The sequence below is a fragment of the Salmonella sp. SA14318 genome (genome assembly GCF_029866905.1).
GTDB classification, from domain to species: domain Bacteria; phylum Pseudomonadota; class Gammaproteobacteria; order Enterobacterales; family Enterobacteriaceae; genus Salmonella; species Salmonella enterica.
Genome location: NZ_CP123282.1, coordinates 4,195,100 through 4,425,785, shown reverse-complemented (window position 1 = coordinate 4,425,785; position 230,686 = coordinate 4,195,100). Strand labels below are relative to the sequence as shown.

The 230,686-nt window shown below is 51.6% G+C and carries 187 protein-coding genes, 7 tRNA genes, 6 rRNA genes, 6 pseudogenes and 2 riboswitches (2 of these 208 cut by a window edge); of the genes and pseudogenes, 116 read left to right on the top strand and 90 right to left on the bottom strand.

Annotation, left to right across the window (positions count from 1 at the left end; genetic code table 11):
• A protein-coding gene (argH, locus tag QEN32_RS21065) for an argininosuccinate lyase (RefSeq protein ID WP_001230048.1) crosses the window boundary here: on the top strand, window positions 1-1,348 show its 3' portion. It extends 29 nt beyond the left edge of the window; only the last 1,348 of its 1,377 coding nucleotides appear in the window; its start codon lies beyond the left edge, outside the window; it ends in the stop codon at window positions 1,346-1,348.
• 283 nt (window positions 1,349-1,631) lie between these two features.
• Entirely contained in the window at window positions 1,632-2,549 is a 918-nt protein-coding gene (gene oxyR / locus QEN32_RS21060; protein ID WP_001025919.1) for a DNA-binding transcriptional regulator OxyR, read from the top strand.
• On the opposite strand, the gene sthA is transcribed toward oxyR, so the two are convergent.
• Window positions 2,532-3,932, bottom strand: a complete 1,401-nt coding sequence (gene sthA, locus QEN32_RS21055; protein WP_001120791.1) for a Si-specific NAD(P)(+) transhydrogenase — start codon at window positions 3,930-3,932, stop codon at window positions 2,532-2,534. The genes oxyR and sthA overlap by 18 nt on opposite strands.
• Window positions 3,933-4,130: 198 nt before the next feature.
• Between sthA and fabR the strand changes: the two genes are divergently transcribed.
• Both fabR and QEN32_RS21045 read left to right on the top strand, forming a co-directional pair.
• Window positions 4,131-4,766, top strand: coding sequence for an HTH-type transcriptional repressor FabR (gene fabR, locus QEN32_RS21050; RefSeq protein ID WP_000971958.1), 636 nt, complete (start codon window positions 4,131-4,133; stop codon window positions 4,764-4,766).
• A 15-nt stretch (window positions 4,767-4,781) separates the two neighbouring features.
• Window positions 4,782-5,141: a YijD family membrane protein gene (locus QEN32_RS21045; protein WP_000813838.1), complete on the top strand. Its 360-nt coding sequence runs from the start codon at window positions 4,782-4,784 to the stop codon at window positions 5,139-5,141.
• Between the two features lie 46 nt (window positions 5,142-5,187).
• Here the strand turns inward: QEN32_RS21045 and trmA are convergent, their stop codons facing one another.
• Window positions 5,188-6,288, bottom strand: a complete 1,101-nt coding sequence (trmA, locus tag QEN32_RS21040; RefSeq protein ID WP_000186981.1) for a tRNA (uridine(54)-C5)-methyltransferase TrmA — start codon at window positions 6,286-6,288, stop codon at window positions 5,188-5,190.
• A gap of 114 nt (window positions 6,289-6,402) precedes the next feature.
• Window positions 6,403-6,596: riboswitch (cobalamin riboswitch) on the top strand.
• A gap of 65 nt (window positions 6,597-6,661) precedes the next feature.
• On the opposite strand from trmA, the gene btuB reads away from it, so the two are divergent.
• The 9 genes from btuB (at window position 6,662) to birA (ending at window position 17,125) form a co-directional block, all read left to right on the top strand.
• Complete coding sequence (btuB, locus tag QEN32_RS21035) at window positions 6,662-8,506, top strand: TonB-dependent vitamin B12 receptor BtuB (protein WP_023194103.1); 1,845 nt, start codon at window positions 6,662-6,664, stop codon at window positions 8,504-8,506.
• Complete coding sequence (gene murI, locus QEN32_RS21030) at window positions 8,451-9,302, top strand: glutamate racemase (protein ID WP_000201804.1); 852 nt, start codon at window positions 8,451-8,453, stop codon at window positions 9,300-9,302. The genes btuB and murI overlap by 56 nt, the downstream gene beginning before the upstream one ends.
• Window positions 9,303-9,679: 377 nt before the next feature.
• A 16S ribosomal RNA gene (locus QEN32_RS21025) occupies window positions 9,680-11,221 on the top strand.
• A 69-nt stretch (window positions 11,222-11,290) separates the two neighbouring features.
• Window positions 11,291-11,367, top strand: a tRNA-Ile gene (locus tag QEN32_RS21020).
• 111 nt (window positions 11,368-11,478) lie between these two features.
• Window positions 11,479-11,554: transfer RNA gene (locus QEN32_RS21015), tRNA-Ala, on the top strand.
• A gap of 182 nt (window positions 11,555-11,736) precedes the next feature.
• Window positions 11,737-14,643 (top strand): 23S ribosomal RNA (locus tag QEN32_RS21010).
• 197 nt (window positions 14,644-14,840) lie between these two features.
• A 5S ribosomal RNA gene (rrf, locus tag QEN32_RS21005) occupies window positions 14,841-14,956 on the top strand.
• The 16S, 23S and 5S rRNA genes sit together here with 2 tRNA genes alongside, the layout of an rRNA operon.
• Before the next feature lie 181 nt (window positions 14,957-15,137).
• Entirely contained in the window at window positions 15,138-16,166 is a 1,029-nt protein-coding gene (gene murB / locus QEN32_RS21000; RefSeq protein WP_000149799.1) for a UDP-N-acetylmuramate dehydrogenase, read from the top strand.
• Window positions 16,163-17,125 (top strand): bifunctional biotin--[acetyl-CoA-carboxylase] ligase/biotin operon repressor BirA, encoded by a 963-nt coding sequence (gene birA, locus QEN32_RS20995; RefSeq protein ID WP_000655746.1) that lies wholly within the window; start codon window positions 16,163-16,165, stop codon window positions 17,123-17,125. The genes murB and birA overlap by 4 nt, the downstream gene beginning before the upstream one ends.
• A 34-nt stretch (window positions 17,126-17,159) precedes the next feature.
• Here the strand turns inward: birA and coaA are convergent, their stop codons facing one another.
• Complete coding sequence (gene coaA / locus QEN32_RS20990) at window positions 17,160-18,110, bottom strand: type I pantothenate kinase (RefSeq protein WP_000023068.1); 951 nt, start codon at window positions 18,108-18,110, stop codon at window positions 17,160-17,162.
• A 208-nt stretch (window positions 18,111-18,318) separates the two neighbouring features.
• Window positions 18,319-18,492, bottom strand: a complete 174-nt coding sequence (locus tag QEN32_RS20985) for a hypothetical protein (protein WP_001541267.1) — start codon at window positions 18,490-18,492, stop codon at window positions 18,319-18,321.
• A 19-nt stretch (window positions 18,493-18,511) separates the two neighbouring features.
• Here QEN32_RS20985 and QEN32_RS20980 point away from each other — a divergent pair.
• The 14 genes from QEN32_RS20980 (at window position 18,512) to QEN32_RS20915 (ending at window position 33,070) form a co-directional block, all read left to right on the top strand.
• Window positions 18,512-18,587 (top strand) — tRNA-Thr (locus QEN32_RS20980).
• 8 nt (window positions 18,588-18,595) lie between these two features.
• Window positions 18,596-18,680 (top strand) — tRNA-Tyr (locus QEN32_RS20975).
• A gap of 116 nt (window positions 18,681-18,796) precedes the next feature.
• A tRNA-Gly gene (locus QEN32_RS20970) sits at window positions 18,797-18,871 on the top strand.
• A 6-nt stretch (window positions 18,872-18,877) separates the two neighbouring features.
• Window positions 18,878-18,953, top strand: a tRNA-Thr gene (locus QEN32_RS20965).
• A 115-nt stretch (window positions 18,954-19,068) separates the two neighbouring features.
• Window positions 19,069-20,253: an elongation factor Tu gene (gene tuf / locus QEN32_RS20960; protein ID WP_000031748.1), complete on the top strand. Its 1,185-nt coding sequence runs from the start codon at window positions 19,069-19,071 to the stop codon at window positions 20,251-20,253.
• A gap of 229 nt (window positions 20,254-20,482) precedes the next feature.
• The gene (secE, locus tag QEN32_RS20955; protein ID WP_001275691.1) at window positions 20,483-20,866 is read left to right on the top strand and encodes a preprotein translocase subunit SecE; all 384 of its coding nucleotides are present in this window, start codon (window positions 20,483-20,485) and stop codon (window positions 20,864-20,866) included.
• A gap of 1 nt (window position 20,867) precedes the next feature.
• Complete coding sequence (gene nusG, locus QEN32_RS20950) at window positions 20,868-21,413, top strand: transcription termination/antitermination protein NusG (RefSeq protein ID WP_001287521.1); 546 nt, start codon at window positions 20,868-20,870, stop codon at window positions 21,411-21,413.
• A 157-nt stretch (window positions 21,414-21,570) separates the two neighbouring features.
• Entirely contained in the window at window positions 21,571-21,999 is a 429-nt protein-coding gene (gene rplK, locus QEN32_RS20945; RefSeq protein ID WP_001085926.1) for a 50S ribosomal protein L11, read from the top strand.
• A gap of 3 nt (window positions 22,000-22,002) precedes the next feature.
• Window positions 22,003-22,707 (top strand): 50S ribosomal protein L1, encoded by a 705-nt coding sequence (gene rplA, locus QEN32_RS20940; RefSeq protein ID WP_001096676.1) that lies wholly within the window; start codon window positions 22,003-22,005, stop codon window positions 22,705-22,707.
• A gap of 419 nt (window positions 22,708-23,126) precedes the next feature.
• Window positions 23,127-23,624 (top strand): 50S ribosomal protein L10, encoded by a 498-nt coding sequence (gene rplJ, locus QEN32_RS20935; protein ID WP_001207203.1) that lies wholly within the window; start codon window positions 23,127-23,129, stop codon window positions 23,622-23,624.
• 66 nt (window positions 23,625-23,690) lie between these two features.
• Window positions 23,691-24,056, top strand: a complete 366-nt coding sequence (gene rplL / locus QEN32_RS20930; RefSeq protein WP_000028882.1) for a 50S ribosomal protein L7/L12 — start codon at window positions 23,691-23,693, stop codon at window positions 24,054-24,056.
• Between the two features lie 317 nt (window positions 24,057-24,373).
• Window positions 24,374-28,402 (top strand): DNA-directed RNA polymerase subunit beta, encoded by a 4,029-nt coding sequence (gene rpoB, locus QEN32_RS20925; RefSeq protein WP_000263105.1) that lies wholly within the window; start codon window positions 24,374-24,376, stop codon window positions 28,400-28,402.
• Window positions 28,403-28,478: 76 nt separating this feature from the next.
• Window positions 28,479-32,702, top strand: coding sequence for a DNA-directed RNA polymerase subunit beta' (gene rpoC / locus QEN32_RS20920; protein ID WP_000653965.1), 4,224 nt, complete (start codon window positions 28,479-28,481; stop codon window positions 32,700-32,702).
• 41 nt (window positions 32,703-32,743) lie between these two features.
• Window positions 32,744-33,070 (top strand): hypothetical protein, encoded by a 327-nt coding sequence (locus tag QEN32_RS20915; RefSeq protein WP_265322425.1) that lies wholly within the window; start codon window positions 32,744-32,746, stop codon window positions 33,068-33,070.
• Between the two features lies 1 nt (window position 33,071).
• On the opposite strand, the pseudogene QEN32_RS20910 reads toward QEN32_RS20915, so the two are convergent.
• A pseudogene (locus QEN32_RS20910) lies at window positions 33,072-33,415 on the bottom strand (cytoplasmic protein).
• Between the two features lie 411 nt (window positions 33,416-33,826).
• On the opposite strand from QEN32_RS20910, the pseudogene QEN32_RS20905 reads away from it, so the two are divergent.
• A pseudogene (locus QEN32_RS20905) lies at window positions 33,827-34,011 on the top strand (hypothetical protein); the annotation flags it as partial.
• A 153-nt stretch (window positions 34,012-34,164) separates the two neighbouring features.
• Here QEN32_RS20905 and thiH read toward each other — a convergent pair.
• From thiH to rsd, 7 genes are all read right to left on the bottom strand, one after another.
• Entirely contained in the window at window positions 34,165-35,298 is a 1,134-nt protein-coding gene (gene thiH, locus QEN32_RS20900) for a 2-iminoacetate synthase ThiH (RefSeq protein ID WP_265322424.1), read from the bottom strand.
• Complete coding sequence (gene thiG, locus QEN32_RS20895; RefSeq protein WP_127201645.1) at window positions 35,295-36,065, bottom strand: thiazole synthase; 771 nt, start codon at window positions 36,063-36,065, stop codon at window positions 35,295-35,297. The genes thiH and thiG overlap by 4 nt, the downstream gene beginning before the upstream one ends.
• Before the next feature lies 1 nt (window position 36,066).
• Entirely contained in the window at window positions 36,067-36,267 is a 201-nt protein-coding gene (thiS, locus tag QEN32_RS20890; RefSeq protein WP_080213300.1) for a sulfur carrier protein ThiS, read from the bottom strand.
• Window positions 36,248-37,006, bottom strand: coding sequence for a HesA/MoeB/ThiF family protein (locus QEN32_RS20885; protein WP_197405001.1), 759 nt, complete (start codon window positions 37,004-37,006; stop codon window positions 36,248-36,250). Before QEN32_RS20885 ends, thiS begins: the two co-directional genes overlap by 20 nt.
• A complete protein-coding gene (gene thiE / locus QEN32_RS20880) occupies window positions 36,999-37,634 on the bottom strand; it encodes a thiamine phosphate synthase (protein WP_265322423.1) in 636 nt (211 codons plus the stop codon). Before thiE ends, QEN32_RS20885 begins: the two co-directional genes overlap by 8 nt.
• Entirely contained in the window at window positions 37,634-39,529 is a 1,896-nt protein-coding gene (gene thiC / locus QEN32_RS20875) for a phosphomethylpyrimidine synthase ThiC (RefSeq protein ID WP_265322422.1), read from the bottom strand. Before thiC ends, thiE begins: the two co-directional genes overlap by 1 nt.
• 86 nt (window positions 39,530-39,615) lie before the next feature.
• Window positions 39,616-39,840, bottom strand: a riboswitch (TPP riboswitch).
• A 52-nt stretch (window positions 39,841-39,892) separates the two neighbouring features.
• The gene (gene rsd, locus QEN32_RS20870) at window positions 39,893-40,381 is read right to left on the bottom strand and encodes a sigma D regulator (protein WP_000934317.1); all 489 of its coding nucleotides are present in this window, start codon (window positions 40,379-40,381) and stop codon (window positions 39,893-39,895) included.
• A gap of 92 nt (window positions 40,382-40,473) precedes the next feature.
• Between rsd and nudC the strand changes: the two genes are divergently transcribed.
• From nudC to QEN32_RS20840, 6 genes are all read left to right on the top strand, one after another.
• On the top strand, window positions 40,474-41,247 hold the full coding sequence (gene nudC, locus QEN32_RS20865) for an NAD(+) diphosphatase (RefSeq protein ID WP_001650853.1): 774 nt from the start codon (window positions 40,474-40,476) through the stop codon (window positions 41,245-41,247).
• Window positions 41,248-41,287: 40 nt separating this feature from the next.
• Window positions 41,288-42,352: a uroporphyrinogen decarboxylase gene (hemE, locus tag QEN32_RS20860; RefSeq protein WP_000137620.1), complete on the top strand. Its 1,065-nt coding sequence runs from the start codon at window positions 41,288-41,290 to the stop codon at window positions 42,350-42,352.
• Window positions 42,353-42,361: 9 nt separating this feature from the next.
• Window positions 42,362-43,033: a deoxyribonuclease V gene (nfi, locus tag QEN32_RS20855; protein ID WP_000362359.1), complete on the top strand. Its 672-nt coding sequence runs from the start codon at window positions 42,362-42,364 to the stop codon at window positions 43,031-43,033.
• Window positions 43,034-43,074: 41 nt separating this feature from the next.
• Window positions 43,075-43,665: a YjaG family protein gene (locus QEN32_RS20850; protein WP_000940092.1), complete on the top strand. Its 591-nt coding sequence runs from the start codon at window positions 43,075-43,077 to the stop codon at window positions 43,663-43,665.
• Window positions 43,666-43,851: 186 nt separating this feature from the next.
• Window positions 43,852-44,124, top strand: a complete 273-nt coding sequence (gene hupA, locus QEN32_RS20845) for a nucleoid-associated protein HU-alpha (RefSeq protein ID WP_001044509.1) — start codon at window positions 43,852-43,854, stop codon at window positions 44,122-44,124.
• Window positions 44,125-44,135: 11 nt separating this feature from the next.
• Window positions 44,136-44,828 (top strand): DUF1481 domain-containing protein, encoded by a 693-nt coding sequence (locus tag QEN32_RS20840; protein ID WP_001083931.1) that lies wholly within the window; start codon window positions 44,136-44,138, stop codon window positions 44,826-44,828.
• Between the two features lie 41 nt (window positions 44,829-44,869).
• Here the strand turns inward: QEN32_RS20840 and zraP are convergent, their stop codons facing one another.
• Window positions 44,870-45,325 carry a zinc resistance sensor/chaperone ZraP gene (gene zraP / locus QEN32_RS20835; protein ID WP_000828129.1) on the bottom strand — a complete coding sequence of 152 codons (456 nt, stop codon included), beginning with the start codon at window positions 45,323-45,325 and terminating at the stop codon, window positions 44,870-44,872.
• Window positions 45,326-45,578: 253 nt separating this feature from the next.
• Here zraP and zraS point away from each other — a divergent pair, with 253 nt between their 5' ends.
• Window positions 45,579-46,976, top strand: a complete 1,398-nt coding sequence (gene zraS / locus QEN32_RS20830; protein WP_265322421.1) for a two-component system sensor histidine kinase ZraS — start codon at window positions 45,579-45,581, stop codon at window positions 46,974-46,976.
• A gap of 5 nt (window positions 46,977-46,981) precedes the next feature.
• Window positions 46,982-48,307 carry a sigma-54-dependent response regulator transcription factor ZraR gene (gene zraR / locus QEN32_RS20825; RefSeq protein WP_000617928.1) on the top strand — a complete coding sequence of 442 codons (1,326 nt, stop codon included), beginning with the start codon at window positions 46,982-46,984 and terminating at the stop codon, window positions 48,305-48,307.
• On the opposite strand, the gene purD is transcribed toward zraR, so the two are convergent.
• Both purD and purH read right to left on the bottom strand, forming a co-directional pair.
• Complete coding sequence (purD, locus tag QEN32_RS20820; protein ID WP_197393968.1) at window positions 48,304-49,593, bottom strand: phosphoribosylamine--glycine ligase; 1,290 nt, start codon at window positions 49,591-49,593, stop codon at window positions 48,304-48,306. The two genes, zraR and purD, sit on opposite strands and share 4 nt — an antisense overlap.
• A gap of 11 nt (window positions 49,594-49,604) precedes the next feature.
• Complete coding sequence (purH, locus tag QEN32_RS20815) at window positions 49,605-51,194, bottom strand: bifunctional phosphoribosylaminoimidazolecarboxamide formyltransferase/IMP cyclohydrolase (protein WP_265322420.1); 1,590 nt, start codon at window positions 51,192-51,194, stop codon at window positions 49,605-49,607.
• Window positions 51,195-51,819: 625 nt separating this feature from the next.
• Between purH and QEN32_RS20810 the strand changes: the two genes are divergently transcribed.
• The 4 genes from QEN32_RS20810 (at window position 51,820) to rrf (QEN32_RS20795) (ending at window position 56,831) form a co-directional block, all read left to right on the top strand.
• Window positions 51,820-53,361 (top strand): 16S ribosomal RNA (locus QEN32_RS20810).
• Between the two features lie 85 nt (window positions 53,362-53,446).
• Window positions 53,447-53,522: transfer RNA gene (locus QEN32_RS20805), tRNA-Glu, on the top strand.
• 193 nt (window positions 53,523-53,715) lie between these two features.
• Window positions 53,716-56,622 (top strand): 23S ribosomal RNA (locus QEN32_RS20800).
• A gap of 93 nt (window positions 56,623-56,715) precedes the next feature.
• Window positions 56,716-56,831 (top strand): 5S ribosomal RNA (gene rrf, locus QEN32_RS20795).
• Between the two features lie 164 nt (window positions 56,832-56,995).
• Here the strand turns inward: rrf (QEN32_RS20795) and QEN32_RS20790 are convergent.
• The gene (locus QEN32_RS20790) at window positions 56,996-57,433 is read right to left on the bottom strand and encodes an acetyltransferase (RefSeq protein ID WP_000973248.1); all 438 of its coding nucleotides are present in this window, start codon (window positions 57,431-57,433) and stop codon (window positions 56,996-56,998) included.
• 156 nt (window positions 57,434-57,589) lie between these two features.
• Here QEN32_RS20790 and metA point away from each other — a divergent pair, with 156 nt between their 5' ends.
• The 4 genes from metA to aceK all read left to right on the top strand — a co-directional run bounded on the left by metA (window position 57,590) and on the right by aceK (window position 63,577).
• The gene (metA, locus tag QEN32_RS20785) at window positions 57,590-58,519 is read left to right on the top strand and encodes a homoserine O-succinyltransferase (protein WP_001122767.1); all 930 of its coding nucleotides are present in this window, start codon (window positions 57,590-57,592) and stop codon (window positions 58,517-58,519) included.
• Between the two features lie 267 nt (window positions 58,520-58,786).
• Window positions 58,787-60,388 carry a malate synthase A gene (gene aceB, locus QEN32_RS20780; RefSeq protein ID WP_001069371.1) on the top strand — a complete coding sequence of 534 codons (1,602 nt, stop codon included), beginning with the start codon at window positions 58,787-58,789 and terminating at the stop codon, window positions 60,386-60,388.
• A gap of 31 nt (window positions 60,389-60,419) precedes the next feature.
• Window positions 60,420-61,724, top strand: coding sequence for an isocitrate lyase (gene aceA / locus QEN32_RS20775; protein WP_000857882.1), 1,305 nt, complete (start codon window positions 60,420-60,422; stop codon window positions 61,722-61,724).
• A 101-nt stretch (window positions 61,725-61,825) separates the two neighbouring features.
• Window positions 61,826-63,577 (top strand): bifunctional isocitrate dehydrogenase kinase/phosphatase, encoded by a 1,752-nt coding sequence (aceK, locus tag QEN32_RS20770; RefSeq protein ID WP_001137268.1) that lies wholly within the window; start codon window positions 61,826-61,828, stop codon window positions 63,575-63,577.
• Here aceK and QEN32_RS20765 read toward each other — a convergent pair.
• Together QEN32_RS20765 and iclR are read right to left on the bottom strand one after the other, a co-directional pair.
• The gene (locus QEN32_RS20765) at window positions 63,541-63,948 is read right to left on the bottom strand and encodes an ASCH domain-containing protein (RefSeq protein ID WP_010989091.1); all 408 of its coding nucleotides are present in this window, start codon (window positions 63,946-63,948) and stop codon (window positions 63,541-63,543) included. The genes aceK and QEN32_RS20765 overlap by 37 nt on opposite strands.
• A 10-nt stretch (window positions 63,949-63,958) precedes the next feature.
• Complete coding sequence (iclR, locus tag QEN32_RS20760; protein ID WP_000226434.1) at window positions 63,959-64,783, bottom strand: glyoxylate bypass operon transcriptional repressor IclR; 825 nt, start codon at window positions 64,781-64,783, stop codon at window positions 63,959-63,961.
• A 304-nt stretch (window positions 64,784-65,087) separates the two neighbouring features.
• Here iclR and metH point away from each other — a divergent pair, with 304 nt between their 5' ends.
• Window positions 65,088-68,771 carry a methionine synthase gene (gene metH, locus QEN32_RS20755; RefSeq protein ID WP_265322075.1) on the top strand — a complete coding sequence of 1,228 codons (3,684 nt, stop codon included), beginning with the start codon at window positions 65,088-65,090 and terminating at the stop codon, window positions 68,769-68,771.
• A 266-nt stretch (window positions 68,772-69,037) separates the two neighbouring features.
• Complete coding sequence (locus tag QEN32_RS20750) at window positions 69,038-70,669, top strand: Na/Pi cotransporter family protein (protein WP_000956811.1); 1,632 nt, start codon at window positions 69,038-69,040, stop codon at window positions 70,667-70,669.
• A gap of 75 nt (window positions 70,670-70,744) precedes the next feature.
• Here QEN32_RS20750 and pepE read toward each other — a convergent pair whose 3' ends face one another.
• Window positions 70,745-71,434 carry a dipeptidase PepE gene (gene pepE, locus QEN32_RS20745; RefSeq protein WP_000421781.1) on the bottom strand — a complete coding sequence of 230 codons (690 nt, stop codon included), beginning with the start codon at window positions 71,432-71,434 and terminating at the stop codon, window positions 70,745-70,747.
• 71 nt (window positions 71,435-71,505) lie between these two features.
• Here pepE and QEN32_RS20740 point away from each other — a divergent pair, with 71 nt between their 5' ends.
• Genes QEN32_RS20740 through rluF form a run of 3 tightly spaced genes read left to right on the top strand, consistent with a single transcriptional unit; the run spans window position 71,506 to window position 73,097 of the window.
• Window positions 71,506-71,607, top strand: a complete 102-nt coding sequence (locus tag QEN32_RS20740) for a hypothetical protein (RefSeq protein WP_031606603.1) — start codon at window positions 71,506-71,508, stop codon at window positions 71,605-71,607.
• A 34-nt stretch (window positions 71,608-71,641) separates the two neighbouring features.
• On the top strand, window positions 71,642-72,181 hold the full coding sequence (locus tag QEN32_RS20735; protein WP_001096724.1) for a DUF2058 domain-containing protein: 540 nt from the start codon (window positions 71,642-71,644) through the stop codon (window positions 72,179-72,181).
• Between the two features lie 46 nt (window positions 72,182-72,227).
• Window positions 72,228-73,097, top strand: a complete 870-nt coding sequence (gene rluF, locus QEN32_RS20730; protein WP_000954619.1) for a 23S rRNA pseudouridine(2604) synthase RluF — start codon at window positions 72,228-72,230, stop codon at window positions 73,095-73,097.
• Here rluF and QEN32_RS20725 read toward each other — a convergent pair.
• The 27 genes and pseudogenes from QEN32_RS20725 to QEN32_RS20595 all read right to left on the bottom strand — a co-directional run bounded on the left by QEN32_RS20725 (window position 73,094) and on the right by QEN32_RS20595 (window position 94,181).
• Window positions 73,094-73,366 carry a DUF3811 domain-containing protein gene (locus tag QEN32_RS20725; RefSeq protein ID WP_001207628.1) on the bottom strand — a complete coding sequence of 91 codons (273 nt, stop codon included), beginning with the start codon at window positions 73,364-73,366 and terminating at the stop codon, window positions 73,094-73,096. The genes rluF and QEN32_RS20725 overlap by 4 nt on opposite strands.
• A gap of 97 nt (window positions 73,367-73,463) precedes the next feature.
• Complete coding sequence (gene panS / locus QEN32_RS20720; protein WP_000881647.1) at window positions 73,464-74,405, bottom strand: ketopantoate/pantoate/pantothenate transporter PanS; 942 nt, start codon at window positions 74,403-74,405, stop codon at window positions 73,464-73,466.
• Between the two features lie 261 nt (window positions 74,406-74,666).
• Window positions 74,667-75,395 carry a hypothetical protein gene (locus QEN32_RS20715; protein ID WP_265322074.1) on the bottom strand — a complete coding sequence of 243 codons (729 nt, stop codon included), beginning with the start codon at window positions 75,393-75,395 and terminating at the stop codon, window positions 74,667-74,669.
• Window positions 75,396-75,591: 196 nt separating this feature from the next.
• Window positions 75,592-75,882, bottom strand: a pseudogene (locus QEN32_RS20710) (hypothetical protein).
• Between the two features lie 251 nt (window positions 75,883-76,133).
• The gene (locus tag QEN32_RS20705) at window positions 76,134-76,589 is read right to left on the bottom strand and encodes a hypothetical protein (RefSeq protein ID WP_000084338.1); all 456 of its coding nucleotides are present in this window, start codon (window positions 76,587-76,589) and stop codon (window positions 76,134-76,136) included.
• Window positions 76,586-77,200, bottom strand: a complete 615-nt coding sequence (locus tag QEN32_RS20700; RefSeq protein ID WP_265322073.1) for a DUF4376 domain-containing protein — start codon at window positions 77,198-77,200, stop codon at window positions 76,586-76,588. Before QEN32_RS20700 ends, QEN32_RS20705 begins: the two co-directional genes overlap by 4 nt.
• 5 nt (window positions 77,201-77,205) lie before the next feature.
• The gene (locus tag QEN32_RS20695; protein ID WP_265322072.1) at window positions 77,206-78,960 is read right to left on the bottom strand and encodes a tail fiber protein; all 1,755 of its coding nucleotides are present in this window, start codon (window positions 78,958-78,960) and stop codon (window positions 77,206-77,208) included.
• A gap of 2 nt (window positions 78,961-78,962) precedes the next feature.
• Window positions 78,963-79,595 (bottom strand): phage tail protein I, encoded by a 633-nt coding sequence (locus QEN32_RS20690; protein ID WP_262958778.1) that lies wholly within the window; start codon window positions 79,593-79,595, stop codon window positions 78,963-78,965.
• A complete protein-coding gene (locus QEN32_RS20685; protein ID WP_265322071.1) occupies window positions 79,588-80,703 on the bottom strand; it encodes a baseplate J/gp47 family protein in 1,116 nt (371 codons plus the stop codon). The genes QEN32_RS20690 and QEN32_RS20685 overlap by 8 nt, the downstream gene beginning before the upstream one ends.
• Window positions 80,694-81,053 carry a GPW/gp25 family protein gene (locus QEN32_RS20680; protein WP_001093501.1) on the bottom strand — a complete coding sequence of 120 codons (360 nt, stop codon included), beginning with the start codon at window positions 81,051-81,053 and terminating at the stop codon, window positions 80,694-80,696. Before QEN32_RS20680 ends, QEN32_RS20685 begins: the two co-directional genes overlap by 10 nt.
• Window positions 81,054-81,216: 163 nt before the next feature.
• Window positions 81,217-82,764, bottom strand: a complete 1,548-nt coding sequence (locus QEN32_RS20675) for a DUF6056 family protein (RefSeq protein WP_000632049.1) — start codon at window positions 82,762-82,764, stop codon at window positions 81,217-81,219.
• Window positions 82,764-83,693, bottom strand: a complete 930-nt coding sequence (locus tag QEN32_RS20670) for a glycosyltransferase family 2 protein (RefSeq protein WP_023138093.1) — start codon at window positions 83,691-83,693, stop codon at window positions 82,764-82,766. Before QEN32_RS20670 ends, QEN32_RS20675 begins: the two co-directional genes overlap by 1 nt.
• Window positions 83,690-84,052 carry a GtrA family protein gene (locus QEN32_RS20665; protein ID WP_000593184.1) on the bottom strand — a complete coding sequence of 121 codons (363 nt, stop codon included), beginning with the start codon at window positions 84,050-84,052 and terminating at the stop codon, window positions 83,690-83,692. Before QEN32_RS20665 ends, QEN32_RS20670 begins: the two co-directional genes overlap by 4 nt.
• Before the next feature lie 326 nt (window positions 84,053-84,378).
• Window positions 84,379-85,101, bottom strand: a complete 723-nt coding sequence (locus QEN32_RS20660) for a phage baseplate assembly protein V (protein WP_265322070.1) — start codon at window positions 85,099-85,101, stop codon at window positions 84,379-84,381.
• A 9-nt stretch (window positions 85,102-85,110) separates the two neighbouring features.
• A complete protein-coding gene (locus QEN32_RS20655; RefSeq protein WP_265322069.1) occupies window positions 85,111-86,154 on the bottom strand; it encodes a phage late control D family protein in 1,044 nt (347 codons plus the stop codon).
• Window positions 86,142-86,351, bottom strand: coding sequence for a tail protein X (locus QEN32_RS20650; protein WP_001269716.1), 210 nt, complete (start codon window positions 86,349-86,351; stop codon window positions 86,142-86,144). Before QEN32_RS20650 ends, QEN32_RS20655 begins: the two co-directional genes overlap by 13 nt.
• Window positions 86,351-87,304 (bottom strand): phage tail protein, encoded by a 954-nt coding sequence (locus QEN32_RS20645; protein WP_265322068.1) that lies wholly within the window; start codon window positions 87,302-87,304, stop codon window positions 86,351-86,353. The genes QEN32_RS20650 and QEN32_RS20645 overlap by 1 nt, the downstream gene beginning before the upstream one ends.
• The gene (locus QEN32_RS20640; RefSeq protein ID WP_265322067.1) at window positions 87,304-89,658 is read right to left on the bottom strand and encodes a phage tail tape measure protein; all 2,355 of its coding nucleotides are present in this window, start codon (window positions 89,656-89,658) and stop codon (window positions 87,304-87,306) included. The genes QEN32_RS20645 and QEN32_RS20640 overlap by 1 nt, the downstream gene beginning before the upstream one ends.
• Window positions 89,659-89,754: 96 nt before the next feature.
• Complete coding sequence (locus QEN32_RS20635) at window positions 89,755-89,883, bottom strand: GpE family phage tail protein (RefSeq protein WP_001185655.1); 129 nt, start codon at window positions 89,881-89,883, stop codon at window positions 89,755-89,757.
• Window positions 89,843-90,157, bottom strand: coding sequence for a phage tail assembly protein (locus tag QEN32_RS20630; RefSeq protein ID WP_265322066.1), 315 nt, complete (start codon window positions 90,155-90,157; stop codon window positions 89,843-89,845). Before QEN32_RS20630 ends, QEN32_RS20635 begins: the two co-directional genes overlap by 41 nt.
• A gap of 51 nt (window positions 90,158-90,208) precedes the next feature.
• Entirely contained in the window at window positions 90,209-90,733 is a 525-nt protein-coding gene (locus QEN32_RS20625; protein ID WP_000907494.1) for a phage major tail tube protein, read from the bottom strand.
• A complete protein-coding gene (locus tag QEN32_RS20620) occupies window positions 90,733-92,160 on the bottom strand; it encodes a phage tail sheath family protein (protein WP_265322065.1) in 1,428 nt (475 codons plus the stop codon). The genes QEN32_RS20625 and QEN32_RS20620 overlap by 1 nt, the downstream gene beginning before the upstream one ends.
• Window positions 92,150-92,347: a hypothetical protein gene (locus tag QEN32_RS20615; protein ID WP_079898327.1), complete on the bottom strand. Its 198-nt coding sequence runs from the start codon at window positions 92,345-92,347 to the stop codon at window positions 92,150-92,152. The genes QEN32_RS20620 and QEN32_RS20615 overlap by 11 nt, the downstream gene beginning before the upstream one ends.
• A complete protein-coding gene (locus QEN32_RS20610; RefSeq protein ID WP_079898326.1) occupies window positions 92,344-92,799 on the bottom strand; it encodes a Gp37 family protein in 456 nt (151 codons plus the stop codon). Before QEN32_RS20610 ends, QEN32_RS20615 begins: the two co-directional genes overlap by 4 nt.
• Before the next feature lie 159 nt (window positions 92,800-92,958).
• The gene (locus tag QEN32_RS20605) at window positions 92,959-93,273 is read right to left on the bottom strand and encodes a hypothetical protein (RefSeq protein WP_000777267.1); all 315 of its coding nucleotides are present in this window, start codon (window positions 93,271-93,273) and stop codon (window positions 92,959-92,961) included.
• Window positions 93,274-93,285: 12 nt separating this feature from the next.
• On the bottom strand, window positions 93,286-93,891 hold the full coding sequence (locus QEN32_RS20600) for a lytic transglycosylase domain-containing protein (protein ID WP_079898325.1): 606 nt from the start codon (window positions 93,889-93,891) through the stop codon (window positions 93,286-93,288).
• Between the two features lie 2 nt (window positions 93,892-93,893).
• Window positions 93,894-94,181 carry a putative holin gene (locus QEN32_RS20595; RefSeq protein WP_001226439.1) on the bottom strand — a complete coding sequence of 96 codons (288 nt, stop codon included), beginning with the start codon at window positions 94,179-94,181 and terminating at the stop codon, window positions 93,894-93,896.
• A gap of 576 nt (window positions 94,182-94,757) precedes the next feature.
• Between QEN32_RS20595 and QEN32_RS20590 the strand changes: the two genes are divergently transcribed.
• Window positions 94,758-95,105, top strand: coding sequence for a Mor transcription activator family protein (locus QEN32_RS20590; protein WP_000615248.1), 348 nt, complete (start codon window positions 94,758-94,760; stop codon window positions 95,103-95,105).
• Between the two features lie 130 nt (window positions 95,106-95,235).
• On the opposite strand, the gene lysC is transcribed toward QEN32_RS20590, so the two are convergent.
• Entirely contained in the window at window positions 95,236-96,585 is a 1,350-nt protein-coding gene (gene lysC, locus QEN32_RS20585) for a lysine-sensitive aspartokinase 3 (protein ID WP_000136392.1), read from the bottom strand.
• 344 nt (window positions 96,586-96,929) lie between these two features.
• Between lysC and pgi the strand changes: the two genes are divergently transcribed.
• The 6 genes from pgi to psiE all read left to right on the top strand — a co-directional run bounded on the left by pgi (window position 96,930) and on the right by psiE (window position 103,350).
• Window positions 96,930-98,579, top strand: a complete 1,650-nt coding sequence (gene pgi, locus QEN32_RS20580; protein WP_000790032.1) for a glucose-6-phosphate isomerase — start codon at window positions 96,930-96,932, stop codon at window positions 98,577-98,579.
• A 443-nt stretch (window positions 98,580-99,022) separates the two neighbouring features.
• Entirely contained in the window at window positions 99,023-99,265 is a 243-nt protein-coding gene (gene yjbE / locus QEN32_RS20575; protein WP_001541297.1) for an exopolysaccharide production protein YjbE, read from the top strand.
• 63 nt (window positions 99,266-99,328) lie between these two features.
• Window positions 99,329-99,967, top strand: a complete 639-nt coding sequence (locus QEN32_RS20570) for a YjbF family lipoprotein (RefSeq protein WP_000824807.1) — start codon at window positions 99,329-99,331, stop codon at window positions 99,965-99,967.
• On the top strand, window positions 99,964-100,701 hold the full coding sequence (locus QEN32_RS20565; protein ID WP_001749155.1) for a capsule biosynthesis GfcC family protein: 738 nt from the start codon (window positions 99,964-99,966) through the stop codon (window positions 100,699-100,701). The genes QEN32_RS20570 and QEN32_RS20565 overlap by 4 nt, the downstream gene beginning before the upstream one ends.
• Window positions 100,701-102,797, top strand: coding sequence for a YjbH domain-containing protein (locus QEN32_RS20560; protein WP_023238019.1), 2,097 nt, complete (start codon window positions 100,701-100,703; stop codon window positions 102,795-102,797). Before QEN32_RS20565 ends, QEN32_RS20560 begins: the two co-directional genes overlap by 1 nt.
• 142 nt (window positions 102,798-102,939) lie before the next feature.
• Window positions 102,940-103,350: a phosphate-starvation-inducible protein PsiE gene (gene psiE, locus QEN32_RS20555; RefSeq protein ID WP_080217480.1), complete on the top strand. Its 411-nt coding sequence runs from the start codon at window positions 102,940-102,942 to the stop codon at window positions 103,348-103,350.
• Between the two features lie 165 nt (window positions 103,351-103,515).
• Here the strand turns inward: psiE and malG are convergent, their stop codons facing one another.
• From malG to malE, 3 genes are all read right to left on the bottom strand, one after another.
• A complete protein-coding gene (malG, locus tag QEN32_RS20550; RefSeq protein ID WP_001252081.1) occupies window positions 103,516-104,406 on the bottom strand; it encodes a maltose ABC transporter permease MalG in 891 nt (296 codons plus the stop codon).
• A gap of 14 nt (window positions 104,407-104,420) precedes the next feature.
• Window positions 104,421-105,965, bottom strand: a complete 1,545-nt coding sequence (malF, locus tag QEN32_RS20545) for a maltose ABC transporter permease MalF (RefSeq protein ID WP_133323171.1) — start codon at window positions 105,963-105,965, stop codon at window positions 104,421-104,423.
• Between the two features lie 131 nt (window positions 105,966-106,096).
• The gene (malE, locus tag QEN32_RS20540; protein ID WP_000695415.1) at window positions 106,097-107,287 is read right to left on the bottom strand and encodes a maltose/maltodextrin ABC transporter substrate-binding protein MalE; all 1,191 of its coding nucleotides are present in this window, start codon (window positions 107,285-107,287) and stop codon (window positions 106,097-106,099) included.
• Between the two features lie 361 nt (window positions 107,288-107,648).
• On the opposite strand from malE, the gene malK reads away from it, so the two are divergent.
• The 5 genes from malK to ubiA all read left to right on the top strand — a co-directional run bounded on the left by malK (window position 107,649) and on the right by ubiA (window position 112,847).
• Entirely contained in the window at window positions 107,649-108,758 is a 1,110-nt protein-coding gene (gene malK / locus QEN32_RS20535; RefSeq protein WP_000179176.1) for a maltose/maltodextrin ABC transporter ATP-binding protein MalK, read from the top strand.
• Between the two features lie 88 nt (window positions 108,759-108,846).
• Window positions 108,847-110,202, top strand: a complete 1,356-nt coding sequence (locus tag QEN32_RS20530; RefSeq protein ID WP_001594897.1) for a maltoporin — start codon at window positions 108,847-108,849, stop codon at window positions 110,200-110,202.
• 163 nt (window positions 110,203-110,365) lie between these two features.
• A complete protein-coding gene (gene malM, locus QEN32_RS20525; protein ID WP_000782497.1) occupies window positions 110,366-111,283 on the top strand; it encodes a maltose operon protein MalM in 918 nt (305 codons plus the stop codon).
• Window positions 111,284-111,463: 180 nt separating this feature from the next.
• Window positions 111,464-111,961, top strand: coding sequence for a chorismate lyase (ubiC, locus tag QEN32_RS20520; RefSeq protein ID WP_000019230.1), 498 nt, complete (start codon window positions 111,464-111,466; stop codon window positions 111,959-111,961).
• Between the two features lie 13 nt (window positions 111,962-111,974).
• Window positions 111,975-112,847, top strand: coding sequence for a 4-hydroxybenzoate octaprenyltransferase (gene ubiA, locus QEN32_RS20515; RefSeq protein ID WP_000455249.1), 873 nt, complete (start codon window positions 111,975-111,977; stop codon window positions 112,845-112,847).
• A gap of 98 nt (window positions 112,848-112,945) precedes the next feature.
• On the opposite strand, the gene plsB is transcribed toward ubiA, so the two are convergent.
• The gene (plsB, locus tag QEN32_RS20510) at window positions 112,946-115,366 is read right to left on the bottom strand and encodes a glycerol-3-phosphate 1-O-acyltransferase PlsB (protein ID WP_000017360.1); all 2,421 of its coding nucleotides are present in this window, start codon (window positions 115,364-115,366) and stop codon (window positions 112,946-112,948) included.
• Between the two features lie 170 nt (window positions 115,367-115,536).
• Here plsB and QEN32_RS20505 point away from each other — a divergent pair, with 170 nt between their 5' ends.
• From QEN32_RS20505 to QEN32_RS20485, 5 genes are all read left to right on the top strand, one after another.
• On the top strand, window positions 115,537-115,905 hold the full coding sequence (locus QEN32_RS20505; RefSeq protein ID WP_000002900.1) for a diacylglycerol kinase: 369 nt from the start codon (window positions 115,537-115,539) through the stop codon (window positions 115,903-115,905).
• 108 nt (window positions 115,906-116,013) lie between these two features.
• A complete protein-coding gene (gene lexA, locus QEN32_RS20500) occupies window positions 116,014-116,622 on the top strand; it encodes a transcriptional repressor LexA (RefSeq protein ID WP_000646079.1) in 609 nt (202 codons plus the stop codon).
• A 178-nt stretch (window positions 116,623-116,800) separates the two neighbouring features.
• Window positions 116,801-118,126, top strand: coding sequence for an MATE family efflux transporter DinF (gene dinF, locus QEN32_RS20495; RefSeq protein ID WP_001128112.1), 1,326 nt, complete (start codon window positions 116,801-116,803; stop codon window positions 118,124-118,126).
• Entirely contained in the window at window positions 118,123-118,236 is a 114-nt protein-coding gene (locus tag QEN32_RS20490) for a hypothetical protein (RefSeq protein ID WP_001575282.1), read from the top strand. The genes dinF and QEN32_RS20490 overlap by 4 nt, the downstream gene beginning before the upstream one ends.
• Window positions 118,237-118,257: 21 nt before the next feature.
• The gene (locus QEN32_RS20485) at window positions 118,258-118,467 is read left to right on the top strand and encodes a CsbD family protein (protein WP_001030592.1); all 210 of its coding nucleotides are present in this window, start codon (window positions 118,258-118,260) and stop codon (window positions 118,465-118,467) included.
• Between the two features lie 99 nt (window positions 118,468-118,566).
• Here the strand turns inward: QEN32_RS20485 and zur are convergent, their stop codons facing one another.
• The gene (zur, locus tag QEN32_RS20480) at window positions 118,567-119,082 is read right to left on the bottom strand and encodes a zinc uptake transcriptional repressor Zur (RefSeq protein WP_000416271.1); all 516 of its coding nucleotides are present in this window, start codon (window positions 119,080-119,082) and stop codon (window positions 118,567-118,569) included.
• 246 nt (window positions 119,083-119,328) lie between these two features.
• Here zur and QEN32_RS20475 point away from each other — a divergent pair, with 246 nt between their 5' ends.
• The 3 genes from QEN32_RS20475 (at window position 119,329) to pspG (ending at window position 122,135) form a co-directional block, all read left to right on the top strand.
• A complete protein-coding gene (locus QEN32_RS20475) occupies window positions 119,329-120,639 on the top strand; it encodes a conjugal transfer protein TraF (RefSeq protein WP_001039337.1) in 1,311 nt (436 codons plus the stop codon).
• An 87-nt stretch (window positions 120,640-120,726) separates the two neighbouring features.
• A complete protein-coding gene (dusA, locus tag QEN32_RS20470) occupies window positions 120,727-121,725 on the top strand; it encodes a tRNA dihydrouridine(20/20a) synthase DusA (RefSeq protein WP_001182233.1) in 999 nt (332 codons plus the stop codon).
• Window positions 121,726-121,892: 167 nt separating this feature from the next.
• Window positions 121,893-122,135 carry an envelope stress response protein PspG gene (gene pspG / locus QEN32_RS20465; protein WP_000891414.1) on the top strand — a complete coding sequence of 81 codons (243 nt, stop codon included), beginning with the start codon at window positions 121,893-121,895 and terminating at the stop codon, window positions 122,133-122,135.
• 174 nt (window positions 122,136-122,309) lie between these two features.
• On the opposite strand, the gene QEN32_RS20460 is transcribed toward pspG, so the two are convergent.
• A complete protein-coding gene (locus QEN32_RS20460; protein ID WP_265322064.1) occupies window positions 122,310-123,293 on the bottom strand; it encodes a quinone oxidoreductase in 984 nt (327 codons plus the stop codon).
• A gap of 64 nt (window positions 123,294-123,357) precedes the next feature.
• Here QEN32_RS20460 and dnaB point away from each other — a divergent pair, with 64 nt between their 5' ends.
• The 6 genes from dnaB (at window position 123,358) to QEN32_RS20430 (ending at window position 129,067) form a co-directional block, all read left to right on the top strand.
• On the top strand, window positions 123,358-124,773 hold the full coding sequence (dnaB, locus tag QEN32_RS20455; RefSeq protein WP_000918353.1) for a replicative DNA helicase: 1,416 nt from the start codon (window positions 123,358-123,360) through the stop codon (window positions 124,771-124,773).
• A 31-nt stretch (window positions 124,774-124,804) separates the two neighbouring features.
• A complete protein-coding gene (alr, locus tag QEN32_RS20450; RefSeq protein WP_001147297.1) occupies window positions 124,805-125,884 on the top strand; it encodes an alanine racemase in 1,080 nt (359 codons plus the stop codon).
• 185 nt (window positions 125,885-126,069) lie between these two features.
• Window positions 126,070-127,263, top strand: coding sequence for an aromatic amino acid transaminase (gene tyrB / locus QEN32_RS20445; protein WP_265322063.1), 1,194 nt, complete (start codon window positions 126,070-126,072; stop codon window positions 127,261-127,263).
• Window positions 127,264-127,449: 186 nt separating this feature from the next.
• Window positions 127,450-128,163: an acid phosphatase AphA gene (aphA, locus tag QEN32_RS20440; RefSeq protein ID WP_000724435.1), complete on the top strand. Its 714-nt coding sequence runs from the start codon at window positions 127,450-127,452 to the stop codon at window positions 128,161-128,163.
• Window positions 128,164-128,291: 128 nt separating this feature from the next.
• A complete protein-coding gene (locus QEN32_RS20435; protein WP_000270392.1) occupies window positions 128,292-128,708 on the top strand; it encodes a secondary thiamine-phosphate synthase enzyme YjbQ in 417 nt (138 codons plus the stop codon).
• A gap of 2 nt (window positions 128,709-128,710) precedes the next feature.
• Window positions 128,711-129,067, top strand: a complete 357-nt coding sequence (locus QEN32_RS20430) for an MmcQ/YjbR family DNA-binding protein (RefSeq protein WP_000155665.1) — start codon at window positions 128,711-128,713, stop codon at window positions 129,065-129,067.
• On the opposite strand, the gene QEN32_RS20425 is transcribed toward QEN32_RS20430, so the two are convergent.
• From QEN32_RS20425 to uvrA, 3 genes are all read right to left on the bottom strand, one after another.
• Complete coding sequence (locus QEN32_RS20425) at window positions 129,068-129,406, bottom strand: hypothetical protein (protein ID WP_097363029.1); 339 nt, start codon at window positions 129,404-129,406, stop codon at window positions 129,068-129,070.
• On the bottom strand, window positions 129,393-129,848 hold the full coding sequence (locus QEN32_RS20420; RefSeq protein ID WP_265322062.1) for a hypothetical protein: 456 nt from the start codon (window positions 129,846-129,848) through the stop codon (window positions 129,393-129,395). The genes QEN32_RS20425 and QEN32_RS20420 overlap by 14 nt, the downstream gene beginning before the upstream one ends.
• A gap of 131 nt (window positions 129,849-129,979) precedes the next feature.
• A complete protein-coding gene (gene uvrA / locus QEN32_RS20415; protein WP_000357725.1) occupies window positions 129,980-132,805 on the bottom strand; it encodes an excinuclease ABC subunit UvrA in 2,826 nt (941 codons plus the stop codon).
• Between the two features lie 247 nt (window positions 132,806-133,052).
• Between uvrA and ssb1 the strand changes: the two genes are divergently transcribed.
• From ssb1 to siiF, 7 genes are all read left to right on the top strand, one after another.
• Window positions 133,053-133,583 (top strand): single-stranded DNA-binding protein SSB1, encoded by a 531-nt coding sequence (ssb1, locus tag QEN32_RS20410; protein ID WP_000168322.1) that lies wholly within the window; start codon window positions 133,053-133,055, stop codon window positions 133,581-133,583.
• Between the two features lie 1,233 nt (window positions 133,584-134,816).
• A complete protein-coding gene (siiA, locus tag QEN32_RS20405; RefSeq protein ID WP_000389245.1) occupies window positions 134,817-135,449 on the top strand; it encodes an SPI-4 type I secretion system auxiliary protein SiiA in 633 nt (210 codons plus the stop codon).
• Window positions 135,446-136,834, top strand: coding sequence for a MotA/TolQ/ExbB proton channel family protein (locus tag QEN32_RS20400; RefSeq protein ID WP_265322061.1), 1,389 nt, complete (start codon window positions 135,446-135,448; stop codon window positions 136,832-136,834). Before siiA ends, QEN32_RS20400 begins: the two co-directional genes overlap by 4 nt.
• A complete protein-coding gene (gene siiC / locus QEN32_RS20395) occupies window positions 136,824-138,143 on the top strand; it encodes an SPI-4 type I secretion system protein SiiC (protein WP_001541306.1) in 1,320 nt (439 codons plus the stop codon). The genes QEN32_RS20400 and siiC overlap by 11 nt, the downstream gene beginning before the upstream one ends.
• Entirely contained in the window at window positions 138,140-139,417 is a 1,278-nt protein-coding gene (siiD, locus tag QEN32_RS20390; protein WP_001081933.1) for an SPI-4 type I secretion system protein SiiD, read from the top strand. The genes siiC and siiD overlap by 4 nt, the downstream gene beginning before the upstream one ends.
• Before the next feature lie 16 nt (window positions 139,418-139,433).
• The gene (gene siiE, locus QEN32_RS20385) at window positions 139,434-156,113 is read left to right on the top strand and encodes a non-fimbrial adhesin SiiE (protein WP_265322060.1); all 16,680 of its coding nucleotides are present in this window, start codon (window positions 139,434-139,436) and stop codon (window positions 156,111-156,113) included.
• A gap of 39 nt (window positions 156,114-156,152) precedes the next feature.
• Complete coding sequence (gene siiF / locus QEN32_RS20380; protein WP_265322059.1) at window positions 156,153-158,219, top strand: SPI-4 type I secretion system protein SiiF; 2,067 nt, start codon at window positions 156,153-156,155, stop codon at window positions 158,217-158,219.
• 277 nt (window positions 158,220-158,496) lie between these two features.
• Here the strand turns inward: siiF and QEN32_RS20375 are convergent, their stop codons facing one another.
• Window positions 158,497-158,778 carry a YjcB family protein gene (locus tag QEN32_RS20375; RefSeq protein WP_000719058.1) on the bottom strand — a complete coding sequence of 94 codons (282 nt, stop codon included), beginning with the start codon at window positions 158,776-158,778 and terminating at the stop codon, window positions 158,497-158,499.
• 561 nt (window positions 158,779-159,339) lie between these two features.
• On the opposite strand from QEN32_RS20375, the gene QEN32_RS20370 reads away from it, so the two are divergent.
• Window positions 159,340-160,941 (top strand): EAL domain-containing protein, encoded by a 1,602-nt coding sequence (locus QEN32_RS20370; protein ID WP_080087350.1) that lies wholly within the window; start codon window positions 159,340-159,342, stop codon window positions 160,939-160,941.
• On the opposite strand, the gene soxS is transcribed toward QEN32_RS20370, so the two are convergent.
• Window positions 160,929-161,252, bottom strand: a complete 324-nt coding sequence (gene soxS, locus QEN32_RS20365) for a superoxide response transcriptional regulator SoxS (protein ID WP_000019483.1) — start codon at window positions 161,250-161,252, stop codon at window positions 160,929-160,931. The genes QEN32_RS20370 and soxS overlap by 13 nt on opposite strands.
• A gap of 86 nt (window positions 161,253-161,338) precedes the next feature.
• Between soxS and soxR the strand changes: the two genes are divergently transcribed.
• The 4 genes from soxR (at window position 161,339) to QEN32_RS20345 (ending at window position 166,250) form a co-directional block, all read left to right on the top strand.
• Window positions 161,339-161,797: a redox-sensitive transcriptional activator SoxR gene (gene soxR / locus QEN32_RS20360; RefSeq protein ID WP_000412686.1), complete on the top strand. Its 459-nt coding sequence runs from the start codon at window positions 161,339-161,341 to the stop codon at window positions 161,795-161,797.
• A 292-nt stretch (window positions 161,798-162,089) separates the two neighbouring features.
• Complete coding sequence (locus QEN32_RS20355) at window positions 162,090-162,758, top strand: glutathione S-transferase (RefSeq protein ID WP_000958575.1); 669 nt, start codon at window positions 162,090-162,092, stop codon at window positions 162,756-162,758.
• A gap of 346 nt (window positions 162,759-163,104) precedes the next feature.
• Window positions 163,105-164,454 carry a guanine/hypoxanthine transporter GhxP gene (ghxP, locus tag QEN32_RS20350; protein WP_000106901.1) on the top strand — a complete coding sequence of 450 codons (1,350 nt, stop codon included), beginning with the start codon at window positions 163,105-163,107 and terminating at the stop codon, window positions 164,452-164,454.
• A 149-nt stretch (window positions 164,455-164,603) separates the two neighbouring features.
• Window positions 164,604-166,250 (top strand): Na+/H+ antiporter, encoded by a 1,647-nt coding sequence (locus QEN32_RS20345; protein WP_000402189.1) that lies wholly within the window; start codon window positions 164,604-164,606, stop codon window positions 166,248-166,250.
• Between the two features lie 94 nt (window positions 166,251-166,344).
• Here the strand turns inward: QEN32_RS20345 and QEN32_RS20340 are convergent, their stop codons facing one another.
• Complete coding sequence (locus QEN32_RS20340) at window positions 166,345-167,232, bottom strand: LysR family transcriptional regulator (protein ID WP_000354962.1); 888 nt, start codon at window positions 167,230-167,232, stop codon at window positions 166,345-166,347.
• A gap of 103 nt (window positions 167,233-167,335) precedes the next feature.
• Between QEN32_RS20340 and QEN32_RS20335 the strand changes: the two genes are divergently transcribed.
• Both QEN32_RS20335 and QEN32_RS20330 read left to right on the top strand, forming a co-directional pair.
• The gene (locus QEN32_RS20335; RefSeq protein WP_000257347.1) at window positions 167,336-167,746 is read left to right on the top strand and encodes a CidA/LrgA family protein; all 411 of its coding nucleotides are present in this window, start codon (window positions 167,336-167,338) and stop codon (window positions 167,744-167,746) included.
• On the top strand, window positions 167,739-168,428 hold the full coding sequence (locus QEN32_RS20330; protein WP_265322057.1) for an LrgB family protein: 690 nt from the start codon (window positions 167,739-167,741) through the stop codon (window positions 168,426-168,428). The genes QEN32_RS20335 and QEN32_RS20330 overlap by 8 nt, the downstream gene beginning before the upstream one ends.
• 38 nt (window positions 168,429-168,466) lie before the next feature.
• Here the strand turns inward: QEN32_RS20330 and actP are convergent, their stop codons facing one another.
• The 3 genes from actP to acs all read right to left on the bottom strand — a co-directional run bounded on the left by actP (window position 168,467) and on the right by acs (window position 172,625).
• Window positions 168,467-170,116 (bottom strand): cation/acetate symporter ActP, encoded by a 1,650-nt coding sequence (gene actP, locus QEN32_RS20325; protein ID WP_000832536.1) that lies wholly within the window; start codon window positions 170,114-170,116, stop codon window positions 168,467-168,469.
• On the bottom strand, window positions 170,113-170,427 hold the full coding sequence (locus tag QEN32_RS20320) for a DUF485 domain-containing protein (RefSeq protein WP_265322081.1): 315 nt from the start codon (window positions 170,425-170,427) through the stop codon (window positions 170,113-170,115). The genes actP and QEN32_RS20320 overlap by 4 nt, the downstream gene beginning before the upstream one ends.
• A 239-nt stretch (window positions 170,428-170,666) precedes the next feature.
• Complete coding sequence (acs, locus tag QEN32_RS20315; protein ID WP_000083877.1) at window positions 170,667-172,625, bottom strand: acetate--CoA ligase; 1,959 nt, start codon at window positions 172,623-172,625, stop codon at window positions 170,667-170,669.
• Window positions 172,626-173,056: 431 nt separating this feature from the next.
• Here acs and nrfA point away from each other — a divergent pair, with 431 nt between their 5' ends.
• The 7 genes from nrfA (at window position 173,057) to gltP (ending at window position 181,212) form a co-directional block, all read left to right on the top strand.
• A complete protein-coding gene (gene nrfA / locus QEN32_RS20310) occupies window positions 173,057-174,493 on the top strand; it encodes an ammonia-forming nitrite reductase cytochrome c552 subunit (RefSeq protein ID WP_000101786.1) in 1,437 nt (478 codons plus the stop codon).
• Window positions 174,494-174,537: 44 nt separating this feature from the next.
• The gene (nrfB, locus tag QEN32_RS20305) at window positions 174,538-175,104 is read left to right on the top strand and encodes a cytochrome c nitrite reductase pentaheme subunit (RefSeq protein WP_000115065.1); all 567 of its coding nucleotides are present in this window, start codon (window positions 174,538-174,540) and stop codon (window positions 175,102-175,104) included.
• A complete protein-coding gene (nrfC, locus tag QEN32_RS20300; RefSeq protein WP_023251860.1) occupies window positions 175,101-175,772 on the top strand; it encodes a cytochrome c nitrite reductase Fe-S protein in 672 nt (223 codons plus the stop codon). Before nrfB ends, nrfC begins: the two co-directional genes overlap by 4 nt.
• Window positions 175,769-176,725, top strand: a complete 957-nt coding sequence (nrfD, locus tag QEN32_RS20295) for a cytochrome c nitrite reductase subunit NrfD (protein WP_265322056.1) — start codon at window positions 175,769-175,771, stop codon at window positions 176,723-176,725. The genes nrfC and nrfD overlap by 4 nt, the downstream gene beginning before the upstream one ends.
• The gene (gene nrfEF, locus QEN32_RS20290; RefSeq protein WP_265322055.1) at window positions 176,718-178,940 is read left to right on the top strand and encodes a heme lyase NrfEFG subunit NrfEF; all 2,223 of its coding nucleotides are present in this window, start codon (window positions 176,718-176,720) and stop codon (window positions 178,938-178,940) included. Before nrfD ends, nrfEF begins: the two co-directional genes overlap by 8 nt.
• Window positions 178,937-179,557 (top strand): heme lyase NrfEFG subunit NrfG, encoded by a 621-nt coding sequence (gene nrfG, locus QEN32_RS20285; RefSeq protein ID WP_000083232.1) that lies wholly within the window; start codon window positions 178,937-178,939, stop codon window positions 179,555-179,557. The genes nrfEF and nrfG overlap by 4 nt, the downstream gene beginning before the upstream one ends.
• Before the next feature lie 344 nt (window positions 179,558-179,901).
• Entirely contained in the window at window positions 179,902-181,212 is a 1,311-nt protein-coding gene (gltP, locus tag QEN32_RS20280) for a glutamate/aspartate:proton symporter GltP (RefSeq protein ID WP_000793278.1), read from the top strand.
• Between the two features lie 157 nt (window positions 181,213-181,369).
• Here the strand turns inward: gltP and yjcO are convergent, their stop codons facing one another.
• The 6 genes from yjcO to QEN32_RS20250 form a co-directional block, all read right to left on the bottom strand.
• Window positions 181,370-182,059: a Sel1 family TPR-like repeat protein YjcO gene (gene yjcO, locus QEN32_RS20275; RefSeq protein WP_000771454.1), complete on the bottom strand. Its 690-nt coding sequence runs from the start codon at window positions 182,057-182,059 to the stop codon at window positions 181,370-181,372.
• A 176-nt stretch (window positions 182,060-182,235) separates the two neighbouring features.
• Complete coding sequence (locus tag QEN32_RS20270) at window positions 182,236-184,383, bottom strand: formate dehydrogenase H subunit alpha, selenocysteine-containing (RefSeq protein WP_011233236.1); 2,148 nt, start codon at window positions 184,381-184,383, stop codon at window positions 182,236-182,238.
• Between the two features lie 354 nt (window positions 184,384-184,737).
• A complete protein-coding gene (lpxO, locus tag QEN32_RS20265) occupies window positions 184,738-185,646 on the bottom strand; it encodes a lipid A hydroxylase LpxO (RefSeq protein WP_000457029.1) in 909 nt (302 codons plus the stop codon).
• Window positions 185,647-185,903: 257 nt separating this feature from the next.
• Window positions 185,904-186,338 (bottom strand): aminoalkylphosphonate N-acetyltransferase, encoded by a 435-nt coding sequence (gene phnO, locus QEN32_RS20260; RefSeq protein ID WP_001805444.1) that lies wholly within the window; start codon window positions 186,336-186,338, stop codon window positions 185,904-185,906.
• A 151-nt stretch (window positions 186,339-186,489) separates the two neighbouring features.
• On the bottom strand, window positions 186,490-186,933 hold the full coding sequence (yjdN, locus tag QEN32_RS20255; RefSeq protein WP_265322054.1) for a VOC family metalloprotein YjdN: 444 nt from the start codon (window positions 186,931-186,933) through the stop codon (window positions 186,490-186,492).
• A gap of 119 nt (window positions 186,934-187,052) precedes the next feature.
• Complete coding sequence (locus tag QEN32_RS20250; RefSeq protein ID WP_000056482.1) at window positions 187,053-187,388, bottom strand: zinc ribbon domain-containing protein YjdM; 336 nt, start codon at window positions 187,386-187,388, stop codon at window positions 187,053-187,055.
• 467 nt (window positions 187,389-187,855) lie between these two features.
• Here QEN32_RS20250 and proP point away from each other — a divergent pair, with 467 nt between their 5' ends.
• Both proP and pmrR read left to right on the top strand, forming a co-directional pair.
• Window positions 187,856-189,358, top strand: coding sequence for a glycine betaine/L-proline transporter ProP (proP, locus tag QEN32_RS20245; protein WP_265322053.1), 1,503 nt, complete (start codon window positions 187,856-187,858; stop codon window positions 189,356-189,358).
• A gap of 69 nt (window positions 189,359-189,427) precedes the next feature.
• Window positions 189,428-189,517, top strand: coding sequence for an LpxT activity modulator PmrR (gene pmrR / locus QEN32_RS20240; protein ID WP_000844399.1), 90 nt, complete (start codon window positions 189,428-189,430; stop codon window positions 189,515-189,517).
• A 7-nt stretch (window positions 189,518-189,524) separates the two neighbouring features.
• Here the strand turns inward: pmrR and pmrB are convergent, their stop codons facing one another.
• The 7 genes from pmrB to melR all read right to left on the bottom strand — a co-directional run bounded on the left by pmrB (window position 189,525) and on the right by melR (window position 199,015).
• Window positions 189,525-190,595 (bottom strand): two-component system sensor histidine kinase PmrB, encoded by a 1,071-nt coding sequence (gene pmrB / locus QEN32_RS20235; RefSeq protein ID WP_001212189.1) that lies wholly within the window; start codon window positions 190,593-190,595, stop codon window positions 189,525-189,527.
• A gap of 9 nt (window positions 190,596-190,604) precedes the next feature.
• Window positions 190,605-191,273, bottom strand: a complete 669-nt coding sequence (gene pmrA, locus QEN32_RS20230) for a two-component system response regulator PmrA (protein ID WP_000697899.1) — start codon at window positions 191,271-191,273, stop codon at window positions 190,605-190,607.
• Window positions 191,270-192,913, bottom strand: a complete 1,644-nt coding sequence (eptA, locus tag QEN32_RS20225; protein WP_020838564.1) for a phosphoethanolamine transferase EptA — start codon at window positions 192,911-192,913, stop codon at window positions 191,270-191,272. The genes pmrA and eptA overlap by 4 nt, the downstream gene beginning before the upstream one ends.
• A gap of 133 nt (window positions 192,914-193,046) precedes the next feature.
• Window positions 193,047-194,384, bottom strand: coding sequence for an arginine/agmatine antiporter (gene adiC, locus QEN32_RS20220; protein ID WP_000093130.1), 1,338 nt, complete (start codon window positions 194,382-194,384; stop codon window positions 193,047-193,049).
• 139 nt (window positions 194,385-194,523) lie between these two features.
• Window positions 194,524-195,285, bottom strand: a complete 762-nt coding sequence (locus QEN32_RS20215; RefSeq protein ID WP_001217083.1) for an AraC family transcriptional regulator — start codon at window positions 195,283-195,285, stop codon at window positions 194,524-194,526.
• Between the two features lie 297 nt (window positions 195,286-195,582).
• A complete protein-coding gene (gene adiA, locus QEN32_RS20210; protein WP_131044972.1) occupies window positions 195,583-197,850 on the bottom strand; it encodes an arginine decarboxylase in 2,268 nt (755 codons plus the stop codon).
• 232 nt (window positions 197,851-198,082) lie between these two features.
• On the bottom strand, window positions 198,083-199,015 hold the full coding sequence (gene melR / locus QEN32_RS20205; RefSeq protein WP_000106992.1) for a transcriptional regulator MelR: 933 nt from the start codon (window positions 199,013-199,015) through the stop codon (window positions 198,083-198,085).
• Between the two features lie 268 nt (window positions 199,016-199,283).
• Between melR and melA the strand changes: the two genes are divergently transcribed.
• On the top strand, window positions 199,284-200,639 hold the full coding sequence (gene melA / locus QEN32_RS20200; protein ID WP_001728428.1) for an alpha-galactosidase: 1,356 nt from the start codon (window positions 199,284-199,286) through the stop codon (window positions 200,637-200,639).
• Window positions 200,640-200,722: 83 nt separating this feature from the next.
• Window positions 200,723-202,153 carry a melibiose:sodium transporter MelB gene (gene melB / locus QEN32_RS20195; RefSeq protein ID WP_023208380.1) on the top strand — a complete coding sequence of 477 codons (1,431 nt, stop codon included), beginning with the start codon at window positions 200,723-200,725 and terminating at the stop codon, window positions 202,151-202,153.
• A 97-nt stretch (window positions 202,154-202,250) separates the two neighbouring features.
• Here the strand turns inward: melB and fumA are convergent, their stop codons facing one another.
• From fumA to QEN32_RS20170, 5 genes are all read right to left on the bottom strand, one after another.
• Window positions 202,251-203,897, bottom strand: a complete 1,647-nt coding sequence (gene fumA, locus QEN32_RS20190) for a class I fumarate hydratase FumA (protein WP_000037205.1) — start codon at window positions 203,895-203,897, stop codon at window positions 202,251-202,253.
• Window positions 203,898-203,992: 95 nt separating this feature from the next.
• A complete protein-coding gene (gene dcuB / locus QEN32_RS20185) occupies window positions 203,993-205,333 on the bottom strand; it encodes an anaerobic C4-dicarboxylate transporter DcuB (RefSeq protein WP_000899149.1) in 1,341 nt (446 codons plus the stop codon).
• A gap of 146 nt (window positions 205,334-205,479) precedes the next feature.
• Window positions 205,480-205,746, bottom strand: coding sequence for a hypothetical protein (locus QEN32_RS20180; protein WP_001519837.1), 267 nt, complete (start codon window positions 205,744-205,746; stop codon window positions 205,480-205,482).
• A 316-nt stretch (window positions 205,747-206,062) separates the two neighbouring features.
• Entirely contained in the window at window positions 206,063-206,782 is a 720-nt protein-coding gene (dcuR, locus tag QEN32_RS20175) for a two-component system response regulator DcuR (RefSeq protein ID WP_000611307.1), read from the bottom strand.
• Window positions 206,779-208,410 carry a sensor histidine kinase gene (locus tag QEN32_RS20170; protein ID WP_023137205.1) on the bottom strand — a complete coding sequence of 544 codons (1,632 nt, stop codon included), beginning with the start codon at window positions 208,408-208,410 and terminating at the stop codon, window positions 206,779-206,781. The genes dcuR and QEN32_RS20170 overlap by 4 nt, the downstream gene beginning before the upstream one ends.
• A gap of 374 nt (window positions 208,411-208,784) precedes the next feature.
• Here QEN32_RS20170 and QEN32_RS20165 point away from each other — a divergent pair, with 374 nt between their 5' ends.
• The 4 genes from QEN32_RS20165 (at window position 208,785) to QEN32_RS20150 (ending at window position 213,289) form a co-directional block, all read left to right on the top strand.
• Complete coding sequence (locus tag QEN32_RS20165) at window positions 208,785-211,214, top strand: DMSO/selenate family reductase complex A subunit (RefSeq protein WP_000403490.1); 2,430 nt, start codon at window positions 208,785-208,787, stop codon at window positions 211,212-211,214.
• A 13-nt stretch (window positions 211,215-211,227) separates the two neighbouring features.
• Window positions 211,228-211,854 (top strand): DMSO/selenate family reductase complex B subunit, encoded by a 627-nt coding sequence (locus QEN32_RS20160; protein ID WP_000816143.1) that lies wholly within the window; start codon window positions 211,228-211,230, stop codon window positions 211,852-211,854.
• Window positions 211,847-212,620 carry a DmsC/YnfH family molybdoenzyme membrane anchor subunit gene (locus tag QEN32_RS20155; RefSeq protein WP_000544929.1) on the top strand — a complete coding sequence of 258 codons (774 nt, stop codon included), beginning with the start codon at window positions 211,847-211,849 and terminating at the stop codon, window positions 212,618-212,620. Before QEN32_RS20160 ends, QEN32_RS20155 begins: the two co-directional genes overlap by 8 nt.
• 75 nt (window positions 212,621-212,695) lie before the next feature.
• Window positions 212,696-213,289, top strand: coding sequence for a molecular chaperone (locus QEN32_RS20150; protein WP_064012713.1), 594 nt, complete (start codon window positions 212,696-212,698; stop codon window positions 213,287-213,289).
• Window positions 213,290-213,372: 83 nt separating this feature from the next.
• On the opposite strand, the gene QEN32_RS20145 is transcribed toward QEN32_RS20150, so the two are convergent.
• Entirely contained in the window at window positions 213,373-214,773 is a 1,401-nt protein-coding gene (locus tag QEN32_RS20145) for a DUF1996 domain-containing protein (protein ID WP_265322052.1), read from the bottom strand.
• A gap of 303 nt (window positions 214,774-215,076) precedes the next feature.
• Between QEN32_RS20145 and QEN32_RS20140 the strand changes: the two genes are divergently transcribed.
• Window positions 215,077-215,982, top strand: a complete 906-nt coding sequence (locus tag QEN32_RS20140) for a YjiK family protein (protein ID WP_001268200.1) — start codon at window positions 215,077-215,079, stop codon at window positions 215,980-215,982.
• 379 nt (window positions 215,983-216,361) lie between these two features.
• On the opposite strand, the gene QEN32_RS20135 is transcribed toward QEN32_RS20140, so the two are convergent.
• Window positions 216,362-216,661 (bottom strand): Ig-like domain-containing protein, encoded by a 300-nt coding sequence (locus QEN32_RS20135; protein ID WP_265322080.1) that lies wholly within the window; start codon window positions 216,659-216,661, stop codon window positions 216,362-216,364.
• Between the two features lie 7 nt (window positions 216,662-216,668).
• Window positions 216,669-216,871, bottom strand: a pseudogene (locus QEN32_RS20130) (hypothetical protein).
• On the opposite strand from QEN32_RS20130, the gene QEN32_RS20125 reads away from it, so the two are divergent.
• Window positions 216,792-217,073, top strand: coding sequence for an ATP-binding cassette domain-containing protein (locus tag QEN32_RS20125; RefSeq protein WP_265322079.1), 282 nt, complete (start codon window positions 216,792-216,794; stop codon window positions 217,071-217,073). The pseudogene QEN32_RS20130 and the gene QEN32_RS20125 overlap by 80 nt on opposite strands.
• Here the strand turns inward: QEN32_RS20125 and rtsB are convergent.
• The 3 genes from rtsB to QEN32_RS20110 form a co-directional block, all read right to left on the bottom strand.
• Window positions 217,066-217,353, bottom strand: a complete 288-nt coding sequence (rtsB, locus tag QEN32_RS20120; protein WP_001269916.1) for a transcriptional regulator RtsB — start codon at window positions 217,351-217,353, stop codon at window positions 217,066-217,068. The two genes, QEN32_RS20125 and rtsB, sit on opposite strands and share 8 nt — an antisense overlap.
• Window positions 217,350-218,225, bottom strand: coding sequence for an AraC family transcriptional regulator (locus tag QEN32_RS20115; RefSeq protein WP_000921674.1), 876 nt, complete (start codon window positions 218,223-218,225; stop codon window positions 217,350-217,352). Before QEN32_RS20115 ends, rtsB begins: the two co-directional genes overlap by 4 nt.
• 263 nt (window positions 218,226-218,488) lie before the next feature.
• Window positions 218,489-218,710: a hypothetical protein gene (locus QEN32_RS20110; RefSeq protein ID WP_265322051.1), complete on the bottom strand. Its 222-nt coding sequence runs from the start codon at window positions 218,708-218,710 to the stop codon at window positions 218,489-218,491.
• Between the two features lie 317 nt (window positions 218,711-219,027).
• Between QEN32_RS20110 and QEN32_RS20105 the strand changes: the two genes are divergently transcribed.
• Window positions 219,028-219,321, top strand: a complete 294-nt coding sequence (locus tag QEN32_RS20105) for a DUF1778 domain-containing protein (RefSeq protein ID WP_001110453.1) — start codon at window positions 219,028-219,030, stop codon at window positions 219,319-219,321.
• On the top strand, window positions 219,318-219,809 hold the full coding sequence (locus QEN32_RS20100) for a GNAT family N-acetyltransferase (protein WP_079945808.1): 492 nt from the start codon (window positions 219,318-219,320) through the stop codon (window positions 219,807-219,809). The genes QEN32_RS20105 and QEN32_RS20100 overlap by 4 nt, the downstream gene beginning before the upstream one ends.
• 232 nt (window positions 219,810-220,041) lie before the next feature.
• On the opposite strand, the gene QEN32_RS20095 is transcribed toward QEN32_RS20100, so the two are convergent.
• The 3 genes and pseudogenes from QEN32_RS20095 to QEN32_RS20085 all read right to left on the bottom strand — a co-directional run.
• Complete coding sequence (locus tag QEN32_RS20095; protein ID WP_023181278.1) at window positions 220,042-220,794, bottom strand: non-specific acid phosphatase; 753 nt, start codon at window positions 220,792-220,794, stop codon at window positions 220,042-220,044.
• 99 nt (window positions 220,795-220,893) lie between these two features.
• A pseudogene (locus tag QEN32_RS20090) lies at window positions 220,894-220,970 on the bottom strand (porin family protein); the annotation flags it as partial.
• Between the two features lie 402 nt (window positions 220,971-221,372).
• Window positions 221,373-222,185: pseudogene (locus QEN32_RS20085) on the bottom strand (IS3 family transposase); the annotation flags it as partial.
• A gap of 267 nt (window positions 222,186-222,452) precedes the next feature.
• Here QEN32_RS20085 and QEN32_RS20080 point away from each other — a divergent pair.
• From QEN32_RS20080 to alsE, 8 genes are read left to right on the top strand one after another with little or no spacing between them, the layout of a single operon-like run.
• Window positions 222,453-222,842 carry a mannose/fructose/sorbose PTS transporter subunit IIA gene (locus tag QEN32_RS20080; protein WP_001639590.1) on the top strand — a complete coding sequence of 130 codons (390 nt, stop codon included), beginning with the start codon at window positions 222,453-222,455 and terminating at the stop codon, window positions 222,840-222,842.
• Between the two features lie 17 nt (window positions 222,843-222,859).
• A complete protein-coding gene (locus tag QEN32_RS20075) occupies window positions 222,860-223,342 on the top strand; it encodes a PTS sugar transporter subunit IIB (protein WP_000108907.1) in 483 nt (160 codons plus the stop codon).
• A 52-nt stretch (window positions 223,343-223,394) separates the two neighbouring features.
• Window positions 223,395-224,144: a PTS sugar transporter subunit IIC gene (locus tag QEN32_RS20070; protein WP_001747728.1), complete on the top strand. Its 750-nt coding sequence runs from the start codon at window positions 223,395-223,397 to the stop codon at window positions 224,142-224,144.
• A 13-nt stretch (window positions 224,145-224,157) separates the two neighbouring features.
• Window positions 224,158-225,030: a PTS system mannose/fructose/sorbose family transporter subunit IID gene (locus QEN32_RS20065; protein WP_000257248.1), complete on the top strand. Its 873-nt coding sequence runs from the start codon at window positions 224,158-224,160 to the stop codon at window positions 225,028-225,030.
• Between the two features lie 53 nt (window positions 225,031-225,083).
• Entirely contained in the window at window positions 225,084-226,124 is a 1,041-nt protein-coding gene (locus tag QEN32_RS20060; protein WP_000866540.1) for a galactitol-1-phosphate 5-dehydrogenase, read from the top strand.
• On the top strand, window positions 226,125-226,688 hold the full coding sequence (locus tag QEN32_RS20055; protein ID WP_000201885.1) for an SIS domain-containing protein: 564 nt from the start codon (window positions 226,125-226,127) through the stop codon (window positions 226,686-226,688). It begins immediately after the preceding gene.
• A gap of 28 nt (window positions 226,689-226,716) precedes the next feature.
• Window positions 226,717-227,763: a galactitol-1-phosphate 5-dehydrogenase gene (locus QEN32_RS20050; protein WP_242105478.1), complete on the top strand. Its 1,047-nt coding sequence runs from the start codon at window positions 226,717-226,719 to the stop codon at window positions 227,761-227,763.
• A 4-nt stretch (window positions 227,764-227,767) separates the two neighbouring features.
• Complete coding sequence (gene alsE, locus QEN32_RS20045) at window positions 227,768-228,445, top strand: D-allulose 6-phosphate 3-epimerase (RefSeq protein WP_000841833.1); 678 nt, start codon at window positions 227,768-227,770, stop codon at window positions 228,443-228,445.
• 41 nt (window positions 228,446-228,486) lie between these two features.
• On the opposite strand, the gene QEN32_RS20040 is transcribed toward alsE, so the two are convergent.
• On the bottom strand, window positions 228,487-230,686 hold the 3' portion of the coding sequence (locus QEN32_RS20040; protein WP_001651306.1) for a sigma 54-interacting transcriptional regulator. It continues 521 nt past the right edge of the window; only the last 2,200 of its 2,721 coding nucleotides appear in the window; its start codon lies off the right edge, out of view; its stop codon occupies window positions 228,487-228,489.

Sequence of the window (230,686 nt, the reverse complement as noted above, 5' to 3'; positions counted from 1 at the left end):
GGCGGCAGACCAGCGGTTTAAACAATTCAATGATTCGTTGCGCTTCGATTACCGTCTGGCGGAGCAGGATATTGTCGGTTCTGTGGCCTGGTCCAAAGCATTGGTCACGGTAGGCGTACTGACTGCCGATGAGCAACGACAGTTGGAAGAAGCGCTGAACGTGCTGCTGGAGGAGGTTCGCGCGAATCCGCAGCAAATCCTGCAAAGCGATGCGGAAGATATCCATAGCTGGGTGGAAGGTAAGCTCATCGACAAAGTGGGTCAGTTGGGTAAAAAGCTGCACACCGGACGCAGCCGTAACGATCAGGTGGCGACGGACCTGAAACTGTGGTGCAAAGAGACGGTGAGGGAACTGCTTACCGCTAACCGCCAGCTACAGAGCGCGCTGGTGGAAACCGCGCAGGCGAACCAGGACGCGGTAATGCCGGGATATACCCATCTGCAACGCGCGCAGCCAGTGACTTTCGCCCACTGGTGTCTCGCGTATGTCGAAATGCTGGCGCGCGATGAAAGCCGCCTGCAGGACACGCTTAAACGTCTGGACGTGAGTCCGCTAGGTTGCGGCGCGTTGGCGGGAACGGCCTATGAAATTGACCGTGAACAATTGGCAGGCTGGCTGGGCTTTGCGTCTGCGACCCGCAACAGCCTGGACAGCGTGTCCGATCGTGACCACGTACTGGAACTGCTTTCTGATGCGGCTATCGGCATGGTGCATCTGTCACGCTTCGCGGAAGATCTGATTTTCTTTAATTCTGGTGAAGCGGGTTTTGTAGAGCTTTCTGACCGCGTGACTTCCGGTTCATCGTTAATGCCGCAGAAGAAAAACCCGGACGCGCTGGAGCTGATTCGCGGTAAGTGCGGTCGCGTACAAGGGGCGCTAACCGGCATGATGATGACCTTAAAAGGTCTGCCGCTGGCGTATAACAAAGATATGCAGGAAGACAAAGAAGGGCTGTTCGATGCGCTCGATACCTGGCTTGACTGCCTGCATATGGCGGCGTTGGTGCTGGACGGTATTCAGGTGAAACGCCCACGTTGTCAGGACGCGGCGCAACAGGGGTATGCCAACGCCACGGAGCTGGCGGATTACCTGGTCGCGAAAGGCGTGCCGTTCCGCGAAGCGCACCATATTGTCGGCGAAGCGGTGGTAGAAGCTATTCGCCAGGGTAAGCCGCTGGAAGCGTTGCCGCTGGCCGATTTACAGAAATTCAGCCGCGTGATTGGCGACGATGTGTATCCGATATTGTCTTTGCAGTCGTGTCTGGATAAACGGGCGGCAAAAGGCGGCGTTTCTCCACAGCAGGTGGCGCAGGCCATCGACGATGCCAGGGCGCGCCTCGCGTTGTAGGCCTTATAAGCGTAGCGCCATCAGGTAATACTGCCCGGCCGAGCATCAGCGACGCCGGGCTTTTTTACGCAAAAAAAAGCGGACCAGAGGTCCGCAAAAGTTCACGTTGGCTTTAGTTATTTCGGGTTCGAGAGATACCCTCTAAACGGGCGGTGTCTTCAAGGGTTAAACGAGAAACCGCTCCGTTCTGTGATGTATTATTAATCAGAAAGGTTGATAGGGATAATCGTTCGTTGCTATGCTACCTATCGCCATGAACTATCGTGGCGACGGAGGATGAATAATGAATATTCGTGATCTTGAATATCTGGTGGCGTTAGCCGAACATCGCCATTTCCGGCGAGCGGCGGACTCCTGTCACGTCAGCCAGCCAACCCTTAGCGGGCAAATACGTAAGCTGGAAGATGAGCTGGGCGTTATGCTGCTGGAGCGTACGAGCCGTAAGGTGCTGTTTACCCAGGCGGGCTTACTGCTGGTGGATCAGGCGCGTACCGTACTGCGTGAGGTCAAGGTGCTCAAGGAGATGGCAAGCCAACAAGGCGAGACGATGTCCGGCCCGCTGCATATTGGTTTAATCCCAACAATTGGTCCCTATTTGCTGCCGCTTATCATTCCAATGTTGCACCAGACTTTCCCGAAGCTGGAAATGTATCTGCATGAGGCGCAAACGCACCAGCTGTTAGCGCAACTCGATAGCGGCAAGCTTGACTGCGCTATTCTGGCGCTGGTGAAAGAGAGCGAGGCGTTTATCGAAGTGCCGCTGTTTGATGAGCCCATGATGCTGGCTATTTATGAGGATCATCCGTGGGCGAATCGCGATCGCGTGCCGATGTCCGATCTGGCGGGCGAGAAATTGCTGATGCTGGAAGATGGCCACTGTTTGCGCGATCAGGCGATGGGGTTCTGTTTTGAAGCGGGAGCGGATGAAGATACCCATTTCCGGGCGACCAGTCTGGAAACGCTGCGCAACATGGTGGCGGCGGGCAGTGGTATTACACTACTCCCCGCGCTGGCCGTACCGCAGGAGCGTAAGCGCGACGGCGTGGTTTATCTGCCATGCATTAAGCCGGAGCCGCGTCGTACCGTGGGGCTGGTTTATCGCCCGGGATCGCCGCTGCGTAGCCGTTATGAGCAACTGGCAGAGGCCATCCGTGGCGCAATGGATGGCCATTTCGACAAGGCGTTAAAACAGGCGGTTTAAGCCGTTCAACGCCGCAACCCGATAAGCTTCCGCCATGGTTGGGTAGTTAAAGGTGGTGTTAACGAAGTATTCGATAGTGTTACCGCCACCTTTCTGCTCCATGATCGCCTGGCCGATATGAATAATTTCGGCGGCGCGTTCGCCAAAGCAGTGAATCCCCAGAATTTCTTTGGTTTCGCGGTGGAAGAGAATTTTTAGCGTGCCGACGTTCATGCCGACGATTTGCGCTCGCGCCAGATGCTTAAACTGCGCGCGGCCCACTTCGTAAGGCACTTTCATTGCCGTTAACTGCTGCTCGGTTTTGCCGACAGAACTGATTTCCGGAATGGTATAAATCCCGGTGGGGATATCTTCGATAAGATGCGCGGTCGCTTCGCCTTTCACCAGCGCCTGCGCTGCAATACGCCCCTGATCGTAGGCGGCGGAGGCCAGACTGGGATAGCCAATCACGTCGCCCACCGCATAGACGTGCGGCAGGGCGGTCTGGTACATACTGTTGACTTTGAGCTGTCCACGGCTGTCTGTTTCCAGACCAATATTCTCCAGCGCCAGCGAATCGGTGTTACCGGTACGGCCATTAGCATAGAGCAGGCAGTCAGCCTTCAGTTTTTTGCCGGATTTCAGATGCATGATGACGCCATCATCGCAGCCTTCGATTTTCTCATATTCTTCATTGTGGCGAATAACCACGCCGCTATTCCAGAAATGGTAAGAGAGAGAGTCGGACATCTCCTGATCGAGAAAGGCCAGCAGGCGATCGCGGGTGTTGATCAGATCCACTTTCACATCCATACCGCGGAAGATGGACGCATATTCGCAGCCGATAACGCCGGCACCGTAAATAATAACGTGGCGCGGTTCATGGTGGAGACTCAGGATTGAGTCGCTGTCATAAATGCGCGGATGCGAGAAATCCACATCACTGGGATGGTAAGGACGCGAACCACAGGCAATAACAAATTTTTCTGCCGTCAGGGTTTCAACCGTGCCGTCATGGCATTCCAGCGCCAGGGTATGTTCGTCAATAAAATGGGCGTTGCCCTGCAAGATTTCACAGTGGTTACGCTCATAAAACCCCTGACGCATACGCGTTTGTTGATTAATCACATTATCGGCATGATTAAGGATATCGGCGAATGAAGAACGAAGAAGACGGGAGTGGTCGCTATAGAGCGGGTTTTGATTAAATTCAATAATGCGGCTGACGGCGTGGCGAAGGGCTTTGGATGGAATGGTGCCCCAGTGGGTACATCCGCCGCCAACGTTATGATAACGCTCAATCACCGCGACGCGTGCTCCTTGCTTAACCAGACCCATTGCAGCGCCTTCACCGCCGGGGCCTGACCCTATGACGACTGCATCATAATCCCAGGAATGTGGCATGGTATTACTCACCTGTTTTTATACATAAAATAAACACGATGATAACATTTGCCCAGCTTTAACCCAATTATCGTTGTGCTTTTTTGCGAAGCCGGAGCACAAACTGTCTGTAAACAATCATTCACAATCCAGTGTGAACCCGTTACTTTTATTCTCTGGTATAGTGCCGAATAAGGCATATGGAAGGATTCAGACATTGTGATGGGTGTTAGAGCGCAACAAAAAGAAAAAACCCGGCGTTCGCTGGTGGAAGCCGCATTCAGCCAACTGAGCGCTGAGCGGAGTTTCGCCAGCCTGAGTTTGCGTGAGGTGGCGCGTGAAGCGGGCATTGCGCCAACGTCGTTTTACCGTCATTTTCGCGATGTCGATGAACTCGGTCTGACGATGGTGGATGAAAGCGGTCTGATGCTGCGTCAGTTGATGCGTCAGGCGCGACAGCGCATCGCGAAAGGCGGCAGCGTCATTCGCACGTCGGTCTCTACATTTATGGAGTTTATCGGCAACAATCCCAACGCCTTCCGTCTGTTGTTGCGCGAGCGTTCCGGCACTTCAGCGGCGTTTCGTGCCGCCGTCGCGCGGGAGATTCAGCATTTTATTGCGGAACTTGCCGACTATCTGGAACTCGAAAACCATATGCCGCGCGCGTTTACTGAAGCCCAGGCCGAAGCGATGGTGACTATTGTTTTTAGCGCGGGCGCAGAGGCGTTGGACATCGGCGCTGAACAGCGTCGGCAATTAGAAGAGCGGCTGGTATTGCAACTGCGCATGATTGCGAAAGGGGCGTATTACTGGTATCGCCGTGAGCAAGAGAAAATAGCACATCATTCCGAATAACGTGAAGGACGAGTAATGAAACAGTCAGGTCAAGATAAAGGTACGCTGTTGCTGGCGCTCATCGCTGGCTTATCGATTAACGGCACATTCGCGGCGCTGTTTAGCGCTATTGTGCCGTTCTCCGTATTCCCGGTTATCTCGCTGGTGCTGACGGTATATTGTCTGCATCAGCGCTACCAAAATCGTACTATGCCGGTAGGTTTGCCGGGGTTGGCCGCCGCCTGTTTCATTCTTGGCGTTTTACTGTATAGCACCGTCGTGCGTGCAGAATATCCGGATATTGGCTCTAATTTCTTCCCGGCGGTGCTGTCGGTGATTCTGGTATTCTGGATTGGCTTTAAGCTGCGTAACCGCAAGCAGGACACCGCGGAATAGCGTGCGAATGCCGGATGGCGGTATAACCGGCCATCCGACGTACATTTTACCTTGCGGTGAGTAATACCCCGCATTCCATATGATGTGTATACGGGAACTGATCGAATAGCGCCAGGCGAGACACCGTGTGCGTCTGGCTTAACGTTTCCAGGTTTTTGCACAACGTTTCCGGATTGCAGGAAATGTACAGAATACGTGGATAAGCCTGCACCATTTTCTCCGTTTCGCTGTCCAGACCGCTGCGCGGCGGATCGACAAAAATGGTTTCGCACTGATAGCGCTTCAGGTCGATCCCCTGCAGGCGGTTAAACTCACGAACGCCATTCATCGCCTGGGTAAACTCTTCCGCCGCCATGCGAATAATTTGCACATTATCAATATGATTAGCGGCAATATTGTACTGTGCGGCAGCGACGGACGGTTTGGCGATTTCGGTTGCCAGCACGCGGTTAAAATTGCGCGCCAGCGCTAAAGAAAAATTGCCGTTGCCGCAATACAACTCAAGCAGATCGCCTTTTGAGTCTTTCGTCACCTCCAGCGCCCACTCTAACATCTGAATATTCATGGCGGCGTTTGGCTGCGTAAAGCTGTTTTCGACCTGGCGGTAGATCATCTCTTTACCTGCCACAGGCAGACGCTCATCAATATAATCCTGATCCAATTCGATTTTAGTTTTAGTGGCCCGGCCAATCAGGTGTACGTTCAGACCTTGCGCGCGTAAGGCATCGCGTAACGCAGTGGCGGCTTCACGCCACTCTTCGTCCAGCTTCTTATGGTACAGCAACGACACTACCGCCTGGTTGCTCAAGGTCGTGAGATAATCGATCTGGAACAGCTTATGCCGCAGTGCATGATTATCGCGCACGCCGGCAATCATCGCCTTCATTAAGGTATTAATCAGTTGGCTGGCCGCCGGGAAGGTGTCAACGCGAATCCGGCTTTTGGTCTGCTGATCAAACATAATGTGGTACAGGTCATCGCCGTCATGCCACAGGCGAAATTCCGCACGCATACGATAGTGACTGACCGGCGAGCGAAATACTTCCGGAACCAGGCCAGAAAACGGCGCCATCATACTCTGCAAGCGCGCCACTTTTTCGGCCAGCTGCGCCTCATACTGTTCTGTCGGAAGATGTTCGGGGGTCATATCGCATCCTGAATAATAAAAGTACGCGGGGATTGTAGGGATTGCTCAGTGGATGTCCAGCTATTGATGATTTCTGATTTGTGATGCGCGGTCTGGACAGGGTGTTGTGACAGACGGTAGCATCCGTGGGCCGGTCCTGTGAGTTAATAGGGAATCCAGTGAAAATCTGGAGCTGACGCGCAGCGGTAAGGAAAGGTGAGATGAGAGCGTAAGCAGACACTGCCTCCGGCGGGAAGTCATCATTTCTGCTATCCAGTCAACGGATAACCCTCCAAGCCCGAAGACCTGCCGGCTAACGTCGCATCTGGTTTTTCATCATCGCGTACTATCGATGAAGCCTGCGGCATCCTTCTTATATTGTGGATGCTTTACAATGATTAAAAAAGCTATGCTGCTGACGGCGTTCTCCGTCACGGCCTTTTCCGCTTGGGCGCAGGACACTAGCCCGGATACCCTGGTTGTTACCGCCAACCGTTTTCAGCAGCCGCGCAGCGCGGTTCTGGCGCCCGTTACTATCGTGACGCGTCAGGATATTGAACGCTGGCAATCGACCTCCGTAAATGATGTTCTGCGCCGTTTGCCTGGCGTCGATATTGCGCAGAGCGGCGGCGCCGGACAAAACTCCTCCATTTTCATTCGCGGCACCAACTCCAGCCATGTACTGGTATTGATTGACGGCGTGCGTCTGAATTTAGCAGGCGTGAGCGGGTCCGCCGATCTCAGCCAGTTCCCGGTGTCGCTGGTACAGCGCATTGAATATATTCGCGGTCCGCGCTCCGCTATTTATGGTTCCGATGCTATCGGCGGCGTAGTGAATATCATTACGACGCGCGATAACCCAGGCACAGAATTAACCGCTGGATGGGGAAGCAATAGCTACCAGAATTACGACCTCTCGACGCAACAGCAACTTGGCGAAAATACGCGGGCGACGTTGATCGGCGATTACGAATACACCAAAGGGTTTGACGTGGTAGCGAAAGGCGGTACCGGGATGCAGGCGCAGCCTGACCGGGACGGCTTTTTGAGTAAAACGCTCTATGGCGCGTTAGAGCATACCTTTTCTGATCGCTGGAGCGGATTCGTGCGTGGTTATGGCTACGATAACCGTACCGATTACGACGCCTATTACTCGCCGGGCTCGCCGCTGATTGATACACGCAAACTTTATAGCCAAAGCTGGGACGCCGGGCTGCGCTTTAATGGCGAACGTATTCAGTCTCAGCTGGTTTCAAGCTATAGCCACAGTAAAGATTACAACTATGATCCGCACTATGGCCGGTATGATACCTCCGCCACGCTGGATGAGATGAAACAGTACAATGTTCAATGGACCAACAGTGTGGTCGTGGGGCACGGTAATGTTGGGGCGGGCGTAGACTGGCAGAAACAGACTACCACGCCAGGTACCGGCTATGTGCCCGAGGGATATGACCAGCGTAATACCGGGGTTTACCTGACAGGATTACAACAGTTGGGTGACTTCACTCTGGAAGCGGCGGCGCGCAGTGATGACAACTCCCAGTTTGGCCGTCATGGTACATGGCAAACCAGCGCAGGATGGGAGTTTATAGAAGGTTATCGCTTTATTGCCTCCTACGGAACCTCCTACAAAGCGCCTAATTTGGGCCAACTGTATGGTTATTACGGTAATCCGAACCTGAATCCTGAAAAGAGTAAACAGTGGGAAGGCGCATTTGAAGGGCTAACCGCTGGCGTCAGCTGGCGTATTTCAGGTTATCGTAACGATATTAATGACATGATCGATTATGACGATCATCTGCAAAAATATTACAACGAAGGTAAGGCGCGCATTAAAGGTATTGAGGCGACGGCGAATTTCGATACCGGACCGTTAACGCATACGGTCAGTTATGATTACGTTGATGCGCGTAATGCGATTACCGATACGCCATTACCCCGGCGTTCCAAACAGATGGCAAAATATCAACTTGACTGGGACGTTTACGATTTTGACTGGGGGGTGACATATCAATACCTTGGTTCCCGATATGATTCGGACTACTCCGCTTACCCATACCGGACAGTAAAAATGGGCGGCGTCAGTTTATGGGATCTTACGGTTGCATATCCGGTCACCTCACATCTGACAGTTCGTGGTAAAATAGCCAACCTGTTCGACAAAGATTACGAGACAGTTTATGGCTACCAAACTGCAGGACGAGAATACACCTTGTCTGGCAGCTACACCTTCTGAACCACGTCCCACCGTGCTGGTATTTGATTCCGGCGTCGGTGGATTGTCGGTCTATGATGAGATTCGGCGGCTCCTGCCGGATCTCCACTATATATATGCTTTCGATAACGTGGCTTTCCCCTACGGGGAAAAGAGCGAAACGTTTATCGTTGAGCGCGTTGTCGAGATTGTGACTGCGGTACAGCAGCGCTATCCCCTTTCACTGGCGGTGATTGCCTGTAATACCGCCAGTACGGTCTCACTTCCCGCATTACGTGAAAAGTTTGCCTTCCCGGTGGTGGGCGTTGTGCCTGCGATTAAACCAGCGGCGCGGCTGACCGCCAATGGCGTCGTCGGGCTACTGGCGACGAGAGCCACGGTCAAACGTCCTTATACTCACGAGCTGATTGCGCGCTTCGCTAATGAATGTCAGATAGCGATGTTGGGGTCGGCAGAACTGGTGGAACTGGCGGAAGCTAAATTACATGGTGATTCGGTATCGCTGGAAGAGCTGCGCCGCATATTACGCCCATGGCTACGAATGCCGGAGCCGCCTGACACGGTCGTTCTGGGGTGTACGCATTTCCCTCTATTACGGGACGAGCTTTTGCAAGTCCTGCCCGAAGGGACGCGGTTAGTGGATTCCGGCGCGGCGATAGCGCGTCGTACAGCCTGGCTGTTGGAACATGAAGCGCCGGATGCGAAATCAACCGATGCCAATATTGCTTATTGCATGGCAATGACGCCAGGAGCTGAACAATTATTACCCGTTTTACAGCGTTATGGCTTTGAAACGCTCGAAAAACTGGCGGTTTAATGGCGTTTTGGGTAAATACCAGGCACTTGAGAAATTATTTTAAATTTCCTCTTGTCAGGCAGAAATAACTCCCTATAATGCGCCACCACTGACACGGAACAACGGCACACAGGCCGCCGGGTCAGCGGGGTTCGGACCAGAACCTCACGGAGAAAAGCGAAAATAAACGCTTGACTCTGAAGCGGGAAAGCGTAATATGCACACCCCGCGCCGCTGAGAAAAAGCGAAGCGGCACTGCTCTTTAACAATTTATCAGACAATCTGTGTGGGCACTCGAAGATACGGATTCTTAACGTCCTCGGACGAAAAATGAATACCAAGTCTCTGAGTGAACACGTAATTCATTACGAAGTTTAATTCACGAGCATCAAACTTTTAAATTGAAGAGTTTGATCATGGCTCAGATTGAACGCTGGCGGCAGGCCTAACACATGCAAGTCGAACGGTAACAGGAAGCAGCTTGCTGCTTTGCTGACGAGTGGCGGACGGGTGAGTAATGTCTGGGAAACTGCCTGATGGAGGGGGATAACTACTGGAAACGGTGGCTAATACCGCATAACGTCGCAAGACCAAAGAGGGGGACCTTCGGGCCTCTTGCCATCAGATGTGCCCAGATGGGATTAGCTTGTTGGTGAGGTAACGGCTCACCAAGGCGACGATCCCTAGCTGGTCTGAGAGGATGACCAGCCACACTGGAACTGAGACACGGTCCAGACTCCTACGGGAGGCAGCAGTGGGGAATATTGCACAATGGGCGCAAGCCTGATGCAGCCATGCCGCGTGTATGAAGAAGGCCTTCGGGTTGTAAAGTACTTTCAGCGGGGAGGAAGGTGTTGTGGTTAATAACCGCAGCAATTGACGTTACCCGCAGAAGAAGCACCGGCTAACTCCGTGCCAGCAGCCGCGGTAATACGGAGGGTGCAAGCGTTAATCGGAATTACTGGGCGTAAAGCGCACGCAGGCGGTCTGTCAAGTCGGATGTGAAATCCCCGGGCTCAACCTGGGAACTGCATTCGAAACTGGCAGGCTTGAGTCTTGTAGAGGGGGGTAGAATTCCAGGTGTAGCGGTGAAATGCGTAGAGATCTGGAGGAATACCGGTGGCGAAGGCGGCCCCCTGGACAAAGACTGACGCTCAGGTGCGAAAGCGTGGGGAGCAAACAGGATTAGATACCCTGGTAGTCCACGCCGTAAACGATGTCTACTTGGAGGTTGTGCCCTTGAGGCGTGGCTTCCGGAGCTAACGCGTTAAGTAGACCGCCTGGGGAGTACGGCCGCAAGGTTAAAACTCAAATGAATTGACGGGGGCCCGCACAAGCGGTGGAGCATGTGGTTTAATTCGATGCAACGCGAAGAACCTTACCTGGTCTTGACATCCACAGAACTTTCCAGAGATGGATTGGTGCCTTCGGGAACTGTGAGACAGGTGCTGCATGGCTGTCGTCAGCTCGTGTTGTGAAATGTTGGGTTAAGTCCCGCAACGAGCGCAACCCTTATCCTTTGTTGCCAGCGATTAGGTCGGGAACTCAAAGGAGACTGCCAGTGATAAACTGGAGGAAGGTGGGGATGACGTCAAGTCATCATGGCCCTTACGACCAGGGCTACACACGTGCTACAATGGCGCATACAAAGAGAAGCGACCTCGCGAGAGCAAGCGGACCTCATAAAGTGCGTCGTAGTCCGGATTGGAGTCTGCAACTCGACTCCATGAAGTCGGAATCGCTAGTAATCGTGGATCAGAATGCCACGGTGAATACGTTCCCGGGCCTTGTACACACCGCCCGTCACACCATGGGAGTGGGTTGCAAAAGAAGTAGGTAGCTTAACCTTCGGGAGGGCGCTTACCACTTTGTGATTCATGACTGGGGTGAAGTCGTAACAAGGTAACCGTAGGGGAACCTGCGGTTGGATCACCTCCTTACCTTAAAGAAGCGTACTTTGAAGTGCTCACACAGATTGTCTGATGAAAAACGAGCAGTAAAACCTCTACAGGCTTGTAGCTCAGGTGGTTAGAGCGCACCCCTGATAAGGGTGAGGTCGGTGGTTCAAGTCCACTCAGGCCTACCAGATTTTCCCTGAATACTGCGTTGTGAAATAACTCACATACTGATGTATGCTTCGTTATTCCACGCCTTGTCTCAGGAAAAATTATCGGTAAAGAGGTTCTGACTACACGATGGGGCTATAGCTCAGCTGGGAGAGCGCCTGCTTTGCACGCAGGAGGTCTGCGGTTCGATCCCGCATAGCTCCACCATCTCGTGAGTGTTTACGAAAAAATACTTCAGAGTGTACCTGAAAGGGTTCACTGCGAAGTTTTGCTCTTTAAAAATCTGGATCAAGCTGAAAATTGAAACACAGAACAGCGAAAGTTGTTCGTGAGTCTCTCAAATTTTCGCAACACGATGATGAATCGTAAGAAACATCTTCGGGTTGTGAGGTTAAGCGACTAAGCGTACACGGTGGATGCCCTGGCAGTCAGAGGCGATGAAGGGCGTGCTAATCTGCGATAAGCGCCGGTAAGGTGATATGAACCGTTATAACCGGCGATACCCGAATGGGGAAACCCAGTGTGACTCGTCACACTATCATTAACTGAATCCATAGGTTAATGAGGCGAACCGGGGGAACTGAAACATCTAAGTACCCCGAGGAAAAGAAATCAACCGAGATTCCCCCAGTAGCGGCGAGCGAACGGGGAGGAGCCCAGAGCCTGAATCAGCATGTGTGTTAGTGGAAGCGTCTGGAAAGGCGCGCGATACAGGGTGACAGCCCCGTACACAAAAGCGCATGTGCTGTGAGCTCGATGAGTAGGGCGGGACACGTGGTATCCTGTCTGAATATGGGGGGACCATCCTCCAAGGCTAAATACTCCTGACTGACCGATAGTGAACCAGTACCGTGAGGGAAAGGCGAAAAGAACCCCGGCGAGGGGAGTGAAAAAGAACCTGAAACCGTGTACGTACAAGCAGTGGGAGCACAGGTTTACCTGTGTGACTGCGTACCTTTTGTATAATGGGTCAGCGACTTATATTCTGTAGCAAGGTTAACCGAATAGGGGAGCCGGAGGGAAACCGAGTCTTAATTGGGCGTTAAGTTGCAGGGTATAGACCCGAAACCCGGTGATCTAGCCATGGGCAGGTTGAAGGTTGGGTAACACTAACTGGAGGACCGAACCGACTAATGTTGAAAAATTAGCGGATGACCTGTGGCTGGGGGTGAAAGGCCAATCAAACCGGGAGATAGCTGGTTCTCCCCGAAAGCTATTTAGGTAGCGCCTCGTGAATTCATCTCCGGGGGTAGAGCACTGTTTCGGCTAGGGGGCCATCCCGGCTTACCAACCCGATGCAAACTGCGAATACCGGAGAATGTTATCACGGGAGACACACGGCGGGTGCTAACGTCCGTCGTGAAGAGGGAAACAACCCAGACCGCCAGCTAAGGTCCCAAAGTCATGGTTAAGTGGGAAACGATGTGGGAAGGCCCAGACAGCCAGGATGTTGGCTTAGAAGCAGCCATCATTTAAAGAAAGCGTAATAGCTCACTGGTCGAGTCGGCCTGCGCGGAAGATGTAACGGGGCTAAACCATGCACCGAAGCTGCGGCAGCGACACTGTGTGTTGTTGGGTAGGGGAGCGTTCTGTAAGCCTGCGAAGGTGGCCTGTGAGGGTTGCTGGAGGTATCAGAAGTGCGAATGCTGACATAAGTAACGATAAAGCGGGTGAAAAGCCCGCTCGCCGGAAGACCAAGGGTTCCTGTCCAACGTTAATCGGGGCAGGGTGAGTCGACCCCTAAGGCGAGGCCGAAAGGCGTAGTCGATGGGAAACGGGTTAATATTCCCGTACTTGGTGTTACTGCGAAGGGGGGACGGAGAAGGCTATGTTGGCCGGGCGACGGTTGTCCCGGTTTAAGCGTGTAGGTGTGTGTTCCAGGTAAATCCGGTTCACTTTAACACTGAGGCGTGACGACGAGGCACTACGGTGCTGAAGCAACAAATGCCCTGCTTCCAGGAAAAGCCTCTAAGCATCAGGTAACATCAAATCGTACCCCAAACCGACACAGGTGGTCAGGTAGAGAATACCAAGGCGCTTGAGAGAACTCGGGTGAAGGAACTAGGCAAAATGGTGCCGTAACTTCGGGAGAAGGCACGCTGACACGTAGGTGAAGTGATTTACTCACGGAGCTGAAGTCAGTCGAAGATACCAGCTGGCTGCAACTGTTTATTAAAAACACAGCACTGTGCAAACACGAAAGTGGACGTATACGGTGTGACGCCTGCCCGGTGCCGGAAGGTTAATTGATGGGGTCAGCGCAAGCGAAGCTCCTGATCGAAGCCCCGGTAAACGGCGGCCGTAACTATAACGGTCCTAAGGTAGCGAAATTCCTTGTCGGGTAAGTTCCGACCTGCACGAATGGCGTAATGATGGCCAGGCTGTCTCCACCCGAGACTCAGTGAAATTGAACTCGCTGTGAAGATGCAGTGTACCCGCGGCAAGACGGAAAGACCCCGTGAACCTTTACTATAGCTTGACACTGAACATTGAGCCTTGATGTGTAGGATAGGTGGGAGGCTTTGAAGTGTGGACGCCAGTCTGCATGGAGCCGACCTTGAAATACCACCCTTTAATGTTTGATGTTCTAACGTGGACCCGTAATCCGGGTTGCGGACAGTGTCTGGTGGGTAGTTTGACTGGGGCGGTCTCCTCCTAAAGAGTAACGGAGGAGCACGAAGGTTGGCTAATCCTGGTCGGACATCAGGAGGTTAGTGCAATGGCATAAGCCAGCTTGACTGCGAGCGTGACGGCGCGAGCAGGTGCGAAAGCAGGTCATAGTGATCCGGTGGTTCTGAATGGAAGGGCCATCGCTCAACGGATAAAAGGTACTCCGGGGATAACAGGCTGATACCGCCCAAGAGTTCATATCGACGGCGGTGTTTGGCACCTCGATGTCGGCTCATCACATCCTGGGGCTGAAGTAGGTCCCAAGGGTATGGCTGTTCGCCATTTAAAGTGGTACGCGAGCTGGGTTTAGAACGTCGTGAGACAGTTCGGTCCCTATCTGCCGTGGGCGCTGGAGAACTGAGGGGGGCTGCTCCTAGTACGAGAGGACCGGAGTGGACGCATCACTGGTGTTCGGGTTGTCATGCCAATGGCACTGCCCGGTAGCTAAATGCGGAAGAGATAAGTGCTGAAAGCATCTAAGCACGAAACTTGCCCCGAGATGAGTTCTCCCTGAGACTTTAGGTCTCCTGAAGGAACGTTGAAGACGACGACGTTGATAGGCCGGGTGTGTAAGCGCAGCGATGCGTTGAGCTAACCGGTACTAATGAACCGTGAGGCTTAACCTTACAACGCCGAAGATGTTTTGGCGGATGAGAGACGATTTTCAGCACTGATTCAGAGTTGAGTACGCAATAATTTGCGCAGCAGCAAGGCGGCAAGCGAAGGAAAGGAAGGAGCATACAGAAGTATGTGACTGACTTTACGAGCGCAGGCAACGCCGCTGATGCGATAAAGAATTGCGTACAGAGCACAAAAGAATTTGCCTGGCGGCAGTAGCGCGGTGGTCCCACCTGACCCCATGCCGAACTCAGAAGTGAAACGCCGTAGCGCCGATGGTAGTGTGGGGTCTCCCCATGCGAGAGTAGGGAACTGCCAGGCATCAAATAAAACGAAGGGCCCTGTCGAAAGACTGGGCCTTTTGTTTTATCTGTGGTCTGCCGGATAGCGGCTCCGCCTTATCCGGCCTACAGGGACGCGCCGATCCACCCTCAATATAACCACAAGCCTTCCCAACACAGATACGGTAAACTATTGCCGATTGAGTATCAGGAAAGCAGCCATGACCCACTCCCTAAAACCCTGGAATACCTTCGGCATTGATCATTGTGCAAAGCACATCGTATGCGCTGAAAACGAACAACAACTACTGAGCGCCTGGCAGCAAGCAACTCGTGAGGGACTGCCGGTTATGATCCTGGGTGAAGGAAGCAATGTCCTGTTTCTGGAAAATTACGCCGGCACCGTGATCCTTAACCGCCTGAAAGGCATTGAGGTCAATGAAACCGCGGACGCCTGGCACCTACACGTCGGCGCAGGCGAAAACTGGCATCAGCTGGTTCGCTACGCGCTGGATAACAACATGCCCGGCCTGGAGAATCTGGCGCTCATCCCTGGCTGCGTTGGTTCCTCGCCTATACAGAATATTGGCGCGTATGGCGTAGAACTACAGCGCGTCTGCGACTACGTTGACTGCGTTGAACTGGAAACGGGAAAACGTCTGCGTTTGTCCGCGGCGGAATGCCGTTTCGGCTATCGTGACAGCATCTTCAAAAATGAATATCAGGATCGCGTTGCGATCGTCGCGGTGGGTCTGCGTTTGTCAAAGCAATGGCAGCCGGTGTTGACCTATGGCGATCTTACTCGTCTGGACCCGAAAACGGTCACCGCGCAACAGGTGTTTGATGCTGTATGCCATATGCGCACCACAAAATTGCCGGATCCTAAAGTGAATGGCAATGCGGGCAGCTTTTTTAAAAATCCCGTTGTCGCAGCCGATATCGCTATGGAACTGTTAGAACGATTTCCCAACGCGCCGCATTACCCTCAGGCAGACGGCTCAGTAAAGCTGGCGGCAGGCTGGCTGATAGATCAATGTCAGTTGAAAGGCGTCACCATTGGCGGCGCTGCGGTGCATCGCCAACAGGCGCTGGTATTGATTAATGCGAATGATGCGACAAGTAAAGATGTGGTGGCGCTGGCGCATCATGTCCGGCAAAAAGTGGGTGAAAAATTTAATGTCTGGCTGGAGCCTGAGGTTCGCTTTATTGGTCGGTCCGGAGAGGTGAACGCTGTGGAGAGCATTGCATGAAAGATACTACCGTTCCCCTGACGCTGATCTCACTGCTTGCCGACGGAGAGTTTCACTCAGGCGAGCAGTTGGGTGAACGGCTGGGAATGAGCCGCGCGGCGATTAATAAACATATCCAGACATTACGCGACTGGGGAGTAGATGTATTTACCGTTCCCGGGAAAGGATATAGCTTACCGGAACCCATCCAGTTACTGGATGCTGACCGTATACATAGCCAACTGGATAGCGGAAACGTGGCGGTATTGCCCGTTATCGATTCAACCAATCAGTATTTACTTGATCGAATTGGCGAGCTGCGTTCAGGCGATGCCTGTGTAGCAGAATACCAACAGGCGGGGCGTGGTCGTCGCGGGCGTAAATGGTTCTCACCGTTTGGTGCGAATCTATATCTTTCAATGTACTGGCGTCTGGAGCAGGGGCCTGCGGCGGCAATAGGCTTGAGTCTGGTCATTGGAATTGTGATGGCGGAAGTGCTGCGTGAACTGGGCGCAGATAAAGTTCGTGTGAAGTGGCCTAACGACCTCTACCTGCTGGATCGCAAACTGGCGGGTATTCTGGTCGAATTAACCGGTAAAACGGGCGATGCCGCACAAATAGTGATTGGCGCTGGTATTAACATGGCAATGCGTCGCGTAGAAGAGGACGTGATAAATCAGGGATGGATCACACTACAAGAGGCCGGAATTACGCTCGACCGCAATATGCTGGCCGCAAAGCTGATTTATAAGTTACGTGCTGCGCTTGAGCTTTTTGAGCAAGAAGGTCTTTCTCCTTATCTTTCGCGCTGGAAAAAACTGGATAATTTTATTGATCGCCCGGTAAAACTAATTATTGGCGACAAAGAAATATTTGGTATTTCTCGCGGCATTGATACTCAGGGTGCATTATTGCTTGAACAGGATGGCGTGATTAAACCCTGGATGGGTGGGGAAATATCGCTGCGAAGCGCCGAATAGTAAAAAAGGGGAGTCGGTACTCCCCTTTTTTCTGTTATTTCCGCAATCTTACCTGTTCCACCGCATGGTTAGCGCTCTTGGTCATAATAAGGCTGGCACGTTCTCGTGTAGGTAAGATATTTTGTTTTAAATTCAACCAGTTAATTTCTTTCCAAAGCGAGGCTGCTGTATTAACAGCTTCTTCTTTAGATAATTTCGCATAATTGTGGAAATAAGAGTCAGGATCGGTAAACGCCCCTTCGCGGAATTTCAGGAAGCGATTGATATACCACGTCTGAAGAAGTTCTTCTGGCGCATCCACGTAAATAGAGAAATCAACGAAATCAGAGACAAATACATGATGCGGATCGTGAGGATAATCCATACCGCTTTGTAAAACATTCAAACCTTCAAGAATCAATATATCAGGCTGAGCGACGGTTTTATCCCCTTCAGGAATAACATCGTAAATCAAATGAGAATAGACTGGCGCCGTCACGTTCGGTACGCCCGACTTGAGGTCAGAAACGAATTTCACCAGTCGGTGCATATCATACGATTCGGGGAACCCCTTTTTCTTCATTAACCCGCGTTCTTTCAACACCTGGTTTGGGTGGAGGAAGCCGTCTGTGGTAATCAATTCAACACGGCGGTGTTCCGGCCAGCGACTCAGCAACGCTTGCAGAACGCGTGCTGTCGTGCTTTTACCCACTGCGACGCTGCCCGCGATACTGATGATGTAAGGGATTCGCTGGCCGTTAGTGCCCAGAAACTGTTCCAGGACAGCCTGACGACGCAGATTTGAACTGATATAGAAATTTAGCAAACGGGAGAGAGGTAAATATATTTCTGCAACTTCTTCCAGCGATAAATCTTCATTAATGCCTTTTAACTGCGCGATCTCATCCTCGGTCAGGGTCATCGGCACAGAATCGCGAAGCGCAGCCCACTGGCTGCGATCAAACTGTAGGTAAGGCGTCATTAACGATTGCTCTTTTATACTCATAAGCATGTTTCTGGCTGCTATTGCTACATCAGTTCAGCGATGAACGAGGGCCATCCCTGACATGCAACGGCACGTCACATTTAAGTTAATTTGGACAATGGGCAGGAGGGTAACACCAGATGGGGAGGAATAATAAGAAAAAATCTCGCTGTGAAAGCTATCCCTGAGAAGCAATGTGACGAATATACCAGATACAGAAGATTGCTTTCTATCGACGGAGCGTTGAAATGCCGCGTCGTATCCTGGTCAGACGGTCGGTAAAATGCCGAAAATTTATGCTCTCTTGTTTGAAATTAGAGCATTTTTGTCTCTTATAGCGCAAAATGTGAGCGATAGAACATTTTATGCAATTTTTTAGTTGCATGAGCACGCAGGTCTCCATAGAATGCGCGCTACTTGATGCCGACTTAGCTCAGTAGGTAGAGCAACTGACTTGTAATCAGTAGGTCACCAGTTCGATTCCGGTAGTCGGCACCATCAAGTCCGGTGGGGTTCCCGAGCGGCCAAAGGGAGCAGACTGTAAATCTGCCGTCACAGACTTCGAAGGTTCGAATCCTTCCCCCACCACCATTTTCGGCCGCGCGATGGCGCAGCCCGAGACGATAAGTTCGCTTACCGGCTCGAATAAAGAGAGTTTCTCTCGATATTCAGTGCAGAATGAAAATCAGGTAGCCGAGTTCCAGGATGCGGGCATCGTATAATGGCTATTACCTCAGCCTTCCAAGCTGATGATGCGGGTTCGATTCCCGCTGCCCGCTCCAAGATGTGCTGATATAGCTCAGTTGGTAGAGCGCACCCTTGGTAAGGGTGAGGTCGGCAGTTCGAATCTGCCTATCAGCACCACTTCTTTTCTCCTTCCTGTTTTTCTCTTCTGTTTATTAGCATTCAACAAGTCGGGCGTGTTGCCTGGTTGATGTGGTGATATCACCGATTTATCCGTGTCTTAGAGGGACAATCGATGTCTAAAGAAAAGTTTGAACGTACAAAACCGCACGTTAACGTCGGTACTATCGGCCACGTTGACCATGGTAAAACAACGCTGACCGCTGCCATTACTACCGTACTGGCTAAAACCTACGGCGGTGCCGCTCGCGCATTCGACCAGATCGATAACGCGCCGGAAGAAAAAGCGCGTGGTATCACCATCAACACTTCTCACGTTGAATACGATACCCCGACCCGCCACTACGCACACGTAGACTGCCCGGGGCACGCCGACTATGTTAAAAACATGATCACCGGTGCTGCTCAGATGGACGGCGCGATCCTGGTTGTTGCTGCGACTGACGGCCCGATGCCGCAGACCCGTGAGCACATCCTGCTGGGTCGTCAGGTAGGCGTTCCGTACATCATCGTGTTCCTGAACAAATGCGACATGGTTGATGACGAAGAGCTGCTGGAACTGGTTGAAATGGAAGTTCGTGAACTTCTGTCTCAGTACGACTTCCCGGGCGACGACACTCCGATCGTTCGTGGTTCTGCTCTGAAAGCGCTGGAAGGCGACGCAGAGTGGGAAGCGAAAATCATCGAACTGGCTGGCTTCCTGGATTCTTACATCCCGGAACCAGAGCGTGCGATTGACAAGCCGTTCCTGCTGCCGATCGAAGACGTATTCTCCATCTCCGGTCGTGGTACCGTTGTTACCGGTCGTGTAGAACGCGGTATCATCAAAGTGGGCGAAGAAGTTGAAATCGTTGGTATCAAAGAGACTCAGAAGTCTACCTGTACTGGCGTTGAAATGTTCCGCAAACTGCTGGACGAAGGCCGTGCCGGTGAGAACGTAGGTGTTCTGCTGCGTGGTATCAAACGTGAAGAAATCGAACGTGGTCAGGTACTGGCTAAGCCGGGCACCATCAAGCCGCACACCAAGTTCGAATCTGAAGTGTACATTCTGTCCAAAGATGAAGGCGGCCGTCATACTCCGTTCTTCAAAGGCTACCGTCCGCAGTTCTACTTCCGTACTACTGACGTGACTGGTACCATCGAACTGCCGGAAGGCGTAGAGATGGTAATGCCGGGCGACAACATCAAAATGGTTGTTACCCTGATCCACCCGATCGCAATGGACGACGGTCTGCGTTTCGCAATCCGTGAAGGCGGCCGTACCGTTGGCGCGGGCGTTGTTGCTAAAGTTCTCGGCTAATCGCTGATAACATTTGACGCAATGCGCAATAAAAGGGCATCATTTGATGCCCTTTTTGCACGCTTTCACACCAGAACCTGGCTCATCAGTGATTTTATTTGTCATAATCATTGCTGAGACAGGCTCTGTAGAGGGCGTATAATCCGAAAGGCGAATAAGCGTTTCGATTTGGATTGCCTCGCGATTGCGGGGTGAAAATGTTTGTAGAATACTTCTGACAGGTTGGTTTATGAGTGCGAATACCGAAGCTCAAGGGAGCGGGCGCGGCCTGGAAGCGATGAAGTGGATAGTTGTTGCCATATTGCTGATCGTCGCAATCGTCGGCAACTACCTCTATCGCGACATGATGCTGCCGCTGCGTGCGCTGGCCGTAGTAATTCTGATTGCTGCAGCGGGTGGTGTCGCGCTGTTGACGACAAAAGGTAAAGCAACCGTTGCTTTTGCCCGTGAAGCGAGAACCGAAGTCCGTAAGGTCATTTGGCCGACTCGCCAGGAAACGCTGCACACCACGCTGATCGTCGCTGCGGTTACCGCAGTTATGTCACTGATCCTGTGGGGACTGGATGGTATTCTGGTTCGCCTGGTATCCTTTATCACTGGCCTGAGGTTCTGAGATGTCTGAAGCACCTAAAAAGCGCTGGTACGTCGTTCAGGCGTTTTCCGGTTTTGAAGGCCGCGTAGCCACATCGCTGCGCGAGCATATCAAATTACACAATATGGAAGAGCTGTTTGGCGAAGTCATGGTGCCGACTGAAGAAGTCGTTGAGATCCGTGGCGGCCAGCGTCGCAAAAGCGAACGCAAATTCTTCCCGGGTTACGTTCTGGTTCAGATGGTCATGAACGACGCAAGCTGGCACCTGGTGCGCAGCGTGCCGCGTGTGATGGGCTTTATCGGCGGTACGTCAGACCGTCCGGCGCCGATCAGCGACAAAGAAGTCGATGCGATCATGAACCGTCTGCAGCAGGTTGGCGATAAGCCGCGGCCGAAAACTCTGTTTGAACCGGGTGAAATGGTTCGTGTTAACGACGGTCCGTTCGCAGACTTTAACGGCGTTGTCGAAGAAGTCGATTATGAGAAGTCTCGCCTGAAAGTGTCTGTTTCTATCTTCGGTCGTGCGACCCCGGTAGAGCTGGACTTCAGCCAGGTTGAGAAAGCGTAAGGCTGCGATCAAAAAAGCAGCGATCTAATCGTTGCATAGGGCGCGAAATTGACATACAATTTCGCGCCTTTTGTTTTTATGGGCCTTATGCCCATAAAGCGATATTTATCACGGGGAGCTTCTTTGAAGCGATACTACCCAATTCGAGGAATTTAGAATGGCTAAGAAAGTACAAGCCTACGTCAAGCTGCAGGTTGCAGCTGGTATGGCGAACCCGAGTCCGCCGGTTGGTCCAGCACTGGGTCAGCAGGGTGTGAACATCATGGAATTCTGCAAAGCGTTCAACGCAAAAACGGATTCCATCGAAAAAGGTCTGCCGATTCCGGTTGTTATTACCGTTTACGCTGACCGTTCTTTCACCTTCGTTACCAAAACGCCTCCGGCAGCTGTTCTGCTGAAAAAAGCGGCTGGTATCAAGTCTGGTTCCGGCAAGCCGAACAAAGACAAAGTAGGTAAAATTTCCCGCGCTCAGCTGCAGGAAATCGCGCAGACCAAAGCTGCCGACATGACCGGTGCCGACATTGAAGCGATGACTCGCTCCATCGAAGGTACTGCACGTTCCATGGGCCTGGTAGTGGAGGACTAAGAAATGGCTAAACTGACCAAGCGTATGCGCGTGATCCGTGAAAAAGTTGATGCGACCAAACAGTACGACATCAACGAAGCTATTGCCCTGCTGAAAGAGCTGGCCACTGCTAAATTCAACGAAAGCGTTGACGTTGCCGTTAACCTCGGCATCGATGCTCGTAAATCTGACCAGAACGTTCGTGGCGCGACTGTACTGCCGCACGGTACTGGCCGTTCTGTTCGCGTTGCCGTATTTACCCAGGGCCCGAACGCTGAAGCAGCTAAAGCTGCTGGCGCTGAGCTGGTAGGTATGGAAGATCTGGCTGACCAGATCAAGAAAGGCGAAATGAACTTCGACGTTGTTATCGCATCCCCGGATGCAATGCGCGTTGTTGGCCAGCTGGGCCAGGTTCTGGGTCCGCGCGGCCTGATGCCAAACCCGAAAGTCGGTACCGTAACGCCGAACGTTGCTGAAGCGGTTAAGAACGCTAAAGCAGGTCAGGTTCGTTACCGTAACGACAAAAACGGCATCATCCACACCACCATCGGTAAAGTGGACTTTGACGCTGACAAACTGAAAGAAAACCTGGAAGCTCTGCTGGTTGCGCTGAAAAAAGCAAAACCGAGCCAGGCGAAAGGCGTGTACATCAAGAAAGTTAGCATCTCCACCACCATGGGTGCTGGCGTTGCCGTTGATCAGGCTGGTCTGAGCGCATCTGCGAACTAAGATTAGTCTTTACGTGGGCGGTGATTTTGTCTACAATCTTACCCCCACGATTCTGTTGAAATATAACAGAGCACTATGCGAGTCATTTGAATTGCAGCAAGGCAGCAAGTGAGTGAATCGCCAGGAGCATAGTTAACTATGTGACTGGTGTGAACGAGCGCAGCTAACACAGCTGCGGTTCAAAGGACGAAGTCATAGAAAGAATTTGTTCGTTGGAGCCTGGCCTATCCAGGCCTCCGTCGAAGACCGCAGGCGTCTCGCAAGAGGCTTAATCCCCTGCGTAGACGGTGACAGAACGCTAAGATTATTTTTGATACTCTGGCTTGTTTCTGCTCACCGTATTAAGACGCTCTTCTCGTTGAGATGAGTGAAGTGAGTTCCGGAACATGAGTTCCGGCAAACATCCAGGAGCAAAGCTAATGGCTTTAAATCTTCAAGACAAACAAGCGATTGTTGCTGAAGTCAGCGAAGTAGCCAAAGGCGCGCTGTCTGCAGTAGTTGCGGATTCCCGTGGCGTAACTGTAGATAAAATGACTGAACTGCGTAAAGCAGGTCGTGAAGCTGGCGTATACATGCGTGTTGTTCGTAACACCCTGCTGCGTCGCGTCGTTGAAGGTACTCAGTTCGAGTGCCTGAAAGACACGTTTGTTGGTCCGACCCTGATTGCATACTCTATGGAACACCCGGGCGCTGCTGCTCGTCTGTTCAAAGAGTTCGCGAAAGCGAATGCAAAATTTGAGGTCAAAGCTGCAGCCTTTGAAGGTGAGCTGATCCCGGCGTCTCAGATCGACCGCCTGGCAACTCTGCCGACCTACGAAGAAGCAATTGCACGCCTGATGGCAACCATGAAAGAAGCTTCGGCTGGCAAACTGGTTCGCACACTGGCTGCTGTACGCGATGCAAAAGAAGCTGCGTAATCGCAGTTGTCTTTATCAAGCATTTGCTTACGTATAAACTTATTCTGATATTCAGGAACAATTTAAATGTCTATCACTAAAGATCAAATCATTGAAGCAGTATCCGCTATGTCCGTAATGGACGTTGTAGAACTGATTTCTGCAATGGAAGAAAAATTCGGTGTTTCCGCTGCTGCTGCTGTAGCTGTAGCTGCTGGCCCGGCTGAAGCTGCTGAAGAAAAAACTGAATTCGACGTAATTCTGAAAGCTGCTGGCGCTAACAAAGTTGCTGTTATCAAAGCAGTACGTGGCGCAACTGGCCTGGGTCTGAAAGAAGCTAAAGACCTGGTAGAATCTGCTCCGGCCGCTCTGAAAGAAGGCGTGAGCAAAGATGACGCTGAAGCACTGAAAAAATCTCTGGAAGAAGCTGGCGCTGAAGTTGAAGTTAAATAAGCCAACCCTTCCGGTTGCAGCCTGAGAAATCAGGCTGATGGCTGGTGACTTTTTAGTCACCAGCCTTTTTGCGCTGTAAGGCGCCAGTAGCGTTTCACACTGTTTGACTACTGCTGTGCCTTTCAATGCTTGTTTCTATCGACGACTTAATATACTGCGACAGAGCGTACGTTCTGTGTAAATCGCAATGAAATGGTTTAAGCGTGATAGCAACAGGCATTGCGGAAAGTATCCATTTTCCGGTCAACAAAATAGTGTTGCACAAACTGTCCCCCGCAGGACAGATGGGTCGACTTGTCAGCGAGCTGAGGAACCCTATGGTTTACTCCTATACCGAGAAAAAACGTATTCGTAAGGATTTTGGTAAACGTCCACAAGTTCTGGATGTACCTTATCTCCTTTCTATCCAGCTTGACTCGTTTCAGAAGTTTATCGAGCAAGATCCTGAAGGGCAGTACGGCCTGGAAGCAGCCTTCCGTTCCGTGTTCCCGATTCAGAGCTACAGCGGTAATTCCGAGCTGCAGTACGTCAGCTACCGCCTTGGCGAACCGGTGTTTGACGTTCAGGAATGTCAGATCCGTGGCGTGACCTATTCCGCACCGCTGCGCGTAAAACTGCGTCTGGTGATCTACGAGCGCGAAGCGCCGGAAGGCACCGTTAAAGACATTAAAGAACAAGAAGTCTACATGGGCGAAATTCCGCTCATGACCGACAACGGTACCTTTGTTATCAACGGTACTGAGCGTGTTATTGTTTCTCAGCTGCACCGTAGTCCGGGCGTCTTCTTTGACTCCGACAAAGGTAAAACCCACTCTTCGGGTAAAGTGCTGTATAACGCGCGCATCATTCCTTACCGTGGTTCCTGGCTGGACTTCGAATTCGATCCGAAGGACAACCTGTTCGTGCGTATCGACCGTCGCCGTAAACTGCCTGCGACCATCATCCTGCGTGCGCTGAACTACACCACTGAGCAGATCCTTGACCTGTTCTTTGAGAAAGTGGTCTTCGAAATTCGCGACAACAAGCTGCAGATGGAGCTGATTCCAGAACGTCTGCGCGGCGAAACCGCGTCGTTCGATATCGAAGCTAACGGCAAAGTGTACGTTGAAAAAGGCCGTCGCATTACCGCGCGTCACATCCGTCAGCTGGAAAAAGACGATATCAAGCATATCGAAGTTCCGGTTGAGTACATCGCAGGTAAAGTCGTCTCTAAAGACTACGTTGACGAATCTACTGGCGAGCTGATCTGCGCGGCGAACATGGAGCTGAGCCTGGATCTGCTGGCTAAGCTGAGCCAGTCCGGCCACAAGCGTATCGAAACGCTGTTTACCAACGATCTGGACCACGGCCCGTACATTTCTGAAACGGTACGCGTCGACCCAACTAACGATCGTCTGAGCGCGCTGGTAGAAATCTACCGCATGATGCGCCCTGGTGAGCCGCCGACTCGTGAAGCGGCTGAAAGCCTGTTTGAGAACCTGTTCTTCTCCGAAGACCGCTATGACCTGTCTGCGGTGGGTCGTATGAAGTTCAACCGTTCTCTGCTGCGCGACGAAATCGAAGGTTCCGGTATCCTGAGCAAAGACGACATCATTGATGTCATGAAGAAGCTCATCGATATCCGTAACGGTAAAGGCGAAGTGGATGATATCGACCACCTCGGCAACCGTCGTATCCGTTCCGTCGGCGAAATGGCGGAAAACCAGTTCCGCGTTGGCCTGGTGCGTGTAGAGCGTGCGGTGAAAGAGCGTCTGTCTCTGGGCGATCTGGATACCCTGATGCCTCAGGATATGATCAACGCCAAGCCGATTTCCGCCGCAGTGAAAGAGTTCTTTGGTTCCAGCCAGCTGTCTCAGTTTATGGACCAGAACAACCCGCTGTCTGAGATTACGCACAAACGTCGTATCTCCGCACTCGGCCCAGGTGGTCTGACCCGCGAACGCGCAGGCTTCGAAGTTCGAGACGTACACCCGACGCACTACGGTCGCGTATGTCCTATCGAAACGCCGGAAGGTCCGAACATCGGTCTGATCAACTCCCTGTCCGTGTACGCACAGACTAACGAATATGGTTTCCTTGAGACGCCGTACCGTCGTGTGGTTGATGGCGTGGTCACTGACGAAATTCATTACCTGTCTGCTATCGAAGAAGGCAACTACGTTATCGCTCAGGCGAACTCCAACCTGGATGACGAAGGCCACTTTGTAGAAGATCTGGTGACCTGCCGTAGCAAAGGCGAATCCAGCTTGTTCAGCCGCGACCAGGTTGACTACATGGACGTATCCACCCAGCAGGTGGTATCCGTCGGTGCGTCCCTGATCCCGTTCCTGGAACACGATGACGCCAACCGTGCATTGATGGGTGCGAACATGCAACGTCAGGCGGTTCCAACTCTGCGTGCTGATAAGCCGCTGGTTGGTACCGGTATGGAACGTGCTGTCGCCGTCGACTCCGGTGTTACTGCAGTAGCTAAACGTGGCGGTACTGTTCAGTACGTGGATGCGTCCCGTATCGTTATCAAAGTTAACGAAGACGAGATGTACCCGGGCGAAGCGGGTATCGACATCTATAACCTGACCAAATACACCCGCTCTAACCAGAACACCTGTATCAACCAGATGCCATGTGTGTCTCTGGGCGAGCCGGTTGAACGCGGCGACGTGCTGGCAGACGGTCCGTCCACCGACCTCGGTGAACTGGCGCTCGGTCAGAACATGCGCGTGGCGTTCATGCCGTGGAACGGCTACAACTTCGAAGACTCCATCCTCGTATCCGAGCGTGTGGTTCAGGAAGACCGTTTCACCACCATCCACATTCAGGAACTGGCGTGCGTGTCCCGTGACACCAAGCTGGGGCCGGAAGAGATCACCGCTGATATCCCGAACGTGGGTGAAGCTGCGCTCTCCAAACTGGATGAATCCGGTATCGTTTACATCGGCGCGGAAGTAACCGGCGGCGACATTCTGGTCGGTAAGGTGACGCCGAAAGGTGAAACCCAGCTGACGCCGGAAGAGAAACTGCTGCGTGCGATCTTCGGTGAGAAAGCGTCTGACGTTAAAGACTCTTCTCTGCGCGTACCTAACGGTGTCTCCGGTACGGTTATCGACGTTCAGGTCTTTACTCGCGATGGCGTAGAAAAAGACAAACGTGCTCTGGAAATCGAAGAGATGCAGCTCAAGCAGGCGAAAAAAGACCTGTCTGAAGAATTGCAGATCCTTGAAGCGGGCCTGTTTAGCCGTATCCGTGCGGTACTGGTGTCCGGCGGCGTTGAAGCTGAGAAGCTCGACAAACTGCCGCGCGACCGCTGGCTGGAACTCGGTCTGACCGACGAAGAGAAACAAAATCAGCTGGAACAACTGGCTGAGCAGTATGACGAGCTGAAACACGAGTTCGAGAAAAAACTTGAAGCGAAGCGCCGTAAAATCACCCAGGGCGACGATCTGGCGCCGGGCGTGCTGAAGATCGTGAAGGTCTATCTGGCCGTTAAACGCCGTATCCAGCCGGGTGATAAGATGGCAGGTCGCCACGGTAACAAGGGTGTTATCTCTAAGATCAACCCGATCGAAGACATGCCTTACGATGAAAACGGCACGCCGGTAGACATCGTACTGAACCCGCTGGGCGTACCGTCTCGTATGAACATCGGTCAGATTCTGGAAACCCACCTGGGTATGGCTGCAAAAGGTATTGGCGACAAGATTAACGCCATGCTGAAACAGCAGCAGGAAGTCGCCAAACTGCGCGAATTCATCCAGCGTGCCTACGATCTGGGCGCCGACGTTCGTCAGAAAGTCGACCTGAGCACCTTCAGCGATGATGAAGTGCTGCGTCTGGCAGAAAACCTGCGTAAAGGTATGCCGATTGCCACCCCAGTGTTTGACGGTGCGAAAGAAGCGGAAATCAAAGAGCTGCTGAAACTGGGCGACCTGCCGACCTCCGGTCAGATCACCCTGTTCGATGGCCGTACGGGTGAACAGTTCGAACGTCCGGTAACCGTCGGTTACATGTACATGCTGAAACTGAACCACCTGGTTGATGACAAGATGCATGCGCGTTCTACCGGTTCTTACAGCCTGGTTACTCAGCAGCCGCTGGGTGGTAAGGCGCAGTTCGGTGGTCAGCGCTTCGGGGAGATGGAAGTGTGGGCGCTGGAAGCTTACGGCGCCGCCTACACCCTGCAGGAAATGCTCACCGTTAAGTCTGATGACGTGAACGGTCGTACCAAGATGTATAAGAACATCGTGGACGGCAACCATCAGATGGAACCGGGTATGCCGGAATCCTTCAACGTTCTGTTGAAAGAGATCCGCTCGCTGGGCATCAACATCGAACTGGAAGACGAGTAATTCTCGCTCAAACAGGTCACTGGTGTCGGGGTAAAACCCGACACCAGATTGTGCTAACTCCGACGGGAGCAAATCCGTGAAAGATTTATTAAAGTTTCTGAAAGCGCAGACTAAAACCGAAGAGTTTGATGCGATCAAAATTGCTCTGGCTTCGCCAGACATGATCCGTTCATGGTCTTTCGGTGAAGTTAAAAAGCCGGAAACCATCAACTACCGTACGTTCAAACCTGAGCGTGACGGCCTTTTCTGCGCCCGTATCTTTGGGCCGGTAAAAGACTACGAGTGCCTGTGCGGTAAATACAAGCGCCTGAAACACCGTGGTGTTATTTGTGAGAAGTGCGGCGTTGAAGTGACCCAGACCAAAGTACGCCGTGAGCGTATGGGCCACATCGAGCTGGCGTCCCCGACTGCTCACATCTGGTTCCTGAAATCGCTGCCGTCCCGTATCGGTCTGCTGCTCGATATGCCGCTGCGCGATATCGAACGCGTACTGTACTTCGAATCTTATGTGGTTATCGAAGGCGGTATGACCAACCTGGAACGTCAACAGATCCTGACTGAAGAACAGTATCTGGACGCGCTGGAAGAGTTCGGTGACGAATTCGACGCGAAGATGGGTGCGGAAGCTATCCAGGCCCTGCTGAAGAGCATGGATCTGGAGCAAGAGTGTGAAACTCTGCGCGAAGAGCTGAACGAAACCAACTCCGAAACCAAGCGTAAGAAGCTGACCAAGCGTATCAAACTGCTGGAAGCCTTCGTACAGTCTGGCAACAAGCCAGAGTGGATGATCCTGACCGTTCTGCCGGTTCTGCCGCCAGATCTGCGTCCGCTGGTTCCGCTGGATGGTGGTCGTTTCGCGACTTCTGACCTGAACGATCTGTATCGTCGCGTCATTAACCGTAACAACCGTCTGAAGCGTCTGCTGGATCTGGCTGCGCCGGACATCATCGTACGTAACGAAAAACGTATGCTGCAGGAAGCGGTTGACGCCCTGCTGGATAACGGTCGTCGCGGTCGTGCGATCACCGGTTCTAACAAGCGTCCTCTGAAATCTTTGGCCGACATGATCAAAGGTAAACAAGGTCGTTTCCGTCAGAACCTGCTCGGTAAGCGTGTTGACTACTCCGGTCGTTCTGTAATCACCGTAGGTCCATACCTGCGTCTGCACCAGTGCGGTCTGCCGAAGAAAATGGCGCTGGAGCTGTTCAAACCGTTCATCTACGGCAAGCTGGAACTGCGTGGCCTGGCCACCACCATCAAAGCCGCGAAGAAAATGGTTGAGCGTGAAGAAGCCGTCGTTTGGGATATCCTGGACGAAGTGATCCGCGAACACCCGGTACTGCTGAACCGTGCACCAACACTGCACCGTCTGGGTATCCAGGCATTTGAACCGGTACTGATCGAAGGTAAAGCTATCCAGCTGCACCCGCTGGTTTGTGCGGCATATAACGCCGACTTCGATGGTGACCAGATGGCTGTTCACGTACCGCTGACGCTGGAAGCCCAGCTTGAAGCGCGTGCGCTGATGATGTCCACCAACAACATCCTGTCTCCGGCGAACGGCGAACCTATCATCGTTCCGTCTCAGGACGTGGTATTGGGTCTGTACTACATGACCCGTGACTGTGTTAACGCCAAAGGCGAAGGCATGGTGCTGACTGGCCCGAAAGAAGCTGAGCGTATCTATCGCGCAGGTCTGGCCTCTCTGCATGCGCGCGTTAAAGTGCGTATCACTGAATATGAAAAAGATGAAAACGGCGAATTCGTTGCGCACACCAGCCTGAAAGACACGACCGTTGGTCGCGCCATTCTGTGGATGATCGTACCGAAAGGTCTGCCTTTCTCCATCGTCAACCAGGCGCTGGGCAAGAAAGCGATCTCCAAAATGCTGAACACTTGCTACCGTATTCTGGGCCTGAAACCGACCGTTATTTTTGCGGACCAGACGATGTACACCGGCTTTGCTTATGCAGCGCGTTCAGGTGCGTCCGTTGGTATTGATGACATGGTCATCCCGGAGAAAAAACACGAGATCATTTCTGAAGCGGAAGCTGAAGTTGCTGAGATCCAGGAGCAGTTCCAGTCCGGTCTGGTAACCGCTGGCGAACGCTATAACAAAGTTATCGACATCTGGGCTGCGGCGAACGATCGTGTATCCAAAGCGATGATGGATAACCTGCAAACCGAAACCGTGATTAACCGTGACGGCCAGGAAGAGCAGCAGGTTTCCTTCAACAGCATCTACATGATGGCCGACTCCGGTGCGCGTGGTTCTGCGGCCCAGATTCGTCAGCTGGCCGGTATGCGTGGTCTGATGGCGAAGCCAGATGGCTCCATCATCGAAACGCCAATCACCGCGAACTTCCGTGAAGGTCTGAACGTACTCCAGTACTTCATCTCCACGCACGGTGCGCGTAAAGGTCTGGCGGATACCGCACTGAAAACCGCAAACTCCGGTTACCTGACCCGTCGTCTGGTTGACGTCGCGCAGGATCTGGTAGTGACCGAAGATGACTGTGGTACGCACGAAGGTATCCTGATGACCCCGGTTATCGAGGGTGGCGACGTGAAAGAGCCGCTGCGTGACCGCGTTCTGGGCCGTGTGACAGCAGAAGATGTGCTGAAACCGGGTACCGCGGACATTCTGGTTCCACGCAACACGCTGCTGCACGAACAGTGGTGTGACCTGCTGGAAGCAAACTCCGTTGACGCCGTTAAAGTGCGTTCCGTTGTATCCTGCGACACCGACTTTGGTGTATGTGCGCACTGCTATGGTCGTGACCTGGCGCGTGGCCACATCATCAACAAAGGTGAAGCTATCGGCGTTATCGCGGCACAGTCCATCGGTGAACCGGGTACACAGCTGACGATGCGTACCTTCCACATCGGTGGTGCGGCATCGCGTGCGGCTGCTGAATCCAGCATCCAGGTGAAAAATAAAGGTAGCATCAAGCTCAGCAACGTGAAGTCGGTTGTGAACTCCAGCGGTAAACTGGTTATCACTTCCCGTAACACCGAACTGAAGCTGATCGACGAATTCGGTCGTACCAAAGAGAGCTATAAAGTGCCTTATGGCGCTGTCATGGCGAAAGGTGATGGCGAGCAGGTTGCCGGCGGCGAAACCGTGGCAAACTGGGACCCGCACACCATGCCGGTTATCACCGAAGTGAGTGGTTTCATCCGCTTCACTGACATGATCGACGGTCAGACCATTACGCGTCAGACCGACGAACTGACCGGTCTGTCTTCGCTGGTGGTTCTGGATTCGGCTGAACGTACTACTGGTGGTAAAGATCTGCGTCCGGCGCTGAAAATCGTTGATGCTCAGGGTAATGACGTTCTGATCCCTGGTACCGATATGCCTGCGCAGTACTTCCTGCCGGGTAAAGCGATTGTACAGCTGGAAGATGGCGTACAGATCAGTTCTGGTGACACCCTGGCGCGTATTCCGCAGGAATCCGGCGGTACCAAGGATATCACCGGTGGTCTGCCGCGCGTTGCAGATCTGTTCGAAGCGCGTCGTCCGAAAGAGCCGGCCATTCTGGCGGAAATCGCAGGTATCGTTTCCTTCGGTAAAGAAACCAAAGGCAAACGTCGTCTGGTGATTACGCCGGTTGATGGTAGTGACCCGTACGAAGAGATGATTCCGAAATGGCGTCAGCTCAACGTGTTCGAAGGTGAACGTGTAGAACGTGGTGATGTGATTTCCGATGGTCCGGAAGCGCCGCATGACATTCTGCGTCTGCGTGGCGTTCATGCTGTGACGCGTTACATCGTTAACGAAGTCCAGGATGTATACCGTCTGCAGGGCGTTAAGATTAACGATAAACACATCGAAGTTATCGTTCGTCAGATGCTGCGTAAAGCCACCATCGAAAGCGCTGGTAGCTCCGACTTCCTGGAAGGCGAGCAGGTTGAATACTCCCGCGTCAAGATCGCTAACCGCGAGCTGGAAGCGAACGGCAAAGTGGGCGCAACCTTCTCCCGCGATCTGCTGGGTATCACCAAAGCGTCTCTGGCAACTGAGTCGTTCATCTCCGCGGCATCGTTCCAGGAGACCACGCGTGTCCTGACCGAAGCAGCCGTTGCGGGCAAACGCGACGAACTGCGCGGCCTGAAAGAGAACGTTATCGTGGGTCGTCTGATCCCGGCCGGTACCGGTTACGCGTACCACCAGGATCGTATGCGTCGTCGCGCCGCGGGCGAGCAGCCAGCAACACCGCAGGTCACTGCGGAAGATGCATCTGCAAGCCTGGCAGAGCTGCTGAACGCAGGTCTGGGCGGTTCTGATAACGAGTAATCGTTAAATGGTGGAGGGGCATTTATCCCTCCACCAGCTTCATGCTGGATACCGAATCCCGGGTCGCTTGCCTACAAGGAAAGAAAATGCCAGCGATTATTTCATTAATCTATTTAATGTTTAGTCTTTTGGTATTTACAAAAAAGATAACCATTTCAAACGTTCTGTCCGCTTTTTTATTGTTTCTATCGTTATATATACTTCACCATAAATCATTACTTATATTTATTTATTGTCTTATTATTATTGTCGCCACCGTTATTCTTCATCAAGTCAAAACCAGCGCGGATAAAAAAGCCGTATTTTATTTTTCAATGCCATGCTGGCTCTTGATTTTATCTGTAATTATAAATTTAATGTGTAAATGAATTATTTTTTCATAACTCTTGTTTCTCGCATTATTTGTGAAAACTCATTGTCACTGGTTATATGAATAAATTGTCCAGTTTTTGCATTATATTTTGCCATCGCACAGGGAAGACTATTACCGCCGTTAGCCATAACAAATTTTGCTTTTGTATTACGATAAAGATTGACGCCAGGAATGGGGTCTTGACCGAATGTATAAGGCGTTGGGACACTTACATTATGTTTGTTTGAGAACCACTTTGCTAAAATCCCGTCAACGCCATTAACCGGCGTAATAAAAGTAGAGAATCCACAATACTCAAAATTGAATTTTTTACCATTGGGTTTCTTTTTTTCTGTAACATTAAATCCAAATGTGACTTTAAATTTATCCCATAAATCTAAGTTATTAAAGTCTATTGGCTCGCCATTATAAAATACCTGCTGTTCATACATTAAATGATAAACCTGTTTTATTGGTTGTTTACGCGGGACATTTTAAATTATTAAATGGAGTATTTAATTCCATTAAGGTCTTTAGGCCGAAAAAACACACAGACGACTTTATAATCGGACAATACACCAATCCCAGATGTCCGAGGATGCAGTGCGTATAGGTAAAATGATATGTATTATCTCAGACCTGATCTGACAGTTACCGGTTATTTATACAGATATCTGTCAGATTACATCTGGCTTAAATTTTTCTCAGCCCAGATGCGTTTTCCATCAAGTAACGTTCCCATCGGCGTCCGACCGCAACACATTTTTCCCTGATGGGTTCGCCCCTGATTCCCGTTGTTCTGGGGCATCATTTTATGGACAAAAACGATCAGCAGACACGGTTGGAAGAGGGCCGCCAGAGAAATTACAGTCAGGAACGCTGCCCAAAAGCTTCAAGTTCACCGCTATTTCGATAATCCAGTGGCCAGCCCTCGGTCGTAAATTACTGATGAAGGGGAGAAGGCTGGGCAAAAATGAGGAAGGGATACTTTGCCCTGGTCAGCTTCCGTTGCTGACGATGACAAAATAAAAAAACGGGAGGTCGATAACAATCTCCCGTTTTTCACATTACGTACTCGCTCGTGAAATATTAATGCGTTTACATACGGGTTCACCGCATTTGCGAAGCGCGCCCCAGCCAACTGTCCCAGTCTTTCCAGACGGGCTGCAATCCTTGCGCGCTTAACGCGCTTGCTACGGCTTCTGGCCGACGGTCATCGTGGGGAGAAAACTGCTCCAGTTCCGGATGATCGTCAGCGTAGCCGCCAGGCTGGGTTTTTGAGAAGGCGCTGACGTTGTTGATTGCCAGAGGAATCACATGGTCTCGGAACCAGGGCGATTCGCGGGTGGAAAGCGATAGCTCAATTTCTGGCGCCAGTAAACGAAACGCGCAAATGGTTTGTACCAACTGTCGCTCGTCCATGATCGATGCGGGTTCAACGCCTCCGGCGCAGGGCCGCAGGCGAGGAAACGAGATGGAGTAACGGCTCTGCCAGTACTGTTTTTGCATCCACAACAGATGCTCCGCCACCATATAGCAATCAACCCGCCAGCTGTCCGACAGACCAATTAGCGTGCCAAGACCGATTTTGTCGATACCTGCCCGGCCTAACCGATCCGGCGTTTCCAGCCGCCAGAAAAAGTCCTGTTTCTTTCCCTTCAGGTGATGCTGTGCATAGATTGCCTCATGGTAAGTTTCCTGATAAACCATCACGCCATCGATCCCCAGCGTTTTGAGCTCCGCATAGTTTTCTTGCGACAAGGGCTGGACTTCCATCTGTAAAGAGGAAAATTGACGGCGGATGGTGGGTAAATGACGGCGAAAATAGTCCATGCCGACTTTGGCCTGATGTTCGCCGGTGACCAACAGCAGATGCTCAAAACCCAGCTCACGGATAGCTGAGCACTCGCGGGCAATTTCAGCCTCATCCAGCGTCTTACGCTTGATGCGGTTGCTCATCGAGAAGCCGCAGTAGGTGCAGTCGTTGGCACAGAGGTTTGAGAGATAAAGCGGTACGTAGAAACTGACGGTGTTGCCAAAGCGTTGTCGGGTCAGCCTTTGTGCCCGCTGCGCCAGCGGTTCAAGGTAATCGGCGGCGGCGGGGGAGAGCAACGCCATCAAATCGTCCCGGCTAAGAGGCGCGGCGTTCAGTGCGCGCTCCACGTCGGCGGCAGTTTTACCGTTGATGCGCAGGCGAATATCGTCCCACTCCAGTTGCCGCCAGCGGTCGCTGAAAGTTTTCATGCCAGGGCCTCCAGAAACCCGGTGAGCGGGCTGGTGGCGCTGGCGTAGGTGCTACGATTACCCGGCACCGCCTGACGCGCCAGTAATCCGGCTTCCACCGCCAGACGGAAAGCGGTTGCCATCATCACCGGATCGTCCGCCACGGCAATTGCGGTGTTGACCAGTACCGCATCAGCGCCCATTTCCAGCGCCTGCGCGGCATGGCTGGGCACGCCAATGCCCGCATCAACCACCACCGGCACGGTGGACTGCTGGATAATAATCTCCAGCATCGCTTTGGTTTCCAGCCCCTGATTCGAACCGATAGGCGCGCCGAGCGGCATCACCGCCGCGCAGCCGACCTCTTCCAGCCGCTTGCACAACACCGGATCCGCGCCACAGTAGGGCAGCACCACAAAACCCTGCTTCACCAGCGACTCGGCAGCTTTTAGCGTTTCGATCGGGTCCGGCAATAGCCAGCGGGCGTCCGGGTGGATTTCTAATTTCAGCCAGTGGGTGCCCAGCGCTTCGCGCGCCAGTTGGGCAGCAAAAATCGCCTCTTCAGCGGTTTTCGCCCCGGAGGTATTGGGCAGCAGCGTGACGCCCGCTTCAATCAGCGGCGCCAGAATCGCATCATTGTGCTGGCGCAGGTCCACGCGCTTCATCGCCAGCGTCACCAACTGGCTGCCGGAAGCGCGAATTGCCTCGACCATCAGTTGCGATGAGGCAAACTTCCCGGTACCGGTGAACAGATGTGAATCAAACGTTTTGTCAGCAATACGTAACATATCAACCCCCTGCAATAACCTGAAAAAGCAGGATCTGGTCGCCTTCCTGCACGATTTGCTGCTGCCACTGCTCGCGCGGCAGGATCTGCTGATTGAGCGCCAACGCCGCGCCCGGTTTAAGCTGATTGAGTTGCGTGAGCAGCTCACTGACGGTTTGCCCTGCGGCGCACTGCATCGGTTCATCATTGAACTGAATCTGCATGTTGCCCTCCGCAGACCGGACAGCCGCTGGCACGACGCAGCGCCAGGCTGCGCCACTGGCTGGTTTTACCGTCAAACAGGCGTAGCTCGCCGCTCGGCGTTTCCATCCCGCTGAGTAATTTAATCGCCTCCAGCGCCTGCAAAGTGCCCATCACGCCAACAACCGGTCCGACGATACCGGCGGTACGGCAGTTGCGTTCAGGCTCGACATCGTCCGGCCACAGGCAGCGGTAACAGCCTTGTTCCCACGGTGGTGTGAGGACCATTAGCTGGCCACCGAAGCCGACGGCGCTGGCGGAAATTAACGGAGTGTTGAGCGCCACGCAGGCGGCGTTAATTTCCTGGCGCGTGGCCATGTTATCGGTACAGTCGAGCACCACGTCGGCGTGTGCTACCGCGTTTTTAAGCACATCGCCAGTCAGACGTTGTTGCAATACGATCAGCTCGCTACCGGGGTTGAGCTGCGCCAGCCGTAGCTTTGCCGCCTGCGTCTTCGGGTGGGCGATATCATCGGTGGTGAACAGAATTTGCCGCTGGAGATTGCTCAAGTGAACATCGTCATCATCCGCCAGCGTCAGTGTGCCGATGCCTGCTCCCGCCAGATACAGCGCGGCAGGCGAACCCAATCCGCCTAAGCCGACAATCAATACATGGCTATTGAGCAGCTTTTGCTGGCCTTCAATGGCGATATCGCCGAGCAGGATTTGCCGGCTGTAGCGCATAAAGTCGCGGTCATTCATTGCCGACTCCCGCGATTGCCAGCAGTTGTGCGGTGGCTTCACGCCAGTCTGCTGCTTGGGTAATAGCGCTAACCACAGCCACGCTGCCGACGCCGGTCGCCAGTACCGCAGGAGCGCGTTCAAGGCTGATGCCGCCGATCGCGACGGTCGGGTAATCCGCCAGTCGTTCAATATGACTTGCCAGCTGCGCCAGCCCCTGCGGGGCGGAAGGCATCTGCTTGGTTTGCGTGGGGAAGACATGACCCAGCGCGATATAAGAAGGCTTAGCGGCCAGCGCGACGTCTATCTCCATATCATCGTGGGTCGATACGCCCAGGCGTAACCCCGCCGCCTGAATCGCCTTCAGGTCAGTGGTTTCGAGATCTTCCTGGCCCAGATGCACGCCGTAAGCGCGGTGCTTAATTGCCAGACGCCAGTAATCGTTGATAAACAGCCGGGCGTCATAACGACGCCCCAGCGCGATGGCGGCGATAACGTCGGCTTCCACCTCTTCATCGCGTTTATCTTTGATACGCAACTGGATCGTGCGCACGCCTGCCTCCAGCAGGCGCTCAATCCATGCAACGCTGTCCACCACCGGGTAAAGCCCGAGACGGAACGGCACGGTCGGGAAATCAGGCTGATACATCAGGCTTCCTCCCGCTTGAGATAGATTTCGCCACCTTTGGCGCGGAAGTTTTCCGACATATCCGCCATGCCGACTTCAATGGCTTGCGCGGCGGCGTAGTCGCGGACCTCCTGGCTGATTTTCATCGAGCAGAATTTCGGCCCGCACATGGAGCAGAAGTGGGCAATCTTGCCGGACTCCTGTGGCAGGGTTTCATCGTGATAAGCGCGGGCGGTGAACGGGTCGAGCGCGAGGTTAAACTGATCTTCCCAGCGGAATTCGAAGCGCGCTTTCGACATGGCGTTATCGCGGATCTGCGCGCCCGGATGGCCTTTGGCTAAATCCGCTGCGTGGGCGGCGATTTTGTAGGTGATCAGCCCCTGTTTCACATCTTCTTTGTTCGGCAGGCCGAGATGTTCTTTCGGCGTCACGTAACACAGCATCGCGCAGCCAAACCAGCCGATCATCGCGGCGCCAATGCCGGAGGTGAAGTGGTCATAGCCCGGCGCGATATCGGTGGTCAACGGCCCTAAGGTGTAGAACGGCGCTTCGTGGCAGCTCTCCAGCTCTTCGGTCATGTTGCGCTGAATCATATGCATGGGTACATGACCCGGGCCTTCAATCATCACCTGCACGTCGTATTCCCAGGCGATTTTGGTCAATTCGCCCAGCGTATGCAGCTCGGAGAACTGCGCTTCGTCGTTGGCGTCCTGAATGGAGCCGGGACGCAGGCCGTCGCCCAGCGACAGGGAAACGTCGTAGGCGGCGCAGATTTCACAAATCTCGCGGAAATGTTGGAACAGGAAGTTCTCTTTGTGATGCGAGAGGCACCACTTCGCCATGATTGAACCGCCGCGTGAGACAATGCCGGTCAGGCGCTTGGCGGTCATCGGCACGTAGCGCAGCAGCACGCCCGCGTGGATGGTGAAGTAGTCGACGCCCTGTTCGGCCTGCTCCAGCAGCGTGTCGCGGAACGCTTCCCAGGTAAGATCTTCGGCGATCCCGTTGACCTTTTCCAGCGCCTGGTAGATCGGGACGGTGCCGATCGGTACCGGGCTGTTACGCAGGATCCACTCACGGGTTTCGTGAATATAGCGGCCGGTGGAAAGGTCCATTACCGTGTCCGCGCCCCAGCGGGTCGACCACACCAGTTTTTCCACCTCTTCTTCGATGGAGGAGGTGACCGCCGAGTTACCGATGTTGGCATTCACTTTGACCAGGAAGTTGCGGCCGATAATCATCGGCTCGGATTCCGGGTGGTTGATGTTGGCGGGAATAATCGCGCGGCCCGCAGCCACTTCATCACGCACGAATTCCGGCGTAATGTTTTCCGGCAGGCGCGCGCCGAAGTTCATGCCCGGATGCTGGTGGCGCAGCACTTCACTGCGAATGCGCTCGCGGCCCATGTTTTCACGGATGGCGATGAACTCCATTTCGGGAGTGACGATCCCCTGGCGGGCATAATGAAGTTGCGTCACGCGGTGTCCGGCTTTGGCGCGTTTTGGCGTTAACAGACCGGTAAAGCGTAATGCGTCAAGCCCTTCATCTGTCAAGCGTTCGCGGGTATAGGCAGAACTGCGGTCAGAAAGTGTTTCTACATCAGCCCGCGCTTCAATCCATGGCTGGCGCAGTTTCGCCAGACCCTGCTGGACGTTAATCGCCACCTCAGGATCGCCATAGGGGCCGGAGGTGTCGTACACCGGCACGGCTTCGTTCTCTTCAAACTGCGGGTTGTCTTTGCTGCCGCCGATGAGCGTCGGGCTCAGTTGAATTTCGCGCATCGGTACGCGAATATCATGCTGCGAACCGGTCACGTAGATGCGTTTCGAGTTGGGAAAGGCAGTCCCTTCCAGCGTATCGATAAAATGCTGGGCTTTAGCGCGCTGCTCGCGGCGGGTTAACGTTGTTGTAGACATAGCTCATTCCAAAAAATTAAGGACGTGGCTTGTCAGACGACGGATGGAGTAATGGATGTGCGCCGCCCGTAAAGGCAGCAGCATAAAGCAGAATTACTCTTGTTCCCTTCGCAGGTATTAACCTGATCAGGTTCCGCGGATCCCGAATTAACGGTCTCAGCCTTTTCCACTTCATCCTTCGCGCTGCCTCTTCGTTGGCTTCGTCCGCTCACTCCAGTCACTTACTTATGTAAGCTCCTGGAGATTCACCGACTTGCCGCCTTGACGCATCACGAACGCTTTTGTGGAAAATTAGCACTCCGACAAGATAACCGCCCCTCCGAAGAGGGGGCTGAAGTAAACTACCCGTTACTCGCGCAGAACTCAAGCGGGACGTTTGACTCTGGCGCCGTCGTGCATCGCATCAAACACCAGCATAATCAGCTTGTCTTCCAGCACAAAGCGGGCTTCCAGCGCTTCGCCGATATCTGACAGAGCTTGTTGAAATTCGAGACAATTATCGTGATCGATGGCAGTTTCCAGGCTGGTGTCGTAATAATCCATAATGCGCTGCGTATTATCTTCCAGCAGCGGCCAGATTTTTGCCGCATGTAAAAGCTGACCGTTTCCTTCCAATTTATGGAGAATACGTTCATAAATACTGAAGTGCCCGGCGGAAAGGTAATCGACCAGGCTCTGACAAAAATTATCCAGCGCTTTTTCATTCAGCCGCATGTACGATTCTTTGCCAGGCTTAATGCCAACCAGGTTGTAGTAAGCCACGAGCAGGTGCTTACGTACATCCAGCCAGCGATCGACCAGTTTGTTGCTTCCGCCAACGCGCTCCGTCAGGTTTTCCAGCTGGTTTAGCATGATTGTCTCCGCAAGTTAGATAAAGGCTGCTCGCCATGAATGTAAAAATAATGTTAACAACATGCCAGTGAAGCAAAGGTAGTGCAAGAGCTATGGATCGTATAATTGAAAAATTAGAGAGTGGCTGGTGGATCGTCAGCCATGAACAAAAATTATGGTTGCCGTATGGGGAATTACCACACGGGCTGGCAGCAAATTTCGATCTTGTGGGGCAGCGCGCACTCCGGATAGGTGAATGGCAAGGCGAGCCCGTCTGGCTGGTGTTACAGCATCGACGCCATGATATGGGATCGGTTCGCCAGGTTATCGATCAGGATGCAGGGCTGTTCCAACTGGCGGGACGTGGCGTACAGTTGGCGGAGTTTTACCGATCGCATAAATTTTGCGGCTATTGCGGGCACCCTATGCACCCGAGTAAAACCGAATGGGCGATGCTGTGCAGCCATTGCCGCGAACGCTACTATCCGCAAATTGCCCCCTGCATTATTGTTGCCATTCGCCGTGAGGATTCGATCCTCCTTGCCCGGCACGTTCGCCACCGCAACGGCGTGCATACCGTGCTGGCCGGGTTTGTTGAAGTCGGCGAAACCTTAGAACAGGCGGTCGCGCGTGAAGTGATGGAGGAGAGCGGCATTAAGGTGAAAAACCTGCGCTACATTACTTCCCAGCCGTGGCCTTTCCCGCAGTCGCTGATGACTGCTTTCATGGCGGAGTATGACAGCGGCGAGATTGTCATCGACCCGAAAGAACTGTTGGAAGCAAATTGGTACCGTTACGACGATCTGCCGCTACTGCCGCCGCCGGGCACCGTCGCGCGCCGTTTGATCGAAGATACGGTGGCAATGTGTCGGGCTGAATATGATTGACATGTTACACTGGGCGCATCAACGCTAAAGGAATGTAAAAATGACCGAACTCAAAAACGATCGTTATCTACGTGCGCTGCTGCGCCAGCCCGTTGATGTTACGCCAGTGTGGATGATGCGCCAGGCGGGCCGTTATCTACCGGAGTACAAAGCCACTCGCGCTCAGGCGGGCGATTTTATGTCGCTGTGCAAAAATGCCGAACTGGCCTGCGAGGTCACTTTACAGCCGCTGCGCCGTTATCCGCTTGATGCGGCGATCCTTTTCTCGGATATCCTGACGATTCCGGACGCGATGGGCCTGGGGCTCTATTTTGAAGCCGGGGAAGGCCCGCGCTTTACGGCCCCTGTCACCTGCAAAGCCGATGTCGATAAGCTGCCCATTCCCGATCCGGAGGATGAACTGGGCTATGTGATGAATGCGGTACGGACCATCCGCCGCGAACTAAAAGGCGAGGTTCCTCTGATCGGCTTCTCCGGCAGCCCGTGGACGCTGGCGACTTACATGGTGGAAGGCGGCAGTAGCAAAGCCTTCACGGTGATTAAAAAGATGATGTACGCTGACCCGCAGGCGTTGCATCTGCTGCTGGATAAGTTGGCGAAAAGCGTCACGCTGTACCTCAACGCGCAGATTAAAGCGGGTGCGCAGTCGGTGATGATTTTCGATACCTGGGGCGGCGTGCTGACTGGCCGCGATTACCAGCAATTCTCCCTCTACTACATGCATAAAATCGTCGATGGCCTGCTGCGTGAAAACGACGGTCGCCGCGTGCCGGTAACGCTGTTCACTAAAGGTGGCGGTCAGTGGCTGGAGGCGATGGCGGAAACCGGCTGCGACGCGCTGGGTCTCGACTGGACGACAGATATCGCCGATGCGCGCCGTCGCGTTGGCCATAAAGTGGCGCTGCAGGGCAATATGGACCCCTCGATGCTGTATGCGCCGCCGGCACGGATCGAAGACGAGGTAGCGACTATACTTGCTGGTTTCGGTCAGGGAGAAGGGCACGTCTTTAACCTTGGACATGGCATCCATCAGGATGTGCCGCCAGAACATGCTGGCGCATTTGTGGAGGCAGTGCACCGACTTTCTGCGCAGTATCACAGCTAAGGAGTTAGTATGGATCTCGCGTCGCTACGCGCTCAACAGATAGAACTTGCTTCATCGGTTTGCCGCGAAGATCGCCTGGACAAAGATCCGCCAGCGTTTATCGGCGGGGCGGACGTCGGTTTTGAGCAGGGGGGCGAGGTGACGCGGGCGGCGATGGTGTTGCTGAAATATCCGTCGCTTGAACTGGTCGAGTACAAGGTGGCGCGTATTGCCACCACCATGCCGTATATCCCCGGCTTCCTCTCTTTTCGTGAATATCCTGCGCTGCTGGCGGCGTGGGAACAGCTCTCGCAAAAGCCCGATTTGCTGTTTGTGGACGGTCACGGTATTTCGCATCCGCGTCGGCTTGGCGTCGCCAGTCATTTTGGACTGTTGGTGGACGTGCCGACCATCGGCGTAGCGAAAAAACGGCTATGCGGTAAATTTGAGCCACTTTCCGCCGAACCTGGTGCACTTAGCCCCTTAATGGATAAAGGCGAGCAACTGGCGTGGGTATGGCGCAGCAAGGCGCGCTGTAATCCGCTGTTTATCGCGACAGGGCACCGGGTCAGTACTGACAGCGCGCTGGCGTGGGTACAGCGCTGTATGAAAGGGTATCGCCTGCCGGAGCCGACGCGCTGGGCGGATGCGGTCGCTTCCGGGCGTCCGGCGTTTGTTCGTTGGCAAGAAATTCAGCGCTGATTCAGGTAAACTGCCGCTAATTTCCGATTCGAGATTCCATCATGTTACAAAACCCGATTCATTTGCGTCTGGAGCGGCTGGAAAGCTGGCAGCACGTTACCTTTATGGCCTGCTTGTGCGAGCGCATGTACCCGAACTACGCCATGTTTTGCAAGCAGACGGAATTCGGCGACGGACAGATCTACCGTCGCATTCTGGATCTGATCTGGGAAACCCTGACGGTGAAAGATGCAAAGGTCAATTTCGATAGCCAACTGGAGAAGTTTGAAGAGGCAATTCCGGCAGCTGACGACTATGATCTGTACGGCGTTTACCCGGCGATTGATGCCTGCGTCGCATTAAGCGAATTAATGCATTCTCGCCTTAGCGGCGAAACGCTGGAACACGCTATTGAGGTTAGTAAGACTTCCATTACTACGGTAGCGATGTTGGAAATGACTCAGGCTGGTCGGGAAATGACCGATGAGGAGCTCAAAACGAACCCTGCCGTTGAACAGGAATGGGATATTCAGTGGGAAATATTCCGACTTTTAGCCGACTGCGAAGAACGCGATATTGAACTGATAAAAGGGCTCAGGGCAGACCTGCGCGAGGCTGGTGAGAGCAATATCGGTATAAATTTTCAGCAATGACACCAGAAAACGTGATTTAACGTCTGATTTGTCGTGCCATAAGGCTTCCCTTATGCCCCCCGTCTGGTCTACATTTGGGAGGCGAAAAAAAGTGGCTATCGGTGCGTGTATGCAGGAGAGTGCTTTTCTGGCATTTCCGTCGCACTCGATGCTTAGCAAGCGATAAACACATTGTAAGGATAACTTATGAACAAGACTCAACTGATTGATGTAATTGCAGACAAAGCAGAACTGTCCAAAACCCAGGCTAAAGCTGCTCTGGAATCCACTCTGGCTGCTATTACTGAGTCTCTGAAAGAAGGCGATGCTGTACAACTGGTTGGTTTCGGTACCTTCAAAGTGAACCACCGTGCTGAGCGCACTGGCCGTAACCCACAGACCGGTAAAGAAATCAAAATCGCCGCCGCTAACGTACCGGCGTTTGTTTCTGGTAAAGCTCTGAAAGACGCAGTTAAGTAAGACGCGTAGCTGTGAACAGTTTTATCGAAGGGGCTCGTCAGCCCCTTTTGTCTGTCTGGCGTCGCGCGTTTCTGTTTTCTGGCGCGCTGTTGCTGACTGCCTGCAGTCATAACGCTTCACCGCCTCCGTTTACTGCCAGCGGCTTTGCCGGCGATCACGGCGCGGTGCGTATCTGGCGTAAAGATACGAACGATGAAGTCCATCTGCTTTCTGTTTTTAGCCCGTGGCATAGCGGCAGCACGACGACCAGCGAATATCGTTGGCAGGGTGATACGCTTTCGCTTATTGAACTCAATATTTACAGCAAACCGCCAGAACATATTCGCGCGCGTTTCGACGCTCATGGCGAACTTAGTTTTATGCAGCGTGAAGTCGGGGGGCAGAAGCAGCAGCTTTCCAACGATCAGATTGCCTTGTATCGCTATCGCGCCGAACAAATCCGTCAGACCAGCGACGCCTTGCGCCTGGGGCGGGTCATACTACGCCAGGGACGCTGGCACGCCGACCATACGGTAACCACCTGTGAAGGTGAAACGCTGAAACCGGATCTGGATTCCTGGGCAATAAGCCACATTGAGCGCCGCCAGAACCACTCATCGGTAGAGGTGAGCGTAGCATGGCTGGAGGCGCCGGAAGGATCGCAACTTTTGCTGGTGGCGAATTCAGATTTCTGTCACTGGCAGCCGCAAGCGAAAACCTTTTGATGGAATACCGAATGGCGAAGCCGCCATTCGGCAAACATGCTTTACCAGTTTCCCATACCCATATGACCGCCGCCGCGATGATAACCGCCGCCATAGCCGCCGCAACCGCCATAGCCCATTCCTGCGCCGCGTGGTATGCCAGCCTGCGCCATCGCGACATCCCGTTTCACGCGTTGCTCATCTAACTTCTGGCCTAATGACTCCATCTCTTTGGCAACCGCGTTAATTTTCGCAGTATCCGGCGAACTGGCGGTCAGTAGCGCGTTGTATTCATAACGTTTGGATATCAGTTGCTGGCGCAGCGCGCTGGTCTGCGTGTAGTAGTCATCATAAATCTTCTGCGCCGTCGCCTGCTGTTCCGTGGTTAACGGGCTACCTCCCTGTTGCCACATACCGTCATTGTTGCCCCAGTGATGCCCGGCGAAGGCGGCGCCGGAGCTCAGGGCCAAAAGAGAGAGGGCGATTAGCGCGATAGCTGATTTATTGTTCCGTTTCATTTTGCGTTCTCCTGTTGCTCATCTTATCCTCTCTCTAGCATCTTCCGTGCCAGGTAACTATTCCTTGTCGGGCAGCGAGTTAACCCGCTTCAGGCGGCAAAAAGCGAGTAAAAATGACTCGCATGACCCGCCTGGCGAGTCATTTTTACCCATCCGTATCCGAAAGGGTGTGCGACAACGCGCGGTTATGCGGAGCGAAGAATGGCATGATCTCTGCTTAAGTAAGGAAAATAAAAACGAGCCGGGGAAGCCTGTGAGTTTTATACGATTACATAAAGATGCCGCTGCAACGTGGTTGAGTCGGCTGTTACCTGCGGCGATCTTCATTCTGGTGGGGCTATTTTCCATTATGGTCATTCGCGACTATGGCCGTGAGAGCGCTGCCGCCAGGCAGACGCTGCTGGAAAAGGGAAATGTACTCATTCGCGCTCTGGAGTCCGGCACGCGAGTAGGTATGGGAATGCGGATGCATCACGCGCAGCAGCAGACATTGCTGGAAGAGATGGCGGGTCAGCCAGGCGTGTTGTGGTTCGCCGTAACGGATGCGCAGGGGGTAATCATCACTCATAGCAACCCTGGCATGGTGGGCAAATCGCTCTATTCCGCATCTGAAATGCATCAACTAAACCCCGGGCCGCAGGAGCGTTGGCGGCGTGTCGACGTTGCTGCTAACGGCGAGACGGTGCCTGCGCTGGAAATTTACCGTCAGTTCCAGCCGCTTTTCGGTATGAGAGGTCACGGTATGAGGGGGCACGGCATGGCGCGTAGCGCCAATGACAACGAACCAGCGAAACAAACTATTTTTATTGCCTTTGACGCCAGCGAGCTGGCCGCAACACAGGCAAGGGAGTGGCGTAATACGCTGATTGTTTTGTCTGCGTTAGCGGCGGTGCTGTTGGCAACGTTACTGGCGTTTTTTTGGCATCAGCGTTATCAGCGCTCGCACAGAGAACTGCTTGATGCAATGAAGCGTAAAGAAAAGCTGGTGGCGATGGGGCATCTGGCGGCGGGCGTCGCGCACGAAATTCGTAACCCGCTCTCGTCCATCAAAGGGCTGGCGAAATACTTTGCCGAGCGCACGCCTGCCGGCGGCGAGTCGCATGAACTGGCGCAGGTGATGGCCAAAGAGGCCGACCGTTTGAACCGGGTGGTAAGCGAATTGCTCGAACTGGTAAAGCCCGCGCATCTGACGCTCCAGGCGGTTAACCTCAATGATATTATTACTCACTCCCTGAATCTGGTCAGTCAGGATGCCCAAAGCAGAGAGATTCAGTTGAGATTCACGGCGAATGAGACGCTTAAGCGTATTCAGGCTGACCCGGACAGGCTGACTCAGGTGCTGTTGAATCTGTACCTGAACGCTATTCATGCGATTGGCCGCCAGGGAACGATTAGCGTAGAGGCAAAAGAAAGTGGGACCGACCGCGTTATCATCACTGTTACCGATAGCGGGAAAGGGATCGCCCCGGATCAGCTGGAGGCGATTTTTACACCTTATTTTACGACCAAAGCTGACGGGACAGGCCTGGGGCTGGCGGTGGTGCAAAATATCATCGAACAGCATGGCGGCGCGATTAAGGTGAAAAGTATTGAGGGTAAAGGCGCGGTCTTTACTATCTGGTTGCCAGTGATAGCGAGACAACAGGATTAACAAGGGTGATACGCGGAAAAATCGATATTCTGGTTGTGGATGATGATGTAAGCCACTGCACGATTTTACAGGCGCTGCTTCGGGGCTGGGGCTATAACGTCGCTCTGGCCTACAGTGGGCATGATGCGTTGGCTCAGGTGCGTGAGAAAGTCTTTGATCTGGTACTGTGCGATGTGCGTATGGCGGAGATGGACGGTATCGCCACGCTGAAGGAGATTAAAGCGCTCAACCCCGCCATCCCGATTTTGATTATGACGGCATTCTCCAGCGTGGAAACGGCGGTAGAGGCGTTGAAAGCCGGCGCGCTCGACTATTTAATTAAACCGCTGGATTTTGACCGTCTGCAGGAGACGCTGGAAAAGGCGTTGGCGCATACGCGGGAAACGGGCGCTGAATTGCCATCGGCGTCGGCTGCGCAGTTTGGCATGATTGGCAGCAGTCCGGCGATGCAACATTTACTGAATGAAATCGCGATGGTCGCACCATCAGACGCCACGGTATTGATTCACGGAGACTCCGGCACGGGTAAAGAGCTGGTGGCGCGGGCGCTACACGCCTGTAGCGCCAGGAGCGACAAACCGCTGGTCACGCTCAACTGCGCGGCGCTTAATGAATCGCTGCTGGAGTCTGAGCTGTTCGGCCACGAAAAAGGCGCGTTTACCGGCGCGGATAAACGTCGGGAGGGACGCTTTGTCGAAGCTGACGGCGGGACATTGTTTCTTGATGAAATCGGCGATATCTCGCCGTTAATGCAGGTACGTTTGCTGCGGGCGATTCAGGAGCGCGAAGTGCAACGCGTGGGAAGTAACCAGACGATATCTGTGGATGTTCGGTTAATTGCCGCTACCCACCGCGACCTGGCGGAAGAGGTGAGTGCCGGTCGCTTTCGTCAGGATCTCTATTACCGCCTGAATGTGGTGGCGATTGAAATGCCTTCTTTGCGCCAGCGTCGGGAAGATATTCCGCTACTGGCAGACCATTTTCTGCGGCGTTTTGCCGAACGTAACCGAAAAGCGGTAAAGGGGTTTACGCCGCAGGCGATGGATCTGCTGATCCACTACGACTGGCCGGGCAATATCCGTGAGCTGGAAAACGCTATCGAGCGGGCGGTGGTGTTGCTGACGGGAGAATACATTTCTGAACGCGAATTGCCTCTCGCTATTGCCGCGACGCCGATAAAAACGGAATACAGCGGTGAGATCCAACCGCTGGTGGACGTCGAAAAAGAGGTGATTCTGGCGGCGCTGGAAAAAACGGGCGGCAACAAAACGGAAGCCGCCCGCCAATTAGGCATTACGCGCAAAACGCTGCTGGCTAAACTCAGCCGTTAGTTTTGCTCACGCTCAATGGCGCGCCAGCCAATGTCGTTACGGCTGAAGCAGCCGTCCCAGCGGATGTCGGTCATCAGGGCGTAAGCGCGTTTCTGCGCCTCAGCCACGGTGTGGCCCAGCGCGGTGGCGCACAGGACGCGTCCGCCGCTGGTCAACACGCGGTCGTCATCGGCGAGTTTGGTGCCCGCGTGGAAAACTTTACCGTCAGCCACTTCTTCCAGCGGCAGGCCGTGGATCTCGTCGCCGGTGCTGTAGCTGCCCGGATAACCGCCCGCGGCGATCACCACGCCTAATGAAGCGCGTTCGTCCCACTCGGAGGTTTTCTCATCCAGCTTGCCGTCGCAGGCGGCCAGGCAAAGATCCACCAGATCCGATTTCATGCGCAGCATGATCGGCTGGGTTTCCGGATCGCCGAAGCGGCAGTTGAACTCGATAACTTTCGGGTTGCCCTGCTTGTCGATCATCAGACCCGCATACAGGAAGCCGGTGTACGTGTTACCTTCTGCTGCCATGCCTTTCACGGTTGGCCAGATGATGCGTTCCATGGTGCGCTGGTGCACTTCATCAGTCACCACCGGCGCCGGTGAGTATGCGCCCATGCCGCCGGTATTCGGGCCGGTATCGCCATTGCCTACGCGTTTGTGATCCTGGCTGGTGGCCATCGGCAGCACGTGCTCGCCGTCGACCATCACGATAAAGCTCGCTTCTTCGCCGTCGAGGAACTCTTCAATCACGATGCGGTGGCCCGCGTCGCCAAAGGCGTTGCCTGCCAGCATGTCATGAACGGCGGCTTCGGCTTCTTCCAGCGTCATCGCCACGATAACGCCTTTGCCTGCAGCCAGACCATCGGCCTTGATGACGATCGGCGCGCCTTTCTCACGCAGATAAGCCAGGGCTGGCTCAATCTCGGTGAAATTCTGGTATTCCGCCGTCGGAATCTGGTGACGAGCGAGGAAATCTTTGGTGAACGCTTTGGAGCCTTCCAGTTGCGCGGCCCCTTCGGTTGGGCCGAAAATTTTCAGGCCTGCGGCGCGGAAGGCATCGACCACGCCAATCACCAGCGGCGCTTCCGGGCCGACGATGGTCAGATCAATCTTCTCGTTCTGGGCAAAGCTCAGCAGCGCCGGAATATCGGTGACGCCGATAGCCACGTTCTGCAACGCGGGCTCCAGCGCGGTACCGGCATTACCCGGTGCGACAAAAACGGTATCAACCAGCGGCGACTGTGCGGCTTTCCAGGCCAGCGCGTGTTCGCGTCCGCCGTTACCAATCACTAATACTTTCATGTTTCGCTCCATTAATGGCGGAAGTGGCGCATGTCAGTGAAGATCATCGCAATACCGTGTTCGTCGGCAGCGGCAATCACTTCGTCATCACGGATAGAACCGCCAGGCTGGATCACACAGCTCACGCCAACGGCGGCAGCGGCATCAATACCGTCACGGAACGGGAAGAACGCGTCGGAGGCCATCGCGGAACCTTTCACTTCCAGACCTTCGTCAGCCGCTTTAATGCCAGCGATTTTCGCGGAGTACACGCGGCTCATCTGGCCTGCGCCTATACCGATAGTCATGTTCTCTTTCGCATACACAATGGCGTTGGATTTCACGAACTTGGCGACCTTCCAGCAGAACAGCGCATCGCGCAGCTCCTGCTCGGTCGGCTGGCGTTTAGAGACCACGCGCAGTTCAGCTTCGCTCACCATACCCAGATCCCTGTCCTGAACCAGCAGGCCGCCGTTAACGCGTTTAAAGTCGAGGCCCGGTACGCGCTGTGCCCACTGGCCACAGGTCAGGACGCGAACGTTCTGTTTAGCGGCAGTGATCTTCAGCGCTTCTTCGGTCGCAGATGGGGCGATGATCACTTCCACGAACTGGCGGGAGATGATGGCCTGCGCGGTTTCCGCATCCAGCTCACGGTTAAAGGCGATAATGCCGCCGAACGCGGAGGTCGGGTCGGTTTTATAGGCGCGATCGTAAGCGTCGAGAATAGAGGTACTTACCGCCACGCCGCACGGGTTAGCGTGCTTGACGATTACGCAGGCTGGCTCGTTGAACTCTTTCACGCATTCCAGCGCCGCATCGGTATCGGCGATGTTGTTGTAGGAAAGCGCTTTGCCCTGCACCTGTTGTGCAGTGGCAACGGACGCTTCTTTCACATTCTCTTCTATATAGAAGGCAGCCTGCTGGTGGCTGTTCTCGCCGTAACGCATATCCTGCTTCTTAATGAAGTTCAGATTCAGCGTACGCGGGAAGCGACCGGCGGCTTCTTTGCTTTCACCGTGGTAGGCCGGAACCATGCTGCCGAAGTAGTTAGCGATCATGCTGTCGTAGGCGGCGGTGTGTTCGAAGGCTTTAATCGCGAGATCGAAACGGGTGTTGAGGGTCAGAGAACCTTCGTTAGCATCCATCTCTTTAATAATGGCATCGTAGTCGCTGCTCTTCACCACGATAGCGACGTCTTTATGGTTCTTCGCGGCGGAGCGCACCATGGTCGGGCCGCCGATATCGATGTTCTCTACTGCATCTTCCAGCGAGCAACCTTCGCGGGCAACGGTCTCGGCGAACGGATACAGGTTAACGACAACCATATCGATAGGGGCGATGTGGTGCTGTTCCATAATGGCATCGTCCTGGCCGCGACGACCGAGGATGCCGCCGTGGACTTTTGGATGCAGGGTCTTTACGCGTCCATCCATCATTTCCGGGAAACCGGTGTAATCGGAAACTTCGGTCACCGGCAGGCCTTTTTCTGCTAACAGGCGGGCTGTGCCCCCCGTAGACAGCAGCTCCACACCGCGTGCGGAAAGTGCCTGGGCGAATTCGATGATACCGGCCTTGTCAGAAACACTGAGCAAAGCGCGGCGGACTGGACGACGTTGTTGCATGGTAAATCCCCTGGATTTGACGATTACAGAGAGCGTTAGCTGAATTTTTCGTGAAAAACTCAGCTAACGCCCCTTATGGGGCATTCTCATTTTGCGGCGACATTGTAACGAAAACGTTTGCGCAACGCTCGCGAATTTTTCTTTTTAAATTCTGGCCCTGCTTTTATCCCTGAAAGATCATTTGCAGAGTGAGAAGATCCAGGAGATGAACGCGCATTTTGTGGATAAGTCTGTGCGTAAATGGGTATAACCAGGGGTTTTGCTGGGGAATGCAGCAAACAGTCATTTTTCTGCAATTTTTCTATTGCGGTCAGCAGAGAACTCCCTATAATGCGCCTCCATCGACACGGCGGATGTGAATCACTTCACACAAACAGCCGGTCGGTTGAAGAGAAAAATCCTGAAATTCAGGGTTGACTCTGAAAGAGGAAAGCGTAATATACGCCACCTCGCGACGGTGAGCTGAAAGCCGCGTCGCACCTGCTCTTTAACAATTTATCAGACAATCTGTGTGGGCACTCGAAGATACGGATTCTTAACGTCCTCGGACGAAAAATGAATACCAAGTCTCAAGAGTGAACACGTAATTCATTACGAAGTTTAATTCTTTGAGCATCAAACTTTTAAATTGAAGAGTTTGATCATGGCTCAGATTGAACGCTGGCGGCAGGCCTAACACATGCAAGTCGAACGGTAACAGGAAGCAGCTTGCTGCTTCGCTGACGAGTGGCGGACGGGTGAGTAATGTCTGGGAAACTGCCTGATGGAGGGGGATAACTACTGGAAACGGTGGCTAATACCGCATAACGTCGCAAGACCAAAGAGGGGGACCTTCGGGCCTCTTGCCATCAGATGTGCCCAGATGGGATTAGCTTGTTGGTGAGGTAACGGCTCACCAAGGCGACGATCCCTAGCTGGTCTGAGAGGATGACCAGCCACACTGGAACTGAGACACGGTCCAGACTCCTACGGGAGGCAGCAGTGGGGAATATTGCACAATGGGCGCAAGCCTGATGCAGCCATGCCGCGTGTATGAAGAAGGCCTTCGGGTTGTAAAGTACTTTCAGCGGGGAGGAAGGTGTTGTGGTTAATAACCGCAGCAATTGACGTTACCCGCAGAAGAAGCACCGGCTAACTCCGTGCCAGCAGCCGCGGTAATACGGAGGGTGCAAGCGTTAATCGGAATTACTGGGCGTAAAGCGCACGCAGGCGGTCTGTCAAGTCGGATGTGAAATCCCCGGGCTCAACCTGGGAACTGCATTCGAAACTGGCAGGCTTGAGTCTTGTAGAGGGGGGTAGAATTCCAGGTGTAGCGGTGAAATGCGTAGAGATCTGGAGGAATACCGGTGGCGAAGGCGGCCCCCTGGACAAAGACTGACGCTCAGGTGCGAAAGCGTGGGGAGCAAACAGGATTAGATACCCTGGTAGTCCACGCCGTAAACGATGTCTACTTGGAGGTTGTGCCCTTGAGGCGTGGCTTCCGGAGCTAACGCGTTAAGTAGACCGCCTGGGGAGTACGGCCGCAAGGTTAAAACTCAAATGAATTGACGGGGGCCCGCACAAGCGGTGGAGCATGTGGTTTAATTCGATGCAACGCGAAGAACCTTACCTGGTCTTGACATCCACAGAACTTTCCAGAGATGGATTGGTGCCTTCGGGAACTGTGAGACAGGTGCTGCATGGCTGTCGTCAGCTCGTGTTGTGAAATGTTGGGTTAAGTCCCGCAACGAGCGCAACCCTTATCCTTTGTTGCCAGCGATTAGGTCGGGAACTCAAAGGAGACTGCCAGTGATAAACTGGAGGAAGGTGGGGATGACGTCAAGTCATCATGGCCCTTACGACCAGGGCTACACACGTGCTACAATGGCGCATACAAAGAGAAGCGACCTCGCGAGAGCAAGCGGACCTCATAAAGTGCGTCGTAGTCCGGATTGGAGTCTGCAACTCGACTCCATGAAGTCGGAATCGCTAGTAATCGTGGATCAGAATGCCACGGTGAATACGTTCCCGGGCCTTGTACACACCGCCCGTCACACCATGGGAGTGGGTTGCAAAAGAAGTAGGTAGCTTAACCTTCGGGAGGGCGCTTACCACTTTGTGATTCATGACTGGGGTGAAGTCGTAACAAGGTAACCGTAGGGGAACCTGCGGTTGGATCACCTCCTTACCTTAAAGAACTGTTCTTTGCAGTGCTCACACAGATTGTCTGATAGAAAGTAAATAGCAAGGCGTCTTGCGAAGCAGACTGATACGTCCCCTTCGTCTAGAGGCCCAGGACACCGCCCTTTCACGGCGGTAACAGGGGTTCGAATCCCCTAGGGGACGCCACTTGCGCGGTAATGTGTGAAAGGCGTTGCCATCAGTATCTCAAAACTGACTTGCGAGTCACGTTTGAGATATTTGCTCTTTAAAAATCTGGATCAAGCTGAAAATTGAAACACAGAACAACGAAAGTTGTTCGTGAGTCTCTCAAATTTTCGCAACACGATGATGAATCGCGAGAAACATTTTCGGGTTGTGAGGTTAAGCGACTAAGCGTACACGGTGGATGCCCTGGCAGTCAGAGGCGATGAAGGGCGTGCTAATCTGCGATAAGCGCCGGTAAGGTGATATGAACCGTTATAACCGGCGATACCCGAATGGGGAAACCCAGTGTGATTCGTCACACTATCATTAACTGAATCCATAGGTTAATGAGGCGAACCGGGGGAACTGAAACATCTAAGTACCCCGAGGAAAAGAAATCAACCGAGATTCCCCCAGTAGCGGCGAGCGAACGGGGAGGAGCCCAGAGCCTGAATCAGCATGTGTGTTAGTGGAAGCGTCTGGAAAGGCGCGCGATACAGGGTGACAGCCCCGTACACAAAAGCGCATGTGCTGTGAGCTCGATGAGTAGGGCGGGACACGTGGTATCCTGTCTGAATATGGGGGGACCATCCTCCAAGGCTAAATACTCCTGACTGACCGATAGTGAACCAGTACCGTGAGGGAAAGGCGAAAAGAACCCCGGCGAGGGGAGTGAAAAAGAACCTGAAACCGTGTACGTACAAGCAGTGGGAGCACAGGTTTACCTGTGTGACTGCGTACCTTTTGTATAATGGGTCAGCGACTTATATTCTGTAGCAAGGTTAACCGTATAGGGGAGCCGCAGGGAAACCGAGTCTTAACCGGGCGTTAAGTTGCAGGGTATAGACCCGAAACCCGGTGATCTAGCCATGGGCAGGTTGAAGGTTGGGTAACACTAACTGGAGGACCGAACCGACTAATGTTGAAAAATTAGCGGATGACCTGTGGCTGGGGGTGAAAGGCCAATCAAACCGGGAGATAGCTGGTTCTCCCCGAAAGCTATTTAGGTAGCGCCTCGTGAATTCATCTCCGGGGGTAGAGCACTGTTTCGGCTAGGGGGCCATCCCGGCTTACCAACCCGATGCAAACTGCGAATACCGGAGAATGTTATCACGGGAGACACACGGCGGGTGCTAACGTCCGTCGTGAAGAGGGAAACAACCCAGACCGCCAGCTAAGGTCCCAAAGTCATGGTTAAGTGGGAAACGATGTGGGAAGGCCCAGACAGCCAGGATGTTGGCTTAGAAGCAGCCATCATTTAAAGAAAGCGTAATAGCTCACTGGTCGAGTCGGCCTGCGCGGAAGATGTAACGGGGCTAAACCATGCACCGAAGCTGCGGCAGCGACACTGTGTGTTGTTGGGTAGGGGAGCGTTCTGTAAGCCTGCGAAGGTGGCCTGTGAGGGTTGCTGGAGGTATCAGAAGTGCGAATGCTGACATAAGTAACGATAAAGCGGGTGAAAAGCCCGCTCGCCGGAAGACCAAGGGTTCCTGTCCAACGTTAATCGGGGCAGGGTGAGTCGACCCCTAAGGCGAGGCCGAAAGGCGTAGTCGATGGGAAACGGGTTAATATTCCCGTACTTGGTGTTACTGCGAAGGGGGGACGGAGAAGGCTATGTTGGCCGGGCGACGGTTGTCCCGGTTTAAGCGTGTAGGTGTGTGTTCCAGGTAAATCCGGTTCACTTTAACACTGAGGCGTGACGACGAGGCACTACGGTGCTGAAGCAACAAATGCCCTGCTTCCAGGAAAAGCCTCTAAGCATCAGGTAACATCAAATCGTACCCCAAACCGACACAGGTGGTCAGGTAGAGAATACCAAGGCGCTTGAGAGAACTCGGGTGAAGGAACTAGGCAAAATGGTGCCGTAACTTCGGGAGAAGGCACGCTGACACGTAGGTGAAGTGATTTACTCACGGAGCTGAAGTCAGTCGAAGATACCAGCTGGCTGCAACTGTTTATTAAAAACACAGCACTGTGCAAACACGAAAGTGGACGTATACGGTGTGACGCCTGCCCGGTGCCGGAAGGTTAATTGATGGGGTCAGCGCAAGCGAAGCTCCTGATCGAAGCCCCGGTAAACGGCGGCCGTAACTATAACGGTCCTAAGGTAGCGAAATTCCTTGTCGGGTAAGTTCCGACCTGCACGAATGGCGTAATGATGGCCAGGCTGTCTCCACCCGAGACTCAGTGAAATTGAACTCGCTGTGAAGATGCAGTGTACCCGCGGCAAGACGGAAAGACCCCGTGAACCTTTACTATAGCTTGACACTGAACATTGAGCCTTGATGTGTAGGATAGGTGGGAGGCTTTGAAGTGTGGACGCCAGTCTGCATGGAGCCGACCTTGAAATACCACCCTTTAATGTTTGATGTTCTAACGTGGACCCGTAATCCGGGTTGCGGACAGTGTCTGGTGGGTAGTTTGACTGGGGCGGTCTCCTCCTAAAGAGTAACGGAGGAGCACGAAGGTTGGCTAATCCTGGTCGGACATCAGGAGGTTAGTGCAATGGCATAAGCCAGCTTGACTGCGAGCGTGACGGCGCGAGCAGGTGCGAAAGCAGGTCATAGTGATCCGGTGGTTCTGAATGGAAGGGCCATCGCTCAACGGATAAAAGGTACTCCGGGGATAACAGGCTGATACCGCCCAAGAGTTCATATCGACGGCGGTGTTTGGCACCTCGATGTCGGCTCATCACATCCTGGGGCTGAAGTAGGTCCCAAGGGTATGGCTGTTCGCCATTTAAAGTGGTACGCGAGCTGGGTTTAGAACGTCGTGAGACAGTTCGGTCCCTATCTGCCGTGGGCGCTGGAGAACTGAGGGGGGCTGCTCCTAGTACGAGAGGACCGGAGTGGACGCATCACTGGTGTTCGGGTTGTCATGCCAATGGCACTGCCCGGTAGCTAAATGCGGAAGAGATAAGTGCTGAAAGCATCTAAGCACGAAACTTGCCCCGAGATGAGTTCTCCCTGAGACTTTAGGTCTCCTGAAGGAACGTTGAAGACGACGACGTTGATAGGCCGGGTGTGTAAGCGCAGCGATGCGTTGAGCTAACCGGTACTAATGAACCGTGAGGCTTAACCTTACAACGCCGAAGATGTTTTGGCGGATGAGAGATGATTTTCAGCACTGATTCAGATTACATCAGAACGTAAAAACGGTCTGATAACAGAATTTGCCTGGCGGCACTAGCGCGGTGGTCCCACCTGACCCCATGCCGAACTCAGAAGTGAAACGCCGTAGCGCCGATGGTAGTGTGGGGTCTCCCCATGCGAGAGTAGGGAACTGCCAGGCATCAGACAAGTGAAGAAGCCCGTCCGTCTGGACGGGCTTCTTTGCGTGTGTGGTAACTGTAAAAATGTAGGCCTGATAAGCGCAGCGCCATCAGGCAACCTGCACCGCCGGATGGCAGTTTCGCCTTATCCGGCCTGTATGCACTTATCAGGCAGCACCACTACTCACGGATAAATTAAATTCAACAATGGATACGGTTTCCCAAGATCGTCAACCTCCGAACGTCCCGTCACCTTAAATCCCATTTTCTTATAAAATCCAACAGCTTGTGTATTCTGCTCATTAACATTGGTTGTCAACCCCGGCGCCAGTGTTAACGCATGTTCAACTAATCTCTTACCGATACCCTGACCACGCACGTCCGGATCGACAAACAGCGCATCCATATGTTCGCCGGTAAGCAGCATAAATCCTACCGGCTCATCCTGATCGGTCACGGCAACCCATAGTGGCGCTTCTGGCAGAAAATCGCTCACCAGCTCTTCCAGTTCGGCCCGATAAGCGTTTGACAGAAAATCGTGCGTGGCATCGACTGAGCGACGCCAGATCGCAATCAGTTTTTCCCCTTCCTCATGCCTTGAACGGCGAATGTTAATCATCATCTTCACTCCTTTTTTGCTTACTTCTATTCTAATGCAAATGCTGTCGTGAAACTTTCTCACCTTGAACTTGCAGACTCGACATTCGCCTGATTTCTGAGTATCTTCAGCTATCTGGATGTCTAAACGTTTAAACGTATGTCGTGAGGTTATCAGGTTATGCCGATTCGCGTGCTGGACGAGCTACCCGCCGTCAATTTTTTACGTGAGGAGAATGTCTTCGTCATGACGACTTCTCGCGCATCAGGTCAGGAAATTCGCCCGCTAAAGGTACTTATCCTTAACCTGATGCCGAAGAAGATTGAAACGGAAAATCAGTTTCTGCGCTTGCTATCGAACTCGCCATTGCAGGTCGATATTCAACTGCTGCGGATAGATGCCCGCGAGTCGAGGAACACGCCAGCCGAGCATCTGAACAACTTTTACTGTAACTTCGACGATATCTGCGATCAGAACTTTGATGGGCTTATCGTGACCGGAGCGCCGCTGGGTCTGGTGGAGTTTAATGACGTGGCTTACTGGCCGCAGATTAGGCAGGTGCTGGAATGGGCGAAAGATCACGTTACTTCGACGCTATTTGTCTGTTGGGCCGTCCAGGCTGCACTCAATATTCTGTATGGTATCCCTAAGCAGACCCGTACAGATAAACTTTCCGGCGTCTATGAACATCACATCCTTCATCCTCATGCTCTGTTAACGCGTGGTTTTGATGATTCGTTTCTTGCGCCACACTCACGCTATGCCGATTTCCCGGCGGCGCTAATACGGGATTATACGGATCTTGAAATTCTGGCCGAAACAGAAGAAGGGGATGCGTACCTGTTTGCCAGCAAAGATAAACGTATTGCGTTTGTCACCGGTCATCCTGAATATGACGCTCATACGTTAGCGGGTGAATATTTTCGTGACGTTGAGGCCGGGTTAAATCCGGAGGTTCCGTACAACTATTTCCCAAAAAACGATCCGCAAAACATACCGCGCGCAACCTGGCGCAGCCACGGTAATTTACTGTTTACTAACTGGCTCAACTATTATGTCTACCAGATTACGCCATATGATCTGCGTCACATGAATCCAACCCTGGATTAATCTTCTGCTTCTGACGATCCTAAAGCGTTTCAGCATGTTGAATCAGGCACCTTCGGGTGCCTTTTTTATTTCCGAAACGCACCTCATCATGTAATTAAATTTAATTTACATTGTTATCAATAGGTTAATGCATAATTAAATTAAAAATGGAAATTGTTTTTGATTTTGAAATTTAATTGAGTAGTCTTAGTTGTGTTGAACGAAAAGCGCACAGTGATCCTTCGTTCGCATTGGGGATGTATCTGGATCAACAAGAGGAGCTGCATGATGAATCCACAGGCAACCACAACTGATGAATTAACCTTTACCAGGCCGCAAGGCGAGCTGGAAAAGCAAGTCCTGACCGCTGAGGCAGTCGAGTTTTTGACGGAGTTAGTCACCCGTTTTACGCCAAAACGCAATAAACTCCTGGCTGCACGTATCCAGCAACAGCAGGATATTGATAACGGTAAGTTGCCTGATTTTATTTCGGAAACCACTTCCATTAGAGAAAGTAATTGGCAGATTCGTGGTATTCCGGCGGATTTACAGGATCGCCGAGTAGAAATTACCGGGCCGGTTGAACGTAAAATGGTGATTAATGCCCTGAACGCAAATGTGAAAGTGTTTATGGCGGATTTTGAAGACTCGCTGGCGCCGGACTGGAATAAAGTTATTGATGGTCAAATCAACCTGCGTGATGCGGTGAACGGCACCATTAGCTATACCAACGAAGCCGGAAAAATCTATCAGCTCAAGCCCGATCCGGCCGTATTGATTTGTCGTGTACGTGGTCTACATCTGCCAGAAAAACATGTTACCTGGCGGGGGGAAGCCATTCCCGGCAGCCTGTTTGATTTTGCTCTGTACTTTTTCCACAACTATAAAGCGCTGCTCGCTAAAGGTAGCGGCCCGTATTTTTACCTGCCGAAAACGCAAGCCTGGCAGGAAGCAGCCTGGTGGAGTGAAGTTTTCAGCTACGCCGAAGACCGCTTTAACCTGCCGCGCGGTACGATCAAAGCGACCCTGTTGATTGAAACGCTGCCGGCTGTTTTCCAGATGGATGAGATTCTTCATGCGCTGCGTGATCATATCGTCGGTCTCAACTGTGGTCGCTGGGATTATATTTTCAGCTATATCAAAACGTTGAAAAATCACCCGGATCGCGTCTTGCCGGACAGGCAGGTGGTAACGATGGACAAACCGTTTCTGAGCGCCTACTCGCGCCTGCTGATCAAAACCTGTCACAAGCGCGGCGCGTTCGCGATGGGCGGTATGGCGGCGTTTATCCCGAGCAAAGACGTTGAACGCAACAATCAGGTCCTTGCCAAAGTGAAAGCGGATAAAGCGCTGGAAGCGAACAACGGCCACGACGGCACGTGGATTGCGCATCCCGGGTTGGCGGATACCGCAATGGCCGTCTTTAACGAGGTACTGGGCGAGCACAAAAATCAGCTGTTCATTACCCGTGATGAAGATGCGCCGATTACCGCTGAACAGTTACTGGAGCCATGTGAAGGCGAACGCACAGAAGCGGGAATGCGCGCCAATATTCGCGTGGCAGTGCAGTACATTGAAGCGTGGATCTCCGGCAATGGCTGTGTACCGATTTACGGTCTGATGGAGGATGCCGCGACGGCGGAAATCTCACGAACCTCTATCTGGCAGTGGATTCACCATGAGAAAACACTGAGCAATGGAAAACCCGTAACGAAAGCGCTTTTCCGCGAAATGTTGGCGGAAGAGATGCGGGTAATCCAGGACGAACTGGGCGAGCACCGCTACAGCAGCGGGCGCTTCGACGATGCCGCACGTCTGATGGAGCAAATCACCACCTCAGATGACTTAATCGACTTCCTCACCCTGCCGGGCTATCGCTTACTGGCTTAATTCACCACATAACAATATGGAGCATCTGCACATGAAAACCCGTACTCAACAAATCGAAGAATTACAGAAAGAGTGGACACAACCGCGCTGGGAAGGCATCACCCGCCCGTACAGCGCGGAGGAGGTGGTGAAATTACGCGGCTCGGTTAACCCGGAATGCACGCTGGCGCAGCTCGGCGCAGCGAAAATGTGGCGGCTGTTGCACGGTGAAGCGAAAAAAGGCTATATCAACAGCCTTGGCGCGCTGACCGGCGGTCAGGCGTTGCAGCAGGCGAAAGCCGGTATTGAGGCGATTTATCTTTCAGGCTGGCAGGTGGCGGCAGATGCCAACCTGGCATCCAGCATGTATCCGGATCAATCGTTGTACCCGGCAAACTCTGTTCCGGCGGTAGTGGATCGGATCAACAACACTTTCCGTCGTGCGGATCAGATCCAGTGGGCATCCGGTATTGAACCCAACGATCCGCGCTATGTGGATTACTTCCTGCCGATCGTTGCTGATGCGGAAGCCGGTTTTGGCGGCGTTCTGAATGCCTTCGAACTGATGAAATCGATGATTGAAGCCGGTGCAGCGGCCGTTCACTTCGAAGATCAGCTGGCGTCGGTGAAGAAATGCGGCCATATGGGCGGCAAGGTGCTGGTCCCCACGCAGGAGGCGATTCAGAAACTGGTTGCTGCGCGTCTGGCCGCTGATGTGATGGGCGTCCCGACGCTGGTGATTGCGCGTACCGATGCGGATGCGGCAGATCTGATCACCTCCGACTGCGATCCCTATGACAGCGGTTTTATTACCGGCGAACGCACCAGCGAAGGTTTTTACCGCACCCATGCGGGCATTGAGCAGGCGATCAGCCGCGGTCTGGCGTATGCCCCGTATGCCGATCTGGTATGGTGCGAAACTTCTACGCCGGATCTCGAACTGGCGCGTCGTTTTGCCGATGCTATCCACGCGAAGTATCCGGGCAAACTGCTGGCCTATAACTGTTCGCCATCCTTCAACTGGCAGAAGAATCTGGACGACAAGACCATTGCCAGCTTCCAGCAGCAGTTGTCGGACATGGGTTACAAATACCAGTTTATTACCCTGGCGGGCATCCACAGCATGTGGTTCAACATGTTCGACCTGGCGCATGCATACGCTCAGGGTGAGGGTATGAAACACTATGTTGAGAAGGTTCAACAACCCGAGTTCGCCGCAGCGAAAGACGGCTATACCTTTGTTTCCCACCAGCAGGAAGTGGGCACAGGTTACTTCGACAAAGTCACCACCATTATTCAGGGCGGCGCGTCATCCGTTACCGCGTTAACGGGTTCCACCGAAGAATCGCAGTTTTGATTGATGCCCGGTGGCGCTGCGCTTACCGGGCCTACAGATAGCGTAGGCCGGATAAGCGAACGCGCCATCCGGCATGACGTGGTGCCGGATGAGGGAAAAAAATGCCGCGTGGCCTGGAATTACTGATTGCTCAAACCATCCTGCAAGGCTTTGACGCGCAGTATGGTCGATTTCTGGAAGTGACTTCCGGCGCGCAGCAGCGTTTTGAACAGGCCGACTGGCACGCCGTCCAGCAGGCGATGAAAAGCCGTATCCACCTCTATGATCATCATGTGGGTCTGGTGGTGGAGCAACTGCGCTGTATTACCGATGGCAAAAGTACCGACGCGGATTTCCTTTTACGCGTTAAAGAGCATTACACCCGGCTGTTGCCGGATTACCCGCGCTTCGAGATTGCGGAGAGCTTTTTCAACTCCGTTTATTGCCGGTTATTTGACCACCGCTCGTTAACACCCGAGCGGTTGTTTATTTTCAGTTCGCAACCGGAGCGTCGCTTCCGTACTATCCCGCGCCCGCTGGCCAAAGACTTCTTTCCCGATCACGGTTGGGAGCCGCTGTTGATGCGCATACTCAGTGACTTACCGCTGCGTCTGCCCTGGCAGAATAAAAGCCGGGATATCCGCTATATTATCGCGCACCTGACTGAAACACTGGGCGAGGACGCGCTACCTCGCTGCCATGTCCAGGTGGCGAATGAGTTGTTTTACCGTAATAAAGCGGCCTGGCTGGTAGGTAAATTAACCACACCTGACGGTACGCTGCCGTTTTTATTGCCGATTCATCGTACTGATGAGGGGGAACTGTTTGTCGATACCTGCCTGACCACCACGGCAGAAGCGAGCATTGTGTTTGGTTTTGCCCGCTCTTATTTTATGGTGTATGCGCCGCTGCCTGCCGCGCTGGTTGAGTGGTTGCGTGAAATCCTGCCGGGTAAAACCACTGCCGAACTGTATATGGCGATTGGCTGCCAGAAACATGCGAAAACCGAAAGCTACCGCGAATATTTGTGTTATCTGGCTGAAAGCGATGAGAAATTCATTGAGGCGCCTGGTATCCGCGGCATGGTGATGCTGGTGTTTACCCTGCCAGGTTTCGACCGGGTATTTAAAATCATTAAAGACAAATTCGCCCCGCAGAAAGAGATGTCTGCCGCCCATGTGCGTGCCTGTTATCAACTGGTAAAAGAGCATGATCGCGTCGGTCGTATGGCGGATACCCAGGAGTTTGAGAATTTCGTACTGGATAAACGGCAAATCGATCCGGCGCTGATGGCGCTGTTACGGCAAGAAGTGCCAGAGAAGATTACCGATCTTGGGGAACATATCGTCATTCGCCATCTCTATATTGAACGGCGCATGGTGCCGCTCAATATCTGGCTGGAACAGGTAGAAGGCCAGCAGTTGCGCGATGCGATAGAAGAATATGGTAATGCGATTCGCCAGCTTGCCGCCGCTAATATTTTCCCCGGCGATATGTTGTTTAAAAACTTTGGCGTTACCCGTCATGGCCGCGTGGTGTTCTACGACTACGATGAAATTTGCTACATGACGGAAGTGAATTTCCGCGATATTCCGCCAGCGCGTTATCCGGAAGACGAACTGGCCAGCGAACCCTGGTATAGCGTCTCGCCGGGTGATGTTTTCCCGGAGGAGTTTCGCCACTGGCTGTGTGCCGATCCGCGTATCGGGCCATTGTTTGAAGAGATGCATGCCGACCTGTTTCGCGCCGATTACTGGCGCGCGCTACAGACGCGTATTAAAGAAGGACATGTAGAAGATGTGTATGCCTATCGTCGTCGCCAGCGCTTTAGCGTGCGTTACGGCGCGATCTCAAGTACGGCGAACTCTTCGTAAACCAGTTCCATCTCCGGCGACCAATTACCCTCGCGCTCAAAAAAGGCCCGGTGTGCCGCTTGCCAGTACGCCAGGCTAAGATCGCCTTCGCCTTCCAGTGCGGCGAGATCGGCGCTCATCTCGTTAAAACGGATCAGCCTGAGCGCCAGCGTGCGTATGACGCACACGGCGTCGCCTGTGCCGTTGAGCACAATGTGATATGACCCGGGCGTGACAGGGGGCTGCTCTTTCTGATAGCTAACCAGCGAGCTACAGGTGCCACGCTTTTTACCGGCGACCACTAGCGCCGCCAGCTCGTCGGCCAGCGCCGGCGAATCACCGAAAGACCAACAGAAGGCCTGTGGGTACTTCTCCTGCCAGTATAATTTCAGGCTGCTCATTTCAGCGAGTTCCACCATAGGCCAGCGTCACCTCTTTCGCCGCTTTAATCACCATGGCGCCAAGTTCGGTGACGCGATCGTCGGTAATGCGTGAGCAGGGGCCGGAAATAGAGAGGGCCGCAAACGGTTCGCGGTGTTCGTCATAAATACACGAGGCCACGCAGCGCAGACCGAGTGCATGTTCTTCGTCGTCAAAGGAATAGCCGCGCTTGCGTGTTTGGGCGAGGTCATCTTTCAGATGCAGCGGCGACACCAGCGTCGCATGGGTATAAGCGTGCAACCCCTTGCGATGCAGCAGACTGGTAACCTGTTCCTCACTGAGCTGTGATAAAAACGCCTTGCCCGCGCCAGAGGCGTGCATGGGCAGCTTGCCGCCAATAGGGGCGGACATGCGCATCAATTGTGTGCACTGCACCTGGTCGATAATAATAGCCTGATGGTCGCTCTGATCGAGTACGGCAAGGTTTACCGTTTCGCCGGAGTCCTCCATCAGCTTGCGCAAAATCGGATGGACAATCGCCAGCAGATTACGGCTCTGTAAGAAGCTGCTACCGACGATAAACGCGTGTGCGCCTACGGCCCAGTGGCCCAGCTCACCAACCTGGCGGACAAAACCCTGTTGCTGCATGGTGGTGAGTAGACGGTGAGTCGTGGAATTAGGCAAACCCGCCTGTTGCGCCAGTTCGGTCAGCGCGACGCTGCCGTTGGACTCGGCAATCCACTCCAGCAGCTTCAGACCGCGAGTTAAAGACTGAACCTGCCCGGTTACGGGTGCAGTGGTAGCGGCAGGTTTTCTCCCGCGTTTCGCGGGAACAGGGGCAACCATGGCAGACTCCTTTTTCTGTATCGTGGAAATCATTTTCGTTTTATTCAATTATAATGCAAGAGTTCCTGAACTGATCGGATGAGTGACATCACAGGATGCCCGATGGCGCTTCGCTTATCAGGCCTACGCTTTGGGAGCCGCCAAAGTAATTTGTAGGCTGGATAAGGCGTTTGCGCCGCCATCCGGCAAAGCGACAGAAGTGGGTGGCAAGCTGAACATGTCTCATGTTGCCCGTTGTTCTCTTTTCCGCCAGCACGCTTTGTGCCAGTATGGCTCGTTACGTGGAGCGTTGTCGGGAGCGAGTGTGAGCAGCAAAGTTGAACAACTGCGTGCGCAGTTAAATGAACGTATTCTGGTGCTGGACGGCGGTATGGGCACCATGATCCAGAGCTATCGTCTACATGAAGAAGATTTCCGCGGGGAGCGCTTTGCCGACTGGCCCTGCGACCTGAAAGGCAACAATGACCTGCTGGTACTCAGCAAGCCGGAGGTGATCGCCGCTATCCACAACGCCTACTTTGAGGCTGGCGCGGATATCATCGAAACCAACACCTTTAACTCGACAACCATTGCGATGGCGGATTACCGGATGGAATCCCTGTCGGCGGAAATTAACTATGCGGCGGCCAAACTGGCGCGCGCCTGCGCCGATGAATGGACGGCGCGAACACCAGAAAAACCACGCTTTGTTGCGGGCGTGCTTGGTCCAACTAACCGCACGGCCTCCATTTCGCCGGACGTCAACGACCCGGCGTTTCGTAATATCACCTTCGATCAGCTGGTGGCGGCCTACCGTGAATCCACTAAAGCGCTGGTGGAAGGTGGCGCAGATCTGATTCTGATTGAGACCGTCTTTGACACCCTGAATGCGAAAGCGGCGGTGTTTGCGGTGAAAGAAGAGTTTGAAGCGCTGGGCGTTGATCTGCCGATCATGATTTCCGGCACCATCACCGACGCCTCTGGCCGTACGCTTTCCGGCCAGACGACCGAAGCCTTTTATAACTCGCTGCGCCACGCCGAGGCGCTCACTTTTGGCCTTAACTGCGCGCTGGGACCAGATGAACTGCGCCAGTACGTCCAGGAACTGTCGCGGATTGCCGAATGCTACGTCACCGCGCACCCGAACGCCGGCCTGCCGAACGCTTTCGGCGAGTACGACCTCGACGCCGACACCATGGCAACGCAAATCCGCGAATGGGCCGAAGCGGGCTTCCTCAACGTGGTTGGCGGCTGCTGTGGCACCACGCCGGAGCATATTGCGGCGATGAGCCGAGCGGTGGATGGCTTGCCACCGCGTAAGCTGCCAGAGATTGCGGTCTCCTGCCGTCTGTCCGGCCTGGAGCCGCTGAATATTGGCGACGACAGCCTGTTTGTCAACGTCGGCGAGCGTACTAACGTCACCGGCTCGGCCAAATTTAAACGGCTGATCAAAGAAGAGAAATACAGCGAAGCGCTGGACGTCGCCCGTCAGCAGGTAGAAAGTGGCGCGCAGATTATTGATATCAATATGGATGAGGGGATGCTCGACGCCGAAGCGGCGATGGTGCGTTTCCTCAGCCTGATTGCCGGTGAGCCGGATATTGCCCGTGTACCAATCATGATCGACTCCTCCAAATGGGAGGTTATCGAAAAAGGGCTGAAGTGCATTCAGGGTAAAGGCATCGTCAACTCTATTTCGATGAAAGAGGGCGTGGAAGCCTTTATTCATCATGCGAAGTTGCTACGTCGCTACGGCGCCGCGGTGGTGGTGATGGCTTTTGATGAGCAGGGGCAGGCCGATACCCGTGAGCGTAAAATCGAAATTTGCCGCCGAGCCTACAAAATTCTCACCGAAGAGGTGGGTTTCCCGCCGGAAGACATCATCTTCGACCCGAATATCTTCGCCGTGGCGACCGGTATTGAAGAGCACAACAACTACGCGCAGGACTTTATCGGCGCTTGCGAAGACATCAAACGCGAGCTGCCGCACGCGCTGATCTCCGGCGGCGTGTCTAACGTGTCCTTCTCGTTCCGCGGCAACGACCCGGTACGTGAGGCTATCCACGCGGTATTCCTCTACTACGCCATCCGCAACGGCATGGACATGGGTATCGTCAACGCCGGACAGCTGGCGATTTATGACGACCTGCCTGCCGAACTGCGCGATGCGGTTGAAGATGTCATTCTTAACCGTCGCGATGACGGCACCGAGCGTTTGCTGGATTTGGCGGAGAAATACCGCGGCAGCAAAACCGACGAAGCTGCCAACGCCCGGCAGGCGGAATGGCGTAGCTGGGACGTGAAAAAGCGTCTCGAATACTCGCTGGTGAAAGGCATTACCGAATTTATCGAACAGGATACCGAAGAAGCCCGCCAGCAGGCCGCCCGCCCGATTGAGGTGATCGAAGGCCCGCTGATGGACGGCATGAACGTGGTCGGCGACCTGTTCGGCGAAGGGAAAATGTTCCTGCCGCAGGTGGTGAAATCCGCTCGCGTGATGAAACAAGCGGTGGCCTACCTGGAGCCGTTTATTGAAGCCAGCAAAGAAAAAGGCTCCAGCAACGGCAAGATGGTCATCGCCACCGTGAAGGGCGATGTGCACGACATTGGCAAGAACATTGTTGGCGTGGTGCTGCAATGCAACAACTACGAAATCGTCGATCTTGGCGTGATGGTGCCAGCGGAGAAAATCCTCAGAACGGCGCGTGAAGTGAATGCCGATCTGATTGGTCTTTCCGGGCTTATCACCCCGTCGCTGGACGAAATGGTCAACGTGGCGAAAGAGATGGAGCGTCAGGGCTTTACTATCCCGCTACTGATCGGCGGCGCAACCACTTCGAAAGCGCATACGGCGGTGAAAATCGAGCAGAACTACAGCGGTCCGACGGTCTACGTGCAGAATGCTTCGCGTACCGTGGGCGTGGTGGCGGCGCTACTCTCCGACAACCAGCGCGATGACTTTGTCGCCCGTACCCGCAAAGAGTACGAAACCGTGCGTATTCAGCACGCCCGCAAAAAACCGCGCACGCCGCCGGTCACGCTGGAAGCGGCGCGCGATAATGATCTGGCGTTCGATTGGGAACGCTACACTCCGCCAGTAGCCCACCGTCTGGGCGTGCAGGAGGTGGAAGCCAGCATCGAAACTCTGCGCAACTACATCGACTGGACGCCGTTCTTTATGACCTGGTCGCTGGCCGGCAAATACCCGCGCATTCTGGAAGATGAGGTGGTGGGCGTTGAGGCGCAGCGTCTGTTTAAAGACGCCAATGATATGCTGGATAAACTGAGCGCCGAGAAACTGTTGAATCCGCGTGGCGTGGTGGGCCTGTTCCCGGCGAACCGCATCGGCGATGACATCGAAATCTATCGCGACGAAACCCGTACTCATGTTCTGACGGTCAGCCACCACCTGCGCCAGCAGACCGAGAAAGTTGGTTTTGCTAACTACTGTCTGGCGGATTTTGTCGCGCCGAAACTGAGCGGAAAAGCGGATTACATCGGTGCTTTCGCGGTGACCGGCGGTCTGGAGGAGGATGCGCTGGCGGACGCCTTCGAAGCGCAACACGACGACTATAACAAGATCATGGTGAAAGCGATTGCCGACCGTCTGGCGGAAGCGTTTGCCGAGTATCTGCATGAGCGTGTACGTAAGGTTTACTGGGGATATGCGCCGAACGAGAGCCTGAGTAACGACGAATTAATCCGCGAAAACTACCAGGGGATTCGCCCGGCGCCGGGTTATCCTGCCTGCCCGGAACATACCGAAAAAGGCACTATCTGGCAGCTACTGGATGTCGAAAAACACACCGGGATGAAGCTCACCGAATCTTTCGCCATGTGGCCTGGCGCGTCGGTCTCCGGCTGGTACTTCAGCCATCCTGAGAGCAAATACTTCGCGGTAGCGCAGATCCAACGCGATCAGGTGACAGATTATGCTTTCCGTAAAGGAATGAGCGTTGAGGACGTTGAGCGGTGGCTGGCGCCGAACCTGGGTTACGATGCGGACTGATTCATAAAATCGTCACTTTTCCTTACAACATACAAGGCACTCATTGGGTGCCTTGTCTCTTTCTTACAATTAAACCCTTATACTGAAGGAAGGCTCTACGCTGAATTTGCCGGATGGCAGCGTAAACGCCTTATCCAGCATACCGTATTACGTATGGTAAGCCCGGTGGCGTGCAACGCCAGCAGGCCTTAACGCTGTGCGCCATCAGGCAATTTATCGCAAGTGAGCTTCAGGAAAACGTATAACGATAAGGAGAACCTGACGCCGTGTTAACTTTGCTCCATCTACTTTCTGCCGTTGCGCTGTTGGTATGGGGAACACATATCGTTCGTACTGGCGTAATGCGCGTGTTTGGCGCGCGTCTACGTACTGTCCTCAGCCGCAGCGTGGAAAAGAAACCGCTCGCCTTTTGTGCGGGTATCGGTGTTACCGCGCTGGTACAAAGCAGTAACGCCACCACTTTATTGGTAACGTCGTTTGTCGCCCAGGATCTTGTCGCCCTGACGCCAGCTCTGGTGATTGTGCTGGGCGCTGATGTGGGTACTGCGCTAATGGCGCGTATTCTCACCTTTGATTTGTCGTGGCTGTCGCCGCTGCTGATTTTTATCGGCGTGATTTTCTTTTTAGGACGTAAGCAGTCCCGCGCCGGGCAGCTGGGGCGCGTCGGTATCGGGCTTGGCCTGATTCTACTGGCGCTGGAGCTGATTGTGCAGGCAGTGACGCCGATCACTCAGGCTAATGGCGTGCAGGTCATTTTCGCGTCGCTGACGGGCGACATTATGCTGGATGCGCTGATTGGCGCGATGTTCGCTATTATCAGTTATTCCAGCCTGGCGGCGGTGTTGCTGACGGCGACCCTGACGGCGGCGGGGATTATATCGTTCCCGGTGGCGTTGTGCCTGGTCATCGGCGCCAATCTGGGATCGGGCTTGTTGGCGATGCTCAACAACAGCGCCGCCAATGCTGCCGCGCGTCGCGTAGCGCTCGGCAGCCTATTGTTCAAATTGATCGGCAGCCTGGTCATCCTGCCGTTTGTCCATCCGCTGGCGAATCTGATGGATGAGCTATCGCTACCGAAATCAGAGCTGGTGATCTATTTCCACGTTTTCTATAACCTGGTGCGCTGCCTGGCTATGGTGCCATTTGCCGAGCTGATGGCGCGTTTTTGTAAACGAATTATTCGTGATGAGCCTGAACTGGATACCCATCTGAAGCCGAAACATCTGGATGTCAGCGCGCTGGATACGCCAACGCTGGCGCTGGCTAATGCTGCCCGCGAGGTGTTGCGCATTGGCGATGCGATGGAACAGATGATGGAAGGGCTAAAAAAGGTCATGCACGGCGAGCCGCGTGAAGAGAAAGCGCTGCGCAAGCTGGCGGATGACGTTAACGTGCTCTACACCGCGATTAAGCTTTATCTGGCGCGAATGCCAAAAGACGAGCTGGCGGCGGAGGAATCCCGCCGGTGGGCGGAGATTATTGAGATGGCCCTGAACCTCGAACAGGCGTCGGATATTATCGAGCGAATGGGCAGTGAGATTGCCGACAAGTCGCTGGCGGCGCGTCGGGCATTTTCAGAAGAAGGATTGAAAGAGCTGGATGCGCTTTACGATCAACTGCTCAGTAATCTGCAACTGGCGATGTCGGTCTTTTTCTCCGGCGATGTCACCAGCGCCCGTCGGTTGCGCCGCAGTAAACATCGCTTCCGTATACTTAATCGCCGATACTCACATGCGCATGTCGACCGCCTGCACCAGCAGAACGTGCAAAGCATTGAAACCAGCTCGCTCCATTTAGGGCTGCTGGGCGATATGAAGCGTCTTAACTCACTGTTCTGTTCGGTCGCCTATAGCGTACTGGAACAGCCGGATCAGGACGAGGAACGCGGCGAGTATTAAGTGAAATGCCGGATGGCGGGGCCTACGGAGAACATGTGCGTAGGCCCGCCATTCGGCATTCAATGTGGCCAGGGATTAAAAGCGATGACCCGCTTCCAGCGCCACGGCCTCTTCGCCTGCTTTAAACACCCAGGTGGTATTCGGGCCGCCGAGAACCGCCTGGCCGTTGCTCACCTGAATCCAGTTACCTTCCGGCAAACCAATCACTGTCAGTTCCGGCGCGACCACCAGCAGTTCGCGAATACGCTGCTCGCGGGTCTCGCCCTTATGACCTTCCGGCAAGGCGTTAGTGAAGTGAGGATTAATTTGCAGCGGGAACAGATCCAGCGAGTCGAAACCGTTTGGATCGACGATCGGCATATCGTTGGTCGTGCGGATAGTCGGGCAGGCAAGGTTGGCGCCCGCGCTCCAGCCGATATACAGCGCGCCGCGTTTTACCCTGTCCGCCATCGGCGCCAGCAGCCCGCGTTCACGCGATTCTTTCAGTAGCTGGAAGGTATTTCCGCCACCGACAATAATGATTTCCGCTTTCTCAATCGCTGCAAGCGGATCGGCGACACGATGAATCCCTGTGACGTTTATCCCTAATGGCGCAAGCACCTCTGCGGTTTTATCCGTGTACTCGTCCCATGTTTGCGTGACGCCGGCAAACGGAATAAACACGGCTGAGCGTCGACCGTTCAATTGATTCGCTATCAGCGGCAGAGCGTGTTCCAGCCAGGCTTTACCCGGCAGCGTCGAGTTACTTAATAAAAGCAGTTCCATTACTTCTCCACCTCATCAGGAAATGTCAAAACGTAATAATGCTACCATTATCCATTTAATGTCTTACTGATATGGCTCATGATGTTATGCGTGTCACAGGCAAAGCGCGGTCGCTAAAAGTGACAACAGGCCAGATCTGCCATCTGGTATCGCCTGAAAAATTACAGGTATAATCCGCAAAATTATTTAACACGTTTAGAGACGAAAATGGCAAAACTGACCTTACAAGAGCAACTGCTACAAGCGGGATTAGTGACCAGCAAAAAAATGGCCAAAGTCCAGCGCACGGCTAAAAAATCACGCGTTCAGGCTCGTGAGGCCAGAGAAGCGGTGGAAGAAAATAAAAAGGCGCAACTTGAGCGTGATAAACAACTCAGTGAACAGCAAAAACAAGCGGTTTTAGCGAAAGAGTTTAAAGCTCAGGTTAAGCAACTTATTGAAATGAATAGAATCAATGTATCTAAAGGCGATATTGGTTTTAACTTCACCGATAATAACGTCATCAAAAAAATAGACGTGGATAAGCTCACTCAGACGCAACTGATTAATGGGCGTCTCGCGATTGCGCGTCTGGTTATCAATAACAGCGGTGAATGTGAATATGCGATTATTCCCGCGAGCGTCGCCGATAAAATCGCACAACGAGATGCGGACAGTATTGTCGTAAACAGTGCGCTGAGTCAGGAAGAGCAGGACGAAGATGATCCGTATGCCGATTTTAAAGTTCCCGACGATTTGATGTGGTAAGTCACATTCCCGACGTTTATGTAGAAAAATTTCTCAGAGAGTAAATATGCTGACCGACACATCTACCCGGCTTAATAAATATATTAGTGAAAGCGGCATCTGTTCGCGTCGCGAGGCGGACCGTTTTATCGAACAGGGCAATGTTTTTATCAACGGCAAACGCGCCGCCATTGGCGATCAGGTAGTCGCCGGGGATGTTGTTAAAGTAAATGGTCGGTTGATTGAGCCGCGAGAAGCGGATGATTTAGTGCTGATTGCGCTGAATAAACCGGTTGGCATTGTCAGTACCACTGAAGACGGCGAACGCGACAATATTGTCGATTTTGTGAACCACAGCAAACGTATCTTCCCGATTGGTCGTCTGGATAAAGACTCGCAGGGGCTGATATTTCTGACTAACCACGGCGATCTGGTCAATAAGATTCTGCGTGCCGGTAACGATCACGAAAAAGAGTATCTGGTGACGGTAGATAAACCGATTACCGACGAGTTTATTCGTGGTATGGGCGCTGGCGTGCCGATTCTGGGTACTGTCACCAAAAAATGTAAGGTGAAAAAAGAGGCGCCGTTTGTCTTTCGCATTACCCTGGTGCAGGGATTAAACCGTCAGATCCGTCGTATGTGTGAATACTTTGGTTATGAAGTGACGAAACTGGAGCGTACGCGCATTATGAACGTCAGCCTGAGCGGGATTCCGCTGGGCGAGTGGCGCGATCTGACGGACGATGAGCTGATCGATCTGTTTAAGTTGATTGAGCGTTCCTCTTCCGAAGCCAAACCAAAGGCCAAAGCGAAGCCGAAGACCACGGGTATTAAGCGACCGGTCGTTGCGATCGAAAAAAGCAATGAGAAAGCGCGCCCGACATCAAGCGGTAAGCGCTTTACCTCGCCGGGACGAAAGAAGAAAGGACGTTAACGTCTGCCGCGCGTCGGCGTATTCGCCGACCAGGAGAATGACGCTTCCGTATCGGGTTTATACGCCTGCTTTTTCTTCAACTGGCGGGCTTTTTTCGCTTCAGCCTCACGCAGCGCCATCAGCTTATCGATGTACTCCTTTTTTACGCTGTTGGTCTCAGAATTGGTCAGCGGACGACCGTGCGCAATACGGGCGCGGTCCAGCAACGTTTTCAGTTCGCGCTGTTCGCGCTCGGTCATCTCTTTTTGAGTAATGCGGGGGAGTGCCATACGGGTGCCCTCAGTTAGCCGATGCATTTAGTCTACGGCAATACGCAACGGGCGGATAGCGTGTAAGCCGGGTAAGCTTGCGCCACCCGGCAATATTTTAATTTACCTTTGCCGTTTCGCCCGATTTTTCAACAATCGGTTTCCCGGACCAGTAACCAGCCAGTAGTGACCCTGAAAGGTTGTGCCACACTGAGAACAGCGCGCCAGGCAGCGCTGCGAGCGGGCCAAAGTAGATTTTACCCAATGCAGCAGCAAGACCAGAGTTCTGCATCCCGACTTCGATCGCCAGCGTTCGACAGGTTGACTCATCAAAACCGAACAGACGTCCACCCCAGTAGCCGCCAAGCAGGCCAAGGGTGTTATGCAGGATCACCGCGATGATCACCATAAAGCCGACGGAGGCGATATGTGAAGCTGAACCCGCGACCACCGCGCTGATGATTGCCAAAATGCACACCATCGAGAATGCTGGCAGATAAGGTTTTACCACTTTCACTACGCGCGGAAACAGATGGTGAATCACCAGCCCCAGCGTGATTGGAATGACCACAATCTGTAGAATGCTCAGCAGCATACCCATCACGTCGACTTGAATATGGGCATCGACGTACAGGCGCGTGAGTAGTGGTGTGGCGACCACGCCGACCAGCGTGGAGACCGATGAAATGGTGACTGAGAGCGCGACGTCTCCCTTCGCCAGATAGATCATTACGTTAGAGGCGGTGCCGCTGGCTACGCTGCCGACCAGTACCATCCCGGCGGACAGATCTGGCGGCATCTTAAACAGCAACGCCAGCAGCCATGCCGCGAGCGGCATTACCAGATAGTGCAGGAATATCCCTGCGGCGACAGGGGCTGGTCGGGAGAGCACGCGTTTAAAGTCGTCAACGTTAAGATGGACCCCCATACCGAACATAATCAACATCAGTAGTGTCGCGACCCACGGCCCAACAGGAGTAAAGGTGGATGGTGTGTAATACGCAATGAGAGAGAGCAGCAGCGCCCATAGCGGGAACAGCCGGGTAATGACGGCGAGCATGTTGTTTTCCTTGCAAGTATGTTGTGTTTGTTATCAACGGGTCAGGATCGAGCCAGACCATAGTTATTGTTTATCGCGTGAAGGAAGATTATTCAAACAAATTACGCTCATGATCCAGTGTGGGCTCGTGGCAGGCTGGATGACGCGCCTGCGTCGCCATCCGGCAACGCATCGCCCGATGGCGCTTACGCTACCGTATTAGAAATATATAGAGGTTCTGGTGGCGTAAAGAAAAGCGCCGGCATTGAAGAGAAGGAAGCTTTAACGCAGTGATAACTTATATTGTTTCACTTTGCTTTGGATTGTGTTTTTTAAACTAAAATAAGGCACCCAGGGCAATGCTGTGTTCCAGGGGCGAGGGGAACCATGAAAACAGACTATGCTTGCTCCGTCAGGTAATTTTCCATTACCTGTCCCATCGTATAGTTCAGGGTTAAAACCAATCATTTTTGGTGTTGCTATATTAGCTTTGTAACTAATAATTCTTCCGGGTAAGATGTTTTGCCATCTTTCAGCATCTTGACATATTCTGCCGATAAATCCTTGATCGCCATGATAGGGCGGGGTTCTTATGGCATTGATTTCCTTTTCAGGATGTTTCATAAATTCATCCCACACATTTTTTTTTGCGGGTGCAGGAATAAACATAATACCTGTTGCTGGCGCAACTGAAGCACCATGCTGAGAAAAGTCATTAAGTAATGTTATTTTTTTCATAGTTGTCAGAGGAGTAATATCTCCCACAATAACGCTATCTATATCAATATAGAGAATATCCTCATTACCAAGAACAGGATGCAGTGGATTGAAAAGTTCTAGTTTTGCCCACCATCCTGGCCAATCATACAAAAGAGGCGCTGTATTTACCCCTTTTATCTTTAGCGCATCTGTTAAACAAACAGAATCATAACCTTTGAGCTGCTTATGTAACCATTGAGCATGTTTTGTGGTGAAGTCTTTGCTTTGTCTGAGCACAGAAACAATAATCATTATATTCCCCGGTGAATATTAGGTGTTTTTAGCCATGTTCCACTATATTTAATGTGCTTTATATTGCAACAAAATTAGTGTTCATATGGTTATTGAAGTTTAATTACATTCAAGATGTGAATGTAATTAATTTGTTTATAATGTTATTAATATATGTAATGTAAGTTGATAAATGTTTTAATGATTGTTTTGTCTTTTATATTTCCATGGGGAGATATAAAATAAGAGTTGGGATGGGAGTGATCTTATTTCCCCTTTTTACTGCTCCCAGCTCTATATCAATTCCAAATTTGGAATTTAGCTTGCGATTAATCCATAATCCAGTTTTTTTTCTGTTTTTTTGAACCATAGATATACATCTCATTTGCCAGACGCCACCAAAATAAAAAATTACGACGGCGATTGTTATTGGCCTGCATAAGTAATCGATATAATAAAAATTCATTCCTGCGAATGATCTCATGCCGCCAGTATTTCCGTAATCCACTTCCTTTTTTAGATATGGAAAATAATAAGCAATGTAAGAGTTTGATTTTTTCTTCCTCCAACGAAGAAAGCTAGCTTGTTAAATAAATGTTATTATCGTGGGAGGTTCACGTATCAATTGGTAAAAATACTATAAGATGGTTTTTTATAATACTTCATTTGCTATGCAAACTGAACATTTGATGCTAACAAATAAATACTAACGGGTATTACTTAATTCAACACCGCCGGGCTTTATACCCGGCGAGAGATTCAACAATCGTATTGCCAGCTACTGACTAAGGCATAAAGGTGGCTGGGGGAGTAGCGCCAGCTATCGTTTAGTCCGAGAAATTCAGCGCAAAACTCGCTGCAAAACAGTTTATCTTTGCGCTCCCGGTTATACAGCGCGATACCGAGCGCGCCCTGCCAGTCATAGCGTTTGCCGTTATGTTTGCGGAAAAAGGCCTCCACTTCCGGCAACGTGGCCTTTAACGGTAGCTTATCCCACTTATCGTCCGGTAACGGTATTATCTTTCCCCGCACGCCGCGATCGCGAAACGACGCGGAGTAGCAGAGGTATTCATTACCGCCGTGTTCTACCGCCAGTTCACAGTGAGAGTAGATACCGCGCGTGACTTTGCGCGTGAGCCAGTCGGCCAGCCTGGCGATGCCGCGATACTCCGATCGCCCCTTATAGCAAGCGAGCCAGACGGTGGTTTGACTCATGGCTGCCAGCCTGATGAGTAGTCGTAGTCGAGCACAGCCTCGATATCCTCCAGCGCCTCTACCGCCGCAATATGCCGCAGCGCGTTGGCAAACAGGCGCATATCGTGATCCACGGTGACGGTTTCAAACTGCGCGGCAATATCGTTGGTCAGTTCAATCAAACCGTTATTTTTGGTCTGCCACATTAACCCTGCCGGAATCTGCTTTGTCTGACCCATTCTGGTGAGTGACATTTGCTGAATACGGCTGTTAGCATCGCTGTGGAAATGGTTGCCGTCGATAATGATGTAATCGGCGGTAACGGTGTCGCGCTGAACTTTAATTGCCTGTTTAATCCGCGATTTAGCGTTATCAAGCACGATGGCAAAACTGGCTGCGTCATAAACCCACGTATTGCCGTTTAATCGATAACATTCCCCTGGTGGTAAATTGGTGATAAATGCTCTGTCTTTAACATTAACCCATACATATTGCCCCAGGTTGAAATGTTCCAGCCATTGTTGCTCTGTTAATTCGATAAGGCTTGTTCTCTCTGGATAACAGAATAATTCAGTATCCATCCAGTCCAGCACTTGTAAAGATGCAGGATCGTAATAAGCATATTTTGACATTATCTTCACCAATAAATTCTGACGATACCAGGAGAACCACTTGACCCCTTATTAAGGACCCAATCCCCCAGATACTCCCGGTTACTGGCACTGGAACTACCACCAGCACCACCGGCACCAAACCCGCTTGCATTAGAGGGTAATGAGCCTGCCACTATCTCTAAGTGATCTAATGTGACCGTTCCTGGTACCCCTCCTATGCCCAGGACGGAATTACTTCCTCTCAGCCCAAGGGTCACGTATTCATACATACGTGCTCCTCCATTCCCACTTGGAGGTAAAAAGCTTATTGTATTTCCTCCTGTGCCCCCGGCCGCCCCTCCCGCACCACCAGGCGCGTTCAGATTGCCAAAGGAGGATTGTCCTCCAGCGTTCCCGCTAAACCCTTTTCTTTGTGAACGACTCCCTTTCGCACCGCCACTCCCGCCAGCACCAACCATTACAGATATCTGACTTTTGGGAACAACATCAACGTAACCAGCCACACACTTGGCAGCAACCCCCCCAGTGGAACACTCCTCATTTGCTAATGAACCTCCAGCACCACCACCACCGCCACCAACAACTTCAACAAAAACTCGATTAACCCCATCAGGCACAATAAACGTGCCATTAACGGTAAAAAACTGATAATGGGAATGATTAGCCGGAGCCGCTGCGCTCGCTAGGTCATACGCCGCCTTTACCGCACTGGGCGTTGCCGCTTCTGTGGCGCTGGTGCTGTCCGTCGCGCTGTTAAGTTTCACAATCCCTTTTTGCGTCAGCGTGCCGTCCGGGACGCCGGTGATCTGCCCCCAGGCGTGAGTATGGTTCGCCGGGGCCGCCGCACTCGCCTTATCCATCGCCGCCTTGACCGCACTGGGCGTTGCCGCTTCGGTGGTGCTGGTGCTATCGGTGGCGCTATTAAGCTTCACAATCCCTTTTTGCGTCAGCGTGCCGTCCGGGACGCCGATAATCTGGTTCCAGACGTGAGTATGGTTCGCCGGAGCTGCCGCATTCGCCTTATCCATCGCCGCCTTGACCGCGCTTGGCGTTGCCGCTTCCGTTGTGCTGGTGCTGTCCGTCGCACTGTTAAGCTGAACAATCCCTTTTTGCGTCAGCGTGCCGTCCGGAACGCCAGTGATCTGGTTCCAGGTATGCGTGTGATTACGCGCTTCCGCCATCGCCGCTTTCACCGCCTTTGGCGTGGCGGCTTTGGTTTCGTCATCGCTGTCAGTGGCGTTACTGAGCTGCGTAAAGCCTTTCTGCGTTAATGTCGCATCCGGGTGATTTGTCGAATGTTCATGCTCGTCCAGCCGGGCATCCACATAGTCGCGCGTCGCCAGCACAATACTCGGATCGACCGTCAGCGTCACCGCCGTGGTGTTGGAGACCTCCATAATCAGGCGGATACAGACCTGCTTGCCGCAGCCGCCGGGCAATAGCGGTTTGTAAGATTCCGGGAATTTGCCGATGGCGATTAGCTCGCCCTCGTCGTCGAACACGCCCACTTCACGCACATACCAGCCGCCAACGTCCTCCGGCAGCACCAGTTCGGCAATCAGCCAGTTGGGATTATTCGGTGCAACGGTCAGCGTATTCATCTCGCCGCGCCAGACTTCGTGGCGTAAATTGGTCTGGCTGGCGGTCGGTTCATAATACTGTCCGCCGCCGTCGCCAACCGCCATCTTTTGCAGATGTAGCTGTTTTTTGTCCGCAAGGGCGCTGGCGATTTTCGCCATACCCCTGTCGGTCAGGAGGGTATAAAACTCATTATCCATAATTACTCCGGGTAAATAGATGTAATTTCAAGGCTCCATTGCCCTGTACCGAAATAGAACGGTTTAGTTTGTTGAACTTCCAGAACCTGGAAGGGTAAGACGGTCGTTATTTCTCCACCGTAAAGCGCGCTGCCGATAACAGGAATAGCGCTTTGGTTAATTATCCAGACAATTAACGCTTCCAGCTTTGAGCGCACGTTCTTATACTCATGAATAAGATCGACCAGGTTATTAAACAGATTTTCATCCATGCCCTGGTTAATTAGCTCAATTTCAACCTTAAAAAAATAAGCCTTACCACCATACTCAAACCATTCGGAAATCGTGCCGGGTAAGGATAATATTTCCAGTACGCGGCGAACGGCCCAGGGAGTTCCTTTATATTTATGCAGTTCAATCGCCTGCTTAATTAACTCTCGTTTCTCCTGTTCATTGACGGCAAATAGCCAGCCTTCGAGCCCCTGTACATGAAACTGTCCGGCCAACGAGGGCAGTGCCGAGGCATCAACGATATCCACCAGATAGACCAGCAACGCCGTCAGGTCGATTTGCGCAAAGCGTTCGGCGGCGATATTTGCCAGAATCGAAAAACGTTCGTCGCTGGCCAGCGGCGGCGGCAGAAGCAGTTTATCCATCGCTGACCCCGGCAATCGTCACGTCAATGGCCGTGCATTCCGCCCATTCGTGCGCCTGTAGTACCTTTTTCGCGGGCATATCCAGCGCGACGTCGTAAACACCATCCACTTGTAGCACTTTGATTATCTGGTTTGGCACAATGTCCTGGCCCAGCCGGGTCTGGCGCGAGCGCGTCCATGTATTAATCGCTTCACGCGCGGCGGCAAGCGTCGTCTCCTGATCGGCGGTGGTAAACAGCATTAGCCGGGCGCGGATCTGATAAGCCACGCGCGGAGAACATTTAGCGCTCACCTTATCGGTTAGCGGGCGCTTTTTCTCTTTGCTCACCTCCCGTTCGATCTGGGCAAGAAGCTCTGGCCCCGGCAGACCGTTCAGGGTCAGCGGATAGAGTTCCACGCAGCCTTCCGCCAGCCCTTCATCCGGCCCCAGCACCGCCACGTCGATAATCGACTGGCTGACCGAGAGCGTATGAAAACGATAGGCGCCATAGCTGCCCGCGTTGCTGAAACTCTCCGGCGCCAGTTGAATACGCTCGCGCAGCGCATCGTCGTTTTCTTCGCCGCAGCCGCCTGTCGATGCGGTCAGGTTGGTGACGCTGAGATCGTAATTGCCTACCCGGTCCACCAGCGCGCTGATTTGCGCAGGCTGCCAGTTGTTGCCGGATTCACCGGTCGTTACACAGGTTGCAGTTACCGCAATGCTCAGGCTGCCCGCAGGCAACAGAACATCTTCGTCGGTGGCGAACATCACGCTATCCGACGCGCTGGCGCGGGTACCCTGTGGAATCACCAGGTTGGTTTTAGCCGCTGTCGTAACGGAAAACTGTAGCGTGGTTTTCGCCGCCTGAGCCGGCAGACGGTGAACGCCGACCAGTTCGCCTAAATAATCCAGCATCGGCGCGCGGGAATACGCGACCAGGTTTTGCTTCGCCGCCTCCTGGATGGCGATGCGGACAAGGTTTTCACGATAAGCAAACAGGTCAATGAGCAGCCGCTCAGCCTGTGCCGGGTAGAGTTTTTTACCGCTGGCTTCTTCATATTGCGCAATCATCTCGCTGGTGATTTGCGCGGGATCGCGGTCAATAAAGTCGGGTTCGGCTATCGCCATAACACCTCCGTTGAGTTGATTACGCCGTCTGCGGCGCGCCATTGCACGCGTAACGTCAGGTGTTCGCCGTCAATCGTCGGCGTCACCTTCAGCAACCGGCAGCGGGGTTCCCACATGCGAATCGCTTCCACCGACTCCCGAACAACGTGCGGAATGGCCCGCTCGATCGGGTAATCGATATAGCGCCACAGATTGCTGCCAAAAAGCGGCCTGTGGGGATCGCTGCCGCGCGGCGTGCGCAGAATGATGTGTATTGCCTGATGAATATCATCCAGCCCGCAGACGTATTCTTCAGGACGTTGCAAGGCAGGTTGCCAGTGCAGGGTCGAGGGTCGTGTTTTCGTGTTCATGAGGCTATTTTCGCCTTCCGGCGGGGGGAGAGATATTAAAGCGCTTTAAGGAAATAATTGATGGCGGGGTCAGAATGTGTTTTGCCCGGTGGCGCTTCTGCGCTTACCGGGCCTGTGTTGATGCACATTTTGTTAAATGGCGAAGATTGCGTTTTACGTAAAGTTAAAATGAAATTGCTGTAATTTCACCTTTGCCTACAGAAGCGTAGTACCAGAATTCATCATTGATTTCTGCGTGCTTCATTTTCTCAACTGGAATCGTTTTCTGCCGTCCATTAACTGAGAGTGTGATCGAACCCGTTAGCTGCTCCCGGCTGATAATAGCGAAATCCCCGCGGGTGTTGCTATAAGCCGTCGTTTCATTGGAAAGGCTGTGCTTCGCTCCATTAGCGATTACAGAATAATCAAAATTGACTTTCTTTTTGAAAATAGCTTGTACATGATAATACTCGCCGTAAACAGCAGGATCATGGAATAAACCAAAATGACCACCGCTATTTTGCAACTTGACGAAATAATAGTCAGGGATGATAAACTTCTGTTTACCTGCCGCTATTTCTTTAGTAATGATTTCTTGTCTTACGATTTCCTGTCCGGCCGTTTTTTTATAACCGTTAAGCATCAATGAATAGGACCAAAGGAATACGATACCACAGAGGACAGTCACGGCAGTTACGCCGACGACTCCAGCCTTAACGCCACTTTTCAACAGGGCGTAAGCGATGAAGGAGATAGCTAAAAGGAAAAACATAAACGTACCGTTCATAACCCGATCGGGGTAGGACGGCGACGCGAACATGATTAAGGAAGTGCTAATACCTATACATACGACTAACGCAGCGCAGATAAGGGACGTTTTATCAATTTTGGCGCGAATCTGCTTATTGAATATGACCAGTAAGACCAGCAATAACAAAACAACATAAGCTATCCAGATCAGCGCCAGATGGTTATGAACGCGTTCTGTTAAGTGAATGAAAATACGTTCAAAAATCGGCCTTCCATACCAGAATTCTTTGCCGCTGGCGCGGATGAAATTGCCCGGAGAAAGTATCAATACGCATGAACCTGCGATTGCACAGAGACTATAAACTATCTTATTGCGCGAAACAGATTTGTTTTGCCATAACTCGTATGCAATGGCCAGAACAGAAATAAGCGAGACGAAAGGTGAGACGCTTTCATTGGAACAGCCTGCCATAAAGCTTAGTAATGCAACCCACGGGCTGATCGCTTTACTGTTTTTTATTGTTATGGTGTAAAAGAAGAACAGCCATGCAACAACGAACAGATTCGTCCACAAATAATTCGCAGCACCAACGATCCAGAAAGTGGTTTGACCCAAATTCGGGTTCGAAATCCAGTAAGTGAAGAATATTAGTGGGAATAATAAGTAGTCGGATTTATTCCAGCGTAATGTACCTGAGGGTGTCTTCACAATGAAATAACAAAATACCAGTGTCGAAACGGCAGCGCTGATGGAATACACGAGTTGAGAACGTGTATACAGGATGAGTGCGCTGGTGTAATCAGCTATAATCCTGCCACTCCATGTCATATAATGATGAAAATGTGATTCCGGCGAAATTCCTAAAAGGTAATAGCGGTAATCATCAGAGTGAATGGGGGTATACCATTCAATAAGAAAAATGGCCAAAAAAGCCAGTAGTATCATCGCCGTTTTCGGTAATATCTTGAGCATAGTAATCATTATTCCATCATTGTTTTTTTGTTTTTCACGATATAGCGGGGTCTTTGCTTCACCTCCGTGTAAACGCGTCCGATATATTCACCCATGATGCCTATGCCGATAAGCTGGATGCCGCCTAAGAAGAGAATCGCGGTCATAAGCGAAGGATAACCAGGAACAGGGTTTCCCCACATCAATTTATCAATGATCATCCACATGGCATATATCAGGGAGAGGGCAGAAACGCTCACTCCTATATACGTCCAGATACGCAAAGGGAAAGTAGAAAAACTTGTAATCCCCTCCAGCGCCAGGTTCCAGAGTTTCCAGCCATTAAATTTTGAGCTACCTGCGACACGTTCAGCACGGGCATATTCGACAACATCTGTTTGACCTCCAACCCATGAAAGTATACCTTTCATGAAAAGGTTACGTTCTGGTAATAGCTTGATATTTTCTACAATCTCGCGCGACATCAATCGAAAATCACCGACATTCTCTTCAATCTTTGGCGTACTGATTTTGTTATGCAGCCTGTAGAACCACTCAGCGCTTTTACGCTTCAGGTGGCCATCCGTTGAACGATCGATACGCTTAGCCAGCACCATTTCTGCACCAGCCTGCCATTTATTGATCAAATGTGGGATTACTTCGATGGGATCTTGTAAATCAACATCGATAGGGATCACCACATCTCCGGTCGCGTGATCTAATCCGGCAAAAAGTGCAGGTTCTTTACCAAAATTGCGGGTAAATGAGATCGGAACAACAAGAGGATCGGCAACAGCTAATGCGCTGATGATTGATTCAGTCGCATCGTGACTCCCATCATTAACGAAGACAATCTCAACGTCATAAGGTTTAAGTGAACTGTATTCTCTGACCGTTTTATAGAAAATAGGGATCGCGTCCTCTTCATTAAAGACGGGAACCACTAATGAAATTTTCATTTCTCATTCCTGAAAACAATGAATCTGGAATATAAAAATCCGCAAATAAGGCTAATTGCGGAAAATACAATGAGCGTAAAAATGGGAGGCATAGCACACTTGTCGCCTGTCCATCCCACGACGGCGCTCAGCACCCCCATAAAACCGACGTACAGCAAATAACGTCCGGTTGATACGCTGGCTCCAAAGGTAAACCGGGCGTTAGCGAAAAAACTAAAACTGACAGCGACAGCAAAGCCCGTTACGTTTGCCAAAGCCTGACTTGTTTGAAATCCATAGACGCAAAGGGCAAAGATAGCCCAGTGCAAAGCAGTATTAAGTACGCCTATCGAAACGTACTTTATAAATAATTTTATCATTATAGCAATCAAGAAGTTGTAATTCAGCGAAGTCTACCAGACAAAACTGAGAGGATCATTCCTGAACAGCAGATTTTATGTAAGCAGGGCGAAGTTAAAGTAAAAAATAGCGTTAGTTTTCCAATATACATATATGCAATATTTGCAGCGCAAAGTGATTACATTTTCATCGGAAATAGCGCGGGAAAAGGGCTTAATCACGTTGCGCTGAAATAAACATCCTCCAGCAATTTGCCCGGTGGCGCTTCTGCGCTTACCGGGCCGGTGTTTATGCACCTTTTGCAGGCTGGATAAGGCGAAGCCACCATCCAGCAGCAATTTGCAGGTTAGTGAGAGTGGTGGTTGGAGTTGCCGCCGCTGTCCATCACTGAACCGCTGGCGTTAACGTTGCCGAGGACATTCACGTTGCCGGTAATCACCGCACTGTTTCCAATACCGCCGCTACCGGCCATACCGCCAAGCCAGGTGAGTTTTTTCATCACGGTAACGTCGCCGGTAAAGGTGCTGAGCGGCGCATCGACGGTGACATTCAGCGCTTTAATGCCCGTATGGGGCGCTTCCACGTTGACATCTACCGCCTTGACGCCCACGGAGGTGGCCGCCACGTCTACGGTTTCTGATATCACCGTGACGTGCTGCGCCCTGACCTCTACTTGCGGTGAAGTAAGCTGCGTACGTTCCTTCACTTCAATGACGATTTTTTCTATGCCGCCGTTGACGGTGAGCTGGTGTAACGCACGGTCATATTCAAAGGCCGCGCCGTCGGAAAACTGCACGTAGCGTTTGTCGCGCGAGGCCAGCGGCGCGGTATCCACGCTGGAGTAGACCGCGCCCAGCACCACCCCATCCTCGCCGTTGTCGTCGAGCAAAACCTCCACCTGTTCGCCAATATCCGGCAACCAGTAATCTTTGTTGTCCTGCGTGTTGCGTTGCAGCACCGCAAGCCAGTTACTGCGCAGGTTATCGCACTCCGGTAGAGTGACTCTGACGCGCACGGCCGCCTCATCAATATCGCTGATAATGCCCGTCTGGCGGGTAACGCCTTTCATATTGTCTCCTTACTGGCTGGTTGCCGGTCCGCGTGAAATGTCGATTTCGGTAGTGTAGCCGCCGCTGCGCGTGAGTTTGTGCATGGATTTATCAATCAGCCACTGCCCGGAAAGTACGCCAAAATCGCTCAGTTCTATCTTGTTGCCCGCCGTCAACTGCGGGCAGCCCATCATGCTGAGCGTGCCGGTTTGCTGGTATTCGTTGTGGCTGTCCAGCGCGGCATTGGCTTTAGCCTGCGCCGCGCCGGCATCTGGGGCGCGACTGTTGATCTTCAGGGTATCGGCGCTGGTCGCCGCACCGCGCGCCGGGGCTTTTTCCTGGCTATCATGGGTGTAGATAACCAGTTCTTTTTGCTTGCTATTTTGATGTTGCACGGTGGCGTTTTTGTAGATCCGGTTGATGGTATCTTTGAACGTGTAGTGCGAAATATCCGTCCGCCTGAGCGTCTTCACCGGCGCCAGACAGCGTAGCGTCGGCAGATGCGAAAAGATCAGCTCCGTCGCCGTCACTTTCACGGTATAGCCATATTCACTCGCCAGCCGTTTGAGAAACGCCACATCGGTTTCGGCATATTGCGTGACCCGATCAATCGTCAGCGGCGCAATCTTGCCCACCAGCGTTAAACCGTGTTTTTGCGCGATGCGACTGGCGATGGCGGAAAGCGTCGTCTCCTCAAAGCCCTGGCTGTTTTTGGTGCGTAGCGCTTTGCTGACCGAGGTGGCGATACCGTCGATATTGACCGTCGAAGGCGGCGCGCTGATATCAATTTTATCAATGATATAGATTCCGCAATCGAGCAGATCTTCGCCCTGATAACCCAGGCGCAGCGCCAGCGTGTCGCCTTTTCCCGGATACCATTCGTTTACCCAGCGCCCGGCGCTATCTTCCAGCGCAATGGCAATAACATCCGACTCGTTTTTAATGCTATCGCTGTAACTGATGCTGGTGACATAAGGCGCGATGTCGTAAGTGATCTCTTTATGTCCGTACCAAAGGGTAAAAATGGGCGTCAGGGTGGCGAACACCCCGCCGGATACCGTTATCTCAGCCATGGCGGTAGCTCCGGGGTCGTTTGCGTGACGCTGATAACCGGGATGATCAGCCGCACGCCTGACGGCAAAACCGGCATAATAGCGACGTGCGGATTGGCCGCGATGATGCGTTCGTAGGCCAGCGCATCGCCGTAATAGCGCCAGGCGAGATTATCCCAGCGTTCGCCGTCGGTGGTGACATGTTCAAGGTAGCGCATTACAGACTCCTCGTAATATCGGCGGCGGCAAGCTGGCTCACGTCGGGCGCGCTTGTTTGCAGCGCGCCGCGCGCCTGATTGACCAGCGTCGCGGCGCTGTCGTAAGTCGCTTCCGCGACGCTGCTGGTGATAGCGTCAAACAGCGATTCGGCGTGTTCAATAAGCGTGCCGGCATCGCCCGCGCATTCGCGGATCCCCGGCAGGCTGTCGATCAGTTCCTGCATTTTTGCCGCCAGCGCTTTCGGCAGCCCGGCCAGCGTTTGCAAATCCAGCGGCTGCTGGAACAGCGCGTCTATCGCGCTAATGGTTTTTTTCAGCGAATCGACAATATCGCCGCATTTTTCTTTCAGCGCTTTGGCTTCCTTCACCAGTTCTTTCGTCTGGGCGATCGTTTTTTTGATGTCATCAATGGCGTCGGCCACCTCATCCATCATCTCTTTGGCTTCACGCATACCCTCTTCAACGGCGCTCAGCAGTTCATCGAACCAGGAATCGCTAACGTCGGGAAGCTCATCCAACATCTCGTCAATGTTCGGTTCCTGGGTGGTGATGGCCGGAGGCAGCAGCGGGCTCTTCGGATCGCCGGTGTACTCCTGTAGCGACAGACTGCCGCCCTGGGCAATGACGTTACCGTAAGGATCGGTGTGCTGGTGGGTAGCGGTCAGATCGGTAATCACGAACCAGCCGCGATAATCGCCGTTGCCGAACACCAGCGCCATCGCCTGGTGCGCGGTCATCGCTTCCCGCAGACGGTTCAGCTCGGGGGTCGGTTGGCAATACTGACTATGAAAGTTGAATTTCAGGGTGATTTTGTCCAGCTTATCGCCGATAAATTGCACGCCCGGTTTCCCTTCAATACGGGCATGGCTGGTATAATCCACGCCCATCGTGCTTTCAAATTCGTCCCAGTAAGCGACGACGTCAAATTCTATTTCGCCTAATACGGCATACATTATGCGTACTCCCGGCGCCGTTGTTGCGCCATGACATCGTTAATCATTCTCTCCAGCTCGCGTTTGCTCAGCGACAGCACGTTGTTGATATCTTTGGCGGCATTCGCGCCGCTTCCCTGCACGGTAACCTGCGGGGAAAAGTGTACCTGCACGTTGCTTTGCGCGCGGGGGGGCAGCGTATAAGGTTTCCCGCCGGATTTGCCGGGAAGCGCGGCTGGCGTCGGCGGCGTGGCGGCGCTTTTCGTCTTCATTGGCTGCGGCGAGGTCATCGTTTTGGCCGAGGTTGTCACCGCTTTCGCTCCCGATGCCAGCGGCGCGCTGGCCTGTTGCGCGACCATTGTTCCGGCAATACCGGGGACGGCGGCGGCGACAGACGGCATTTCAGCGCTGATGCCCAGCGCGCTTTTCGCCCAGTCGGGGATCAGCGCTTTTATCTTCTCAATCGCCCCGTTCAGGAAAGGAAGCGCATTCAGAATGCCGTTGATCAGGCTATCCAGAATATTGCCGCCAAATTCGCTGAAGCTGGCGGGGAGTTCAATGCCAAACCAGTCCAGTACGCTGGCGAAGGCGCGGTAAAACAGCCCCAGCGGCGACCAGTCGAGAATCAGACGCGTGACGCCTGCAATGCCTCCGTCAAAGGCGGTTTTGATACGCTCCCAGACTCCGGCAAAGAAACCGGAAATCGGTTCCCAGTAGCGATAAAGTAAATAGGCGGCGCCTGCGATAGCGGTGATAGTCAGGCCGACAGGGTTCATCAGCAGCGCCCGACCCAGCCAGATAAACGTCTGGCCGACCAGCCGTAGCCCTTTTATCAGGCCGTTTCCCAGCAGCATCGTCAGGCTTTTCGCACCGTTGCCAAACGATTTCAGAACCGACAGCGCGCGACTGCCGCCGCCCAGCGCCAGACCGGCTTTGACCTTCAGGAAGATATCGATCAGGCGAATAAACGGTGACGCAATGAGGTTTGCTCCCAGCCTGAGAATATTCAGCGCCCCGTTGAACAGCCAGATAACGCCAACGACTTTGGCGACCCCTTGCACCAACGCCGGATTTTCCCGCAGCCAGGCGCTGAACTGCCGCACCAGCGGCGTGATGCTTTGCGCCAGTTCGCCAATCGCGGGCATCAGCGCCAGGCCGACGGTCAGCCACAGATCGTTAAGTGAAAGTTGTAACGCTTTGGTCTGTTCTCCGGGCGATGTCATTTTCGCGGCGAAGTCATCATCAATAAAATGTTGCCCCGCCGCCTGCATTGCGGAGGCTTTTAGCTGGCGATATTCGTCCATATTCGCCAGCATCGGGGCGAGAAAATCCCGCGTTTGCGCATCGCCGAACATCGCGCCGAGGTTAAATTTCTCCGTCATGGCCTGTAGCGCGTCGCCGCGCGCGGAAAGATCCTCAATCTTCATGGTTTGCCTGAAGGTGTCGAGGATCTGCGGGTTCATTTTCTCCAGTTGCATCTGCACGATGTGGGTCATCGCTTCCGTCACGCCGATGCCGTTTTGCTGATGCTCCAGCAGCGATCCCTGAAGATCCACGCCCTGACGGGCAAACCAACTGTCCGTCTCTTTCGAGAAGGCGGATTTCAGGAAATGGTCGAAATTCGCTGCCGCCGCGCCTGCGTCAGGGGCGTTTTTCATGGCGATTTGCATCGTTGCGGTCAGTTCCGCAATGCCTTCTTTCCCCTGAGCGCCGGTTTTTCCGGCAAAGGCGTTAATCCACTGGGTTTGTTCTGCAACGGAGCCGCCGCCGCTTGTTGCCACGCTGTACAGCATATTTTGCGCAAAACGGAAGTCGTCAGGGGCGATGTTCAGTTTGTCGCGAGTGGCCAGAGCCGCCTGCGCCCAGCTTTGCGCGCTGTCGCGGGAGGCGGTTGCGGCTTTGGCGATATCGGGCATGTAGCGGCTAAGATCCTGCAATGCGCTGACGCCGCCTTCGATCATCGTGGCGGCGGCGCTTTGCAGATCTTTTTGATCCTGATTGAAATCAAGGCTCCAGTCGCGGATATTCAGGCTCAGGGCGTCCCGCGCGGTGTTATCCATGCCGCCTTTCGCCGCCATATCGACCATGTTGCCCTGAAATTCGTAAGGCAGCTTCCAGTCGGGAGTCTCAACGTTCAGGAACTTGCCGAGCTGTCCGGCGAACGTTTGTGTTTTTTCCAGCAACCCGGCGCGCTGTTTATCGTTCTCTTCCCGGCGAAGGGCAGAGTTAGCGAGCTGTTGCGTAAGCCGGGTGATTTTTGTTTGCTCAAAGCTGAGCGTGTGCAGCGTGCTGGCGTTGAGTGAGCCGTAACGGGCTATTGCCTGCGTCAACGTCTCATTACGCGCCTGAAGCTGAGTAATAATGTCGTTGGCCAAAATAGTGTCTCGTATAAGTTGCCCGGTAACAGGCTGCTTGCCGGAAAAAGGACAGGGAAGGAGTGAACCGGGCTTGGGTCTGGAAACCCGCAGGCATTAAGCCTGCGAGTCGTATTCGTGTTTAATTTGCGCGCTGGCTTCGTCCAGCCAGCGGGTAAAATCGTCAACCGACAGCGCGTCAATTTCACTGGGCGGAAAGCGAAACCACCTCGCCAGCAGCGCCATTGCCTGCCACAACTGCTGTGGGTTCTGTAGCCATGCTAAGCATGGCCTGAAATCGTTTCTGCAATGCCTGATAGTCCAGCAGATCCATTTCCGCCAGATCTTCGGTTACCAGCCCGGTCATAGCCGCCATCAGAGGCTCATCCCACTCTTCCGGTTTATCGCTGGCGCGTCGCGCGGCGCGCATATCTTTTACCTTCAGGCGACGTAATTGCAGAACGTCGATACGTTCCCCGGCGGAGGTAAACGGGAATTGCAGGGTATATTTTTCGTTCATGGTGTAGTCCTTATTCGTCGTGTTAAATTCGGGGCCGTAGCCCCGAAGTAATTAACCGCCAATATTATTGCGGTAGGCATTTAATTGATCCGCGCCATTTACGCGGAAAATATTCGCCAGATAATCCAGTTCAAGAAGCGTTTCACCGTCAACCACCTGTTTAATATAAGTGCAGCCGAAGGCGCTGCTAAATTCCGGGTTTTCATTCTGTTTAAACGTTCCCAGCGGGTTCTTTTTAAACATTACGGTCATATGCGTCACCAGCGCTAACTGATCCGCTTTACCCTGCGAGTTATAACAATCGATGCTGGAGCGGCACTGCAATGCTACCGCCTGCCACGGGTTTGCCGTTTTACGCATGACGTCGTGGTAAAACGAGTTCCATTTAATTTCGCCCTCCAGTTTGTCAAAACCGGCAGGCAGCTCAATTTTACCGACCATCCCCAGCGCTTTATGCTCCTGCATAATCATACTGATATCAGGCAGTTTAATTTCACTCGCGCGACCTAAAAGATTATTACCATCAAGATAAATATTGGCGTTGGTAATACGGTTAATTTGAATTTTTCCAGCCATTAGCGATTGCTCTCCAGAGAAACTAAATATTCAGAGGTAATTTCGGTTTCAAACGTCAGACGTTCCAGCGGCGGCGGCGGGGTGAATTTGTAGCTCAGCAACAGATGCCCGGCTGCCAGTTCAGTCTGTTCGTTACGCGCCGGGTCGTACCAGCATTCAAAGCCCAACAACGCGCCGTCGGCAATCAGCTTGCGGCCCCAGGTGTTCACCGATTCGGTTAGCGCGTCGATCAGCGCCTGGTTTATCGGCATATCCATATACTGCTGGCTGAAATAACGAATCGATTCGTTAATCACATCACCAGTACGGCGCACGTTCTCAAAGTTACGCATATGAGTAACCGTCGGCCAGGCAGCGGTACGGTTGCCCCACAGGCGCAAACCGGAGCCATAGCTGTTGAAGACGGTGGTGATGCCGTTTTCATTCAGTTGATTCACCTCGCTTTGCGGATCGTCGATCATCGCTGACAGCGAGCGCTCTACGCCGGTAATGCCCTGAATTTCCTGATTGGAGTTGCTCCACCAGAAGCCTTTTTCCAGATCCACTTTGGCACGCAGGCCAGCGGCGCGGGAGGAGAGTGGTTCCAGAATCTCTGCATTTGTTGCACTGTCGTAAACTTTGACATGCGGATAGCACAGACGCGCGCGATCGGAACTGGTATTGAAGTTAATCGCCCCCTGTGGGCCGCGCCCTGCCAGAACCTGCTGGAAAGTCGTGCCGATGGGCGCATCAATGTAGGTAATGGCTCCCAGCGCTTCTGCCTGAGCGATAAGCTTAACGGCGACCGAGTTTTGCGTACAAAAGACCGGCGCAATCAGGATCTTTGCGTAAAAACCAAACTGGTTCCAGGTGTCCTGTAACAGCTTCATGCCGGTACGGTCACCCGCCGTGTTTACCGCGCCAATAATATCGGCAGCAGTCACTTTGGTGGGGTCCGCGTAAGTATAATTTACATAGGCCTGAACGCCGGGTTTCAGGTTGGTCCCCATGCAGGTGATTTTACCGGTCAGCATATCAATGGTGTAATCGGTGCCTTTGATATAAGCGTTTCCGGCGTTCGTGCTGCGGCCAATACTCATCGTTTGCACGGCTCCGTGCTTGAGTTGAATCTGACCATTGTCATCAACCTTCACGGTTTCACTGGGAATGGTACTTTTGTGTACCGCCGGATTCAGCACGTTAATCACCACGACCGTCCCCGCGCCGTGATCGTAGATCGCCTTTAGCGCCTGCGGGATGGTGAAATTCGCCAGACCTGGGCCAAACTGCGCCGCGTCGCTTTCAGAAAGGCACAGCGTTGGCTGGTTAACCGGGCCGCATGGCGCGGTGCCGATCAGACCAATAACCGCAGATTTAACCGCCTTAACCGGACGTGGGCCGGTTTCGATCTCAATGGTCTCTACACCGTGCAGGTAATTAGCTGCCATGGACAATTTCCTTTTCATTAGTTTCTACTTCTTGCGTAACCACTGGCACCAGGTGACGGCGGGCAATCATGGTGATTACCCACTCGTTATCTTCCGGCAGCGAGATTTCGCTATTGGGCCACAGTAAGACTTCCTGACCGTCGGCGAGCGTGACGCCGCTTGCCGGGCCACTGTAGATATATTTCATTGAATTTCCTCATAATTAACGACTGTAAGCAGGGGTAAATCCTTGCTTTCCTGTTCCGCGATAAACAGGGTGCTGGCGGTCATATCCAGGGCGTAACGGCAGAAGTTTGCGGCGTCGCCGATATATTTTTCGCTTTCCAGCCAGAGCGGACGATCACAGTCGGGAAGTTCAATGCCCCCCAACGAGCGACGTAGACGATCCAGCGCGTTTATCGCGTCACTTATTTGCGGAACAATAACGGTGGCGGAAATCCGGATTAGTTGTTTTTGTACCGTGGCATCCGTATTTTCTGGTTCGGCAAAAACCGAACCGCAGTAGTGAATTAATACCGTTACCTGCTGTCCTGTTGGGATATATACTTTCGCATCGGTTGATGAAATATGTATATCCATATCAGGGTTTAATTCACGTAGTCTATTCGCCACGGTATGTATAACAGATAATGTTTCCATATACGGTTTTCCTTGATTTACCGGGAGAGATAATATTCTCTCTTCGTTATCGTTCAGACGTATTTTGATGTATCAGGCATCAGGAATCTTTTAATCTCCTTTAGAGAAAAAAGTTAAAACAAATAAAAAATCCCCGGCGTATAAACGACGGGGATTTGTTTAATGGTTACCTCGTTGAATCAGTTCTATTTTGCTATATAGCGCATCCAGTTTTGCTTCCAGAACGGCCTGGCCGCGAAGATAGTCGTCTCTGCGGACATAATGCAGCGGTAAATCGGCGCGGAACTCCAGAAATTCTCTTTCGAGCCTGGACCAGCCTATTTCTGATTCGCGTCGGGCAGCTTCCAGTGCTTCAAAACGTTCATTCAGCCGTTTTTCAATTTGCGCCAGCAGCAATTTACCGGCAGCAAACATTAATCCAACAAACGAAAGTAAGAGGGAGATGACTTCCCAAAAATCGATACTGAGTTTCATTACTCCCTCTGATTAATGAATGCAGCTAGCCTGCCCCCATTGCAAATAACGGGGAGCATGTTGGTATAAAATCGCTTTGGGGTAGTGACGATTCTCGCGCCAGTTTGCGGCGCTGCGCCCGGCGTTAACGCGTTCTACATGTTCAAACCAGATGGATGCATCCAACCCCTTTGCGGCGGCCAGCTTTTTATCTCTGTTCACCCAGCCTTGCCCGCCGTTATAGGCGCTCAGAGTGAAAGCCATTCGCTGGCAGCTATTTTTTGCTAACACGCTTTTCCACAACTGGCGGTCATACTGTACCAGCGCGCGTATCGCCCAGGCGGGATTAAACGGCTTGTTCTCGCGAAGCGCTGGGTACAACTGGCTTACCCATTTTGCCGTTGCAGGCATAAATTGCGCCATACCCTGCGCGCCAGCCGGAGAAAGCGCGTCAGGCGCCCAGCCGGATTCCTGATGTAGTTGCCCGGCAAAATCAGCAACGGGGGCGTTAAGCCCCCAGATTTCGCGCGCGGTACGAATCACTTCGTTGCGCCATTGCAGAGAAGCGCGCGGCGGTTCGGCAGCGTCGGCAGACAAGAAAGACATAGCGCAGACCAGGCATACGTATTGATAACGCATCGTTACAGCCCCAGCGCGACGGCAAGGCAAATTGCCGCAACGATGATCGCGCGACGAATCATCGCCGCGGCGCAGCACAGCGATTCTTCCCAGGGGCAAAAGGAGTCGGGACGCGCCCAGGGGAAAAGACTGCGGTCGAGCCAGTAACCCAGCACCGCTGATAACGAAACCAGGCTGAGTTTATAGATGACGACCGGAATTTGCGCTGATGATGTCCAGCCGATAAGCGCAAACAGTACGACAGAGGCAATCAGCCAGCCGGAAAGTCGGGGAACAATAATTTTTCGCATACTCTATCTCCTGATAATTGAGAGAGAAGTATCGCTTTTCCCCATAGCGGAAGAACGAAAAGGGCTTTAATAAATAACTTTAAAAAATGTTTAGCGCATGGCGTCAAATGCCAACAAATAAACGAATAAATAAAGCTTTCGGGGCAGGGGGTAGAGGTTGCCTGCGGAGAGTCAGTATGTGTCTGCGGCAGGCTACGATGGCGGTATTGCTGCGTCATAATAATCTTTGATTAAAATTATCTTATTGATTTTTAAAGTCAGTTTAAAAATTCACGCGATCGTGAGGAAAGCGATCTTTTTGATCGAACGCAGAAAAAAATGCAAAAAATTAACTGTATATACATACAGTATTGTGTAAAATGATGACATCAGTGAAGGCTTACTTCATCTATAAAATAAATACATATTATAAATTGAAAACGATATATACATTCTTTTAATTTATAATTAAATGCCGTTGATAGTAAATATTTATATATATTTTTAATATATTGATAGGTAGTTATTGCACCGTTTTTTACGCTTCCCTTTTTGGTGCCGTCACGGGGAGCATGGTGCTGGATATGGAGATAAAATATGATTCAGAAATCAAAAGAAATGGTTCGGCTTCCGGAGATTATTAACGATCTGGCGTTTCATGCGTCGCAGGTACTTATTGAAAGCATGAATATTGATAGCGCGTCAGCCGAAAATGCCGGTCAGGCAATTGCTGACAGAATGATGCGCAACTGGGGCGGGCAAAGCATTTATTTCCCCAAAGGTATCTCTGGTCGGGCTTCGGAACGGGATTATCAGATTTACAGCGAGTGCGATGGGCGTAATTATGCGGAGCTGGCCAAAAAGTACAATTTGACACTGCAGTGGATCTATAAAATCGTTAAGCGGGTCCACACGGAAAAACAGCACCAGCGGCGTATGTTGTAAGCGATATCGGGTATGGCGTATAGCGACAAGCGCTATACGCCGGGAGCTGCGACAGGCCGGATAAGGCGCTTGCGTCGCCATCCGGCAGCGTATTGCCTGATAGCGCTCACCCGCTGCCGTGTCAGGGCGATTATTCAAATAAGTTCTGATGTAGCTTTTGCACCACTTTCTCGGCATCGTCTCCCGGCACGAGGAAGCACAGATTGTGGCTGGAGGCGCCGTAACAAATCATGCGAATGTTGAACGGTTCCAGGACGCCAAACACTTCTTTACCAACACCGCAGGCTTTTGACAGGTTGTTGCCAATCAGCGCGACCAGCGCCAGTCCTTCTTCGACTTCGACCCGACACAGCGCGGAAAGCTCCATCAATAAGGATTGGGTCAGTAACGTATCGCCCGTGGAGGTGGAGCCGGTAGTATCCAGCGTCAGCGCGACGCTCACCTCCGAAGTGGTAATCAGATCTACCGAAATATTATGCCGCGCCAGAATGCCGAACACCTCTGCCAGGAAACCTCGCGAGTGCAGCATATTCAGGCTGTGCAGCGTCAATAGCGTTTGATTGCGGCGCAGCGCCAGCGCGCGGAACAGCGGCGGGTTTTGGGTTTTATTGCACACCAGCGTACCGCCCGCTTGCGGATCTTTACTGGAGCCAACGAAGACCGGGATATCGCTGCGCACGGCCGGGAGTAAGGTGGCTGGATGCAGTACTTTTGCGCCGAAGGTTGCCATCTCCGCCGCTTCTTCAAAGTCGATTTCATCAATTCGCTGCGCGACGGGCACCACGCGCGGGTCGGTGGTGTAAATACCGGGCACATCTGTCCAGATATCAACCCGCGCGGCATGGAGCGCTTCAGCCAGCAACGCTGCCGTATAGTCGCTGCCGCCGCGGCCTAACGTCGTGGTGCGGCCTTTGCTTTCACTGCCGATAAAGCCCTGAGTAATGACCAACGTTTCGTTCAGGCGCGGGAGCAACTGCTGCGCGGCCAGTTCCGCAAGCGCTGCGACGTCCGGTTCCGCACGACCAAAGCGATCGCTGGTACGCATCACTTTGCGCACGTCGAACCAGTGGGCCTGTACGTCGCGTTCACGCAGGATCTCAACAAATAGCAGGGTAGACATCAGCTCGCCGTGGCTGACCAGTTCATCGGTCAGGGCTGCCGATGTCGCCAGCGATGCCGCCTCCGCCAGAATAGTGATGTTTTCCAGCAGGCGTTCAATCTCTTCGCGAATGACATTCGGATGACGCAGACGATCAAGGATATCGAACTGGATTTTACGGATGGCGTCGAGCGTAGCGAAACGTTCGCCAGGCTCCATCCCTTCGGCCAGCGCCACCAGCAGATTAGTGATGCCGGCAGACGCGGAAAGCACGACTAAACGAACATTGGCGTCGGAAAGTACGATATCCGCGCTACGGTTCATGGCGTCAAAATCGGCGACGCTGGTACCGCCAAATTTGGAAACAACGATCTCTGTCATATCAACCTCGTGTCAGGAAATGAAAAACGCGACCATGGCACAAGGGCAGAACAGAAACCGGTGCAGGCGCAAATGCAAGTAACGTATTTATAAATAAAAGTTGTGGCCTGGACTGTCAACGTTGGGATTATGCGGATTTTTTATGCTGAGTTTAGGCTCAGTAACAGCGCTTATAACCCCGATACCCATTTGCCGCCTTTCTGCACCTCGAATTATTTAGGGTATATACTTTTTATCCTCATTCGACAGTGCCTGGGGCAACGGCACTAAAACAATCACACTTTTCTGTGACTGGCGTTACAATCGATCCCAGTCACAATTCTCAAATCAGAAGAGTATTGCTAATGAAAAACATCAATCCAACGCAGACTTCTGCCTGGCAGGCGCTCCAGAAACACTACGATGAAATGAAAGACGTTACGATCGCTGAGCTTTTCGCGAACGATAGCGACCGTTTCGCTAAATTTTCCGCGACGTTTGACGATCTGATGCTGGTGGATTTCTCCAAAAACCGCATCACCGAAGAGACGCTGGCAAAATTACAGGATCTGGCGAAAGAGACCGATCTGGCCGGCGCGATTAAATCCATGTTCTCCGGCGAGAAGATCAACCGCACCGAAGACCGCGCCGTGCTGCACGTGGCGCTGCGTAACCGTAGCAATACGCCGATCATCGTGGACGGCAAAGATGTGATGCCGGAAGTGAACGCCGTGCTTGAGAAGATGAAAACTTTCTCGCAAGCGATTATCTCCGGTCAGTGGAAAGGCTACACAGGTAAGGCCATCACCGACGTGGTGAACATCGGTATCGGCGGTTCCGACCTCGGCCCGTTCATGGTGACCGAAGCGCTGCGTCCGTATAAAAATCATCTGACTATGCACTTCGTCTCTAACGTTGATGGTACCCACATCGCTGAAGTGCTGAAAAAAGTGAACCCTGAAACCACGCTGTTCCTGGTCGCTTCTAAAACTTTCACCACCCAGGAAACCATGACCAACGCCCACAGCGCGCGCGACTGGTTCCTGAAAAGTGCAGGCGATGAAAAACACGTGGCGAAACACTTTGCTGCGCTCTCCACCAACGCCAAAGCGGTCGGCGAATTTGGTATCGACACGGCCAATATGTTCGAGTTCTGGGACTGGGTCGGCGGTCGTTACTCGCTGTGGTCTGCCATTGGACTGTCCATTATTCTGTCCGTCGGTTTCGACAACTTTGTCGAGCTGCTTTCCGGCGCGCACGCGATGGACAAGCATTTCTCCACCACTCCGGCGGAGAAAAACCTACCCATTCTGCTGGCGTTGATTGGCATCTGGTACAACAATTTCTTCGGCGCGGAAACCGAAGCCATTCTGCCGTACGACCAGTATATGCACCGTTTCGCCGCCTACTTCCAGCAGGGCAACATGGAATCCAACGGTAAATACGTTGACCGTAACGGCAACGCCGTGGATTACCAGACAGGCCCAATTATCTGGGGCGAACCAGGCACCAACGGTCAGCACGCGTTTTATCAATTGATTCACCAGGGTACTAAAATGGTGCCGTGTGATTTTATCGCCCCGGCTATCACCCATAACCCGCTATCCGATCATCATCAGAAGCTGCTGTCTAACTTCTTCGCGCAGACCGAAGCGCTGGCGTTTGGTAAATCCCGCGAGGTGGTTGAGCAGGAATATCGCGATCAGGGTAAAGATCCGGCGCAGCTTGAACACGTTGTGCCATTCAAAGTGTTTGAAGGCAACCGCCCGACCAACTCTATCCTGCTGCGCGAAATTACGCCGTTCAGCCTGGGCGCGCTGATTGCGCTGTATGAGCATAAAATCTTTACGCAGGGCGCCATCCTGAACATCTTTACTTTCGACCAGTGGGGCGTTGAGTTGGGTAAACAGTTGGCTAACCGTATTCTGCCGGAGCTGGGCGATGATAAAGCTATTTCGTCCCATGATAGCTCTACCAACGGTCTGATTAACCGTTATAAAGCCTGGCGCGCCTGATGGCGCTGCGCTTATCCGGTCTACGTAATGCATAGCGTCGGTGGGCCGGATAAGGCGTTTCACCGCCATCCGGCAAAAAGAGAATAAGATAATAAAAAGGCCGATATTCACATCGGCTTTTTTTATAAGATAATTCCGCTTGTCCGTCTTTATCCCCAAAATTTTATATTGAGCTTAATCCTAAAATAAGCAATAACCAGAAAATCACTCTGCGTTATTTTCAGATTATACGGATGCATTTGTGTTTTTATGTAATTCTAAATTATTGATTTAATTTACTTATTAATTAAATAGAGGATGTGTTGTTTCTTTAAAGTTTAATTATCCTAAAACTTCGCTGTTATTTCTCCCGGACATAATCCGCCTGCTTTGGTTGTGTATACTCGGTAGCGCCCGAAATTCTTTTGGGTAAATCTCCATTCATTCAATGAAGGGAAATTATGATGAAAAAAGTACTGTATGGCATTTTTGCCATAACCGCGCTTGCGGCGACATCTGTCTCGGCAGCCCCCGTTCAGGTGGGTGAAGCGGCAGGGTCGGCAGCGACGTCGGTATCGGCGGGAAGCTCCTCCGCTACCAGCGTTAGCACCGTAAGTTCAGCGGTGGGCGTCGCGTTAGCGGCAACCGGCGGCGGCGATGGTTCTAATACCGGAACCACGACCACCACGACCACCAGTACCCAGTAGTATCGGTACGTTTAACCATAACCACACTCCGGTGTGGTTATTTTGCCCCTCTGGAGAAGCGTCGTGAAGCGACTCGCACTTATCCTGATTTGCCTGCTATTACAGGCGTGTTCGGCCACCACCAAAGGCCTGGGCGATTCACTGTGGGACAGTTTGTTCGGTACGCCAGGCGTACAGCTAACGGATGACGATATTCAAAACATGCCTTATGCCAGCCAGTACATGCAGCTTAACGGCGGTCCTCAACTGTTTGTGGTGCTCGCTTTCTCGGAAAACGGGCAGCAGAAATGGGTGACGCAGGATGGCGCGACGATCGTGACGCAGCATGGCCGTCTGGTCAAAACGCTGCTCAGCGGTGACAACCTGATCGATGTGAATAATCTGGCGGCCGACCCGCTGGCGAAACCAGGACAGATTATCGATGGCGCGACCTGGACTCGCACCCTGGGCTGGACCGAACATCGCCAGGTGCGTTACGCCACCGCCCGTTCCGTTTTTACATGGCGAGGGACCGATAGCGTTAGCGTCGGCAGTGAAGAGACCGCCGTGCGGGTGCTGGATGAAGAAGTGACGACCGATCAAACGCGCTGGCGTAATCGCTACTGGATTGATAGTGAAGGCCAAATTCGCCAGACGGAACAGTATCTGGGCGCGAATTACTTTCCGGTGAAAACCACGCTGATTAAGGCGGCAAAATCATGATGAAAAGGACGATAAGCGCGCTGGCGCTGGCCTTTATCGCGTCATCCGCCTTTGCCAGCGGCACTGTTACCGTTTTTACCCAAGGTAATAGCGAGCCTAAAACGCTGACAGACGCTGAGCGTCTGCTCGATTTAGTCGGACAGCCGCGCCTGGCAACGAGCTGGTGGCCTGCGGCGGTGATAGGCGAAGAACAGGCGACCGTGACGGCGCGTCAACAGCAGCAGGAACTTCTCGGACGACTGGCGGCGCTCAGCGCTGAGGAAGATGGCGATGCGGCGGCGGCAATAAACACACTACGCCGACAGATTCAGGCGGTGAAGGTGACGGGCAGACAATTCGTGAATCTTGATCCTGACGTGGTGCGGGTGAGCGAACGAGGTAACCCGCCGCTGCAAGGTCACTACACGCTCTGGGTCGGGCCGCAACCCACGCAGGTGACGCTCTTTGGCTTGATTAGCCAGCCGGGCAGCCAGCCGTTCGTCCCTGGGCGGGACGTCGCCAGTTATCTTGAGGGTCAGCGCTTACTCAGCGGCGCGGATCGTAGCTATGCCTGGGTGGTTTACCCTGATGGACGCAGCCAAAAAGCGCCGGTGGCTTACTGGAATAAGCGTCATATCGAGCCGATGCCCGGCAGCATTATTTTTGTCGGTTTTGCCGATTCCCTTTGGCGCGGCACGCCGGAGGCGATGAATGCCGACATTCTTCATACCCTGACGCAGCGGATACCGGAATAATGAAAAAAACACATCTGCTCAGCGTGCTGGCGCTGGGTATTAGCGCGGCCTGCCATGCCGAAACATATCCAGCCCCTGTTGGGCCTTCACAATCTGACTTTGGCGGCGTGGGCCTGCTGCAAACGCCGACAGCGCGTATGGCGCGTGAAGGGGAGATGAGCCTGAACTATCGCGATAACGATCAGTACCGCTACTACTCGGCTTCGGTTCAGCTTTTCCCGTGGCTGGAAACCACGTTGCGCTATACCGATGTCCGTACGAAAAAGTACAGCAGCGTGGAATCATTCTCCGGCGACCAGACTTACAAAGATAAAGCGTTTGATGTGAAACTGCGGTTGTGGGAAGAGAGTTACTGGATGCCGCAGGTGGCGGTTGGCGCGCGCGATATCGGCGGGACGGGGCTGTTTGATGCGGAATATATTGTAGCGAGTAAGGCCTGGGGGCCGTTTGATTTTTCATTAGGTCTCGGCTGGGGCTATCTTGGCACTAGCGGCAATGTGTCTAATCCTTTCTGTTCGTATAGTGATAAATTCTGTTCACGTGATAACAGTTATAAAGAGGCAGGTTCCGTCGACGGTAGCGATATGTTTCACGGCCCGGCCTCGCTGTTTGGCGGCGTGGAATACCAGACCCCGTGGCAACCGCTACGCCTGAAGCTGGAGTATGAAGGCAATAACTATCAGCAGGATTTTGCGGGTAAACTGGAACAGAAGAGCAAGTTTAACGTCGGCGCCATTTACCGCGTCACCGATTGGGCCGACGTTAACCTCAGCTACGAGCGCGGCAACACCTTTATGTTTGGCGTTACGCTGCGCACCAATTTCAACGATTTACGTCCCGCGTATCATGACAATTCACGCCCGCAATACCGACCACAGCCGCAGGATGCCATCCTGCAACATTCGGTAGTGGCTAATCAATTAACGTTATTGAAATATAATGCTGGTCTGGCGGACCCGAAAATCCAGGTCAAAGGCGATACGCTGTACGTTACCGGCGAACAGGTGAAGTACCGCGACTCCCGTGAAGGGATCGTGCGCGCTAACCGGATCGTCATGAACGATCTGCCGGAGGGGATCCGCACGATCCGCGTGACGGAAAACCGCCTTAATCTGCCGCAGGTCACCACTGAAACCGATGTCGCCAGCCTGAAACGCCATCTGGAAGGCGAACCGCTGGGACATGAAACTCCGCTGGCGCAAAAACGCGTAGAGCCGATCGTGCCAGAGAGTACTGAACAGGGCTGGTATATCGACAAGTCGCGCATTGATTTTCATCTTGATCCCGTGCTGAATCAGTCGGTAGGCGGCCCGGAAAACTTCTATATGTATCAGTTGGGCGTAATGGGAACTGCGGATCTGTGGGTCACGGATCATCTGCTCACCACGGGCAGCGTGTTTGCCAATATCGCCAACAACTACGACAAATTTAACTACACCAATCCGCCGAAGGATTCGCATCTGCCGCGGGTGCGTACGCATGTCCGTGAGTATGTGCAGAATGATGTTTATGTGAATAACCTACAGGCCAACTACTTCCAGTATTTTGGCAATGGTTTCTATGGGCAGGTCTACGGTGGTTATCTGGAGACCATGTTTGGCGGTGCCGGGGCGGAAGTCCTGTATCGCCCGGTAGACAGCAATTGGGCGTTTGGCCTGGATGCCAACTACGTGAAACAGCGTGACTGGCGTAGCGCGCAGGATATGATGAAGTTTACCGATTACAGCGTGAAGACCGGACATTTGACCGCATACTGGACGCCGTCGTTCGCCCAGGATGTGCTGGTGAAAGCCAGCGTTGGTCAGTATCTGGCGGGCGATAAAGGCGGTACGCTGGAGATCGCCAAACGCTTCGATAGCGGCGTCGTTGTCGGTGGTTACGCGACGATTACCGATGCGTCGCCGGATGAATATGGGGAAGGGGATTTTACCAAAGGCGTATATGTTTCCGTGCCGCTGGATCTCTTCTCGTCCGGCCCAACCCGAAGTCGTGCGGCAATTGGCTGGACGCCGCTGACGCGTGACGGTGGTCAACAGCTTGGCCGTAAGTTTGGCCTGTATGATATGACCAGTGACAGGAACGTAAATTTCCGTTAATACTCAGGCCGGATAAGGCGTTCACGGCGCTATCCGGCAAATTATCTTATTGAACAAAATATAAACATAAATAAAAAATATAGATGCCCGTCACATTTGTGCGTTATACAGAAACCTCGCCGCAGAGAAAGAGGGGGCTGTTATGATGCCATTATCGCGCTCACGTCTTGAGTTTATCGCCACGATTTTACAAAACGTACTAAATTTGGGGCTGCTTACCCTCGGTCTGATCCTGGTCGTTTTTCTCGGTAAAGAGACGGTTCATCTGGCGGATGCATTATTCGTGCCTGAGCAAACCAGTAAATATGAACTGGTGGAAGGGCTGGTGATCTACTTTCTTTATTTCGAATTTATTGCGCTGATTGTGAAGTACTTTAAGTCTGGCCTTCACTTTCCGCTGCGCTATTTCGTGTACATTGGGATCACGGCGATTGTGCGCCTGATCATTGTCGATCATAAAACGCCAATGGATGTATTACTCTATTCGGCGGCGATCCTCCTGTTGGTTATCACGTTGTGGTTATGTAATTCGAACCGACTACGGCGAGAATAGGCGTCGCCACACCGTAACGGACGTATGGCGTGGCAATAAATTAGCCGCTGTCTATAACGCATAAAAAAAGCGCTCCGAAGAGCGCCAAAATACGACCATAAGTGGGGATAACATAAGTTGAGGGCAGTGGCATTGCCCGTTGCCGGGCAGGTACTTCGATAAAACTTAACCTTTCACCCCCCCTGCCGTCAGGCCGTTGACCAGCCAACGTTGCGCCAACAGGAACACCAGGGTGATAGGAATAGCGGAAAGGACGGCGGCGGCGGCAAAGTCGCCCCACAAATAGTTTTGCGGGTTGAGATATTGCTGCATACCCACGGCCAGCGTATAGCTGTCCACATCACGCAGTAACAACGAGGCGACCGGAACTTCGGTAATCGCCGCGATGAACGACAGAATAAACACCACCGCCAGAATCGGTACGGAAAGCGGCAGCAGCACCAGGCGAAACGCCTGCCACGGGGTTGCGCCATCCAGCGCGGCGGCCTCTTCCAGCGAGCTGTCGATAGTTTCGAAGTAGCCTTTAATCGTCCAGACATGCAGCGCAATGCCGCCAAGATAGGCGAAGATCACGCCGCCATGCGTATTCAGACCGATAAATGGAATGTATTGTCCCAGACGGTCAAATAACGCATACAGCGCCACCAGAGACAAAACCGCCGGAAACATCTGAAAAATCAGCATCCCTTTAAGCAGTGTTGCTTTACCTGGAAAACGCATTCGTGCAAAAGCGTAGGCGCAGGTGGTGGAGAGCGCCACGATGCCGATGGCAGTAATACCGGCGATTTTCACCGAGTTCCACAGCCACAGCAGGACCGGGAAGGGAGGCGGCGTTACCCGACCATCCGCATGTTCCACGCTGAAACCCAGCGCCAGCCGCCAGTGTTCCCAGGAGATTTTATCCGGGATCAGGCTTCCGGTGGCGAAGTTCCCTTCACGTAGCGAGATAGCGATGACCATCAGCAGTGGGAACATGATCGCCGCGATGAAAATCAGCAGCCCCAGGTGCGTGATGAAGAGACGCAGTTTCTGAGATTTGGGTTGGACCATAGCCATTGTTATTATCTCCCTTAATCAAACTTCATACGCGTGGCTTTCAGGTTCACTATTGCCAGCGCGCCTACCAGCAGGAAAATCAGCGTGGCAATGGCCGCCGCCAGACCGAAGTCCTGACCGCCGCCGCCTTCAAAGGCGATACGGTAGGTGTAGCTGACGAGCAGATCGGTATAACCGGCAGGCGTGGTGGTGCCGAGACGGTCTGGCCCGCCGTTGGTCAATAACTGAATCAGGACAAAGTTATTAAAGTTAAAGGCGAAGCTGGCGATCATCAGCGGCGTTAGCGGCTTAATCAGCAGCGGTAAGGTGATCTTAAAGAAATTCTGAAATGGACCGGCGCCGTCCATTGCGGAGGCTTCGTACAGGTCATCCGGAATCGCTTTCAGCAGCCCCATACACAGGATCATCATGTAGGGATAGCCCAGCCAGGTATTCACGATAATCACCATTGCCCGCGCGGTGTTGGGGTCGCTGAACCAGGCAGGTTTAATGCCAAACAGCGCGCTCAGCATCATATTGATTTCGCCAAAGCTTTGGTTGAATAACCCTTTGAAAATCAAAATTGAAATAAACGACGGTACGGCGTAGGGCAGAATCAGCAGGACGCGGTAGATAGCTTTACCTTTCAGCGCTTCCCACTGTACGAGGCAGGCCAATACCATCCCAACCGCCACGGTTAACACCACAGTGAGGACCGAAAAGACCACGGTCCAGACGAAGATAGCGAAAAAGGGCTTCTGGATCCCTTCGTCGGTAAAGACGCGCGTAAAGTTTTTCGCGCCGATAGTAACGGTATAACCAGGACTGAGTTTTTCATCACCCCAGCTTCCGTCGGCGTTGATCGACTGATAATAACCGCTATCGTTGTTTGGCCGGTATTTTACGCCGCTCTGGTTATTGGTAAGCAGGCCGTCATCAGCCAGTGTGTACAGCGGACGGGTACCGGAAAACTGACGCAGCGAGCTCATAATTACTTTACTTCCATCCGGCAGGACGGCGGTTATCTGGTTCAGCGCCAGACGGTTCTGGGTGATTATCCGCAGATTGGCGCGTTCGCCGCCCGGCAGGGCATCGGTCTCTTTCAGCTGTAATTTTTGTTCGCCGCCGAAGGAAAATGCGTCAGACAGGTAATGTTTGCCCGTTTCTCCGTCGGTGAGGGCCAGTTGCCACTCGTCGCCGGCCGGGTAAAGACCGAAGTTATAGGTTTTTCCTGCCTGATAAGAACGGTCCATCAGCACTTGCTGGGCGCGTTCAAAGGTTAGCTGGTTGGTGCTGCTGTAGTTAGTAAAGGCGATGGCGATGGTGCACACCAGCGGGAATAGCACAAACAGCCCCATGCCGGCGAGGCCAGGGTAAACGTAGCGCCAGGCATAGGTTTTACGATTTGCGAAAATATACAGGCCAGCAGAGCTTAAAATCAGCGTCATGATGGCGAACAGATACTCCCCTTGTACGTACATTAAAACTACAAGGTAACCCACCAGCAGGCCCAGCAGACCAATTACTGACCATTTAAGCGGGTCGCTTTGCCACCAGTGTTTCTTTTTAATGACATCCATGGGGGTTTTCCTCTACAGCGTTGAAACTTCCTGGCCGGAGATGTGCCTGATGGCGCTGCGCTTATCAGGCCTACGGTGTGTTGTAAGCCGGATAAGGCATTTATGCCGCCATCCGGCACAGGCTCGCGGCATTACTTGGTGATACGGCTTTGTGCATCTTTCAGCGCGGCATCCACGGTTTGACGGCCGCTGGCGGCGTTGATCACAGCCGTACGTACCGCATACCAGAAGGCGGACATCTGCGGAATATTAGGCATGATCTCGCCTTTCTGGGCGTTATCCATGGTGGCGGCGATACGGGGGTCTTTCGCTAACTGCTCCTGGAAAGATTTCAGCGCCACGGCGCCCAGCGGTTTATCTTTGTTCACCGCTTCCAGACCCTGATCGGTCAGCAGGTAGTTTTCGAGGAACTCTTTCGCCAGCTCTTTATTCGGGCTGGCAGCGTTAATCCCCGCGCTCAGCACGCCGACGAACGGCTTCGAGGGTTTACCTTTGAAGGTCGGCAGCAGGGTGACACCGTAGTTGACTTTGCTCTTGTCGATGTTCGACCATGCCCACGGGCCGTTGATGGTCATTGCCGTTTCGCCTTTATTGAAGGCCGCTTCGGCGATGGAGTAATCGGTATCGGCGCTCATATTTTTGTTCTTGATCATATCGATCAGGAAAGTCAGGCCCGCTTTCGCGCCGGCGTTGTCGACGCCAACGTCTTTCACGTCATACTTGCCGTTTTCAAATTTGAACGCGTAACCGCCGTCAGCGGCGATCAAAGGCCAGGTGAAATACGGCTCTTGCAGGTTGAACATTATCGCCGACTTCCCTTTCGCTTTTAGCTCTTTATCCAGCGCCGGGATCTCTTCCCAGGTTTTCGGCGGGTTCGGGACGAGGTCTTTGTTATAAATCAGGGAGAGGGCTTCAACGGCGATGGGGTAGGCGATCAGCTTGCCGTTATAACGTACCGCATCCCAGGTGAACGGATAGAGTTTGTCCTGAAACGCTTTATCCGGAGTGACCTCCGCCAGCAGACCAGACTGCGCGTAGCCGCCAAAACGGTCGTGCGCCCAGAAGATAATGTCAGGACCGTCGCCGGTGGCTGCCACCTGCGGGAATTTCTCTTCCAGCTTATCCGGGTGCTCAACGGTCACTTTAATGCCGGTGTCTTGCTCAAATTTTTTACCGACCTCGGCCAGACCGTTATAGCCCTTGTCGCCGTTGATCCAGATAACCAGTTTACCTTCTTCAATTTTGGCGAGAGCCGGGGCGGAAATCATCATCGTCGTAAGTGCGGATAATGCGAGGATGCCTACGCCAGTTTTAATCTTCATATCTCCCATCCTTTTTGGTGATGTACACAGAGGTGGTTTAACGGTCTCTAGTTTCTTTATACGACAACCTCTTTCCATCCTCCCCGCCCCTACGCCCCACCCCGGCTTTATGTGATCTGTGTTACATAAATGTGAGTAATGCGTGCTGGCGCACATAAAAACACGCCGATTTTTGCGGGCGGCATCACGAAATTCCTTTTCTGTCCGCGCCCGTGGTCTCAGGCGCTGTGTCCTCATCCTCCCGCCTCCTCCCCCATAAAAAAGCCGGGGGGTGGAGGATTTACCCCAGTCAGGGATCGCGCATAGTCAGGCCATCATGAATGTTGCTGTCAATGACAGGTTGTAACGAAGGGAGAAGGGCATGGCGAGCGTACAGCTACGAAATGTAACGAAAGCCTGGGGTGACGTGGTGGTATCGAAAGATATTAACCTCGATATCCATGACGGGGAGTTCGTGGTGTTTGTCGGACCGTCAGGCTGTGGTAAATCGACCTTGCTGCGTATGATCGCCGGGCTTGAAACCATCACCAGTGGCGACCTGTTTATCGGGGAAACCCGTATGAATGATATTCCGCCTGCCGAGCGCGGCGTGGGCATGGTATTCCAGTCTTATGCGCTCTATCCCCATCTCTCCGTTGCAGAAAACATGTCTTTCGGCCTCAAGCTGGCGGGCGCCAAAAAAGAGGTAATGAATCAACGCGTCAATCAGGTGGCGGAAGTGCTGCAACTGGCGCATCTGCTGGAACGTAAGCCAAAAGCGCTTTCCGGCGGGCAGCGTCAGCGCGTAGCGATTGGCCGCACGCTGGTGGCGGAGCCGCGTGTGTTTTTGCTGGATGAACCGCTCTCTAACCTGGATGCCGCGCTGCGCGTGCAGATGCGTATTGAAATTTCTCGCCTGCATAAACGTCTGGGCCGCACGATGATTTACGTCACCCACGATCAGGTCGAGGCGATGACCCTGGCCGACAAAATCGTGGTGCTGGACGCCGGTCGCGTCGCGCAGGTCGGTAAACCGCTGGAGCTGTACCACTATCCGGCGGACCGCTTTGTCGCGGGCTTCATCGGCTCGCCGAAGATGAACTTCCTGCCGGTGAAAGTGACCGCCACCGCAATTGAACAAGTCCAGGTCGAACTGCCGAATCGCCAGCAAATCTGGCTGCCGGTCGAAAGTCGCGGCGTGCAGGTCGGCGCCAATATGTCTTTAGGCATTCGTCCGGAACACCTGCTGCCGAGCGATATCGCCGATGTCACCCTGGAAGGTGAAGTCCAGGTGGTCGAGCAGTTAGGGCACGAAACACAAATTCATATCCAGATCCCCGCCATCCGTCAAAACCTGGTTTATCGCCAGAATGACGTGGTGTTGGTAGAAGAGGGCGCCACATTCGCTATCGGCCTGCCGCCAGAGCGCTGTCATCTGTTCCGCGAGGATGGCAGCGCATGTCGTCGTCTGCATCAAGAGCCGGGTGTTTAAGGCCTCCATAAAAAAACGAAACGCAAAACCATTCGCAGTTTTAGAAGGTGGCAGCGTTTAAAGAAAAGCAATGATCTCAGGAGATAGAATGATGATTACTCTGCGCAAACTCCCACTGGCGGTTGCTGTCGCAGCGGGCGTAATGTCCGCTCAGGCAATGGCTGTCGATTTCCACGGTTACGCCCGTTCCGGTATTGGCTGGACGGGAAGCGGCGGCGAACAACAATGTTTCCAGGTGACCGGTGCACAAAGTAAATACCGTCTTGGTAACGAATGTGAAACCTATGCGGAACTGAAACTGGGCCAGGAAGTGTGGAAAGAGGGCGATAAGAGCTTCTATTTCGACACCAACGTCGCCTATTCGGTTAACCAGCAGAACGACTGGGAATCGACCGATCCCGCCTTCCGCGAAGCGAACGTGCAGGGTAAAAACCTGATTGAATGGCTGCCGGGCTCTACCATCTGGGCCGGTAAGCGCTTCTATCAGCGTCATGACGTACACATGATCGACTTCTACTACTGGGATATTTCAGGTCCTGGCGCGGGTATCGAAAATATCGATCTGGGCTTCGGTAAGCTTTCACTGGCGGCGACCCGCTCTCAGGAGGCGGGCGGTTCTTACACCTTCAGCAGCCAAAATATTTACGATACTTCTAAAGATACCGCGAACGATGTTTTCGATGTCCGTTTAGCAGGCTTGCAGACCAATCCGGATGGCGTGCTGGAACTGGGCGTTGATTATGGTCGGGCGAATAAGAGCGACGGCTACAGCTATGTTGATGGCGCAACTAAAGACGGCTGGATGTTCACCGCGGAACATACCCAAAGCATGTTGAAAGGCTACAACAAGTTTGTCCTTCAGTATGCGACTGACGCGATGACCACGCAGGGTAAAGGCGGGGCGCAGGGTACCTATGGGTATGCCTATGATACAAAAGACGATGACGGTAATGTCATCCACCACGTTGACGACTACGTCAATAACAACGGCAAACTATGGCGCGTGCTGGATCACGGCGCGATTTCGCTGGGCGATCGTTGGGATCTGATGTATGTCGGTATGTTCCAGAAACAAGACCTGGACAATAAACTCGGTACCGATTGGTGGACTGTAGGCGTACGTCCGATGTTCAAATGGACGCCAATCATGAGTACCCTGCTGGAAGTGGGTTATGACAATGTGAAATCTCAGCAGACTGGCGATCATAACAACCAATACAAAATCACCCTGGCGCAACAGTGGCAGGCAGGCGACAGCATCTGGTCGCGCCCGGCTATCCGTGTGTTTGCGACTTATGCGAAGTGGGATGAGAAATGGGGTTATATCAAAGATGGTGATAAAACCTTACGTTATGCCGCCGCAAGCAACAGCGGTTTCAATACCACCAGCCGTGGCGATAGCGATGAGTGGACCTTCGGCGCCCAGATGGAAATCTGGTGGTAATACGATGGTCATCTGACGTAACGAGGGGCGCAAGCCCCTCTGAAACATCAGGTCTGATGATGCTTGTAAGCCGAATAAGGCGCCAGCCGCCATTCGGCGATATGTTTGGGTTGGCGCGCTATTGCCTGGCTACCGCTGAACCCGCCTTATTGAGGTGAGAATAATGAAAATGAAGAAAAGTCTCGTCGCCCTCTGTTTAACCGCAGGGCTGTTCGCCAGCGTGCCGGGTATCAGCCTGGCGGAAGTGAACTATGTACCGCAAAATACCAGCGCCGCGCCCGCTATTCCTGCTGCTGCGCTACAGCAATTAACCTGGACGCCTGTAGATCAGTCAAAAACGCAGTCTACCCAACTGGCGACGGGCGGCCAGCGCCTTGACGTCGCCGGCATTACCGGCCCGGTCGCCGCTTATAGCGTTCCGGCGAATATCGGCGAGCTGACATTAACTCTCACCAGCGAGGTCAATAAGCAAGCCAGCGTTTTTGCGCCAAACGTGTTGATTCTTGACCAAAATATGACGCCTTCGGCGTTCTTCCCCAGCAGTTACTTTACTTATCAGCAGCCGGGCGTCATGAGCGCAGACCGGCTGGAAGGCGTGATGCGCCTGACGCCTGCGTTGGGGCAGCAAAAACTCTATGTTCTGGTGTTTACGACCGAAAAAGATCTTCAGCAAACCACTACGCTGCTCGATCCGGCAAAAGCCTATGCCAAAGGCGTCGGCAACTCTATCCCGGATATTCCCGATCCAGTTGCTCGCCATACCACTGACGGCGTGGTGAAACTGAAGGTGAAAACCAACAGCAGCTCCAGCGTATTGGTCGGGCCGTTGTTCGGCTCGTCCGGTACCGGGCCGGTAACGGTAGGCAATACCGCCGCGCCGGTCGCTGCGCCAGCGCCAGTCGCGCCGAAGAAAAGCGAACCGATGTTGAACGATACGGAAAGCTACTTTAATAAAGCGATTAAGGATGCCGTAGCGAAAGGCGACGTCGATAAAGCGCTGAAACTGCTTGATGAGGCCGAACGTCTGGGATCGACATCTGCCCGTTCCACCTTTATCAGCAGTGTAAAAGGCAAGGGGTAATTGTTTCCCCACAGTGCTGATTTTGCAGCAACTGGTGCGTCTCCTGGCGCACCTTTTTTTATCATTTCATGCGAATTGTTATTTTTTTGTTGCGCAACAGATCACTTAATTGTGATTACGCCCCCCGTAATGTCTTTTCTGAGATACAATGACTTTAGGTTATGAATCGGAGAGTAAGGCATGTCACACCCTGCGTTAACGCGACTGCGTGCGCTGCGCTATTTTGATGCGATTCCTGCGCTTGAACCCCATTTGCTGGACTGGCTGTTGCTGGAAGATTCTATGACTAAACGTTTTGAGCAGCAGGGAAAGCGGGTAAGCGTGACGCTGATTCGGGAAGCGTTTGTCGGCCAAAGTGAGGTCGAGGAAGCATCAGGTTTACTGCCATCCGAATCCCGCTACTGGTTACGTGAGATACTGCTTTGCGCTGACGGCGAGCCCTGGCTTGCCGGACGTACCGTGGTACCGGAATCCACGCTGTGCGGACCTGAACAGGTCTTACAACATCTGGGTAAAACCCCGCTTGGACGTTATCTATTTACATCATCGACACTGACCCGCGATTTTATTGAAATTGGACGCGATGCAACGCTGTGGGGGCGCCGCTCTCGACTGCGGTTGAGCGGAAAACCGCTGTTGCTTACCGAGCTTTTTTTACCTGCATCGCCGCTGTACTGAGAGGAAGATAAAGATGGAGTGGAGTCTGACGCAGAGTAAGCTGCTGGCGTTTCACCGTTTGATGCGTACAGATAAGCCTATTGGCGCGTTGCTGCTGCTCTGGCCGACGCTTTGGGCGCTATGGGTGGCGACACCGGGTATGCCTCAGCTGTGGATTTTGGCGGTTTTTGTCGCTGGCGTGTGGTTAATGCGCGCGGCGGGCTGCGTGGTGAATGATTATGCCGATCGTAAATTTGACGGACATGTAAAACGTACGGTCAACCGACCTTTACCCAGCGGCGCCGTGACAGAGAAAGAAGCGCGCAACCTGTTTGTGGTGCTGGTGCTGCTGGCGTTTCTGTTGGTGCTGACGCTGAACGCCATGACGATTCTGCTTTCCGTGGCGGCGCTGGCGTTGGCCTGGGTTTATCCCTTTATGAAACGCTACACCCACCTGCCGCAGGTCGTGCTGGGGGCCGCTTTCGGCTGGTCAATCCCCATGGCGTTCGCCGCGGTGAGCGAATCCCTGCCGTTGAGCTGCTGGCTGATGTTCCTCGCCAATATTCTCTGGGCAGTGGCTTACGATACGCAATATGCGATGGTCGACAGAGATGATGATATCAAGATAGGCATTAAATCGACGGCGATCCTGTTTGGTCGTTATGACACATTGATTATCGGGATTCTGCAGCTTGGCGTCATGGCGTTAATGGCGCTGATCGGCTGGTTGAATGGTCTGGGATGGGGATATTACTGGGCTGTGCTGGTGGCGGGCGCGCTGTTTGTCTACCAGCAGAAACTGATTGCGAACCGTGAACGTGAAGCCTGCTTTAAAGCCTTTATGAACAATAACTACGTTGGCCTGGTGCTATTTTTAGGGCTGGCGATGAGTTACTGGCACTTCTGATGTCATGCCGGGCGGACCCGGCCTACAAAGCCAAAATATTCAATACGTCATATCAGTTGCCCGATAAGCTTACGCCATCGGGCATTTCAGGCACTGGCTTACTCGCCCTGCGTCGCGCTTTCAATCGTCAGACGGACATCAGAGGTAATCAGATCGGCAAGCATCTGATATATCTTCATCGTTTCTGCCGGTTCGGCATCGCCCGTATCACTGATATAACCCTCATCCCGTAGCGTCAACACGAGTGAACTGAACACTGCTTTGTCGAAAAACTCCGGCGCGTTAATACCGTGCAGGACAGACAGACGTTGCGCCACGGTACGGCTTTCTTTCTCCAGCGTACTGCGGTTGATGGACGGATTGGCGCTCAACAGCCAGAACGTAATGGCATAACGCTGTAGCGTTTCACGCGCGCCTGCGGCCAGCAGTTGTAGCGTACGGGAATGCGTCGGGTTGATATGCAGTTCATCATCCTGCAGGGTAATTAGCCCCTGACGCTGCATTTCACTGGCCAGAGCGTCAATGACCGAGGCTAACTCCTCGCGCTCCCAGCGCAGGAACAGCTCCGCTTTTAACATCGGATAGAGCGCTTCAACATGCTGCTGCAACGCATCACGCGAAATGCGACGATGCTGGGTGATAATCGCCGCCATCAGCGAAGGCATAATCAACATATGCGCGATATTGTTACGATAGTAGGTCATCAACACCGCCTGCTCGCGCGGCAGGATGATGATATCGCCAATGGTGTCTTTCTCGACCTCAAACTTATTCATCTGCAGCGCGTGAGCGATGAGCTCGCCAGCGCTGGCGGCAGGAACGGTTGAGTCTGTGGAATAAGGGACATTGCGCATCAGATCGAGATAGCAATCAAGCTGCTCGGTGAGCTGCTCGCGGGTGAGCGAGCGCTGACGCGACGCTAACAGCGCGGTACAACACAGGTTCATCGCGTTTGCCGCGCCAGCGTTGTTAATACGCACCATCAGATCGGCGGCGATACTATTTACCGTCGGCGTCAGCCAGGCTGGGCGTATGGCCTCTATAGGGTCGATAGATTCGCGCCACTCCGGCACATGCTGGTTCAGGTACGTCATGAGCGGCATCGGTTCGCCAAAGTTAACGTAGCCCTGACCCAGATTGCGCAGCTTGCTCAAGCCTTTCAGCATCTGCGGCAGGCTCTCTTTCTCTTTTGTCGCGCCGCGCAGTTCTTTCGCATAGGTGCCCACTTCCATGACGTGCTCATAGCCGATGTAAATAGGCACTAACGTAATTGGACGGGTACCGCCGCGCAGCATCGCCTGGATAGTCATCGACAGGGTGCCGGTTTTCGGGTCTAACAAACGTCCGGTACGCGAACGTCCTCCTTCGACAAAATACTCAACCGAGTAACCGCGGCTGAACAGCTCGCCCAGGTATTCGCGAAAGACGGTGGAATAGAGTTTATTCCCCTTAAAGGTGCGACGAATAAAGAACGCGCCCAGACGACGGAAAATCGGGCCAGCGGGCCAGAAATTAAGGTTAATACCGGCGGCAATGTGCGGCGGAACCAGTCCCTGATGGTACAGCACATAAGAAAGGAGCAAGTAGTCCATATGGCTGCGGTGACAGGGTACATAGACGATTTCATGCCCGTCGTGCGCCAGTTGGCGTACGCGCTCGGCGTTATGCACGTTAATCCCCTGGTACAGTCGGTTCCAGGTAAACCCCAAAATCCTGTCGGTCAAACGAATCATCTCGTAAGAGAAGTTCGCCGCGATCTCTTCCATCAGCGCAATGGCGTTTTGCTGCGCTTTTTCATGAGAGATTTTTTTACTGCGCGCTTCGTCTTCTACCGCGCGGGCGATCGCTTTCGAGGCCAGCAGTTTGTTAAACAGATCCTGACGGGCGGGCAGGCGTGGGCCAACCGCCGCCAGGCGCTGGCGAGCAAAGTGCATACGCGCCACGCGAGCCAGCTTCTGCGCGATGATTTTATCGGTGCCGTGTTCATCAGCCATACGACGCAATGAGACGGACGGCGAGAATCGGACAAAGCTATCGCGACCCAGCCAGGAGATGGCAAAGAATTTCTGTACGCCGTTCAGCATACGTAAAGGCGGGTTATCTTCTCCCTTTTCACGACCCGGCGCGCGGCCAAACATCACGGAAACGGGCACCATCTGCACGTCCAAAGCCGGATTACTCCGATGCAGATCGAGATAATCGTGAAAAAGTTTCACCGACTCTTCTTTTGGCGTGTAATAGGTAAAGACACGCGGTCCGCCGTGAATAAATACATAGCGTGGCAACAGCGCGCCGTCGATCTCCAGCGGCTCCAGCGGATCCGGGAGATCGTGCGCCAGACATTGCGCCCGCAGCGTCAGTAAGTCCGCTTTTGAGTTGTATGGCAAGACATACATAATGGGGCGAGAAGTATCGAGCCCCAATTCCTGGGCGGGTTCCGCCGGAATAGACTTGCTTTTTACCAGTATGCTTAATGGTAAATTCAGTAATTTGTAGTAAATTCGTGGCCAGCCGGACATAAACGATGTAAAGCCTCTGGTTAATAATGCAAATGCGGTGCAAGGATATCAGAAAGTTTAGCGAATTTCTGTTGTATCCCGTCATACTTCGCGCTGCGTTACGGCAGTCCGAATCGTGCAGGGCAACCGTATAATGTCATTGACGTTAATAATGTAAAAAGGTTCTTTTGATGGCCAATAATACCACTGGATTCACCAGAATTATCAAAGCGGCAGGATATTCCTGGAAAGGATTTCGCGCCGCATGGACTCACGAAGCGGCGTTTCGCCAGGAAAGTATCGCGGTATTGCTGGGCGTCATCATCGCCTGCTGGCTGGATGTGGATGCGATTACCCGTGTGTTATTGATAGGTTCCGTTTTACTTATCATGATTGTTGAAATCCTCAACAGCGCTATTGAAGCGGTCGTTGACCGCATCGGTTCTGAATACCATGAGCTTTCCGGCCGTGCGAAAGATATGGGATCGGCTGCGGTGCTACTGTCTATTTTCGTTGCCCTGATGACCTGGGGCATCCTGTTATGGTCACATTTTCGATAAAGGTTCCAAATTTTATAAATCTCTTGTTTTTTGCGCCGTTTGTGGTTCCAAAATCACCTTTAACTGTATATACTCACAGCATGACTGTATATACACCCAGGGGGCGGAATGAAAGCGTTAACGGCCAGGCAACAAGAGGTGTTTGATCTCATCCGGGATCACATCAGCCAGACAGGTATGCCACCGACGCGTGCGGAAATCGCGCAGCGTTTGGGGTTCCGTTCCCCAAACGCGGCGGAAGAACACCTTAAAGCGCTGGCGCGCAAAGGGGTGCTTGAAATCGTTTCCGGCGCATCGCGAGGTATCCGTCTGTTACAGGAAGAAGAGGACGGATTACCGCTTGTCGGGCGTGTCGCGGCGGGTGAACCGCTTCTGGCGCAGCAGCATATTGAAGGCCATTACCAGGTCGATCCTTCGCTGTTCAAACCCAGCGCCGATTTCCTGCTGCGCGTGAGCGGTATGTCGATGAAAGACATCGGTATTATGGATGGGGATTTGCTGGCGGTACATAAAACGCAGGACGTCCGTAATGGCCAGGTGGTTGTCGCTCGCATTGACGATGAAGTGACAGTAAAACGCCTGAAAAAGCAGGGCAATAAAGTGGAGCTGCTGCCGGAAAACAGCGAGTTTACACCGATAGTGGTGGATCTGCGCGAACAAAGCTTTACGATTGAAGGGCTGGCGGTAGGCGTCATTCGCAACGGGGAATGGTTGTAATCTCTTTTTCATTTCCTTGTAAGCCGTCATCCGGCAATCGTGCAGCCTGATGGCGCTGCGCTTATCAGGCCTACGGGAATGCAGTTCCTGAGATGATTAATTTGTAGGCCGGATAAGGCGTTACGCCGCCATCCGGCAATGCGCTCGTTTCGTTTAACTCCTTGTCAGGCTTTTCTCCATGCCGCTTTTTACCTCCTCTGATAAAGCTCTCTGGCGTCTCGCGCTGCCGATGATTTTTTCTAACATCACCGTCCCCTTGCTGGGGCTGGTCGATACGGCGGTGATTGGTCATCTGGATAGCCCGGTTTTCCTGGGCGGCGTGGCGGTGGGCGCGACTGCCACCAGCTTTCTTTTCATGCTGCTGCTATTTCTACGTATGAGCACCACCGGCCTAACGGCGCAGGCATTTGGCGCCAAAAATCCGCAGGCGTTAGCCCGGGCGCTCATTCAACCGTTATTGCTGGCACTGGGCGCAGGCGTGATGATTGTGCTATTTCGCACGCCGCTTATCGAGCTGGCTTTACATATTGTCGGCGGGAACGACGCTGTCCTGGTGCAAGCGAGACGCTTCCTTGAAATTCGTTGGCTAAGCGCTCCCGCGTCACTGGCGAATCTGGTGCTGCTCGGTTGGCTGTTAGGCGTTCAGTATGCGCGGGCGCCGGTTATCTTGTTGGTCGTGGGCAATATTCTCAACATCGCGCTCGACCTGTGGCTGGTGATGGGACTTCATATGAACGTGCAGGGCGCCGCCCTGGCGACGGTCATCGCAGAATATGCCACGTTACTGATCGGCTTTATGATGGTACGTAAAGTTCTCCATCTCCGCGGTGTGTCGCTGGATATGCTAAAACAGGCCTGGCGCGGCAACGTGCGCCGCCTTTTAGCGCTCAATCGCGATATCATGCTGCGCTCATTGCTCCTTCAGCTTTGTTTTGGCGCAATCACGGTGTCAGGCGCGCGGCTGGGCAGCGATATTATCGCGGTAAATGCAGTCCTGATGACCTTACTCACCTTTACGGCCTATGCGCTGGACGGTTTTGCTTATGCGGTGGAGGCGCACTCCGGTCAGGCTTACGGCGCGCGTGACGGTAGCAAGCTACTGGACGTCTGGCGAGCGGCGTGTCGTCAGTCAGGAATTGTGGCCTTGTTGTTTTCCACAGTCTATGCCCTGGCAGGCGAACATATTGTTGCGTTACTGACCTCATTGCCGCAAATACAGCTACTGGCGGATCGGTATCTTATCTGGCAGGTGGTATTACCGCTGGTGGGCGTATGGTGCTATCTGCTCGATGGTATGTTTATTGGCGCGACGCGCGCTGCCGAAATGCGCAATAGCATGGCTGTCGCCGCGGGAGGATTCGCGCTGACGCTCTTCGCCCTGCCGGTATTAGGAAATCATGGTTTATGGCTGGCATTAACCGTGTTCCTGGCGCTTCGCGGTCTGTCGTTGAGCCTTATCTGGCGTCGTCACTGGCGCGAGGGTACATGGTTTGCCAGATCGTGACGGTTAAAAATTCTGAATATAAAACCGAAGGCCGAATTCCTGCCTACAATTATTATCACGTCCAGCAGAAATTGCAGTGCATTTGGGCGAATAACACCTGCTATTCCTAACCGAATGATGAGGACAAGATGATGAATAAAGACGAAGCCGGCGGTAACTGGAAACAGTTTAAAGGTAAAATGAAAGAACAATGGGGTAAACTGACCGATGACGATATGACCGTTATCGAAGGTAAACGCGACCAACTGGTAGGTAAAATCCAGGAGCGTTACGGTTACCAGAAAGATCAGGCGGAAAAAGAGGTTGTTGACTGGGAAACCCGTAACAACTATCGCTGGTAATATGTTTTCCCCTACCAGGAGTACATGGATGTGCTTCCCACTGTTTGCTTATGAATGCGGGCGTGCCCCTCTCTACTGCCGCCCGTTTTTCCGTTCAGGCTAACGCGGTTTTTTCTTCACCAGCACCGAGTGGTCGTGACCACAGTCGCCCGGATGGCGACACGCTTCCACTTCTACGCACGCAGGGCACAGACCGTGCGCCTCAATAACGTTATGTCGTAGCGCAAATCCCATTTTAGCCGCCAGCGTATGCATGATGTCTTCCACGCCCTCGGCACACTCTTCCTTCACCACGCCACAACGATCGCAGATAAACATGGCCGAGCTGTGCGTCGGCTGGTCGAACAGGTGGCAAACCACATAACTATTGGTGGATTCCACTTTATGGACAAAACCCTGTTCGAGCAAAAAATCCAGCGCGCGGTAAATGGTGGGCGGTTTGGCCTGTGGTTCCGTTTCGCGCAGCAAATCGAGCAAATCGTATGCGCTGATGGCACCTTGTTGCAGACTCATCAGGCGCAGCACTTCGAGGCGCTGAGGCGTCAGGCGCACGTTGCGCTGCGCGCAGAGTTTTTCAGCTTGCGCCAGTAACTCTTGCGTTGTGGTCTTTTCCATGTAGCACCTCGAATGGCATGAAAGTCTAATCCGTTACTTTACCACGAGCTGCTTAAAACTCTGAAATTACCCCGCGACAATATATCGCCTGCTAAGCTTTTCCGCGCCAGTATTCTCATCTATACCTAATGAGGGTCGATATTATAACAACAGGATTTAACATCACTATTTCACAGCAATAGTTCGCCTCTGTCCGGTAAAGCGTGGCGGAGGGATTACTTCACCTGATAATAAGATGGGCTAACTGTGAACAAAAACGTCAAACTTTCACTGATTGCTATCGCGGTCTCGCTTTTTATGGCAAAGCAGGCGAGCGCCGCCAATACCTGGACGGAAGCGCGTAATGACGCAATGGGCGGGACGGGCGTTGCGTCCGCGAATTATGGCAGCGGAGTACTGTTAAATCCGGCGTTACTGGCAAAAGCCAAACCGGAAGACAATATCACTGTTGTCCTTCCTGCGGTCGGCGTCCAGATTACGGATAAAGACAATCTCCAGGATGAAATTGACGATATCAGCGATAAAGTGGATTACTACGATGAGGTCGTCGATAACCTTACGCTGGGGCAAATTCTGCTCAATCCGCGAGGCGTGCTGAATCAATTTCAGGGCGCCGCGCGCGACCTGGCCGATGAGCTGGAATATCTCAACGGAAAAACCGCCCGCGCCAATGCCGGCGCCGGGTTGGCGGTAAGTATTCCAGGGCAAACGCTTTCCGTGGCGTTTATCGCCAAAGGTTATGCGCATGGGCGCGTGAGTTCGTCCATTGATCAGAACGATATTCAGTATCTGCGCGATATCCAGCATGATGAACGTGTCGCGCTTCGTGAAGCAGGACGCGCTGCTTTGCTGGGGTCTGACGAAATTACAAAGCATTTAAACTCTACCGCGTCGGGGCGGGTAGCGATTGTATCTGACTACGGTATTGCGCTGGCGAAGCAGTTTGTGGTGGGCGAGGTGCCTGTTTCCATTGGCGTTACGCCAAAACTGCAAAAAACCTGGCTCTATAACTACACCACCTCAATTTATAACTACGACAGTAGCGACTGGAATAGCAGCCGTTATCGCAATGACGATACGGGTTTTAACATTGATGCGGGGCTTGCTGCCGATATCGGTGAAAACTGGACGTTGGGGCTGAGCGGGCAAAATCTGGTATCTCGCGATATCGATACGAAAGATATTTACATCACTAATGGTATGACGGGAGAAACCACCAACTACAAAGATACATACCAAATCCGCCCCCTGGTTACCGCGGGCGTCGCATGGCATAACGATTTGCTGACCGTAAGCGCCGATGGCGATCTGACGGAAACGAAAGGCTTTAAGAGCGAAGACAATTCACAGTACGTGGGTGTCGGCGCTGAAGTTCGACCGTTGTCATGGCTGGCGGTGCGCGCAGGGTATCGTGCGGATGTGAAAAATAACGATAGCAATGTGGTTACCGGCGGTCTTGGCTTTGCGCCCTTTAACCGCGTGCATCTCGACTTAATGGGACTGTACGGCGAAGATGAAACCTGGGGGGCTGGCGCGCAGCTTACGATGACATTCTGAGGCGTTTTCACCGGAGGCGCTACGCCTCCGGTTTAGCGTTATGCTATAGTGACGCCCCTTTTTTAACCGGATGCTTATTTATTCGCCATGCAGCCTGAAACCCAGTCCTCCGCTTTACCTGCTTATCGCTTCTCCATCGCGCCTATGCTCGACTGGACGGACAGACATTGCCGCTATTTCCTGCGTTTGCTGTCTCGTCAGACGCTGCTCTACACCGAAATGGTGACCACGGGCGCGATTATTCACGGTAAGGGTGACTATCTGGCTTATAGCGAAGAAGAGCATCCGGTCGCTCTACAGCTTGGTGGAAGCGATCCGGCTCAGCTTGCGCATTGTGCAAAGCTGGCGGAAGCGCGTGGCTACGATGAAATTAACCTCAACGTGGGGTGCCCTTCCGATCGCGTACAAAACGGTATGTTTGGCGCCTGTTTGATGGGCAATGCGCAACTGGTCGCCGATTGTGTTAAAGCCATGCGTGATGTCGTCTCGATTCCGGTGACGGTAAAAACCCGCATTGGTATTGACGATCAGGACAGCTATGCGTTTCTGTGTGATTTCATCAATACGGTTTCCGGTCAGGGCGAATGCGAGATGTTTATTATCCATGCGCGCAAAGCCTGGCTTTCTGGCTTAAGCCCGAAAGAAAATCGTGAGATCCCGCCGCTGGATTACCCGCGCGTCTATCAGCTAAAGCGGGATTTTCCGCACCTGACCATGTCCATTAACGGCGGCATCAAATCGCTGGAAGAGGCGAAGGAGCACCTGCGCCATATGGATGGCGTCATGGTTGGCCGCGAAGCTTATCAGAATCCGGGTATACTGGCCGCGGTGGATCGGGAGATCTTTGGCGCCGATACCACCGATGCCGACCCGGTTGCGGTGGTTCGCGCGATGTATCCCTATATTGAGCGTGAATTGAGCCAGGGAGCGTATCTGGGGCATATCACTCGCCATATGCTGGGGTTGTTCCAGGGCATTCCCGGCGCGCGACAGTGGCGTCGCTATCTGAGCGAAAACGCCCATAAAGCTGGCGCGGATGTTGCTGTACTGGAGCAGGCGCTAAAACTGGTAGCAGACAAGCGTTAAAAGTTCGCCAACAATTAGTCAATCTCACCACGATCTGTGCAGTCTTGCAGGGCGTTTTCTTTATATATCAAAAACATAAATATTGGCATGATTTTTGTAATAGCTTACCTGACCAGACCCGGTAAGCGTCGTGCCGCCGGGCAATGCCATCTTTATGGGGAACGACTATGCTGGAACTACTTTTTGTGCTTGGCTTTTTTCTGATGTTAATGGTGACGGGCGTCTCCTTGCTGGGCATTCTGGCCGCGCTGGTTGTAGCGACTGCCGTCATGTTCCTGGGCGGAATGTTCGCCCTGATGATCAAGCTGTTACCGTGGCTACTGCTGGCGGTGGCTGTGGTGTGGGTGATCAAAGCAGTAAAAACGCCAAAAATCCCACAGTATCAGCGCAATAACCGTCGGTTTTACTAAGGTATTGAGCGGTTCGTCACAACCTGGAACTTTGCCCTCACAGGCAAATAGGAATCGATTATTAAATCTGTCATGATTGCGCAGGTAACGAATTCATCGCGCTGTACCCTACATACAGCCGAACAAAAAAAGAAAGGGCTTCCCGGGTGGAAGCCCAATTTCTTTGCAGAGCTATTACGGAATCAGCAGGTTTGAGCCCTGTGTGGCCCGGCTTTCCAGCACCTCATGCGCGCGACGGGCATCTTTTAACGCATAGCGTTGATTTTCAGCCACATCAACTTTAATCACGCCGCTGGCGATCAATGAGAACAATTCATTGCTGGCTTCGGTCAGTTCTTCACGTGTCGTAATATACCCCTGTAGTGAAGGTCGCGTGGCATACAGGGAACCTTTCTGATTCAGAATACCTAAATTCACGCCGGTGACGGGGCCGGACGCATTGCCGAAACTGACCATCAGTCCCCGACGTTGCAGGCAGTCCAGTGAGGCTTCCCAGGTATCTTTCCCCACGGAGTCATAGACCACGCGGACTTTTTTGCCGCCGGTGATCTCTTTTACCCGTTCGACAATACTCTCCTCACGGTAATTAATTACCTGCCAGGCACCGGCGTCCAGCGCCCGCTGCGCTTTTTGCGCGCTACCGACGGTACCGATAAGCTTCGCGCCCAGCGCTTTCGCCCACTGGCAGGCGATCAGACCGACGCCGCCCGCAGCGGCATGAAACAGGAAGGGTTCGTCGGGTTTCACTTCATAGGTTTTGCGCAACAGGTAAAAAACGGTCAACCCCTTGAGAAAAGAGGCTGCCGCCTGTTCGAAGGAAATGGCGTCAGGTAAAATCGCGGCTTTATCTGCGGGGACGTTATGGACGGAACTGTAAGCGCCGAGCGTTGACTGCGCGTAGACGACGCGATCGCCCACGCGAATGTGCTCCACGCCGTTGCCGACTTTACTGACCACACCCGCAGCTTCGGTTCCCAGGCCCGCAGGCAACGACGGGGGCGGATAGAGTCCGCTACGGATATAGGTGTCGATGAAGTTGATACCAATGGCTTTGTTCTCAACCTGGATTTCGTGTTCCGCCGGTTCCGCTGGCGTAAACTCCACGGTCTGAAGCACTTCCGGACCACCATGCTTGTGAAATTCAATACGCGTTGCCATGCTTCCTCCAAAAGAAATGTGGTAATCTTTCGACCCAATCACTATCTCGGTAACTCCATTCACTATGGCAGGAAATAAACCCTTCAACAAACCACAGACTGATGCCCGCGACCGCGATCCGCAGGTTGCCGGGATAAAAGTGCCGCCGCACTCGATTGAAGCGGAACAGTCGGTGTTGGGCGGTTTAATGCTGGATAACGAGCGCTGGGACGATGTGGCCGAGCGCGTGGTGGCGGAAGATTTCTATACCCGCCCGCATCGCCATATCTTTACGGAGATGGGGCGCTTGCAGGAAAGCGGCAGTCCTATCGACCTGATTACGCTCGCGGAATCGCTGGAGCGGCAGGGCCAACTGGACAGCGTCGGCGGTTTCGCCTATCTGGCGGAGCTGTCTAAAAACACGCCAAGCGCGGCGAATATCAGTGCTTATGCGGACATTGTGCGCGAACGCGCCGTGGTCCGCGATATGATCGCGGTGGCGCATGAAATTGCGGACGCCGGTTACGATCCACAGGGGCGCAATAGCGACGAACTGCTGGATCTGGCGGAGTCGCGCGTCTTCCAGATCGCGGAAAACCGGGCCAACAAAGACGAAGGTCCGAAAAGCATCGACCAGATCCTCGACGCTACCGTGGCGCGTATTGAGCAGTTGTTCCAGCAACCGCACGATGGCGTTACAGGCGTGGATACCGGCTATCAGGATCTCAATAAAAAGACGGCAGGGTTACAGCGTTCGGATTTGATTATCGTCGCGGCGCGTCCCTCCATGGGTAAAACCACTTTTGCGATGAACCTCTGCGAAAATGCGGCGATGTTGCAGGATAAACCGGTACTGATCTTCAGCCTGGAGATGCCCGGCGAACAGATCATGATGCGTATGCTGGCCTCGCTGTCCCGCGTCGATCAGACACGTATTCGTACCGGTCAACTCGATGATGAAGACTGGGCGCGAATCTCCGGCACGATGGGCATTCTGCTGGAAAAACGCAATATGTATATTGACGACTCCTCAGGTCTTACGCCGACAGAAGTCCGTTCGCGCGCGCGGCGTATTTTCCGCGAACATGGCGGGTTAAGTCTGATTATGATCGACTACCTGCAATTGATGCGTGTGCCGTCGCTTTCTGATAACCGTACTCTGGAAATCGCCGAAATTTCTCGCTCGTTGAAAGCGCTGGCGAAGGAGCTCCAGGTGCCGGTCGTGGCGCTATCGCAGCTTAACCGCTCCCTGGAACAACGCGCGGATAAACGTCCGGTGAACTCCGACCTGCGTGAATCCGGCTCTATTGAACAGGATGCCGACTTAATTATGTTTATCTACCGTGATGAGGTTTATCACGAGAACAGCGACTTAAAAGGCATTGCTGAAATTATTATTGGTAAGCAACGTAACGGTCCTATCGGTACGGTTCGTCTGACGTTCAATGGTCAGTGGTCGCGCTTCGATAACTATGCGGGACCGCAATACGATGATGAGTAACTCTCCGTCATTCTGTTAACAAGGAATTCAAATGCAAGCGGCAACAGTCGTCATTAACCGCCGCGCTCTGCGACACAACCTGCAACGTCTGCGTGAACTGGCGCCTGCCAGTAAGCTGGTTGCGGTGGTGAAAGCGAACGCTTATGGACACGGTCTTCTGGAGACCGCGCGAACGCTCCCTGATGCTGACGCTTTTGGCGTGGCGCGTCTTGAAGAGGCTCTACGTCTGCGAGCGGGCGGGATCACGCAGCCTATCCTGCTGCTGGAGGGTTTTTTCGACGCCGCCGATTTGCCGACCATTTCCGCGCAATGTCTGCATACCGCCGTACATAATCAAGAGCAGCTTGCCGCCCTGGAGGCGGTGGAGCTGGCGGAGCCGGTAACGGTCTGGATGAAACTGGATACCGGTATGCATCGTCTCGGCGTGCGTCCCGAAGAGGCGGAGGCGTTCTACCAGCGTCTGACGCACTGTAAAAATGTACGCCAGCCGGTGAATATCGTCAGCCATTTTGCCCGTGCGGATGAGCCGGAATGCGGCGCTACCGAACATCAGCTCGACATTTTTAATGCCTTCTGTCAGGGTAAACCCGGTCAGCGCTCTATTGCCGCGTCTGGCGGTATCCTGCTGTGGCCGCAGTCTCACTTTGACTGGGCGCGTCCGGGCATCATTTTGTATGGCGTATCGCCGCTGGAGCACAAACCCTGGGGGCCGGATTTTGGTTTTCAGCCGGTGATGTCCTTAACCTCCAGTTTGATCGCGGTGCGTGACCACAAAGCGGGCGAACCGGTGGGCTACGGCGGGACATGGGTGAGTGAGCGCGACACGCGCCTGGGCGTGGTGGCGATGGGTTATGGCGATGGCTACCCACGAGCGGCGCCTTCCGGTACGCCAGTACTGGTCAATGGTCGTGAAGTCCCGATTGTCGGGCGGGTGGCGATGGATATGATTTGCGTAGATTTGGGGCCAAACGCGCAGGATAACGCGGGCGATCCGGTGGTCTTATGGGGTGAAGGTCTGCCGGTTGAACGTATCGCTGAAATGACAAAAGTAAGTGCTTACGAACTTATCACGCGCCTGACCTCAAGGGTGGCGATGAAGTATATTGATTAAATACGCGGCGGGCCGGGTGGCGCTTGCGCTTATCCGGCTTGTATCGCGCATGGGCTGCAGGCCGGATAAGACGTTCACGCCGCTATCCGGTAATATGCGCATCCACCACAACATCCTCTCGATCTTCTCGTCCTTCCGGTTTATTGTGTTATTTCCTGCCCTCTGTAAACCTGGAGAACCATCGCGTGTTTCAAAAAGTTGACGCCTATGCCGGCGATCCGATTCTTTCACTGATGGAGCGTTTTAAAGACGACTCCCGTCACGACAAAGTAAATCTGAGCATTGGCCTGTATTACAACGAAGACGGGATTATCCCACAGCTTAAAACGGTGGCCGAAGCCGAAGCCCGGCTTAACGCGCAGCCGCATGGCGCTTCGCTGTACCTGCCGATGGAAGGACTCAATACTTATCGCCATACTATCGCGCCTTTGCTCTTTGGCGCCGATCACCCGGTTCTTCAGCAACAGCGCGTGGCCACTATCCAGACATTAGGCGGCTCCGGCGCGCTGAAAGTAGGCGCGGATTTCCTGAAGCGTTATTTCCCCGACGCAGGCGTATGGGTGAGCGACCCCACCTGGGAAAACCATATTGCGATATTTGCCGGGGCAGGATTCGAAGTGAGTACTTACCCCTGGTATGACGACGCGACTAACGGCATCCGTTTTAACGATCTGCTGGCCACGCTGAATACGTTACCTGCGCGCAGTATCGTGCTGCTGCACCCCTGTTGTCACAACCCGACCGGGGCGGATTTAACGCCTTCGCAATGGGATGCGGTGATTGAGATAGTGAAAGCGCGCGATCTGATTCCGTTCCTTGATATTGCCTATCAGGGGTTTGGCGCAGGCATGGACGAGGATGCTTACGCTATTCGCGCCATTGCCAGCGCCGGGTTACCTGCGTTAGTCAGTAACTCTTTTTCGAAGATTTTCTCGCTGTACGGCGAGCGCGTCGGCGGCCTGTCCGTGGTGTGTGAAGATGCCGAAATCGCCGCGCGGGTTCTGGGACAGCTAAAAGCGACGGTGCGCCGAATTTACTCCAGTCCGCCGTGTTTCGGCGCTCAGGTGGTCGCTACGGTCCTGGGCGATGAGGCGTTAAAAGCGGGCTGGCTGGCGGAAGTCGACGCGATGCGTAACCGCATTATATCGATGCGCCAGACGCTGGTGAAGGAGCTGAAGGCGGAGATGCCTGACCGCAACTTTGATTACTTGTTACAGCAGCGCGGTATGTTCAGCTATACCGGGTTAAGCAAGGAGCAGGTCGAGCGGTTGCGCGATGAGTTTGGCGTTTACCTGATTGCCAGTGGCCGCATGTGTGTCGCCGGGCTTAATACTTCAAATGTACACCGCGTGGCGAAGGCATTTGCCGCTGTCATGTAATATTCAGGCCGGACGGCGATAACAGTGCCCTCCGGCCTGACAATAGCTGTTGTGATCATCCTCTTTTTTCGTAACAAAACCGCAGATAATCCTTCCTTTTGACCGTTACTGGCGTTATGGTCAGATAGTTTTTTGAGCAAAGACTCATCTTAATAATTATAATATTTTGAATTTTAAGGGAAAAGTATGAAAAAAATAACCCTGGCGCTGAGTGCCGTCTGTTTGTTGTTTACGCTAAACCATTCCGCGAATGCGTTAGTATCTTCCCCTTCGACGCTCAATCCGGGCACTAACGTTGCAAAACTCGCGGAACAAGCGCCTGTCCATTGGGTCTCTGTCGCCCAGATTGAAAACAGCCTCACCGGACGCCCGCCGATGGCGGTCGGCTTTGATATTGACGACACCGTGTTATTTTCCAGCCCCGGATTCTGGCGCGGAAAGAAAACCTACTCCCCGGACAGCGACGATTATCTGAAAAATCCGGCCTTTTGGGAAAAAATGAACAACGGCTGGGATGAGTTCAGTATTCCAAAAGAAGTGGCCCGACAGCTCATTGATATGCATGTTCGCCGTGGCGACAGTATTTACTTTGTCACTGGTCGTAGTCAGACGAAAACGGAAACCGTGTCGAAAACGCTGGCGGATAACTTCCATATTCCGGCGGCGAATATGAATCCGGTGATTTTCGCCGGCGATAAACCGGAACAAAATACGAAAGTACAGTGGCTGCAGGAGAAGAACATGCGTATCTTCTACGGCGATTCGGATAACGATATTACCGCGGCTCGTGATTGTGGTATCCGTGGTATTCGCATCCTGCGCGCGGCTAACTCCACCTACAAACCGCTGCCGCAGGCAGGAGCGTTTGGCGAGGAAGTCATTGTCAACTCGGAGTACTAAAAATCAGGAGAGCGTCAGGCTCTCCTTTTTTGCATGATTTTTGCACAAACTTGCCCCGCTGGCTTTTACCTTTTCCAGACTTGCTGCACACTATTCAGGAGACGTTTGTTTTTAGGAAGGAGCAGCCTATGTGGTATCAGCGCACCATTACACTGAGCGAGAAGCCGCGCGGGTTTCATCTGATAACAGATGAAATTATCGATAAATTGTCTGGCTTACCGCCTGTCGAAACGGGTTTGCTGCATCTGTTGTTGCTACATACCTCGGCCTCGCTGACGCTAAACGAAAACTGCGATCCCACCGTGCGCGCTGATATGGAGCGCCATTTCCTGAAAACCGTTCCCGATAATGCGGCGTATGAACATGATTACGAAGGCGCGGATGACATGCCTTCGCATATTAAGTCGTCAGTATTGGGCGTCTCGTTGCTGCTGCCTGTACGCCAGGGGCGTTTACAGTTAGGAACATGGCAAGGTATCTGGTTGGGAGAGCACCGTATTCACGGCGGTCCACGTAAAATCATCGCGACACTACAAGGGGAATGATAATGACCATTTCGGAATTACTGCAATACTGCATGGCAAAACCTGGCGCAGAGCAGAGCGTCCACAGCGACTGGAAAGCGACGCAAATTAAAGTGGAAGATGTACTTTTCGCGATGGTAAAAGAAGTTGAAGGACGCCCGGCAGCCTCTCTCAAAACCAGCCCGGAACTGGCAGAGTTGTTACGTCAGCAGCACAGCGATGTACGACCGAGTCGGCACCTTAATAAAGCGCACTGGAGCACGGTCTATCTGGACGGATCGCTGCCGGATTCACAACTCTATTATCTGGTCGATGCCTCTTATCAACAGGCGGTAAATGCGCTGCCGGAAGATAAACGCAAGCAGTTGCCGCAGTCCTGATTATAGCGCGCCGACCAACAACGCCAGGGCGATATCAATGAGGCGGATGACCGTAGACCGGATACGGCTGCCGAGGGCGATTTGCGCATTATTGGCGCGTAGCCTGGCGAGGTCCCGCTGTCCTTCCAGCAGAATAATCATATCGTCGTCGTCCAGCCAGCCGCGAGCATGTTCCTGAAGCGCGCGGGCGATAAACGCGGCGGACTCGCGTATACCGTCGTCGCTGTCTTCTCTTGCCTGCTTATACGCCTGGATAAACTCGGCAATCGCCGAGGACGCTACAGGGTGTTCGGCCTGGGCGGTGGTCATCAGGTAATGTATTTCGTTAATAGACGCCATTTTCATCTCCCTGAGTGCAGCGAGCGCCCCAATGCAGACACTCACCCTGTATGGCTAATTTCCAGACCTGATTATTTTGCTGTTGGTATCTCTCTGCCTGGATGTGAGTAAGTGGTTGCTTACGTTGCATAACCCGCGCATAAAGACGCAAATAGTGATTTTTCAGCAGCGCCAGATTTTCGAGTCGGTGTTTATCCCCACCTCGACGGGCGACCCGCTCAGCCTGAAAAAATGTCTGGCGGATATCGCGGTCATCCTTGAGCAGTGTCTCTTTTTGCCACGGTATTCGCGCCGCGTCCTGCAGGAAGCGGGTTGAGCGCGCTTGTAATAGCGTCAGTTGTTGAAAAGCCACGGCGCTAAAGCGGGCAGGCAGCGTACAGGCGGATAAAAACAGGCACAGCAGTAGTGTGATTGCGTAGGGCAACTTCATGGTGTTTTCCATAACAGACCGTTTGCGCTATCACATGTCAGAGCGAGGCGGCACGCAAATCACAAATGCTCAACACGGAGACAATGAGGTGGGATGAGGAAAAATGATGCCGCTTCCCGGCGAATCGGAAAGCGGCGTGAAGGTTATTTGAGCATAGGTTTAAGGAAGCGGGCGGTATGCGACGCCTCGCACTCCGCCACGGTTTCCGGCGTACCGGAGACGAGAATTTCGCCGCCGCCGCTGCCGCCTTCCGGGCCGAGGTCGACAATCCAGTCCGCCGTTTTAATGACGTCCAGGTTGTGTTCGATCACCACGATGGTGTTGCCCTGATCGCGCAACTGATGCAGAACGTCAAGCAACTGCTGAATATCGGCAAAGTGCAGGCCGGTGGTTGGCTCGTCGAGAATATACAGCGTCTGCCCGGTGCCGCGCTTCGACAGTTCGCGCGCCAGCTTCACGCGCTGGGCCTCGCCGCCGGAAAGCGTCGTCGCCGACTGACCAAGACGGATATAGGTCAGCCCCACGTCCATCAGCGTCTGCAGCTTACGCGCCAGCGCCGGAACCGCATCAAAGAACTCACGCGCTTCTTCAATGGTCATATCCAGCACTTCGTGGATGGTCTTGCCTTTGTACTTAATCTCCAGCGTTTCCCGGTTATAGCGCTTGCCTTTGCACTGGTCGCACGGCACGTAAATATCCGGCAGAAAGTGCATTTCGACTTTAATGACGCCATCGCCCTGGCACGCTTCGCAGCGACCGCCGCGCACGTTGAAGCTGAATCGCCCTGGCGTATAGCCGCGCGAGCGAGACTCCGGCACGCCAGCAAAAAGCTCGCGAACCGGGGTAAAGACACCCGTATAGGTCGCCGGGTTGGAACGCGGGGTGCGCCCGATCGGGCTCTGGTCGATATCGATCACTTTATCGAAATGTTCCAGCCCCTGAATATCCCGATACGGCGCCGGTTCGGCGATAGTCGCCCCGTTTAACTGACGCTGGGCGATGGGGAACAGCGTGTCGTTAATCAGCGTCGATTTACCGGAACCCGAGACGCCGGTGATACAGGTAAACAGCCCTACCGGTAGCGTAAGGGTCACATCTTTCAGGTTGTTGCCGCGCGCGCCGGTGAGTTTGAGCACTTTTTCTGGATTTGCCGGCACACGTTGTTTCGGCACTTCAATTTTGCGTTTACCGCTCATGTACTGGCCGGTCAGCGATTCCGGTACCGCCATAATGGCTTCCAGCGGGCCTTCCGCCACCACCTCGCCGCCGTGAACGCCCGCGCCGGGGCCAATATCAATCACATGGTCGGCGGCGCGGATGGCGTCTTCATCGTGTTCCACCACAATCACGGTATTGCCAAGATTGCGCAGATGAATCAGCGTACCCAGCAGCCGTTCGTTATCGCGCTGGTGCAGACCGATGGACGGTTCATCCAGCACATACATCACGCCGACTAACCCGGCGCCTATCTGGCTCGCCAGACGAATACGCTGGGCTTCGCCGCCGGAAAGCGTCTCTGCCGAGCGGGAGAGCGTGAGATAGTTCAGGCCGACGTTCACCAGAAACTTGAGGCGATCGCCGATCTCTTTTAGCACTTTTTCGGCGATTTTCGCCCGTTGCCCGGAAAGCTTGAGATTAGTGAAAAAATCCATCGCATGGCCAATGCTCATATCGGAAATAGCAGGCAGCGGCGTATTTTCCACAAATACATGGCGCGCTTCGCGATTCAGTCGCGTTCCTTCACAGCTGGCGCAGGGGCGATTACTGATGAATTTCGCTAGCTCTTCGCGCACCGCGCTGGATTCCGTCTCTTTATAACGGCGCTCCATATTATGCAGCACGCCTTCGAACGGATGGCGGCGCACGGAAGTATCGCCGCGATCGTTCATATATTTAAATTCAATGTTCTCTTTGCCGGAACCGTACAGCACGACTTTATGTACGTTGGCGCTGAGGCTTGCCCACGGCGCATCCACGTCGAACTTATAGTGTTCCGCCAGCGACTTGAGCATTTGAAAGTAGTAAAAATTGCGACGATCCCAACCACGAATCGCGCCGCCTGCCAGCGACAGGTCGGGATTCTGGATCACGCGGTCCGGATCGAAATATTGCTGAACGCCGAGCCCGTCACAGGTCGGGCAGGCGCCTGCCGGGTTGTTGAACGAGAACAAACGCGGTTCCAGCTCGCGCATACTGTAGCCGCAAATCGGGCAGGCAAAATTGGCGGAGAACAGAAGCTCCTCCGCTTTCTCATCGTCCATATCGGCAACAACCGCCGTGCCGCCGGATAATTCCAGCGCCGTTTCGAACGACTCCGCCAGGCGTTGGGAAAGATCGTTGCGAACTTTGAAGCGATCGATCACCACCTCAATGGTATGTTTCTTTTGTAGCTCCAGCTTCGGCGGATCGGAGAGATCGCAGACTTCGCCGTCAATACGGGCGCGAATGTAACCCTGGCTTGCCAGATTTTCCAGCGTTTTGGTGTGTTCGCCTTTACGCTCTTTAATAATCGGCGCCAGCAGCATCAGACGTTTGCCTTCCGGCTGTGACAGCACGTTATCGACCATCTGGCTAACGGTTTGCGCCGCCAGCGGCACGTCATGATCCGGACAACGCGGCTCGCCCACGCGGGCAAACAGCAGGCGCAGGTAGTCGTGGATCTCGGTAATAGTACCCACCGTAGAGCGCGGGTTGTGCGATGTCGATTTCTGTTCAATTGAGATCGCGGGCGATAGCCCTTCAATATGGTCGACATCCGGTTTTTCCATGAGCGACAAAAACTGCCGCGCGTAAGCGGAGAGCGATTCAACGTAACGACGCTGCCCTTCGGCATACAGAGTGTCGAAAGCCAGTGAGGATTTGCCTGAACCCGAAAGCCCGGTCACGACAATCAGTTTGTCGCGGGGGATGACGAGGTTAATATTTTTGAGATTATGGGTGCGGGCGCCCCGAACTTCGATCTTATCCATTCACCTTTCCCGGTAGAGACTCGGATGCCTGGTTTGTTTGAAGGACAAACGGCAGAAACGGCTAATTATGACACAATTTAACCTGTTTGAATATACAGTATTGGAATGCATCTTCAGCTAAAGTATGCAACAATATGAGGTTCGCGCGAGTGACCTGGAACCTGCATCGCAGCTATTAAAATGCTACGTGGAAATGGTACACTCACGCGTTTACACTATTTATGAAACGTATTCAGGAGACTCAATTATGGCCAGCAGAGGCGTAAACAAGGTGATTCTCGTTGGTAATCTGGGCCAGGACCCGGAAGTACGCTATATGCCGAGTGGCGGCGCTGTCGCCAACTTAACGCTGGCTACTTCTGAATCCTGGCGCGATAAGCAGACCGGCGAAATGAAAGAGCAGACTGAATGGCACCGGGTGGTGATGTTCGGCAAACTGGCGGAAGTGGCCGGCGAATATCTGCGTAAAGGTTCTCAGGTGTATATCGAAGGTCAATTGCGTACCCGCAAGTGGACCGATCAGAGTGGCCAGGAACGCTATACGACTGAAATTAACGTTCCGCAGATCGGCGGCGTGATGCAGATGCTGGGTGGTCGCCAGGGCGGCGGCGCGCCGGCAGGCGGTCAGCAGCAGGGGGGTTGGGGTCAGCCGCAACAACCTCAGCAGCCGCAGGGCGGTAACCAGTTCAGCGGCGGCGCGCAGTCGCGTCCACAGCAATCCGCGCCAGCGCCGTCTAACGAACCGCCAATGGATTTTGACGACGACATTCCGTTCTGATTTTTGGTAAAAAACTCAAAGCGTTATTTGCATTTTCGCTATAGTTCTCGTCTGCTGAAATGCCTGGTGTAAACCAGGCATTTTCTTACCTGGTATTATTGTCTTAGAGCCTATCCCTGCAGCCAGTTTGGACACGGACAGCGCGCAAAAACCGGAGCGTACACGTAGTACGTGAAGTTTGACTCGCTACGCTCGCCCTTCGGGCCGCCGCAAGCGGCGTTCAAAACGCTAACGCGTTTTGGCGAGCACTGCCCAGGTCCAAAATGGCAAGTAAAATAGCCCTAATGGGATAGGCTCTTAGTATCCCTTTCAAAAAAGAGAAGCGCATATCTTACGGAAAAATGTCGCTTATCGCCTCTGGCCGACTCGCCTCGGCACATCATTATCCAGCCGAAGTTCATAAATGTACTGCAATAACCCGGATTGTCTTAAATATGAAAGAGAAAACTCATCTGCAAAATATATAATTTATAGCCATTTTTTGACAACAAAAAGATATTATAAAATAACGTTAGAGAATGGTCGGTATTATCAATAGTTAATTAAATGTTTGCTTTGGCTTGTGATGAGCTCAAATATGATATGTGCATCTTGCTTTATTTTTAATTGCTGAAGATAAAGTTGTTACTTATAGCTGGCTTTATATAAAAAATGGTTTTATTTGTGTGTGTTTTTACGCAATTCTGATTTTTTACTCCCCACTTATTATATTTTTAATGATTTAAGTTATATTGAAGTCCCTATGACCCTATGTTTTAATTGTGAAAATTAATTTTATCCTCTGGAGGCAAATTTATTAAATACGTATGGTTATAACGCGTATTAAAAAGAAATATGTCCTTAAAATGATTTAGAGTTTCAATGATTAGCTAACAAATCTATTTATCGGCGGGTGGTTTTAATTTGCTGATGACTATTTTTTATTTATGAGTTGAGAGCTTATGCGATACCTATTATTGGGGAAGATATAGTTAGTGCAATAATTGATGTCTACCTAATTAAAAAATGAAGAGTGTTTTTAATTAAAGCACTCATCTTTGTTGTGGGCGCATAAAAATGGCGTCGTTGTTTTTATTTTTCTGATTACGAGATGTAAGAAAACTGAACTCTATAAAGCGTATTGGTAGCAGGAAGCCAAGGGCGGTAGCGTTCACTTTCTGAATAAGTTGAGCATCCATTATCCTTTCTAATCCACAAAAACATTTTATTCACAATGTAATATCAGGAGACAACATGGAAGACGAAAGTAATCCGTGGCCTAGTTTTGTTGATACATTCTCTACGGTATTGTGCATTTTTATATTTCTTATGTTGGTGTTTGCACTTAATAATATGATTATTATGTATGACAACTCAATTAAAGTTTATAAAGCAAATATAGAGAGTAAGACTAAATCTACTGCTCAAAATAGCGGAGCCAATGACAATTCAAATGCTAATGAAATAATTAATAAGGAAGTGAATACCCAAGATATGTCGGACGGAATGACTACAATGTCAGGTAAGGAGGTTGGAGTATACGATATCGCCGATGGTCAGAAAACTGATATAACGTCTACAAAAAATGAGCTTGTTATTACGTATCATGGCAGGCTGAGAAGCTTTTCAGAAGAGGACACTCATAAAATAAAGGCTTGGTTAGAAGACAAAATCAATAGTAATTTATTGATAGAAATGGTTATTCCTCAGGCAGACATCTCTTTCTCTGACTCTTTACGACTGGGATATGAACGGGGAATTATTTTAATGAAAGAGATTAAGAAGATATATCCTGATGTAGTTATTGACATGAGTGTTAACTCCGCAGCATCAAGTACAACAAGTAAAGCTATTATCACGACTATTAATAAAAAGGTGTCAGAGTGAAATATATAAATCATTACCGCTATTTCTTTGTCTGTTTTTTCCTTGCCATACTCCCTTTTTTCGCTTTATCTTTTCCCGGTATAAGAGAGTATGTTTTTGATAACTTCATGGTTTCTGCAATTTACAATGGAGTCATTATTGCCATTTATATTACAGGTTCTTTGTGTGCATTATTCACTATTCTTAAAAATATTTCAGCAAAAGACATATTAATAGCTCAGGACGCCAGTAGAAAAAATAGCATTCTTTCTAACCTCAATCAGGTTTTGTTTGCCGGGGAACCCAAACAGTGTGATTTCAATTTGCTGATGGAATTAGATGACAATGTGTCTACCGCCCGTAATCAACGATTGTCATTTATTATGAGCTGTAGCAATGTGTCGACGCTTGTTGGCCTGTTGGGGACGTTTGCAGGTCTGTCTATTACGATTGGTTCAATCGGGAACTTATTGAGCTCGCCATCAGATGTTGGCGGTGATAATGCAAGTAATACACTCAATATGATCGTGACAATGGTAGCGTCGCTTTCTGAACCATTGAAAGGGATGAATACCGCATTTGTATCTTCTATCTATGGTGTTGTTTGCGCCATACTCCTGACCTCACAAAGTGTTTTTGTTCGCAGCTCCTATTCCCTTGTTTCTACGGAAATCAAAAAATTAAAAATCATAAGCAACAGATCCAATAATAAACAGCGAAGCCTGCGGGTTGAATCAGAGACGCTTGTAGAATTTAAAGAGTTGTTTAAAGCGTTTTTTGATAACTACCTGACAGTTGAAAACTTACGGACGCAGGATGAAGAAAAGAAACGAGAGATGCTATCAGATAGCTTTGTCACTTTGCAAAACCGACTATTGGATAATTCAGCAAAACTGGAACAACTTTCTACGCTGATTGATGGTTATCTGGTAAGCAGTAACGAAAATCTCAAAAAATTATCTGACGGTGTAATAACAATTACCTCTCGTTTATCTGAAGGTAATATCCTGCTTGCTGATAATAATGCACGACTGGAGGCAATGAGTACAATACAAAATATTATAGATAAAAAGAATGATTCAATAATGGCATCAGTTGATAAATGTTATCAGGAATCACTTTCACATGGTAAGACCATAAACGATATTGCCGCTGGCAGTGCCGATATTTCTCATACTCTCGATGGGCTGAGAAAAGAAATGGATCAGGATATGAATAATGTTCATTTAGCGCTATCCGATCTATCGGCTACTGATAAAAAGATTATTGCCAATACTAAAGAGATTAGTGCTGAAATGGTTAGCTACCGTGATACCTATATGCCATTAATGGAAAAAATAACATCTATGCATCAGGAAATAGTAAAGCAACGTTTGTTAAACAAGGAGGAAAAAAATGAAGATTAAGATGTTTTTTCTGACGACTGCTTTTATTACACAAAGCACATACGCCAGCGAGCTTCCGGTCATTCCTCTAAGAGATTTAGTTAATGCCGCATTAACGCATCAGCCCTCTGTTGCTGTTTCATATTATGAGACTGAAAAGAAAAACAGTGACTTAGATCTTTCACGGGCAGCACTTTATCCTACCCTGGATCTAACATCTGGCCTTAATAATAACAGGAAAGAGTCATCAGGTACCGAGAGGAACGTTGAAAATAAGGTGTCTTTATCATACCGAATAACGGATTTTGGAGTGAGGGGGGCTAATATCAGGAAATCTGAATATGAAAGAGATAATAGTAAAACTGACTATGAAAAAACAAAGAATATAGTGTCTCAGGAGGTTGTGACAACCTATTACAACATCAGTAAATATCGTGAAATGATTGATGGCGTAAATCTGGAGAAAGAGTTTTATAAAAAGATGCTGGAAACTTTTTCGCTGCTGGTATCTTCCGGTGTAGCTATGCAATCTGATATGCGTAAAGTACAAGTATCTATCGATGCATTAAATACCAGAAGCATTATGTATCAGTCGATGTTGGATGATGAAATGTATAAAATGCAGAATATGACTGGTCTGAATTTATCGCCAGTTCAGATTCAAAGCGATGAAAAATTCAACCTCTTCAAAAAATATATCTTTGTCGAAAGCCCTGAAAAACTTATGGACATGGTGATGAAATACAACGATGACTATAAGATGCTTGTCAATACCCGAAAAGCCGCGACCGAAGATATTAATGCCGCAAAATCATCCTATTTTCCGACTGTAGATCTCGTGTCCAGCTATGTACAGAATAACCCGAGCGGTAGTGCTAAAAAAAGTGATTATGAAGATGAATTTAAAACAGGTATCAATGTCAGTTTCAACATTTTTAATGGGTTCAGAAATTCAGCCCAGGAAAGAAAAATGGTGGCAAGTTACTCGCAGGCTAAGCTGCAAATTGACGATTTTTTGATTAAAACGCGTTATAACATTGATTCACAACTTTCAAGATACGCCGCTGCAAAAGAGACTTACTCAGTGGCGGAACGTTCACATACAAACGCGTTACAGCTTACTGAATTATATGAGCAGGAGTTTCAGTTAGGGCAAAAAAGTTTGCTTGATTTAATTTCAAGCCGTAATGAAGCATTTCAGGCATATGTAAGCATGATCGACAGCAAATATAGCCTGTATATTTTAAAGTTACAGCAACTCTCATTGATTTTTCATTTAATGGATTATTTAAAAGGAAATACTGAAAGTGAGTTAAATGTAATGAAATGAATAGAAGACAAAGCGATCATCTCATGATGATAATTATTTCTTTGACGATCTTAATTATTATCCTTACCTACTTTATAGAAATTAATTCAGTGGTTCATGGTCAGGGCGTTATCACCACTAAAGATAATGCTCAGTTAATATCTCTTTCTAAAGGAGGGACGATACAAGATATTTATGTGGCCGAGGGTGATACTGTAAAAAAAGGAGAACTCCTTGCAAAGGTCGTTAACCTTGATCTGCAAAAAGAATATCAAAGGTATAGAACTCAAAAAGGGTATCTGGATAAAGATGTTAACGAAATATCTTTCATTCTTGATAAAGAAAATGAGAGTGGATTGATTACCCTGGATGGCACCCGTTCTTTAAGCAATAAAGAGGTAAAAGCGAATATTGAATTAGTGCATAGTCAGATAAGAGCTAAAGACTTAAAAAAAACCTCTCTTGATTCTGAGATTAGCGGATTACAAGAGAAGCTGAGTTCGAAAGAAAAAGAACTTGCATTGCTTGCCGAAGAAATAAATATTCTTTCTCCACTGGTAAAAAAAGGAATTAGCCCATATACCAATTTTCTTAACAAGAAACAGGCGTATATAAAAGTTAAGTCTGAAATTAATGATATTGAAAGTAGCATCACTTTAAAAAAAGATGATATTGAGCTGGTTGTTAATGATATTGAGGCGCTTAATAATGAATTGCGCTTATCTTTATCTAAAATAATATCTAAAAATCTTCAGGAGCTTGAGGTTGTTAACTCTACATTAAAAGTAATAGAGAAGCAGATAAATGAGGAGGATATCTATTCACCGGTTGACGGTGTAATTTATAAAATCAATAAAAGTGCCACTACTCATGGTGGTGTGATTCAGGCGGCGGACTTACTTTTTGAAATAAAACCAAAAGTAAGGACTATGCTGGCCGATGTGAAAATATTACCCAAATACCGTGACCAAATATATGTAGATGAAGCCGTTAAACTGGATGTGCAGTCAATTATCCAACCAAAGATAAAGTCGTATAATGCGACTATCGATAATATTAGTCCTGATTCCTATGAGGAAAATACCGGAGGAACAATTCAGCGTTATTATAAAGTAATTATTGCATTCGATGTTAATGAAGATGATTTACGGTGGTTAAAACCAGGTATGACTGTTGACGCCAGTGTAATTACCGGAAAACACAGCATTATGGAATACCTGTTATCTCCTTTGATGAAAGGCGTGGACAAAGCCTTTTCAGAACCAGTTAATACTAAACGATTAGATACACCTTGAGAGTGAATATAATATTATGGGAAATAAAAGCATACAAAAGTTTTTTGCCGATCAAAATTCTGTAATTGATTTATCTTCTTTGGGTAATGCCAAAGGCGCAAAAGTTTCTCTTTCGGGGCCAGACATGAACATTACCACGCCGCGTGGGTCAGTGATCATTGTCAATGGCGCTCTTTATTCAAGTATCAAAGGCAATAACCTCGCTGTTAAATTTAAAGATAAGACTATTACCGGCGCTAAAATTCTGGGCAGCGTAGATTTAAAAGATATTCAACTGGAGAGAATTGACAGCTCATTGGTTGATTCTGCTCAGGTAGAAAAGAAAGGTAATGGCAAACGACGAAATAAGAAGGAAGAGGATGAATTAAAAAAGCAGCTTGACGATGCTGAAAACGCAAAGAAAGAAGCTGATAAGGCGAAGGAAGAAGCAGAGAAAGCTAAGGAGGCTGCAGAAAAAGCGCTCAATGAAGCGTTTGAAGTACAGAACTCGTCAAAGCAAATGGAAGAAATGCTGCAGGAATTTTTGGCTGACAATGTAGCAAAAGACAATCTGGCTCAGCAAAGCGATGCTTCCCAGCAAAATACACAGGCTAAAGCAACGCAGGCTTCTAAGCAGAACGATGCTGAAAAGGTTCTTCCTCAACCTATTAATAAAAATACCAGCACTGGCAAAAGTAATAGCAGTAAAAATGAGGAAAATAAGCTCGATGCCGAGTCTGTTAAAGAGCCGCTTAAAGTCACATTAGCGCTTGCGGCCGAGAGTAACAGCGGTAGCAAAGATGATAGTATAACTAATTTTACCAAACCTCAGTTTGTAGGTAGCACTGCTCCCAATGCCACGGTCATTATTAAAATTAATGGTATTGCTGTCGGCCAGGCTGTAGCGGATAGTTTGGGTAACTTCACCTTCACAGCGCCTGAAACATTGACTGATGGAACATACAATCTGGAGGCAGAGGCTAAGACTGCTGATGGGAGCGGTAGCGCCAAACTTGTCATTACTATCGATTCCGTTACCGATAAACCAACATTTGAACTTTCGCCTGAAAGTAGTGTGTCCGGTCATAAGGGCTTAACGCCGACCTTGACGCCTTCAATTGTTGGTACGGCGGAAGAGAATGCTAAGGTTGACATTTATGTAGATAATAAACTGGTTGCCAGCGTTGATGTCGATAAAGATGGAAACTGGAGTTATGAATTTAAGGATAATGAATTATCTGAGGGTGAAAATAGTATAAAAGTCGTTGCTGTAGATAAAGCAGGTAATAAAAACGAAACGACGGATAGTATCATAACCGACACCATTCCTCCGGAAAAGCCGACGATTGAGCTGGATGATAGTAGTGATTCCGGCATTAAAAATGACAACATTACAAATAGCACCCTGCCAACATTTATTGGTGTGGCGGAACCCGGTTCTACAGTCTCTATTTATCTTGGACTTAAGCATCTTGGTGAGGTCATTGTTGCTAAAGATGGGACATGGAGCTATACGCTTACTACGCCGCTCAAGGATGGCGAATACAATATAACAGCAACAGCTACTGATATTGCCGGGCATACCTCAGCGACGGCAAATCTGCCTTTTACTATTGATACACGTATCAGCTATTTCAGCGCTGAGATTGAAACGACTGATGATAGCGGTATTGTCGGTGATAACGTTACTAACAATACTCGCCCAACCTTTACAGGTAAAACTGAGCCAAATGCTATTATCAGTGTTATAAATAGTGAAACTGGCGAAGAGGTTGTTTTTAAAGCGAATGACCAGGGTGAATGGACGTTCAATTTCACTTCAGACTCAGTGGAAGGGGTTAACAATCTTACGTTCACTGTTGAAGATGTCGCTGGCAACAAAAAGGATTTTTCCTTTAGTTACGTTATTGATACTGTTGCCCCTGTACCTCCGACAGTTTCTTTGGAAGATTATGTTGTTTTGCCGAATGGTATAATTTTATCAGGGAATGATTTACCGGCTTTAGTCGGTACGGCAGAGCCAAAGTCTACCATCTTATTGATGCGAGATGGTAAATTATATGACAGCATTGAGGTTGATTCAAACGGGACCTGGAATTATCAGTTTAGTAATAAATTTCTTCAGGGCGCCTATGATATTGAAATCATTTCTCAGGATGCCGCCGGCAATAAATCCTCTACTGTTAAATATTCTTTTACTATTCAAACTGAAGTTGTACCTCCAAAAGCGGAACTCGATGCCAGTGATGATTCTGGTGCAAAAGGCGACTGGATTACCAATAAACATAATGCTCTGACATTACTGGGTACAGCGGATAGGTTTGCTACCGTAAATATCCTTATCGATGGTAAAACGATAGGCGTGACGACTGCAGATGCAGACGGTAACTGGAATTTTGATATTTCCCGAAATCTGTCTGACAATGTTTATAAGATTACGGTTGAATCCATCGATCCTTTAGGAAGAACGTCATCTGTAGATTATCAGCTTACCATTGATAGCTTTACGCCGATCCCTACTGTTATGTTGCATGATAGCGCTGACTCTGGCGTTAAAGGCGATATGATTACTAAAATTAATACGCCGTTGTTTACCGGGATGGCTGAAGCTAATGCTAAGGTTTCCATCTATGTTGACGGTGTGTTAAGTGGTGAGGCTATTGCTGGCGATGATGGTGTATGGAATTTTCAATTTACCACAGCGTTATCCGATGGCTCGCATGACGTAACGGTAAAAGTAGAAGATATTGCCGGTAATACTGCCTCTTCATCAGCGTATAATTTCCAAATCGTAACGCAAACGCAAAAACCAACAATAGAGTTGGTCAACGATACGGGGGTTGATAATACAGACCATATTATTAATGAAAAGAATCCTGCACTGACAGGGACCGCTGCACCCTATTCAACGGTTAAACTCTATATTGATGGCGCACTGATCGCTGAGGTCAGAACAAATAAAGATGGCAGATGGGAGTATACCCTGAAAGCCGATCAAGGTTTGGTTGATGGCGATCATAGAATAACCGCTTCAGTTGAAGATATCGCTGGCAACATTGCTCATTCGGATCCTTTCTTAATTAGCGTCGATACTGCTATTTCAATACCGATAGTTTCATTGAGCCCGGATTCAGATTCGGGAATTGCAGATGATAATTTAACGAATATCGTTAAACCTACCTTGCACCTAAAAGATATTGATCCGGACATTATCAGTGTTCAGGTATGGGATGCCGCGTCTGATACGCAGATCGGTGTTGCCACGCAACAACCTGATGGTTCATGGGCCTATACCTTTACTTCAGATTTAACGGAAGGCTTGCATCAGGTTTATGTCAAGGTTGAGGACATTGCGGGTAATAAAGCGAACAGCGCGGTATTCGATTTTACTATCGATACCACAGTATCAACGCCGGTGATTTCCCTGCTTTCTAAGGATGATACGGGGGTTACAGGCGATAACCTGACCAATATCAATAAGCCAGGTTTTGCTATTTCCGGTGTTGATGCCGATGCGCATCGGGTCGTCGTACAGGTGATGCACAATGGCGTGAGCGAAGAGATCGAACTTTCCCACCTCAATGGTAGTTGGTTATTTACACCAGGGAATACGTGGACGGATGGCAGCTACACGTTAACGGTGAAAGTAGAAGATAAGGCAGGAAATACCAACTACTCAGCGCCGCTGACGGTCGTTATCGATACCCAAATCGCCATTGATGGGGTGGAACTGGTCAACGATAGCGGCGTGAAAGGCGATAATATGACCAACGACGACCGTCCCCACTTTCGTGTGACGGTACCTACGGATGTCAATGAAGTCCGTCTGAGCATTGACGGTGGTCATTCGTGGGTTCAGGCAACCCCGGGCGTGGCAGGCAGCTGGGAGTATATCTGGCCGACAGACCTGGCAGATGGTCAATACACGCTAACGGTGGAAGCGACTGATAAAGCAGGCAATACAGTGACGAAGACCATCGATTTCGCGGTGGATACCACGCTGTCGACGCCGGTCATCGTACTGAATAGCGCGGACGATACCGGTGTCCAGGGCGATAACATGACCAATCGCACCCAGCCGACATTTGCCCTGCAGCATATTGATGATGATGCCGTTCGCGTTACGGTCAGCGTGGAGCATGGCGGCGTCACCACCACATTTGACGCCACGAAAGGCACAGGCGGATGGACCTTTACGCCGCCGGCATTATGGGCGGATGGTGATTATACCCTGAGTGTGTCAGTCGAAGATAAAGCGGGGAACACCAGCCATTCTGCATCGCTGACGGTGACGGTGGACACGCAAATCGCCATTAATAACATTGAACTGGTCAATGACAGCGGTATTCCCAACGATAATCTGACTAATAACGTGCGTCCACATTTCCAGGTGACGGTACCGACGGATGTTAACGAGGTACGCCTGAGCATTGACGGCGGCAAGACGTGGGTAACAGCGGCGCTGAAGGCAGCCGGGGTTTGGGAGTATATCTGGCCGGATGATGTGGCCGACGGAGGCTATACCCTGACGGTAGAAGCGACCGATGAGGCGGGAAATAAGGCAACACAGACGCTCGATTTCACCATCGATACCACTCTGTCTGTGCCGACCCTCTCGCTGGACAGCGCAGATGACAGCGGCATCGCGGGCGATAATATCACCAATGTTAAAACGCCGGGCTTTACCCTCAACAATATTGATACCGATGTCAGCAGGGTGATAGTGGAGGTAATGCACAATGGCATTAAACAGGAGGTGCCACTGGTTCAGACCGGCGGACAGTGGCGCTTTGCGCCGACCAGCGACTGGGCGGACGGCGACTATATCCTGACGGTGAAGGTAGAAGATAGGGCCGGAAATGTGAAGCAGTCCGCGCCGTTGACGGTGACAGTGGACACGCATATCGCCATTGACCGTATTGAACTGGTTAACGACAGCGGTATCCCCGGCGATAATCTGACCAATGAAGCGCGTCCGCACTTTCAGGTGACAGTACCGGCGGATGTTAACGGTGTAAGACTGAGCATTGATGGCGGCAAAACGTGGTTTGACGCCACGCAGAGCGCGACGTCGGGCGTCTGGGATTATACCTGGCTGACGAATGTGGCTAACGGCCCTCACACCCTGATGGTGGAAGCGACCGACAAGGCGGGAAACCAGACGACGCAGAAACTGGACTTCATCATCGATACCCTGCTGTCAGAACCGACGATTACCCTGGACAGTGCGGATGATAGCGCCGCTGGCGATAACATCACCAACGTTAAGATGCCAGGCTTTACCCTCGGTAATATTGACGCCGACGTGACCAAAGTGGTGGTGACGGTGGCGCATGATGGTAAGAACCAACAGATAGAGTTGATTAAGAACGGCGGTGTGTGGCGCTTTACGCCGGGCGCAGCCTGGACCGATGGCGACTATACGTTGACGGTAAAGGTAGAAGATAAGGCGGGTAATACAAATTATTCTGCGCCGCTGACGGTGACTATCGATACGCAAACGTCTATTGATCGCATTGAGCTTCTTAATGACACGGGTATTGTCGGGGATAACCTGACCAATGAAGCACGTCCACAGTTTCATATTACGGTACCGACGGACGTGAACTCTGTGCAACTGAGTCTTGATGGCGGCATCAACTGGGTTAACGCAACGCTGACGTCTGACGGCGTTTGGGAGTATATATGGCCGACAGATCTGGTCGAAAATACGTATACCCTGACAGTGAAAGCAACCGATGTTGCAGGCAACACGGCGACGGAAACGCTCAATTTTATCATTGATACCACATTGTCGACACCGACCATCACGCTGGATAGCGCAGATGATAGCGGCACCGCCAACGATAATAAGACTAACGTTAAAACGCCGGGTTTTATTATCGGCGGTATTGATTCTGACGTGACTCAGGTCGTCGTGCAGGTGATGCGCGATGGTCACAGCGAGGAGGTGGAGCTGACGCAGACTAACGGGCAGTGGCGTTTTGTACCCGGCAGCGCGTGGACTGATGGCGACTATACGCTGACGGTAACGGTGAAAGATGAGGCGGGTAATATTCGCCACTCAGCGCCGCTGAAGGTCACTGTCGATACCCAAATCGGCATCGACAATATTGAACTGGTTAACGACAGTGGTATCCCCAATGACAATCTGACCAACAACGTGCGCCCGCAGTTCCAGGTGACGGTACCGACGGATGTCAACGTGGTGCGCCTGAGCATTGACGGCGGCAAAACGTGGTTTAACGCCACACAGAGCGCGACGCCGGGCGTCTGGGATTACACCTGGCTGACCGATGTGGCTAACGGTTCTCACACTCTGACGGTGGAAGCGACCGACGCGGCGGGAAACAAGGCAACACAGAACCTGGAGTTCAACATCGATACCCTACTGTCAGAGCCGACTATCGCTCTGGACAGCACGGACGACAGCGGAACAAAAGGCGATAACCTGACCAACGTGAATAAGCCGACATTTATACTGGGCAATATTGACGCGGACGCACGGTATGTCACGGTTGAGGTGCAGCATGGCGGCACGAAAGAGGTGCTGACGGCCACCAAAGGCGCGACCGGCATCTGGAGCGTGACACCGACCGGTATGTGGGCGGATGGCAGTCATACGCTGACGGTGAGGGTGGAGGATGAAGCGGGTAACGTAAAATACTCAGTGCCGCTGACGATTACGGTCGATACCCAAATCACCATTGATGATATTGAACTGGTTAATGACAGCGGTACTAAGGGCGACAATCTAACTAACGACGCCAATCCACATTTCCGCATCACGGTGCCAGGGGATGTCAACGAAGTCAGTCTGAGTATTGACGGCGGTGTAACCTGGGTTAAGGCGATGCAAAGCTCGACGTCGGGCGTCTGGAATTATACCTGGCCAAAGACATTGGCAGATGATGACTACACGTTAACGGTGAAAGCGACTGATAACGCAGGCAATACGGTGACCAGGACGCTCGACTTCACTATTGATACCACGCTGTCGACGCCGGTTATTGTACTGGATAGTGCGGACGATACCGGTGTCCAGGGCGATAACATGACCAATCGCACCCAGCCGACATTTAACCTGCAACATATTGATGATGATGCCGTTCGCGTTACGGTCAGCGTGGAGCATGGCGGCGTCACCACCACATTTGACGTGACTAAAGACGCAGGAGGATGGACCTTTACGCCGCCGACATCATGGGGGGCGGGTGATTATACCCTGAGTGTGTCAGTCGAAGATAAAGCGGGGAACACCAGCCATTCTGCATCGCTGACGGTGACGGTGGACACGCAAATCGCCATTAATAACATTGAACTGGTCAATGACAGCGGTATTCCCGACGATAATCTGACTAATAACGTGCGTCCGCAGTTCCAGGTGAAGGTACCGACGGATGTTAACGAGGTACGCCTGAGCATTGACGGCGGCAAGACGTGGTTCAACGCTACCCAGAGCGCGACGCCGGGCGTCTGGGATTATACCTGGCTGGCTGATGTGGGAGAGGGTAAGCATACCCTGACAGTGGAGGCGACCGACAAGGCGGGAAACCAGACGACGCAGAAACTGGACTTCATCATCGATACCCTACTGTCAGAACCGACTATCGCTCTGGACAGCACGGACGACAGCGGAACAAAAGGCGATAACCTGACCAGCGTGAATAAGCCGACGTTTATACTGGGCAATATTGACGCGGACGCACGGTATGTCACGGTTGAGGTACAGCATGGCGGCACGAAAGAGGTGCTGACGGCCACCAAAGGCGCGACCGGCATCTGGAGCGTGACACCGACCGGTATGTGGGCGGATGGCAGTCATACGCTGACGGTGAGGGTGGAGGATGATGCGGGTAACGTAAAATACTCAGCGCCGCTGACGGTTACGGTCGATACCCATATTGCCATTGATGATATTGAACTGGTTAATGATAACGGTATTCCCGGCGACAACCTGACCAATGACGTTCGTCCACACTTCCGCGTCACGGTGCCAGGGGATGTCAACGAGGTACGTCTGAGTATCGACGGCGGTAATACGTGGGTTCGTGCAACACAGGGCACGGCAGGGATCTGGGATTACACCTGGCCGAAAGATGTGACCGACGGGCTACATACCCTGACGGTAGAAGCGACCGATAAGGCGGGAAACCAGACGACGCAGACGCTCGATTTTACCATTGATACCCGGCTGTCAACGCCTACCATCGCTATGGATAGCAGGGACGATACAGGTGCCATTGGCGATCATATTACGAGCGTCAAAAGACCGGGCTTTACCATTGGCAATATTGACGCCGATGCGCAATCGGTCATTTTGCGGATCACACAGGGCGGCAATAGCCAGGAAGTGACACTAACCCAGGTTGGAGGACAGTGGCGCTTTACGCCAGATGCTGACTGGGCGGACGGTAGCTATACGCTAACGGTAGAAGTCCAGGATAACGCGGGGAATGTCCGCCAGTCCACGCCGCTGATAGTGACGGTAGATACGCAAACCAGCATTACTGATATTACATTGGTCAATGATCATGGCGTGCCTGATGACAATCTAACTAACAGTACCCGTCCGCAGTTTGAGATCACGGTGCCGGCGGATGTGAATTCTGTGCAACTGAGCATTGATGGGGGCGCAAACTGGGTAAGCGCGGCGCAGGGTATCGAAGGTGTCTGGGGCTATACCTGGCCAACGGATATGGGCGATGGAAAACACACCCTAACCGTCATGGTTACCGACAGAGCGGGCAATACGGCGACGCAAACGCTTGAATTTTTCATCGACACCCGGTTGTCGACGCCGACCATTGCGCTGGATAGCACGGATGATACCGGTACGCCTGGCGATGATATGACCAATCGCACCCGACCGACCTTTATTCTGCAGAATATCGATTCGGATGTTATCAACGTTACAGTCAGCGTCACGCATAATGGAACGACAACCTCGTTTACCGCGACACAGGGGGCTGGAGGATGGAGCTTTACACCGCCAGCGCCGTGGGGCGACGGTGATTATACGCTGACGGTGACAGTGGAGGATCGGGCGGGAAATACGCGTCCGTCTACGCCGCTGACGGTGACAGTGGATACGCAAATAGCCATTGATCGTATTGAATTAGTCAACGATAGCGGCGTCCCTGGCGATAATGTGACAAAACATGTGCGTCCGCAGTTCCAGATCTCGGTACCGGATGATGTGGAAAAGGTTCTTCTGAGTATTGACGGCGGCACGACCTGGGTTACTGCAATCAAGAGTTCGACGGCTGGCATTTGGGATTACACCTGGCCGACGGATATGCCAGAGGGACAGCATACCCTGACCGTGGAAGTGACTGACGGTGCGGGTAATAAGATGACGGAGACGCTCAATTTCACTATCGACATCACGTTGTTGACGCCAACCATTGAGCTGGCGCCCGATCAGGATACCGGACAGAATAAGAACGATAATCTGACCAGCGTCACTCAACCAGTATTTGTGTTGGGGAGTATCGATAAAGATGTTCGACACGTGGAATTGAGTATTGAGCATAACGGCACGTTTAAAACGGTGGTACTCACCGAATCAGCCGACGGCTGGCGCTATCGACCGGATTCTGCTTTGGCGGACGGTAGCTACACATTCACCGTGACGGTAACAGATGTGGCAGGCAACCAGCAAACATCCGCGCCTTTAAAGGTGACGATAGACGGTTCGTTGACTACGCCGGTGATTGAGCTGGCGGCCGGCGAAGATAGCGGTACTGTTGGCGATCGCCTCACCAAACACGATCGGCCTGTGTTCGACATACGCCAGGTTGATTCTGACGTTACGCGCGTGATGGTCAAAGTAACTTACAACGGTAAAACGCACGAGGAAGCGGCGGTATTCACCAATGGTCAATGGCGCTTTACGCCTTCTGCGAGCTGGGCTGATGGCTCATATCAGTTAGCCGTTGTGGTGGAAGATCTGGCGGGGAATGTAAAAGAATCTGCGCCGTTAGAGGTGCGTATTGATACCACGACAACCATTAACAATATCGTATTGCTTAATGATACTGGCGTGCAGAATGATCAATTAACGAATGTTGCTAAACCGTCATTCAGAATTGACGTTCCTGGTGATGTCATCCAGGTACGCGTAACCCTGGATGGTGGCGCTAACTGGAATGTGATACGCAAAAATGCCGACGGACAGTGGATTTTTGACACCCCGAATACTCTGGTTGACGGCACATATACCCTTCGCGTAGAGGCCACGGATCAGGCAGGTAATATTGCGAATAAAGATTTAGTATTTAATATCGATACTAATATACAGGTTCCGACTATTGCTTTAGACGCAGGACAAGATACCGGAGCGAATACCGCCGATAATATCACTAATATTTCACGACCCACCTTTACGATTGGTAATGTTGACCCCGATGTTATCAAAGTCGTGGTGACGATTGATGGTCATGATTATAACGCGACTAAGGTTGGGGCTGGTTGGCAATTTACACCAGGCAATGCCATTCCGGATGGTTCTTATAATATTACCGTTACGGTTGAAGATAAGGCCGGAAATACCGCGACATCGAAACCATTACCTGTTGTGATAGATACGACGGCTGAAATTGAAAGCGTCACGTTGGTTACAGATAGCGGTGATAGCGATGTAGATAACATTACCAAAGTCGACAAGCCGCAGTTTAGTATTGTTACCGCTGATGATATTACCCATGTGCGCGTTAAAATCGATAACGCCGCTAATTGGATTGAACTCACAAAAGGAGGGGATGGCCGCTGGATATTTAATGTCGGTTCGGCATTACCTGATGGGCAACACACTCTCTTGGTTGATGTGACTGATATCGCCGGCAACGTTGCGCAAGAAACGCTGCAGTTTACGATTGATACGACTCTGCGAGAGCCGACAATTGTACTCGATCCCACCCATGATACTGGTGATGATACTAATGATAATCTTACCAGGATTAACAAACCGGTGTTTATTATCGGTAATGTCGATAATGATGTATCACACATTGTGGTTCATATTGATGGTCGGGATTACACCATTGAAAACACAGGGGGGAATTTAACCTTTACGCCGGATCAACCACTGTCTGACGGTCAGCATACGATCTCTGTTACCGTAACGGATATTGCTGGTAATACCAAAACATCGGCCGAACTGAAGATTGAAATCGACACGCAGGTTCAGATTGACAGTGTTACGTTAACAACAGATAGCGGCGTCAACGATCACGATAATGTCACCAATGCTACCCGTCCCTCTTTTGAAATTGCAACGCCTGATGATGTGACATCGGTGCTGGTTTCTTTCGATGGCGTAAACTGGACGCCTGTCAGTAAAAATGCGGCCGGGCAGTGGCAATTTACTGCAGGTAGCGCATTGTCTGATGGTCATTATACTCTCCATGTCCAGGCGACGGATCGGGCAGGGAATACGGCAAATTCCACGCTGGGCTTCACCGTGGATACGCAGATTGACGGCCTGAGCGTCGTGATGCTGGACGACGCCGGAAAGGATTCTACGGATGGTATTACGAATATTACCTCTCCACGTTTTGAAATTTCAGCCAGAGAACCGCTGCAGAGCGTGACGGTAATTTTAAACGGGAAATCCAGCACACTGACTCAGGGGGCAGGTAATAAATGGCTATTTACCCCTGATACACCGTTAGTGGATGGAACTTACAAAATAGAAATAGTGGCTGAAGATATCGCAGGTAATAAAATTAGCAAAGAGGTATCATTCACAATAGACACTGTTGTTTCTGATCCCCGTATTGATTTGCTGGATGCGGATGATACTGGCGAAAGCGCTGTTGATAATATTACGAGTGTCACTAAACCACGTTTCGTTATTGGCAATGTACCCGCCGATATTGATACTGTTGTAATCAGAATTAACGGCGTTTCTTATCCGGTTACGGCAAATGGCAATAACCTCTGGGAATTTCAGGTTCCCGTTGCGCTAAACGATGGCGTATATGAAGCCGTTGTTGTCTTCAGAGATATTGCCGGAAATACTTCTGAAACTAAGCTGCCCTTTACCATTGATACCACGACAAGCGTCAGTGTCAGAATGGAGCCAGCGTCTGATACCGGCAGCTCCAATAGCGATAACCTTACGAATAAGCAAAATCCCAAATTCGAAGGTACTGCGGAGCCTAATGCGAAACTGGTGATTACCATTGTTGACGATAAGTCAGGTCGGGAGGTTCTAAAACACACGATTACGGTTGGCGCCGATGGCAACTGGAGTGTGACGCCGAATATACTGCCGGATGGCATGTATACCATCAACGTCGTCGCAACAGATGTCGCGGGAAATACTGCGCAAACGCAGGAAAGATTCACTATCGATACGGTTACGATCGATCCTACCATTCGCCTTTCGGATCCATCTATTGATGATCAGTATGAAGCAACCAGCCTGCGTCCTGAGTTCAAAGGGCTAGCCGAAGCGTTCTCGACGATTATGATTCAGTGGGATGGGAAAGTGGTCGGCTCGGCAAACGCCAATGCGAATGGCGAATGGAGTTGGACGCCGCCATCAGTATTAGCGCCAGGCTCCTATGTTGTGAGCATTGTTGCCAAAGATAAAGCGGGTAATGAATCGTCGCAGGTCGACTTTCCTGTCGTAATACCTGTTATTGATGTCACGCCTCCAACCATAAAGCTCAGCGAGGAGAGCGATAGTGGTGCCTTAGGAGACTTTACGACGAATAATAAAACGCCGACCCTGGTTGGGAACACGTTACCTAATGCGATTGTGAGTATTTATGTGGATGGCGTGAAGGTCGGCGAGGCGACAGCGGATACAGCGGGTCGATATACTTTCCAGTTATCGGAAATGAAAGATGGCCATTATGTCGTCCAGGTGGGTATCGTCAACCCTCGCGATAATAGCGAACTGCGTTCTACCGCCGTTGATGTCACTATCGATACCGAGGTTGCTGAACTGGTATGGAATATATCTGGAATGCATGAGGGCGGATATATCAATACGGTGACGCCGGAGATTGGCGGCACCAGTGAGCCAAACAGCAAAATCACTATCTTTGTGAATGGCGTTGAAAAAGCGATTGCTTATACGACAGGCGCAGGACACTGGGGCGTAGTATTACCCGCTTTGGGTAATGACGGTAATTATGAATTAACGTTTAAAGTTGAAGACGTTGCCGGCAATATCAGAGAGTTTGGTCCGCAGAATGTAATACTGGATACGGTAATTTCGCCGTTAACCGTGGTATTACGCGAAGCTGATGACAGTGGCAAAGTTGGCGACTGGATCACCAATAAATCTCATGTCACCATCGATGGTACTGCCGAAGCCGGAAGTACTTTAACCATCAGGAATCCGCAGGGGGTGGTTATTGCTACCCTGGTGGTAGGCAATGATGGTCGATGGAGCGCAGAATTAGATCTGCGTGAAGGTAGTAATGCCTTTGTCGTGGTATCGGAAGATAAAGCGGGCAACAGCCAACAAAAAGATATTCTGATAGAACATGATACGCAGATTGAAATCAGCGATATTTCATTAAGTCGGGATACTAATAGCGGTGATAAATATGATCTGATTACCAATAATAAGTCTCCGGTACTGGTTGCCATGACCGATCCCGGCGCGACGGTACAGGTTTATATTAATGGTGTGTTACAAGGCACAGTAGAGGCGAGTTCGTCAGGTAATATTAGCTATACCATGCCGGCAAATAGCGCCGACGGCGAGTATCAGGTGCAATTTGTTGCTACGGATACTGCTGGTAACCGGGTTGAGTCTGCGATTACAACCGTGACAATCGATTCTCAAATTGCTGTCTTTGACATTGATGAAGATTCATTACCGGCCCTCTCTAATAACCGGGCGTTGTCAGTCTCAGGTGTCGGGGAGGCTGGTTCTCAGGTCAGCATCTTTGTCGATGGTAAATTAGTCAACGTTGTTATGGTTGAGGCTGATGGCACATGGCGCGCACCGATACTGCTGCAAGATGATGGTAAGTTTAATATTCATTTCAGCATTACTGACGTTGCTGGTAACACTGAAGTGAGCAAGGATTATAGCGTGGATGTCGATTCATCAACCGACTTCCCAACGCTCAACCTTGAAGATGCGAGCAACTCTGGTTCACTTGACGATCTGATTACTAGTCACAACAAGCCTGTGTTAGTAGGCACCGCAGAAGCGGGAGCCACAATCCATATTTATGTGGATGAAAAGATCGTGGCAAATGTGCTTGTGCTTGAAGATGGAACCTGGTCCTATCAGTTTGATAATGCGTTAAAAGATGGTGAATATTCTATCCGAGTGGTTGCCGAAGACCCGGCAGGTAATACGGCAGAATCGCCTCGCTTACTCGTCACGATAGATACCAGTACGTTTATCGATAATCCTGTTATGATGGCAGGTTCTGATAACGGTATTTTCAGTAATGATAGTATAACGAGTCAAACCCGGCCTGCGTTTAGTATTTTTGGAGAAATGAACCAGAGTGTTCAGATTTTCATTGATGGAGTGCTAGTCGATACGATCACGGTGACGGACAGAAATCAAGTTTATCGACCTGAGTCACCGTTGGGCGATGGTTCCCATAGCATTTATTATGTTATCACCGATAAAGCAGGCAACACGGCTACCTCGAAAACGCTAAACTTTACTATCGATACCTTTAATACGACGCCTGTCGCCATTGATTCTATCGGCGGACAAACGTTAGCAGAGATGACCGGTAGTGATGGCAAAATATATATAACGGACACGACACGTAACTTATTGTTTAGTGGCAGTGCCGAGCCCAATAGTAAAATAGAAATCATCATTAATGGCTTAAATGTGGGGGAAGTTTGGGTTAATGACAAAGGCCACTGGCAGATGCCGGTGAACCCGCTTTATTTCACAGAAGGCCAGCTGGATATCACTGTTAAATCTACGGACCGTGCTGGTAACGTCAATCAGGAAAAGTATTCCATTTGGGTCGATACGCATATCCAGGTATTTACCAGCGAGCTTGATGACAATAAATCATCATCGAAAACGGACTGGTGGAGTAATAGCTCCACTATTACCATGAGAGGTATGGGGGAAATTGGCGCTACGGTATCATTAATCGTGGCAGGGGTCACGCTGGCAACCGCTGTCGTTGCGGCTAATGGGCAGTGGGAGTTATCGACCGATCAGCTTCCGGAAGGGAAATACGATATCACTTTGAGTATTGAGGATAACGCAGGCAACCGTAAGGAAGAGGTACATGAAATATTTATTGATCGAACGCCGCCAAACGCTCCGGTCGTAACTTATTCAGATATTGTCAACGATCTAATTATTATGCAGGGAACGGCGGAAGCCAAATCTCAGCTAATAATAACCGATAGTAATGGAAATACTTATACGTTAACCGTTCCTGATAATGGTAAATGGAGTATGGCGATTCCGTATCCATCGGAAGGGAAGTTTACCATTACGAGTGTGGATGCGATTGGTAACCGGAGTGATGATGTCCCTCTCGATATCATGAAAGAGGTTCCCGTTATTTCATTATCTCCAGACTCGGACAGTGGTACGGTGGGCGATAATATTACGCGAGATAAGCAACCTACCTTTATTATCGGGAATCTGGAAAGCGATGTTGTGGTCGTTCAGGTCGATATCAATGGGACCGTATATAATGCTGAAAAAAATGCCGATGGCGTTTGGTTCTTTACGCCAGGTACACCGTTAGCTGATGGTTCCTATACGATATCGGTAATCGCAAGCGATGCCGCGGGTAATCAGAAAAACTCGTTACCCATTACCGTTACGATCGACAGTACGCTGACCGTGCCGGAGATTGCGCTGGCAGCAGGTGAAGACAATGGCGCTTCAGACAGCGATAACGTGACGAATCACAATCACACCCAGCCTAAGTTCACGCTGCAGCATATTGATGCTGATGTGACCGGGGTGACTGTAAACGTGACGCATAATGGCGTGACAGACATCTATCAGGCGACGCAAGGCGCGGATGGCTGGACCTTCACGCCGCCAGCCGCCTGGAATGATGGTACCTACACGCTGAGCGTGACGGTGGTGGATCGCGCGGGGAACTCACTGCAATCTGCTTCGCTGGAGGTGACGGTTGACTCAACGGTGACGGTAACAGCGGATAGCCAGCATGACGATGCGAGCGATGACGCCACGGCAACAGCGGTTACTCCACCGGAGTCTGAAACAGTGAATGCCGAAAGCGCTACGCATCTTCGTACAGTGCCGTCGGCGGCGGAAGAAAGCGTGGTGAAGGAGACAGCCTATAGTATTACATTGTTAAACGCTGACTCTGGGGATGAAATAGATCGTTCAATTAGTCAGACACCTTCTTTTGAAATATCAGTACCTGAGAATATTGTTAATGTCAGTGTTATGTTTGAAGGAGAAGAGTTTACTCTGCCGATAACTAACCAGAAAGCAATATTCGAAGTTCCGCTATCTTTGGAAGATGGTGAATATACTATGGACGTGAAATTCATTGATAAGGACGATGATTTCCTGATTAAGGAGAAAACATTCTCAGTCGATCACTCCTCGGCGGATATTGTGAACGCAATGAATGCAAGAGGAAAGACCGAGGATGATATTAATGATTCCCCTTCAACGAGTTCTGTAGGGCACAATAACGGCGCTATTGATGTTTTCGCCGTTAATGAAGTTACGCTACCTGTAGATAATCAAGAAGAACACGCATAATAACGGAGGCCCCTCACCTTTGGGTGAGGGGGTTTACTTATGGATAAAAAACTAGAACCTTATTATTTAAGTGCGGAAACGGCATTATCTATAGTGTCTAAAAAATTCAACATAAAAATTGACATCAAAGAGGATGATATAAATTTAAGATTTAAAAAGTACGACAGAAATAACACTGACGACTCTATACAAATGAAGAATTTCTTTTTGTCGTTAGGGCTTTCTCTACAGGATATATTATTTAATAATGGTGAGGATTTACTAAATGAGCCTATGCCGATTTTACTATTAACACCAGAAATGAAGTGGATGGTGTGTGTGAGCGGCGGGCAAAAAATAAAGTTGGTAAACGCGCGCGGTGAACTCTGTTATGTTGAAATTGAAGATGAATATTTAAAAGAGTTATCTGCATTTAGCATACTACCTTTAAATAAAGTTGTTGATAGTATAAGAGTAAAAAATATCATAAAAAACTCTTTATCGATGAACAAGATTTTTTATACTAAATACTTCTTTTCATCTCTTTTTATGGCAATTTTTGCGTTAACTATCCCAGTATTTAGTAATCTATTCTATGATAAGCTTGTTCCAAGTGCTTCGGTTTCATCTTTATTTGGCGTGGCTATAATTGTTGCTGTATTTATTGTTTTTGAGTTTATCCTTCGTACTTCGAAAGATATTTATCAGTCTATCACAGCAAGGCAGGATGACGTCGATATTGATATCGCCTTTCTTGAAGCGGTACTTTATAGTAAAAAGAAAAATGGCAGATCCATGTCATCAGCATTTGTGCTATGGAATGAGTTTCAGAAAATTAAACCCGTTTTATTAAACTCGATCTTTCAACGTATAGCCGATATTCCAATATTTATTATATTTCTCATTGTTATATATGTAAATTTAGGTCTGGTCGTTATTGTACCTATTACCATGTTTATCGTCTCTATTATTATTTCCCTCGTTAACCACCATTATACTAATGAGTTAATGAACAAACAAAAAGAAGGACAGAAGAACAGGAATATTTTTATCTCAGAAGTTTTCTTATCTATTAAAATGATCCATACCTTAAATAATCAAGGTTTACTTTTTGATTGGGTTAATACATCAAATGAACAGTCGTATCTTAACCTGAAGATAAGGAAATTAAATCTTATCTATCAATCTATATTGGGGAGTATGTCATCTATTACCCAAATAACTATTATGGTAATAGCCTTTTTTATGGTAATCAAGGGTGATGTTACTACTGGCGCAATTGTTTCATCTGTCATTGTCTCTGGTCGTATTTCCGGGATCATTTCGAATTTTTCTTCTACATTAATCTCTATTTTATCAGCAGAAAAAACCGGTAAGGATCTGCTTTCTTTTTTTGATGAAGATCAGGCAGAAAAAACACCGGCATTACAGTCCATATCAAAGTGCAATGGCGATATCTCTATCCGGGGCGTGAGTTATCAGTATGACGCTCAATCTCCGATGATTATTAATCGACTGTCTATAGACATACCTGCGGGGCAGCGTGTCGCAGTGATAGGCGAATGCGGAGCAGGAAAAAGCTCATTACTGGGAATGCTATCTGGCTACCTTTCGCCAACAGACGGTGCCATTTTATATGATGGATATAACTTAGGACATTTATCGCAGAACTTTTTTTCTCAGCATTTAAGCGTGGTGACGACACATGATGTTTTATTCACCGGAACCATTGAAAGTAATTTCGCGTTAAAACCGCAAAACGACAGGGGCCGGGTACTCAAGGCGCTTCAGCTGGCGAACTGTGGTTTTATCTTGCAACATCCTATGGGGCTGAAGTTTCCGGTGAATTTTATGGCTAAAAACCTGTCATCCGGACAGCAGCAGCAGTTATTATTAGCACGTAGTCTGAGTAGTGACGCCAGCGTCTTTTTATGGGATGAACCAACATCAAATCTGGATGAGAATACCGAGAAGCAAATTTTTGATAACTTAGATGAGTTTATTCATGGGAAAACGTTGATCATGGTGACGCATCGTCGATATCTGATAAAGTATTTTGACCGGGTCCTGGTAATGAAAGGTGGAAAAATAATCCGTGATTGTTCTCCGGATAAATTATTAATGTAAAATAAGCAGCGCTTGTCGCTGTTATCAGGTGGTACTGCTTAATAAAAAAGACCCGTTGCACAAACGGGTCTTTTTTGTCATTTAACGAGTCGGCAACGTCTTCAATAAGTTTAGCTCGATTCTGTTAGGGCTATTCCACTTGCCATTTTTGGATAACCACACCTGGCGGCCCTCATCAACGGCAATGCGAGGGACGTGATGGTTCGCAAGGCTACCCCTGGCGCGCGATTCCGCGTTGAGATAACCGGTGGGCGGCTTCAGCGGCAGCGATAGCGTATCAGGTCAGCACCATCGGCCATTCTGGCGGGGTCTGGCTCATCGTTTCGACCATTACGGCTTCAATGTTATGCCAGATCGCAGCGAGATCCATCATGGTAATACCGAGTAAACCGGTGGCAAACCAGCAGGCGGATACCACGCCCAGACCGCTACTGATCACCGCCAGACCAATATAATCTGATTTACGGAAACGGATATTGAGCGTGCTGGCTAAAAACATGAGCACGGCGCTCAGCAGTTGCCAACGGAGAAGAACGACACCAGTGGTTATGGCAGCCATGAAACATTTCCTCTGAATAGACCTTTGTCCAGGACAGCGCGGCGTTGCTCCCGGGAAGCATGGGATATTCTGGCTATCGACGGACGTCACATCAACATCGAATGAAACATTGTTTCTATTTCATTGTTTTTGTGAACTATATCACAAAAACCAGCTTGTTCGCCAGATCGGCAATGTATTTTTTGTGCGTTTTATAAGCGTATTTTTTGTGTGACTTCTACGCGTCCGTAGAGAAACTGCCGGAAAGCAAAGATGTATTATTACTACTCTTTTATTTTTTTCGTGAAATTCAGACCTGATAAAAATATCAAGTTATTTATCAAAAGAAAGGAGTAAAGATGTATACCCCATCGTTTACTTGAGTATAAATCTGATATTATCAAAAATATTTAGTGTCCTGCCTGGTATGCGAAAGAGATTGCGCGTAGTTATTAATGGTAAATGTTGATCGGTAAAAGTCTGTTGCTAATATTGATAAATTCATGCACCGTAAACCTCCATTTGGTTCACGTCTTATTTTGCCAACAATAGTCACAAATAATGCAGGGAAATAGGCTGAAAATGAGTCAAAGCACACGACGCAAGGTGTTGAGATTTCTCGGAACGATCATTGTGGTGTTACTTCCTGTATTGCTGGCGATCTGGTTTGCTCATATCCGGGCAGTCTCTGAAACCAGAAATCAGTTACATTCATTTGCGCAGTTGGTATTAGATAAAACGGAGCGGGTTATCCTGCAAGCGAATTTAGCCCGCGATGCCGCTGAACAATATCAGGGGCAAGCCTGTACGCCAGCCCATCAACAGCGAATGCTGAATATTATCCGCGGTCGTTTGTACATTAATGAGTTGATTTATGCTAAGGGCCAGCGTTTTCTATGCTCTACGGTTATGACGCCAACAAGTCCTTATTTTATTCCCCGCGCTGACTATAAACGAAAGCCTGACATCGCTATTTATTACTATCGTGATACGCCTTTTTTCAACGGTTATAAAATGACATATATGCAGCGGGGAAACTATGTCGCGGTTATCAATCCCTTATCTTATAGCGAGGTGATGTCAGACGATCCGGCGTTGGCCTGGGGAATGTATGATACGGTGACCAACACCTTTTTCTCCCTGAGTGAACAGGCGCAGGCTGATCAGCTATTACCTTTGGTACGACGGAGTGAACCTGTGTTCCAACAGGGTGAGCGTTTTTATACTCTGGTTAAATCAGCAAAACGACCGGTTGCCGCGATTGTGTCAACCTCAAAGCAACGCTTTTACCAGAACCTCTTTCATCAGCTTACGTTAACGCTACCGTTAGGGATCATCTGTAGCATTATCGTCTTATTTATGTGGTCACGATCCCGGCAGGCATATTACTCACCGCGTCGATTGCTGCAACGGGCCATTACCAGGCACCAGCTTTGCCTTCATTATCAGCCGATCATTGATATCCGAAACGGGACATGTGTAGGTGCCGAAGCGCTATTGCGTTGGCCGGGCTATCACGGTCCGGTGATGAGCCCGTGCGAATTTATTCCGCTGGCGGAAAAAGAGGGGATGATTGAGCAGATCACCGATTATGTCGTCGAAGAGGTATTTAATGATTTAGGTGGTTTTCTGGCCGCACACCCGCATCTTTATGTCTCTATCAATCTCTCTGCCGCCGATTTTCTCTCTTCCCGACTAATTGTGATGATTCATGAAAAAACGCGTCAGCATTCAGTGCTTGCGCAACAGATAAAAGTTGAAGTGACCGAGCGCGGATTTATTGATGTGCCTAAAATGACGCCGATTATTCAGGCGTTTCGCCAGGCGGGATACGAGGTGGCAATTGATGACTTTGGTACCGGCTATTCGAACTTGCATAACCTGTACTCATTAAATGTCGACCTTTTAAAAATTGATAAATCTTTTGTCGACACGCTAACCACTAATAGCGCCAGCCATTTGATTGTGGAACATATTATTGAAATGGCGCAAAGTTTGCGGCTAAAAATCATTGCTGAGGGGGTTGAAACGGCTGAACAGGTTAGCTGGTTGCTAAAACGCGGCGTTCAGTATTGTCAGGGATGGCACTTTGCGAAGGCGTTACCACCGCAGGAATTCATCGCCTGGCTACAACAAACGCCCGCGCCTCTGACGATACGCGGGCAGAGGCCCTACAGGCGGTGACGGTAATCGCTGGGAGTGCGATCGAACTCGCGGCGGAATACACGCGAGAAGGTTTGCTGCGATACATAGCCCAGATCCATCGCGATATCAAAAATCGGGCGCTCGGTCGTTCGTAGCTCAACGGCCGCCAACAGGAGACGGCGCTGGCGAATATACTCGCCTAATGTTTGATGCGTTACCGTACGAAACATCCGCTGCAAATACCACTTGGAGTAGCCCGATTTTTTTGCCACCACATCAATGTTTAGCGGTTGGTCGATATGTTCATCAATCCATTCGATAAGGGTCTGAATTATCTGCTGATGCGACATATTGTTGCCTCTTAAACAGTATTCGATTCGTCGTTTTGTCTGCGGGCGAGTATAATTCCTCAAGTTAACTTGAGGTAAAGCGATTTATGGAAAAAAAATCTCCCCGTTTAAAAGCCTTACTGACGCCGGGGGAAGTTGCGAAACGTAGCGGTGTTGCTGTGTCCGCCCTGCACTTCTATGAAAGCAAAGGGCTAATTACCAGTATCCGTAATAGCGGTAACCAACGGCGATACAAGCGTGACGTGTTGCGTTATGTCGCGATTATCAAGATCGCCCAGCGTATCGGCATCCCGCTGGCAACTATCGGCGACGCGTTTGGTATCTTGCCGGAAGGACATACGTTAAGCGCGAAAGAGTGGAAGCAGCTCTCATCGCAGTGGCGCGAAGAGTTAGACCGACGTATTCATACGCTGGTGGCGTTGCGCGATGAGCTGGACGGTTGTATCGGCTGCGGCTGTTTATCGCGTAGCGACTGTCCGCTGCGAAATCCAGGCGACAGGCTTGGCGAACACGGGACGGGTGCCCGGCTGCTTGAAGATGATTAACATGCACTCGGCCATCGGGCTGAGTTCACCTAAAACTAAAGCGCCGCTAAGGGCGCTTTAGTTTGTTTCCGGTCTTTGTCTTTCGCTCTATCCCGCTGATTACAGGAGGGTTTCCCCCGACGTCAACACCCCTCATATCGAGCACGTGGTGGAGGTTCCGGTTTGTGTTGATACTGTAAGTGTAAGCGACGACGCCCTGTTCGCCAGCGAAATGCTGATTTTTTAGCCGAAATTTTTACGGCAACTGCCATAATTTTCTATAGTTAGTTGGCATACCTTACAGGAGACAGCCATGCTGACGGTGCACCATTTAAATCAGTCTCGTTCGCAGCGCATCCTCTGGGCGCTGGAAGAGCTGGCGTTGCCTTACCAGATTGTGCGTTACCAGCGTGAAAAGACCATGCTGGCGCCGCCGGCATTGAAAAAAGTGCATCCGCTGGGCAAGTCTCCGGTTATCGAAGATCACGGTATGGTTATTGCGGAATCGGGCGCCATCCTGGAATATTTGCAGGACACTTACGACAGTATCGGACGCTTTAAACCTGCGGATGCGCAGGGGAAACAACACTATCGATTCTGGCTACATTACGCTGAAGGTTCGCTCATGCCCTTGCTATTGATGAGACTGCTCTTTACCTCTCTGGGTAAACCGCCGGTACCATTGGGTCTGCGAACGTTGGGCGGCGTTATCGGTAAGGGCGCGCAAAAAGCGTACCTCAATCCGCAACTGGAAACCCATGCGCGCTTTATTGACGGGCATCTGGCAAATCACCCCTGGTTTGCCGGAGAGCAGTTAAGTATGGCGGATATCCAGATGAGCTTCCCGCTATTTGCGCTGCTTGCCCGAGGCGGGATCGCTCATCTCGACCATATCAACGCATGGAAAGCGCGGGTAGAAATGCGTCCAGCCTGGCAGCGAGCGATTCAGCAGGGCGGTCCGTTTACCATTCCCGGCGGATAATGGCGTTTTTGTGAGCAGATTGCGCAACGTATTTGCTAACAGCGATGCGAAAAATTGTTGCTGGATTGCGCAGGGACGATAACGTTTGCGCATCGTCTGGCGATTTATTGAGCATACTAAGCAGAAAAGCATAAAAAGCGGCAAAGTTCAGTTGAAAAAGCGTTGATGATCGCTGGATAATCGTTTGCTTTTTTTTGCCACCCGTTTTGTATACGTGGAGCTAAACGTTTGCTTTTTTGCGGCGCCCCGGTTGTCGTAAATGTAGCACAAGGAGATAACGTTGCGCTGTTAGTGGATTACCTCCCACGTATACCGACGAATAATAAATTCTCAGGGGATGTTTTCTATGTCTACGCCTTCAGCGCGTACCGGCGGTTCACTCGACGCCTGGTTTAAAATTTCACAACGCGGGAGCACCGTTCGCCAGGAAGTCGTTGCTGGCTTAACCACGTTTCTTGCGATGGTTTACTCCGTCATCGTGGTGCCAGGGATGCTGGGTAAAGCCGGGTTCCCGCCTGCTGCCGTCTTTGTAGCGACCTGCCTGGTCGCAGGCGTCGGCTCTATTGTTATGGGGCTATGGGCGAATCTGCCGCTGGCTATCGGTTGCGCTATCTCGTTGACGGCGTTTACCGCGTTTAGCCTGGTCCTGGGGCAGCATATTAGCGTCCCGGTCGCGCTTGGCGCCGTATTCCTGATGGGCGTACTGTTTACCATTATCTCCGCCACCGGCATTCGTAGCTGGATTTTGCGTAACTTGCCACAGGGCGTGGCCCACGGGACCGGTATCGGTATTGGCCTGTTTTTGTTGCTGATTGCCGCCAACGGCGTCGGCCTGGTCATTAAAAACCCGCTGGATGGCCTGCCGGTCGCGCTGGGCGATTTCGACACCTTCCCGGTGATTATGTCGCTTGTGGGGCTGGCTGTTATTCTCGGTCTGGAAAAGCTGAAAGTCCCCGGCGGCATTCTGTTGACCATTATTGGCATTTCTATTGTGGGTTTGCTCTTCGATCCTAACGTCCATTTTTCCGGCATTTTCGCTATGCCTTCGTTGAGCGATGAAAACGGCAACTCGCTGATCGGCAGCCTGGATATTATGGGCGCGTTAAACCCTGTCGTTCTGCCAAGCGTACTGGCGCTGGTGATGACGGCGGTGTTTGATGCGACCGGAACGATCCGTGCGGTCGCAGGGCAGGCTAATCTGCTGGACAAAGATGGACAAATTATCGATGGCGGTAAAGCGCTAACCACCGACTCCCTGAGTAGCGTTTTCTCCGGCCTGGTCGGGGCGGCGCCAGCCGCGGTGTATATCGAGTCTGCGGCCGGTACGGCGGCGGGTGGTAAAACGGGCCTGACGGCGATTACCGTGGGCGTGCTGTTTTTGCTGATCCTGTTTCTTTCGCCGCTCTCTTATCTCGTTCCCGTCTACGCAACCGCCCCGGCGCTCATGTATGTCGGTCTGCTGATGCTGAGTAACGTGGCGAAAATCGATTTTGCTGATTTCGTCGATGCGATGGCGGGGCTGGTAACGGCTGTATTTATTGTGCTGACCTGTAACATTGTCACCGGGATTATGATCGGCTTTGCCACGCTGGTCGTCGGGCGTCTGGTTTCCGGCGAATGGCGTAAGCTGAATATCGGAACTGTCGTCATTGCGGTCGCGCTGGTCGCTTTTTATGCCGGCGGTTGGGCTATCTAGCTCTGCCTTCATTCTGAAAAACGGGCGGCGTTGGCCGCCCGTTTTCATTTTCAGGACACATCACGTTACCTTTTGCGTTAATCTGAAGAAGGTGAAACCGAGGCATGATGCCTTTCTCCATCATAAAAAACATCGCAAACAGGGAACGCATGGAAATTTTCTTCACAATACTCATCATGACCCTTGTGGTCTCGCTGTCGGGGGTATTTACGCGTGTATTACCCTTCCAGCTTCCTTTACCCCTTATGCAGATCGCCATTGGCGCGCTGTTGGCGTGGCCGACGTTTGGTTTGCATGTGGAATTCGACCCGGAACTCTTCCTGGTGCTGTTTATTCCGCCGCTGCTGTTTGCGGATGGCTGGAAGACGCCGACCCGTGAATTTCTTGAGCATGGACGAGAGATTTTCGGGCTGGCGCTGGCGCTGGTCCTGGTAACGGTCGTGGGAATCGGCTTCCTGATTTATTGGCTGGTGCCCGGCATTCCGCTGATCCCCGCCTTTGCGCTGGCCGCCGTGCTGTCGCCGACCGATGCGGTAGCGCTCTCCGGAATTGTGGGCGAGGGGCGCATCCCGAAAAAAATCATGGGCATTCTGCAGGGAGAGGCGTTAATGAACGACGCCTCCGGTCTGGTATCGCTGAAATTCGCCGTCGCGGTGGCGATGGGGACGATGGTCTTTACCGTCGGCGGCGCGACGCTGGAATTTTTTAAGGTCGCTATCGGCGGTATTCTGGCGGGTTTTGTGGTCAGTTGGCTGTATGGCCGCTCGCTGCGTTTTTTGAGCCGCTGGGGCGGCGATGAGCCCGCGACGCAAATTGTCCTGCTGTTTCTGCTGCCCTTCGCGTCTTACCTGATTGCCGAACATATTGGCGTCTCAGGCATCCTGGCCGCGGTTGCCGCCGGGATGACCATCACCCGTTCTGGCGTAATGCGCCGCGCGCCGCTGGCAATGCGTTTGCGCGCGAACAGTACCTGGGCGATGCTGGAATTTGTCTTTAACGGTATGGTCTTTCTGCTGTTGGGACTGCAATTGCCGGGTATTCTGGAATCTTCGCTGGCGGCGGCGGAAGCTGACCCGAATGTCGAAACCTGGATGCTCTTTACCGATATCGTGCTGATTTATGCGGCATTGATGCTGGTTCGCTTCGGCTGGCTGTGGACCATGAAAAAGTTCAGCCTGCGCTTTTTGAAGAAGAAACCGATGGAGTTCGCCAGCTGGACGTCGCGTGAAATTCTGATTGCTTCCTTCGCTGGCGTTCGTGGGGCGATCACCCTGGCTGGTGTGCTCTCTATACCGTTACTTTTGCCGGATGGCAGCGGATTTCCGGCGCGTTATGAACTGGTATTCCTGGCGGCTGGCGTCATTCTGTTCTCGTTGTTTGTCGGCGTGATCATGCTGCCGCTGCTGTTGCAACATCTGGAAGTCGCCGATCATGCGCAACAGTTGAAAGAGGAGCGTATCGCCCGCGCGGCGACGGCGGAAGTGGCGATTGTCGCCATTCAGAAAATGGAAGAGCGTCTGGCGGCGGATACCGAAGAAAACATCGATAATCAGTTGCTTACTGAAGTAAGCTCGCGTGTCATTGGTAACTTGCGTCGCCGTGCCGATGGGCGAAACGATGTCGAAAGCTCCATACAGGAAGAAAACCTGGAGCGACGTTTCCGTCTGGCGGCGCTGCGTTCCGAACGCGCCGAGTTGTATCATCTGCGCGCCACGCGAGAAATCAGCAATGAAACATTGCAAAAGCTGCTGCACGACCTGGATTTGATGGAAGCGCTACTGATAGAAAATCAGTAGTCCTTGTGGCCCGGTGGCGCCATGCTTACCGGGCCTACAAGTAGGCCCGGTAAGGTGCTTGCGCCGCCATCCGGCAAGGGTTTTAACCCATGGCTTACGGTTGTTTCAGCCAAAACCCTTCGCAACAGGTTAACCATGCCCGGGCGCTGTGCGACAGATACACGCCCTCTCGCCAAATCATGCCTAACTGCCAGCGGAGATCGCTTTCCAGCGGTAGCCAGCGCAGCGTGGCCTTATCCAGACGCTGACAAATCGGCTCCGGCAAAATGGCGATACCGACGCCCGCTTGCACCATGGCGGCGAGAAAATCCCATTGCCCGCTGCGCACGGCAATCCGTGGTTTTACGTCATGCTGGCTAAATAAGGTCATCAACTGGCGGCTCAGGGCAAAGTCTTCGTTATAGATAAGAAGAGGATGCTCCGCCAGAGCTTCAGGCGCGATGGAGTCGCAGGTTGTCCACTGACCGGAACGGGGAACCAGCACGCACAGCGGATGACTGAACAGCGATAACGTCGTCAGCCCGCTCGCTTCTTCCACCGGGAGCGCGGTCATCGCAACATCCAGCTCGCCATTCATTACCGCCTGCTGTACCGTCAGGCCGCCAAACTCCGAAATTTTGAGTTCAACGCCAGGGTAGCGTTGTCGAAACAAACTGATTGGCCCGGCCATCAACATGCCGACCATCGGGGGAATACCCAGCCGCAGCACGCCCTTATTGAGATGGTTAATATCGCTCAACTCAGCCTCTAACTGGCGGAACTCAGCGAGGATCGCCAGACCGCGTTCAAACACCACGCGTCCGGTATCGGTCAGCAATAACTTACGTCCGTCGCGGATCAGTAGCGTACAGTTAAGCTCATCTTCAAGATTTTTCAGCATCTTGCTAATGGTGGGCTGGGTGACAAATAACTTCTCCGCTGCGCGGGTGAAACTTTGCTGGCGCACCACCTCGACAAAATAACGCAGCGTTCTGATATCCATGATTATTCCTTCCGACTATGCCTGCAATGATTTTAATTCATTTCTGCCCGTGACGGAGGTTCTCTATACTGGCGCTCCATATTATTTTTCAGGACATTCCCTCATGGCTGTGGCGATAAGCCGCGTTACGCCTGCCGTTGTGCAACGACTCCAGGTACCGGTTCAGGTACTGCTCTATGCAGGTTTATTCATTTTTTCCCAATATCTTGTCTCCTGGCTGCACCTGCCGTTGCCCGCGAATCTGGTCGGCATGGTGCTTATGTTGGCGCTGATCGTTTGCCGGATTATTCCGCTTAGCTGGGTACGCGCAGGCGCACGCTGGCTGCTGGCGGAGATGCTGTTATTCTTTGTTCCCGCCGTCGTGGCGGTAGTGAACTATGCCCATCTGTTACTGGTGGACGGCTGGCGCATTTTCTCGGTGATAGCGATCAGTACCTTAATGGTACTCGGCGCGACGGCGTGGGTGGTGGATAAAGTGTATCGCTATGAGATGAGCAGGCTAAACCGTGAATAACGTTCAGTTAAGCGTACTGTGCCTGGTGATTACGCTGGGAATTTACTTCGCCAATAAGCGTCTGTATCGCCGTTTTCGCACACTGCCGTTGATGCCATTAGTGTTGACGCCGGCACTGCTGGTGTTAATGCTGGTGTTCGGTCATATCTCCTGGCAAAACTACATTGGTGAATCGCACTGGCTATTGTGGCTGCTCGGCCCGGCGACTATTGCCTTTGCGGTGCCGGTGTACGATAACCTCGCGATTATCAAACGTCACTGGATGTCGCTCACCGCGGGCGTAGTGACGGCGACGGTGGTGGCAGTCACCAGTTCCGTTTGGCTGGCGCGTCTGTTCACGTTATCGGATGAGATTCAGCGTAGTCTGGCGGTACGTTCCGTTACTACGCCGTTTGCGCTGGCGGCGGCAGAACCCCTGGGCGGGCAGCCGGATCTGGTGGCGCTGTTCGTGGTCGTCACTGGCGTGTTTGGCATGGCGGTCGGCGACGCGCTATTTTTGCGTCTCTCTATCCGGGAAGGCATGGCAAAAGGGGCAGGATTCGGCGCGGCGTCACATGGGGCGGGCACGGCGCGTTCCTATGAACTTGGTCAGCAGGAGGGCGTCGTCGCCAGTCTGGTAATGATGCTGTCCGGCGTGGTGATGGTACTGGCTGCCCCGCTGGTGGCGAGGGTGATGTTCTGATTTTCCTCCGACCCACGGGGCCGGAGGAAACGGTAAGATTAATGCGCACGCCCTTGTTGTACGCCGAATCCCGTTTGGGAGCGGATAAACTGAGCGCGGAACTGCTCACGTTCACGGTTGCCTTCTGCCGAGTTATCGGTGGCCGAGAAAAACCAGATCCCCAGGAACGCCACGCTGATAGAGAACAGCGCCGGATACTCATACGGGAAGATCGCTTTTTCATGGCCGAGGATCTGCACCCAAATGGTAGGGCCAAGAATCATCAGCACCACCGCTGTCAGTAAACCTAACCAGCCGCCCAGCATAGCGCCGCGCGTGGTCAGTTTTGACCAGTACATGGAAAGCAGAATGATGGGGAAGTTGCAGCTCGCGGCGATAGCAAACGCCAGGCCCACCATAAAGGCGATGTTCTGATTTTCAAACAGGACGCCGAGGATAATGGCGATCACGCCCAGCACCAGGACGGTGATTTTCGACACCTTCAGCTCTTCACGTTCGGTTGCGCCTTTGCGGAACACGTTGGCGTACAAGTCATGCGACACCGCCGATGCGCCCGCCAGCGTCAGACCGGCGACCACCGCCAGAATGGTGGCAAACGCCACTGCCGAAATAAAGCCGAGGAACAGGTTGCCGCCTACCGCGTTGGCCAGATGCACCGCCGCCATGTTATTGCCGCCAATCAGCGCGCCCGCCGCATCTTTATAGGCGGGATTCGCCCCCACCAGCATGATAGCGCCGAAACCGATAATAAAGGTCAGAATGTAGAAATAGCCCATAAAACCGGTGGCATAGAACACGCTCTTGCGCGCTTCGCGGGCATCGCTGACCGTAAAGAAACGCATCAGAATATGCGGCAAGCCGGCGGTGCCGAACATCAGTCCCAGACCCAACGACAACGCCGAAATCGGATCTTGTACCAACCCTCCTGGGCTCATAATCGCTGTGCCTTTCGGGTGTACCGCCATGGCTTCGGTAAACAGATTATTGAAGCTAAAGCCGACGTGTTTCATCACCATAAAGGCCATAAAACTGGCGCCAAACAGCAACAGGACGGCTTTGATAATTTGCACCCACGTTGTCGCCAGCATCCCGCCGAACAGCACGTACATCATCATCAGCACGCCGACCAGCACCACGGCGATGTGATAGTTGAGGCCGAACAGCAGTTCAATCAGTTTACCGGCGCCGACCATTTGGGCGATGAGATAAAGCGCCACCACTACCAGGGAGCCACAGGCCGAAAGAATACGGATTGGCCCCTGTTTCAGGCGATAAGAGGCAACGTCAGCAAAAGTATAACGTCCCAGATTACGCAGGCGCTCGGCAATCAAAAACAGGATGATTGGCCAGCCGACAAGGAAGCCCAGCGAATAGATCAGCCCGTCATAACCGGAGGTAAACACCAGAGCGGAAATGCCGAGAAATGACGCGGCAGACATATAGTCGCCGGCAATCGCCAGGCCGTTCTGGAACCCGGTGATATTGCCGCCTGCGGTGTAGTAGTCGCTACGGGAACGTACGCGTTTAGAGGCCCAGTAGGTAATACCGAGCGTAAACACGACGAAAATCAAAAACATGATAATCGCCTGCCAGTTGGTGGGCTGGCGTTCAACCGCGCCGCTAATGGCATCCGCCGCATGAGCGGCGAAGGGGAGTGCGGCGGCGAGCGCCGTCAGAACTCTCTTCATAATGCTTTCACCTCATGCAGTACGGCGTTATTAAGACGATCGAATTCGCCATTCGCCCGCCAGATATAAATTCCGGTTAACACAAAAGAAATCACAATCACCCCGACGCCAATGGGAATTCCTCGGGTGACGCTGGTTCCCGCATGTAGAGGCGTGCCCAGCCAGCCAGGCGCGAAGGCGATCAGTAAAATAAAGCTGATATAAACCGCCAGCATGATAACCGACAGAATCGTGGCAAACCGTTGCCGTTTTTCAACTAATTCCCTGAAATGCGCACTGTCTTCTATCCGCTGATAAATTGGGTCATTCATCACAGAGCTCTCCAGAGGTCCCCCTGCGTCTTTCGCGCTACAGGCGCGTTGGCCGCACTCGCGCGCCCCAGTCACATAGTGAACTATGCTGCTGAGGGTGTGCTCGCTTGCCGCCTTCCTGTAACACGAAATCCTTTGGGGGAGGGTTTTTTATATTTCCCTCTCCCGGTTTGAGAGAGGGCAGGGGTAGGGTCGTAGGCCGGATAAAACGCTTTCGCGTTGCCATCCGGCATTTATGGTTATGACGGCATCGCGATGGCCTGCTTCTCTTCGAGCAGTTTCTCCACCACGCCAGGATCGGCGAGAGTCGAGGTATCGCCCAGATTGCTGGTATCGCCCGCCGCGATTTTGCGCAAAATACGGCGCATAATTTTGCCGGAACGGGTTTTTGGCAGTGAGTCGGTCCAGTGCAGCACGTCCGGCGTCGCCAGTGGGCCAATCTCTTTACGTACCCAGTTGCGCACCTCCGCGTACAGTTCTGGCGACGGCTCCTCGCCGTGGTTGAGCGTCACATAAGCGTAAATCGCCTGGCCTTTGATAGCGTGTGGAATACCCACCACCGCCGCTTCGGCGATCTTCGGATGCGCCACCAGCGCCGATTCGATTTCCGCCGTACCCAGACGGTGGCCGGAGACGTTTAACACGTCATCCACGCGACCGGTGATCCAGTAATAGCCGTCTTCATCGCGACGCGCGCCGTCGCCGCTGAAATACATATTCTTAAAGGTAGAGAAATAGGTCTGCTCAAAACGTTCATGATCGCCGAACAGAGTACGCGCCTGGCCCGGCCAGGAATCGGTGATGACCAGATTGCCTTCCGTCGCGCCTTCTTGCGGATGGCCTTCGTTGTCCACCAGCGCAGGCTGTACGCCAAAGAAAGGACGGGTGGCGGAACCGGCTTTCAGTTCGATAGCGCCTGGTAGCGGCGTGATCATAAAACCGCCTGTTTCAGTCTGCCACCAGGTGTCGACGACCGGACATTTTTCCTTGCCGATCTTCTTCCAGTACCATTCCCACGCTTCGGGATTGATCGGCTCGCCGACGGAACCCAGAATGCGTAGTGAAGAACGGTCGGTGCCTTCAATGGCTTTATCGCCTTCCGCCATCAGCGCGCGGATGGCCGTCGGGGCGGTATAGAGAATGTTGACCTGGTGTTTGTCGACCACCTGGCACATGCGAGCGGGCGTTGGCCAATTCGGCACGCCTTCAAACATTAAGGTGGTCGCGCCGCAGGCCAGCGGGCCATACAACAGATAGCTGTGCCCCGTCACCCAACCCACATCGGCGGTACACCAGTAAATATCGCCAGGGTGATAATCAAAGACATACTTAAAGGTGGTCGCGGCGTAGACCAGATAGCCGCCGGTGGTGTGCAGCACGCCTTTCGGCTTGCCGGTGGAGCCGGAGGTATAAAGGATAAACAGCGGATCTTCGGCATTCATCGCTTCAGGCTGGTGCTCAGGGCTGGCTTTTTCAATCAAATCGCGCCACCACAGGTCGCGGCCTTCTTGCCAGTCAATGTCGCTGCCGGTGCGCTTCAGGACGATCACATGCTCAACGCTAGTGACATTCGGGTTTTTCAGCGCGTCATCGACATTCTTTTTCAGCGGGATACTGCGTCCGGCACGTACACCTTCGTCAGCGGTGATCACCAGCCGCGAGCTGGAGTCGATAATGCGTCCGGCGACGGCTTCCGGCGAGAACCCCCCGAAGATCACCGAATGCACCGCGCCGATGCGGGCGCAGGCCAACATTGCCACCGCCGCTTCCGGCACCATCGGCATATAAATCGCTACCACATCGCCTTTTTTAATGCCCAGATCCAGCAGTGTATTCGCGAAACGGCAGACATCGCGATGCAGTTCGCGATAAGAGATATGTTTACTCTGCGACGCGTCATCGCCTTCCCAGATAATGGCGGTGCGATCGCCATTTTCCTGCAAATGGCGGTCAAGACAGTTCGCCGCCAGATTCAGCGTGCCATCCTCGTACCATTTAATCGACACATTGCCTGGCGCAAAGGAGGTGTTTTTCACTTTTTGGTACGGCGTGATCCAATCGAGAATTTTTCCCTGTTCGCCCCAAAACGTATCGGGGTCATTAATAGACTGTTTATATTTAGTCTCATACTGCTCTGGATTTATCAGGCAACGATCCGCAATGTTGGCGGGAATGGCGTGTTTATGTGTTTGGCTCATGCTGTTGTTCTCCTTGTAGGATGTTAATAATATGTCGCATAAACGTTAAATGTAGGGTCTTAATAAGTTTTGTTTAGTATTTGGGCGACAGATCACGCAAAAAGGGAACTGTGCAAATAAGCAGCAATCTATTTTTTGATTGTGTCCCGCAAAATTAGATAAATTTTCGGGATAACATGACGTTATATGAAATTTTTTAAAAAAGTGATCCGTGTCTGGAAATCAGAAAAGAGAGGGAGTTTTGTCCAGGTTACTAACTCTAAAGTGGTATTTTACATACACTTACAATTGATTAAAGACAACATTTTAAGTGTGGTTATTTGTTACACATAGAGGAGATCAATGTAATAACAGTATTTGTGCGGTTGCTGTTATGGAAAACGATAAAAAATCGCCATTAAAGATAATGGCGCAATCTGGATGAGACCTCTATGGCAAGGAAAACACTACGCGCACGCCGTTTCTTCAGCCTTATATTTCCTTTTTTCTTCATTACCTCTGTTTACGCTGAGCAAACGCCTGTATCCGCAAAAACCGTTACTGTTGAAGCGAAAAATGAAACGTTCGCGCCTCAACACCCCGACCAATATCAGTCATGGAAAGCGACGTCAGAACAGTCTGCCCGTGAAGATGCGCTGGCGGAAGACCCTCGTCTGGTGATCCTGTGGGCGGGCTATCCCTTCTCCCGTGATTACAACAAACCACGCGGCCACGCGTATGCGGTAACTGACGTGCGCGAAACGCTGCGTACCGGCGCGCCAAAAACGGCGGAAGACGGCCCGCTGCCGATGGCCTGCTGGAGCTGTAAAAGCCCCGATGTCGCGCGCCTTATCCAACAAGAAGGCGAAGACGGCTACTTCCATGGCAAATGGGCGCGCGGCGGCCCGGAAATTGTCAACGATTTGGGCTGTGCCGACTGTCATAACACCGCGTCGGACGATTTCGCCCAGGGGAAGCCCGCGTTAACGTTGTCGCGCCCCTATGCTGAACGGGCGATGGAGGCTATCGGCAAACCGTTTGATAAAGCGGGACGATTTGATCAGCAATCGATGGTCTGCGGCCAGTGCCACGTGGAGTACTACTTTGACGGTAAAAACAAAGCCGTTAAGTTCCCGTGGGATGAGGGCATGAAGGTCGAAAATATGGAGCAATACTACGACACTATCGCCTTCTCTGACTGGACTAACTCGCTGTCGAAAACCCCAATGCTCAAAGCGCAGCACCCGGAATATGAAACCTGGAGCGCGGGCATTCACGGTAAGAACAACGTGACCTGTATCGACTGTCACATGCCGAAAGTACAGAACGCCGAAGGCAAGCTCTACACCGACCATAAAATCGGCAACCCGTTCGACAATTTCGCGCAAACCTGCGCCAACTGCCACACCCAGGACAAAGCGTCCCTGCAAAAAGTGGTCGCCGAGCGTAAACAGGCGATTCATGACCTGAAAATCAAGGTTGAAGATCAGCTGGTACATGCGCACTTCGAAGCGAAAGCCGCATGGGATGCGGGGGCGACAGACGCGGAAATGAAACCAATTCTGAACGATATTCGCCACGCGCAGTGGCGCTGGGATCTGGCGATTGCGTCACACGGTATTCATATGCATGCCCCGGAAGAAGGTCTACGGATGTTAGGCAGTGCGATGGATAAAGCCGCGGATGCCCGTACTAAACTGGCGCGACTGCTGGCGACCAAAGGCATTACCCATGAAATTCCGCTGCCGGATATTTCGACGAAAGAGAAGGCGCAGAAAGCGATTGGTTTGAATATGCAACAAATCAACGCGGAGAAGCAGGACTTCCTGAAAACGGTCGTACCGCAGTGGGAAGATCAGGCGCGTAAAAACGGTCTGTTAAGCCAATAACCCCATTCCGCCCCATAAGGGGCGGATAACTCAACGGAGTGAATATGAGCGTATTACGTTCGTTATTAACTGCTGGGGTGCTGGCGTCAGGCCTGTTCTGGAGCCTGAGTGGAATTACTGCCACGCCAACGCCGCAGGAGTCGGATCAACGCTGGACGGTCACCCAGCAGCGTAATCCGGATGCTGCCTGTCTGGACTGTCACAAACCGGACACCGAAGGTATGCACGGTAAACATACGGGCGCTATCAACCCGAACAATAAATTGCCGATAACCTGTACCAACTGCCACGGTCAACCGTCGCTTCACCACCGTGAAGGGGTGAAAGATGTGATGCGTTTTAACGACCCGATGTATACGGTAGAGCAACAGAACAGCGTCTGTATGTCCTGCCACTTGCCTGAACAACTGCAAAAAGCGTTCTGGCCGCACGATGTTCATGTTACTAAAGTGACCTGCGCCAGTTGCCATTCCCTGCATCCGCAGCAAGACACGATGCAGACGCTAAGCGAGAAAGGGCGGATCAAAATATGCGTGGATTGCCACAGCGATCAGCGTACTAACCCGCACTTTAATCCGGCGTCCGTTCCGTTGCTTAAGGAGCAGCCATGAGTTGCACCCGACGTCAATTTATTACCCGCGTCGGCGCGCTGGCGGCGGTCAGTGGGATGGCAGGACGCGTTGTAGCGAACACGTTGAATATTAACGGCGTGCGTTATGGCATGGTACACGATGAGTCATTATGCATCGGCTGCACGGCCTGCATGGATGCCTGTCGGGAAGTCAACACCGTGCCGGAAGGCGTATCGCGCCTGACGATTATTCGCAGCGAGCCGCAGGGGACGTTTCCTGATGTGAAGTATCGCTTCTTCCGCCACTCGTGCCAGCATTGCGACCATGCCCCCTGCGTTGACGTCTGCCCGACGGGGGCATCATTCCGCGATGCCGCCAATGGCATTGTGGATGTGAACCCGGACCTTTGCGTCGGCTGCCAGTACTGCATTGCCGCGTGTCCCTACCGCGTGCGCTTTATCCATCCGGTCAGTAAGACGGCGGATAAATGCGATTTCTGCCGGAAAACCAACCTGAAAGCGGGCAAACAGCCCGCCTGCGTTGAGTCATGCCCGACGAAGGCGCTGACGTTTGGTAATCTGGACGATCCCAACAGCGATATCTCCCGTTTGTTGCGGCAAAAAACTACCTACCGCTACAAGCTGGCGCTGGGCACAAAACCGAAGGTCTACCGCGTTCCTTTTAACTATGGGGAGGTGCGCCAATGACACCCGCTTCTGCATTTCATTTTGCATCACTGGTGTGGGACTGGCCCATCGCCATCTATCTGTTTCTGATTGGCATCTCCGCCGGACTGGTCACGTTGGCAATTCTGCTGCGTCGCTTCCATCCGGAGGCGGGCGGTTCGGACAGCACGCTGCTGCGCACTACGCTGGTGTTAGGGCCGGGGGCGATTATTCTTGGTCTGCTGATTCTGGTCTTCCACCTGACGCGCCCGTGGACCTTCTGGAAGCTGATGTTCCACTACAGCTTTACCTCGGTGATGTCGATGGGGGTGATGCTGTTCCAGTTGTACATGGTAGTGCTGGTGCTGTGGCTGGCGAAAATCTTTGAAAAAGAGGTGATTGCCCTGCAACAGCGTTGGCTGCCGCGGTTAGGGATCGTGCAGAAAGTGTTGGCGCTAATAACGCCGTTTCATCGCGCGCTGGAGACGTTAATGCTGGTACTGGCGGTTCTGCTCGGCGCGTATACCGGCTTTCTGCTGTCGGCGCTGAAATCCTATCCGTTCCTGAATAACCCGATCCTGCCGGCGCTGTTCCTGTTCTCCGGCATCTCCTCCGGCGCGGCGGTGGCGCTGATCGTTATGGCGTTACGCCATCGTAGCAACCCGCACAGCACCGAGGCGCGCTTTGTACATCGCATGGAAACCCCAGTGGTATGGCTGGAGATCTTCCTGCTGGCGGCCTTTTTTATCGGGCTGGCGCTGGGCGATGACGGCAAAATGCGCGCGCTGGCGGCGGCGCTGGGCGGCGGATTCTGGAGCTGGTGGTTCTGGCTTGGGGTCGTAGGGCTGGGATTGATTATCCCGCTGCTGCTGAAGCCCTGGGCAAACCGTAGCGTCACGTTTCACGGCGTGCTGGCCGTTTGCGGCGCCAGTTTGACCGGCGTGCTGCTGCTGCGCTTTTTCATTCTTTATGCGGGACAGCTAACGGTTGCATAATCTGGACATCTTCCTTCCTGAAGCCGGATTTCTGGCGCTGTTGTTGAGTCTCGGGGTCAACGTGCTGACCCCGCTGGCGACGTGGTGCGGGATGGGGCTGCACTGGCGCGGCGTCATGCGCCTGACGACCTGCGGCGCGTGGACGGCGTTCACGCTGCTGCTACTGGCGTTTGCGATTCTGGTTAGCTGTTTTCTGACCAGCGATTTTTCGGTCGTTTATGTTGCGCAGCATAGCCATAGTCAGTTGTCATGGGGACTGAAACTGGCGGCGGTATGGGGCGGTCATGAAGGCTCGCTCCTGCTGTGGGCGCTGCTTCTTTCGGGGTGGACGGCGCTATTCGCCTGGCGCTCCCGGCATGAATCTGACGCGCTTTTTCCGCTGACCCTGAGCATCTTGTCCCTCATTATGGCTTCGCTGCTGCTATTTATTGTGCTGTGGTCCGATCCGTTCCTGCGTATTTTCCCTCCCGCCATGGAAGGGCGCGACCTTAATCCCATGCTGCAACATCTGGGGCTGATCTTACATCCGCCGCTGCTCTATCTGGGTTATGGCGGCCTGATGACCGCGGCGAGCGTAGCGCTGGCTTCGCTACTGTGCGGCGGCTTTAACGCGGCAACCGCCTGGGTTTGCTGGCGCTGGGCGTTACCCGGTTGGTGCGCTCTGACGCTGGGGATCATTCTCGGATCGTGGTGGGCATATTGCGAACTGGGCTGGGGCGGCTGGTGGTTCTGGGACCCGGTGGAAAATGCCTCGTTGTTGCCGTGGCTTGCCGCCAGCGCCTTGCTGCACAGTCTGTATGTCAGCCGCCAGCGCGGGAGCTTCCGTCACTGGTCGTTGCTGCTGGCGATACTGACGCTGATCCTCTCGTTGCTGGGAACGCTGATTGTGCGTTCCGGCATTCTTGTTTCGGTACATGCCTTTGCGCTGGATAACGTGCGCGCGGTGCCGCTGTTTACCCTTTTTGCCGCGTTAAGTCTGGCATCGCTTGTTCTGTACGGCTGGCGGGCGCGGGAGCCGTATCCGGCGACGCGTTTGGGCGGCGGAAAGTGCGAAACGCTCATTCTGGCGACGCTGCTGCTCTTTAGCGCCGTCTTGTTGATCGTGCTGGTCGGGACGCTCTACCCCATGATTTATGGTTTGATGGGCTGGGGAAGGCTTTCGGTGGGCGCGCCCTATTTTAATCGCGTCACGCTGCCGTTTGGCCTGCTGATGCTGGTGGTTATCGTACTGGCGACAATCAGAAGCCGCAAAGTATCTGTGCATCGTCAGCTTCCGGCATTGCTGGCGCATACGGGCGTATTTATCTTCGCCGCCGGGATCATGGTTTCCAGCGGCAGTCGGCATGAAATCAGCCTTAACCTCAGCCCCGGTCAGCAGGTGGTACTGGCGGGCTACATTTTCCGCTTTGAGCGTCTGGATCTGGAAGCCAAAGGCAACTACACCAGTGAAAAAGCGCGGATCACGTTGTGGCGGAATGAAAAACGCATTGGCAGCCTGCAGCCTGAAAGGCACTTCTATGCCGCGCGTCGTCAACAGATGATGGAGCCGGGGATTCACTGGAACCTGCTACATGACTGGTACGCGGTGATGGGCGAAAAAACCGGACCGGATCGTTACGCCATGCGCTTATACGTGCAGACCGGCGTGCGCTGGATCTGGGGTGGGGGATTGTTGATGGTGTGTGGCGCGCTGCTGAGCGGATGGCGGGGGAGGAAGCATCCTGAGTTATTGCCTGATGCCGCTGCGCTTATCAGGCCTACGAGTGAAAAGCATGGTAGGCCGGATAAGGCGTTTACGCCGCCATCCGGCAAGACGATGTTACTTGTGGCTTTTCTGATTTTTCTGCCTTTTAGCACCCACGCCCAGGTGGTGGATACCTGGCGTTTTGACAATCCACAACAGCAGGAAAAAGCGCTGTCTATTGCCAGTCAACTGCGCTGTCCGCAGTGTCAGAACCAGAATTTGCTGGAATCCAATGCGCCCGTGGCGGTCAGTATGCGCCATCAGGTTTACAGCATGGTGGCCGAAGGTAAAAGCGAAGCGGAAATCACCGCCTGGATGACCGACCGTTATGGTGATTTCGTACGCTACAACCCGCCGTTGAATGAGCAAACGCTGCTGTTGTGGACGCTGCCGTACCTGCTGTTATTGCTGGTGGGCGTGGTGGCCTGGCGGGTGAGAAAGCGTCAGCACGCAGAAAAGGGGGAACAATGAGCCAGTCTGAACACTCCACTGCGCCGTTACGTCCCATGCCCGTAAAGCGTCTGGCGGCTGCGGCGGTGTTGATGGTGGCTGCCTGTGTCGGCGGCTATCTGTTGACGCCGAAATGGCAGGCTGTGCGTAGCGAGCAACAGCGTCTGGCCGATCCGCTACGTGACTTTACGAACCCGCAAACGCCAGAGGCGCAGCTTTCCAGGCTGCAAGAAAAAATCCGCGCCAATCCGCAGGATAGCGAGCAATGGGCGCGGCTGGGCGAGTATTATCTCTATCGCAATGCGTATGACAATGCGCTGCTGGCATATCGTCAGGCGTTGCGTCTGCGAGGCGATAACGCGCAGCTTTTCGCCGCGCTGGCAACGGTGCTGTATTACCAGGCCGGGCAACATATGACGCCTGCGACGCGTGAAATGATTAATAAAGCGTTAGCGCTGGATGCGACAGAAGTGACCGCGCAGATGCTGCTGGCGGCGGATGCGTTTATGCAGGCGGATTATGCGCAAGCCGTGTCGCTGTGGCAAACCTTACTGGATGCCAACTCGCCGCGAGTGAACCGCGCGCAGCTGGTAGAGGCCATTAATTTGGCTAAATTGTTACAAAATCGGCAGAAATAATTTTTTCTTTTTTGTGACTTTTGTCATGTGTGCTGTTTAAAAAAACGGCGAATGAGACACAAGTGAAAATTAATTACCTCAGTGTATTATTCGTTTTTGACGAAGTAAAAAACTTTCCATAACAAATAGTTATTCATCATTAACGCCATAAACTCGCGTTATTATGCATAAAAACAGCCAAAAGCCCTGTTATGAAAGGGTTGCGCAAGACGCTATGCAAATGATACTGATTATGCGCGTTAAAAAACTCTACAAACCAACGCAACACAAATCATACCCTTTCAGTATGTATTGCTCTCATGCTTTCGGCGGAGAGCAACGCTTCATCGAGGAAGTCTGTTGTTATGAAAAATTTGAAAGTCAGCCTGGCCTGGCAAATTTTGCTGGCTATGGTGCTGGGCATTCTGTTGGGCAGCTATCTGCATTATCACAGTGACAGTCGTGAATGGCTGATTGCCAACCTGCTGTCGCCTGCTGGCGATATCTTTATCCATCTGATTAAAATGATCGTCGTGCCGATCGTGATCTCGACTCTGATTGTCGGCATCGCCGGCGTTGGCGATGCGAAACAGCTAGGCCGTATCGGCGCAAAAACCATTCTCTATTTTGAACTGATCACTACGGTGGCGATTATCCTCGGCATTACGCTGGCGAATGTCTTTCAGCCAGGCTCAGGCATTGATATGTCGCAACTGGCGACCGTCGATATTTCGAAATACCAGAACACCACGGCGGAAGTACAAAGTCATGCGCATGGGCTGATGGGGACGATACTGTCGCTGGTGCCGACCAATATCATCGCATCGATGGCCAAAGGGGATATGCTGCCAATTATCTTTTTCTCGGTCCTGTTTGGACTGGGGTTGTCATCCCTGCCGGCAACGCACCGCGAACCGCTGGTGACGGTATTTCGTTCCATCTCTGAGACCATGTTTAAAGTCACCCATATGGTGATGCGCTATGCGCCAGTGGGCGTTTTTGCGCTGATCGCCGTCACGGTGGCGAATTTTGGTTTCGCGTCGCTGTGGCCGCTGGCGAAACTGGTGCTGCTGGTACACTTTGCCATTATCTTCTTTGCGCTTGTAGTGCTGGGCATCGTGGCGCGCCTGTGCGGGTTAAGTATCTGGATTCTGATTCGCATTCTGAAAGATGAATTGATTCTGGCGTACTCGACCGCCAGCTCCGAGAGCGTGCTGCCGCGCATTATCGAGAAGATGGAAGCTTACGGCGCACCAGCCTCTATCACCAGTTTCGTGGTACCGACCGGTTACTCATTTAACCTCGACGGCTCCACGTTATACCAGAGCATCGCCGCCATTTTTATCGCGCAGCTATACGGTATCGACCTGTCGCTGTGGCAGGAAATTGTACTGGTGCTGACGCTGATGGTGACGTCGAAAGGGATTGCCGGCGTGCCTGGCGTTTCCTTCGTGGTGTTACTGGCGACGCTGGGCAGCGTGGGCATTCCGCTGGAAGGGCTGGCGTTTATCGCCGGTGTCGACCGTATCCTCGACATGGCGCGTACTGCGCTAAATGTGGTGGGGAATGCGCTGGCGGTGCTGGTGATCGCCAAGTGGGAACACAAGTTTGACCGCAAAAAAGCGCTGGCCTATGAGCGCGATGTGCTGGGCAAATTTGATAAGACCGCCCAATAACGGATTGCCGGATGGCGCTTTGCTTATCCGGCCTACAGCGAAAGAGAATGTAGGCCGGATAAGGCGTTCACGCTGCCATCCGACAACCTGCTCCGGGTTGCCTGATGGCGCTACGCTTATCAGGCCTACAACGACTACGTTCATCCGGCAATAAACATCAGCCATTTGTTAGCGTTTCGAACTCTTCGCAACCGGTATCAAACCCTTCCAGACAGCTTAGATTCAACCAGTGCAACGCCTTCTGCTTGTTCTTTTCAATAAAGCCCGGTTCTCCGTTTAAAAACATCATTCCCGCCCAGTATTCTGAATAGCCGGTACGGGAAATGGCGGAACTGCGTTTGAAATACCAGGCAGCTTTTTCATCATCGGCGGCAATGCCCACGCCATTGGCGTAAATCAGGCCAAGCAACATTTGCGCATCCACCGCGGAGTCGTTATCCAGATCTTCAGAGGCCTTTTGCAGCAGCGAGATGGCTTTTGGGTAGTCCGGGCGCCCGGCCTGGGTGTTGACCAGGATCCGCGCCAGCGTAATTTCTCCCGCTTTACTGCCCGCGTTAGCCGCCTTTTCAGCCAGCTTTTTCGCGTCGGGATAATCCAGGCTTACCGGATTAGTGATTTTGATTTGCGCCAGTAGCGCGCAGGCGTCGGCGTCGCCACTGTCGGCGGCTTTTTGCGCCCAGTATTCAGCTTTGTTCAAATCGCCATAGCTCAACCAACTGTCGGCCAGAAAATATTGTGCGCGTCTGTCACCTGCCTCTGCTGCCTGCAAATACTGGCTGCCCGGCTCAGGATCTGCGGCATGGGCAAAGAATGTCATAAACAACATCAATGCAAGAAGTAGTTTCATTTTGAATTTTATTTAGGGTACGGAAAAGACAGTATAAAGAGATCGTATGGATAAAAAAACAGCCTCCGGGCGGAGGCTGTTATAGGGAAAATGCCTGATGGCGATGCTAATGCATCTTATCAGGCCTACAGTAGACGCAGGCCGAATAAAGCATTCTGATGCCGCCATCCGGCAGATCAACCCATTGCGCTTTCGCGCAGGCGGGTTTTCAGCTTGTTGTACTCATCAATCACATACTGCTCGGCGGCTCGCTGATCGGCGATCGGCTCAACGCGTACGGCGCAGTATTTGTACTCCGGCGTTTTGGTAATCGGGCTGAGGTTTTCAGTCACCAGCTCGTTACAGGCGCCAATCCACCACTGGTAGGTCATGTAAATCGCCCCTTTGTTCGGGCGATCGCTGACCTGCGCGCGGGTGATGATTTTGCCTTTGCGCGAATGAACCCACACCAGCGCTTCATCTTCAATGCCCAGACGCGCGGCGTCGGCGGTATTGATTTGCGCATAGCCCGGTTCATCGGCCAGCGCGGCCAGCGCCGCACAGTTACCGGTCATTGAGCGGCAGGAGTAGTGACCGACTTCGCGCACCGTCGACAGTACCATCGGGTACTCTTCGGTGAGTTTATCGATAGGCGCTACCCAGTCGCAGGTGAAGAACTGCGCCAGACCGTTGGGGGTATCGAACTTCTCTTTAAAGAGGTACGAGGTTCCCTGATCGGCATCCGACGTGTCGCGGCACGGCCACTGGATATAGCCCAGCTCGCCCATTTTCTCGTAAGTGGCGCCGTAGAAATCCGGGCACAGATGACGCAACTCATCCCAGATCTCCTGGGTGTTGTTGTAGTGCATCGGATAGCCCATCCGGGTGGCGATTTCACTGATAATCTGCCAGTCGGTTTTCAGGTCCCACTTCGGCTCAACGGCTTTAAAGAAGCGCTGGAAGCCACGGTCAGCCGCAGAGAAGACGCCTTCATGCTCGCCCCAGGAGGTGGAGGGTAAAATCACATCCGCCGCCGACGCGGTTTTGGTCATGAAGATATCCTGCACGATGACCAGTTCCAGATCCTCAAACGCTTTACGTACTGCAGAGAGTTCCGCATCGGTTTGCAGCGGATCTTCACCCATAATGTACGCCGCGCGCACTTCGCCATGCGCCGCACGGTGCGGCAGCTCGCTGATGCGATAGCCGGTATGCGCAGGCAGACTTTCTACGCCCCAGGCTTTAGCGAACTTCTCGCGGTTTTCCGGGAACTTAACGTACTGGTAGCCCGGATAAGTATCCGGCAGCGCGCCCATATCGCACGCGCCCTGAACGTTGTTCTGGCCGCGAACCGGGTTAACGCCCGCGCTTGGCTTGCCGAGGTTGCCGGTCAGCATCGCGAGGCTGGTCAGTGAACGCACGGTTTCCACACCCTGATAGAACTGGGTGACGCCCATCCCCCACAAGATCGCTGCGCTTTTCGCGCTGGCATACATCCGCGCCGCCTGACGAATTTCCTGTGCGCTCACGCCAGTGATCTCTTCGACGGACTCCGGCGTATAGCCTTCGACAATCTTACTGTATTCTTCAAAACCTTCGGTACGGCTGGCGACAAACGCTTTGTCGTACAGGTTTTCTTCAATAATGACATGCCCCATGGCGTTGAGCAGCGCGATATTCGAGCCGTTTTTCAACGCGATATGCATGTCAGCGATGCGCGCGGTTTCAATTTTGCGCGGATCGCAGACGATAATTTTCGCCCCGTTGCGTTTAGCGTTAATCACATGATTCGCCACGATCGGGTGGGAATCCGCCGGGTTATACCCGAAGACGAACACTAAATCAGTGTTATCAATTTCGTTGATCGCATTACTCATTGCGCCGTTACCGACCGATTGGTGCAGACCTGCAACCGATGGGCCGTGTCAGACGCGAGCGCAGCAGTCAACGTTATTGGTACCAATAACGGCGCGTGCGAATTTTTGCATTACATAGTTGGTTTCATTTCCGGTACCGCGAGAGGAGCCGGTTGTCTGGATTGCATCCGGACCGTACTTCGCTTTGATGGCGCTCAAACGTTCAGCGACGTAATTGAGCGCTTCATCCCAGGAAACAGATTCCAGTTTGCCGCCACGCTGGCGACGGATCATTGGGGTTTTCAGGCGCGGGGTCAGGATCTGGGTATCATTAATAAAATCCCAGCCGTAGTAGCCCTTCAGACACAGGGTACCCTGGTTGGTTTTCCCCTGCGCCGCCTCAGCCCGGACGATTTTGCCGTTATCGACCACCAGATTGATTTTGCAACCTGATGCGCAATACGGGCAAACCGTGACGACTTTTTTCATCGGTTTCGCTCCAGTTAATCAAATCGCGCATACGCGCTGTCGCCCTCAGTATGCATGTTTTATGCCACTTTTTTAGTATGGGCTTTCCCTGATATTACGGGCGAATTTTGCTCAAAACCCTGACGAAAAACAGGCTATCGTCAGTTTTGACGTGTCGAAAGAAAATACCGCATGACATTTATTATGGGGAGAAACGCGGAGCGCAGGCCAGATAGGGCGGAGCCGCCATCCGGCAATCGACTCTGCCTGAAGTGGAAATTACCCGGATGGATAGACTCAAGGCCAGGGAACGCGTTGAGACTAACGCCAGGATAGAACGGGCCGCGGCAGGCAGTGCCATACCGCGGCCCGGCTTCAGAGGAGGCTGAAAAGGATTATCGCGGCAAAAATAGCGGCAATAACGAGATATTTCAGCGCGTAATAGAGAGTGCGGTTTTTCTTTTTCAGCCGTTGCCCGGCATCGCGTGCTGCGTGAACGTATTTAAAGATGCGATTAATCGCACCGGTGCGATCGTTCTCGTCGTTTGGCGAACTGGCGGCGGACATCAACGATGCGCCGACCCAGTGGTTTACGCTCTGCGCCCAGCGCCATTTCATTGGACGCTCAATATCGCAAAAGAGGATAATACGCGTCTGCTCAGTTTTATTTTCCGCCCAATGAACGTAGGTTTCGTCGAAGATGACGGCTTCGCCGTCGCGCCAGCTATGGCGCTGTCGATCAACTTCAATAAAACAGCGGTCGTCATTCGGTGTGCTTAATCCAAGATGGTAACGTACTGAACCGGCATAGGGGTCGCGATGTTTTCCCAGATAGGCCCCGGGAGGCAACTCGGCGAACATCGCCGCTTTAATAGAGGGGATGCTGTTGACCAGCTTTGTCGTTATCGGGCATAACGTTTCCGCCGACGGGTGGGCATCGGAATACCATTTAAGGTAAAACCGTTTCCAGCCGCGCTTGAAAAAGGTGTTGAATCCGGCGTCGTTATTGGCCTGCGCGGCTTTTATGTGATGCTGAAGCCGTAGCGCCTCTTCACGAATCACCTGCCAGTTTTCCGTCAGCTTCTGCAGCTCTGGAAATGCCGTGGTATCAAAGTACGGCTGCTTTGCCGGTAACGTTGAGAAGCGAGTCATGAACATATTGATCGGCGCCATAAACGTCGAGTGGTCAAAGAGCTGACGGGAAAGTTTTTGTTTTTCCACCCCGCGTGAATGCGCATAAATGACGCTGATAATAAAAATACCGATAATGATTGCTGCGAACATAACGTCACTGTCCTTCTAAGAAAACCTCATCCCGGGATTTTCAGGCAACCCTCCCGGTGATGCCAAAGAGAAAAGTGTAGTTCATTGACAATAAATTTACATTTCTACAACTTAAAAGGGCCATTTTTGCTAAAGAAGCGAGTCAGCCCGTTTAACCTTTATCCAGGCTTGTCGACAGTAGAATTGAGATGACTCCGCTACTTCACCCGGTGATGGCTGATTACGTTATGCCTTATCTCCCGATGACGGCTGCCAGATCACAATGCTTTCGTAAACCGAAAATGACTTTGCTTGTAACCTTCGCGAAGATAAAAACGGTGTGCATCGCGGCGTTTAATATTTGTGGAAAGCTCCGTTAGCTCGGCGCCCGCCTGACGTGCTTCTTCTTCTGCCCAGGCCAGAAGCTGACTGCCAATTTTTTGTCCCCGCATCTGCGGTAATACCACCAGCTCCTGAATTTCGCCAATCCAGTTGGCATGATGGAGATGAAACTGCATATGCAGGCTGATCATGCCGACTACCTCTCCGTTGCGCAGCGCTAAACGATAATGAACGTTGGGGTCCAGTAAATTAGCGGCAAATCCATCCCTGAAAGCCTGATAATCAAGCTCATTTTTAAGTAACTCACAGATAAGCGCGTAAACAGAATCGGTATCCTCTGTTGTCGCGTGGCGTAATTCACAGACTGGCATAATGTCCTCCCGACGCTTCATCAGGATCAACCATCTTTCGACAGACTGTAGCAAACTACCGTCATTATTTATTCTATGGCAGTTAAACGGCGGATAACGTGCAGCCAAAGATCACTCTGATGGCAAGGGGGAGGGCGAGCCTCCCGGGGAGTTAGGTGGCAGGCTGATGTTTAACCACGTTAATCATCCACGGCACACCGAAACGATCGCTGACCTTGCCGAAACCCTGCGCCCAGAAGGTCTCCTGCCAGTCCATTTCGATTTGCCCTTGTGCGGCAAGGTTATCAAACCAGCGCTTCCCTTCTGCTACATCCTGGGTATCAAGCACCAGCGTAAAGCCGGAATAATGCGCCGTTCCCGACGGGCTGGCATCACTCATCATGATATCGCTGCCGGCAATGCGCATGTTGGCGTGGGCGATAGCAGTATCGGGAAAGCGCATTCCTGACGGGCAGCCCTCTTCGTTATCCGCCGCCGAGGGGGGCATTTCACCGAAGCTGAGTTTATAAAGCAGTTCTACGCCTAACGTTTGTTGATAATACGCGATGGCGTCGGCACAGTTGCCGGCAAAAGAGAGATAGGGACTTAACGGCATGATGGTTACCTCAGGTAAGAGATGCTCGTTAAGTGTAGTTCGAAATTGGCACAATATTGTCGGTGGCAGGGCCGCTCAGGCCCGGTAAGCGAGGCGCTACCGGGCAATGACACGGTAAATCAGTTCTTTTTCACGAACTCGGATTTCAGTTTCATCGGGCCAAAACCATCGATTTTGCAGTCGATGTTATGGTCGCCTTCAACCAGACGAATATTCTTCACTTTGGTGCCGATTTTCAGCATGGAAGAGCTGCCTTTTACTTTCAGATCTTTCACGATGGTGACGCTATCGCCGTCCGCCAGCAGGTTGCCGTTGGCGTCTTTGACAATCAGCTCATCGCTCTCCTGAGCGGGTTCCGCATCGTTCCATTCGTGAGCGCATTCCGGGCAGATGAACATGCCGTTATCTTCGTAGGTATATTCGGAGTTACATTGCGGGCAGTGGGGTAATGACATGTTGGTATCCTCAAAAAGTCAGCGGGGGCAAACGCGCCCAAAAATGGCAGATCGCCGAAAAAGGCCGCAATTATACACAAAATCCTTAGCGTTGTCGGGACTATTGCCGCTTTTATAAAAGGGCCTGCGCCACGCCAGTCAGCAATGGTTTACACTCAAATAACCGCTTTTTTACTGTCACCACAGCGCATTAGGGCGTCCTTATTTACACCTTTTGACCGAATTGACATATATGTGTGAAGTTGATCACATATTTAAACCCTGTTAGGGTAAAAAGGTCATTAACTGCCCATTCAGGCGTCAACAGGTTCGGTTGTACAGTCCGTAACCGGACAGTGTAAGTAAACCTGCTACGCTTGTATGAGGGATAGCGTTCGCGCCCCTCCCTCCGCTCGACGGCGACGCTGGCGCGGTATGCCAGTGCCCGCCGTATATAGCGCTACAGGGCTTAGCCTATGAGGACAGCTATGCTGAAAAGGAAAAAAATAAAACCGATTACACTGGGCGATGTGACCATCATTGATGATGGTAAACTTCGCAAAGCAATTACCGCCGCCTCGCTGGGCAACGCGATGGAGTGGTTTGATTTTGGTGTTTATGGATTTGTTGCCTACGCGTTGGGTAAAGTCTTTTTCCCCGGCGCCGATCCCAGCGTCCAGATGATTGCCGCGCTGGCCACGTTTTCCGTTCCCTTCCTGATTCGTCCGCTCGGCGGGTTATTCTTTGGTAGGCTCGGCGATAAATACGGGCGCCAGAAGATCCTGGCGATCACGATTGTGATTATGTCGATCAGTACCTTCTGTATCGGGTTAATCCCCTCTTACGCGACGATCGGTATCTGGGCGCCAATACTGTTGTTGCTGTGTAAAATGGCGCAGGGCTTCTCGGTTGGCGGGGAATATACCGGCGCGTCGATCTTTGTCGCGGAATATTCGCCGGATCGTAAACGCGGATTTATGGGAAGCTGGCTGGATTTTGGTTCCATCGCCGGGTTCGTGCTGGGCGCGGGCGTGGTGGTCTTAATCTCAACGATTGTCGGCGAGGAGAATTTCCTGGAGTGGGGCTGGCGTATTCCGTTCTTTATCGCCTTGCCATTGGGAATTATCGGTCTCTACTTACGCCATGCGCTGGAGGAGACGCCAGCGTTTCAGCAGCACGTGGATAAACTGGAGCAGGGCGACCGCGAAGGGTTGCAGGATGGGCCGAAAGTCTCCTTTAAAGAGATTGCCACCAAACACTGGCGTAGCCTGTTGTCATGTATCGGTCTGGTGATTGCCACCAACGTGACCTACTACATGCTACTCACCTACATGCCGAGCTACCTGTCGCATAACCTGCACTATTCTGAAGATCACGGCGTGTTGATTATCATCGCCATTATGATCGGGATGCTGTTTGTGCAGCCGGTGATGGGGCTGCTGAGCGACCGTTTCGGTCGACGTCCATTTGTGATTATGGGCAGCATTGCGCTGTTCGCGCTGGCGATCCCGGCCTTCATCCTAATTAACAGTAACGTTATTGGCCTGATTTTTGCCGGTTTGTTGATGCTGGCGGTGATTCTGAACTGCTTTACCGGGGTGATGGCCTCGACATTGCCGGCGATGTTTCCGACGCATATTCGTTACAGCGCGCTGGCGGCGGCTTTTAATATCTCTGTATTGATTGCCGGTCTGACGCCAACGCTGGCGGCCTGGCTGGTGGAAAGCTCGCAGGATCTGATGATGCCGGCGTATTATTTGATGGTCATCGCGGTGATAGGCTTGATTACCGGTATTTCCATGAAAGAGACGGCCAATCGTCCGCTAAAAGGCGCAACGCCAGCGGCGTCGGACATCCAGGAAGCGAAGGAAATTCTGGGCGAGCATTACGATAATATTGAGCAGAAAATCGACGACATCGATCAGGAAATCGCGGAGCTGCAGGTCAAACGTTCGCGTCTGGTACAGCAACATCCGCGTATCGATGAATAAATTTCGCGCTTAAGGTTCGCTTAATCTCTCGCGGGCATACTCTCCTCCATACCTTTGGAGGAGAGCGTCATGAAAAGCTATATTTATAAAAGTTTGACGACCCTGTGTAGTGTGCTGATTGTCAGCAGTTTTATCTATGTGTGGGTCACGACGTATTAAACGCCTGTTATGCCTTTTTCAACAGCACCCAGGCACGGGTGCCTGTTCTTTCCGTACGGTTTTGCAGGAAAAACTGTCCCTGATGTAGCTGGGTGATGCGGCTGACGATACTCAGCCCCAGGCCAATTCCGCCATAACGGCTGTCCATCCGCACGAACGCTTCGCTTAGCTTCCCGCATTTGCTTTCATCAATACCCGGCCCCTCGTCTTCGACCGCCATAATAGCGTCGGGGTCGGCGCTAATGTGGATAGTGATATGGGTTCCTTCAGGGCTATAGCGATGCGCGTTTTCCACCAGATTTCGCAACAGCATACGCAGTAATGTCGCGTCACCGCGCACCACCACGTCCGCCGCGCTTTCCGGCAGCAACAGAGTTTGCTGGCGCGTTTCCAGCATGGTGTTCAGCTCATCGTAGGAGGGGAGGATCACATCTTCCAGCAGTTTTACTTCCTGATAATTCCCGGAAGAGAATGACTGGCCCACGCGCGCCAGTTGCAGAAGCTGGGAGACGCTATCCATCATCTGGTCAAGACGGGCGATAAGCGGCGCGACATCAACATTGTGGGTTTTTGACAATAATTCCAGATGCAAACGCACCCCCGACAGCGGCGTGCGTAGCTCATGGGCCACATCGGCGGTAAAAAGGCGTTCATTGTCGAGCGTGGTGGTCAAACGCGTAACCAGTTGATTGATCGCCGAGACGACGGACTCAATCTCAAGCGTGGAGCTGTGAATGGCGATCGGCGCCAGATTATCCGCCGTCCGCGCTTCCAGCTCTTTTTGCAGTTCGGCGAGCGGACGGGTAATACGCCGTACCGCCTGGTAACAAATTAGCAGCGTCAGGCTAACCATAAATACGCCGGGGACGATCAGGCTGGCGACCGCCTCGCGAATTTCGTGCATGATATGGCGATCGTTATTGCGATTATCCCGCAGCGCCTGCTCGAACAATTGGATTTGTTCAGTGCTTTCATGCCATAACCAGAAGGTACTGATTAACTGGAACACCAGCAGAATAAGACCAATTGTCAGCATTAAACGCTGGCGAAGGGTCATCGCTCTTCGCTGAAAACGCATCAGGCTCACTTAGCTTTCCTCAGTGGCAACCAGCATGTAGCCAAACCCGCGAACCGTGCGAATGCGCGACTTGCCGACTTTGTCGCGCAAATTATGTATATGCACTTCCAGAGTGTTGGTCGAGGGTTCGTTATCCCAGTTGTAGATATCGTTATAAAGAATTTCCCGGTGCACCGGACTGCCTGCCTTGAGCATCAATCGTGAGAGCAACGCGTACTCCTTAGGCGTCAGGGTCAGTTCCTGTCCATCCCTCCATGCCTGATGGCGGCCTATATTGAGCGTCAGATTGCCAACCGTCAGTTCACTTTCACCCTGATTATTATGGCGGCGCAGCAGCGCGCGGATGCGAGCGTGCAACTCCTCCAGGGCGAAGGGTTTAACCAGATAATCATCTGCGCCGACATCCAGCCCGGTAATGCGGTCATTGAGCGTATCGCGGGCGGTCAGAATGAGTACCGGCAGGGTGTATTTTTTCTGTCGGATTCGCGTCAGGAAATGCAGGCCATCCTCATCGGGCAGCCCTAAATCCAGCACCATCAGACTGTAATGACCAGACTCCAGACTATGCTCGGCGGCACGCGCTGTCGAAACGCCATCACACGCATAGCCTTCGGTTTGCGCGGCGAGTATTAACCCCTGTAATAATAGCGTGTCGTCTTCAACAATCAGTATCTTCATTCGCTTAGTCTCCTGCACGGTTGCAGAATATCATCTGCGGCCTGGTAATACGTCGTTTGTACGCCGGTTAATCCCAGCATGGTTGAGAAAAGATTGTCCTGTGAATAATCCAGCGTGCTCGCCCGTTTTTGCAGGCAGGCCTGATCCACCTGATAACGCTGTTGATAATCTTTAGAAAGCCAAATGAGCATCGGGACATGTTTTTGCGTATCCGGCGCAATGGAATACGGCAGACCGTGTAAATAAACGCCATTTTCACCCAATGATTCGCCGTGATCGGAAAGATAGACCAGGCTGGTGGTGAATTTATCCTGATGAGATTTCAGCAGGTTAATGGCTTTATCTACAATATAGTCCACGTACAGCACGGTATTATCATAGGTGTTGATCAACTGCTGTTGGGAACAGTTCTGAATTTCGTTAGTGTCACAGGTTGGGGTAAATTTTTTAAACTGCGGTGGATAACGGTTGTAATAGGTTGGGCCGTGGCTGCCGATGGTATGTAATACAATAACGCCATCGCCTTTCAAATGGTCGATATAGTCTTCCAGACCGTGAAATAACACTTCATCGTAGCACTCGCCGTCGATACATTGTCCGGGCAGGTTTAGCTCGGTGACATTTTGATGCGGAACGCGATCGCATGCGCCTTTACAGCCGCCGTCATTATCATTCCACAGTACGTTAATCCCCGCGCGCTGGATAATATCCAGCAGCCCTTCCTGGTGATGCGCCAGCTCTTCGTCATAATGTTTGCGCGGCATATCAGAAAACATGCAGGGAACGGAGATCGCGGTCGCCGTACCGCAAGAGGTGGTATGCGGGAAGTAGATCACATCGTCTTTCGCCAGCCGCGGATTGGTGTCGCGCGGATAGCCGCCAAGAGAGAAATCATCGCCGCGCGAGGTTTCGCCAACGATGAGAATCGTCAGGTTTTTGCGATCGCCTTTCAGCATTAATGGATTGCGATGGGCATCCTCGCCAATGCGTACCAGCGGCAAATTCGCCAGCCGTTGATGCGAATACCATGACCAACTGGCGACAATACTGTTCGATGGGCTTAACGCTTTGATCAACTGTTTATTATTTCGAAATAGCGAGGCGTAATCTTTATAGAAAAAGGCGGCGACCAGAATAACTAATAAAATAGAGATCAGGACGCTGACCAGGCGGTAAAGCCCGCTACGTAAGCGCGGCGTCGCCGGACGGATTTTGACCCAGAAGGCAATCACGGCTGCCAGAACGCCGCTTAATCCCAGAGTCAGCACCATTTGCGGCGTCATCAGCGCAAAGGTTTCCGCGGGCGTGGTATCCATCATATTGGCGATCATGGAACGATCGATGATGATGCCGTAAGTCAAAATAAAATACTGCGCGGCAGCGCCGACCAGAATAAAAACGCAGGCCAGCAGTCGGTTTAGCCAAATAAATGAGGCCAGCGTCAGCACACTATTGACCACGCTAAACGCGACGACCGGCATGGAAATAAACATCAGCACATTGCGTAGCGAGTTTAACGGTAGGTCTTGTAGTACCTGCTTGTAGAACGCAATGTTCAGGCAGACGGCAATATAAAAGGAAAAAAGCAGAAGCCAGGCGATTTGCCCAAGAACAGGTCTTTTAAGAAAGCGCTTTAACATGTTGATGCGTCCATCGATTCGGTGACGCTAATCGTGACAAAGTAAAATTAAGTGAACCTTAAGAACTTAATGTTGGTGGCGGCCGGATAACCTGCGCTATCCGGCCTGTTGCGATAACATTAACTACACGTGGTCAATCCTGTTTAACCGGCGCATCCAGCGGATACGGGTTTTTGTGAATGCGGTTGTAGTTCAACGCATACAGCGCGGTGATCACCATCAACGTGACGAACGACCACATCACTTCTTTGGCGCCGGAACCAATGACCGCCCAGATGCAATACACAAACGCGACGAAGGTGATCAGCAGATACAGCGGGCGCGCTTTACCAAAGTGACCGTGGCCCAACAGCAACAGCGCGGCACAGGTGTAAAGATAAGGCACCAGGGTGAAGATAACCGACACGGAGGAGACCAGACCAAACTCTTTCGCGGCGTTCGGCGACATACTGCTGAACTGGAAGATAGTCATCAGCACGCCGACGATAAGCAACCCAGCCACTGGCGTACCGGCTTTATTAACCCGCGCGAAGATCGGCGGGAAGAGACCATCGTCCGCCGCCGCTTTTGCGGTTTGACCGGCAAGCAGCGTCCAGCCGCCGAGAGAGCCCAGGCAACCCGCTGCCGCACAGAAGGAAACAATAGCCCCTGCGGTATCGCCCAGCGCCATACGCGCCGCGTCACCGAAAGGCGATGCCGACACACGCAGCGCCGCGTTGGGGATCATCCCCATAATCGCCGTTGTGGAGAGTACATAGCAGACGGCGGCGATCAGTACCCCGCCGATGGTGGCGATAGGCACGTTGCGTTTCGGGTTTTTGACCACCCCGGCCGCAACGGAGGCGCTTTCTACCCCGATGAATGACCACAGCGTAACGTTCAACGTGCTTTGAATCGCCCCGAAAGTATTCATGCCGCTCACGTTCCAGGCCGCCATATAGGTTTCGCCTTTAAACCAGAACCAGCCGAAGACCGCAATCCCTACGATAGGCACCAGCGCCAGTACGGTGGCGACGGCCTGTACGCGGGTAATCATTTTCGGCCCGACGATGTTCAGCAGAACAAAAATCCACAGCACCGCGACGCAGGTAAGCGTTAATACCAGCGGATCTTTCAGAATCGGGAAGAAATAGCTCAGATAGCCGACGCCGATAACGACCATCGCGATATTACCGATCCAGCATGCCAGCCAGTACAGCACGTTAGTTTGATAGCCCAAAAACGGCCCGAAGCAGCGGCGTGCGTAGGCATAAGAACCGCCGGGACTGGGATCTAAGGACGACATTTTGGCATAAACCATCGACAGCGCCAGGGCGCCGATGATAGTGACCAGCCATCCGTAGATTGCAATCCCGCCAGTGGCCGCCAGGTTGGCAGGGAGTAAGAATACCCCTGAACCCATAATATTCCCCGATACCATTAAGGTGACGGGGATTAGGCCCACTTTGTGAGCATCAGCATCCGAAGACATAATTTGGACTCCTGAAAAGGTGACTTCGTTACGATAAATTACGTCGTATCATACCCCCTCAGAATGCCGCTGAATTATGTCGGAGACGGGTTATCGCCAATGCTGTTATTATCGTGTCTTATCGTTGAGTGTAGAAAAATTAGGCAGCCGATCGTTCCCGATGTTGGCTAACATAATGCAGGGGGGTCATACCATAAAACTCTTTAAACACGGAAATAAAGTACGATGTGCTGTTATACCCACACAGCTGGGAGACTTGAGAGATATTCTTTCCGTCCATTAATAATTGGTTTACGGCATAACGCATTCGGCAGGTCGTGATTATTTGGCTATAACTGGTATTCTCGTTTTTGAGCTTTTTCTTTAACAAGCTTGGACTCAGGCACAGGCAACTGGCAACGGCGCTCAGATTCCAGTCTTTATGGATATCGCTCTGAATGATGTGGTAAACGCTGTCACTGATGCGGCTGCGCAGCATGTGCATTAACAAAGAAATAAATTTTTTGTGGTCAAGAAAGCGGGATAAAACGGTGAAAAGGAGCGCACGGGTACGTTCACTAACAATTTCATCTGGTGTTTCCATCGCGCTGTAGCGGGCGGCGACCCTGAAGATATCCGGCGTCAGACAGTTGGCGGTCAATAAGGGATCGGCGTTGCGTTGCCAGACGGGAAGGTGTGAGAGATCTTTATTCAGGAATTGTAAATAGTCTTTAATATTATTGCGACTCACTTGTATTACTAGCACGCTATTTAATGATGAAATGTCAATAACGTTATTTTCACAAGCCAGAATGGCCATATAATTCGCTTTTAAACTGATTGGCTCCTTACCATTTACTCGTAACCATGTATCTTTTTCGGTTAATAACACTATGCAAGGCTCGTTGCTGCAAATCCTCATACCCGAACTCCTGGAATATGAACATAAAAGACCGGATCTCGCCAAACGGGAGAGATAACGGGGACTGAGTCAATTGTGTGATAAATTGAAACTGCACTAAAATAACTTTCCTGAATAATATTACAATATTTGTACGATGAATTAGGGTGTACAAAAAGTTGTACGCGAGTGGAAACTTGTCATTTTTGTATAAAAAAAGCGCGGGATGGGGCCCGCGCAAAAAGGTATGACAGTATTATTGTTTTGCAGCAATACTCAGGGAATACATGCCATCCTCAAAAAAAAGACTCTTTGTGATTAGGCTTTCACGCACATAACGTGATATACGCCATCAATAATTTCCGTGCCTTCGGTTTCATGCTCAAAGCCAGGGAAGTGATGATCCCAGGATTGCAGTGAGCGTAAGTAACCCACCTGCGGACTGTTTTCATCGCCAAAGTTTTCACCGGAGAGCAGCATCGGGATGCCTGGCGGGTAAGGAATAACGGAGTTCGCCGCAATGCGACCCGGTAGATTTTCAATCGCCACCATTTCAATATTGTTGTTCACAATCGCGTTGTAGGCGTCGCGCGGGGTAATCTCCGCAACCGGCAGGGTGGAATAGGCGGCGTTGAGACGGGCGCCCGGGTTATTTTCACGTAGCCAGGCAAACATTTTATCGCCCAGGTCATGAATACCCATGTTCGCGTAAGTGTCAGGATAATCCTGCACCAGTTCCGGCATCACCTGCGCCAGCGGCGTATTCGCGTCGTAATGATGTTTGAAGGAGCACAGCGTGTTGATCAGCGTTCCCCATTTCCCGCGAGTTACCCCCATAGAGAACAGGAACATAATCTGAAAGTCGGTGGTGCGGGTCGGCACGATACCGTGGCGGCCAAGCCATGCTGTGACCAGCGCAGCAGGTACGCCGGATGCTTCCAGTTCGCCATCGTCGCCCATACCCGGCGCCAGGATACTGACTTTAATCGGGTCCAGCATACTCCAGTTATCCGGCAGGTCTTTAAAGCCGTGCCAGGTTTCTCCGGGGCGCATGACCCAGCAGTTCTGGTCGGTGGCCAGCAGTTTTGCCGGCGCGTCGGCGAAGTCATACGTTTTACCGGTTTGTGGATCGGTGACGACGTCTTTATTCCACGGTTTAAAGAACCAGTCGCCTTCATCGGTAAACTCTTTATAAAGACGCGCCATCGCCTGACGGAAATCAACCGCTTCGTCAATCACCTCTTGAGTCAGGGACAGACCGCTGTTACCGTCCATCATCGATACCGCCACATCGTTGGATGCGCAGATGGCATATAACGGAGAGGTGGTGGCATGCATCATATATGCCTGGTTGAAGCGGGAGAAATTCACCGCGCCACGGCCTTCACGGACGTGAATGTAGGAAGCTTGTGAAAGCGCATTCAGTAGTTTGTGCGTGGAGTGGGTGGCAAACACGGTCGGACCGTTATGGTCGCCTGGCTCGCCGCGCATCGCGTAGTGATCGAAATAAATCGGGTTGAAGCGCGCATAGCCGTACCATGCTTCGTCGAAGTGAATGCGATCGCTGGTTTTTGCCAGCAGATCCTGCGCCTCTTTGGCGTTATAGCATACGCCGTCATAGGTACAGTTGGTCACTACGCTGTAAGACGGTTTCTGTCCGGCTTTGGTTTTGGTCAGCGGGCTGGCGCTGATTTTTTTCTGCAAGGTTTCAGGCTGCATTTCCTGCGGGTAGATTGGCCCGATAATGCCGTAACGGTTACGGCTTGGCACCATATATACCGGTTTGGCCCCAGTGAGGATCAGCCCCTGCTCGATGGATTTATGGCAGTTACGATCCAGTACAACGACATCATTATCCGTCATACAGGCCTGCATAATAGTACGGTTAGAACCGGAGGTCCCGACAACCACGGACCAGGAGCGGTCAGCACCGAATACGCGGGCGGCGTTTTTCTCGCTTTCGCCAAACGCGCCGGTATGGTCGAGGAGTGAACCGAGCGTGGTACGCTCAATCCCCATATCGCTGCGGAACAGGTTTTCGCCATAATAATCGTGATAAAAGCGACCGGCAGGCGTTTTAGTGAAACCGACGCCGCCCTGGTGTCCCGGCGCCGCCCATGAATATTCATGAATGTCGCTGTATTTCATCAACGCGTTAAACAGTGGTGGTAACAGTTGCTGGCGATACCGGGTCATGGCGGCAACGGCGCGTCCGGCGATAAAGTCAGCGGTGTCTTCCAGAATCCAGGCGAATTCATCGACAAGCTCCAGCAGGTCGCGGTCCAGCGATGCCGTCGCTTTTTCTCTGTCGCCTAACAGGAAAACGGGCACGTTTTGCTGACGCTCGTGAAGCTTACCGATCAATTGCCTGACGCTCAGGTGCTCATCCGGTTGTTCCATTTGGTAGCTAAACATCAGACAGTCAATGGCTTCGTTCGCGGACAAGATGGCATAGCCGTCATCGAAGGATGTCGATTTAATGACGGTAACATTTTGTTGGCTCAAGGCATCCGCCAGACGCTCAACCGCGTTGCCAACCCAGGTGTCCTGATGCAGAAACTCACTTTCAACAATTAATACTTTCATCATCTTTTACCCGGTTGTGGAGGCCGTGCAATTTACGCCTTGCCGACCCGCCGTATGAATGTGACGTGGGCAAGTATTACCCCGTCAAATAGGGGGTGTAAAGTGATGGAATAATGGTCAGTTATTGTTATTATTGTTTAATAAACAATGGGTTAATTATGGATGGCGAGCGATTTCACCTGCCGTTTATCGACAGGTGAATTATTTTTTTGGCTGATAGTGGTATCCGGCTTTAGCCGGGCATCGTCTGGCGTCGTTGCTGACTTAGCTTGCGGTATTGTTGCGGCGACATACCGACAAATTTGCTAAAAGTACTGTAAAAACGGCTGCTGGATCGGAACCCGGCAGTCAGAGCGACATCGAGGATCGTTTTGTCAGTATCGCTCAATAAGGCACGTACGTGATTGATGCGCATCGCCGTGATGTACTGCTTCATCGTCAATTGCATAACCCGCTGGAATATTCCCATCGCGTAATTAGCATTGAGTTTGACATGCTCCGCGACGTCGTTAATGGTGAGCGCCTGATCGTAGTTATCGGCAATAAATCCCAGCATCTGGCTTACGTAAAACTGCGCATGGCGTGAGACGCTATTCTTGTGGGTGCGAGATGTTTTATTGAGCAAAATGGGCTGCCAGCCGGAAAGGCTAAAGCGTTTAAGCATCAGGCCGATTTCATCGATCGCCAACTGGCGAATTTGCTCATTCGGGCTGCTTGTTTCCTGCTGCCAGCGCAACACTTCAAAGGTGCTAAGCTGCTGGGTCGCCAGTGATTTAACCACCATCCCGTGCGTGACATGGTTGATAAGATCGCGATCCAGCGGCCAGGAGAGAAACAGGTGCATCGGCAAACTGAAAATCGCCATCTGGCGGCAGTTGCCGGGGCGGGTAAGCTGGTGTGGCGTACAGGCCCAAAACAGGGTGATATGCCCCTGCTTTATCTGCACGACTTCATTGTTGATTAAATACTCCACATCGCCGTCAAACGGAACATTCACTTCTACTTGCCCATGCCAGTGACTGCTGGCCATTCTGTGCGGCGGCCTCAGTTCAACGTCCAGTCGTTGATATTCGGAATAGAGCGACAGCGGGCTACGGGTTTGCTTTTCATCGCCGTTGCACATGTGCGGGTCGGGCGGGAGGAGGGATATTGCTTGCGTACTCATCGTCACTCCATTTCCTGAATTATCAGAATTATGCCCCTTTAGCCGGGAGGAAACCGCGAATCCGGACACAGAATCCGTCGATATTGTAGAGCGTAGCCTGACTATCAGGCCGAATACTCTGCTTTTTACGCTATTTTGTCCCAAAAACTCAGATCTTCCGCGCGCCAGCATACGATCTGAGTTTTCGGGAATGCTCATCGGGGAAGACGGAGGTTTTCACCGGGAACGCGTGCCACCATGAAGGTGTTCACTACTGTTCTGGAGAGTCATGATGACGGCACCCAAAATTACCTTTATCGGCGCAGGTTCTACGATTTTCGTCAAAAATATCCTCGGCGATGTGTTTCACCGCGAGGCGCTAAAATCAGCGCATGTCGCCCTGATGGATATTGACGAAACCCGGCTGGAAGAGTCGCACATTGTGGTAAGGAAACTGATGGACTCAGCGGGCGCTTCTGGCCGGATTACCTGCCATACCCACCAGAAAGCGGCGCTACAGGATGCGGATTTCGTGGTGGTCGCCTTTCAGATTGGCGGCTATGAACCCTGCACCGTGACCGATTTTGAGGTTTGTAAGCGTCATGGTCTGGAACAGACGATCGCCGATACGCTGGGGCCGGGCGGCATTATGCGCGCGCTGCGGACCATCCCGCATCTGTGGCGGATTTGCGAAGACATGACGGAAGTCTGTCCGAAGGCCACCATGCTCAATTACGTCAACCCGATGGCGATGAACACCTGGGCGATGTATGCCCGTTATCCGCATATCAAACAGGTCGGCCTGTGCCATTCGGTACAGGGAACGGCGGAAGAACTGGCGCGTGACCTGAATATCGATCCCGCCTCGCTGCGCTACCGCTGCGCCGGCATTAACCACATGGCGTTTTACCTGGAACTGGAGCGCAAAACGGCTGACGGGACTTATGTCGATCTCTATCCTGAATTGCTGGCGGCCTATGACGCCGGACAGGCGCCGAAGCCCAATATTCACGGCAATGAACGCTGCCAGAACATTGTGCGCTACGAGATGTTCAAAAAGTTGGGCTACTTCGTCACCGAGTCATCAGAGCATTTTGCCGAGTACACGCCGTGGTTTATTAAACCGGGACGCGAGGATCTGATTGCACGTTACAAGGTGCCGCTGGATGAATATCCGAAACGCTGCGTAGAACAACTGGCGAACTGGCATAAAGAGCTGGAGGAGTATAAAACCGCCGAGCGTATCGACATCAAACCGTCCCGCGAGTACGCCAGCACCATTATGAACGCTCTGTGGACCGGCGAGCCGAGCGTGATTTACGGCAATGTGCGTAATGAGGGGCTGATTGATAACCTGCCGCAGGGAAGCTGCGTGGAAGTGGCTTGTCTGGTGGATGCCAACGGCATTCAACCGACGAAGGTGGGGACGATCCCTTCTCATCTGGCGGCGATGATGCAGACCAACATCAACGTGCAAACGCTGTTGACCGAAGCCATCCTCACGGAAAACCGCGATCGCGTGTATCACGCGGCGATGATGGACCCTCATACCGCAGCGGTGCTGGGTATCGAAGAAATCTATGCGTTGGTTGACGATCTGATCGCCGCGCATGGCGACTGGCTTCCGGCCTGGTTACGCCGTTAATCTCCAGCCGCGCTGGACGGCAGATCCGGCGTTTAACCTCTACTAACAGAAGGCGGGCGCTGGTAACAGCGACCCGGTACCCTATGAGCATCTCTCTGACAACAAAGCTGAGTTACGGGTTCGGCGCGTTTGGTAAGGATTTCGCCATCGGCATTGTGTATATGTACCTGATGTATTACTACACCGATGTGGTGGGACTTTCGGTCGGCCTCGTCGGCACCCTCTTTCTGGTCGCGCGAATCTGGGATGCGATAAACGATCCCATCATGGGATGGATTGTCAACGCCACGCGTTCGCGGTGGGGGAAATTTAAGCCGTGGATATTGATCGGCACCTTAACCAATTCGCTGGTGCTTTTCCTGCTGTTCAGCGCCCATCTTTTTGAGGGAACCGCGCAGGTTGTATTTGTCTGCGTAACCTACATCCTGTGGGGCATGACGTATACCATTATGGATATCCCATTTTGGTCGCTGGTGCCGACCATTACGCTTGATAAGCGAGAACGCGAACAACTGGTGCCGTTCCCGCGTTTCTTCGCCAGTCTGGCTGGCTTCGTCACTGCCGGTATAACGCTGCCGTTTGTGAACTACGTTGGCGGAGCGGATCGAGGGTTCGGCTTTCAGATGTTTACGCTGGTACTGATTGCGTTCTTTATCGCCTCGACTATCGTGACATTACGCAACGTACATGAGGTGTACTCCTCCGACAACGGTGTAACGGCGGGCCGCCCACATCTGACGTTAAAAACGATCGTTGGATTGATATACAAAAACGATCAGCTCTCTTGCCTGTTGGGAATGGCGCTGGCGTATAACATTGCCTCTAATATTATCAATGGCTTTGCGATCTACTACTTCACCTATGTGATTGGCGATGCCGATCTTTTTCCCTATTACCTTTCTTACGCCGGCGCGGCGAATCTGCTGACGCTGATTGTCTTCCCCCGGCTGGTGAAAATGTTATCGCGACGGATATTGTGGGCGGGCGCCTCCGTGATGCCCGTTCTGAGTTGCGCAGGGCTCTTCGCGATGGCGTTGGCGGATATCCATAATGCCGCTTTAATCGTGGCGGCGGGTATTTTCCTGAATATCGGGACCGCGCTCTTTTGGGTGCTTCAGGTAATCATGGTGGCGGATACGGTCGATTATGGGGAATTTAAGCTCAATATTCGCTGCGAGAGTATCGCTTATTCCGTACAGACGATGGTTGTGAAGGGCGGCTCGGCGTTTGCGGCGTTCTTTATCGCTCTGGTGCTGGGGCTGATTGGCTACACGCCGAACGTGGCGCAGTCTGCGCAAACCCTGCAGGGGATGCAGTTTATTATGATTGTCCTGCCGGTACTGTTTTTCATGATGACGTTGGTTCTCTACTTCCGCTACTACCGTTTGAATGGCGACATGCTGCGCAAGATTCAGATCCACCTGCTGGATAAATACCGGAAAACGCCGCCATTCGTCGAACAGCCGGATAGCCCGGCGATTTCTGTGGTAGCGACCAGCGATGTAAAAGCGTGAGCATGTTCTCTCGTGCAGGCCGGATAAGCCGGATAAGCGTAGCGCCATCCGGCAATTAACCGATAACGCGGCCCGGGAGAACGCCGGGCCTGCCAGGTTATTTCGCGCAGTTAGCGCACTGTTTGCTGACAATCTGCTGGAAGAAATCGTTGCCTTTGTCATCCACCAGGATAAAGGCCGGGAAATCTTCTACTTCAATTTTCCAGATAGCTTCCATGCCGAGTTCCGGATACTCGACGCACTCCAGATGCTTAATGCTCTGCTGTGCCAGTACCGCCGCCGGGCCGCCGATACTGCCCAAATAAAAGCCGCCATGTTTTTTACAGGCATCCGTGACCTGCTGACTACGGTTGCCTTTCGCCAGCATGATCATACTGCCGCCGTGGGATTGCAGTAGATCGACATAAGAGTCCATTCGGCCTGCGGTGGTGGGGCCTAATGAGCCAGATGGATAACCTGCCGGGGTTTTTGCCGGACCTGCGTAATAGATGGGATGGTCTTTAATATACTGCGGCAGGTCTTCGCCGGATTCAATACGCTCTTTTAGCTTCGCGTGGGCGATATCGCGACCTACGATAATGGTGCCCGTCAGCGACAGACGAGTCGAGACCGGGTACTGCGATAGCTGGGCGAGGATCTCTTTCATCGGACGGTTGAGATCGACTTTCACCGCGTCGCCTTCGCCCGCCTGACGCAGCGCTGGCGGAATATACTGGCCCGGATTGTGTTCCAGTTTTTCGATCCAGATGCCTTCGCGGTTGATTTTCGCTTTGATGTTACGGTCGGCCGAGCAGGAGACGCCCATCCCCACCGGACAGGAAGCGCCGTGACGCGGTAGGCGAATTACGCGAATATCGTGGGCGAAATATTTCCCGCCGAACTGGGCGCCGAGGCCAAGTTTTTGCGCTTCTTCCAGCAGTTCCTGTTCCAGGTGGAGATCGCGGAATGCCTGGCCGTGCTCGTTACCTTCCGTCGGCAGCGCGTCGTAATAGTGGGTGCTGGCGAGCTTAACGGTTTTCAGCGTGCTTTCCGCCGAGGTGCCGCCAATGACAAAGGCGATATGGTATGGCGGACAGGCTGCGGTGCCCAGCGTGCGCATTTTCTCAACGAGGAAGTTTTTCAGCTTGCCTGGGGTGAGCAGCGCTTTGGTTTCCTGATAGAGATACGTTTTGTTTGCTGAACCGCCGCCTTTCGCCACGCAAAGGAACTTGTACTCGTCGCCGTCGACGGCATAAAGATCGATTTGCGCTGGCAGGTTGCTGCCGGTATTGACCTCTTTGTACATATCCAGCGGCGCGTTCTGCGAGTAGCGCAGGTTATCTTCGATATAGGTATTAAACACGCCTTTGGAGAGCGCGGCTTCATCGCCGCCGCCCGTCCAGACGCGTTGGCCTTTTTTACCCATGATAATCGCCGTGCCGGTATCCTGGCAGGTCGGCAGAATGCCTTTGGCGGCGATCTCGGAGTTTCTCAGGAATTGCAACGCCACATATTTGTCGTTTTCGCTGGCTTCGGGGTCATTGAGAATGGCGGCGACTTGCTGCTGGTGTTCAGGACGGAGCATAAAAGACGCATCATGGAAGGCCTGCTGAGCCAGCAACGTTAACGCCTGCGGCTCAACGTTGAGGATAGATTCTCCGTTGAATTCACTGACGCTGACATAATCGGAGGTGAGCAGATAATACTCTGTTTTGTCCTCTCCCATCGGGAAAGGCGCCTGATAGATAAACTCTTTTTTCGACATGTGCTTCCAGCCTAATAGTAAGAAAATGTATTAAGAACCTCATGGGCCAGGCTCTAAGTCGCGCGCCGCGCATAACCGGGCGGCGCGCGCGGCCATTACAGGAATCCGTACATTGCGGCAAAGATCCAGCCAAAGACGCAGGAGACGCTCACGCCAATCAAACCCGGCAGAATGAAGCTGTGGTTAATGACGAAGCGGCCAATACGGGTTGTGCCGGAACGGTCAAACTGAATCGCCGCCAGATCGCTTGGGTAGGTCGGCAGGATATAGTAGCCATAACATGCCGGCGCAGAGGCCACGATATACGCCGGATCGACACCGATAGCCAGCGCGACGGGAACAATCGCCGCCAGCGCCGCTGCCTGGGAGTTAACAAACTTGGAGACCAGCAGCAGAACGATGGCGTAGGCCCACGGATACTCTTTGACCATTTCGCCCAGCACGCCCTGAATTTCCGACATATGCGCGCCGAACATGGTTTCCGCCATCCAGGCGATCCCGTATACCGCGACAATCGCAATCATACCGGAACGAAAAACTTCGTTTTTTGAGATAGACGCAGGATTGGTTTTGGTCAGGATGATAATGAGCGCTCCGGTCAGCAGCATAAACATCTGAATGACCAGCACCATCGACAACGGTTTGCCGCCGAAGGTTGGACGTAAGTCGGAGTCCGCGCCCAGGAGAGCGACCACGGCAATCGCCGCCAGGAAGATCCACATCGCCAGCCAGTTGCTTTTCGGCAGTTTTTTATCCAGCAGCGTCGCGGTATCGCCGTACACGTACTGACGGTTTTCCGGTACGGAAATAAATTTCTGAAACGCTTCGTCTTTATCCAGATCTTTACCGCGGAACCAACTAAAAATACCGATTGCCAGGATACCGAGCAGGGTAGACGGGATGGTGATCGACAGCAGATCGAGGAACTCCAGATGTTTTCCGTCAAATGTCACGTTGCCCAGCATCGCTACCAGAGAAACAACGGCGACGGAAACCGGACTGGCGATGATGCCCATTTGCGCGCCGATAGAACTGGCCGCCATTGGACGTTCCGGACGGATATTATTCTTGATCGCCACGTCATAGATAATCGGCAAAATGGTGTAGACCACGTGGCCTGTCCCACACAGAATCGTCAGGGTACAGGTGACGAACGGCGCCACAATAGAGACGTATTTGGGGTTGCGGCGCAGCAGCTTTTCGGCAATCTGCAACATCACATCCAGCCCGCCTGACGCCTGCAACGTTGCCGACGCGGCGACTACCGCGATAATGACCAGCATTACGTCAACGGGCGGTTTACCTGGCTGGAGATGGAAAACAAACACCAGAATGACCAGACCAATACCGCCCAACAACCCGAGCGCGATCCCGCCCTTTCGGGCGCCATAAAACAGACATATTAATATTATGAGAAGCTGTATACTAAATAACATTTTTATTTATCCTCGCGATAAACCCAGTCAATTTTGATAAATGGATCACAGTCATCTTCTGATTTGTGTGAATGAGCATCAGGGAATGACGAATATTCAATGCGCCAGTGGCGACGATTAACGATTAAGCTTTTTACAGAGTTGCTTTAAGTAATTATTTTCTTGCGATGGTGATGTTCAGAGGGAAGCACCCTCTGGCGATGGGCAGGTGGAGTCAGCGAGAGCAGTAAATTATGATTTGTCTGTTTTAAAAACAGGCGTTTATTATTTAATTTTTGTGTCTCGCCATCAGGTAAATCACGAGATAAAGCGAACAGAATGTGACTTATGTGATCATTGTCACGCCATTTTTTTAAATTATTAGTATGGCGTGTGGAGACGCGTATCTGCTCACCAATATACGTATTGTCCATAGGCGTAGCACAAGCTCCATTGCTACAAACATAATTTTATTTAAGTGTCAGGAAAATTCCGGACAAATCCCTTTTTTAATAAAAATACACACTCTCGGCATGGGATAATACTTAATTAACTTTTGTTAGCGTTTTGAAATTAAAAACAGCGCAGAGCGCTGTAATAATAGAAAATAACGTTAACAGGCCTGGGTTGAGTATATTTGATCTGACACAATTTCCCAGGTTTGTTATTAATGTGATAGCGTTTTTATTGGCATTGTTATAATAAATGTTACCAGGATATAACGCTTCGCGTCGGCTTTATGCGGTATCCTTACTGACAATATTGTTTCAGTAAAGAGTAATGTTCCGGCTGAACGCGGTAGCGGTAAACCGGCCTGCCGGTCACGCCGTAATGAATACTGGTAAACAAGATATGGCAATTCACCAGCCAGATGAGATATTTACGGCAGGAGACGCGCGAGATATTCACTTCGTTGGCCAACTCGTCGGTAGAAAATTCCTGCTCCTGATGCGCATCAATCCACTGACATAAGGTGCGTAGCGTTTGCTGCGTCAGCCCTTTTGGCAGCCGGCGAGGCTCCTGCTCGCTGGATGAATTACCGTGAATGAGCAGGTCAAGCTCAGACTGTTCGTAATACTGGCGTTTTTCCATCGCCGTTTTCTTACGTAGCCAGCCGGTCAGCGCTTCTTCAAAGCGCGTGGCCTGAAAAGGCTTGATCAGATAATCCACCACGCCGTAGTGAAGCGAATCTTTAATGGTGGCGGCGTCAGCGGCAGAAGAAATGACAATAACGTCACTTTTGCAGCCTGCGCTGTGCAGGACAGGCAGCAGATCCAATCCGTTTTCCTGCTGCATGTAGATATCCAGCAGGATTAGGTCAATGTGATTTTCACTGTTGAAGATAAACTCTTTCGCTTTTTCCAGCGTCGAAGCGGTTCCACAACAATGAAAACCGGAGATTTGCGCGACATAGCGGCGATTTAACTCCGCGACCATCGCATCGTCATCGACAATTAATACATTGATCATAGGCTGGTCCTTTTTCCATCCCAGGGTAACTGTACAAAAAATTGTGTGAAGATCCCAGGCTCGGACTCCACGGAAATTACGCCGCCAAGCGCTTCAACCTGCTGTTTAACCAGCGCTAAACCGACGCCGCGTTCGGCGCCTTTCGACGAGACGCCTTTTTCAAAAATCGCCTCGATGCGCTCAGGTTCGATACCCGGACCGTCATCGCTCACTTCGCAATGCAGCCAGCCATGACGGTAGTGTAACGAGACGCTGATTTCGCCGCCGGATTCCTGGCTCAACGCTTCCAGCGCGTTTTCAATCAAATTACCCAGCGCCGTAATCAGCACCGTAACCTGATCTTCATTGTTATTATCCGGTAACTGGCTGTCGCTGCTTATCACCAGGCTGTGCCCGAAATCAGAGGCGCGAGTAATCTTACTGAGCAAAAAGCCAGCGATAATCGGCGACTTTATTTTACCCAGCAGCAAACCGATCTCTTCCTGATAGTTATTGGCCGTCTTGATAATATACGCTTCAAGCTGCTTATAACTCTTCAGGTGCAATAATCCCAGAATCACATGTAATTTGTTCATGAATTCGTGGGATCGTTCACGGAGCGCATCCGCGTAGTTCACCATCCCGTCCAACCGCTGCATCAGTTGGCGAACTTCTGTTTTATCCCTGAAGGTGGATATCGCGCCGATAATTTCGCCGTTGCTGCGCACCGGAACGGTATTCACCAGCAGCAGGCGGCCTTTGACGATGATCTCTTCATCGCGGCGCGGCGTACCGTCACGCAACACTTCGCTAATGTCCACCACCTGCGACCAGGCATGACTCAGGGTGGATAATCTGGCATCATCCTGCGTTTTTCGATAATCGAGCAGCGCCTGCGCCGCATGGTTAATCAACGTGACTTCGCCGCTATCATCCACGGCGATAACGCCCTCTTTGATTGACTGCAGCATCGCCTGGCGTTGTTCAAACAGGGTTGAGATCTCATAGGGTTCGAGGCCAAACAGGATACGTTTCAGCACCTTGACCAGCGCATACGTGCCTAATAACCCCACCAGAGCGCCGAACAGAATGGACCAGATAATACTGCCGCGGCTATTGTTGATCTGCTGCGTAACGTGACTGAGTTCCAGCCCAATCGCTACCACGCCGATCTGCCGGTGATGTTCATCATAAACCGGTGTGAAAACGCGCAGCGCTTTGGCAAGAAAGCCGCGATTAATGGCAACGTTTTCCTTTCCCTGCAGCGCGAGCAGAATGTCATCGCCTTTGAACGGTTGACCGATTCGCTGCGTTTCTGGGTGCGAATAACGGATGCCCTGCATGTTGGTCACCACAATAAACAAAAAGCCATTATGCTGGCTCACCGCTTCGGCGAGCGTCTGAATGCCGCTTTCCGCAGGCGGTTTTTTCAGCCCCTCGCGAATTGCCGGAGAGTCCGCCAGCGAGCGAGCCACCGCCAGCGCTTTATCTGCCAGCGCGTCGCGCGTCATGCTGCTGATTTGCGAAAAATAGATCAGATGGACCACAACGAGCACCGAAAACAAAACGGCGCTGACCATCAGAATGACGGTAGTGCCGAGTTTCATGGGGCGTTTGCGTAACGCCCGGCATGGCAGGGAGTGTTTCATAGTGGACCTGAACGGACGAATCGTAAGGTTATTATCCCTGATGAAGCGTCTAATTCAAAGGCATAGGCGATGTTGCTCCAGTGTTGAAAGGCCCGTCTTGCCTTGCAGGGGGCGCTACCTGCTCATGTCGACTGGCAAACGTCATGTCGTTAATTAATATCGCCGGATACCGTGATGGGTAATTTATTTTCATCAGAATTACATAAAATAATTTTTCATTAATTTTTATAATAACGTATGCGGTATCACATTTTATTTTTACTGACGTTCAGAATGCGTTTGATCACAATCAATCAGCACAAATATTTAATCTATTATGATTAGTTTTCATTACATATTATTAATAATTATGGAAGCAATGTGAGAAATAAAAAATGGAAATAAAAAAATGGCTGAACACAACCATAACCCGACGTGATGCTATTGTCGCTACTGCAAAAGTAGGGGCGGCGGTGACGCTAAGCCAGGCGATTACGCTGCCTTTTGCTACCACTGCCCAGGCGCAGGATACCCCGATACCGAAGGATGCCAACGGCGAAACCGTCAGGCACAGCGCCTGTCTGGTCAACTGTGGCAGCCGATGCCCGCTTAAGGTTATCGTGAAAAATGATCGCATTGTGCGTATTGAGCCGGAAGACGCGAAAGATGACGCGGTATTCGGCGAGCATCAGATTCGTCCCTGCCTGCGCGGGCGTTCCAGTCGCTGGCGCGTCTATAGCCCGGATCGCATTAAGTATCCGATGAAAAGAGTGGGAAAACGCGGCGAAGGAAAATTTAAACGTATTTCATGGGATGAGGCCACGGCCTTTATTGCGGCGGAATTAACGCGCGTTAGCGAACAATATGGCCGGGAAGCTATTTATTATAATTATCAATCCGGGGCATATTATCATACGCAGGGATCGCCCGCATGGAAGCGATTGTTAAATCTCACCGGTGGCTATTTAAATTACCATAATACCTACTCGACCGCGCAAATCGCGACGGCAACGCCCTATATGCATGGTACCTATGTTGGTAGCCATTTTACGCAGATCGCGCATTCCGATCTGGTGGTGCTATTTGGCCTGAATCTCTCAGAAACGCGGATGTCCGGCGGCGGTCAGGTTGAAGAGCTGCGCCGGGCGCTGGAGACCTCGAAAGCCCGAGTCATTATTATCGATCCGCGCTATACCGATTCGGTGATTACCGAACACGCCGAATGGCTACCGATTCGCCCAACCACGGACGCCGCGCTAGTCGCCGGCATAGCGCATACGCTGATTACCGAACAGCTTCTCGACGAGGCGCTGGTAAACCGCTATTGCGTCGGCTATGACCGTAGCACCTTGCCGGACACGGCTGCGCCTAACGCCAGCTATAAAGATTATGTTCTTGGCACGGGCGATGACGGTATCGCGAAAACCCCGGAATGGGCGGCGGATATCACCGGAATTCCGGCAACGCGTATTCGCCAACTGGCGCGCGAAATCGCCTCGGCGCGCGCCTGCTATATTTGCCAGGGCTGGGGGCCGCAGCGTCATGCCAACGGCGAACAAACCGTGCGTGCTATTCAGACGCTGCCAGCGTTAACCGGCCACTTCGGGCGGCCCGGCACCAACAATGGCAACTGGCCTTACGGTACGCCGTATGGCGTGCCATTGTTGCCTGTCGGTAAGAATCCGATCACAACCTCTATTCCTTGCTATCTGTGGACGGACGCCATTCAGCATCCGGAGAAAATGACCGCGACGACAATGGGTGTGAAAGGCGCGGACAGGCTAAAAACCGGAATTAAGCTGTTTTTCAACCAGGCCGGTAATACCTTGCTGAATCAGCACGGCGAAACGAACCGCACCCGACAAATTCTCGCGGATGAATCGCTGTGTGAAACCATTATCGTGATTGAAAACCATATGACGCCCAGCGCGATGTATGCGGATCTGCTGTTGCCGGAGACCAGCTATCTTGAGGCGGAAGACCTGGTGGACAGCTCCTATGCGGCGGGATCGCATAACTATATGATTGCGATTCAGAAAACCGTTAAACCGATGTGGGAAGTGCGCAGCACGTATGACATCTGCGCGGATATCGCCGGGCATCTTGGACTGCGCGAGCAATATACCGAGGGCCGAACTCAGGCGCAGTGGGCGGAGATGCACTATCAGCAGATCCGTGAAAAACGTCCATACCTGCCGGAGTGGAGCGTGGCGAAAGAGATGGGTGTGATTGACCAGCGTATCGCTACCGAGCAGCAGAGCCTTGCGTTTGCCGATTTCCGCGCCGACGCCGAGGCTAATCCACTCTCCACGCCGTCGGGCAAAATTGAAATTTACTCCCAGGCGCTGGCGGATCTGGCGCAAGCGTGGACGTTGCCAGAAGGCGAGCGAATTCCCGCATTGCCGGAATTTTGTCCGGCGAAAGAGTCGCATCTTAACAAAGCGCTGACGGCGAAGTATCCGTTGCAGTTAAGCGGCTTCCATACCAAAGGGCATACCCACTCGACCTACAGCAATGTGCTGATGCTGCATGAGGCGGTGCCGGATGAAGTCTGGATTAACCCGATTGACGCCAGCGCCCGCCAACTGAAGTCCGGCGATCGGGTGCATGTATTCAATGACCGCGGCGTGGTGGAGCTTCCCTGTAAAGTGACCCAGCGCATTTTACCCGGCGTGGCGGCGATGCCGCAGGGCGCGTGGACGCGGCTTGACGGCAACGGCGTTGATGTCGGCGGCTGTATCAATACGCTGACCAGCCACCATCCTTCGCCGCTGGCGAAAGGCAATCCGCAGCATACCAATCTGGTTGAAATTAAACGCGCTTAAGGAGTGATGTACGATGAAACAGTATGGCTTTTATGTTGACTCCTCGCGCTGTTCAGGCTGTAAAACCTGCCAGGTAAGCTGCAAGGATAATAAAGATCTGGATGTCGGTCCGAAACTGCGCCGCGTCTATGAATATGGCGGCGGAAGCTGGGTGAAAGAGGGGGAAAGCTGGCATCACGACACCTTTACCTACTACCTCTCTATTGCTTGTAACCATTGTGATGAGCCGGTATGTGTCTCCGGCTGTCCGACCGGGGCGATGCATAAACGCAAAGAAGATGGTCTGGTCGTGGTGGATGACAGCGTATGCGTCGGCTGTCGTTATTGTGAAATGCGCTGCCCCTACGGCGCGCCGCAGTTTGATACGCAGGCGAACGTGATGCGTAAGTGCGACGGTTGTCTTGACCGACTGGAGAACAATCTGCGCCCTATCTGTGTGGATTCTTGCCCGCAGCGAGCGCTGGATTTCGGCCCTGTCGATGAATTACGGGCAAAATATGGCACGGAGAATCAAATCGCGCCGCTGCCTTCAGCGTCGTTCACCCATCCTAACCTCATTATTAAACCGCATCCGAAAGCGAGACCCACGGGCGATACGGAAGGCGCAATCATGAACATTCGGGAGGTGCGCCATGCATGAGTTACCGCTGGTCTTTTTTACGGTGTTTACCCAGAGCGCGGTTGGCGCGTTTATTCTGCTGCTGATTGGCGGCGCAATGGGGCTGGTCGCGCCGCGGCGCAAGGCTATTGGTCTGTTCTCGGTGATGTGCCTGTTTGGGCTGGGCGTCATTGTCGGCACCTTCCACGTCGGGCAACCGCTGCGTGCGCTGAATATGCTGCTGCGCGTCGGACATTCGCCGATGAGTAACGAGATTGTCCTGTCGGCGGCTTTTGCGGCGCTCGGCGGACTGGGGGCGCTCGGTTTGTTGCTGAACCGGGCGACGCCGCTGTGTAACGCGTTGGTCTGGTTGGCGGCGATAGTCGGAGTAGTCTTCTTATACGCCGTTCCGCAGATTTACCAACTGCCGACGGTGGCGACCTGGCGTTCATCTTACACCACGGCAATGATGATATTGACGCCGTTGATTGGCGGCGGCGCGTTGGCGGCATTGTTTGGCGTGCGCCGTCTGGGGCTACTGGTCAGCGTGTTGGCGATTTTGGTGAGCTTTTGTCTGCGCCCGGGCTATATGGCGACGCTGATGAGCGCCGATAGCGCTCTGACCGCCGCGCAGCATAGCTGGTTTACCGCCCAGGCGATATTGCTGGCGGCGGGCGTGGTCGGGGTGGTGGTCTGCGCGCGCCTGAAATCGAGCGCTGCGGTGCTGGCCATGACGGCTGTGGTGGTTATCGCGGCGGAGTTGGCGGGTAGGATTGCGTTTTACAATCTGTGGACGCTGCCAATGTAGTTTTTTGCCCGGTTTATGCCATGTAAGCCTGATCAGCGTAGCGTCATCAGGCGAAATATTTCAGGAGCTATTGCTATGCTTTCCCGTGCTGTTTTGCCGCGTATCCTCGGCGCACTGTTTTACTACTCCCCTGAGAGGCCGGAGGTGAAAGCGTTGTTCGATTGTTTGCCAACGTTGCCTGAGCTTTACCCCTGGCGCGATCGCGGACATATTGAATCACTGTGTGCGTCATGGTCGCTACCGGATGATGATGCGCTTACATGGCAATTTTCTGTGTTGTTTGAAGGCCAGGGAAAGATGCCCGTCCCGCCCTGGGGATCGGTCTATCTGGAAAAAGATAATTTGCTGATGGGGGAAACCACCGCCGATTATCGAGCTTTTTTACAGTCGCAGGGAATGGTATTCACTGACCGTGAACGCGAGCCGGAAGATCAGTTTGGCCTGATGCTATTGGCCTGTAGCGATCTGCTGGCACGAGGCGACAACGTGGCGGCCAACCGGTTACTGGAGGCGCATCTGCTGCCCTGGGGATTCCGCTATCTGGAATTGCTGCAACGCAATACCGTTAGCGCCTTCTATGCCCGGCTTGCCATCGTAGCGACCTGTTATCTGCAGGATGTTCAGCAGCAACAGGGACTACAGCCTGAGAGTAAACGGTTGTTTTTCTGAGGTATTGGTCAGGTTTTGATGACGTGCCGTAATACTTGTGCCGCCATTGTGCCCGCTGTTGCGTCAGCGGGCACAGTTTACTATTACAGCTCCGGCGTCTTTTTGAAACCGGTCAGCATCAGCACCAGGCTCTGTTTTGAGTCCGCTGGCGTGAAATCGTAGTGATTTCCCTGACGGTCGCCGCCGATATACCAGGATATTTCCGTTTTCCCTTCCGCCAGCGCTTTGCGCACCGCTTTATCGACATCAACCATGCGATACTCATGTGAATGGTCCAGATATAACACGGCATCGGAACGGTAGTTGATCGCCGGTTTATTGTTCCAGGACACGGTACTGACGTGCCAGTCACTGCTGGTCGGGTAAAAGAAAATTTGATCGGCGCCGTTCGCTTCCGTTTTGCCGCCAAAAAGGCGAATACGGTATTTGAATAGCGAAGCGTCCATATTGGCAGGCAGGGGCGGGATCTTAAATTTCACCAGCGTGAGCGTTTCCGGGTGCTGCGTGCGTCCGCCATTTGTCCAGTCATCCTGTACGTACAAGGTATCGACGCTGGCATGAGGCTTGTCGTCTTCGCTACTTACCCAGGTATTTTCTTCCGCTTTACTGTAGGCGTAAGGAACCGTAGTGCCGCAATCCAGTCCCTGATTCATACACAGATCCGTCATAAACTGCGCGCCATCTTCCGTCCAGCCATTAATAAAATCGGCATGGGCGGTATAAAGACTTCCCCAGCGCTCTTCCCGGGTTTCGCCATGCATTACCGGGTCCATCGACAATTCCACTTTAGACGTATCCAGCGAGGAGATCTGCGGGAGTACCCAGGCGATGTTCATATTAACCGTCGGGATTTTGACCGGATAGTCTGCGGAACATTTCCCGTGGTCGGCATAGATAGCGTTATTGTGGCTATGGGTCGGTTTCAGGTTGACGCCATCCCAACAGTTGGGGAAAGCGATCCCGATATTAAACTGGACGGCATCGCCCGCTTTACGCAGGCCGCATATTTCGCCTACCTTGTTGGTGTAACCTTTGCCGTTGGCACATAAAAAGGTGATTGCGGAACTGGGGCCAGTACCGTGATGATCGCCTGCCAGTAACTCCAGCCCGGCCGGGAATGGATGGAGCGGATATTGCGCTACATTTGTGGATTGATAATAGGTCTTTTGGTAGGCCGGATTTACGATTTCACCATCGGGTAATTTCATGGACGGCGCCCAGTAAGCGGAGCTGTCGGCTTTATTATCACAGGTGGTATCGGGTTGCGCGCGCAACGTCTGGTAGGTAGAGACCGCGTCGGTGTGGGTGTTGCCAAAAAAGTCATGCCACATCGCCTGATTCGCTTTACCAAACATCATAATCGCGTCATCGCCCAGCGTGTGGTGATAGCCGCACACGACATGTGCCTGAGGACCGGCATGGGCCGGGAATGCGCCAGCGGCAACGAGCGTAGCCAGGCTGACGGTAATAAGGTTGAGTTTCATTTTTTTGCTGCCCGGTTGAATAGAAGTGGGAGCAGCAATAGCAGATCAGATTGCGGTGTTACATCTCATTAATTATCACTTTTTGTCATTTGCCCTGCATACAGGGGCGAATTTGCAGACGTACTATTTAAATAATTAGCCGAAACTACCCTCCTCTTGATTATGTCAATTTACAAAAAGGGTACGTTAGTGATTAAAATCGGGCTTTTTGTGATAACCCTCACTATTTCATTTTGCCTATGCTAATGGCGCTCGCCATAACCGAATAACGATTCTATCGGACATCGGCTTTATTTTTAAGAAATGCGTTACGACATCAGTCGTGACGCGATCTGCTATGGATTTTTTATGAGATTACTAAAACGCGTTATTGTGGTTGTACTCTTGGGCGTGATTTTATTTATGGTCAGGGACGATATACGCTATGTTTATCAACTGATCCTCAAATATGGTGATAAACCCTCGGCGCTAGCACTGAGTAGCTATAAAGCGGTTATTCAGCAAAAACCAGTCGCAGGAGTTAAGAGTAACCTTTCAGGTTTGACCTACTCCGCCGAAGACAGGATGCTTTTCGCCGTTATTAATAATCCCCCTGAACTGGTCTGGTTAACGACAGAAGGGCAGCTGGTAGGGCGGATGCCGCTGCAGGGCATCCACGACCCGGAGTCTATTGCATGGAGTGGGGGCAACCAGTTCCAGATAGGCAGTGAGAAAGATGGCGCGGTCTATAAAACACAGGTGGATATTCAGCGCGGCACCATGCAGATAATCTCCATGGTGAAGCTTGAGGGCTATGACAAAGCAAAAAATAAAGGGCTGGAAGGTACGGCATGGGATGCGAAAAATGAGAGATTATATGCCGCAAAAGAAAGAAAACCCATAATGATCAAAGAAGTAGAGATGAGCAAAAATGGTATCACCAGAGCGTTGCCTTCTGCCATCACTGCAAGTGTGAGCGATGTTTCCGGACTTGAATACCATGCCCCAACGGATTCGCTGCTGGTGTTGTCGGACGAGTCAAAAATGATTCTGGAGGTCAGTTCCGAGTGGCGGGTGCGCGATCGATTGTTCCTGACGGCGGAGTGGTCAGGGCTCAGAGACGATATCCCCCAACCAGAAGGGATAGCCATGGATAATGAAAATAATTTGTATATTGTGAGTGAACCAAATCTGTTTTATAAATTTTCGTGTGATATACAGAATGACTAAAATCTATTTTTACTGTCACAGTATGCTAAAACAGAACAAGGTTATTAATACCATGATTTGACGATTGCTTGATTCGTTGATTCATTGTTGGGGATATTTATGTTTTACTTACCTCAGTAACGGATTACTTTGTGGTGTAGCGTAACGGTAATTGTCCTCCTCATATTTGCGGCAGCGTAGTCTGCCGCTTTTTTTTATAAATTAACTCTCCCTGTAATAATTAACAGACAATAAATATTACTCTGTTTTTTTCAGGAGGCCTTCGAAGAGACCTCGCAGGGTGATGTTTAGTTATCAGGCATAATATTCTTCATCAACACTTACCGAATGCCATGTCGCCTCGCTAAGCGAAATCATTTCATCTACGCCGGAACTCTTGTTAACCGGGTTTTCCGGGCGATGTACCTGTAAATGTTCCATTGGCTGTGGCGCTATTACCGGCGGGATCGGTGGCCGTTATGGTGTACTGATTCGCCCCCGACAGAATAGCGGATTGCTGAACAGAAACATGCCAGTTACCGGTATCGTTATCAACACTGGCGGTATAGTCCGTATCGTTGACCGTGACCTTCACCTGAATATCCTGATGCGCCTCCACGACTCCCTTAAGGGTGACGGTGTTATCCAGACTGTTAACAGTCGATCCCAACGTTGGTTCGGCGGACGGTTGTGTATCAATAGTCAGCTTAATTGTTGCGTGAGCTTCTGAGGAGCCGATAAAGATTGATGTATTGATGTTAGTGATATTATCGCCTCCGGCGCCGATATCACTGTTATCCTCCATGGAACGTACTGGCAGTGTAGAGTCTATCGTCAGCCAGCCGATAGACAGCGAAGAATTACCCATAGCGTTTGCGGAACGAACACTGATTGAACAGCTTTCATTCACTGCTGTTCCCGGAGAATTTATGGGTATTATCGGTACATCAGGTTCAGATAAATCTTCTTTAATCAAAGCACTATCAAATTCCAGTCATTGCTATACGGGAACAGTTAAATTAAACAACGTAGATATCACACCGATCTCTGAAGATGATATCCAGAATTGCCTTGCCTACCACTCTGGCAACATTTTAGAAAAAATTACGTAATATCGACTGATATGTAAAACTCATTCAGCATCAAATGGATTAATTCAACATCAGTAGTAATATCCATTTTTTTATAGGCTGATCTCTTTTGTGTTGAAATCGTTTTTATATTTCGATCTAATAAATTTGAGCAACTTTTAACAGATAATCCTGCTGCCACGTAATAAATAACTTTTTTCTCGCTCAACGTTAGATCGAATTTTTTAGCGAGCAATAGAATCCCATCTCTTATATTAATATGTTTTGCTTTGTTCTTATACTGCATTGTCAGATATCTCAATTAACATATTGATGACGAGAGGAAGATAAAAACGCTAAAAATTCCGATGGTGTAGTTTTGAAATGTTTTTTAAAAACGCATGTAAAATAAGAAGCACTATCATAACCACACATATAAGCCACTCGAGTAATATTATATTCACTATTGCGTAGAAGTTTTGTTGCTTTATTCATTCGCGCATTAAGGTAAACTTCGCTGAATGAAGTGTGCTCTTGTTTCAATTTCCTTTTTAATGTGGAGCAACTCATATAGAGTGAGTCAGAAATATCCTTGAGCGCCCATTTTCGACTTATGTCGCTTATAATAATATTATAAATGTTTTCGGCTAATGTATTTTGGGATAGTTCTCTAAAGAGAGCAAATGCTTCGGGTTCATAGATGAATTCTGAAAGTAGAAATCTTATTAAATATTCCTTTTTATCTTGGGATAGTTTCTGGCTTTTATTTGAAGAGTGTAAGAGGTTGAATACTCTTGCTACGCCTGTTTCTATTGGCGCTAACAGATGTTTTGTCGTCGGTTTTGTTAATGGGGCCGAAAAGTCTGCATGTTCATACAGAAAAAAATTATAAGCATTTTTTATTGACGCTGAATCTAATTCAATTAAGTTATAATTTAACTGTTCATGAGTCTCTTCCATAGTGATATGAATAGTTTGATCTTTAGCTAAAAATATTAACATTGGCCCTGATGCCGTAATATACTCCCCGGACGATGTCGTAATTGAAATTTTACCCGTGGTGAGCTTGATGAGTACGGACTGCAGTAAATTTAATCCCTGAAGTGATAAGGATTTCCTCTGCCAGTTTTGCGCTGATTGTAAACATTCAATGCTCCCCACCTGGACAGGTGAGGGATTAAATACTTTTAGCATGATAATTTCCTTTTATTAAATGTGCGTGTAAATCAAAAATTATTCTGAAAAATATTTCAAAAAAACTAATATATAGCTATATAATTATTTGCGAACTTAAGGTATCAGGTGGCGATCTTTTCATTTTCTATGGAAAATGCTATTTTATATTGCATTTCTACATATTATAGTATCGTTAAAAAACTATGTCGCGTATAAAAAAAAGATGGAAATTTACAAGAATTGGCTCATGTTATTATCAAATTATCTCTTTAAAATTTGAATTAAGTAATAATTGCCTTTAATCTTTTAGAGAATAGCTCTTTAATTTCATGGAGGTAGTTAGCATGAGGTATAAGATCTGATGTTAATTTGTGATAAGGTTTATCCTGGAGGTAAATATTAACGCTCTCGGCCAGGAAAGGCATACAACGCGGTAAATATATACGGCGGCGGGTAGACGGTGTAGCGATATCCGGAAGTTTGAGGGGAGGGGAAGCATTCAATCGTATGGTTGGCTTTATGAAAAACGGTGTAACACGTTAGTGAGGTTCTTACTGTGCGTATCCGTTAGGTTTATGCTTTCTGGATTGTATAATGTTGCGTGTTTTGGCGCGGCAGTATTGAATCTTTTGCTGCGTCGGCCCCGAGGAGGAATCACTCACAGCGAATGCCAGCGCACAGCCTGGTCCTGAATCTCTAAATGAGTAGAAAACCTTTCGGTTTGATACTCCGGTTCTATTCCTTCTAAATTTATCGTAATGACATCTGCGTTACGCGTGTTGTATACTTAATATCCACAGAAGTACAAGAGGACAACACTATGCCAGCCGCAAACAGTATGGCGATGAAGCGTGAAACCCTGAACCTGCGTATCAAACCCGCCGAGCGCGATCTTATCGATCGGGCGGCGAAAGCCAGAGGGAAAAACCGCACAGACTTTGTGCTGGAAGCTGCCCGCGCTGCCGCAGAGGAAGCGCTGATCGAACAACGCATCATTATGGCCGATCCACAGGCTTATCAGGAATTTCTGGCTCGTTTGGATCAAACACCTTCACCTAATGCCGCACTGCGTAAAACCATGCAGACCCCTGCGCCGTGGGAGCAGGAAAAATGATCTCCTCCCCTGAGCCGCTTCATGCCGGACATATTCTTACTCCGTTTTGCTGCGGTGTGGATTCTATGGATAACTGGCTGAAACAGCGGGCGATGAAAAATCAGACCACTGGTGCGTCCCGTACCTTTGTGTGTTGTGGCAGCGATTCGAACGTACTGGCCTATTACTCGCTGGCGTCCAGCGCGGTCACGACGAATACCTCCCCCGGTCGCTTTCGTCGCAATATGCCTGACCCGATTCCGGTTGTGGTATTGGGGCGTCTGGCGGTGGATAAATCGCTTCATGGGCAGGGCGTTGGTCGGGCGCTGGTACGCGACGCAGGGCTGCGGGTTATTCAGGTGGCGGAGACTATCGGCATTCGCGGGATGCTGGTTCACGCCCTGTCGGATGAAGCGCGGGAATTTTACCAGCGGGTGGGGTTTGTACCGTCGCCGATGGATCCGATGATGTTGATGGTGACGTTGGGGGATTTGGTGGAGAGTGTTTAAACTCCAGAACGTATCCCTTAGCTTCTGATGGCCGGAATTCGCTGTGGATAGTCAGTGAGCCGGACCGGTTTTACCGCTTCAGCCGGACAACGACGTCATGACGGTCTGGACGGACTGCAAGCGGGTGGTTTGCGAATCGGGGAAACCAAAGGCGTTCTCCACGCCCGGTCGCCCCTACGCAGTTGCACTTCCTTTCATTTGCTGTGGCCAGTTTGCGGGAAGACTTTCACCTTCAGTAATTAAGTTTGGGGTGATCTTCTTTACTCAATAAATTATTTTTGTCGTTCAGCTCCTCACGGACTTTTGCCAGTGACTTCTGAAAAGCCGGGATTGTTTGCAGCCTTGCAAACTCTACTGCTCCCACATAACGGCCAGCATCAACATCGCTTTGCCAGTGAGCACCACATATCACTCTGCTTTGCCCGAACTCCCATCCACGTCTGGCGAGCTCCTGCGCGCGTTCCGGTCTGGCCTGGGATAATACTAATGCCAGAAGTGTACCATAAGCAGTATGCCCGGAAGGGTAAGAGCCATCTTTTCTCAAAGTATTCTCATCTTCAGGACGGCAGGTAGAATGATTAAATAAGACAAAGGGACGAGTACGCATATAATATTTTTTTGCCGAAGCAGTAGCGTAGTAGCCGCCCATAGTCAGAAGATTCTTTAACATATTCCAGGTTTCTGGCGTATCTTTGGGGTTAATTTTAGCACCCACTACTGGCGAGAATATTCTGGCTATATTTTCCACGCTTACATCTGCATCCTCAGCAGCTTGTTTCCATCGTGGGGAACCCTTTATCGCATAGCCCTTAAAATAAGCCTCCTTATCATAGCGGAAAGCCGGATCATCATTACCTGGCGGTGGTGGTAAGTAGAACTGACTGTTCACTGATTCTTCAGGAGAATGAAAGGGTTGCACTGTTTCTGCTGATGTATATTTAGCTACGATCAGTGGTAGAAAAAATACTAAATAACGACTTTTCATAAAGACTCACTCCGGATCAGGCAATAATAAACAGATGTAATCCTATAATGATTTATTGCAATGGTTATTCAACATACAGGTAAAAAAGCAGGACGCTGCACTGGTATTATTGTCTGTCCATACCGGACTGACTGCAGCGGACAACAGAACAATACCGTACTTCCTGCTAACAGCATTTTGTTTAACTTTTGTCTCCGGTTATTTTTTATCTGCGTGCCTGACTGACACGCATTAGGTTAAAATGTTTACGTAATAACAAACTATGAATAAGTATTTTAAACTATGTGCCCTGTTACCCCGACAACTACCACCAGTCATGATGTGCTGAGTATTAATTTATGATTATGAACAAGAGTCGGAAACAGTATTTAAGAATAAAGAAACCGACAAAGAAAAAATGCCAAAATTGGCGAAGGGATTATTGTTGTCAGTGATGAAAAAGTTCATGGCGGAGATATTGGACTCACTTGTCGGGGCTAGCGAACCGTCAGATGGAGTGATACGCGTTATTACTGATAACAATCTCCCTGTAGCTAAGTAAGCTTTTGACCCTTGCCCAAATTCAGTACAGTGCTAAATCAGAGATCTTCGTCTTTCCGGAGACTTCGGATAAATTCAGCCGGAGTCATGTCATTTAATGATGAATGCGTTCTCTCATGATTGTATTCCCTGCGCCAGTTGTCGGGTTTTTCCTGCGCATCTTCCAGTGACAGGAACCAGTGAATGTTCAGGCATTCATCCCGCAGACTGCCGTTAAATGATTCAATAAACAGGTTATCTGTCGGCTTTCCGGGGCGCGAGAAGTCCATTGTGACGCCGTGTTCATACGCCCATTTATCCGGACTTTTTGAGATAAACTCGCTGCCGTTATCCGTCTGGATACGTACCGGCAGCCGCTTATCCGGCACCCGCAGTGCCTCCATTATTCTGACCACATCCTGGCCTTTTAACTATTTTCCGGCATGGATCGCCAGGCATTCCCGACTAAAATTATCCACTACAGTCAGCGCCCGAAAACGCCGCCCGTTAAACAGATTATCTGGCACAAAATCCATACTCCAGCACTGATCGACATGCGTCAGGACCGGGCGCTGCTGACGGCGTGCTGCACTGACATGTCTGCGGGGGCGTTTTCTGCGCAGGTTCAGGCCTTCCGGACAATAAATCCGGTGGGTTTTCTTGTGGTTAACAGGCCATCCCTCCCGGCGCAACTGAATATGGATACGCGGGCAACCGTAGCGTGTCCGGGTTTCCGCTATTTCCCGGATACGCAGGGTTATCGCCCGATCGTCACGCCGGCTCTGCCACTGGTAAACGGTTCTGCTCTGCATCAGCAGCCCGCATCCCCGCCGGACGCTGATACGGTAAGCCTTCAGCAAAAATGTCACCACGACCCGCTACTCTCTGACCCTAAAAGGATTCTTCGTTATTGTTATCAACCAAATCAGTTATGAGGTGATACAAAACTGTCGAAACACTGTCATCTAGCCAAGTGATACACAAAATACACAGTGAAACACTAACTCGTATCTATATGATAAATATAAAAATAAAAAGTTGGCACGCATAATGCTGAACAGCGTGTAGCAGTATCTTTTGCCATAGACCATCAATTAAATGAGTCAGGTAAAGTAGAGACAGATAAAGAGGGCATTAGAATGGATTGTACGGTAATTGTGGCAACTCATGGAAAGCTGGCAAACGAATTGATTGAAACAGTCGCAATGCTGGTAGGGCGTTATGAAGACGTTAGGACGCTTGATTTTATGCCCGGAGAAAATGTTGAAGGTCTTATTTTAAAAATGAAACGTGTGGTGGATGCCGTTCCCGGGGATATGCCAGTTTTGTTTGTGGTAGATATGTTCTCAGGGAGTCCGTTTAATGCATCTACTTACTTTGTTAAGCAACGAAAAAACACCAGGGTTGTCGCAGGTGTAAATATTCCTATGCTTGTTAATATTTTCCTTGAACGTCAGGAGTCTACATCGCTTGATCACCTCGTGGATATTGCCATCACCGTGGGACAATCTTCAATTAAACCATTGTAAAACCAAGAGGCCAGAAAATGTCTACTGTATCCTTACTTCGCATTGATGACAGATTAATTCACGGCCAGGTAATGACTGGCTGGGTAAAACATATCAATGCAACTAAAATTATTATTATTGATGATGAGCTCGTCCATGATGATTTTATGATTTCTGTACTGGAAATGGCTGTACCCAACCATATGACACTGAACATTTTTAATGTTGCCCAGGCAATCGACGTGCTGAGTAATGTTAAAGACGATGGCGAAGATGACAAAATTATTATTCTTGTAAAAAGTCCGATTCCGGTACTGGCACTACTACAAGGCGGTGTTAATTTTGAAGAATTAATCGTTGGTGGCATGGGTGTAAATGAAAAGCGCTCTCGACTATATCGTAATCTGGCAGCGTCAGACGTTGAACGTGCGGCATTTAGAGAAATCAATCAGTTAGGAGTACCAATTAATATAAAGGTATTGCCCAGCGATGCCCCAATGGAGCTAATACCTTACTTATAAGTACGATCATAATAACGCAAATATACTCTACAAATATAAAGGATAATATATTATGCTTCTCTCAGCTATTTTAGTCGCCCTCATTGCTATTCTCAGCAATTGGTGGGTTAGCCATTTGCTGACTCGTTCGTGGCTTTATCCAATTATATCGGGTTTTCTTGTCGCACTTGCACTTGGTTCCCCTATCGAGGGGATGAAAGCCGCGGCCTACATTAACCTTGCCTACCTCGGGTGGATGACAGTGGGCGGTACGATGCCCGGTAACCTGCCGGTAGCATCGGTTTTTGGTACGGCGATGACCATTTTAAGTGGTGCCGCGCCTTCAACCGCAGTGGTATTTGCCGTCCCATTTTCTCTGCTGGGGATCCTGACTTTTCAGGCATCGATGAGTTTTAACGCCCTGTGGGTTCACAAAGCAGAAGCGATGCTGGATCGCGGCAATATTACCGGTATGCGGATGATGAACTATATCCCATCCTTTTTTGTAAATATGGTGCTGGTCGGTATTCCTGCATTCTGCATGGTCTATTTTGGCGCGGATTTTATGAAGAACATGCTGACGATGATTCCGCAGAGCCTGGTTAATGCATTTGAGGTTATCGGCGGTATTATGCCAGCGCTGGGTATTGCAATGCTGGTCTCTTTCCTCGGTAAAAAACGTCTGATGCCATTCTTCTTTCTTGGTTTCTTCCTGGTTGCATATCTGAATCTGGGAATCATGGCAATTGCTGTATTTGCGGTTATCGCTGCGGTGATTATGAACATCAATGCTGAACAAAAAGTTTCTGCAACGAAGGGATAAGGGAGAAATTAAAATGGCAACATATCAGACTCTAAATGAATCTCAGCCCAACGAAACTCCAAATACCTCTACGCTTACCCGTAAAGAGTTGCTTAAAACATGGGCTTTAAACTATTCATCCGAAACCTGTTATAACTATGAACGTTTACAGGCTCTTGGACAAACCAGCGCCATGGTGCCGGTTATCCGTAAACTGTATCCAAATGACAAAGCCAGGCAAGTACAAGAGTTAAAAAAGTATCTTAACTTTTTTAATACCGAGCCTTCATTTTGTGGTCATGTGATCACCGGTGTTTCAGTTGCAATGGAAGAACAACGGGCCAATGGTGCCCAGCTACCACCAGAGGCCATTACGTCACTACGCTCAGGCTTAATGGGGCCGGTAGCCGGTATTGGTGATACTCTGCAAGCAATCGTATATTCCATTCTGGCGGCCATTGCCTGTAATCTTGCTATACAGGGAAATATAGCGGGTCCGATACTGTTTGAAGTTTTCTATAAATTCATCATGATATTCTGTAGCCTGAATATGTTCTTTCTGGGATACAGTAAAGGTCGTACCGTTATCCTTGATATTCTGAAAAAAGGATTAATGGATAAATTAACCGACGCATTTGGACTCATTGGTCTGATGGTGGTTGGTGGTATGGCGGCATCCAGAGTTAATATTATCACTCCGGCCTCAATTAACTTAAACGGAGTTACGGTAGTCTTCCAGGATATTTTAAATACATTGCTGCCATCGCTGATTCCATTATTGATAACGCTAGGTATCCTGAAAATGGTAAATAGAAAAATGAAGCCTAATACTGTAATCGCGGTTATCTTTATTGTCGGTATTATCTCCTCTTATCTGGGGATACTGGCAGTGCCTGTTACCAAATAATTGATTACTACTAATACTAGTGCCTGCGGGCACTAGTCTCCGAGGAAAAAAGTATGAAAGTGTTATCATTAACTGAACTCGGTAAATTCGAGTTGCAGGAAAGAGCTATTCCTACGCCACGAGCTGGAGAGGTTTTAGTTAAAATAGGTGCGGCAGGTATCTGTGGATCTGATATTCCAAGAGCATTTGTCAATGGTCCTTATCATTATCCTATTGTTTTGGGACACGAATTTTCTGGTCATATTGTGGCAGTCGGCGAAGGGGTTAAAGAGGATCTGGTCGGTCGTAAAACTGCTATTTTCCCACTTATTCCTTGTAATGAATGTGCATTTTGTAAAGAGCGTTACTATGCGAAATGTACACATTACAGCTATTTTGGCTCACGTCAGGATGGTGGGTTTAGCGAATACCTCAGCGTGCCTGAATTTAACCTGGTATTGCTTGATGATGATGCAGATTTACGTGAAGCCGCTATGCTCGAACCGGCTGTTGTTGGTTTACATGTAATGCGTCGCGCACATCTGGATCTTAATGATAGCGTCGTGATTTATGGCATGGGGCCCATCGGGATTATGATTGCACGCTGGGCGGCGATCTATGGTGCTAAGAAAGTATTGCTGGTTGATATTGACCAGAAGAAAATAGAGTTTTGTCGCGCCCTGGGATTCACAGATATCTGCGACGCAAGCCAGACAGATCCTGTCGAGTGGGTGATGCAACAGACAGAAGGTTATGGTGCTGATGTCTGTATTGAGGGCAGTGGTTCCTCCTCGGGATTCATTAACTCTCTGATGTCCTGTCGGGTATTTGGCAAAGTATTGATGCTGGGGAACCCACACACTGACGTCAATATTCCGCGCGAAATCTACGATAAATTTATGCGTAAAGAAGCGCAGATTATGGGCGTCTTTAACTCTATTTATTCACAACGGCCACATGATGAGTGGAAAGATGCTGCTGCGGCTATTCAGTCCGGCAAGCTAAAAGTGAGCGATCTGATCACCCATGCCGTTCCGATGGAAGAGTTGTCTGCCTTATTTAATCTTATTCGCGACAGTAAAGTCCCCTTTTGTAAGGGAATGATGGTGATGTAAATGGCAACGAAAAATTATCGTGAAAATGTCGGAATAATCGAAAAAGAACTCTCAATGGTTCTGAGCAGAATTGATGAACGGCAAATTGATGAATATATTTCAACACTATTGCAGGCTGAAAAAGTTTTCTTTGTTGGCGTAGGGCGCGTTTTACTCGCACTTGAAATGACCGTCAAGCGTCTTAACCATCTGGGCATCAACGCCTGTGTCGTTGGGGCAGTTAATGAACCCCCTATTGGACCTAAAGATATTTTGGTAGTGGGCTCGGGGTCTGGTGAATCAATCTTTCCAAAGCATATTACTGCCTGTGCTAAACGCTATGATGCAAAAATTGTTCATCTGACTTCCAGCCCGACAAGTTCAATTGCTCAGCTTGCGGACGTTATTGTCGATTTTCACTGTGGCTCAAAAGGTGGAACAGGGGAATATATTTCGATTCAACCAATGACCACACTATTTGAACAATCTTTGGTCCTGTTTGGCGATCTTGTTTGTCTTGAGATTATGGCTATCAAGCAATTATCGCTGGCTAATGTGAAGCTTAATCATGCAAACCTTGAATAGTCGCCGTTGAAAACGGAGGAGAAGCAGAATGAAAGTAGTTGCATTGACGGCCATTGGTCACCTCGAGTTACAGGAACGTAACATGCCAGTCCCTCAAGCGGGTGAGGTATTGCTGAAAGTGATGGCTTCCGGGTTGTGTGGTTCGGATGTGCCAAGGGCGTATCAAACAGGCACGCTGAGTTTTCCGCGCGTACTGGGGCATGAGTTCGCCGGTCGGGTTGAGGCGGTTGGTTTGGGCGGCGATCCTGCATTGATTGGCAAGCGGATGGCCGTATTCCCAATTGTACCGTGCATGACGTGCGAGTTTTGCCAGCAGCACCACTATCCTCGCTGCCTGAACTACAGCTCTTACGGTTCCCGTCGTGACGGTGGTTTTAGTGAATATTTAACGGTTCCGGAATTTAATCTCGTCGAATTCCCTGATCATGTCAGCTACAGCGCAGCGGCTATGCTTGAACCGGCTACCATTGCTTTGCATGTCATACGGCGTGCTAACCTGGATCTGAATGACAGTATCGTCATTATTGGCGCAGGTCCGATAGGGCTAATGGCAGCGCGTTGGGCGACGATTTACGGTGCGCAAAAAGTCATGCTGATTGATGTGGATCCGAAAAAAGTCGAGTTCTGCCGCGAACTGGGATTCGAACATGTGTGCCTCGCCACTGAAGAGGATGCGGTTGAGTGGGTGTTGAAAGAGACTGATGGTTTTGGTGCGCATGTCACGATTGAAGGAAGTGGTTCATACGCCGGATTAACCCAGGCACTGTTAGCCTGTCGTGTTTACGGCAAAGTGATGCTGATGGGCAATCCGCATGGTGATATGCAAATTCCACGTGAAGTATATGACAAAGTAATGCGTAAAGAAGCGGTTATCGCCAGTGTTTATAATTCAGTTTATAAACAAATGCCGCACGACGAATGGGCTGATGCAGCCGCCGCGATTAGTTCAGGGAAATTACAGGTCAATGACTTAATTTCTCATCAGGTAGAAATCGACAGCGTTATAGATCTTTTTGACACATTCCACCATCGTCGTGGTTTTACCTGTAAAGGTATGATGGTTATAAAGGAGTAATATGATGAAATCCCCTTTAATCGCCCCCTCGCTAATGTGCATGGATTTATTACGGCTTGAAGAGCAAGTTAGTTTTCTGAACGATAAAATCGGTTATTTCCATGTCGATATTATGGATGGTCACTATGTTCCAAATTTGACACTATCGCCGTTTTTTGTATCGCAGATGAAGCGGGTGGCAAGCGCCCCCATTGATTGCCATCTCATGGTGACTAACCCGCAAGATTATATCAGTACCCTGGCCGATGCCGGCGCATCCATGGTGAGCTTTCATGCTGAAACGGCAAATGGGCAGGCATTCCGTCTGATTGACAATATTCGCTCAGCGGGAATGAAATGTGGATTAGTTGTAAACCCGGAAACCCAACTCGACATCGTTACGTTATATCTGGATCGTGTGGATAAAGTGACTATTATGACGGTGGATCCGGGTTTTGCCGGACAAGCATTTATATCCGCAATGCTGAAAAAGATTGCTGCCTTTGCAGAATATCGGCAGCAGCATCAACTGGAATTTTTAATTGAAGTTGATGGCTCTTGTAATAAAAACACCTATAGTGCATTAGTGGAAGCCGGGGCTGATGTGCTGATTGTCGGTTCCAGTGGTCTTTTCGGTCACTCAGAAGATATTGGTGAAGCCTGGCAGATTATGCAACGAGATCTGGCAGAAGCGCTGGCATAAGACTCTAACAGGCGTTGGCATCCCGACGCCTGATAATCTTTTTACTCTTTTTCCAGCATATCAATAATGAAAAGTAGCTCGTCATCATTGAGTTTTACATCAAGTTTATCCTCCAATATCTCATTGGCCTTTTGATATATTTTAAATAATTCGCTCATCAAATATGCTTCCCGATTAAGTTTGTTATACGTTATGGTTTCATTACGAACCGAACGCTCTATCGCAACGCAGGTATGCACAATCATATTGAGTAAATTGGAACCGAATTCATCAAAGTGACGTTGTTCTTTCAACTGCTGCAGAAAAAGCATGACGATGGGCACGATTTTTTTCGGATTCAGGTAAGTTAAAAACTCTTGTAGATATTGTTCAGCCAGTTTAGTAAGCGTTACCGGATTTTTATTTTCAACCATCACCGGAAAAGCCCCACCGATAATGGTCTGGAATGTCAATTCACCTTTTGGTGAAAAGAAATCTGGCAGTGAAATATAGGGTACATCCAGTCCGGGGTTAATCACGCCAATTGAAAGCAACACCTGATATTCAGTAGTGATTTTATGCTTCGTATTGAGCACCTCTTCAACCGACAGGTTAATGATATGGATATCTTTACGATTCATCTCTTCCAGTACTGAGCTTAATAAATTTTTAAGTTTCCGGGCAATCCCTTCGCCAGACGAACAAATAGCCAGTACTGCCAATGGTTTATTGCCAGTAACTACCGCATTGTGTTCACTGACGCCGTAACCTTTGAAATGTTGCAGGCTCAAATAAATGTCATCCAGATCGGCATCCAGCAGTGCCGAGCGTCTAAGTGCTTCAATCACTAAGGGAGTAGAAACCATGTCCAGAGTTCTGACGGGGACATTACACTCTTGTGATAAGAGATATCCCGCCTGGATGAGCGATCCCATATCCACTAATAATAAAAATCCTTTTGCATTTGAGTAAGCTGTGATGGTTTGCTTGATTTGCGCAATGGCCTGGTTCGGGCGGATATCCAACGGCATATTGACGGCTGATATATTATCTTCAGCAATTAATATTTTTGCTATGTCGACCATGTTGCTGGCGATCATATCACCATGGGTCGCAACGATAACGTGGATATGCTTATCACGTTCACGAACCACCAGCGAGGCCAAAAGAATGGTCAGATAGACAACTTCATCATCATTAATATCAATATCAAATTCTTTATACAGTCGTTTTTTGATTGTCAGCGCAGATTCATATTCTTCAAGGTTATCAACGCGATAGTGTCTTATCCAGGTATTCGTGCGTGAGCGGGTTCTTTTTTGTATAATATTATTCAGATGGTACCCCAAAGACAGCAGAAATCCATGGCTGAACTCTTTATTCAACTGAAGCTCTAATTCATTTTTTAACGACTGACAGAAGACTAGAGTCGCATTCGGTAAACCGTGATCAACATGTTCAAGCTTTTTGGGTAAACGCAAGTCGATATACTGGTTGATTTCAGAAGTGATGTAATTATTTATATCAGTATCTGAAAAATTTTGCTCCAGCATGAATTGGATTTTCTTATCAATAACATCATAGACCTGAAAAGGAGTATTATGTTTATTTACATCAATATCTGTGTATAAGTCCAGGCCCGAATGTGAGTTATCAGGCATGATCGTGATAGTACCAGCCAGTGCATGCTGCAACCCAACCAGATAATCGTTGTCACGCGCCAGATTAAAAATTCCCACTTTGATATCAGAGATGAGTTTATCGTAAGTAATATTAAGCTGGTTAGGATTATTATCTTCGATAAAAAAGTGGGCGCATACGGACTGGATAGTCGATTTTAATTTACCCACATTACCAGAGAAAGACGAGCCGATGATTGCTTTAGCGCTGTCGGTATCAATAGTTATGGCGCAGTTGATTTTTCTGGCTTCGATTTCCAGCAGATATTTTAACAGATCGACCTGATCGCCAGGTGAACGTTCGGCAAGATTAGGAATATTGATTTTGATTGGGATACGCCGCAGAAAAGTGGAAAGCAGCGTAGAATTAGGCTCTTCGGTGGTGGCGCAAATAAGTAATATTTGTGCCTTACGACTACGCTGTGTCTCCCCTAGCAACCCATAAGTGCCTGTATCCATAAAATAAAATATCATTTCTTGCCCTTCAGGCGGCAAGCGATGAACTTCATCAAGAAATAACATTCCACCATCTGCTTCACTGAGTAGGCCAAATTTATCTCTGGTAGCACCGGTAAAAGCGCCT

Excerpts from the sequence above, each read along its gene's own strand:
- ubiC (WP_000019230.1), top strand. The coding sequence starts at position 111,464 with ATGTCACACCCTGCGTTAACGCGACTGCGTGCGCTGCGCTATTTTGAT.
- nudC (WP_001650853.1), top strand. The coding sequence starts at position 40,474 with ATGGATCGTATAATTGAAAAATTAGAGAGTGGCTGGTGGATCGTCAGC.
- QEN32_RS20985 (WP_001541267.1), bottom strand. The coding sequence starts at position 18,492 with ATGGAGACCTGCGTGCTCATGCAACTAAAAAATTGCATAAAATGTTCT.
- coaA (WP_000023068.1), bottom strand. The coding sequence starts at position 18,110 with ATGAGTATAAAAGAGCAATCGTTAATGACGCCTTACCTACAGTTTGAT.
- QEN32_RS20180 (WP_001519837.1), bottom strand. The coding sequence starts at position 205,746 with ATGGACAATACGTATATTGGTGAGCAGATACGCGTCTCCACACGCCAT.
- QEN32_RS20645 (WP_265322068.1), bottom strand. The coding sequence starts at position 87,304 with ATGTATGCCGTATTAGGCGAAATAGAATTTGACGTCGTCGCTTACTGG.
- siiF (WP_265322059.1), top strand. The coding sequence starts at position 156,153 with ATGGATAAAAAACTAGAACCTTATTATTTAAGTGCGGAAACGGCATTA.
- rplL (WP_000028882.1), top strand. The coding sequence starts at position 23,691 with ATGTCTATCACTAAAGATCAAATCATTGAAGCAGTATCCGCTATGTCC.
- uvrA (WP_000357725.1), bottom strand. The coding sequence starts at position 132,805 with ATGGATAAGATCGAAGTTCGGGGCGCCCGCACCCATAATCTCAAAAAT.
- QEN32_RS20215 (WP_001217083.1), bottom strand. The coding sequence starts at position 195,285 with ATGAGGATTTGCAGCAACGAGCCTTGCATAGTGTTATTAACCGAAAAA.
- QEN32_RS20075 (WP_000108907.1), top strand. The coding sequence starts at position 222,860 with ATGTCTACTGTATCCTTACTTCGCATTGATGACAGATTAATTCACGGC.
- QEN32_RS20335 (WP_000257347.1), top strand. The coding sequence starts at position 167,336 with ATGGCTGTGGCGATAAGCCGCGTTACGCCTGCCGTTGTGCAACGACTC.
- acs (WP_000083877.1), bottom strand. The coding sequence starts at position 172,625 with ATGAGCCAAACACATAAACACGCCATTCCCGCCAACATTGCGGATCGT.
- QEN32_RS20340 (WP_000354962.1), bottom strand. The coding sequence starts at position 167,232 with ATGGATATCAGAACGCTGCGTTATTTTGTCGAGGTGGTGCGCCAGCAA.
- QEN32_RS20685 (WP_265322071.1), bottom strand. The coding sequence starts at position 80,703 with ATGGCGATAGCCGAACCCGACTTTATTGACCGCGATCCCGCGCAAATC.
- QEN32_RS20715 (WP_265322074.1), bottom strand. The coding sequence starts at position 75,395 with ATGATTATTGTTTCTGTGCTCAGACAAAGCAAAGACTTCACCACAAAA.
- QEN32_RS20655 (WP_265322069.1), bottom strand. The coding sequence starts at position 86,154 with ATGGCTGAGATAACGGTATCCGGCGGGGTGTTCGCCACCCTGACGCCC.
- rsd (WP_000934317.1), bottom strand. The coding sequence starts at position 40,381 with ATGCTAAACCAGCTGGAAAACCTGACGGAGCGCGTTGGCGGAAGCAAC.
- malK (WP_000179176.1), top strand. The coding sequence starts at position 107,649 with ATGGCGAGCGTACAGCTACGAAATGTAACGAAAGCCTGGGGTGACGTG.
- pspG (WP_000891414.1), top strand. The coding sequence starts at position 121,893 with ATGCTGGAACTACTTTTTGTGCTTGGCTTTTTTCTGATGTTAATGGTG.
- QEN32_RS20725 (WP_001207628.1), bottom strand. The coding sequence starts at position 73,366 with ATGGCACTCCCCCGCATTACTCAAAAAGAGATGACCGAGCGCGAACAG.
- phnO (WP_001805444.1), bottom strand. The coding sequence starts at position 186,338 with ATGCCAGTCTGTGAATTACGCCACGCGACAACAGAGGATACCGATTCT.
- yjcO (WP_000771454.1), bottom strand. The coding sequence starts at position 182,059 with ATGAAACTACTTCTTGCATTGATGTTGTTTATGACATTCTTTGCCCAT.
- QEN32_RS20070 (WP_001747728.1), top strand. The coding sequence starts at position 223,395 with ATGCTTCTCTCAGCTATTTTAGTCGCCCTCATTGCTATTCTCAGCAAT.
- thiH (WP_265322424.1), bottom strand. The coding sequence starts at position 35,298 with ATGAAAACTTTCAGCGACCGCTGGCGGCAACTGGAGTGGGACGATATT.
- QEN32_RS20665 (WP_000593184.1), bottom strand. The coding sequence starts at position 84,052 with ATGATAAAATTATTTATAAAGTACGTTTCGATAGGCGTACTTAATACT.
- tuf (WP_000031748.1), top strand. The coding sequence starts at position 19,069 with ATGTCTAAAGAAAAGTTTGAACGTACAAAACCGCACGTTAACGTCGGT.
- QEN32_RS20060 (WP_000866540.1), top strand. The coding sequence starts at position 225,084 with ATGAAAGTGTTATCATTAACTGAACTCGGTAAATTCGAGTTGCAGGAA.
- panS (WP_000881647.1), bottom strand. The coding sequence starts at position 74,405 with ATGCTCGCCGTCATTACCCGGCTGTTCCCGCTATGGGCGCTGCTGCTC.
- plsB (WP_000017360.1), bottom strand. The coding sequence starts at position 115,366 with ATGTCCGGCTGGCCACGAATTTACTACAAATTACTGAATTTACCATTA.
- QEN32_RS20145 (WP_265322052.1), bottom strand. The coding sequence starts at position 214,773 with ATGAAACTCAACCTTATTACCGTCAGCCTGGCTACGCTCGTTGCCGCT.
- pmrA (WP_000697899.1), bottom strand. The coding sequence starts at position 191,273 with ATGAAGATACTGATTGTTGAAGACGACACGCTATTATTACAGGGGTTA.
- siiE (WP_265322060.1), top strand. The coding sequence starts at position 139,434 with ATGGGAAATAAAAGCATACAAAAGTTTTTTGCCGATCAAAATTCTGTA.
- alsE (WP_000841833.1), top strand. The coding sequence starts at position 227,768 with ATGAAATCCCCTTTAATCGCCCCCTCGCTAATGTGCATGGATTTATTA.
- ssb1 (WP_000168322.1), top strand. The coding sequence starts at position 133,053 with ATGGCCAGCAGAGGCGTAAACAAGGTGATTCTCGTTGGTAATCTGGGC.
- hemE (WP_000137620.1), top strand. The coding sequence starts at position 41,288 with ATGACCGAACTCAAAAACGATCGTTATCTACGTGCGCTGCTGCGCCAG.
- QEN32_RS20675 (WP_000632049.1), bottom strand. The coding sequence starts at position 82,764 with ATGATTACTATGCTCAAGATATTACCGAAAACGGCGATGATACTACTG.
- thiE (WP_265322423.1), bottom strand. The coding sequence starts at position 37,634 with ATGTATCAGCCTGATTTCCCGACCGTGCCGTTCCGTCTCGGGCTTTAC.
- QEN32_RS20170 (WP_023137205.1), bottom strand. The coding sequence starts at position 208,410 with ATGAAACACTCCCTGCCATGCCGGGCGTTACGCAAACGCCCCATGAAA.
- purD (WP_197393968.1), bottom strand. The coding sequence starts at position 49,593 with ATGAAAGTATTAGTGATTGGTAACGGCGGACGCGAACACGCGCTGGCC.
- QEN32_RS20165 (WP_000403490.1), top strand. The coding sequence starts at position 208,785 with ATGGAAATAAAAAAATGGCTGAACACAACCATAACCCGACGTGATGCT.
- zur (WP_000416271.1), bottom strand. The coding sequence starts at position 119,082 with ATGGAAAAGACCACAACGCAAGAGTTACTGGCGCAAGCTGAAAAACTC.
- aphA (WP_000724435.1), top strand. The coding sequence starts at position 127,450 with ATGAAAAAAATAACCCTGGCGCTGAGTGCCGTCTGTTTGTTGTTTACG.
- QEN32_RS20530 (WP_001594897.1), top strand. The coding sequence starts at position 108,847 with ATGATGATTACTCTGCGCAAACTCCCACTGGCGGTTGCTGTCGCAGCG.
- dnaB (WP_000918353.1), top strand. The coding sequence starts at position 123,358 with ATGGCAGGAAATAAACCCTTCAACAAACCACAGACTGATGCCCGCGAC.
- lysC (WP_000136392.1), bottom strand. The coding sequence starts at position 96,585 with ATGACAGAGATCGTTGTTTCCAAATTTGGCGGTACCAGCGTCGCCGAT.
- QEN32_RS20320 (WP_265322081.1), bottom strand. The coding sequence starts at position 170,427 with ATGAATGACCCAATTTATCAGCGGATAGAAGACAGTGCGCATTTCAGG.
- QEN32_RS20625 (WP_000907494.1), bottom strand. The coding sequence starts at position 90,733 with ATGGCTGGAAAAATTCAAATTAACCGTATTACCAACGCCAATATTTAT.
- fumA (WP_000037205.1), bottom strand. The coding sequence starts at position 203,897 with ATGTCGAAAAAAGAGTTTATCTATCAGGCGCCTTTCCCGATGGGAGAG.
- QEN32_RS20915 (WP_265322425.1), top strand. The coding sequence starts at position 32,744 with ATGCTGGATACCGAATCCCGGGTCGCTTGCCTACAAGGAAAGAAAATG.
- QEN32_RS20885 (WP_197405001.1), bottom strand. The coding sequence starts at position 37,006 with ATGAATGACCGCGACTTTATGCGCTACAGCCGGCAAATCCTGCTCGGC.
- QEN32_RS20700 (WP_265322073.1), bottom strand. The coding sequence starts at position 77,200 with ATGTCAAAATATGCTTATTACGATCCTGCATCTTTACAAGTGCTGGAC.
- QEN32_RS20375 (WP_000719058.1), bottom strand. The coding sequence starts at position 158,778 with ATGGCTGCCATAACCACTGGTGTCGTTCTTCTCCGTTGGCAACTGCTG.
- soxR (WP_000412686.1), top strand. The coding sequence starts at position 161,339 with ATGGAAAAAAAATCTCCCCGTTTAAAAGCCTTACTGACGCCGGGGGAA.
- QEN32_RS20565 (WP_001749155.1), top strand. The coding sequence starts at position 99,964 with ATGATGAAAAGGACGATAAGCGCGCTGGCGCTGGCCTTTATCGCGTCA.
- nrfC (WP_023251860.1), top strand. The coding sequence starts at position 175,101 with ATGAGTTGCACCCGACGTCAATTTATTACCCGCGTCGGCGCGCTGGCG.
- QEN32_RS20065 (WP_000257248.1), top strand. The coding sequence starts at position 224,158 with ATGGCAACATATCAGACTCTAAATGAATCTCAGCCCAACGAAACTCCA.
- siiA (WP_000389245.1), top strand. The coding sequence starts at position 134,817 with ATGGAAGACGAAAGTAATCCGTGGCCTAGTTTTGTTGATACATTCTCT.
- malF (WP_133323171.1), bottom strand. The coding sequence starts at position 105,965 with ATGGATGTCATTAAAAAGAAACACTGGTGGCAAAGCGACCCGCTTAAA.
- malG (WP_001252081.1), bottom strand. The coding sequence starts at position 104,406 with ATGGCTATGGTCCAACCCAAATCTCAGAAACTGCGTCTCTTCATCACG.
- soxS (WP_000019483.1), bottom strand. The coding sequence starts at position 161,252 with ATGTCGCATCAGCAGATAATTCAGACCCTTATCGAATGGATTGATGAA.
- pepE (WP_000421781.1), bottom strand. The coding sequence starts at position 71,434 with ATGGAACTGCTTTTATTAAGTAACTCGACGCTGCCGGGTAAAGCCTGG.
- QEN32_RS20250 (WP_000056482.1), bottom strand. The coding sequence starts at position 187,388 with ATGTCATTACCCCACTGCCCGCAATGTAACTCCGAATATACCTACGAA.
- QEN32_RS20670 (WP_023138093.1), bottom strand. The coding sequence starts at position 83,693 with ATGAAAATTTCATTAGTGGTTCCCGTCTTTAATGAAGAGGACGCGATC.
- proP (WP_265322053.1), top strand. The coding sequence starts at position 187,856 with ATGCTGAAAAGGAAAAAAATAAAACCGATTACACTGGGCGATGTGACC.
- QEN32_RS20705 (WP_000084338.1), bottom strand. The coding sequence starts at position 76,589 with ATGAGTCAAACCACCGTCTGGCTCGCTTGCTATAAGGGGCGATCGGAG.
- QEN32_RS20735 (WP_001096724.1), top strand. The coding sequence starts at position 71,642 with ATGGCAAAACTGACCTTACAAGAGCAACTGCTACAAGCGGGATTAGTG.
- QEN32_RS20155 (WP_000544929.1), top strand. The coding sequence starts at position 211,847 with ATGCATGAGTTACCGCTGGTCTTTTTTACGGTGTTTACCCAGAGCGCG.
- ghxP (WP_000106901.1), top strand. The coding sequence starts at position 163,105 with ATGTCTACGCCTTCAGCGCGTACCGGCGGTTCACTCGACGCCTGGTTT.
- nrfB (WP_000115065.1), top strand. The coding sequence starts at position 174,538 with ATGAGCGTATTACGTTCGTTATTAACTGCTGGGGTGCTGGCGTCAGGC.
- QEN32_RS20790 (WP_000973248.1), bottom strand. The coding sequence starts at position 57,433 with ATGATGATTAACATTCGCCGTTCAAGGCATGAGGAAGGGGAAAAACTG.
- QEN32_RS20590 (WP_000615248.1), top strand. The coding sequence starts at position 94,758 with ATGATTCAGAAATCAAAAGAAATGGTTCGGCTTCCGGAGATTATTAAC.
- QEN32_RS20105 (WP_001110453.1), top strand. The coding sequence starts at position 219,028 with ATGCCAGCCGCAAACAGTATGGCGATGAAGCGTGAAACCCTGAACCTG.
- QEN32_RS20680 (WP_001093501.1), bottom strand. The coding sequence starts at position 81,053 with ATGAACACGAAAACACGACCCTCGACCCTGCACTGGCAACCTGCCTTG.
- QEN32_RS20605 (WP_000777267.1), bottom strand. The coding sequence starts at position 93,273 with ATGAAACTCAGTATCGATTTTTGGGAAGTCATCTCCCTCTTACTTTCG.
- QEN32_RS20055 (WP_000201885.1), top strand. The coding sequence starts at position 226,125 with ATGGCAACGAAAAATTATCGTGAAAATGTCGGAATAATCGAAAAAGAA.
- QEN32_RS21045 (WP_000813838.1), top strand. The coding sequence starts at position 4,782 with ATGAAACAGTCAGGTCAAGATAAAGGTACGCTGTTGCTGGCGCTCATC.
- QEN32_RS20095 (WP_023181278.1), bottom strand. The coding sequence starts at position 220,794 with ATGAAAAGTCGTTATTTAGTATTTTTTCTACCACTGATCGTAGCTAAA.
- hupA (WP_001044509.1), top strand. The coding sequence starts at position 43,852 with ATGAACAAGACTCAACTGATTGATGTAATTGCAGACAAAGCAGAACTG.
- QEN32_RS20505 (WP_000002900.1), top strand. The coding sequence starts at position 115,537 with ATGGCCAATAATACCACTGGATTCACCAGAATTATCAAAGCGGCAGGA.
- adiC (WP_000093130.1), bottom strand. The coding sequence starts at position 194,384 with ATGTCTTCGGATGCTGATGCTCACAAAGTGGGCCTAATCCCCGTCACC.
- thiS (WP_080213300.1), bottom strand. The coding sequence starts at position 36,267 with ATGCAGATTCAGTTCAATGATGAACCGATGCAGTGCGCCGCAGGGCAA.
- QEN32_RS20345 (WP_000402189.1), top strand. The coding sequence starts at position 164,604 with ATGGAAATTTTCTTCACAATACTCATCATGACCCTTGTGGTCTCGCTG.
- trmA (WP_000186981.1), bottom strand. The coding sequence starts at position 6,288 with ATGACCCCCGAACATCTTCCGACAGAACAGTATGAGGCGCAGCTGGCC.
- QEN32_RS20620 (WP_265322065.1), bottom strand. The coding sequence starts at position 92,160 with ATGGCAGCTAATTACCTGCACGGTGTAGAGACCATTGAGATCGAAACC.
- rpoB (WP_000263105.1), top strand. The coding sequence starts at position 24,374 with ATGGTTTACTCCTATACCGAGAAAAAACGTATTCGTAAGGATTTTGGT.
- gltP (WP_000793278.1), top strand. The coding sequence starts at position 179,902 with ATGAAAAATTTGAAAGTCAGCCTGGCCTGGCAAATTTTGCTGGCTATG.
- malM (WP_000782497.1), top strand. The coding sequence starts at position 110,366 with ATGAAAATGAAGAAAAGTCTCGTCGCCCTCTGTTTAACCGCAGGGCTG.
- dusA (WP_001182233.1), top strand. The coding sequence starts at position 120,727 with ATGCAGCCTGAAACCCAGTCCTCCGCTTTACCTGCTTATCGCTTCTCC.
- aceB (WP_001069371.1), top strand. The coding sequence starts at position 58,787 with ATGAATCCACAGGCAACCACAACTGATGAATTAACCTTTACCAGGCCG.
- QEN32_RS20650 (WP_001269716.1), bottom strand. The coding sequence starts at position 86,351 with ATGCGCTACCTTGAACATGTCACCACCGACGGCGAACGCTGGGATAAT.
- siiD (WP_001081933.1), top strand. The coding sequence starts at position 138,140 with ATGAATAGAAGACAAAGCGATCATCTCATGATGATAATTATTTCTTTG.
- siiC (WP_001541306.1), top strand. The coding sequence starts at position 136,824 with ATGAAGATTAAGATGTTTTTTCTGACGACTGCTTTTATTACACAAAGC.
- QEN32_RS20430 (WP_000155665.1), top strand. The coding sequence starts at position 128,711 with ATGACCATTTCGGAATTACTGCAATACTGCATGGCAAAACCTGGCGCA.
- QEN32_RS20100 (WP_079945808.1), top strand. The coding sequence starts at position 219,318 with ATGATCTCCTCCCCTGAGCCGCTTCATGCCGGACATATTCTTACTCCG.
- dcuR (WP_000611307.1), bottom strand. The coding sequence starts at position 206,782 with ATGATCAATGTATTAATTGTCGATGACGATGCGATGGTCGCGGAGTTA.
- metA (WP_001122767.1), top strand. The coding sequence starts at position 57,590 with ATGCCGATTCGCGTGCTGGACGAGCTACCCGCCGTCAATTTTTTACGT.
- lpxO (WP_000457029.1), bottom strand. The coding sequence starts at position 185,646 with ATGTTCGCAGCAATCATTATCGGTATTTTTATTATCAGCGTCATTTAT.
- nusG (WP_001287521.1), top strand. The coding sequence starts at position 20,868 with ATGTCTGAAGCACCTAAAAAGCGCTGGTACGTCGTTCAGGCGTTTTCC.
- iclR (WP_000226434.1), bottom strand. The coding sequence starts at position 64,783 with ATGGTTGCCCCTGTTCCCGCGAAACGCGGGAGAAAACCTGCCGCTACC.
- QEN32_RS20740 (WP_031606603.1), top strand. The coding sequence starts at position 71,506 with ATGGCTCATGATGTTATGCGTGTCACAGGCAAAGCGCGGTCGCTAAAA.
- murB (WP_000149799.1), top strand. The coding sequence starts at position 15,138 with ATGACCCACTCCCTAAAACCCTGGAATACCTTCGGCATTGATCATTGT.
- nfi (WP_000362359.1), top strand. The coding sequence starts at position 42,362 with ATGGATCTCGCGTCGCTACGCGCTCAACAGATAGAACTTGCTTCATCG.
- secE (WP_001275691.1), top strand. The coding sequence starts at position 20,483 with ATGAGTGCGAATACCGAAGCTCAAGGGAGCGGGCGCGGCCTGGAAGCG.
- dinF (WP_001128112.1), top strand. The coding sequence starts at position 116,801 with ATGCCGCTTTTTACCTCCTCTGATAAAGCTCTCTGGCGTCTCGCGCTG.
- QEN32_RS20630 (WP_265322066.1), bottom strand. The coding sequence starts at position 90,157 with ATGAACGAAAAATATACCCTGCAATTCCCGTTTACCTCCGCCGGGGAA.
- QEN32_RS20635 (WP_001185655.1), bottom strand. The coding sequence starts at position 89,883 with ATGGCGCTGCTGGCGAGGTGGTTTCGCTTTCCGCCCAGTGAAATTGAC.
- QEN32_RS20160 (WP_000816143.1), top strand. The coding sequence starts at position 211,228 with ATGAAACAGTATGGCTTTTATGTTGACTCCTCGCGCTGTTCAGGCTGT.
- QEN32_RS20660 (WP_265322070.1), bottom strand. The coding sequence starts at position 85,101 with ATGAAAGGCGTTACCCGCCAGACGGGCATTATCAGCGATATTGATGAG.
- QEN32_RS20370 (WP_080087350.1), top strand. The coding sequence starts at position 159,340 with ATGAGTCAAAGCACACGACGCAAGGTGTTGAGATTTCTCGGAACGATC.
- rplJ (WP_001207203.1), top strand. The coding sequence starts at position 23,127 with ATGGCTTTAAATCTTCAAGACAAACAAGCGATTGTTGCTGAAGTCAGC.
- aceK (WP_001137268.1), top strand. The coding sequence starts at position 61,826 with ATGCCGCGTGGCCTGGAATTACTGATTGCTCAAACCATCCTGCAAGGC.
- birA (WP_000655746.1), top strand. The coding sequence starts at position 16,163 with ATGAAAGATACTACCGTTCCCCTGACGCTGATCTCACTGCTTGCCGAC.
- psiE (WP_080217480.1), top strand. The coding sequence starts at position 102,940 with ATGATGCCATTATCGCGCTCACGTCTTGAGTTTATCGCCACGATTTTA.
- QEN32_RS20425 (WP_097363029.1), bottom strand. The coding sequence starts at position 129,406 with ATGGCGTCTATTAACGAAATACATTACCTGATGACCACCGCCCAGGCC.
- lexA (WP_000646079.1), top strand. The coding sequence starts at position 116,014 with ATGAAAGCGTTAACGGCCAGGCAACAAGAGGTGTTTGATCTCATCCGG.
- QEN32_RS20690 (WP_262958778.1), bottom strand. The coding sequence starts at position 79,595 with ATGGATAAACTGCTTCTGCCGCCGCCGCTGGCCAGCGACGAACGTTTT.
- QEN32_RS20050 (WP_242105478.1), top strand. The coding sequence starts at position 226,717 with ATGAAAGTAGTTGCATTGACGGCCATTGGTCACCTCGAGTTACAGGAA.
- murI (WP_000201804.1), top strand. The coding sequence starts at position 8,451 with ATGGCTACCAAACTGCAGGACGAGAATACACCTTGTCTGGCAGCTACA.
- rluF (WP_000954619.1), top strand. The coding sequence starts at position 72,228 with ATGCTGACCGACACATCTACCCGGCTTAATAAATATATTAGTGAAAGC.
- QEN32_RS20610 (WP_079898326.1), bottom strand. The coding sequence starts at position 92,799 with ATGGAAACATTATCTGTTATACATACCGTGGCGAATAGACTACGTGAA.
- btuB (WP_023194103.1), top strand. The coding sequence starts at position 6,662 with ATGATTAAAAAAGCTATGCTGCTGACGGCGTTCTCCGTCACGGCCTTT.
- pmrB (WP_001212189.1), bottom strand. The coding sequence starts at position 190,595 with ATGCGTTTTCAGCGAAGAGCGATGACCCTTCGCCAGCGTTTAATGCTG.
- actP (WP_000832536.1), bottom strand. The coding sequence starts at position 170,116 with ATGAAGAGAGTTCTGACGGCGCTCGCCGCCGCACTCCCCTTCGCCGCT.
- adiA (WP_131044972.1), bottom strand. The coding sequence starts at position 197,850 with ATGAAAGTATTAATTGTTGAAAGTGAGTTTCTGCATCAGGACACCTGG.
- QEN32_RS20435 (WP_000270392.1), top strand. The coding sequence starts at position 128,292 with ATGTGGTATCAGCGCACCATTACACTGAGCGAGAAGCCGCGCGGGTTT.
- QEN32_RS20140 (WP_001268200.1), top strand. The coding sequence starts at position 215,077 with ATGCGTTACGACATCAGTCGTGACGCGATCTGCTATGGATTTTTTATG.
- QEN32_RS20080 (WP_001639590.1), top strand. The coding sequence starts at position 222,453 with ATGGATTGTACGGTAATTGTGGCAACTCATGGAAAGCTGGCAAACGAA.
- nrfA (WP_000101786.1), top strand. The coding sequence starts at position 173,057 with ATGGCAAGGAAAACACTACGCGCACGCCGTTTCTTCAGCCTTATATTT.
- QEN32_RS20355 (WP_000958575.1), top strand. The coding sequence starts at position 162,090 with ATGCTGACGGTGCACCATTTAAATCAGTCTCGTTCGCAGCGCATCCTC.
- sthA (WP_001120791.1), bottom strand. The coding sequence starts at position 3,932 with ATGCCACATTCCTGGGATTATGATGCAGTCGTCATAGGGTCAGGCCCC.
- QEN32_RS20460 (WP_265322064.1), bottom strand. The coding sequence starts at position 123,293 with ATGGCAACGCGTATTGAATTTCACAAGCATGGTGGTCCGGAAGTGCTT.
- rplK (WP_001085926.1), top strand. The coding sequence starts at position 21,571 with ATGGCTAAGAAAGTACAAGCCTACGTCAAGCTGCAGGTTGCAGCTGGT.
- melA (WP_001728428.1), top strand. The coding sequence starts at position 199,284 with ATGATGACGGCACCCAAAATTACCTTTATCGGCGCAGGTTCTACGATT.
- melB (WP_023208380.1), top strand. The coding sequence starts at position 200,723 with ATGAGCATCTCTCTGACAACAAAGCTGAGTTACGGGTTCGGCGCGTTT.
- purH (WP_265322420.1), bottom strand. The coding sequence starts at position 51,194 with ATGCAACAACGTCGTCCAGTCCGCCGCGCTTTGCTCAGTGTTTCTGAC.
- QEN32_RS20600 (WP_079898325.1), bottom strand. The coding sequence starts at position 93,891 with ATGCGTTATCAATACGTATGCCTGGTCTGCGCTATGTCTTTCTTGTCT.
- zraP (WP_000828129.1), bottom strand. The coding sequence starts at position 45,325 with ATGAAACGGAACAATAAATCAGCTATCGCGCTAATCGCCCTCTCTCTT.
- eptA (WP_020838564.1), bottom strand. The coding sequence starts at position 192,913 with ATGTTAAAGCGCTTTCTTAAAAGACCTGTTCTTGGGCAAATCGCCTGG.
- QEN32_RS20695 (WP_265322072.1), bottom strand. The coding sequence starts at position 78,960 with ATGGATAATGAGTTTTATACCCTCCTGACCGACAGGGGTATGGCGAAA.
- pmrR (WP_000844399.1), top strand. The coding sequence starts at position 189,428 with ATGAAAAGCTATATTTATAAAAGTTTGACGACCCTGTGTAGTGTGCTG.
- QEN32_RS20115 (WP_000921674.1), bottom strand. The coding sequence starts at position 218,225 with ATGCTAAAAGTATTTAATCCCTCACCTGTCCAGGTGGGGAGCATTGAA.
- QEN32_RS20850 (WP_000940092.1), top strand. The coding sequence starts at position 43,075 with ATGTTACAAAACCCGATTCATTTGCGTCTGGAGCGGCTGGAAAGCTGG.
- thiC (WP_265322422.1), bottom strand. The coding sequence starts at position 39,529 with ATGTCTACAACAACGTTAACCCGCCGCGAGCAGCGCGCTAAAGCCCAG.
- yjbE (WP_001541297.1), top strand. The coding sequence starts at position 99,023 with ATGAAAAAAGTACTGTATGGCATTTTTGCCATAACCGCGCTTGCGGCG.
- ubiA (WP_000455249.1), top strand. The coding sequence starts at position 111,975 with ATGGAGTGGAGTCTGACGCAGAGTAAGCTGCTGGCGTTTCACCGTTTG.
- QEN32_RS20595 (WP_001226439.1), bottom strand. The coding sequence starts at position 94,181 with ATGCGAAAAATTATTGTTCCCCGACTTTCCGGCTGGCTGATTGCCTCT.
- QEN32_RS20420 (WP_265322062.1), bottom strand. The coding sequence starts at position 129,848 with ATGGAAAACACCATGAAGTTGCCCTACGCAATCACACTACTGCTGTGC.
- melR (WP_000106992.1), bottom strand. The coding sequence starts at position 199,015 with ATGAGTACGCAAGCAATATCCCTCCTCCCGCCCGACCCGCACATGTGC.
- yjdN (WP_265322054.1), bottom strand. The coding sequence starts at position 186,933 with ATGCCGTTAAGTCCCTATCTCTCTTTTGCCGGCAACTGTGCCGACGCC.
- aceA (WP_000857882.1), top strand. The coding sequence starts at position 60,420 with ATGAAAACCCGTACTCAACAAATCGAAGAATTACAGAAAGAGTGGACA.
- thiG (WP_127201645.1), bottom strand. The coding sequence starts at position 36,065 with ATGTTACGTATTGCTGACAAAACGTTTGATTCACATCTGTTCACCGGT.
- dcuB (WP_000899149.1), bottom strand. The coding sequence starts at position 205,333 with ATGTTATTTAGTATACAGCTTCTCATAATATTAATATGTCTGTTTTAT.
- QEN32_RS20615 (WP_079898327.1), bottom strand. The coding sequence starts at position 92,347 with ATGAAATATATCTACAGTGGCCCGGCAAGCGGCGTCACGCTCGCCGAC.
- QEN32_RS20150 (WP_064012713.1), top strand. The coding sequence starts at position 212,696 with ATGCTTTCCCGTGCTGTTTTGCCGCGTATCCTCGGCGCACTGTTTTAC.
- oxyR (WP_001025919.1), top strand. The coding sequence starts at position 1,632 with ATGAATATTCGTGATCTTGAATATCTGGTGGCGTTAGCCGAACATCGC.
- alr (WP_001147297.1), top strand. The coding sequence starts at position 124,805 with ATGCAAGCGGCAACAGTCGTCATTAACCGCCGCGCTCTGCGACACAAC.
- nrfG (WP_000083232.1), top strand. The coding sequence starts at position 178,937 with ATGAGCCAGTCTGAACACTCCACTGCGCCGTTACGTCCCATGCCCGTA.
- QEN32_RS20560 (WP_023238019.1), top strand. The coding sequence starts at position 100,701 with ATGAAAAAAACACATCTGCTCAGCGTGCTGGCGCTGGGTATTAGCGCG.
- pgi (WP_000790032.1), top strand. The coding sequence starts at position 96,930 with ATGAAAAACATCAATCCAACGCAGACTTCTGCCTGGCAGGCGCTCCAG.
- QEN32_RS20485 (WP_001030592.1), top strand. The coding sequence starts at position 118,258 with ATGAATAAAGACGAAGCCGGCGGTAACTGGAAACAGTTTAAAGGTAAA.
- nrfD (WP_265322056.1), top strand. The coding sequence starts at position 175,769 with ATGACACCCGCTTCTGCATTTCATTTTGCATCACTGGTGTGGGACTGG.
- malE (WP_000695415.1), bottom strand. The coding sequence starts at position 107,287 with ATGAAGATTAAAACTGGCGTAGGCATCCTCGCATTATCCGCACTTACG.
- rplA (WP_001096676.1), top strand. The coding sequence starts at position 22,003 with ATGGCTAAACTGACCAAGCGTATGCGCGTGATCCGTGAAAAAGTTGAT.